This is a genomic window from Hymenobacter glaciei (genome assembly GCF_039539585.1).
Lineage (GTDB): Bacteria > Bacteroidota > Bacteroidia > Cytophagales > Hymenobacteraceae > Hymenobacter > Hymenobacter glaciei.
The window spans coordinates 115,344-346,029 of record NZ_BAABDK010000001.1 but is presented as its reverse complement, the minus strand read 5'-3'; the positions used below and the strand labels follow the sequence as shown (position 1 = coordinate 346,029).

Genomic DNA, 230,686 nt, shown 5'->3' with positions numbered 1-230,686 from the left:
TTTTGCTGTTCCTGTCGGTGTCCATGGGCTTGTCTTTGCACAACGCCCGCGCCGTTATGCTGGGCTGGCGGGGGCAGCGCACGCCCTTTGTGCGCACCCCCAAGGCTGGCAGCAAAGGTCCGGGCAAGCGCCGCCGCTACCGCACCGGCGGCGTGGGCGCCCTGGTAGTAATGGAAGGCCTATTGGCGCTGTACTTCGCCTTCGGACTGGCCGCCGGCATCTACTTCAACGACTTTGGCCTCCTGCCCTTCCACACGCTGCTAACCATTGGCTTCGCAGCCATTTGTTACTACTCGGTGCATGACGATAAGTAGGTTGCTAGTTGCCCGTCTCCGGTGCTTGCTGGTGAAGAGCCTGCCCGCTGACGTCCAGCTTTCTATCCTCGAATTTCAACCTCGCTTCTGGTTCTCCGCTCCTATTGCAGCCTCCTGTGCAGCGCAAGCTTCCCTCCGTTTCTCAGCTTCTGGCCCTGCTGCTCTCGGCGGCGGCGTACGCGGCGTTGGCCTATGCCACGCCACGAGCGCAGTTTGGGCAGCTGCTTGGGTTAATGGCAGTGGCCCTGGCGGCCTACGCCTGGCTGCTACGCACGCGGCTGCCGCTGCGCTGGGGCCTGGGCGCGGCGCTGGTGCTGCGGCTGTTGTGGCTACCCGCCCAGCCCGCGCTGTCCGACGACGTGCACCGCTTCCGCTGGGATGGCCTGCTGGTGGCCCACGGCATCAACCCCTTCCAGTTTCGGCCTGATGAGCTCATTGCCGATGGAGCCCGCACGGCTTTCCCCGACGCTGCTACCCGCGCCCAGGTGCTGCCGCAGCTGCAGCTACTCTACCGCCAACTGAACTCACCGCACTATTACTCCGTGTACCCGCCGGTGTGCCAGGCCATTTTTGGTACGGCGGCCCGGCTGTTTCCCACTTCCGACCGAGGCTTCGTGACGTCCCTGCGGCTGGCCGTGCTACTGGCCGAAGCGGGCACCGCCTGGCTGTTGCTGGCGCTACTGGCTGCAATGGGCTGGCCGGCAGCGCGGGCGTTGCGCTACCTGTTGCATCCGCTGGCCATCGTCGAGCTCACCGGCAACCTGCATTTTGAGGCGCTGGCCATTTGCTTTGTGCTGCTGGCAATCTGGCTGTTGCACCGGCAGTGGTGGGTGCGCTCGGCCGGGGCGCTGGCGCTGGCAGTTGCCGCCAAGCTGCTGCCGCTGTTGGCGCTGCCGCTACTGGTGCGGCGGTTGGGCTGGCGGCGCTTTGCGGCCTACGCAGCCGTGGTAGCATGTGCGCTGCTGGCCTTATTTGCCCCATTTCTTTCGAAGTCGCTGGCGGTGAACATGAGCCGCAGCCTTAACCTGTATTTCCGCAACTTCGAGTTCAATGCCAGCATCTACTACCTACTGCGGTCCATCGGCTACCACCTCACCAACTACAACGAAATTGCGCGCATCGGGCCGGCCCTGGCACTGGCAGCAGCCTTGTTTGGTTTGGGGCTCAGCTGGCGCGAGCGCCGACCTACACTCACTACCCTGCCCGTGGCGCTCCTGTTCCTGTTTACGGGCTATTATGCGCTGGCCACCACAGTTCATCCGTGGTACCTGACGCCCCTGCTTGCGCTGGCCCCGCTCTCGCGGTTCAGGTATCCGCTGGTTTGGGGCGGGGCAGCGGTGCTCTCCTACGCGGCCTACCGCACCGAGGCCTATACCGAGAACCTGTGGCTGGTAGCGCTGGAATACTCCGTGGTATACGGTATGCTGTCTTGGGAACTTACGCTGCGCTTAATGAGGAATGAGAAATGAGAAATGAGGAAGTTCGAGACCTCCGTGCCATTTTCCAATTCTTCATTCCTCATTCTTCATTAAGCGCAGCGTCTCACTTTGGCCAATACGCATAACGGCGCTGACTTTTCAGGCGCAGATTGCGGCCATCCCAGGTGGTTTGGCGCAGCAGGATGTTGGGGTAAGCCTTAGCAAACCAGTACACGTTCTGCTTATCGGGCGCCAGTTGCACGGCTACACGCCAGGCCGGCACCGGGGCTTCGGCAGCCGGCGCCTCGGTGGTGCTGAGGCGGGCGTTGTAATACACCGGCAGGCTGGCTTTGCTCGTCTGCTGCAAGTCCATTACCACCAGCTCGAAGGCAAGGTGCTGGTCGAATCGCAGCGTACGGAGGCTATAAGGCAGGGCATCTTCAAGAAGCACGTCGCGGCGCAGGTCGCGGCTGCCCACGCCCTGCTGGTCCCAATAAGAGTTATAGCTTTCCTTGAGGCTCAAGCCATCATCCACGATGGTCTTGAATGTGTTACCGCACCACTCCTGCGATGATGAAGTCATTTTGTACAAAGCGACTGGCTGGTCGCGCCGAAAAAATAGCGAGGTTAGATAGTGGTACGGATATTCTTCGGTTGGAATCTGACAGAACGCGTTCACCTTCATCACCGGAAACAAATCGGTGCGCTGGTAGTCGTCGGTCTTCACATTAAACTGCTGGTTGAATTCCTCCTTCACCGTGATAAGCGTGTACTCGAACTGCCGTTTTTTCTTGTAAACGGTGCGCTCGGCATCGTAGGTCGCCACTTCGGCCAGGCCATCTTCCCAGTACTTCCGCATGGCCCACTGCTCATCGAAATGCAGCATGATGCCCTGCAACGCCTGCACCGAGGCGCGGGCCTTGGGCTTTTCTTTATTTCCTGCGTCTGGGGTACAAGCAGATAAGCCCGTGCCCATGAGCAACACACCCAGGGTAAATAACATTGTTTGTCGATACATAGGTAGAAATACGCACGTAGCGCCCTACGGTTGGGCAGTTCAACCCTTGGCGAGCGGGCTGCCGGCCAGTGCCGGGTGGGCAGCATTCCACGCTGCAAGGTCCTCGGCGTTGTCCACGTCGCGCAGTTCCGGCAGCAGGGCTACACGCAGGCCCAGCCGTTTGGCGTCGGCCAGGGTATCGGCCAGTACCGAGTCGGTGCTCCAGGTTTTGTTCTGAAACAACTCCGGCTGCGGCTGGCGCAGCCCCAACAGGTAATAGCCGCCATCGGTCGCCGGCCCCAGCACCACGTCCGCCGCTTCGAGCGCCGCAAAGGCCTGATTTAGGTGGCTGGCCCGCAGGCCCGGGCAATCGGTGCCAATGATGGCCACCCGTCCCGCTCCGGCAGCAAACGCCGTTGCAAAGGCCGTAGTCATGCGCGCGCCGAGGTCGCCTTCGGGCTGGCAGCAGGCAGCGTGGGTAGCCCATTCGCGGGTTTCGGCGGCAGTGGGTTCCGCGGTGGCCGTATCAGCCAGCCACACGGTGGCGGGTACGCCGGCTTCGACGATGGCAGCGTTAGTAACAGCCAGCAGCTCGCGGTAAATGGCCAAAGCAGCGGGCTGGCCTACTCCAGCTGCCAGCCGGCTCTTTACGCGGCCCAGGGCCGGTACGCGGGCAAACACCAGTAGCTGGCAGTCAGTTGGTTGCGGCACCTGGGCCGCAGCAGTTAGGTTACTCATATACTTTGCGGCCACGCCGGAGCCAACTGCCCCAGAACGTGGAATAAGGATGCACGTTGGGCGTAGAACCAGCCGCATTCACCACCGGATGGCCTTCATTCACCCATTCAAAAAGCCCACCGTAGAGGTTGCGCACGTGCCGGAAACCCAGTACGTGCAGGCGTTCGCCCAGCCGTTCGCTGCGCACGCCCACCGAGCAGTACACCACCACAGGTTGCTCCCGGTCGAGGCCGGCAAATTGCGCCGTGGGCACCGAGTCGACATCCACAAAGCGCGCCCCGGTTAGGTGGCTCACCCGAAATTCGGCTGGCGTTCGCACATCGAGCAGCAGTGGCGGCGCGGCCCGCTGCAGCTCCTGGGCCAGGGCGGCAGCGGGCACCGTGGGCACGGTGTGGCGGTAAATGGTACGAAGCAGCTGTTGGTAAAGCACGCCTGCGCGGGGTGGGGTTGTCTCGGCTTCCGAGCCACAGCCCGCCAGTACCAGCAAGCCGAAGCTACAGCCGAAGCGAACGAAACGAAGCGGAAACATGAGAAAAGGTAAGCGTGCGCAGCTACGCCGTGGCGCCGCCGCAGCTCGAGCCCGCGCCGGCCGTGCAGCCGTAGCAGTGCTGGTTCACCACAATGGCCCGGGCCTGCAGCGACTCCAGGTCGAAATCACGGATGTGCTGCGAGGCGGTACGGGCCACCGGCAAGTCAAGCATCTGGTTGAAATCGCAGTCGTAGAGCAAACCATCCCAGCCCACCGAAATGGTGCTGCGGCACATTACATTGGCGGCAGCAGTGGGGTTGTAGGCCTGCACCAGCTTGTCCATGTACGCATCGTAGTTGCCGCTTTCCACCAGATAATCGAGAAAACGGCTCACCGGCAGATTGGTAATTGCCAGCAAATCGTTGAACGTAACGCCGTGTTCCCGGCTCAGCCGCTGCTTGAACTCGCGTTCCAGACTCGCTTGGTTGCCAGGCAGAAACGCCCCGGACGGGTTGTACACCAAGTCCAGGCTCAGCCCGGACCCTTCCACGCCATATCCCACGGCATTCAGCATGTGCAGGGCGCGCATCGAGCGGGCAAACACGCCCTCGCCACGCTGGGCATCGGTGCGGGCGGCGGCGAAGTGCGGCAAGGAAGACACCACGCGCACCTTGTGCTTGGCAAAGAACTCGGGCAGGTCGTTATACTTCTTGTTGGCGACGATGATGGTGAGGTTGCAACGCACAATAGTGGTGCGGCCCAGTGCCGAAATCCCCTCCACAAACCACCGGAAATCGGGGTTCATCTCGGGAGCGCCACCCGTCAGGTCCACTAATTCGATGTCGGTTTTGGCCAGCGCGTCCAGGCACTGCTGCATGGTTTCACGAGTCATTATCTCCGTGCGGTCAGGGCCGGCATCCACATGGCAGTGCTTGCACACCTGGTTGCACATCTTGCCCACGTTCACTTGCAGCACCGTCAGCTGCGTAGGTCGCAGCGGGAGCAAGCCGGTTTCGCGCAGCTTGGAGGCAAATGCCGGGAAGCCCGCCCCCGCCGTCTGGGCCGGGTTTAGCACATCAAGCTGGTAGGAAGAGTCAGCCAGGGCGTGGTGCTGAGCGTGGAGCGATTTCGTAGGAGCTAAGGACACAGGAAGCGAAATAGAAAACGAGAAAAAACGAAATCGGAAGTCATAGCCGCACCTTTTTTAGGTTGCGCCAAACTTCCACTCCGACAAGCTTACATTGATAGTTCTTTGGCTTTGTTCATCATCATGGTGGCGTGCACGAGCGTAGCACCACCCTTTATTGCCGCCCCTACGTGCACTGCCTCCATCATCTGGGCCTCATCGGCGCCTTTCTGGAGCGAATCGGAAGTGTAAGCATCGATGCAGTACGGGCACTGCACCACGTGGGCCACAGCCAGGGCAATCAGCGATTTCTCGCGCTCAGAAAGGGCCCCCTCTTTGAAAACCTCGCCGTAATAGTCGAAAAACTTACGGCCCATTTCAGGCTGCCATTCGCTGATTTTGCCAAATTTGGGCAGGTCGGCGGGGTTGTAGTAGGTCGAGTCGCTCATAGGAACAGTGGTGTTTTGAAGTGAAGTTTTCTGGGGAGGCAATGGTTCAGCGGCGGCGTACGTGAATGCGTACTCGTTCGCCTTCTTCACTAACCGTGGGCATCACGTCGATGCGGTCGGCCTCGTCGAAATATACAGCCAAGCCACGCACGATGCCCACGGCCAGCCCGCTCATGCGCCGCGGCGAGACGTAATCAATCATCAGCTCGTTGGGACCTAATCGGGTAACCTCGAGCACGGGTGGCGAGTTTTCGGCGTGCTCTTTCCGCACTTGGTGGTGCATGGTGAGTTCGGTATGCTCCAGCATGTCGAGGGTTTTCCATTCGGGTCGCAGGAGTTTCTGGTACATGTACATAAGGTCGGGCACCAGGTACTCCCCAAATTTTTCGTGTAGCTCACCGGCCGGCAGCCCGGTCATCTCGGCTGCATGCCCAACCAGGGCATAAACATGCTCATCGGGATACACGTTTTTGTGGTCGAAATCCACTCTATCAAGGCCCGCCAGCTCTACCAGCTTCACCCAGGTGCTATGGTCGTACTGCGTTTGCACGTAGCGCTTTAACAAGGTCAGGATAGTGCCGTGCATAAACTCAGTAGCTGATAGAAAGGCACAAGATAAGCAACGCCGCCTGCTAACCGAAGTGGTTAACAGACGGCGTTAAGTCCCCTGAGCTATAAAGGCCAATGATGGGTTTCCGTCAGGCAGCTAACTAAATATTACCTGCTACTGTCATCGTGCTGAGGTTGGGGCCCGCGCTGCCGCCGGTGGGCTCCACCGTCATGGCAAAGGTTTGGGCGCTGGCAATGTCTTTCATGTGCTGCAGGCCTTCGCCGGTGGCGGTGGCAGCAGTCAGCACGCCCGCATCAATCGGCTTGCCTTTGTCGAGGGCCCAAAGCTGGTATTGTTTGCCAGCCGGCAAGGCGGGCAGGCTGCGCACATCGACGTACACCTTGTGGGTGGCCACGTTATAGAATACACGGGCTTTGGCCGAAGGTGCTACTTTGGTGCCAGCCAGGGCCACGGCACGGAACTCGTCGTCGCGCAGCACCTGGTTTTCCTGGCGCAGATTGCCCAGCTTTTTCTCCACTACCTGCGAGGTAGTAGCGAAACTGGATTTCTCGTTTTGCAGGGCCACTACCTGAGCATTGGCATTTTTCCAGTTGGAATACAGCAGGAAGTTGGCACCCAGGCTCAGCAGCAGGGCCACCGAAGCAGCAACAGCCCAGTTGGACCGGCTGGCTGGCGTAGCCACCGGGGCAGCCGACATGGGGCGAATGGTGGCTTCGCCGGGACGCGCTGCGGCGGCGGCCACGGGAGTCGCAGTCAGGGCGTCAACATCGGCCCGCAGCGAGGCGCTGGGGCGGGCGGCGGGAGCAATCTGGGCCATTACATTGCCGAGCACCCGCTCGCGCATTCCGGCGGGCGGAGCCACGGCGTGGGCTTCGGCGTAGAACCCGAGCGCGGCCTGTATCTGCGCCAGCTCTTCCCGAAGCTCGGGATGGGTGGCGGCGTGGGCCTCCACGTCCGCCTGCTCGGCGGCCGAGAGTTCACCGAGAGCGTACAGCTCCAGGATGCCCGATTCGATATAGTCTTGGAAATTTTCCACGGTTAGGTTCAACGAATAAGTTTGCTAAGGACTTTGATGGCAGTGCGGGCGCGGGTTTTTACCGTACCCAATGGAATATTCAATTCCTCGGCCACCTCACTTTGGGTGAAGCCCTCGAAATAGAGCATGTCGATAATCAGGCGCTGCTCAGGAATCAGTTTCTGCGTAATCTCTTTTAAGCCAATGTGTTCGGGGCGGAACGACGTGGGGGCCGCTTGCCGCTGTGCAGTCAGGCTGTCATCAATTCCCGTTGTTTTGCTACCTACGCGGTGCTGCCGCGAGCGGATTTTGTCGATGCTCAGATTGCGGCAAATATTAAGCACCCAGGTGAAAAGCCGGCCTTTGGTAGCGTCGTAGCTGGCAAAGGCGTTCCAGATTTTGACCAGTGCTTCCTGCAGCACGTCCTCGGCCTCGTCTTCGGCCTTCACAATGCGGAAAATAACGCCATAGAGCGCAGCCGAATATCGGTCGTAAAACAGCGTCATGGCCGATTCGTCGCGGGCCTGCAGGCGCCGGACTAAGTCTTCCTCGGCAGCAGGCGGCAGGGAAATAAGGGGGTTATCGGACACAGGAGTAACTAAAAGTGGGGGAATAGAGCGGTAGGAAAGTCTGTTGGTAAGCGCACGAAAATACGCGGCGTCGGCTAATTGCCACCATTCGGCGCTTATCAGCCGGCACCGAAGGGCTTCGGGCCGCTTGCAGTACTCGTTAAAAGCCATATTGTTCAGGTAAGCCGCATTCAAGTGGCCCCCGTACCAAGGCGAGGGGCTGCATTGGCTTGTACCTTTCGGTACCCTTCCGCCCTTCTCAATCCGAGCTATGTCCATCGAATCATTCAACCCGCACACCGGACGGTTGCTGCGCCGCTTTACCCCTTTTGCCTGGGCTAAAACCCAACGCATTCTGGGCCAAGCACACCGCGCGGCCCCGGCCTGGGCCGCCACCCCATTTGCCCAACGCGCCAGGGTGCTGCGGCGCGCCGCCGAGCTATTGCGCGAGCGTCAGAACGTCCTGGCCCGCCTAATGGCCCTGGAAATGGGCAAGCCCATTACTGACGGCCGCGCCGAAGCCCTGAAGTGCGCCACCTGCTGCGATTATTACGCCGAACACGCCGAGGCTTTTCTAGCCGATGAGCTCGTGAAAACCGATGCCGGCCGCAGCTTTATCAGCTACCAGCCATTGGGCGTGGTGTTGGCGGTAATGCCCTGGAACTTCCCCTTCTGGCAGGTGGTGCGCTTTGCCGCCCCGGCCCTGATGGCCGGCAACGTAGGCCTGCTAAAGCATGCCTCCAACGTGCCGCAATGCGCTCTGGCCCTCGAAAAAATCTTTCATGACGCCGGCCTGCCGCCGGCCTGCTTCCGAACCTTGCTCGTGGACTCGGACCAGGTAGCACAGCTGCTGGCCGACGACCGCGTGCGGGCCGTGACGCTCACCGGCTCGGAGGGCGCCGGCATGGCCGTTGCGGCCGTGGCCGGGCAGCACATCAAAAAAGCCGTGCTGGAATTGGGCGGCTCCGACCCGTTTATCGTGCTGGCCGACGCCGACTTAGCTCTGGCTGCTAAAACTGCCGCGCAAAGCCGCATGATAAACAGCGGCCAGAGCTGTATTGCCGCCAAGCGCTTCATCGTGGAGAAGTCCGTGTGCCGCGAATTCATCAACCAGCTCAAAACCCACCTGCTGGCCCTGCGCCCCGGCGACCCACTTGACGAGGCTACCCAATACGGCCCCCTGGCCCGCCCCGACCTCGCCGACGAGCTCACTAAGCAAGTAGGGGATTCGGTGACAAAAGGTGCGAAAATTGAATTGCACGGCGGCCAGGCCAAGCCCGGCACTGCCCTGTTCCGGCCCATGATACTGTCGAACATCAAACCTGGCCAGCGGGCGTATGCCGAGGAGCTGTTTGGCCCGGTTGCGTTGGTGCTCGAAGCCAAGAATGCCGACGATGCCGTGCGCTTGGCCAACGACTCGCGCTTCGGCCTGGGCGCGGCCGTCTGGACGGGCGACGCGAAAAAAGGCGAGGCCATGGCCCGCCAGATTGAAAGCGGGGCCGTGTTTGTGAACGGTTTGGTGAAGTCGATGCCCGAGCTGCCGTTTGGCGGAGTAAAAAAATCGGGCTATGGCCGCGAGCTTTCCTACCTGGGCATTCGGGAGTTTGTGAACCAGAAGTCGATTTGGGTAGGCAAGGAGGTCAAGGCTACGGGAAAGCAGGTGGAGTAGCGGCATGGCGCAGTGCCGCTGGCCGCAGTTTAGCGAAGTGCCACTGCCGGCCGACAAATGCGGCGAGTTTGCAACTCACTGCCGGGCAGCGGCAAGCCGGTCCTGTCTGCGCAACGCCAAGCTGGATACTGGAGCTCTATACCGGCCTACAATGTGCGCGCTAAGTCGTGGCCGGAAAACAACGAACTTCTCACCACGAGCTGTACCAAAGCAGAGTTCACGAAACTCACGCCCCTTGGCAATTCCGTCCAGGTTAAAATGTAGCCGAGCTTTTTAACTGGTTTTCTATTTCTCGGCCTTGTTACTGAATTTAAACTGTGCCCTGTAAGGAGGGTTACTTTGGATACTTATGGGCCTTGTTCGTCCCTGTTTTGGCTGGCTGCTGGTTTTCGGCTGCACTTCCTGCTTCGACCTCAACCCGAGTAAAACCACGATTCACGCGGGGTATTACGTGCGCGATGACTTCTCCCAACCCTACAGCACGCTGTATCTGGAGACGGAAGATGGCTCCTCAGTGGAACGCTGTCCGAACGTGAAGCGGGTGGGTTACGAGCGAGGCTACATCTTCATCCAAGCCGAGCGCGGAAACTACTGGTTTGCGGTTCAAGAAGACAAGGGGTGGAATTCGCTCGACCCGGCCGCGGCCCTGTTGCTCAACGGACCCTTGAACTTTACCGAGTTCCAGCAGGCCATGCTGCGATTGGGCGTCGGCGAGATAGCGTATCAGTTTCCCTGAACCCCCAAGTGACTCGTTCAAAAAAACGGTCCGAATAGGATAACGAGCGGATTAAGTAATCGAGCAGAAGTAATCAGGTCATCGTCCGGCCCGGTCCGACCGCCCTAGGCGGTCCGACCGGTTGTCGTCAGCGCAAAACCGGAGGTGCTTCAACCGGTCAGACCGCCTAGGGCGGTCGGACCGGGCCGATGCCGAATTACTGTTGCTCGACTACTTAGTACACCTTTTTGTAGCCTAGCAGCAGCAGTGCCTTTAGGGAATCGGTCTTGCTGGCCCCAAGGTTCTGTTCCAATTGGCGCCGGACGCGCAGGAACTTGGCCCGGTTGGCGGGGTCGTTGCTGTGAAAAACCGTCAACTGTTTGTCGAGAACGACAAGGTAGTTGTAGTAGGTGTAACCGCCGCGAAACGTAGGCTTTACCCACTGCTCGGACAACAGTTGGAAATAGTACACGCCGTTGCAGGGTTTGGCGAACGCAAACAACGGGCGGATGCGAATCAGCGCCCGAATGTGGCCCGAGCTGTCTGGTGTGCCTTCCCGGTCCGGCATCAACTCGTCTCGGGAGGGCGTGCACAGGCACTGCACCACAAAGGGGCGGGTGTCTTTCGCGTCCAAGCGCCGGTTATAGAAAGCCAGCCGGAGGCCTTGCTGGGCCACAACCGACGGCCCACTGAGCATCAGTACAAGCAGCAGGAGGCAAGAAAGGGGCATAAGGTGCGAAAGTACTGCGAAGGTTGGCAGGGCCCACAAAGGGCTATAATCTGCAGTTCACGCAAACGCTGCTTTTCCTGACCACCGCCGAATACATTCCAGGGCCTTGAAGGCATGCCATCCGGACCAGCAAGCTCCGGATTTTCATGGCCGCAACTCGTTGCCTTAGCCACTGGCCGGACATGACGCAACGGAAGCTGCTTGGGACAATTGTTGCCGGTTCTTTCGGGAAGTACTATGCCATAAGGCAGCAGTGATACTCCCCTGAATTTAGCTTACATTGCGTATGCGTCTGTGAAACAAAAGGCACTGTTTTTCTGACTTTTGAAAGTCGTACTCTTCACCTCGCAGTAGGCATGCTGCAAGGAAGCTTTGGCAGTGGTTGTGTCAACTTCAAGCCGCCCTTCACGCTAGCTCGGTACTAGCTTTCTAAGCGTTTCCAGCATGGGACACCCCAACGACGCTCAGGTCCTGGAAGAACTGATGAGTTTTTCTTCGGAAGTGTTTTGCGCGCTCGACCCCAACGGGCTGGTGGTGCGCGTAAGCCCGGCGTGCCTCGCCGCCCTGGGTTTCGAGCCGGCGGGGTTGCTGGGCCGGCCGTTTGCCGACCTGCTCCACGCCGCCGACCGGGCCGAAGTGGCCGCGCAGCTACACCAGGCGGCCAGCGACGGGCCTCAGTTGTGCGTGCACTGCCGCTGCCTGACTCGCACAGGGCCGCTGCTGCACATGGTGTGGCTGGTGAACCGGGCGCCGGCCTCGGGGCTGCTCTTTTGCTTCGGAAAACCTGCTCCGCCCCAGAAGCCAAACGTGCAGCCCCGCTTGCGAAACCGCACGGTCCGCTCTACTGCCCGCGCTCAGGCGGCCGACCTCGAAGCAGCTGCGCGCGGGCGAGACGAAAGCGAGCAACGCTTCCGGCTCCTGTTTGAGAACAACCTGTCGATGTCGGCCTTTCAGGATGCCGAAGGCCTGACCCTGGAAATAAACTCGGCATTTTTACTCTTTTTGCAACAGGCCAAGCAGGCAGTAGTGCACCGGCAGTTGACCGATTTTCTGGCGCCCTCCTTCCGCACGCTGTTCACCGAAAAGTTTAAGGAAGCCATCGGCGGGCATACGGTGCGCTACAATGCCGCAGCAATAAATGCAGACGGCCAGGAAATAACCCTCAGCGTAACGAAAACCCCGTTGATAATGAACGGGAAAATTATCGGCATCCACGTGGCGGCGCTGGATACCACGGCCTTTACGGCCGCGCAGGAAGAGCTGGCGCACCTTGCCGAACAACACCTAACCATCCTGGAAAGCATCACCGGGGGGGTTTTATCGTTCGACACGCAGTGGAACCTCATCTACATCAACCGGGAGGCGGAGCGGCTGTTCGGCATTGCCCGGGAGGCGCAACTGGGCAAAAACATCTGGCAGATTTTTCCCGAGGTGGCCCGGGGTCAGTACCAAGGCCAAAGTGAGGAAGCCTTCCTCACCGGCTGCGTCACGCAGTTTGAAACTTTTATGCCCCGCCTGCGGCGCTGGCTCGACGTGAAGATGTTCCCGTCGCCAAACGGCTTGCTGGTGTACATTCTCGACGTTACCGAACAGCTAGAGGGTGCCAAACAGCTGCGGCAGCTGGCCCTGGTGGCCGAAGGCACCGACAACGGCGTGGTGATAGCCGATGCCGAAGGCCGCACCGAATGGGTGAACGCCGGCTTTACCCGCCACACCGGCTTTACCCTGGCCGATATGGTTGGCCGCAAGTGCGGCCACGTACTGCAAGGCCCGGAAACCGACCCGGCCGCGGTACACCTGTTCCGCGAAGGGCTGCAGCAGCGGGCGCCGTTCTCGGTCACCATCCTCAACTACACCAAAACTGGGGAAAAGCTCTGGCTGGTCATTGACGTGACGCCGATTCATAACCAGGCCGGCGAGCTGACGCAGTTTATCGCCATTCAGCACAACATCAGCTTCCGCAAGGAAACCGAAGCCCGCCAGGCCCAGATGACCCAGGACCTGTACCAGCACAACCGCGACCTGCAGCAGTTTACCTACATCATTTCTCACAACCTGCGCGCCCCGCTGGCCAACGGCCTGGGCCTGGCCACCATGCTTACCAAGCTGGGTAAGAACACCGCGGGGTTCGACCTGACGCTCGGCTACCTGCGCGAAAGCATGGCGCAAGCCGATGCCGTGATTAAGGACCTGAACCGGGTGCTTTCCGTGCGCGACAAGCAGGAGGCGCCCGAGCCGGTAGACCTGGCCGAGGTATGCGAGCAGGCCCTGGCCAGCCTGAAAGGGTCGCTGGCGCAATGCGGCGCGCAGGTGCGGGTCGACATTGCCGCGGGGCTGGCCGTGGGCGGCACCCGCGCCTACCTCTACAGCATCTTCGACAATTTACTGTCGAACGCCATCAAATACCGCTCGGCCCAACGGCCTCTGGAAGTGACCATCCGGGCGGCGGCCGATAACGGCAGCGATGCCACCATTTCCATTGCCGACAACGGCTCGGGCTTCGATACGCAGAAAGCGGGAGCCGATGTGTTTCAGCTTTACAAGCGCTTCCACAGCAGCCAGCCGGGCCGGGGCATCGGCTTGTTTCTGGCCAAGACGCACGTCGAGGCCATGCACGGCCACATCGACGTTACGAGCACCGTGGATGTGGGCACAACCTTTCTTTTCACCCTACCTCGCTTCTGCCAATAACAGCTACCTCATCGACGACGAACCGCTCTGCTTGTACCTAACCGAGCAGATGCTCCGCCGGGAAGATGCGGACGCCGCCAAGCACACCTGCGCCGGTACCAACTCAGTGCGTGCGTACCTGCTGCCCCACCCGGCTTCCGAACTGTCCGATGTTGTTTTCCTCGGCCTTCACAGGCCGGGCCTGTCGGGGGTGGGATTTACTGGATGCCTTGCGGCCACACGAGGCTGCGCTGATGGGGCGCTGCCAGACTTCCTTGCTCACCCTCTACGAAATCGCTAAACCCGGAGGGCATTTCTACCGAATTACGGAGCGTTTAAGCAGTCACGCACAAGCAACCGTCATGCAGAGCGTAGCGAAGCATCTCGCGTGTGGCAGTAAATCAATCGTTTCACGATGCGAGCGAGATGCTTCGCTGCGCTCTGCATGACGGTTGCTTTTACGCACCTACTTAACACTACCTGCTTATCTAACTATATCCCAAGAGCTTGTACGTAAGCCAACCGGCCAGCTCATGCAGCAGCAAACTCAGGTTTTCCAGGGCCGCGGGGCTGGGCACCAGCCAATAGTCGGGCGTGATGCTGCGGTCGGTGGTGCGGAAGCCGGCGGGGAAGGAAACCGGGTTCAGGCCCACCTTATGGAAGCAGCCCAGGGCCCGGCGCTGGTGAAACGCGGAGGTGACCAGCACCAGGGACTTAATGTCGGGGCGGGTGTCCAGCACCTGCTTGGTGAAAAGCGCATTTTCGCGGGTGTTGCGGCTTCTTTCTTCGAGCAGAATGGCGCGAGCCGGCACTCCGGCCAGGCGCAGCAGCGTGCCCAGGTCGGCGGCTTCGGTGTGGGCCTTGGCCAGCACCGCGCCCGAGCCGCCCGACACAATGATGTAGCGCACCCGGCCGGCCCGGTACAGCCACAAGGCATTGGTGAAACGGTCGGCGCCGGGGCCCAGGTACACCCGGTCGTGCGGCGACTTTGCTACTTGTGTGATGCCCGTGAGCAATACAGCGGCATCGGCGTGACGGGGCAGGGAGGCCAGCGGCACCGGCGGCTTTTCCCAGGCCAGCAATAACTCGTTGACCAGTGCCGGATTGGTGCCCAGCAACAGCAACGCTGCAATAGCTATTAGCAGCCGTTGTTTTCGTTGCGGCTGCCGGGCCAGCAACGCAGCGAGGAGAAGTGCCAGCAGCCACACGGTGGGCAGCAGCACAAAGTCGAGAATCTTGGAAAGCAGGAAAAGCACGGGCAAAGGTATGCCGGTAGCTTTTTTAGCTGGTGCCCACTTTTATATCACCGTGGGAACCTACCCCATTCACCTCAGGCCGATACCGGCATTAGCACCCGCAGGCGGTTCAGCTGGGCCAGCATGGCAGCCTCGGTTTCGCGCGTGTCGCATTCGAGCATGCGGCCCTGGCAGTAGCTCACGAAAAAAGGCGCCCCGCGTTTGTTCATCAGAAGCTTGGCCACGGGGTTTTCGGCGAAGTCGAGCCGCACAAACAAAATCCCCTGGTACTGCTCCTCATCGGCCAAATGCTCAAATCCAGGAGCCAGCAGCTCGCAAATCGGGCAGTTATTCGACGTGAAGGTGGCAAATACCTTCAGGCGGTCGTGGATGTACTGGCGAAGGCCTTCATCATTGGTATCGATGATGCCGTTACTGAGTAGGTTTTCAAGCATAAGCCGAGCACTAGGGTGATTTAGCAAGTATGGCGGACAATGCGCCTTAGACAACGTCATTTCCCAAAAAATTCCAGCGCGGCCCGCCCGCCCGCCGTGCCGGTGCTACTTGCGGAGCATCAATTCCCGGATATATTTAACTGGTGCGCTGCCATAGCTCAAAAACTGTTCGTGAAAGCCTTTGAGGTCGAAGCCTTTACTGCCTTCCCGCTTCAGCTCCTCACGCAGGGCATAGATTTCGGTGTAGCCCGTGAAATAGCTGCTGAGCTGCACCTGGCTGAGGGTGGCGCGCAGCCACTTGCCCCGGGCCTCGGCCTCTTCCTGGAAGCCCTCGCGGCGCAGCATCGCCACTACGTCCTGCTCGCTCATGTTGTCGACCTGAATGGCGTGGTCGATGATGGTATTCAACGTCACGCGCATGTTCCACTTGTTCCACAGCAGCCACATCTCGTCGGAGTTGCGGCCGTAGCCGCTTTCCAGCATCATGCGCTCGGCATACACGGCCCAGCCTTCCACCATGGCCCCGTTGCCGAAAATGCTTTTCACCAGCGAAGGCGAGCGGTTGGCGTACACCAGCTGCGTGTAGTGGCCGGGAATGGCTTCGTGAATGTTGAGAATCTGGAGGGTGTAGTCGTTGTATTCGCGCAGGTAGCTTTCGGCCTGGGCGGGGGTCCACTCGGCGGGTAGCGGCTCCACGTTGTAGTAGGTATTGGCGCCTTTGTCGTAGGGCCCCGGAGCCGATACGCTGGCCCCGGCCCCACTGCCGCGCATGTAGAGCGGGGTTTCGCGCACCACCAGCGGCTTGCTGGGGTCCTGGGTCAGGAGTTTATGCTCGTTCACGAAAGCCACGAGCGTCGGAATCTGACGCTTCACGGCATCCACAAAACCGTCGCGCGGGGCGTGCTTCAGCGTGAGTTGGTTGATGACGGCCGTGATGAGGGCCAGGGTATCGGCCGGTGCTTTTTGGCCAGGGAAGTACTTGGGGTACAGGCGCGCGGCGCGGTGGCCCATGTCGTGCAGCAGCTCGGCTTTGTGCAAAAGGGCCTGCTGGTACACTTCGGCCGCGGTGAAGCGCGACTGGATGTCGTAGGCAAACTTCTGGTCGAACAGCTCCTTTCCAATGCGGAACGGGCGGAACTGGCCTTTAGTTAACACGTCGTTTTTGAGGAAATCCATGTAGCCCTGCACGGCGGCACGGGCCGCCGCCACCCGAGCAGTCAGTCTCTTTTTCTCGGCTTCGCTAAGGCCCGATTTCCGCACCGAGTCAGCCAGCGCGGCGCCAAACACCTCCAGGCCGCCAGCGTTTTGCTTGATGCCCAGCTGGGTATGTTCTTTGGTCGGGTTGCTGATATTGGCCTTCGCGGCGGCGTAAAACTCGGCCGCGTGGCTGATTTTGTCGGAGATGTTGCGCAGGCGGCGGTCGAGGCGGTAGTGGCGGCCATTCAGCAGGTCGCCCACTGCAGCCCCGAGGTTGTAGCTGGCCGGGTTCCACTGCCAGTTTTTGAGAGTATCAGCGTACCAGCGCTCGGCCCGTAGTTCGTTGCGGAGCATGCGCAGGTCAATTTGGTTGTTGGGCGAAAGGCTGTCGAGGGAGAATCGGCCCAGCTCGGCCAGGTTTTGCTGCGCGAAAGCGCCGTCGGCCTGGCGCTGGGCGGCGTTCGGAATCAGCAGCAGCGAGTCGTACTTGTGGAAGCCTGCGCCCGTGGCAAAATCGGGGTTTTGCTTCCAGAGGGCTTCAATAAACTGGCTTTTGAAGGAATCGAAACGGGCATCGGGGCCAGTGGCAGTAGTGGATTTTTCAGGCGGTGAACAGCTGGCGAAGAACAGCGCCAGCAAGGGCAGGTAGCGAAATTTCATGGGTGGGATTTGGCGGTTGAACAGAACGTTGTGCCGGGCTGCGCCCGGCATCCTTCCCTCAATAGTAAGTAATGCAATTGCAACGAAGTGGTAAAGATGCTTGGCAATGCTTTGTCGAACCTACCCACACGCCAAAACCGGCCACGTTGCAACGCGTGGCCGTAGGTTTGTACCTGCTTTCAACCATTCCGTATAAGCTGCACCTTACCTCCAAAATTCCCGCATGAGCACCTCCCGCATCGAACACGATTTCCTGGGCGAACGCCAGTTGCCCGACACCGCCTACTACGGCATCCAGACGCTGCGCGCCCTCGAAAACTTCGACATCACCGGCATTCCCATTAAAAATGAGCCGCTGTTTGTGCAGGCGCTGGCTTACGTGAAAAAAGGTGCGGCCCTGGCCAACAAAGAGCTCGGCGTGCTGCCCCCCCCCATTGCCGATGCCATTGCCGCCGCCTGCGACCGCGTGGCCACCGGCGAGTTCGACAACCAGTTTCTCACCGACATGATTCAGGGCGGCGCGGGCACTTCGGTGAACATGAACGCCAATGAGGTCATCGCCAACGTGGCCCTTGAAATAATGGGCCACGCCAAGGGCGACTACCAGTATTGCCACCCCAACAACCACGTCAACTGCTCGCAAAGCACCAACGACGCCTACCCTACCGCTTTCCGCATTGCGCTCAACAATAAGCTGGTGGGCTACCGCGAAACCCTGGGCGCGCTGGCTGATGCCTTCGCCCAGAAGGGCGAGGAATTCCGCGACATCCTCAAAATGGGCCGCACCCAGCTGCAGGATGCCGTGCCCATGAGCATGGGCGACGAATTCCGGGCCTTCGCCACCAACCTGCGCGAGGAGCTGTTGCGCATCGACGACTCGCGCCGGCTGATTGACGAAATCAACATGGGCGCCACCGCCATCGGCTCGCGCATCAATGCCCCCACCGGCTACCCCGAGCTGGTGACGGAGCACCTGCGCACCATCACTGGTCTCAACCTGAGCCTGGCCGGCGACTTGTTCGAAGCCACCTACGATACCGGCGCTTACGTGCAGCTCTCGGGCGTGCTGAAGCGCACGGCCGTGAAGCTCTCCAAAATCTGCAATGACTTGCGCCTGCTGTCGTCGGGCCCGCGCACCGGCATCAACGAAATCAACCTGCCGCCCCTGCAGCCGGGCTCCAGCATCATGCCCGGCAAGGTGAACCCGGTGGTGCCCGAAGTGGTGAACCAAACGGCCTTCTACGTCATCGGGGCCGACCTTACGGTGACGATGGCGGCCGAAGCCGGCCAACTGCAGCTGAACGTGATGGAGCCGGTTATCAGCTTCGCGCTCTTCACTTCGATTTCGTACATGACCAACGCCTGCCGCACCCTGCGTGAGAAGTGCGTGCTGGGCATCACGGCTAACAAGGCCCACGCCGAAAACCTGGTGCGCAACAGCATTGGCATCGTTACCCAGCTCAACCCCGTCATCGGCTACGAGGCCTCGGCCGAAATTGCCAAAGAGGCCCTGAAAACCGGCAAGTCGGTGCACGACATCGCCGTGACCGAGCGCGGGCTGCTCACCCAGGAAAAGTGGGACGAGATTTTCACCTTCGAAAACCTGATTCGGCCGGTATTTATGAAGTAGAGACGCAAAATTTTGCGTCTCGTCGTTGAACGTCAACAGCTGAACGTCAACAGCTGAACGTCAACAGCTGAACGTCAACAAAACAAGAACGTCATGCCGAGCGAAGCCGAGGCATCTCGCGTGGGACAGTAATCCAATCGTAAGAAAAGATTTACTACCACAAGCGAGATGCCTCGGCTCCGCTCGGCATGACGTTCTTATTGCCTTGTTCTGAAAGCATACCAGAGCAAATTCCTACCGCTCCACTACCAGCCGCTGCATGGCCACGGACGCGCCGGATTGCACCCGCACGAAGTAAGTGCCGCCAGCCCAGCCGGCAGTTTCCAGCAAGTAGCTGCTGCCGCTGAAGCTGCGGGTTTGCAGCAACCGCCCGGCGAGGTCAAACACCTGCAGCTGGCTCTGGGCAGTCGGGGCCGCGGCCAGCGCCAGGCGCACTGCGCCAGCCGTGGGGTTGGGGTACAGCGCGACGGCGAAGGCGGGCTGGGCGCTGGCCGTGCCGGTGGCCGTGGCAGAGCGCAGGCGCAGCACCCAGGTCTGGTTAGCCGCCAGGGCTGGTAAAGTAGACGTGAAGGTGCTGAAGCCGCCCTGCGCGTTCACGGTAACGGTACCGGCCGCCTGGCCGCTGTAGAGCTCCGTAACCTGGTAATTGCCCGGGGCCAGCGTCGACATACTGAGTGAGAGTGTGGAGCTGCTAATTGCCGTGCCGCCCAGGTTAGCGACCATCAGCGTGGCTTCCGGCCCATACACGCGGGCGTAAGCCAGCACCGCGGCGGCTGAAGACGTAGCGGGCAGGTAGTAGCCCTTGCGCAGGGTTTCGCTGGCGGTGCGCAAGCCGATGAGCTTCTTGTAGTGGCTCAGCAGCGAGTTGGCGTCGGCCTGTTCAGTAGCCACGTTGTAGGTGCCATAGTTGGAGTTGATGCTGCGCCAGGGCGTGCCGGTGGTGAAACCGGACTGTGCGCCTGCTGTCCACTGCATGGGGCGGCGCTTGTCTTCGTCGGGGCCGGTGCCGGCCATGCCCACTTCCTCGCCATAGTAAAGGAAGGGCACGCCGGGCATGGTGAGGTAGAGCGCCGCCGCCTGCTTCATGCGGGCCACGTTGCTGCCCAGGCCATCGAATACCCGGTTCTGGTCGTGGTTGGTGAGGAAGGTGGCGTATTGCAGCCGCGGGTACAGGCTTGTTACAAGGTTGAGCTGGTTGCGTAGAGCCGTGGGGCTTCCCTGGCTCACGGCGCCAATAATGCTGCTGGCCAGGTCAAACTCAAAGCAGAGGTCGAGGCGGCCGTTACTCACGTAGGGCACCACGCCGCTGGAGTTGGTCCAGGCCTCGCCCACGGAGAGCGCAGCCGGGTTCACCGCCTTCAGCGAGTCGTGGAATTCCTCCAGTATGCCCAGGGTCTCGCGGGTATCGGCGGTGGTGCTGCCGGTTTCAACGAGGTAGCGGACGGCATCCAGCCGGAAACCGTCCACGCCCTTGCGCAGCCAGAACCGGTCGGCATCCCACATGGCGGCCTTGAGTTGAGGATTGCGCCAGTTCAAATCGGGCATGCCTTCCCAAAAAGCCCCGTAGAAATAGTTGCCGTTGCGCGGGTGCCAGCCGCTGCCGCCAAACGGCCCGTAGCCCAGGTCGGTGGGCGACCACCGGTACCAGTCGCGGTAGGGGCTGGTGGTGCTGGCCGCCGACTGCGTGAACCACGGGTGCTGGCTCGACGAGTGGTTGAGCACCATGTCCAGAATCACCTTGATGCCGCGGCGGTGGGCCGCAGCCAGGAAAGCATCGAAGTCGGCCATCGTGCCATAATCCGGCTCCACGGCTTTGTAGTTGCTGATGTCGTAGCCGTGGTAGCTGGGCGAGTCCATGATGGGCATCAGCCAGAGGCCGGTTACGCCCAGGTCGGTGGTGGTAGCGGGGTTGCCATCGTTGAGGTAGTCCAGCTTCTGCGTCAGGCCGGCGAAGTCGCCCCTGCCGTCGCCGTTGCTGTCGTAAAAGCTGCGCACAAACACCTCGTAGAATACCGCGTCGTTCCACCAGTACGTGGGGTAGTTACTGAGCGTGGCCCCGCTGCAGGCCGTGCAGGTGCCGAAGCAGTAGCTGGGCGTGGTGTTCACGGCGGCCGTGGCGTTCACCACGCGGGTAAGGGTGCCGCTGGCATCGGCGGTACCGCAGGCGGCGGGCACGGTTTCGGCGTTGGCTACCGTGTTGCCGTTCACGAAGCGGTATCGGAACATGCCCGGTGCCGGCAGCGAAATGGTTACCTCGTAAATGCCGTCGCTATTGTTGTCGGTCAGCGGCAGCGCGGTAGCGTCGTTAGTAGCGCTGTAACCGGCCAGGGCCTGGAAATTGCCCACCACGTGCACACCGGTGCGGGCCACGGTCTGCCCGGTCATGTCCACGGCGAAGCGCAGCTGCGTGGCGCAATCGGCGAAGGGCACAATGGGCAGGCGCACCGCCGAGCCACCCACCACTACCTGCCGGTTCACGTTGCCGCTCGCGTCGCTGGTGCCGCAGGTAGCGGGCACCAGCTCGTCGCGGCCCCAGGCGTTGCCATTCACAAACTTGTAGAGGTAGGTACCGGCCGGCACGTTCACGGTGGCTTCCCACACGTGGTCGCCGTCGGGGTCGGTCAGGGCCGTAGTGGCCGGGTTCCAGTCGGCCGGAAAGCCCGCGGCCCCTTGGAAATTGCCAGCGACGTGCACGCCCCCAGCGGGCACGGGCGTCGTGCCCATGTCGACCCGAAAGGTGAGCTGGTTGGCTTGCACAGTGCCCAAACCGGCCAGTATCGCAATAAATAGTAAGCGGTATTTCATTGAATGATGTTGATAGCAGGCCCGATAGTAAAGGTACACCCGTCAACACCCGCATGCCGCTCGACGGCAACCCGCCGTAGACTACACCCAATGCCCCGGAGGCCACACCTGACCCTACTGGCCGGATGCATTGCGTGGTCGGGTGCTTTTTTGCACCCGGCAACGCAATGCATCCGGCGCGACGATGCCATAATCCCTCCCCCACGCAACCATTGCCCATGTTCACCCGCCAAACCCTGCGCCACCTCGCCAACGCCAACAGCTTCCAGCGCGGCGAAGAGTACGCCGACGAAGGCCACGTAACCAGGCTGCGCCGCGAGACCGACAGCTTTCATGCCAGCGTGCGCGGCAGCCGCATCTACCGCGTGGCGCTCCGGCTGGCCGCTGCCGGGCCGGAATTCACGTGCAGCTGCCCGTATGAGTTCGGCGGCATCTGTAAGCACGCGGTGGCCCTGGGCCTGGCCGTGCTCGATGCCTACGGCACCGAACTGACCAGTGCCGCCCCCGCCCCGGGCCCCACCCCCACCACCCCCGGCGCCCTGGCCAGGGCCGTGCAAGGCGCCTGGGCCGACCGCAAAAAGGCCGACAAGCTGCGCTTCCTCGAACAAGCCCTGGCCAAGAGCGACGACCTGGCCCGCCAGTTTCTGGGCTTCGGCAACCAGCCCGTGGCCGTAGCTAGTGAGGCACTGCTGGCCGGCCTGCCCACCCGCCTCACCGAGACGCTGGAAGTGCTGGAGTTCGACGAGGAGCTTTACCAGAACAGCGAAAGCTACTACCAAGAAGACGAGGGCGACGGCCTCGCCGAAGCCGTGGAAGAAGTGCTCCGCGATGCCCTGGCCTCCTTCGTGGCCGAGCTGCTGGGTCTCGCGCGGGGCGGCCAGCTTAGCGCCGCCCTGCGCTACTGGGCCACGGCCTGCGCGGCCATCTACCAGGTGGAAGAGCCTGCCAGCGACGACTACGGCTCGTTTGGCCACTACGGTACCGACGTGCTGCGTCAGTGGCACGCCGACCTCGCGGCCGCCGGCTGGCCCGCCGTGCTGCTTGGTGCCGTGCTCCCGCCCGCCGAGGTCGAAGCCGCCCTCAGGTGGCTGGGCCAGTATCTGGCCAACCCGCCCGCCGAATGGCCCGACTTCGAAGCCAGCTGGCGACCCCTGCTCCTGGCCCTGGCCGCCGACCCCGCCGCCGTGGGCCTGCTCCCGGGCTCGCTGGAAAAAGCCCGCCTCAGCCCCGATACCCTGGCTCGCCTGGCTCTGCAAAGCGCCCAAACCCGGCCCAACGACGCGGACTGGGCCGAGGCCGCCGAAATCCTGCTGCCCACCGATGCCGCCGTGGCCCAGCAGCTTCTGCATTTCTACGCCACCCGCGCCGACCGCCCCGCCCTGCTGCGCGCCGCCACCACGGCCTTTACCACCTGGCCCGACCGGTTCGGCGACTTCGTGCTCACCACCTTCACCCCCGCCCAGGCCCCCGACCTCTGCCGCGCCGCCCTGCGCCACCGTGCCCTGGCCAACGGCAGCCTGGAAGACTTCGCCCGCCTGCGGCCCCTGCTCACGCCCGCCGCCCGCGCTGCCTTCCTGCAAGCGGCCACCACGGCCGCCGCCAAAGGCCAGGGCAGCGTGGCCTTCGCCGTCGAGCTGCTCGTGCAGGAGGCCGATGCCGCCGCCCTCACCGACTTCGTGCTCGGCCTCGAATGGCTGCACCTCAGCCCCGCCGCCCACGCCGACCTGGCCCTGCGCCGCCTCGCCGAGCGTGCCCCCGCCGCCCTGATGCCGGCCCTCGAAACCCGCACCCGCGCCTACCTCCGGGGCCGCGCCAAAGCCCAGCGCGGCCACGCCCTCTACCAGCGCCTGGCCCACTGGCTGGCCGCCGCCCGCACCACTGCCCCCCGCCTCGCCGAGCCCGCCCTGCGTCTGGCCGACGAGCTGCGCGCGGAATTCCCCACCCTGTACGGCCTGCGCGACGCGCTGCGGGAGGTGCAGCTACTGCCCGAGAAGCCAACGCTGCCCACTAAAGGCGGCCGCAAGCCGAACCCCAGGTAGCCGAAATACCACGGCCCCGAATGCCCGCCGGGTAAAGGCCCATCAGAACGGCGCAGCTTGGACTGCTCTCCTTATTTCGCGCTGCCCGGCCCTCCTCCAAGCCCTCAACCCCGCCCAGCTCACCCGCTTACTAGCGCGGTTTCGTGGTCAGTGTACAGGCGGGCATTCTGGGCGGGAGCAAGCCCTACCAGGTACGACCCGCCCCTAACATCCACTGACTTCGAAACTGCTCTAGGTCGACACCAGCCTCGCCAGCAACGAAACCACCAAGCAAAAGCCCTCTATCGGCTCCTCATCCTGGTTCAGTCCAACTTTGTCCGGCGGCCCTATCCGCTCCTTCAATACACCTTCTATACACCTCCCCACCCGGCCCAACCCCGAAAAACCCTATTCCCGCTTCGCTTCCACCGGGTTCGTAGCAGGCCCGCCTTCCGGTCGGAAACCGCTTACCCAAAAAAAGCCCCACCGGCTTGCACCGGCGGGGCTTTTCCAAACGCCCCCCCCCTACCGCCGACGGCCAAAAATGCGCAGCAGAAACAGGAACAGGTTCACGAAATCGAGGTACAGCGTGAGCGCGCCCAGGATGGAGGCTTTATTGCTCGTCTCCTCGCCTTCCGTCACGCCCAGCAACGCCAGCTGCTTCAGCTTCTGGGTGTCGTAGGCCGTGAGGGCCGTAAAAATCAACACCCCAATGAAGGAGGTGAAGTTTTTCACTTAGCCAGGCGGTACCGGGCAGGCCCATATCTTCGCCCCATGCACGCTTCCGCTTACCTTACCCTTGCCGCGCTTGGCCTCCTGGCCTGTTCCCAGCAGCCCACCGAAACTGCCACTGCTACCGGCGCTCCCCAAACCCGCACCGTCCAGCAGCCCACGTCTGCTCCTTTCCCCGAAACCTTCGAAACAGGCTCGAAAGGCGCCTACGACGATGCCGACGAACCGCTGGCCACCGGCACCTGGCACTTTCAGGACGCCCTCATCGGCAGTAGCCCGCAAGACCACGCCCACGGCCAGCGCACCGCCCGCCTGCGCAACCAGGGCCGCATTACCATGCGCTTCGATGCCAAAGCAGGCGTGCGGCGCATCAGCATTTCGGCGGCGGCCTATGGCTCCGACGGGCCCAGCACCTGGGAGCTGTGGCTGAGCCGCGACGGTGGGCGCACGTATGCCCGCACCGGCTTGCCGGTTACCACCAGCGGCCCTAAGCTGGTGCCCCATGTATTTGCCGGGGTGGCCAATGAGCCCATTCGCCTCGAAATCCGCAAAACCAGCGGCCCCAAGACCCGGCTCGATATCGACGACATCGTGCTCGAAACCGCGGCCGGGCCCGCGGCGGTCCAACCCAAAGGCGCGGGCGGCTACTTCGAAAACCGCGACCTGCCCCAGCCCGCTCCTACCGACCCGCCCGCGCAGGTTCCGGCCGGTTCCGGCACCGGCACGGCCCAGGACCCCAACGATTCCAACTTGGCCCTCGGCAACCCCAGCGGCGCCACCTCCGACCCCAACAATGCGAGCAACTACCTGCTCGTCCACCCCGAATTCTCGATTGGCTACAACGCCGCCCGCGGCATCCCGACCTGGGTGAGCTGGCACCTCGACAAAGCCGACCTCGGCCAGGCCCCGCGCCAAAACAACTTCCGGCCCGACGCCGCCCTGCCCCGCCAGTTCTACCAGGTAACGGCCGCGAGCTACGCCCGCTCCGGCTTCGACAAAGGCCACAACTGCCCCAGCGCCGACCGCACCGCCGACCTCGACGCCAACTCCAACACCTTCCTGATGACCAACATGGTGCCCCAGGCGCCGCACAACAACCAGCAAACCTGGGCGCATCTCGAAGAATACGGCCGCTCGCAAATCCAGCGCGGTCAGGAAATCTACGTCGTCATGGGCTGCTACGGGCGGGGCGGCACCGGCAGCAGCGGCTTCGCGCAAACCCTCGACCAGGGCCGCGTGACCGTGCCCGCCCGCATCTGGAAAATCATGGTGATTCTGCCCGATGGCACCAACGACCTGCAGCGCATTGCCACCGACCCGGCTGTGCGCGTGCTGGCCATCGACACCCCCAACGACAACACCACCGTGAACCCCGATTGGCGGCAGTACCTCACTTCAGTTGACAAGATTGAAGCCGCCACTGGCCTCGACTTGCTTAGTGCCCTGCCCCGCGACGCCCAAAGCCGCCTCCAAAAACTGGTCGATTCCGGCCGCGCCGAGTAGCCGTAGCGCGAACTTTTAGTTCGCGAGTCCATGACGTCCGCCAGTCAATCCAACTACTTACTCGCGGACTAAGTAGTCGAGCAACAGTAATTCGGCATCGGCCCGGTCCGACCGCCCTAGGCGGTCCGACCGGTTGAAGCACCTCCGGTTTTGCGCTGATGACAACCGGTCGGACCGCCTAGGGCGGTCGGACCGGGCCGGACGATGACCTGATTACTTCTGCTCGATTACTTAAAAGTCCGCGCTACTATGCACCGCCTGTTCACCTACCTCATTGCCCTGGTGTGGCTGGCCAACGGCCTGCTGTGCAAGGTGCTGCTGCTTGTGCCGCGCCACGCGGCCATCGTAGCGCGCATCCTCGGGCCGACGCATGCCACCACCCTCACGCGCCTGATTGGCGTGGGCGAAATCGGGATGGCCGTGTGGGTGCTCAGTGGCATAAAAGCCCGCTGGTGCGCCTGGACACAGATTGCGCTCATCCTCTCGATGAACACCCTCGAAGCCGTGCTCGCCCCCGACCTGCTGCTGTGGGGCCGCGCCAATGCCGTATTTGCCGCGCTGTTCTGCGGGTTTATTTACCTTCACAGCCTGCGCCCGCCCCAGCTCGCAGCATCCTGATTCTGCTGCATGCTCGCCTGGCTCAAAACCCATCCCTTTGCCGTCGAGGCGTTTTTCGAGCATTCGCTCGTGCTCACCTTTGCCGTGCCGCGAGCCGAGCTGGCAGCCCTGCTGCCCGCCCCACTCGTGCCCGACACGTTTGCCGATGCCTGGGGTTTCCTGGCTGTGGCGCTGGTTCAAACCAAGCACCTGCGGCCCAAGGGATTCCCAGCCTGGCTGGGGCAGGACTTTTTTCTGATTGGCTACCGCGCGTTTGTGCGCTACTCCTCGCCCACCGGCAAGCGCCTGCGCGGCCTCTACATCCTGCGCTCCGAAACCGACCAAAAGCGCATGACCGTATTGGGCAACCTGATGACGCACTACCGCTACCACACCGTCGACATTACGCAGCAGCACACTGCCGACCGTCTGCACATCGAATCGCAGCGGGCCAATTTCCACGTTACACTGGCCGCACCAGCAGCCGATGTTGCCCTACCGGCGCAGTCGCCTTTTGCCACCTGGCAGGAGGCCCGCCGCTTTGCCGGGCCCCTGCCCTTCACCTTTTCGGCCGATGACGCGGCGGGCCGCATGCTGATTGTGGAGGGCGTGCGCCAGCATTGGGAGCCGCAGCCCGTGGCCGTAGCAAGCTGCCACGTGGGCTTTCTGCAGCACCTTGGGTTCAGCCAGCTGCTGCTGGCCAATGCGTTTTCGCTGCGCGACGTGCCCTATTACTGGAAGAAAGGACGCACCGAGCAATGGCGCCGCTAAGAACCCCGCTGCAGGGCGTCTGGAACGTGGTGCGGTTCAACTGGCACTTCTACCTCGTGGCGTTTGGCGCGGGGCTGGTGCTGGCGGCCCTCTGGCTGGCCGGCCCGGTTGCGTTTCGCGGCGCGGCCGGGGTCCTGTTGGCCCTGGCTCTGCTGCCGATGCTGGGTTCGCTGCTCATCACTACCCACATCTATGATTTTTCCGGGCTGTACCAATTCAAGTGGCTGCCCGCAGCGGTGCCCACACCGGCCACCCTGCTCACCGTCAGCGCGGGGTTTGACGAAATCAGTGCCCCACTTGCGCATAAGTACCCAACAGCCAACCTAATGGCTGCCGACTTCTACAATGCGGCCCGGCACACCGAGGTTTCCATTCGGCGGGCTCGGCGGGCATACCCGCCCTTTCCCGGCACGCAGGTAGTCGACACCCGCGCTGCACTGCCGTTGGCCGATAATTCCATCGGCCTAGCCGTTGCCTTTTTAGCCGCCCACGAAATCCGGGATGCCACCGAGCGGGCGGCTTTCTTCCGGGAAATTGCGCGGGTGCTGGCCCCCACTGGCACTGTGGTGGTGACGGAGCACCTGCGCGACCCGGCCAACTTTCTGGCCTACACCGTGGGGTTTCTGCACTTTCATTCGCGTCGGACGTGGCTGGCTACTTTCGAGTCAGCCGGGCTGCAGGTAGAGCGCGAAGTAAAAAACACGCCCTTCATCACCTCCTTTTTCCTGCGCAAGCATGATTCTGCAGCTTAGGCTCATCGGCTTTTTTCTGGTCATCCTGGCGTTGCTGCACGCAGCGTTTGCCCGGTATTTCAATTGGCGCACCGAGTTTGCCGCCGTGAGTTTGATAAACCGGCAGATGATGTACGTGCACACCTTTTTCGTTGCCTTCGCCGTGCTGCTGATGGGCGTGCTCTGCCTCTCGTCGGCGGCCGAGCTGGTTGGCACGCCCCTGGGCCGGCGGGTGGCGCTGGGCTGCGGCATCTTCTGGCTGGCCCGGCTGCTCATCCAGTTTTTTGGCTACTCGCCCGAGCTCTGGCGCGGCAAACGGTTCGAAACCGTGGTGCACGTGCTCTTCGTGGGTTTCTGGAGTTATTTAAGCGCCGTTTTTATATTGGTCGGCTTGGGCTAAGCCACATTTCATACCCATCTCGAGTTCCATTTCCCATCCAAAAAGCGCGGCACCATCAAACCCATATTGTGGCTATATGCGGCCTCGCAGCAGCAGAATAATCGCTGCTACAGTACCAGGCCGCCACAACTCAGCCGGTATAGAAAGGCGTGGTTTCCCGGAAATACGATGTGAGACTGCTTTCGTCTGCCTGCACGATGTCGAGCGGCTCGTTGGGCCCCAGAAACTGCTGCCCTACGTAGCCCACCTGCCGGGCAATGGCAGCCATCTCCCCTTCCACGTCGAGGCAGAGAATGTAATGCGGCGGCAGGCTGTCGGCCGGGTCATGAATCCAGCCCAGGTACGCGGCCCGCACTCGGGGCTCTTGGCTGAGCAGGCGGGCCAGGCCTTCGGTCATGGCCGTCGGGTACACCGCCGGCTGGCCCAGCAGCACCTGCGTATCCTTTTGAATTGTCACCTGCTTGCCAATATCCAGCATCGTACCGGCCAGAATCTGCGCTATCTCCTCGGGCGGCATCTGCTTGACTACCTCGGAATACGGGTTCAGCACCAAGGTAGCGCCGTGCAGGGTTTCCATCAGGTTGCGGCCCTTCATCTGCACATAGGCCACTTTTGCCTGCGGGCCTTCGCCGTCGAATATTCGCTCGGGCGACGTAAATACCGGCACGCTCCCGTCGGGGAATGCCTGCACCCGCAACGTAGAACCAGCCGACAGGGTCGTTTGCTGGGTGACCACCTGCTCCGGGTTTTCATCGGTGATAACCACCAGCGGCTCTACTAAAATGCGACGGTAAAACTCCGGCCGGTAGGCCGGGTCACTGGTCGCCAGCTTCAGCAGCTCCTCCAGCGTTGCCGTTGCTTCAAACGCCGGACCCGGGATGGCCTCTGGCTGTCGTTTTAGAAAATCAAACAGACCCATACGATTGGTAGAAATAGCGGTGCTTCGAAACTGTCTGGAGCAAAGGGTTATCAGGTTTCAGTCAGCACCGTTTTGAAGCCCGCCAGTGTGCCGTCCATCATCCGGCCCAGGGCGTAGGCGTGGACTTGCGAGCCGTTGCCCACGCGGTATACCTGCACGCCGTCCATGTCCTGCTTCATAAACATTTGCAGGGCTTTGTAGCGGTTCGAAAGCGCCACATCGCTCAGCACGCCATCGTCGGCGGTGTGGTTGCGCAGGAACTGCGTCAGCTCAACGGTTTCAACTTTGGCCCCGGCGGGCTCGCCAAGCAGCTTCAGCAGCGCGGCGTTGGGCAGTTCCCCCCCCGGCGCAGCATAGGCCACCGCTTCGAGCGGCGCTTCCGACTCGCTGATGAACTGCAAGCCCGCCACCTGCTTTTGCAGCTCGGCAGGTACGGCGGCACCAGCGGTGGCGCCGGCAGGCTTGGCTTCGGCCAGGCCGCTGCCGCCTTCCATTTTCGCGGCGATGGCGGCGGCCAGCTCTTTCATCCGGGCTTCTGGCACCTTTATTTTGGGGTTGGCGAAGTTCATGTCCGACACTTTGGTCATCGGAATGAGGTGAATGTGCGCGTGCGGCACCTCCAGCCCAATCACGGCCACCCCGATGCGCTTGCACGGCACAGCAGCCTGCACGGCCTTGGCCACGCGCTGCGCAAACACGTGCAGGGCCGCCAGCTCGTCGGCCGGCATGTCGAAAATGTAGTCGACTTCCTTCTTCGGAATCACCAGCGCGTGGCCTTCCACCAGCGGCGTGATGTCGAGAAACGCCAGGTGGCGGCCATCTTCGGCCACTTTATACGCCGGCAATTCGCCGGAAACGATGCGGGAGAAAATCGAGGGCATGAGGATTAGGGTAGTATGCGTTAGCTTGCCAGTAAGGTGCCGGCCGGGCAAAGTAAAAACAATTTCTGCCCCCGGTACCGCCCCCTTCGCCTGCAAGCCTCAAAATCCTCCACCTGCCGCTTCTTATGCCCCGCCTACTATTACCCTTGTTGCTCGCCTTGCTGGCACTTAGTCCCGCTCGCCAGGCCGCAGCGCAAGCCACCAAACAGGCCCCCGGCATTCAGGGTCAGGTGCTCGATGCCAAAACCCGCCAGCCCGTGCCCTATGCTTCGTTGTCGCTGCTAAACGAACACAACTGGACGTTGGCCAATGCCACAGGCCATTTCGAACTGGCTGGCGTTAAAAAGTCCGGCAACGATATGCTGCTGATAGAAGGCCCCGGCTATCTGCCCCGTTCGGTTGTGCTGCATAACCGCGCCCTGACCGACACAACGCTTACGCTCGACAAAGCAGCGAAAGCCCCCAAAGTTCAGCCTGCTAACTCTGCTCAGGTAGTAATTCGGCGGCTGGGCTCACTAGCCAAAAAACCTGGCGAAGGAATGATTCAGGGACTGATGGGTTCGCAGTTTGCGCTGTTTATGGAACCATCGCCCAAGCATCAGGTGGGCTCCGTCCGGAACGTTTCATTTTTCATTGGCGACACCGGTTTCCCAAAGGAGTCCTTCCGCGTTCGCATTTACCGGGCCGATGGCCCCAACCACTCGCCCGGCACCAACTTGCTCGCCGAAAACCTAATTGTTGCAGCCCCCGGCGGCGGTCAGTGGTTCACCGTCGATATAGCACCATATGCGGTTGAAGTACCCCGCGAAGGATTTTATGTAGGCATGGAGTGGATTGTAGCCCACGAGCCCACTGCCTTTCAGGACAACTACACCCCATTTGGCCAGGTTTTACGGCCGACTTTTGAATTTAAGGAAAGCATGACGTGGACCTTCGCTGTCGGCAACGGCTGGCATCTGCTGCCACTCCGGAATGCCGCCTCCAGGGCTTATAACGCCATGATTCGCGCCGAGATTGAGGAGTTGCAGTAGGTACTGCTTACCCGCAAACCGCAAAAAAAGAGGCGTGCCAGTCGGCACGCCTCTTTTTTTGCGGCACTCAATTGCTCCCCGCAGGCAGCCTCAAGCCTACCGCACGTGGCTACCGCGAAATCTCCAGAATCTCAAACTGCAGCTTGCCGGCGGGCACCGTGATTTCGGCCGTGTCGCCGGCCGATTTACCCAGCAGGCCCTTACCAATGGGCGACTTCACCGAGATTTTGCCGGCGGCCAGGTTGGCTTCCTCCTCGGCTACCAGGGTGTAATCGAGCACCATGTTATTCTTCAGATTCTTCAGCTTCACCTTGCTCATGATGAGCACCTTGCTGAAATCCATATTGGTTTCGTCGATGAGGCGGGCGTTGCCCAGCACCTCTTCGAGCTTCGATATCTTGAGTTCCAGCAGGCCCTGAGCGTCTTTGGCGGCGTCGTATTCGGCGTTCTCGCTCAGGTCACCTTTGTCGCGGGCTTCGCGCAGGTCTTCAGCGGCCTTGGCCCGGCCCCGGACTTTCAGATCCTGGAGGTCATCCTTCAGTTTTTGCAGGCCCTCGGGGGTGTAATAATTGATGGTGGTGGCCATGGGAGTAGATGCTTGACGGGTTTGGCTAAAAAGCAAGGAGAACGGCTGGCACTGCCAACCGTTCTCCTTTCTTAGGTTCCTGGCAAAGATACGCAAAACCAATTAGCTCCCCGCAAGTGCGCCCAAAGCTGCCGCCCGATAAGCCCGAATTTTCTCCACCAGCACTTCGTTGATGCGGGCGTAGCTCTCAAAGGTCCAGCCACCTACATGGGGCGTGAGCACCACATTTGGAGCCGTTTTCAGGAAATCAAACGTCGCCTGCTGCGCCGGGCTGAGGCTGTTGAACTTCTCATTATCGAGCACGTCGAGGGCCGCACCGCGCACCGTGCCTGCTCGCAACGCCTGCACCAGCGCAGCCTGGTCCACCACTTCGCCGCGGGCCGTGTTCATCACCCATATCGGCTTGGCAAACCCCGCTAGCAAGGCCTCGTCCACAAAATGGTGGTTGGCGGCTGAGTAGGGAATGTGCAGGCTGAGCACGTCGGCCCGCGCCTGCAGCTCGGCCAGCGATACCAACGTGGCGTGGCCGTCGCTGGTCGCCGCGGGGTCGCTGTCGTGCGCCAGCACCGTGCAGCCAAACGTGCCCAGCCGCCGCGCGAAGGCCCGGCCCATGTGCCCGTAGCCCAGCAGGCCAATGGTTTTGCCACCTACCTCGGTGCCCCGGTTGGCCTCACGCCGCCACTGGCCCTCCCGCACTTCATGGTCGGCGCGTGCGATGTTGCGCAATAAGCCCAGCAACAGGCCTACGGCAAATTCGCCCACCGCGTCGCGGTTGCCTTCGGGCGCATTCAGCAGCATCACGCCAGCCGCCGCCATCGCGGCTTCGTCGATGTTATCGGTGCCGGCCCCAGCGCGGGCCACGTAGCGCAGCTGCGGGCCGTGGGCCAGCAATTCGGCCGTTACGCGCAGCTTACTGCGCACCACCAGGCCCTCGTAGGGCTGCGCGGCTAAAGCAGCGGGCACTTCAGCAGCGGTGAGGTTGGGTTGGTAGTCCATCTGCACGCCTATGCTTTCTAGCAAATGTGGCAAGGAGGGGTGCATTTCGTCGACGACGAGACAAGTATTCATGGCCTTCAAATACGCTTATTCGGCTACGTCATTCACATCTAAATCTGGCAAGGCCGCACCCGCTCCCTGATGCTGTGCCACCCGCTGCGTCATGCCCACAAATTCGGCCACGCCCAGCTGCTCGGCGCGCTTCTCGAAAATGGGGTCGGTGGTCGCCTCCGCGGGCATCCCAAAAGGTTTCAACGCGTTGCGCAACGTCTTGCGGCGCGTCTGGAATGCCTGCTTCACCACCCGGAAAAACAGCTTCTCGTCGCAGTCCAGCTGCAGCGTGTCGTTGCGCGTGAGGCGCACCACGGCCGACTCCACCTTGGGCGGCGGATTGAAGACGTGCGGCGGCACCGTGAACAGGTATTCAATTTTATAAAACGCCTGCAGCAGCACGCTCAGAATGCCGTAGGTTTTCGAGCCGGGCGGCTCGGCCAGGCGCTGGGCCACTTCTTTCTGAATCATGCCCACCACTTCGCGCACTTGCTGGCGGTTGTTGAGCACGGCAAAGAAAATCTGGCTGCTGATGTTGTAGGGGAAGTTGCCGATGATGGCCAGCGGCTGGTCCGGGAACATCGCGGCCAGGCTTTGCTTCAAAAAGTCGGTGGCGTAGATGCGGTCGGTTAGCGCCGGGTAATGCACCTTCAGGTAGGCCACCGACTCGGTGTCAATTTCGACCACGCTGGTTTGGTAGGCCGGGTTCTGCAGCAGATACTGCGTGAGCACGCCCATGCCCGGCCCGATTTCGAGCACTTCCTGCACGCCATCGGGCAGTTGCAAAGCGCCCACAATGTTGCGGGCAATGTTGGGGTCGGCCAGAAAGTGCTGACCTAAGTGCTTTTTGGGGCGAACGGTATTCACGGGAACAGGGCGTAAGAAGTTAACAGAACGTCATGCTTAGCGTAGCCGAAGCATCTCGCCTGCATTACTAATTCTATCGTGCGACAATTTTGATTACTACCACAAGTGAGGTGCTTCGGCTGCGCGGACGCAAGATGAAGCATGACGTTCAAATAAGCGCAGTCAACCGTTCTATCCCGAACGTCATCCAACCTCGCCACCTAAACAGTACCTTGCGGCCTCAAATCTACGGCCTTCATCTTCGCATTATGTCCTTAGCCCTTGCTCACGCCGCCGCCGCGCCGGCCCAGTCCAACCAGGTTTTCATCTTGCCGGCTGGCACCACCACCTTGCCCGACGCCGCTGCCGGCGACCTTTCGGCCGCTGCCCGTCAGTATGTGAGCGCTGCTCTTGCCGACGACCAGAAGCTCGTTCACCTCAACCATTTCAGCTATCACCACTATTTCGTGGTGCTGGCCGATAAGCCCGCCGCCGCCCAAGTTTCCGAGCAGCTGCGCCGGGCCGGCCACACCCTGCACAGCCAGTTAAAAGCCGAAAAGGTAGCTGAGGTGTTTATCGAGAACCACAGCGCCACGCCTAACGCCGCCCTGCTGTTGGCCGAAGGCCTGGCTCTGACCGCCTACCAGTTCGAAGGGTACAAAACCGACGAAAAGTCGCGCAAAGCTCCGGCGTTGAAAGAAGTTTATTTGGTTGGCAACGCCGCCCCCGCTGAGCAAATCCACGAGCTCGACGGTCTACTGCAAGGCGTAATCTTAGCCCGCGACCTCGTCAACGCCCCCCTCAATAAGCTAAACGCTGTGCAGTTTGCCGAGCGCATGGCCCAGGCCGGCGACGAGGCGGGTTATACCACCGACATCCTCGACCTAGCCAAAATCGAAGCCCTGCGCATGGGCGGCCTGCTCGCCGTTAACCTCGGCTCGCCCGAGCCGCCCACTTTCAGCATCCTCGAATACAAGCCCGCCAACGCCAAAAACGCCAAGCCCTACGTCCTCGTCGGCAAAGGCGTGGTGTTCGATACCGGCGGCCTCAGCCTCAAGCCCACGCCCAACAGCATGGACATGATGAAGTGCGACATGGCCGGCGGCGCGGCCGTAGCCGGTACGCTTTTCGCCCTGGCCAAAAACCAGGTGCCACTGCACGTCATCGGCTTGGTGCCCGCCACCGACAACCGCCCCGGCGGCCTTGCCTACGCCCCCGGCGACGTCATCACCATGCACTCCGGCCTCACTGTCGAAGTAAAAAACACCGACGCCGAAGGCCGCCTGCTCCTCGCCGACGCTCTCAGCTTCGCCAAGCGCTACGAGCCCGAGCTGGTCATCGACCTGGCCACCCTCACCGGGGCCGCCGTGCGCGCCCTCGCCACCGAAGCCTCCGCCTCGATGGGCACCGCCGAGCCCGCCACCATGCAAAAGCTCGCCGAAGCCGGCTACACCGTGCACGAACGGCTTGTCGAGTTTCCGCTCTGGGACGAGTACGCCGACCACATCAAGTCTGACATCGCCGACCTCAGCAACTTGGGCAAGGGCGAAGCCGGCCACATCTCGGCCGCCAAATTCCTCGAGCGCTTTGCCGAAGGCTACCCCTGGATTCACCTCGACATCGCCGGCCCCGCCTACCTCACGGCTGCCGAAAGTTACCGCGGCAAAGGCGGCACCGGCACCGGCGTGCGCCTGCTGTATGAGTTCCTGACCAAGCAGCTTGCTAACTAATCGTTGTCATGCTGACGAAGGAAGCATCTTATCACGGCTGCTTCCGTCAGAATTAATCCACCCTAGCGGCGCGAACCTAACAAGGTCCTTCGCTTCACTCAGGATGACAAAATAAAACATGCCCCAAAATCTCCCCCGCCTCGGCTTTTCCGTGGGCGACCTCGCCGGTATCGGCCCCGAAGTCATTTACAAAACGCTGCTCGATGAGCGCCTCCTGAAAGTTTGCACGCCCGTTATCTACGGCACTGCCACGGCGCTTTTCGATGATTTTCCTACTCCGGCCGATACCGAGCACCTGCAGTTTCGCCAGCTGCGCGATGCCGCCGATATCGCCCCCGGCCGGCTCAATGCGGTGACCTGTTGGGATGAGGATTTCGCCCTTGCACCCGGCCAGCCCTCCGCTGCCACCGGCGCGGCCGCCCGCGAAAGCCTGCTCACCGCCGCCCGCGACCTCAAGGCCGGCAAGCTCGACGGCATCGTCACGGCCCCCATCAGCAAGGACAATACTCAAGCCGACGACTTCCGCTACCCCGGGCACACCGAATTTCTCACCAGCTACTTCGAGGCCCCCGAGAGCCTCATGTTTCTGGTGGATGAGGACGCGGGCCTGCGCATTGCCACCGTCACCGGTCACATCCCGCTAAAGGATGTACCCGCCAAACTCACCGCCGAGTTGCTGCGCACCAAAATCACGCTGCTGCTCAAGTCGCTCAAAAATGATTTTGGCATTCTTAAGCCGCGCATCGCCGTGCTTGGCCTCAACCCCCACGCCGGCGAAAATGGCCTGCTCGGCAAGGAGGAAGGCGACGTCGTGTCGCCCGTTATTCAGCAGTTTGCTCACGACGGCCACCTCGTCGTCGGCCCCTTCCCAGCCGATGGCTACTTCGGCACCCAGCAGTTCCGCCAGTTCGATGCTACTCTCGCCCTCTACCACGACCAGGGCCTGATTCCATTCAAGCTTATGGCTTTCGAGCGCGGCGTGAACTTCACCGCGGGCCTGTCCGTTGTGCGCACCTCGCCCGACCACGGCACCGCTTACGGCCTCGCCGGCCAGTACAAAGCCGACGAGTCTTCTTTCCGCGCGGCCGTGTTCCTGGCTTGCGACATCTGGAAACAACGTTGGGAAGACGCTCAGCCACGTTCGGCCCGATAGCCAAAACCAGCTTTTTAAAGCGGCTACCGCAGAGAAAGTTGGGCGCTTTTTTTGGCAAAAAGCCGGATTTTCACTACTTTTGCCCCCTGCTATCCAAGCGACCGTGAAAAAAGAAAGCCAATTCGACCTTAACCTTGCCCGCCTGACGCTCAAAACGCATCAGTTTGAGTACGATTTGGGTCCCGACTTCTTCGCCTTATTCGACCAACCCCTGGTGGAACAAGGCGACCTGCACGCCGACGTGGAGGTCATCAAAACCGAGCGGTTGATGACGCTGAACTTCCACATCACCGGCACCGTGCAGCTCACTTGCGACCGGAGCCTCGATGAGTTCGCCCAGCCGCTGGACATTCAAGAACAACTGCTGGTGCGCTTCGGCGACGAAGCCAAGGAGCTGGACGACAACGTGCTGCAAATCACGCCCGAAACCCAGACGCTGCCCCTCGCCCAGCACCTTTACGACTACATTGGTCTGGCCTTGCCCATGAAGAAGCTGCACCCTCGCTTCCAGGACGAGGCCGACGATAACCCCGACGCGCCGACCAAGCTCATCTTCAGCACCCGTCCTGCCGATGATGCGCCTGATGACGACGAGCCGGCCGACCCACGCTGGGCCGCGCTGCGCAACCTGAACTAATCCGTCAGTGCCCCGAGTCGCTCCCCACTCGTTAACCGCAACTTCAATCCCCTAATTTCAACTAAACCATGGCACATCCTAAGCGCCGCACCTCCACCGCCGTTCGCGACAAGCGTCGTACCCACTACAAGCTGACTCCTAAGGCTGTGACCTTGTGCCCCAACACGGGCGAGCTGCACCTGCGCCACAAAGCGTACGTGGTCGATGGCGACCTGTACCACAACGGCCAGTTGGCTATCAAAAACTACACGAAGACCAGCGCCGCTCCTGCAGCCGACGTTGCCGAAGACGACGAATAGCGCGTTTGGTTGTTACTTCGCGGCACCACTAGGTCCGGCTTCGCTCCTTTTTTAAGCCAGCGGGGCCGGATTTTTGGTACTTTTGACTTTCCGCTGACTTCCCTCCAAACACCTCTTTCATGAAAATAGCCCTCGACGCAATGGGCGGCGATTTCGCCCCCCAAGCCGCCGTGGCAGGTGCCCTTCTGGCTGCCGAGCAACTCGCCGGCCGGGCCACCATTGTCCTCATCGGCCAGGAAGACGCCGTGCGTCCCCTGCTTCAGGCTGCCGGCCCCGCCGGTGCCGCGCTCGAGTTCGTTCCCGCGTCGCAGGTTATCGACATGGGCGAGCACCCCGCCAAAGCCTTCCAGCAGAAGCAGGATTCGAGCATTGCCGTGGGCTACAAAATGCTGCTCGCGAGCGAAGTCGATGCCTTCTGTTCGGCTGGTAACACGGGCGCCATGCTCGTGGGAGCCATGTTCACCGTGAAAACGGTGCCCGGCGTGATGCGCCCGGCGATTGCCAACTTTTTACCCAAGCTGCACGACAACGTGGGCATCCTGCTCGACGTGGGAGCCAACGCCGAATGCAAGCCCGAAATGCTGGAGCAGTTCGGCGAGCTTGGTTCGCTTTATGCCCAACACGTGCTCGGCATTGCCAAGCCCCAGGTGGGCCTGATGAACATTGGGGAGGAAGAAGGCAAGGGCACACCCGTTATTCAGGAAGCGCACCAGCGCCTGAAGGCCAACCCACACGTCAACTTCGTGGGCAACATCGAGGGGCGCGACCTGTTCAACGACAAGGCCGACGTGATTGTGTGCGACGGCTTTACGGGCAACATCATCCTAAAAATGGCGGAGTCGATTTACGATGCCATGGAGGTGAAAAATATTCATGACCCGTTTTTCGACAAGTTCAATTACGAGGCTGTGGGCGGCTCACCAATCCTGGGCATCAACGACAACGCCATCATCGGGCACGGCCGCAGCACGCCGCGCGCCATCTGCAACATGCTGATGCAGGGATTCAACATGGCCAACTCGGGCATTGTTGACCAAATAAAGGCTACTTTTAAATCTTAGCCCCGGTTTCGGGCAATAAAAAACCTCCGGCTTCGGCCGGATTTTTTTTACACGCTTGAGGCTCATTGTCGGAGCGTTGAGTGGCTATTTGCGGCCGCGCCGCCGCCCATATTCCTACTTTTACGCTTGCCCCGCCTACTTTTGCCCGTATGAAGATTACTGCCGCCATCACTGGTGTGGGCTCCTATGTGCCCGACTATGTGCTAACCAATGCCGAGCTTGAAAAGCTGGTGGACACCAACGACGAGTGGATTTTGTCGCGCACCGGCATTCGGGAGCGACGCATTCTGAAGGGCGAAAACCAGGGTACTTCTGTGATGGGCATCAAGGCAGTGCAGCAGCTGCTGGAGAAAACCGGCACCCAACCCGACGACGTGGAGCTGCTGATTTGCGCCACTACCACGCCCGACTTGCTGTTTCCGGCCACGGCCAACATCATTTCCAACGGCGTGGGCATTACCAAGGCATTCAGCTTCGACATGAACGCGGCGTGCTCGACCTTTCTGTTTGCACTGGCCACGGGCGCGCAATACATCCAGGCGGGCACGCACAAAAAGGTGATTGTGGTGGGTGCCGATAAAATGTCGGCCATTGTGGATTACACCGACCGCGCCAACTGCATCCTGTTTGGCGATGCGGCCGCGGCGGTGCTGCTCGAGCCTAGCACCGACGGGTTTGGCATTCTCGACCAAGTGCTGCGCACCGACGGCAGCGGCGAGGCCTACCTGCACCAGAAATCCGGTGGCAGCCGCCGCCCGCCCTCCCACGCCACCGTGGATGCTAAGGAGCACTACATCTATCAGGAAGGCGCGACGGTATTCAAGTTTGCCGTGAAGAGCATGGCTGATGTGGCCGCCCAGGTAATGGAGCGCAATCACCTCAGCAATGATGATGTGGCCTTCCTGGTGCCGCATCAGGCCAATAAGCGCATCATTGATGCCACGGCCAACCGCATGGGCGTGGGCCCGGAGAAGGTGATGCTGAACATCGACCGCTACGGCAATACCACCAACGCCACTATTCCGCTGTGCCTATCCGACTACGAAAGCAAGCTGCGCCGGGGCGACAACCTCGTGCTCGCGGCCTTCGGGGGCGGCTTCACCTGGGGCTCCATCTACATCAAATGGGCGTATGATGGCGATAAAGCAGCTTCGAAATAGCTGTTTGCTAATAGCTGCTAGCTGTTAGCTTTGTCCCTCCCTTTGAATTTTCTTAAGCAGATGGTGAATTGCCATTGGCTCAAGGCATAAATTAAAACTCCCACAAAAAGCTAATGGCTAATGGCTATCAGCTAATAGCTCCAATAAAATGGCATCAACCGCCGACTTCCGCAACGGGCTTGTTCTCAATTACAACAACGAGCTGCACGTCATCACCGAGTTTCAGCACGTGAAGCCCGGCAAAGGCCCCGCTTTTGTGCGCACCAAAATGCGCAACATCAAAACCGGCCGCACCATCGACAACACCTTCAACGCCGGGGTGAAAGTGGAGACGGCCCGCGTGGAGCAGCGCCCGCACCAGTTCCTGTATAAGGACGACTACGGCTATAACTTCATGGATAATTCGACCTTCGAGCAGATAGTGCTGCCCGAGGAGTTGGTGCCCTTTGCCGACATTATGAAGGAAGGCCAGGAAGTGACTATCCTCGTGCATGCCGAAACCGAACAGCCCCTCACGGCCGAGCTCCCCACTACGGTCGACCTCGTGGTGACCTATACCGAGCCGGGCCTGCGCGGCGACACCGCCACCAACACCCTAAAGCCGGCTACCGTGGAAACTGGCGCCCGCATCCAGGTGCCGCTGTTTGTTGATGTGGACACTAAAATTCGCATCAAAACGAGCGACTACAGCTACGTTGAGCGCGTGAAATAGCCCTTTAATTAGCTATTAGCTTCCAGCTGTTAGCCCTTAGCTGACGGCCAATGAAGGCTATTAGCTAGCAGTCATTAGCTAATAGCTACCCCCAATGTCAAATTCGCCCAAAAAGGAAAAGGACGCTGCCATGAAAGCAAAAGAACTCCAGGAGCTGCTCGATTTTATCGCTAAATCGGGTCTGAACAAGGTCAACATTGAAACCGAAGAGTTTAAAATCTCGGTGCAGCGCGACCCCAACACCAAAACCGTATTCAGCGCAGCTGCTCCGGTAGCGGCTCCCGCGGCTCATGCCCCGGTAGCGGCCGCACCTGCACCTGCCGCAGCAGCACCCGCTGCCCCGGCCGCCAGCGAAGCTCCCGCCGGCAACTACAAGCCGCTGAAGGCGCCCATGATTGGCACCTTCTACCGCAGTAGCGGCCCCGACGCTGCTGCCTTTGTGCAGGTAGGCGACATGGTAGAGAAAGGCCAGGTTATCTGCATCATCGAGGCGATGAAGCTGTTCAACGAGATTGAAGCCGAAGAGAGCGGCCGCATTGTGAAGGCCCTGGTGGAAAACGCCACGCCGGTTGAGTACGATCAGCCCCTGTTTTTGATTGAGTAGTAATTGACATTTTCGTAGGGGCGGGGCTCGTCCCCGCCCGTCGTTGCACGATGCCGTTTGACCGGCACAAACGGCGGGCGGGGACAAGCCCCGCCCCTACTGAACTTTTACCCCATCCCACCCCAATGTTCAAGAAAATACTCATCGCCAACCGGGGCGAAATTGCCCTGCGCATTATCCGCACCTGCAAGGAAATGGGCATCAAAACGGTGGCCGTATACTCGACTGCCGACAAGGAAAGCCTGCACGTGAAGTTTGCCGACGAAGCCGTGTGCATCGGCCCGCCCGCTTCCAAGGACAGCTATTTGAGCATGCCCACGCTGATTGCGGCCTGTGAAATCACCAACGCCGACGCCATTCACCCGGGCTATGGCTTCCTGAGCGAAAACGCGGAATTCTCGCGCATCTGCGCCGAAAATGGCATCAAGTTCATCGGGGCCTCGCCCGAGATGATTAACCAGATGGGCGACAAGGCCACGGCCAAGGCGACCATGATTAAGGCCGGCGTGCCGGTGGTACCGGGCTCGGTGGGCCTGCTCGAATCGGTGGAGCAGGGCAAGAAACTCGCTAATAAAATCAAGTACCCGGTTATCATCAAAGCTACGGCTGGCGGCGGCGGGCGCGGCATGCGCATCATTCACGGCGACGACGAATTCCAGAAAGCCTGGGACGATGCGCGCACGGAATCGAAGGCGGCGTTTGGCAACGATGGCATGTACCTGGAGAAGTACGTGGTGCAGCCGCGCCACATTGAGGTGCAGATTGTGGGCGACCAGTTCGGCCACGTCGCGCACTTGTCGGAGCGCGACTGCAGCATCCAGCGCCGCCACCAGAAGCTGGTGGAGGAAGCACCGTCGCCATTTATGACGGATGCGCTGCGTGAGAAAATGGGCAAAGCGGCCATTGCGGGCGCTGCGGCCATTGGCTACGAGGGCGTGGGCACGATTGAGTTTCTGGTGGATGCCAACCGGGATTTCTACTTTATGGAGATGAACACCCGCATCCAGGTGGAGCACCCGGTGACGGAGGAAATCATCAACTACGACCTCATCAAGGAGCAAATCAAGGTAGCGGCCGGCATCCCGATTTCGGGCAAAAACTACTTCCCCAAGATGCACGCCATGGAGTGCCGCATCAATGCGGAAGACCCGCGCAACAACTTCCGACCCGCACCGGGCAAAATCACTACCCTGCACATTCCCGGCGGCCACGGCGTGCGCGTGGATACGCACGTGTATGCGGGCTACACCATTCCGCCCAACTACGATTCGATGATTGCCAAGCTCATCACCGTGGCCCAGACCCGCGAGGAGTGCATCGTAAAGATGAAGCGCGCCCTAAGCGAGTTTGTAGTGGAAGGCGTGAAAACAACCATTCCCTTCCACCTCGCCCTGATGGACAACGAAGACTTCAAGGCAGGAAATTTCACTACGGCTTTCCTGGAGCAGTCGTTTGATTTCTCAACGATTTAGGAAAGCCTACTCCTCGAATTTAGACAACGCCTAACCACATGTGGTTAGGCGTTGTCATTTACCAGTCACGTTTTGGTTCTTCTATGAAAAAGCTTCTCTTATTACTGGCAGCAACCTTGAGCTTCTTCGATGCTCAGGCTGACTATGAACCAACTTTGCTTTCAGAATTAATAGAAACTTCGGACCTAATATTTTATGGGGAGATTGTAGCAATCCAGAAAAGCACTGTAACTGCTAAGTCGGTCCAGAGAATCAAAGGGGTGAATCCGAATAGCGAAGTTGCAATTGATAAGTTTGAAAATTGGACATGCGCTACTCGTTTCGCACCATACAAAGTCGGACAAAAAGCATTCTTCTTTCTAAAAAAGAGGAAATCTGCAAACCACTACTTTGCTTTAGGAGCAGCAAATGAAGGAGAAATTCCAGCATTTAACCAGAAAGTTTATTACCAAAACCAATACCTTAGTATTGATAAGAATCCCCGGTTATTCAAGGTTTACGGTGGCGCAGTGCGCGGCTATGTTTACGATAAAAACCAATTTATCGAAGCTTTAAAATATTATATGAAGTATCGCGTAGAGAATAGAGCCGATATTATTCATCACCAAGCCCGCATCGACACGATTCACAACCCTGTTCTACTCCGCATATTCGCCGAACTGCAGCCCCCCCGCTTCTAATCCTTTTTTCAACTTATGATGCTTTTCCATTGCTGTCGTATTGCTTTTGCAGCCGGTTGCTTCGCCCTTACCTCCTGCGCCGACTCGTGCACCGGCAGCATCGAAACCACGGTGCTGTTCGCCAAGCCGGGGCCGAAGGGCGTGGGTCGTAACATCTACGTTGATGTAGTGAACAAGCCTGACCTGGGGGTCAAGCAAACCCTGATGTATGAGGGCAAGGAGTTTGGCACCTTTCCGCACGTTGTCATTATCAACGACCCAACCAGCCGCTTCGCCTCTAATCGCAGCATCTGCTTCTCAAAGTTTCAGAAAAATGCAGCTGCTACGGGCGGTGATTTGACGGAGGAAGGGCTACCGGAAATCACAGTAACGGAATAGGCACTGCTGCCCGTGCAACCTACCGCGATGGCCACGACTCCTGCCTGGGAATCGTGGCCATTTTTCTTACCATAATGCGTTTTACTGGATTTATTGGTGGGCTGCTGTTCGCAGCTCTGCCGGGATACAGCTTAGCACAGCCAGTGTCCCCGCAGTTCCGCCCAGTGCGCGATTCAGCCTTTGCGGTGCACCAGCTCTTCAAAAAGCACCGCCACTCAGCAGAGGGAGCTTTGGGAACAGGAGCCGCGAGCATCGTGGGCATGGTATCCAGTTCGGCACGGAGCGAATACGAGCTGGTCGGCGTGAATGCCCTGATAACCGTGGTTTCTACGGTGGTAGGATTGCGGCAAGCCTTGCGCTACAGCCCCGACCGCGAGCAGCTCATTTTGCGCCAATACGAGCAGGGTTGGCCCCTGCCGCTGGAAGTGCGCCGGCGGCTGCGGTCCAAGTATTTTCGGGCTCAGTAGCTGGCCGCAAGCTTTGGGTAGTTTTCCAGAACAGCAGTGGATGGACCGGCCAAACCAACTTCCAACGGCCCTCAACAATTATTGTTTCGCCACTGTATGCGAATACTTTTTTTATTAAGCCTTCTGGCTGTTTTTTCCTTTAGGCGTGCTTTGGCGCAAACGCACCTGAAGCCTGAATTACAACTGGCACCTACTTATCAACAGAAACCTATAAGAATTGGGCCTGCGCTCGACACCACAGGCTGGAAGTTCACAAGCAGACCGGTTGTTGAAGCCATTGATGATAAGTCGGGCGAAATACGCTTTAAGATTCTGATAGACAAGGAGGGAGTAATTGAATCTGTGCTTGCGGTCAGCAGCACCGTTTCGGCCAAGCAGGAAGCCCTTTGCCGACAGGCTTTGCTCAAGTGCCATTTCGAGCGGGTTGGAACAAAACCGGGCGGAACCACCGGGTATTACACCTTTAGAATCAGCGTCAGGTAATATGGCCAGTGGCTGTTTTGGCTTTGCTTCTGGCGCATTCCCACCACGAGCAACGATTCCACAACGCCCTCGCCGCACATTGCGCCGGGGGCGTTCGGCTTTTGGGCTACCTTTGCGGCACCAAACTCCCACCCCACCCCTCATTACCCCCAATACCCCTCCTTACCTATGGCACGAGTGGAAATGACGATGCCCAAGATGGGCGAATCCATCATGGAAGGCACCGTCCTGAAATGGCTGAAACAAGTTGGCGATGCAATCGAACAGGACGAATCAGTTCTGGAAGTGGCCACCGACAAAGTCGACACCGAAGTACCGGCCATCTACGCTGGCGTATTGACAGAAATTCTGGTGCAGGAAGGCCAGGTCGTGGCTGTGGGCGCGCCCATTGCCATCATGGAAACCGATACGGCGGCCGCCGGAGCGGCTGCTCCGGCCAGTTCGCCGGCCGCCCCACAGGCCGCCCCACAGGCCGCCCCACAGGCCGCCCCACAGGCCGCCCCTGCTCCCTCGAGCAATGGCAGCGCTGTTCCCTACGTACCCGAGGCCGTTGCGCCCGTAGCGGCTGCGGTAGCCGGCGCCGAGCACCAGCCCGGCCGATTCCTCTCGCCGCTGGTACTGAGCATTGCCCGCGAAGAAGGTGTGAGCATGACCGACCTCGAATACTTACCCGGTACCGGCAAGGAAAGCCGCGTGACGAAGAAAGACATCTTGGATTATGTAGCCGCTGGTAAGCCATCGTTCACGGCTGCTGCTTCGGCAGTTCCAGCCCCCGCCGCTGCAACTGCGCCCGTAGCATCCGCACCTCAGCCCCAAGCCGCCCCGGCAACCGCCGCGCCTGCTGCCAGCTCCAAGCCCGCCCCAAGCGTGAGCGGCGGCCAGGAACTGATTGAAATGGACCGCATGCGCAAGATGATTGCGCAGCGCATGGTGGACTCGGTGCGCATTTCGCCGCACGTCACCAGCTTCGTAGAGGCTGATGTGACGGACATTGTGAACTGGCGCAACAAGCACAAGGATGCCTACAAGAAGCGCGAAGGCGAAAACCTCACCTTCACGCCTATTTTCATTCAGGCGGTGGCCCGCGCCATCCAGGATTTCCCGATGATTAACGTGTCGATTGATGGCGACTACATCGTTAAGAAGCGTGACATCAACATCGGCGTGGCCGTGGCCCTGCCCAGCGGCAACCTCATTGTGCCGGTTATCCACAACGCCGACCAGCTGAATCTGAATGGCCTGACCAAGAAGGTGAACGACCTGGCAAAGCGCGCCCGCATCAACAAACTCACTCCGGCTGACCTCGAAGGTGGGACCTACACGCTCAGCAACGTTGGCTCGTTCGGCAACGTGATGGGCACGCCCATCATCATGCAGCCGCAGGTGGCCATTATGGCCGTGGGCGCCATCAAAAAGAAGCCGGCCGTTATTGAGACGCCACAGGGCGACCTGATTGGCATCCGCCACTTCATGTTCCTGAGCCACAGCTACGACCACCGCGTGGTAGACGGCTCGCTCGGCGGCATGTTCGTGCGCAAAGTTGCCGACTACCTGGAGCAGTTCGACCCGAATACGGCAATTTAAGGCCGCCCATTTAACCAAAAGTAGAACGTCATACTGAGCTTGTCGAAGCATTTCTACCAGCATCCTAAATCTAATTAGTGGTGCGGTAACGATGCTTCGGCAAGCTCAGCATGACGTTCCTGTTTTCGCTATTAACTCATGAGAAACATCATTTACCTTGGGGCATTGGTGCTGGCACTGGGCCTCATCGGCTTCCTGTACCAGCAGCTTGATGCCGCTGAAAAGGCCCTGAAAGTATCGGAGCAGCGCTTCGCTGATTGTCAGAAGGTCACGTTCCAACTCCAGAATCAGCTGGCGCCCTTGCAGAAGAAACAGCCGGGCGGCATTCCGGAATAAGGCAAAATCAAGCGCATAAAAAAGCCGCTTCCTGAATCAGGAAGCGGCTTTTTTTGCTTAGTACGAATTGAGATTATAGTCCCTTCAGCGCCTGCTCCAGCGCGGCGATTTTGGCTTCGGCATCGGCCAGCTTCTGGCGTTCTTTCTCCAACACCTCGGGCTTGGCGTTCTGGGCAAATTTCTCGTTGCCGAGTTTCTTCTGCACCGAGTCGCGGAAGCCCTGGGCATATTCCAGCTCTTTTTCGAGGCGCGCGCGCTCGGCATCCAGGTCGATGTGGCCCTCGAGTGGGATGAAGAACTCGCTGCCGCCGAGCACGAAGCTCACCGAGGCGGCGGGGCCGGCATCGGCAAAACTCACCTCCGAAATGCTGCCCAGCTTGCGGACGATGCCGTCGTAGTCGGTCAGCAGCTGCGAGTCGTCGGTTTTGGCAACCAGGGCCAGGGGCTTGTTGGGGCCCAGGTTTTTCTGGTTGCGCACGGTACGGATACCCGCCACGATGGCCAGTGCCTTGTCCATGCTGGCCAGCGTTTCGGCACTATTGGCAGGAGCAGTGGCGCGGGGCCAGGGTGCTACCGTTACGTAGTCGCGGGGGCCGCGCTCGGCCAGTTCGTGCCACAGCTCCTCGGTGATGAAGGGCATGAAAGGGTGCAGCAGTTTGAGCAGCGTTTCGAGGTAGGCCGTGGTGTGGCGCAGCGTCTCAGCATCGATGGGGTGCTGATAGGTGGGTTTAACCATTTCCAGGTACTGGGCGCAGAAATCGTCCCACACCAGCTTGTAGATGGTCATCAGCGCATCCGACATCCGGAACTTCTCGAAATGGTCGTCCATCTCAACAATGGCAGCCTGTAGCTTGGCGTTGAACCAGGTCACGGCCTTCTCGTTCACGAATGGCAGCGCAGCATCCGCTTCCCAGCCTTTCACGAGGCGGAAGGCGTTCCAGAGCTTGTTGGAGAAGTTGCGGCCCTGCTCCACCAGCTTCACGTCGTAAAGGAGGTCGTTGCCGGCCGGGGCCGAGAAGAGCATGCCGGTGCGTACGCCATCGGCGCCGTACTGGGCGATGAGGTCGAGCGGGTCGGGCGAGTTGCCGAGCTGCTTGCTCATCTTGCGGCCCTGCGCGTCGCGCACAATGCCGGTAAGGTACACGTTTTTGAACGGCACTTCCTGACGGTATTCTAAGCCCGCCATAATCATGCGAGCCACCCAGAAGAACAGAATGTCCGGCCCCGTCACTAGGTCGTTAGTGGGGTAGAAATAGTTGATGTCGGCGTTGTCGGGGTCTTTGAAGCCGTCGAACACCGAAATCGGCCACAGCCACGACGAGAACCAGGTATCGAGCACGTCCTCATCCTGGCGCAGGTCGCTCAGTTGCAGGTCGGCGTTGCCGGTTTGGGCAATGGCTTGCTGCAGGGCATCCTCGGCGGTGAGGGCCACTACGAAGGTACCATCGGGCAGGTAGTAAGCCGGAATCTGCTGTCCCCACCAGAGCTGGCGCGAAATGCACCAGTCGCGCACGTTCTCCATCCAGGCCCGGTACATGTTCTTGAACTTGGGCGGGTGCAGGCGCACGGTGTCATTTTCTACCACGTCGAGCGCCGGCTTGGCCATCTGTTCCATTTTCATGAACCACTGCAGCGAGAGCTTGGGCTCAATCACGGCCTTGGTGCGCTCCGAAGTCTGTACGATACTCGCATACTCCTCGATTTTCTCGAGCAGCCCAGCTTCCTGCAAGTCCTTGGCAATCTGCTTGCGGGCGGCAAAACGGTCCTGGCCCACGTAGAGAATGGCCTTCTCATTGAGCATACCGTTATCGGCCAGAATGTCGATTACGGGCAGGTTGTGCTTCACGCCCAGCTCGTAGTCGTTCAGGTCGTGCGCGGGCGTCACTTTCAGCGCACCGGTGCCGAAATCCACGGATACGTACTCGTCAAAAATCACTGGGATTTCGCGGCCCAGCAACGGGATGCGCACCTGCGCGCCAGCCAGATGGGCATAACGTGGGTCGTTCGGGTTCACGGCCACTGCCACGTCGGCCATGATGGTTTCGGGACGCGAGGTGGCTACAGTTAAGAACTTAGAATTTAGAACTGAGAACTCAGAAGCTTGTCCTGCATTTTCAGTTTCCAGGCTTCTAAATTCTGAGTTCTGAGTTCTTGGTTCAATAATCTCATACCGCAGGTAGTACATCTTGGCCTGTACGTCCTTGGCAATCACCTCCTCGTCGGAGATGGCGGTGCGGCCTTCCGGGTCCCAGTTCACCATGCGTACGCCGCGGTAAATCAAGCCCTTGTTGTACAGGTCGACGAATACGCGCAGCACCGCATCGGTCAGGTCGGGCTCCATGGTAAAGCGCGTGCGGTCCCAATCGCACGAGGCGCCGAGCTGCTTAAGCTGCTCCAGAATGATGCCGCCATACTTGTCCTTCCACTCGAAGGCGTGGCTGAGAAATTGTTCGCGCGTGAGGTCGGTTTTGTTGATTCCTTGCTCTTTGAGCAAGGCCACTACTTTCGCCTCGGTGGCAATGCTGGCGTGGTCGGTACCGGGTACCCAGCAGGCTTCCTTGCCCTGCATGCGCGCGCGGCGCACCAACACGTCCTGAATCGTATTGTTCAGCATGTGCCCCATGTGGAGCACGCCCGTCACGTTCGGCGGTGGGATGACGACGGTGTAGGGCTTCTTTTTGGGATTGGGTTTGGCTTTGAAAAAGCCCTGTTCCTGCCAGCGTTGGTACCATTTGGCTTCAACGTCGGTGGGCGAATAGGTGGTGGCGAGCGACATAAAGAGGAATTGCAGAGTGCAGATGGGACAAAAATAGGCATAAGCAGCGCGGGAGGTCGCCCTCGACTCCTCTGCCCAGACTGCCAGACCCGAACTCAGCTCGCAGTAGGCAGCTTCACAAAAAATTCACCTAAGGAAAACGCCTTCTTACCAGGGTACCCATATTGGACAGCCATTTCCGGCAGTGGCGCTCCTCCTTTTGATAATCAACCCGGTATGGCCACACGGTTGTACTTGGTCGGTTAGCACATGGCATTTTTGCAAGGCCATCGGTTTCACCTCTGAAAGTCGCGACAAAAGCTTGTAATGAAAGTTTCGCGTTCCATTTGTACCTTCCGAGTGTTTGCACCTGATGCCCCGTTGATTGCCAATGGCTACGCTATTTTCTTTTAGGAAACCCGCGCCCACTCCACCAGTGGCTCCGCTTGTAGTGCCGCCTCCGGTTGGCACGCTGCGCATTGGCCTGGGGCAGCTACTGGTTGAAGGCGGCGAGCCCACCCGCAACCTGGGCCGAGCCACCGACCTTATTGCCCAGGCCGCCGCAGAAGAATGCGACCTGGTGCTGCTGCCCGAAACCCTCGATTTTGCCTGGACGCACCCCAGTGCCCTGCACGAAGCTCAGCCCATACCGGGCCTGTTCAGCGACCAGTTGTGCGCGGCGGCCGCGCAGCACGGCCTATATGTATGCGCCGGGCTCACCGAACGGGCAGCCAATGGGCGCAACTACAACGCCGCCATTCTCATCGACCCACAGGGCCAAATTATCCTCAAATACCATAAAATCAACCTGCTGGCAGTAGAGCAGCCCTTTTACGCCGTGGGCCAGACCCTAAATGTGGTAGACACTCCCCTGGGGAAAATCGGGGTCAACATCTGCGCCGATAATTACCTCGACGCGCTGCCCATAGGCCACACGCTGGCCCGCATGGGGGCCGAATTCATTATTGCTCCGGCCTCCTGGACGGTGGACTATTCCATCACGGAGGAGCACGACCCATACCGGGAAAAATGGTTGAAGCCGTTTTCCATCCTGGCCCAGCTTTACAACGTGGTGGTGGTGAGCACCACTTCGGTTGGCTACATCGTGGGCGGTCCATACGAAGGCAAGAAAAGTGTGGGCTGCTCGCTCGCCGTTGATGCCCACGGCGTACAGGCCCGGGGCACTTTCAACGAGTTTGCCAGCCAGCTCGTAGTGGCAAACCTAAACCGTCCTCACCGACCCGAGCGCGGCACCGAAATCGGTGCTTTGCTGGAGCGCAAGGGCTATCAATTCGACCAAATGCCCTAATCGTTTTGCGAGCAGCCCTACCCGCTTGCTCGGATGGTTACCCTCCTTACTTTCCCGTTTACCATTTCATTTTTAATTGCTGCGCGCCCGTTGATGGCTGCGCTACTTCTCAATCACCCGTTGCCTTTGCCTTCTCTCGTACTCCCTGCCGAAATCCACGCTACTAAACTGGACCCGGCTTACCAGCGGTGCAGCCGCTGCATCATGGACACCACGGCCCCCGGCATTCGCTTCGATGACGACGGGACCTGTTCCTTTTGCGCCGTACACGACCGCATGGAAGCTGCTTTTCCGTTGGGAGAGGCTGGCTTGCGCACCGTGCAACGCCACGCCGCGGCCATGCGCTACGCTGGCCGCAACCACCGCTACGACTGCGTAATCGGCTTGAGCGGCGGCCGCGACAGCACCTACACACTGTGGTATTGCGTCACGCAGCTCCAGCTACGCCCCCTGGCAGTACACTTCAACGACGGCTTTGGGAATCCGGTGGCCGGCGAAAACATGGTGCGCACCTGCCAGCGCCTTGGCGTGGAGCTGCGCACCATCACCTCGGACTGGCGCGAGTCGAAAGACCTGAAAATTGCTTTTTTGAAAGCCTCGGTGCCTGATATGGAAGAAGGCACTGACCTGGGCATTGCTACGGCCCTGTATGGTGTAGCAGCTAAAGAAAATATTCGGCACGTGGTCATTGGCCAGTCGTTCCGCACCGAAGGCATTGCCCCGCTGAGCTGGAATTTTCTGGATGGGCGCTACCTGCGCGCCGTGCACTGGCAGTTTGGCACCGTGCCACTGCGGCCCTGGCAACCCGGCGACCCCGGTTTCAATCTGGGGTTGAAGGAGATGTTCTACTACACCTTCGTGCGGCGCATCAAAACCGTCACCCTGCTGTACCACCTCAACTATGTGCGCAGCGAAGTAGATGCCGTAATTGAGCGCGAGTTGGCCTGGCAAAACCCCGGGGCCCATTATTTCGACGACCTTTACCAAAGCCTCATTTACTACCTCAACCGCGTCAAATTCAACATCGACCGGCGGTTGTTCAACTACTCGGCGCTGATTCGCTCGGGCCAGATGAGCCGCGAGGAAGGCCTCGAGCGGGTTTCGCACATCAATGCCATTGAGGACGATGCCGTTATTGCACTGTGCATAAAGCGCCTGGGCCTTACGCGCGATGAATTCGACGACCTGGTGGCCGCACCACCCAAAACCTTCCACGACTATCCCAACAGCTACGCGATACTGCGCCTGCTGCGCGGCCCCATCTGGCTGATGAGCCGGCTCAACATCATTCCCGAATCGGCTTACGATAAATTTTTCAACTGCGGCACCTGAACAACCGGCCTCATCAAATTCAACAAGGGCTACTCCCGTTGGGAAGTAGCCCTTGTTTATGCTGTTGAACTGAGCTGACTAAGCAGCGATGTGCAGCCACTCTTTTTTCTCGAGCAGGCGCTCCCGGGTTTCGCGGTGGTCGGGGTCGTCGACGCAGCAGTCGACGGGACACACGGCTGCGCACTGTGGTTCCTCGTGGAAGCCGACGCACTCGGTGCACTTATCCGAGACGATGTAGTAGTACTCATCCGAAACCGGCGTGTGGGGGGCCGTGCCCGATTCTACGGTGCCATCGGCCAGAGCCGCTTCTTTCAGCGCCGTACCATCGGCCCAGCGCCATTGCGCACCGCCTTCGTAAATAGCGTTGTTGGGGCATTCCGGCTCGCAGGCACCACAGTTGATGCACTCGTCGGTTATCATGATGGCCATGGGGCGTCGGGGGTCAGGGAGTTATAAAGGAAAAACCAAAGCTGTTCGAGCGGACTTTACGTAAAACCGCCGCCGCCAGTCGTGCTTCGGCCGGCAAAATTAACCAACAACAGCGGGGTTCGTACGGTTTCAGCCAATTTTGCTGGCAAATAGCCTGCCCGCCAATAGCTGGCGGCCCTCTCCTCTTCTTATTCGCATGAACCATTCCGAACGCCTGGCTGCCTTTGCAGCCCTGGGCCACCGCCTCGCTCATCTCCCCGCCGATGTACTGGCCACCCAAGCCGCCCGCGCCCGTAACCAAAACGCCTGGTTCGACCTGCCCAACGTGCGGGCAGCCGTGGCCGGCATTGCCCGCCTGCTGGCCGAAGAGCCCCTGCGCCAATGGGTCGCCCGCTACCCGCCCGAGCCCCAGACCGTACGCCAGATTGGTGTGGTGATGGCCGGCAACATCCCATTGGTAGGCTTCCACGACCTGCTGTGCGTGTTGCTGAGCGGGCACGTGCTGCTAGCGAAGCTCAGTGCCGACGATACCGCCCTGATGACTTGGATAATGGAAGAGCTGCTGGCTCTGGAGCCTCGCTTCGCCGACTTTATCCGGGTTGTGCCGCGCCTGAATGCAGCCGATGCATTCATTGCCACCGGTTCCGACAACACGGCCCGGTATTTTGAATATTACTTCGGCAAGCGGCCCCACCTCATCCGGCGCAACCGCACCAGCGTGGCTCTGCTCACGGGCCACGAAACGAGTTCGGAACTGGCCCTGCTGGCGCCCGACATTTTTCAGTACTACGGCCTGGGCTGCCGCAACGTGAGCAAGCTCTATGTACCCGAAGGCTACAATTTTATTCCAGTGCTCAATGCCTTACAGATTGGTGAAGGAGTACTCAACCACCACAAATACCAGAATAATTACGATTATAACAAAAGCATATTACTGGTGAATGCCGTTCATCATTATGACACTGGATTCCTGCTACTTACGCGCAACAGCGCGCTGGTATCGCCCATATCAGTACTGCACTATGCCGAGTATGCCTCAGAAGTAGAATTAGTGGACCAACTCACTGATGTAGCGGCCCAAACGCAGTGCGTGGTATCGGCCGCCGGGCGTTTTGCTGGTAGCGTACCCTTTGGCCGCGCCCAGGAACCGAGTGTGGCCGATTTTGCCGACGGTGTGGACACCATGGAATTCCTGGCTGCTGAGGTGGGCTAATCTTTCACCGTTCAGAAGACTGCACTGACCGAGTCGTTTTTGCATTCTACCGATAAAGCCACCCACCCGCTAATGGAAATGCTACCTTTCAGAGGTAATTCAAAAACGCCGAAATCAACGACTCCATTTTTACTCCCACCCATCCCTTTTTCGTCATGACTACTGCCCAGCTAGAACTCACGGACACGGTTGAGAAGGAATATTTGCCTTACCTCAATTTCCCCACCGAAGATGTATTGCAGTCGGCAGAACAGCGCCGCCAACGCCAACACGACGCAAACCGGGCCACAATGCTGGGCAACAATTATCGGGGCAAACTCGACATTTACTTCAAAACGGCCGATGGCCACTCCCACCGGGTATACACCACGGTATGGGCTACTTCCAACGAACACCTCACGTTAAAATCGGGAACCAGCTTGCCCATTCGTGCAGTGGTTGGCTTCGACTTTTATTAAAATTCCAGTTCGCTATATATTTCTTCCTGTATAATTTTTCCGTTATTATATTTCCTATTTATTTAGTAAGCAAAAAGCCGGACCGCCTCAAGGCAGTCCGGCTTTTTGTGTCTTTAGCTAAGTTGCTTCTCGTGGCTAGCTGATGGCGACGAGCTGTTGCAGCGTCCGCTCAATCATGCTATCGATGATGGCGCCGGCGTTTTCGGCAAATTCTCCGGTGGCACGATTGGCCACAATAGCGTTGAGCGATAGAACTTCGTGGCCCAACAAGCGGCCCAGGGCGTAATAACCGGCCGTTTCCATCTCAAAGTTGCTGAGGCGAAACAAGCCCTCGGCGCTCTGATGACGGAAACTCTGGAGGCGGGCGATGTAATCGGCTTGGCGCAGGTCGAGACGCAGGCGGCGGCCCTGCGGCCCGTAGAACCCGGGGCAGGTGACCGTGTTGCCCACAGCCGTCCCCGCTCCCACTTGCTCGCGCAATAGGTCTGAACCGCGCACCACATAAGGTGCAAACGGCAGTGCCAGCGACTGCTGAAGCTCAGTCGCAATTTCCGTTTCGAGGCCAGTTTCCATCAATGGGTAGAACTGCATGAGGCTATCGAGGCCCACGGCGTGCTCAGTGGCCAGCATAGTACCCACGGGAACATCGGCCTGCAAGCTGCCACTGGTGCCGATGCGGATAATGCGCAGGTTCATGCGTTCCTCGGTCGGCCGCACCTCACGGGACATGAAATCGATGTTGACGAGGGCATCCAGCTCGTTCATCACGATGTCGATGTTGTCGGTACCCATGCCCGTGCTCAGCACCGTGAGGCGCTTGCCGCGGTAGTACCCCACGTGCGTTACAAACTCGCGGTGGGTGGTTTCGAACTCAATGGAGTCGAAATGCTTGCTCACCTGTGCCACCCGGGCAGGGTCGCCCACGGTAAGGATGGTGTCCGAGATGTGGTCGGGCAGCAGGTTTAGGTGATAAATGCTCCCGTCGGGATTGAGTATGAGTTCGGAAGAGGGAATCATGTGGGGGGGAATGTTGAATTTCAGGTATTGAATTTTGAACGTAACCGGCGAATGCACGGCCGCTTTTCCTTCAAAATTCAGTCCTTGGCACTTCCGTACGACGCCAGGCCCTGGGCTGGGTTGTAGTGGTTGCTGAGCTTGGGATAAGAACCAGTGCCGTCGTATACGCGCTTATCGGGGTTAACGGCACAGGTCTGCGAACAGGCGCCTTGCAGGGTTTCGCCGCAAGCCTCGCACAGGGGCAGGTGCGCATTGCAGTGCGGGTTGGCACAGTTAATAAGGCGGGCACTGGGCTCCTGGCAATGATGGCAGTGCGAAATAACGGTGGGGTTCACGCGGTTCACATCCACAGCCACGCGGTTATCGAATACGTAGCACTGGCCGTCAAAATCTTCACCCCCGGCCTCAATACCGTACTTAATTATGCCGCCGTGCAGCTGGTACACGTTTTCAAAGCCCTGTTCGAGCAAAAACGCGCTGGCTTTTTCGCACTTTACCCCGCCAGTGCAGTAAGTCAGAATTTTCTTGTCCTTGAATTCCTTGAGGCGCTCGACGCGGTCGGGGAAGTCGCGGAAGTTTTCGATATCCAGGGTTACGGCGTTTTTGAAACGTCCGAGGTTGTACTCGTAATCGGAGCGCACGTCGACCACGACCACGTCGTCGTGGTCCTTAAGCGCCCTGAACTCGGCGGGCGAAAGGTGCTGGCCGGTTTTTTCGTGGGGCCGCATGTGGCGCAGGCTGCTGTGCACGATTTCCGGCTTCACGCGCACGTGCAGCTTCTGGAAAGTGTGGCCTTCTACCTCGTCCACTTTAAACTCGAGTGCCGCAAAACGCGGGTCGGCTTTTACGGCCGCCATGTAGGCAGCACAGCTTTCCCGCGTGCCCGACACGGTGCCGTTCAGGCCCTCGGCGGCCACGATGATGCGCCCGCGCAAATCGAGCGCCAGGCACAGGCGGTGGTGTTCGTCGCGAAAGGCGTCGGGGTCGGCAATGGGGCTGTAGCAGTAATAAAGAAGAACCTGATACATTTTTCTAATTAAAAATCATGAATTAAAAATCATGAATTGGGCATCCGAGCTAGGTGGAGCAACCAACTTTTAATTCATAATTTTTAATTTTTAATTCAACCTACACTTTCACCGCTGGGTTGCCAAATACCGTCTGGCCATTTGGCACGTCGGCAACCACTACCGAGCCGGCCCCGACGCGGGCCTTATCGCCGATTTTCACACCGGCTACTACTACGGCCCCGGCGCCTACAAAGGCTTGCTCTCCTACCTGCACGTCGGCCCCTAGCAGCGCCCCGCTGCCCAGCTGGACATAATCGCCCACATTGGCGCGGGCTTCAACCACCACATTGGGCCCCAGCAGGCAGCCGTTGCCGAGGGTGGCGGTAGCAGCTACCACCGCATTGGGCCCTACGTAGTTGCCGTGGCCCAGCGTGGCATGCTGCGAAACACTGGCCCGCGCATGAATGGCATTAACGGGTACGGCTTCGTACTCGGTGCGCAGCATCTGGGTGAGGCTGCGGCGGCTGGCGGTGTCCTCGGTGGCTACAAATACTTCGCACTTTTTGCCAAGTAGTTTCAGCAACTCGCCGTCGTCGGTGTTTCCCATCACGGGCACGTCGAGCAGTTCGGTGCCCTGCAGCTTCTGGTCGTCGTCGAGTAGGCAGTACACAACTACGTCGTTGGAGAGAAAGGCATCGAGGGCAGCGGTGCCCACAGTTTGGGCACCAAGAATGATAACGGGGTTTTCCATAAGAAGCAAAAGTCGGAGGTTGCGCGGGCCGGGAACAAATACCCGGTGATGCAACACGGTGCTGCAAAGTTACGCGTTTGGCGAGTGCGAACCCCCGGTACCAGACTCGGGAGAACGACGAATTTGCAGGAAGCGCAGAGTAGCGGCAGCATAGTCGTTTTGCAACAGCAGCACTAGCAGGAAGGGCAGCATGGCGCTGCGGTAGCGCTGCAAGGAGCCCAGATTGGGCGTGGTTATCCCAATCAGGAACGCGAGTAGCAGGCAAAATACACTCAGGGCCAACACTACAGTAAAAGGCATGTGCCCGCCCCTCCCTCGCACCAAGGCCCAGCCCGCCACGGCCAACAGCAGCAGCAGCGCCAGGTTTTCGAGTCCGGCGGCCATGTAAAGCGGCTGATTTGATTGCCCCAGCCACGGCTGCGTGAGCGCATTGGCCACGGCTTGGGGCGCGTGCGCAGCAATGCTGCCAGCAGTAGGTCGCAAATTGGGATATTCAAAATGCGGCCGGCCAGTCGACTGCACAACGTCGGCGCTGTACACCCGAATCACCTGGTTCACGAATTTATTAAGCCGAAATGCCACGCTTAATTCGGGCCCCAGCCAAGCCCCTCCCCCAAGTACTAGCACCAGGCCGAGGGCGGCCGCCCAGCGGCGCGGCAGCCACCGCTCGAGCCCACGGCCCAGCACCAAGCCAGCCAAGGTAGCCAGCAACGGCAGGGCAAAGAAATAGCGCATGGCTACGTGCAGGCCAGCGAGCGCAACTGTAGCACTCCACCAACCGATACCCCGCGCGGCGGGTGGGGCCAGCGCAGGGTCCTCGGCGTACAGCCACGATAGTACCCGGGCCGTCAGCCAAGCACCTGAGCCTAACAGCACCGCCTCTTTGCTGATGCCCGTGGACCAAAACCACACCGCCGGCCAGAACAGAAGTGCGACTGCTCCGGCCCCGGCTGGTGTGCCCGGAAAGCGCACGGCCAGCACCCGTGCCAGCATCCAGCAGCCCGCAAAGGCAAACAAGCTCAGGTAGAGAGCATTTAACCAGCCAGTGCCCAGCGAGGCCAGATTAAGCAGTGCCAACAGCTTAATAAGCGTCCAGGTATTGGAAGAATTCTGGTAAACAATGAGGCCATCCGACGGCGTTGGAAAGGTGGTGACAGACTGTGTGAGCAACTGCCAGGCAGAGCCGGGAGCAGCCCACAGCCGCGCCGTCACAATATTGCTCACGCCACTCATGAATTGTGCGTCAAGCTTAAGCGGGACGTTGCGCCCTACTCCTACCGCAACACGCACCACAATGCCGGCTGCGAACACCCACCGCCAGCCAACTGCTGCCGCCCACTGCCACTGCTGCCGCAACCAGGGCAGCAGCACCGCCAGCAAAGCGGCGTTTAAAAGCAATGCCAACGCTATGTTCATCGAGAAATACGGGGTTGTTGGAGCAGCCGGCTCCCAATAGCACAGTGCAGGCAGCGACGTGGAGCACAGTATGATTTGTGGAGCGCCAGCAAGCCCTGGGAGTCGGCAGCCGTGCGGTGCGTAAATCCCAACGCCTCGTACACATCGGTGTACTGGTTGTGCTCGGCGGGCAGTTCACTAAGCAGGGCCACACTGCTTTCGACGAGTGCAGGCTGACCTACATGGCGCGCATAGGCCACGCGCAGCGGGACCACTACGTTGGTGATGAGCAAGTCGATGCTGGCGCGGCCCAGGCTTGGCACTTTGCCCGCGCGCCCGGGCCGGAAATGCGTGCGCCAGTATTCCGGCACGGGGGCCTGAAAAAATTCCGTGAGCGCGGCCACGCTGTGGGCTGTGAGCAGGGCATCAAACAAGGCCGGACGGGCATGCAACAGCCCCGCTAATTGGCCCAGCCGCACCGGTGGAAAGTTAGCGGGGCGCAAGCGCAGGTAGTTCCATTCATGCACGGCCATGGCGGCCGACCCTATCTGGTACTTATGGCGCAGAAACTCATGCTCCTCTCGCAGGCCGCGGATGTAATCGTCTTCAGCCGTTTCATCGTTTTCAACCAGAAACCCAGCTTGCCCAAACAACAGCGCTTCGAGTTGGCGTTGGTCGTAGCGGTGGCGGCGCAGCACATTTAACGGTAGCGCTTTGGCCAGGCGGGCCAGCGGCTCGCTGTTTTTTTGAAAGCCAAAGGCAGCCATCAGGGCGTGGTAGGCGGTGGCCTCCCAATCCTGGCCCAACTGCTGGTGGAGCGCCAGCACGTCGTCGGCCTTGCGCTCGACGCGTTCGAGCAGCGCCCGCTCCACCATCATCGTGCTGGTTATTTCGGGCACGCGGCTCAACAGGGGCGCACAAGGCAGCGGCGCGGCGGCGGGCGCTTCTATCAGGGCCTGGTAGCGGGCCAGCAGGTCGGGGGCCAAGCGGGTTTGCAGGGCCAGGGTAGGAATGAGGGTGCCGTCGGTCCGGGTCACATCAGCATCGTGTTGGCCCACCACGTGCAGAATTACCTGGTCGTACTTGGGGTCGGTCTGGTGCTGGTGGCGGGCCCAGTCGGAGGCGCGCAGATGGATTTCTACGGCTCCATTCCACTCCACATCGCCGAGGCGCAGGCGGGCATTCAGGAAATCGGGGCCGGCGTCGGCATTGCGGAAGCCGGGTTTCAGTACCTGAATTTCCTCGTCCGCGGCCGTGCGCAGGTCGGCTTTATCGAAATACTGGTGCTGCCAGACGTAGTGGTAGAAATCTTCGCGCATGGCTGCAAATTAGTTGTCAGTTGCTGGTTGGAGGTCATCTGGGGTGCAAAGCAGCAAGGCGGGCAAACAAAAGCGGCCCGCTTCAAGTGAAGCGGGCCGCAGATTTATCAACTTGATAATCGATGGCTAACAGCTAATAACAAGGAAATTAGCGTAGGTCAACCACTTTCACACCCTTGTACTTGGCCTTATCGAAAGCAAACGTGCCAGCGTCGGTAGCCGGATTGGGCTTGAAATTTTTGATGAGAAAGGTATACTGGTTGCCGTTCTTCTTGAACATCTGCCAGCTCTTCACCGAAGAGTCTTTCTTGCGCACCTTCAGGCGCACCTTGAATACGTCATTCTGGCGGTTTTCGGGGGCCAATTCAATCACGTCGAGGGGCTCGCCTCCTTCCGTTACCTGCTGCACGTAGGTATACTTGTAGCCCTTCTTATACATTGTATAAATCTGGGATGGCGACATTTCCTGGGCATCGGGGTCAGAGTCGGAGATGTTTACCTCGTTCTCGTTCTTGAGATACGTCCAGGTGGTTTTGCCGTCGTTGATGACTTCCTGGCCGCTGATTTTTAGGCGGAATTTCTGGCCGCTCACCACGATGTCGCCGTTGATATTCTGCTTTACTTTGGCGCTGGGGTTTTCCAGCGTCTGCGTAAAAGTGGCCTGGAAGGCCTTTAGCGCCTGGTATTTGGCACTCATCTGGTCGAGAATTTTACCGGCTTTGGGGTCTTGCTGGGCGGCGGCGGGCAATGCTAGCGTAGCTGCGAACAACAGCAGAGAGAGGGACTTTTTCATTTGAGGGGTAAAGGTCAAGAGGCGCAGGAGCCTCGCTTGGAATGCCTGATACGGGAGTTGAATAACAAACGTCCGGCCAGTTTCCCAATGATGCACAAATGAAGCAAAAAAAAGTAGCGTAAGCTTCGGCTTACGCTACTGGTTGAGGTTACTTCATCGAGTTGAGCAACTGTTCGAGTTGGTATTCGTCGGGAATAAGCACGTCGCGGGCCTTGCTGCCCTCGAAAGGTCCCACAATGCCAGCGTGCTGCAGCTGGTCAATCAGGCGCCCGGCCCGGTTATACCCGAGCTTGAGCTTGCGCTGCAGCAGGCTGGTGCTGCCCTGCTGGTGGAGCACAATACAGCGAGCCGCGTCCTCAAACATCGAGTCGCGCTCGGAGGGGTCCATTTCCTCGTTGCCGCTGCCAGCGTCGCCGTCGGCCCCGGCCACTTCGGGCAGCAGGTAGGCGTCGGAGTAGCCCTGCTGCTCGCCGATGAAGTCGCAGACACGGTCCACTTCCGGCGTGTCGATGAAGGCGCACTGCACCCGAATCAAATCCGAGCCGGCCGAGAACAGCATGTCGCCCTGGCCGATGAGCTGGTCGGCCCCGCCGGTATCGAGAATGGTGCGCGAATCGATTTTGCTGGTCACCTTGAAGGAGATGCGGCAGGGGAAGTTGGCCTTGATGATGCCGGTAATCACGTTCACCGAGGGGCGCTGGGTGGCCACGATGAGGTGAATGCCGATGGCGCGGGCCAGCTGGGCTAGGCGGGCAATGGGGGTTTCCACTTCCTTACCTGCCGTCATCATCAGGTCGGCCAGCTCGTCGATGACCAGCACGATGAAGGGCAGGAAGCGGTGGCCTTTCTTGGGGTTGAGGCGGCGCTCGATGAACTTGGCGTTGTACTCCTTTAGGTTGCGGCAGCCGGCTTCTTTGAGCAGGTCGTAGCGCCGGTCCATCTCCATGCACAGCGAATTCAGCGTGTTCACCACCTTCTTCGTGTCGGTGATGATGGCCTCGTCGGTGTCGGGCAGCTTGGCCAGGTAGTGGCGCTCAATCTTGTTGAAGATGCTCAATTCCACCTTCTTGGGGTCGACGAGCACAAACTTGAGCTGGGCGGGGTGGCGCTTGTAGAGCAGCGAGGCCAGAATCACGTTCAGGCCCACCGACTTGCCCTGGCCCGTGGCCCCGGCCATGAGCAGGTGGGGCATTTTGGCCAGGTCGGCCACGAACACCTCGTTGGTGATGGTGCGGCCGAAGGCAATGGGCAGGTCCATTTCCGAGCGGGCGAACTTCTCCGAGCCCAGCACCGAGCGGATGCTCACCATTTCCTTCTTCGTGTTCGGCACCTCGATGCCGATGGTGCCCTTGCCCGGAATGGGCGCAATGATGCGGATGCCGAGCGCGGCCAGGCTCAGGGCAATGTCGTCTTCCAGGCTCTTGATTTTGGAGATGCGCACGCCGGCTTCGGGCACGATTTCGTAGAGCGTGACCGTCGGCCCGATGGTGGCCTTGATGCTGGCGATGGCGATGCTGTAGTGCCCCAGCGTCTCAACGATGCGGTCCTTGTTGGCTTCGAGCTCTTCCTTGGTGACCTGCGCCTTGGGCGTGCCGTAGTCGTTGAGCAGTTCCAGGGTCGGAAACTGGTAACGCGATAGGTCCAGCGTGGGGTCGTAGTTGACGTTGGGCATGGCCTCCGCGTCCTCGTCCTCGTCCACCACCGCGGCGATGGCCGCCCCCGCGTTCGGGTCCAAGTCGTCGCGGCCTGGCACTGTAATTTCGAGCGGGCGGGCAACAGGCGGCAGTACCGGGCGCGAGGCAGGCAGCGGGGCGTCGCCATCGGCCAAATCGGCTAGCGAGAGTGGCGTAGGAACGGTGGAAACCGGCGTGGCGGTAGTGGCAGCGGGTTCCTCAACGGTGGGTAGTTCAAATGAGAAAGCCGGGCCACTCGACGCCAAAGGAGCAACAGCTGCGGCCAAAGCGCCACCTGCAACCGAGGTTCCGAGCGAAGAAGCAGCGGCTGTTGCCAACGCACCTGCTCCTACGGCACCAGTCACACTTAGCGGCAAGCTCGCACCAGCGCGCGGGGCGGGCTCAAACTCCATCGAGGGCGCGGAGGCTTCAAATTCTTCGTCGTCCTCCTCTTCCGCAGTCAGCTCCAAAGCCGGGCCAGCAGCTTGCGCGCCACCAGCGGCAACGGTAGCCGTGGTCGAAACATTTGTTTCCTGTGCAACGGGGCGAGTCTTGAGCGTCATGGCCGGCGCGGGCGCCGGGCGAGCGGCGGCGGCTTGCTCGGCGGCGATTTCGGCCTCCAGCTCGGCGTCTTCTTCGGGGTCGTCTTCCGTGCTAAGGCGGCGGAAACTGCCCAGGTTCAGGCTGGTGACGTTGAAGAAGAACACCACGAACGAAATCAGCAGGAAGGCCAGCAGCAGCACTGTTCCCCAGCCGATGAGGCTATTGAGCCACGACGCAGCCTCAAAACCCACGCCGCCGCACAGGAAATCGAGGCGATGCGCCAATACCGGGTCGGCCCCGTCGAGGCTCACCACCACGTAGCCCATCAGAATGCTCAGCCAAGCCATGGTGAACAGGCCCAGGGCCAGCGCATAGCTTACCGAAACCGGGGTAGTGCGGAAAACAATCTTATAGCCGAGAAAAAACACGACGGGAATAAGCGCAAAAGCCGCCACGCCAAACAGCTTGTAGATGAACAGCTCGGCGGCCCAGGCTCCGAGCAGGCCCAGCCAGTTGTGCGATTCCGCGCCAGCTTCCTTCACCGGCAAGGTGCTCATGGCCCCCACTACGCTCTGGTCGGCGTGGCCGGTGAAGAGGAAGGAAATGAAGGCAATGGTGAGATAGAGGCTAGTGAGCAGCAACGCGAAGCCCACAAACAGGTGGAAGCGGCGGTCGCGCAGGATGCTCAGCAGGGTGCCTACACCGGGCAGGGGGCCGCGCGGAGCACGGGGCGGCTTGGCCACGGGCGCCTGAGCGGCGCGAGCAGCTTTGGGCACGTTGGCGGCCGGGCGGGGCTCCGGGCGGGCAGCAGCCGGTTCGGGCGCTGGGCCATTGCTGCGCGGCTCGTTGCGCCGGTTGGCTTTAGGCTCAGCAGGACGGTTGGCCGAGGAGCCAGTGGAAGGGTTTTTATAACGATTATCGGCCATTCGACGGAAGCAGAAAGGTCAAATTTACACAATGCGGCTGGGATACGGCAGGGAATTCAGGTAGTCAACCCAGAACGTCATGCTGAGCGCAGTCGAAGCATCTCGCGGGCTTCCACTAATCCAATATGTTGCGTCACTATTGCACGCGAGATTCTTCGACTGCGCTCAGCATGACGCACTTTTTTACGCAACGCTTCGCTTCCCTCCTCCCCTTTCAGCTGCGTGGGTGAAACTCGGTGATTACCTGCCGCAAAAAGTCCCTATCGAGGTGGGTATAAATCTCGGTGGTGGTAATGCTGGCGTGGCCCAGCATCTCCTGCACGGCGCGCAGGTCGGCGCCCCCTTCAATCAGGTGCGTGGCGAACGAATGCCGGAGCGTGTGCGGGCTGATGGTTTTGCGTAGGCCAGCCTGCTCGGCTAGTTTCTTGAGCGTGGTGAATACGGTGATGCGCGAGAGTGGCCGGCCATTCTTGCTCAGAAAGGCGAAGTCTTCGGACCCGGACTTTATATCGAGGTGGCCGCGCACGCCGCTGAGGTAGAAGTTGAGTTGCTTGAGGGCCTCGCGGCCTACGGGCACGAGGCGTTCCTTATTGCCCTTGCCCACCACTTTCATAAAACCTTCGTCGGCGTAGATATTGCTCAGGCGCAGGTCGCACAACTCGCTCACCCGCAGGCCCGACGAGTAGAGCACTTCGAGCAGGGCGCGGCTGCGCAGGCCTTCATCGGTGCTCAGGTCGATGGCGGCCAGCAGCTGTTCTACCTCAGGGTAGCTGAGGGTGTCGGGCAGGTGGCGGCCGGTTTTGGGGGCCTCGAGGGTGTCGGTGGGGTCTATCTTCAGCAGGTCTTCCATGATGAGGAAGCTGAAAAACGCCTTCAGGCCCGAGAGCGTGCGGGCCTGCGAAGTGGCACTCAGGCCCAACCCTTGCAACGTGGCCAGGAATTCGCGCAGCACTTCGGTGCTCACCTGCGTGGGGCCGATGGGCAACTGCCGGATGACGAGAAACTGCTGCAGCTTGCTGATGTCGCGCCCGTAGGCCTCTACCGAGTTGGGCGAGAGCGACTTTTCGAGTTGCAGGTAGCCCTGAAATTGCCGCAGGGCCACGGGCCAGGTGAAGAGGGCCATACCGCTGCGACGGAACTAGTATGCTTTCACGTCGAAGCGGCCGTCGGTGAGATGCACCACGGCACCCGTGGAGGGCGAAACGGCGGCAAAAACGAACGTGCCTGCCACGATGGTGTAGGCCGGGTTACTGCCGGTGGCCGCCACGGGTAGCACCTTGGTGAGGGTAACGGAACCCTCGCCGGTGTGACCTTCGGCTACGTATCTATCCCCGAATTCGAAATCGTAATCAGCAAAGGTCGCACGGGTGCCTTGGTCGAGGTCGTAAGTGCCGGGCCGCAGGGTTGCGGCATCCAAGTGCAGCCGCAACTGGGAGTCGCCATATGAACCACCTTCGTGCGTGGCTTCCACATCCAAGGCCGTACCTGGCTTGTACATGGCCTTCACGAGCGAACCGTTGGCGCTGGCAGTGCCTGCATCGACCCCCCATGGTTGGTTATTAACCATGCAGCCGATGGTATTGCTACCCACTTCGGAGGCGGGGGGGAGAACGTAAGGGGCCACGTCGTCGCTTTTTTGGCAGCCAGCGGCGGTCAGCAGCACCAAGAAGAAGAGCGGCGCGCCCGAGCGGCGCAGGCAGGAAAAGGAGAAAGGTCTCATTGCATCGCAAGATAGGCACAGACGTCGCATGGGGCCCAGGCTCGGCTAGACGGGTGCGGGCAGGGCTGGACAATTATCACCCCGTGAGGTGCGCCAGGCCCCGGCCACCAGATATGGGGCCGGGGTTTTTCCCCATCTTCGCCCCATGCAACTCCTGATATTAAACGGTCCCAACCTCAACCTGCTCGGCCGCCGCGAGCCCGGCATCTACGGCAACCGCTCGTTCGAAGACTTCTTTCCGGAGCTTCAGGAAGCCTTCCCGCAGCTTACGCTCACGCATTTTCAGAGCAACCACGAAGGCGCCATCCTGGACAAGCTGCACGAAGTCGGCTTCACCCACCACGGCATTGTGCTGAACGCCGGCGGCTACACCCACACCAGCGTGGCGCTGGCCGATGCCGTGGCCGCCATCAATGCCCCCGTGGTGGAGGTGCACCTGAGCAACCTGCACGCCCGCGAGGAATTTCGCCAGAAGAGCCTGCTGGGGCGCAACTGCGCCGGCAGCATCAGCGGCTTCGGCCTGGAAAGCTACCGCCTGGCCGTGCAGTGGTTCGTGAACCAGCAGCCCAAGCGGGTCGGGTTTCGGGTGTGAGCGGGGGCTTACCTCTTCGGTTTGCCAGCAACGGTTTGCCGAAAGGTGATGCCCGAAACCGGGTCGGCAACAAAGAAAAAACTGCCGGGTATGCCACGCCCCAGCCCGTCGAGCGTCACGCCCCGGTCCAGCGTTAGGTTGTTGTAGGTCTGAAAAATAAAGTTGATGCGCAGGCTGTCGGTCCCGCGGGTCACAAAATCGAGATTGGTATAGCCCTGCCGGTGCAGGTCGGCCACAAGGCGGTAGTTCGTGTCGGAAACGGCGACGAAGCCTTGTTCCGAAAGCGGCCAGCTGTGGTAGGTGCGGTAGTAGCGCCGGAACCGGTCTTGGTCGGCCAGCGACAGGTTAATCTGTTGCTTGGTGCGGATTGCCTGATACTGCGGGTAAGAAACTGACCGAGTAGTTGTGCTCCCGGTAGCACTTGGGTACGTTTCGGAGCGCACACAAGCGGCTATGACCACCATACCCGCTAGCAGTATGGCCGTGCGCAACAGGCCGCCCTGCCGACAGCGGCTGCCTAAATATCGGTTGAAGCTCAAACTATGACGCACTTCTCTGCTTGTTCTTATTGGTGAAGTCCCAACGCTACATCCAACCGAGGACTCAAACTTTGCTGGCTGCGGCTGATTTTCAGGAAACCTCCGAGGCTACCTTCAATGTAAAGAGCTGTCCCCAATGGCCGTCTCACGCCATATTTCACGCCCACCGGATAGGCAAGCTCCAGATTGGGCACATTAATTAAATTGCCCGAGGCAAAGGGCACTTCGCCGGCCAGGGCCCAATAATTTGAACTATTCGCGCGGGTGTCGCGCCCATGAACAGCGCGTTTGTCCAGCGTGGTGTACACCCGGAATTCAGCGAATACATAAGGCGTCCAACCGCTGGTAGTGTAGTGACGGCCAAAATACTTGTCGGTGACGTTTATAAAACGCGAACCGAATAACGGAGGTGAGTTGGTGCTATAAGACGAAAAATGCGCGCCCACTCCCGCCAGAAACGTGCTCTGCGGCCCCAGCCCGCGCTCCTGCTGGACGGCGCCTCCCCGGTAGTTGAGCAAAGCGCTTGTAAGCACTTTTTCGACCTCTGGCTTCAGCGGGTCGGCCGACGTATGCTGTTGCCCTCTCGCATGCAATTGAACACCTACTAAAAAAACGGGCAGTACACCCCTCAAAATACGCTGCATTTACCTTGTGTTTAATTGCCGCTCTGGTAATTTCTCCGGCCTATTGCACCCGCTTCTAATTTGAAAAGGACTTCCAACCAAGGCTTAGCGTGCAAAGCTAGTAATCAAAATAACCGAAGACACCCGCGCTGCAATGACTGATTTATATGGGTGTGCTCGTAACAAGTCTGCTAAGTTTTCTCCTGCTCGGCTGCAACTGCACCGGCATTGGGCTGGCAAGCTACCGGCTGGCCGTGCAGTGGTTCGTGAACCAGCAGCCCAAGCGGGTCGGGTTTCGGGTGTGATAACTGCGTTTGCGGATTAGTCCGGAATGGCCTGTAAGTATTCAGGCTATGGTACGCCAAGCACTAAAAGACGGGAAGCTGGGTGGATTTTGCCACTGCAATATGGCCGGCCCACGCCCGTTGCCAGTTGCGCGCACTGGCCCCGAAATCCTGCGGCTAGCGGTTGGCGTAACCGCTACCTTTGCCGCGGCGGCGCTTCACCTTCCCGACTTTCCTTCCCATGTATACCTTCAATCCCGGGCCTTCGGCCGTATATCCCGCCGTTCGGCAGTACCTCACCGATGCCTTCGATGAGGGCTGGCTCTCGGCCCCGCACCGTTCCGAAAAGGTCACCGCTCTGGTGCGCCAGACCGTGACCGACCTCAAAACCAAGCTCAACGTGCCGCAGGACTACACCGTCCTGTTTACCGGCTCGGCCACCGAGTGCTGGGAGATTCTGGCGCAGAGCCTCACGCCGCGCCGCTCATTCCATATTTACAACGGAGACTTCGGCGAAAAGTGGTTTAAGTACGCCAAGGCCCTGCGGCCCGACAGCACGGGCCTGAGCTTCGGGCTTGATGAGTTGCCCGACGTGGCCGGCCTGCCCTTCGCCCCCGACGACACCGACCTTGTCTGCATCACCCAGAACGAAACCAGCACTGCCACCCAGCTACGCGAGGGCTTCATCCTGAACCTCTACAACCGCCTAGGCGGGGCCCTGCTGGCCGTGGATGCCACCAGCTCGCTGGCCGGCCTGAACCTGAAATACATCAAGGCCGACATCTGGTACGGCTCGGTGCAGAAGTGCTTCGGCCTGCCCGCCGGCCTGGGCGTGCTGATACTGTCGCCCCGTGCCGTGGCGCAGGCCAAAGCCGTGAACGACCGGGCGCACTACAACGCGCTGCCCGCCATGCTGAGCCAGATGCTCAACCACCAGACCAACTACACGCCCAACGTGCTGGGCATTTACCTACTCAGCCGCGTGCTGGCCGACCGCGAGCCCATCAAAGCAGTGGCCCAGCACCTGGCCGACCGCGCCCAGAAGCTCTACGGCTTCTTCGACCAGGCCACCCCGCTCCACCCCTTCGTAACCAACCACGAAACGCGCAGCACCACCGTCATCGGCCTGCAGGGCGAACCCGCGCTCATCGAGGAAATCAAGGCCAAAGCCAAGGAAGCTGGCCTGCAGCTGGGCAGCGGCTACGGCCCGCTCAAAAATACCACGGTGCGCATTGCCAACTTCCCCGCTGTGCCCGATGCGGCTTTTGAGGCGCTGGTGCAGTTTTTTGCGAAGGAGTTTCCGGGTTAATCTAGTTAATGTAGGGGCGGGGCTTGCCCCCGCCCGCCGTTGAATGGCTCGCGCGAATCGTTCAACGACGGGCGGGGGCAAGCCCCGCCCCTACCCAAAACTCTTCCACCATGTTCAACCTTCAGCAAATTTTCTCTGTCACGCTCACGCTCTTTGCCGTGATTGACATCATCGGGTCCATTCCGATTATCATTCAGATTCGGCAGCGCGAAGGGAAGATTAAAGCCGAGCTGGCAACCTTCGTGGCGGGCTGCCTCATGGTGGTTTTCCTTTTCCTGGGCCAGAGCATTTTGCGCCTGCTAGGAGTCGACAACGAGAGCTTTGCCCTGGCGGGTGCGGTCATCATCTTCCTCATCGGACTGGAAATGATTCTCGGCATCCAGCTTTTTCATTCCGACCTCACGGCCAGCACCGGTTCCATTGTGCCGCTGGCTTTTCCGCTTATCACCGGGGCCGGCACCATGACCACCTTGCTCTCGTTGCGCGCCGCCTACACCCTGCCCAACATCCTGGTCGGCATCCTGCTCAACCTCGTGTTCGTCTACGCCGTGCTCAAAACCAGCCCCTGGATTGAGCGCAAGCTGGGGAAAGCCGGCGAAGACGTGTTGCGGCGCGTGTTCGGCGTCATCCTGCTGGCCATTGCCATCAAACTATTCAAAGCCAATTTTTAATTTGATATGAAGAATGTGGAAATGTGGCAGATGTGAATAGGCAAAACCTTCCATTCTCGCCACATTTTCACATTTTACATATTCATCACATTTTTCACATCAATCAAATTGATTCACCTATTTACCGACGGCTCGGCGCGCGGAAACCCGGGCCCGGGCGGCTACGGCGCCATCCTGCGCTACGGCCCCCACGAGAAAGAACTTACCCAAGGCTTCCGCCACACCACCAACAACCGCATGGAGCTGCTGGCTGTGATTGTTGGCCTCGAATCCGTCACGCGGCCCGACCTGCCCATTCGCGTAGTCTCCGACTCGAAATACGTAGTCGATGCCGTGGAGAAAAAGTGGGTTTTCGGCTGGGCCGCGAAGTCAGACTTCGGCAAAAAGGCCAACGAGGACTTGTGGCGGCGTTTCCTGCGCGTCTACAAGCAGCGCAAAGTCACCTTCCACTGGATAAAGGGACACGCCGGCCACGCCGAAAACGAGCGCTGCGACGTGCTGGCCGTGCAAAGCGCGCTGGGGAAAGACCTTGTAGTGGATGAAGGGTACGAAGCGATAAGTGGGGCTACTATACGCTAGCAACTACACCCCAATGGATTTCTCCGAAGGTCTCTTACGCAAGCTTATACAAGGTGAAATTGTGGGTAATTTCTCACCGTTCAGCACAGGAAAAGGCAGGAAAGTTGAAGCGTATATAGCTGCATTAGTAGACCAACTTAAAAAAATGGAAGGGTCACTGGTGGACGTTGATTTTACGTCCTACGGCAACGGCTTTGCTTCGTACGGGGAAGTAAAAATATCCAAGCTGGACAAGTCAGATACCGTATTTGTGAATACAGGACGGCTGGGACAGGGAGTACGAGAAGACCATACTGATGGCCTTGTTCTATATATTTCCACGTTAGCTCCTTATTGGTTTTACGGAGGCAGTAGCTGGTTGGCATCTGGGCAAAATGGACAATGGAAAAGCGGGCCAGCTGGCTTTTTGAGACCCAGCAGTATGGTAAAGCTTGACCAGGGCTTGTGGCACGGCGAAGTCGAAAGGATAGAAGCTATAATGCAATCATTTCGGTACACTTTACTTGGGCCTGAGCTGCTTGAACAGCCCGCTCCAAATGGCCTTACGATTCCAACTATTCTGGCAGATTCCCCCTACCAAGTATTCGATTGTTTTTTCTATTGGGAAGACTAAACTTCTCAACTAACAGGTGCCCAACGACTACTTCCAGTTTCAGCAGTTTCGCGTCGAGCAAATCGCCTGCGCCATGAAGGTGAGCACCGATGCCTGCTTACTGGGCGCAGCGGCTGACCTTACCGGGGCCACCCGTCTGCTCGACATCGGTACGGGCACCGGCCTGCTGGCCCTGATGGCTGCCCAGCGCCACCCCACCATCGAAATTGAAGCAGTGGAGATTGATGCCGCCGCCGCCGCGCAGGCTGCCGCCAACGTGGCTGCCAGCCAGTGGGCCAGTCGCATAGCCGTGCAGGCCATTTCTTTGGCTGATTACGCGGCTACGCGGCCCGCGGCATGCAGCCACATTATATGCAACCCGCCTTTCTTTCGGCAGTCGCTGCGCTCGCCCGATGCTGCGCGCACGACGGCCCGCCACGAAGCAAACGACACCCTTTCTTTCGAAGCCCTGGCAGCTTTTGCCGCAGCGTTTCTGTTGCCGGCCGGCTTGCTTACCGTGTTGCTGCCGCCCCCCGAGATGCTGGCCTTTGAGGGAGTAGCAAACGCCGTGGGGCTGTTTCCAGCCACTCGCCTGGTGGTGCGGCACCGGCCCGGCAGCCGGCCATTGCGCCACATCACCGGGTTTCGGCGCGAGCCTGCAATGCTGCACGAAACAGAACTCACCATTCGGACGGCGGAGAACGAGCCGGAATATTCGGCAGCATTCCGGGCACTGCTGGCGGGCTTTTATCTGGCGCTGTAGCCAGGAAATATAGGCGGAGCTACACCAGCCCGTCCAGCAAACCCAACTTCTCGCGGTGCAGGCGTTGGAGCAAGTCGGCCTCAAGAGTATTGAACTCGGCCGCTGCGTATTGCCGCTGCACGCGTCCGTCTATCAGCACCGAGATTTCATCGCAGGTTTCGGTGAGCGCGCCCAGAATGTGTGAGGTAAGCAGAATGCCGGTACCCCGGTCGCGCAGGCGCTTCAGAATTTCCTTGAGCAGCAGGTTGGCTTCGAGGTCGAGGCCGTTGAAGGGCTCGTCGAGAATGAGGTAGTTGAACTGCTGCACCAGAAGGGCGAGCAGCGCAAGCTTCTTGCGCATCCCGGCCGAGTATTCGTCGGCGTACTGGTCGAGGGGCAATTCCAGCAGTTGGTTCCAGCCGCTGAAGTCGGTCACCGGCCGGTCCCGCGCCTGCAAACAGAACTCCAGGTATTCGCGCCCGGTGAGACGCGGGTAAAAATATGGCTCATAGGGCAGCAGCCCACAATGCGTGCGCACGGGCGGCCCGGCCGTATCGCGGATGGTCCCGGCAAAGTCATCCTCCAACCCGTACAGGCAGTTGATGAGCGTGGTTTTGCCCGCGCCATTGGCCCCCACCAGCCCGTGGATGGTGCCAGGACACAGGTTCAAGCTTACATCGTGCAGCACGATGTGTGGGCCATAGGCTTTGCGCAGGTTTAGAACTTCCAGCATACTACTTTATCGAGGCCAAACCAACAACGCGTTAAATACCAACGCTTAACCTCTACCTTCTCATTTCTCATTTCTCATTCACCGACCCCAGCACCGCCCGCAGTCGTCGCTGGCTTTGCCAGATGAGCCCGCCTACTGCTACTAGCAGCAGCACCGGATACACCGGATGCGCAAACAGCGTGAGCGCCACGGCCAACACCAGCGCCTGCGTGCTGCGAATGTGCACGGCATTGGGGTAAAAGGCATATTTGGTGAGTATCAGCAGCGCCACTAGGCCTAGCCAGAACGCCGCAACGGCCACCGTACCCGCTACCCCGGCCGGGCCTACCGCCAGCAGCCAGAAAAACGGCGCCGCCGTGAGCGCGGCATACGTCATGCCCACCCGCAGCCGCCACCGCATAAATGGCCCTGGTGCCCGGGCCGCCAACAAAACCATGGTGCTGGGCTCCGGAGTGCCGTAGCAGGCCAGCAGTATAAACAGCCACACCAGCAGCGCTACCCCCGGCCCTAGTGGCGAGGCCGCCTGCCACCATGCCCCAGCGAGCAATATCGGCCACGCCCATTGTCCACCGGTCCGCATGCCGCTCACCCACTCAAAGGCCTCGCTGCGAAACACCGTGCGGGCCCGAAGCCGGGTGCGCCGATTGTCGCGTGCCGGCGGCAGCAGCGCCGCCAGTGGAGCCAGTGCCACCGTGAGCAGGGCCGCGCTCCAATCCCGAAAAAGGACCAGTACCAGAGCGAAGGGCAGCGCCACTAAAACGTACTCCACGCCAAGCCAACGCTGAAAAAGTGGGGCGCTGGTGGCCAGAAAGCGTAGGTCTGTGCGCCGACGATGCACGGCCATCAGCTGCCCGGCTACCAGTAGCGGCACGCTCCATTGGGCCAGCGGGTGCCGCGCCGCCATAACGATACCTCGCCCACCAACCGCCGCTAGCAGGGGCAAAAGCAGCGCCAGGCGTAGCCAGCCAATTTCGCGTAGCAACCTCCCAAGCAAAATGCAGCGCAGGTATAAATAAGCTCGAAGTGCTGGCATGATGGCAATAACGGTAGCATCGGCAAGCCTATTGTCTGGGCCCTGCCAGTTTAGTTGGCAAACCGTTTTCCCTGCTGGCTGTCCTGGCCGGTGTTGCTATCTTTGGTTGTCCTTTACCCAACCGTTTTCATGCTGCATCAAAACGCTTTCCGACTACTACCATTAATCCTCCTTACTGCCGCGCTGGGGTTTACGCCCCCCACTTTTGGCCAGGGCCGTGACACCGTTTTTGCCGTGCAGAAGCTCTTCCGTGAAAAACGGGGCAGTGCTAACGGCTACTCGTCGGCCGCCGCAAGCACCCTGGCACCCAAGCAATACACCCAACGCCCCGACGGACGCCCCACCACCCTGGAAGCACAGTCGGCCCGGCAGGATGTGCTGGCCGGGTCCGCCTTCGCAGCTGTCGGCATGATAAAAGGCGAGCGTTATAGCGCTTTACGCGAGGCCCGCATCATCGAAGGCTACGCGCTGGGCAATCCAATTCCAGCCGATATCCGCCGGAAGCTGCGCCGGAAGCACTTCCACCGGACAGTCCAAGACATAACTGTTGCCCCATAACATGCCAAACCGCTAGCTCTCCTGCTCTCTGAAGCAAATGCCATAATCGGCTGCCAGCTCATCCAGAATAGGCTCGTACAAGTCCGCATTCACCGGAATCAGCACGCCGCGCTGGGGCACTTCGCCGCGAAGCAGGCGGCGCACAGCCATGCCGAGGGGCAGGCCCACGGTTTTAGCCATGCCGGTGTGGGTAGCATCGTCGCCCTCCACCGCCAGGGAAGAAGTCAGGCGATGTGCCGTGCCGTTTACCTCAAATTCGAAGAGGTGCTGCATCACAATCAGGTCGTGGTCGTGGGGTTGCAGCTGCCATTTTTCGGCTAGCAGGCGCTCCAGCAGTTGGGCGGGCGTGGCATTGGCGTGGCCTACGGGCCGGTCCGAAAACAAGCCCAGCCAGTTCAGGTGGCCCATTTCTTCACCGGTTGGGTTCAGGCCGAGGTACGTGGCTGTGCGCTGGGCCACATCGAGGTGCGGAATGTGCGAGACGGGCAGATACGCGGCCACCAGCTCGGCCCAGGTAAGGGTTTCGGGGTTGTCGAGGTTCACGGCATCATCGGTCAGCCCCAGGCGCACCAGGGCGTGCCAAGCAGCACAGTAGCCTGGCCGACGCAGCGTCCCGCGCAGTATGGTCGGTATGTCATCGAGCCCGTACGGTGCGCGGTAGCTCAACGAGTCGCGGTTGGCGTAGCCTTCAAAGTCGCCGTACCCGGGCACCGTCAGGGTTTCGGTACGGGCAAACAACTGCTGGTACGGGATAAAGCGCGGACGCCCGTTTTCGAGGAATTTGGCCGTGCTCTGGCCGGCCAGCACCACGTTGCGGGGGTTCCAGGTGAACTTATATTTCCAGGGATTTTCGCCCTCCGCCGTTGGAGCCAGCAGGCCACCGCAGTAGCTCTTAAAACTGGTAACAACCCCGCCCCGTGCCCGGATGTGCGCAATTGCCCGCATGGCCGACATATGGTCGAGGCCGGGGTCCAGGCCGCATTCCATCAGCAGCGTCACGCCAGCCGCGGTGGCTTCGTCGTGCAGTGCCCGAATCTCGGGGCTCACGTAGCTAGCGGTGGCCAGGTGCCGGCCCTGGCGCACGCAGGCCCGGGCCACTACCAGGTGCAGAGTGGCGGGAAGCATCGAAATAACGGCATCGGCCTGGCTCACCAGTTCTTCCAGTTGGGCTTCGTTGGCTAGGTCGAAGGGCACCGCGTGGGCATATTGCGAGTGAGCAGCCAGCACCGGCGCGAGGTGGGCCGGGTTCACGTCGGCCACCGTTACAAACCAGTTTTCGGTGGGTGCGTGGCGCAGCAGGTATTGGATGAGGGAAGAGGCCGAGCGGCCAGCCCCGAGGAGCAATAGGCGGGAAGTCATGGGGCAAAAGTAGAACGCTGCGCTGAATGAGGAATGAGGAATGAGGGAGCTGAATCACTATCCGCTTATTTCCAATTTACAATTCTTCATTATTCATTCTTCATTAAGCGTAGCGTATTACCTTCGCCGCCCCCTAATCCCATCCGAATGGCTCGCAATTCCCGTCAGCATCTCATTGAATTCGAAGAGCTGGACGCCGTTACCGACCTCACCCCAGCCGAACAGACCACCTGGCAGGCTGCCCGCGACGCAACCAACCATTCCTACGCGCCCTATTCGGGCTTTCATGTAGGCGCAGCTCTGCTGTTGGCCGATGGCACCGTTTTCAAAGGCACCAACCAGGAAAATGCCGCCTACCCTTCGGGCCTTTGCGCCGAGCGCACGGCCTTATTTGGCCTCGCTGTGGCCCGGCCTGACCACGCGCCCATTGTGGGCATGGCGGTAGCTGCGCGCCCGAGCGATGGCGATTTTGGGCCGGCCCTTCCCTGCGGTGCCTGCCGCCAGGTCATGCTGGAGTACGAATCGCGCCAGGGCCAGGCCATTCCGCTGCTGCTGCCGGGCCGCGACGGCAATATTCTGCGCTTTAGCAGCCTCAGTGCCATCATGCCGTTCAACTTCTCGCCCGACGACCTGCCCACGGTGTAGTCGTTGATGTGTGGTTGTCGGCTGCTCGTTGCCAGTTCAAAGCTGCTACCGGAGTTGCTGGGCAACTAGCACCGGGACTCAACACAAAACCACCCCATGGAGCACCACCTCACCGTGGCGCGCACAGCGCGCTACCAACAGCTGGGCGAGCTTTCGGCCCGTACCAAGCGCGTCTGGTTTGTTTGCCACGGCTACGGGCAGCTGGCGGCGTATTTTGTGCGCCACTTCGCTTTTCTGGTCGACAACTGCGACGACACCGTCGTCATTGCGCCCGAGGGCCTCTCCCGCTTCTACCTGCAAGGCAACGGCGGCCGCGTTGGAGCCAGCTGGATGACCCGCGACGACCGTTTGGCCGAAATCGACGACCACGTCGGCTTCCTCAACCAGCTGGCGGGGCTGGTCCTGGCCAAATGTCCGGCCGATGTTGAAATTACCGTGCTGGGCTTTTCGCAGGGCACCGCGACCGTCGGCCGCTGGCTCACCCGCGCCCTTTTCCGACCCGCGCATCTCATCCTTTGCGCTGGCGGCTTTCCCGAAGACGTCGCACCCGAAACCGCCCGCGACTTGCTCACGCCGCTACGCCTGAGCCTTGTCATTGGTAGCAACGACGAATACATTTCCGTCGCTCAGGCTACCGAGCAACAGCAGCGGTTGGCGCAGTTGGGAGCCTCGCCCCATCTGGTTCCGTTCGAAGGCCGCCACGAGCTGAACCGAGCGGTACTGGAAAGCCTGGCAGTATAGCATGGCCCAAAAAAGACCGTTCTGCTAAATGCTTCACAGCACTCAGCAGAACGGCCAAACGAGTTGCTTACTGGCAGTTACTTCCGGTTAATCGTCGTAGCGGCTCCTTGCGCCCCGGCAAGCACCAATATTTCGGCAATGGTCACGTGCGGCGGCCGCGTTACCATAAACACAATAATGTCGGCAATATCCTCTGCTTTAAGGGGCTCGAAACCCTCATACACCTTCGCAGCCCGTGCCTCATCGCCCTTAAAGCGCACCCGCGAAAACTCGGTTTCCACTGCCCCGGGGTTCACTTCGGCCACCCGCACACCGGTGGGCAGCAAGTCGAGCCGCATGGTTTTAGTCAGCATCTGTACGGCGGCTTTGCTGGCGCAGTATACGTTGCCGTTGGCATAGGCCTCCTGGCCGGCAATTGAGCCCACGTTGAGAATGAAGCCGGTTTGGCGGGCCGTCATGCCCGGCAGCAGCGCGTGCGTCACATTCAGCAGGCCGCGCACGTTGGCATCCAGCATCTGGTCCCAGTCGGCTGGGTCGCCGGTTTGAATGGGGCTCAGGCCGTGGGCCCCGCCGGCGTTATTTACCAGCACATCCGGTGCGCGCAGCGCTTCCGGCAACGTAGCCACCGCTGCCAATACCGCCGCCCGGTCGCTCACATCAAACACCAGCACCTGCACGGGCACTGGGGCAACTTCAGCCGCCAACTCATCGAGGCGCTCGCGCCGCCGGCCGGTTACCACCAGCTGGTAGCCAGCCTTGGCCAGCGCCACGGCCGTAGCCCGGCCAATGCCCGACGATGCGCCGGTTACGAAAGCAGTTTTCATGGGGTCCTTATGGTCGGTTGCTCGTTGTCAGTTGTAAATTGTTCAAAGGAGTTGTCGACTAACAACTGACAACAAGCAACCGACATTTAGCTTTAGTTCTGGATATTGATGTACAGCGTAACCGCATTCGTGCTCATGTACTGCAGGCTACGGTTGAACACGTCGTTACGCGGTACTACCAAGTTTTTCAGGCCATGCGAGAAACGTAATTCCGGGGCCAGCTTAAACAGCGGATAGAACAGTTCCAGGCCCACGCCATACTCCAGGGTCAGGTCGCTCCCTTCGGCCCGCAACACATTGCGCAGCGGGTCGCTACGGCGGTTACTGGCTGTGAGTGTGGGGTTCAGGCCCGCAATCATGTACATGCGGGAGTTGCGGCGGCGGTCCGACTGATATTTTAGCAGCACGGGGAACTGCACTACCGTCGAAGTAATGTTTTGGGTCACGATGGAATCGGGCGCCGGGTAACCGCTCGGCCGAAACTCGATGCTCCGCGTCTGGAAATTCACGCCCGGCGCAAACCGCAGAATAAATGGCGACTCCGGCCCGCCCAGCCGGGCATCGGCAATAAAGCCCACGCCCAGGCTCGGACTGATAACGGAATTAGCCGTAACCCATTTCTTGCCCACGTAATAAGCCGACTGCTCCAGGTTGAATTTTGAGCCCGAAAAGCTCAGGTACATGCCCGGGTGAAACCACCGCTCGTCGTAGGCCGGCAGGTTTTGTACCGTCACTGATTTCACCACGCCATCGGACGTGCGGTTTACGCGGGAACGGGGTTTGCGCTGGGCCTGCGCCGCCGAGGGCAGCAAGGCCAACAAGCCGGCCACCAGGGCCAGCCTAGTTAGTTGTGCGCCGTGTAAATGGAGCTGATTCCGAAAGTGAGGGGTTGCCATGCAGGTTCTTTGAAGCCGACTTTGGCAAGAATTGCCAAAAATTCGGGGCCATCCGGGAAAGCCTGCACCGACTCGGGCAGGTACGTGTACGCCGACTGGTCTTTGGAAATCATCTTGCCAAAAACCGGCAGCACCCGGCTGAAGTAAAAATTATAGGCTTGCTTGAGCGGAAAAGCCGTCGGCTTGCTGAATTCCAGCACCACCAGCTTGCCGCCGGGCCGCAGCACACGGCGCATCTCAGCCAGCCCCTTTTCGAGGTGCGCGAAGTTGCGCACGCCAAAAGATGCCGTCACGGCATCGAATTCGCCATCGCCAAACGGCAGGTTTTCGGAGTCGCCCAACTCCAACTGGATGCGATGCCCGAGGCCTTTGGCAGCCAGCTTGCGACGGCCCACTTCCAGCATCCCTTCCGCGATGTCAATGCCCGTTACCTGGGCGTCGGGAGCGGCTGCGCGCAGCGTCTCGATGGCGAAATCGGCCGTGCCGGTGGCAATATCCAGAATGCGGGCCGGGCGCAGCGCCTTGAGCTCATCGACGGCCTTGCGGCGCCAGTAGATGTCGGTGCCGGCACTCAGGAAATGGTTGAGGAAATCGTACTTGCCCGCGATGGAATTAAACATCTGGGCAACCTGCGATTTCTTATCGGCGGAATTGTCTTTGTAGGGTACGACGGCCATGGGGGGCGCAAAGAACGGAAGTGAAGCGGAAAAATTGTCTCCCTCCAACGCCCAAACCCTATGGTTTGTTAAGGCCCGGCGGCAAATGCCACTGGCTGAGCGCTAAGGCCACAAAAAAAGCGGGCCAGGCATGGTGCCCGGCCCGCTTCCCCGTGGGTGGAGTGTCAAAAACTATATTAGTTCTTGGCCTTCACTTTGGTTTTCTCGCCGTTGGCGTCCTTGGCTTTGCCATCGATTTCGCCGTTAGCCGATTTCGTTTTGGTTTCGCTGCCATCGGCACCTTTGGTTTTCACCTTCACTTTGTCCGAGTCTTCGTCAACCTTGGTTTTCACCTTGGTGCCATCGGCCATTTTCATTTTGCTCTTGCCGGGAGTCAGCGGAGCGGCCGTGGTCGTGGTAGTGGTCGTAGAGGTGCCGGTGGTCGACGCGTCGGTACCGGTAGTACCGGCGCCAGCAGTGCCGGTACCCATGCCCGTCGAGCCTTCGGTGCGCACGGCCTTAAACTCGTCGCGACGGTTCAGCTGCATGTTCTCGGGCGAATCGTTCGGCGCAGCTGGGCGACGCTCGCCGTAGCTTACCGTGGTCAGGCGCGAGTCAGCAATTCCCTGCTTCACAAGGTAGTTTTTGGCAGCATCGGCGCGGTTTTGGCCGAGCACCATGTTGTACTCATCCGTATTGCGCGAGTCGCAGTGGCCTTCAATCGAGATGTTCATCCCGGCGTTAGCCGTCAGCACCTGGCTGATGTTGTTCAACTCGGTAATCGACTCCGGACGCAGCTTATACTTGTCGGTATCGAAGTAGATGTTCTTGAACGCACTGCCAGCCAAAGCGGTAGTATCGATGTAGTCGATGTAGAAGTTCTTGGTGATGGTGGTCGAGTCGTTGGTCGACACGGGAACCGGGAACTCCTGCGTTTCAATGTTTTTGCCATCCTTGCTCACGGCTACCTGGTAGGTACGGCCCGAAAGCACGGCTACCTGGTAAGCGCCATCGGGCTTGGTTACGTCGCGGAAGCTCAGGGCCGTTTTGTCGGCCTGCTGCCCGCTGAACACCAGCTCAACGCCGGGAATCACCGTGGTGCTGTCCTTCTTTGAGAACACCTTGCCGATGATGTTGGCGTTTTTGATGTAGTTGATGGTATAGATGTCCTTCTCACCGTAGCCACCAATGCGGTACGAGCTCAGGTAAGCGTACGAGCCATCGGGGCTCAGGCGGTAGTAGGAGTCATCGTCCGGCGTGTTCACGGGGTAGCCCATGTTCTGAGCCGGGCCCCACTTGCGGCCAGCCTCGTCGTACTCCGACTTGAAGATGTCGTAGCCGCCCATCGTGTTGTGGCCGCGCGACGAGAAGTACAGCGTTTTGCCGTCCTTGCTCAGGTAAGGGCTGTCGTCGTCGTACCGGGTATTGATGTTGGCGCCCAGGTTACGGGGCGTGCCCCAGTCCGCACCAAGGGCCGAACGCGTGGCGGTGAACAGGTCGAGCGTGCCGTCTTCCGAGAATTTACCAGTCGAGAAGTAGATGGTCAAGCCGTCTGGCGAGATGAACGCATCCGACTCGAACGCTTTCGAGTTGATGTTGCCATCTAGGGGCTTAGGAGCCGTCCAGTCGCCGCCCGATTTATCAGTCACGAAGATGTCACCGTTGTTGTCGTTACGGTACATCAGCATCTTTGTGTCGTTGTCGAAGAGCTGAATTGAGGCGTCGTGGCCTTTGCCGTTCAACACGCCGCTCAACGAGCGGGGCTTCTGCCAGTTCTCGTCGTCGACGCGGGTTGCTTCGAACACGTCTTCGTAGTACTCGCCGTCGGCGGCTACGCTCTTGTTCTTTTTGTCGCTTACGCTGCCGCTGGCACCCGTTACGTTTTCACCACGCGAGGTAAAAATAAGCGTTTTGTCATCGGACGAAATAACTGGGCTGTGCTCCGAATATTGCGTGTTGATGGTAGGGCCCAGGTTTTTCACGAAGATGTCCTTGGGCGAGTTGAACTGCACCTTGGCATTCTTGCTGTGCGCGATAAGCTGGGAAAGCTCTTCCTTACGCTGGTCGTTTTTCTTCAACGTCGCGTTGTAGGCCGCGTAGTGGGCAATGGCCTCGTCGAAGTTGTAGTTCAGGTGGTCGACCCGGCCGAGCCAGTAGTCCACATCTTTCGAAACCTTCGGCTTTAACTTCTGCGCCTTGTAGATGTAGTCGCTGGCCTTCTCCTTGTCGAACGACATGTAGGAAATACCGGCACTGAACAGCGCTTTGGCATTGTTCGGGTCTTTCGCCAGTACCTTTTCGTAATAAGGAATGGCCGCGCGGTAGTTTTCCTGCTCGAAGAACTTGTTGCCGGTCTTGAGGTCTTTGCGGGTGCTTTGCGCTTGAGCCGGAGCAGCCACGGAGGCGGTGAGGGCAACGGCGCACGACGCTTGCAGTAACCTTCTGGATAAGTTGTCCATTGGAGGAGAGGTTTGAGAAAAAGAAATTTCTGAAGGGATTATAGAAGAGAATGCGGCCCAAGCGGACTACCATCGCCGAAGCGGGTATTTTGGGCTTATACTGAAAAAGCGCAGCAGGGTTAGGGCTTAATGCCGAATTGCGCCGAAGGTAACCGTCCGTTTACAAGCGGAGCCGCGAATTGCGCGGCGGCCCTCGGCGGGCAAAGATAGGCTGATTGTGTACGAAACCGGCAAAACGAGGGTTTGGGAGCCATTCAGGGGACAAGCTGGTGCGGTTGTCCGGTACCGGCTGCAAAACCGGAGGAACGCGCAAATATAGAAGCCTCAACGAAATAGCAACTGAACGGTGTTTTTTTTAACTCAAGGACGAGCCGCAGGTTCGGGTGTAATTTTGCGGTCTCCTATTTTTTCATTTCTGGTGCCTGTTATCCATGATTATTCGCGATGCCCGCTTTCTAACCAGCAATTCCCGGGCCGACCTCTGCCCTGCTCCCACGCTGCCGGAATACGCTTTCATCGGCCGTTCCAACGTGGGCAAATCCTCGCTCATCAACATGCTCACTGGCCGCAACGGGCTGGCCAAAACGTCGTCCTCGCCGGGTAAAACGCAGCTGATTAACCACTTTGTTATCAACGACGACTGGTTTCTGGTCGACCTGCCGGGCTATGGCTATGCCAAGGTGAGCAAAGTATCGCGCGCCGAATGGGCCAAGATGATTAACTACTACCTCCGCAACCGCGCCAACCTGATGTGCGTGTGCGTGCTCATCGACTCGCGCCACTCCCCCCAGGCCGCCGATTTGGAGTTCATGGAAAAGCTCGGCGAAGAAGGCATTCCGTTCGTGATGATATTCACGAAAACGGATAAGCAGTCGACCGCTCAAACCAAAGCCCTGATTACGGAATACCTGCGCAAAATGAGCGAAATCTGGGACGAATTGCCACGCTATTTCCTCACCTCGGCCGAAACAGCCCGGGGCCGCGAGGAAGTGTTGGAGTTCATTGCCGAAGTAAACCAGCAATGGCAGACCAATGCCGCCACCGGGGAGTAGATTGGCCCCGTAATTGCCTTTGGCGCGCCACCTGTACGCAGATTTACTGCTCCTCCTCATTATTGTCTCATTCCCTACTTATTATGTTCGCTAAACAAGTTTCTACAATCGCGCCACTGGCCCTGGGCCTGCTGCTGGCCGCCGCCGCTCCGGCGCTGGCCCAAACGCCTGCTACTCCCAAAGCCCAAGCTGCTCAGGGCACGGGCATTGCCTCGGCTGGCAAGGTTATTCCGGTGGCCGAATACTACGAAGGTGGCCAGGCCGCCATGTACGACTTTGTTGGCAAGGAGCTGAAGTACCCGCTCATGGCCAAGCGCAACCGCATTCAGGGCCAGTGCATTGTGAGCTTCACTCTAAACCCCGACGGCACGATGTCCGGCATCAAGCTGGTGAAGCAGGTGGGCGGCGGCACCGGCGAAGAGGCGCTGCGCGTGGTGCGGCTGCTCAAGTTCAAAAAGCCCGAATACCCCATTCTGACCAGCCTGCCCATCACCTTCAAGCTGGGCACGACGGCTTCGAACGCTACGGAGTAACCTGATACGCGGCGAACAAGACGCAATGAATAAAGTCGTTTCTTTGCATCGCATTGCGGCGTTCAGCGCCCCTTGTTCATTGCCAATTGTTAATTGCTAACTGAAAAAAAATGCCCTACGAACTGCAAGAGTTGGCCGCTATCAGCGGCATGCCCGGCCTGTACCGCCTGGTGCGCGCCGCGCGCCACGGTGTGCTCGTCGAAAGCCTCGACGAGAAGGCTACCCGCACGCTGGCCCCGGCCCGCAACAAGGTGTCGCTGCTGTCGGAAATTTCGATTTACACCCAGGATGCCGACGAAACCGTGCCACTGACGGAGGTTTTCGAGCGCATTTATCAGAAACACGGCGCTTCGTCGCCAGTATCGCCCAAGTCGAGCGAGAGCGAGCTGACCGACTTCCTGGCCGGCGTAATTCCCGATTACGACCGCGACCGCGTGTACCTGTCCGACATCAAGAAGCTGGCGTCGTGGTACGGCATCGTGAGCAAGCACCGCCCCTACGTGGCTGCTGAAACGGCCCCGGCCGCCGAGGCTCCTGCCGAGACGGATGCTTCCGAAACGCCCGTGCCCAAAGCCAAGAAGGCCAAAGCTGCTAAAACCGACGAGCCAGCCGCTGGCGAGCCGCTAAGCACCGGGGGCGTAATTGCTGCTACCGACGAAGAGCCGACTGCCGAAGGCAACCCCGAGGCAGCCACTACCCCCAAGAAAAGCCGCAAGAAAGCCGAGTAGTTTCGCGCATTCTTATCAACAAAAAAGCCGCCCCAGTATCTGGAGCGGCTTTTTTGTTGGGTTTGGTTGCTGAATGACGGCCCGGGTGAAGGATTCAAAATTCATGACAGGCGGATAACAACTCGTGCTTACTTGCCACCGCCCGACAATGTTATTTGGCCACGGATGCCTTTTCAGCAGCCATTGCCTCTTTTGCCAGACATGCCTCGGCTTGGTCGACCAGTTCCTTGCTGCCAATGAATACGGGGCATCGCTCGTGCGGCACTTTGGGCTCGATTTCCATGGTGCGCTGGCGACCGTTGCTGCTTTTGCCGCCGGCCTGCTCTACAATGAAGGCCAGCGGATTGCACTCGTACATGAGACGCAGCTTGCCGTTTTTATTTTTGGCCGTGGCGGGGTACACGTAGATGCCACCCTTGAGCAGGTTGCGGTGGAAATCGGCAACTAGTGAGCCGATGTAACGAGCCGAGAAGTTCTGAGCCTTGCACTGCTGCACAAAAGCAGCCACGCCCGGCGAAAACGAGTCGGAACTGCCCTCGTTGATGGAATAGATAACGCCGGTAGCCGGCGTCTGAATATCGGGGTGCGACAGAAAGAATTCGCCCAGCGAATGCTCGTAAGTGAAGCCGTTTACGCCGTTGCCGGTCGTGTACACCATCATGGTGCTCGAGCCATAGATGACGTAGCCGGCGGCTACCTGGTGGGTGCCGGGCTGCAGGCAATCGGCGGCAGTGCCTTCGCGGCCGGTAGGTGAAACGCGGCGGTAGATGCTGAAAATGGTGCCAATGCTCACGTTCACGTCGATGTTGCTCGACCCATCGAGCGGGTCGATAGCTACCACGTATTTGCCCTGGTTGTTGCCGGTCTGAATCATCTCATCGTCTTCCTCGGAGATGATGGTGCAGACTTCGCCGCCGTTGCGAAGGGCGCGAATGAAGCGGATGTTGGCGATGACGTCGAGCTTCTGCTGGTCTTCGCCCTGCACGTTCTGGCTGCCGTAGGCACCGGCAATATCAATCAGGCCGGAGCGGTTGATTTCGCGGTTGACAATCTTGGCTGCCAAGGCGATATCGCGCAGCAACTGAGACAGTTCTCCCGTGGCATAGGGAAAATCCTCCTGCTTGCGCATGATGAAACGGTCGAGGGTAGTGCCGACGGGCAGGGCCAGTTTGTTGTGGTCCATAGGATGATATTCTAGCGAAATAGCGGGGTGGGAACGCAGCACAAAGCTACTCGCCGCCGGCCGAAGTCGGCTGGAAGCGAAGGGCCGCAAAGGTACCGCACGGCAAATGCAAACGGTTGTTCTGCCCCATGATTTTCTCGTCTAAAGGGGAAGATTTCGCTATTGCTTCGCCAATGGCTGTGGTCGCTCCTACCTTTGCCGGCCATGGAAAAAGTACAGGTTTATAAATTTGGTGGGGCCTCGGTGAAGGACGCAGCGGCCATTCTTAACCTTCGGCAGATTGTTGAAACGCACGGCGCGGGACAGCCGCTGCTCATCGTGGTTTCGGCCATGGGCAAGACCACCAATGCGCTGGAGGACCTTTTCCAAAGGGCTTATTCCGGGCAGAATTTTGATATTCCCCTGGCCTCCCTGCACCAGTATCACACCGCGACCATTGCCGGACTCGGCCTGAGTGCCGCCGCGCAGGAGCCAATAGCGCAGGCTACCGGGCAACTGTTCGAGGAACTTAAGCAACAGCTGCAGCAGGTTGACGTGACCGCCGACTATGACCAGCAGTACGACCAGATTGTGAGCTATGGTGAACTGCTGGCTTCTAGAATTCTGGCGCTGGCGCTGGGCAACGGCACTCGCCCGGTGCAATGGCTCGATTGCCGGACCGTGCTGCGCACGGATGACAACTGGCGCGAGGGCAAAATAGACTGGGCCACAACGGAAGCACAAATTCAGGCTGCGCTGCCCCCACTGTTGGCAGAAAGGGTGGTAGTGACGCAAGGCTTCTTGGGCGGCACCGCCAATGGCCGCACCACCACCCTCGGCCGCGAGGGCTCCGACTACACGGCCGCCATCTTGGCTTACTGCCTGCGGGCCGAGTCGGTGACCATCTGGAAGGACGTAGCCGGCCTGCTTAATGCCGACCCTAAGATTTTCCCGGACACGGTGCGCTACCCCGAAATCAGCTACCGCGAAACCATTGAGATGGCCTATTACGGTGCCTCCGTTATCCATCCCAAAACCCTGAAACCGCTGGCCGACCGCAACATTCCGCTGCGCGTGAAGTCGTTTGTGAACCCCGAGGCCGAGGGCACGCTCATTCACGACTGCCAGCACCCGGCGCTGGCCCCGGCGTTCATCCGCAAGACGGACCAATGCCTGCTTACCTTCGCCAGCAAGGACTTTTCGTTTATCTCAGAAGAGAATATGGCGGTGATTTTTGCGGCGCTGGCCCAGGCCAAGCTCAAGATTAACGTGATGCAGAACTCGGCCATCAGCTTCTCGGTGTGCATCGATTTTTCTCAGCGCCGAGTGCACCAGCTGCTCGATGTGCTGCGCGAGCAGTTTCTGTTGCACTACAACACCGGGCTGATGCTGTTTACCATTAAGAACTACACACCCGCCAGCATTGCTCAGCTCACCGAGGGCAAACGGCTGCTGCTGGAGCAGCGCACGCGCGGCACCTTCCAGTTTGTGTGCGCATAGCGCGAAATTTCAGTTCGCAACTTTCCTCACTCCTGTTCATTCGCGAACTGAAAGTTCGCGCTACTTCCCACCTGCATGGAATTCATTCTTGTAACGCCCCAGTCGCGCTCCGGCGTGGCCCTCATTCAGCTCAACCGCCCCAAGGAGCTGAACGCCCTGAACCTGCAATTGATGCTCGAAATCCGCGATGCGCTGAAGGCGCTGGACGAGGACGACGCGGTGCGCGTGGTCATCCTCACGGGCAACGAACGGGCCTTTGCCGCCGGGGCCGACATCAAGCAAATGGCCGGCAAAACGGCTATCGACATGCTCATCACCGACCAGTTCAGCACCTGGGACCAGATTCGCAAGTTCCGCAAACCACTGATTGGGGCAGTGTCGGGCTTTGCGCTGGGCGGCGGCTGCGAGCTGGCCATGACTTGCGACATGCTGGTGGCCTCGGAAACGGCGCAGTTCGGGCAACCCGAAATCCGCATTGGCACCATGCCCGGTGCGGGCGGCACCCAGCGCCTGACTCGCGCTGTGGGCAAGGCCAAGGCCATGGAAATGGTGCTCACCGGCGAGTTCATCTCGGCCCAGGAAGCCCACCGCGTCGGCCTGGTGAACCGGGTAGTGCCCGTAGGTCAGTATCTGGAAGAAGCTTACCGCTTAGCGGCCACCATCGCCGGCATGAGCCCGGTGGCCGCCCGCCTAGCGAAGGAATCAGTTAACCGGGCTTTTGAAACCCACCTCGATGAAGGCCTGCATTTCGAGCGCAAGAACTTCTACCTCACATTTGCCTCCGAAGACCAAAAGGAAGGCATGGCAGCATTTGTTGAGAAGCGCAAGCCAGAGTTTAAGGGACGGTAATTATTTGATGTGAAAATGCGGGAATGTGAAAAAGTGAAAAGGTAGAGTTTAAAACTGCCGTCACTTCATCCGCTACGTATGCGTGGATGCCGCCGACTACGCGCCATTTTCACATTTTCATATCTTCACATTTTCACATTAATTCAAATGGCAGTTCTTGTAGGCAAACGGGCACCCTCCTTCCGCGCCAGCGCGGTGGTGGATGGCAAAATCGAAGAAGACTTCTCGCTCGACCGCTACCTGGGCAAGAAGCACGTGCTGTTTTATTTCTACCCAGCCGATTTCAGCAAGGTGTGTCCCACCGAGATTCTGGCGTTTCAGGACCGGCTGGCCGAATTTGAGGAACGCAACGTAGCCGTGGTGGGCTGCTCCACCGATTCGCAGTACGCCCACCTGGCCTGGCAACTGCAGCCGCGCGACAAAGGCGGCATCTGCGGCGTGCGTTACCCGCTGGTGGCCGACGCCAACAAAACCATTTCGGCCAACTACGACGTGCTCGGTGGCCACTACGACTACACGACCGAGGGCGAAATGACCTTTGTGGGCTCGCCCATGGCTTACCGGGGCCTGTTTCTGATTGACCAGGACGGCATTGTGCGCCACCAGTTGGTAAACGACCGGCCCTTGGGCCGCAGCCTCAACGAAGCCCTGCGCATGATTGACGCGCTGCAGTACTACGAGACCAACGGCGAGGCCTGCCCCGTGGATTGGGAAGCGGATAAAGGCGCCTGATTTCAACCAAAAACGCATTCTGCGCGCCAATGACGTAATTTTGGGGCTTGCTTTTGCTTTACGATATCGTTTTGGGCCTCTACGGCCTGCTGCTCCGGCTGTTAGCGCCGTTTGTGCCGAAAGCGGCTGCCTGGGTGGCGGGCCGCCAGGGCCTGCTGGCGCACATCCGCCAAACGATTGGCACCGATGCCGCGCCTCGGGTGTGGTTTCACTGCGCGTCGCTGGGCGAGTTTGAGCAGGGCCGCCCGCTGATTGACGCTTACCGGCATGCCCACCCCGGTACCAAGGTTGTGCTCACATTTTTCTCGCCCTCGGGCTACGATGTGCGCAAAACCTGGCCGGGCGCTGATTATATTTTCTACCTGCCGCTGGACACCCGCGCCAATGCCCGCGCTTTCCTGGAGGCAGTGCAGCCCCGGCTGGTGGCGTTTGTGAAGTACGAGTTCTGGTATCACTTTCTGAACGAGGCCTTTCAGCGACAAATTCCGGCGGTGGTCGTGTCAGCCATTTTTCGGCCCGAGCAGGTGTTCTTTAAACCCTGGGGCGGCTTCTTCCGAAAAATTCTGGGGCGCTTTGCGCACATTTTCACCCAAAATGAAGCCTCGGCCCAACTCCTGCGCGGCGTGGGACTGAAACGGGTGAGCGTAGCCGGCGACACCCGCTTTGATACCGTAGTGGCAACTGCGCTGGCTCCGGCCCGTTCGCTGCCGCTGGTTGATGCCTTTGTGGCCGATGGCGCGCCTGTATTGGTAGTGGGCAGTAGTTGGAACGAAGACTTGCCCGTTCTGCGCCCCCTTCTGGAGCGCTACGGGAGCAAGTTGCGCGTGCTGCTGGCCCCGCACGAAGTCACGGAAACCAACCTGCGCCAAGTGGAAGCCCTGCTGCCCGGCCCGGTGCAGCGCTACTCGCAGGCCAAAGAAGCCACCGTGGCACAGGCCCGCATCCTGCTGTTTGATAACGTGGGGCTATTAAGCCAGCTCTACCGCTTTGGCGAGTACGCTTACGTGGGAGGCGCTTTTGGCAAGGGGCTGCACAACACCCTGGAGGCTGCCGCTTTCGGCCTGCCGTTGTTCTTCGGCCCTACCTACGCCAAGTTTCAGGAGGCCATGGAGCTGGTCGAAATGAAAGGGGCTTTTCCGGTGCACAATGGGGCCGAACTGGATGCCGCCTTTACCTACCTCTGGAACAACGATGACGCCCGTTTGCGCCTGCAGGACACGATACTAGACTACGTACACGACCAGGCTGGTGCCACGCGCACCATCATGGCCGCCCTACGCAACCTTACGCCCACCCGATGAAAACGACTGATTCTTACCTTCCCGATGGGCCCACGGGGCTGTTGCACGGCATCGTGGTGAAGTCCACGGGCTCGTGGTACATCGTGCGCGGCCTCGAAACCGGGCAACTGTACCGCTGCCGACTGCGGGGTAAATTCAAAATCAAAGGGCTGAAAGCCAGCAACCCGCTGGCCGTGGGCGACCTCGTCGATTTCAGCATTGAGGCCCAGACCGAGGGCGCGGGAGTTATCTCGCACATCGCACCACGCCGCAACTACATCGTGCGCAAATCGGTGCATAAAACCGGCCACGTACACATCGTAGCAGCTAATCTGGACCAAGCCATGCTGGTGGTCACGCTGGTGTCGCCGGCCACGTCGTTCGGGTTTATCGACCGGTTTTTGGTGACGGCCGAGGCCTACCACATTCCCGTTCTGCTGCTCTTCAACAAGACGGATTTATACGACGAGGAAGGCTTCGAATACCAGGCCGAAATTGCGGGTATGTACGCCAGCCTGGGTTACCCCAGCCGCACCTGCGCTGCCACCACCGGCGAGGGCGTGGCCGAAATCGACCAACTGCTCGACGGCAAGGTGAGCCTGCTGGCTGGCCATTCGGGCGTGGGCAAAAGCACGCTCATCAATGCCTTGGTGCCCGACCTCGACCTCAAAACCGCCGAAATCAGCGACTTTTCCGACAAAGGGGTGCACACCACCACTTTCGCCGAAATGCTGGAAGTACGCCCCGGCACTTTCATCATCGACACGCCCGGCATCAAAGAGCTGGGGCTTGTCGATTTGCCGCCGGCCGAGCTGGCTGGGTATTTCCCCGAGTTCCGCGCCCTGCTGGGCCAGTGCCGCTACCACAACTGCCAGCACACCCACGAGCCCGGCTGCGCCGTGCGCGAAGCTGTGGACCAGGGCCGTATTGCCCTGCCGCGCTACGACAGCTACCTGAGCATGCTGGCCGGCGAAGACAATCGGCACTAACGCCTTCGGCTTAATGAGGAATGAGGAAGGAAGAATTATCACGACGACAATTCTTCCTTCCTCATTCCTCATTAAGCGCAGCGTTTTATTTTGCCAGCGGCAACACCACGCCATCAATTACGTGGGTAATGCCGTTGCTCGAAATCACGTCGGCGATTTGCACGGTGGCAGGGGCGTCTTTGCCGTTGCTCACCATCACCTTGCCGTCTTTTATGGCGATGTGCAGCTTCTCGCCGTTCACGGTGGTCAGCTCCTGTCCGTCTTTGAGGTCGGCGGCCACCAGGCGACCGGGGATAACGTGGTAAGTAAGCACGCCTTTCAGCGTCTCTTTGCTGGCGGGGTCCATCAGGCCGGCTACGGCACCTTTAGGCAGCTTATCGAACGCGGCATTGGTGGGAGCAAATACGGTGAAAGGTCCGGCACCTTTCAGCGTTTCGACGAGGCCAGCGGCTTTTACGGCCGATACTAACGTACTCACGCTTTTGGCGTTCGCAGCATTGTCTACGATGTCTTTGTCGGCCGTCATGGCCACGCCATCCACCATCACGCCCTCGGGCTTGGCCATGCGGGCCGAGTCGCCAGCCATCGCGGCAACGGAATCGGCAGGGTTTGCAGTGCTGGTGGTTTCCGTTTCGGTTTTGGTGGTTTCGGAGTTGCAGCTAGCCAGCATCAGGGTAGTGGCGAGCACAGCCAGCAGGGGAGTGAATGTTTTTTTCATGAAACGGGTGGTGTGAAAGAAGAAAGACTGATAAGCGAAAATTTATTTACGCCGTAAGTAAAACTACGGCTGTGAGCTTACGAAGCAATTGCCTGCCCCGGATGTTTTGCACGACGGGCGAATTCTTACCTTCGCCCGCCGAAAGCAGTACCGGCTTTTGAAAACCGTTTCACCCGCTAAAAACAGCAATTCATGAAAACTGCCGAAATCCACACCAAAAAGGGCGTGATGAAAGTTGAGTTCTACGAGCAGGATGCTCCGAACACCGTCAAGAACTTCACCGACCTCGCCAAGAAAGGCTACTACGACGGCCTGAAATTCCACCGCGTCATTCCGAACTTTGTGATTCAGGGCGGCTGCCCCAACACCCGCGAAGGCGCCAAGGGCCAGCCCGGCACCGGTGGCCCCGGCTACAAAATCGACTGCGAAACCAGCGGCGGCAACCAGCACCACGAGCGCGGCGCGCTGAGCATGGCTCACGCCGGCAAAAACACCGGTGGCTCCCAGTTCTTTATCGTGCACGACCGCCAGAACACCGCTCACCTCGACCGGGTGCACACCGTGTTCGGCAAAGTAGTTGAAGGCGTGGAAGTAATCGACCAGATTACGCCCAACGACGAAATCGAGAAAATTGTGGTGACGGAAGCGTAAGATTTTTCCGAACAAAAAAAGAACGTCATGCCGAGCGTAGCCGAGGCATCTCGCGTGTGGTAGCATTCAAGTACGATTGCGCTACCATTGCACGCGAGATGCTTCGACTTCGCTCAGCATGACGTTCTTTTTTCGTGGGGCCTGCACCTGCTTCGTGGCCGCTATTACTGCTTCCCTCCTACCGTCGGGTTCTCAATTTCCTGCACCAGTTGCCCGTACCAGCCCTCGCCGTATTTGCGAATCAGCGGCTCCTTGAGAAACTGGTAGACTTTCACCCCCAGCTTGCCACCAAACTCGCAGGCCGGGCTGCAGATGTTCCACCGGTCGTAGTTCAGCGCGTCGAACCCTTCGTATTTCGTAATGCGAATGGGGTACAGATGGCAACTGATGGGCTTTTTGAACGTGGTGGCCCCCGCCAGGTAGGCCTGCTCGATTCCGCATTTCAGGATGCCGCGCTCGTCCCATAAGGCGTAAGCACACTCCTTGTCGTCAATCGTCGTGGTACTGAAGTCACCTTCCCAATCCTTGATGTAGAGTCCCTGCGCCGCAATCGCGGCTTGGCCTGCCGCGGTAAGAAAGGGCTTGATGTTGGCGTATTCCTGTTCCAGAATCTTCAGTTCGGGCTCTTCTAGCGGCGCACCGAGGTCGCCCTCTACGCAGCAGGCACCCTTGCAGGCTTCGAGGTTGCAGACAAAAAAGTTGTCGGCGATGTCGTCGGAAATGACCGTTTCCTGAATAATAATCATTCACAAAGATAACCCCGGCGGCGCGGGCCCGAAATGATGGCCCACCCCTGCCCGGCCCTCCGTATCTTTGTAAACCAGCCCAAAAGGCGGCTTATTCGCACATGGCACTAGATTATCTTTCCCTCCTGAATCCGTCGCAGGGCGCCGCGGTGATGCAAACCGAAGGCCCCTGCATGATTATCGCCGGTGCCGGCTCGGGCAAAACCCGGGTCCTCACCTACCGCATCGCCAACCTGCTCGAAAAAGGCGTCGACCCGTTCAATATCCTTGCCCTCACCTTCACCAACAAGGCTGCCAAGGAGATGCGCGCCCGCGTGGAAAAAGTGGTGGGCCCGGCTGCCCGCAGCCTCTGGATGGGCACTTTCCACTCTGTCTTCGCTAAAATCCTACGCTCGGAAGCCGACAAAATTGGTTTCCCACGCAGCTTTACCATCTACGATTCGCAAGACTCGAAAACCCTGATTGGTCAGATTGTGAAAGAACTGGAGCTCGACGACAAGCTTTACAAGCCCAACCTGGTGCTGGGCCGCATCTCGGCGGCCAAAAACAAGCTGATTTCGCACAACCAGTACCTCAACGACCCAACCATTAAGGCTGATGACGAAGCAGCACTGCGCCCCAAAATCGGGGTTATCTACCAGCAGTATTTTCAGCGCTGCCTGAAGGCCGGCGCGATGGATTTCGACGACCTGCTTTTCAACACCAACGTCCTGTTTCGCGACCACGTCGATGTGCTGAATAAGTATCAGAACATGTTCAAATTCGTGATGGTGGACGAGTATCAGGACACCAACTATTCGCAGTACCTGATTACCCGCAAGCTGGCGGCTAAGGAGCGTAATATCTGCGTGGTGGGCGACGATGCGCAGAGTATCTACGCCTTCCGCGGCGCGGATATTTCCAACATTCTCAATTTTGAGAAAGACTATCCCGAACTGCAGGTATTTAAACTGGAGCAGAATTACCGCTCCACAAAAAATATCGTGTGGGCTGCTAATTCTGTCATTAAAAACAACCAGGCGCAATTGCGCAAAGATGTATTTTCAGAAAACGAAGACGGGACGTTGATTGAGGTACTGAAAGCCGCTTCGGATAACGAGGAAGGCAAATTGGTGGCTAATTCCATCTTCGAGGATAAGATGAACGGGCATTTGTCGTACGACAATTTTGCTATCCTCTACCGCACGAACGCGCAAAGCCGCGCGATGGAAGAATCGTTGCGGAAATTAAATATCAAATACAAAATTGTTGGGGGCCTGTCGTTTTATCAACGCAAGGAAATCAAAGATTTGGTGGCCTATTTGCGCCTCACGGTAAACCAGAACGACGAGCAGGCTATTCGGCGGGTAATTAATTACCCAAAGCGCGGCATCGGCGATACCACCGTCAGCAAGTTGATTACGACGGCCGACGAAGCCAACCACACGCTGTGGGAAGTAGTAGCCAACGCCGACCAGTTTATGCCGGCGCGGGTGAGCAACCCGGTGGTGGGATTTGCGGAGAAAATCAAGAGCTACATTGCCGTTGCCGCGAAGGAGGACGCTTTTGAAGCGGCCAAATTCATTGCCAAGAATTCCGGCATGCTGGAGGAGCTGTATTCGGATAAAAGCATTGAAGGCCTTTCGCGCTACGAGAACATCCAGGAATTGCTCAACGGCATCAAGGAATACGTCGACGACCCCGAGCGCGAGGACAAGAGCCTCGGCGCGTTTCTGCAGGATATTGCGCTGGTAACGGATTCCGACCTGAAAGACGCGGCTCAAGACGGCGAGGCCGTGACGCTGATGACTATTCACTCGGCCAAAGGCCTGGAATTCCGCAACGTGTACATCGTGGGCATGGAGGAAAACCTCTTCCCGAGCCAGATGATGATTACCTCGCGGGCCGACCTGGAGGAGGAGCGTCGGCTGTTTTACGTGGCCATTACGCGGGCCGAGAAGAAGCTGACGTTGAGCTACGCTACTTCCCGCTACCAGTGGGGCAACCTGCGCAGCTGCGAAAAAAGCCGCTTTCTGGATGAAATCGACCCCCGCTTCGTGGACTTCAAGTTCGCTGCCGGGCCGGGCGCGGGCGAAGGCGCGCCTTTCCAGCACGTATTTGAGCGCCGTTCGAACCTTGTTCCCACGCCGCCTCGTAAGGTACAGGCCACCAATTACGTAGCTCCGGCCGACTTCGCCCCGTCCGACACCTCGAAGCTGCAAACCGGCCAGCGCGTGGAGCACGCGAAGTTCGGCTTCGGTACAGTAAGCGCCCTGGAAAGCCAGCAGGGTACCACCAAGGCTACCATTCAGTTTGAGGAAGTAGGTGAGAAAGTGCTGCTGCTGAGCTTTGCCAAGCTGCGGGTGCATTAGCGTTTCGATGTTTTCGGACAGTTCCACAGAAGGTGATGCGGAGCACCGCCAAGCATCTCTGCAGCTTCGTTGCAACGATTGAGTTAGTTGCACAGTAGAGATGCTTTGACGGCGCTCCGCATAACGAGCGTTTCTGCACCAAACCACCCTGCTCTCGCCTTATCTTTGGCCTGAGCGTCGCTCCCGGCGGCCTCCCTCCTGCTTTTTATGACCGATATTAATTCCCTGCCCTTCCACCTGCAGTTGCTGGTGCGTGAATACGGGCACAGCACTTACCAGCTCATTCAGGGCCTCAAGGATATTGAGGACGTGGCCGAGCGCACCAAGCGTGCCACTGCCATTGTGCAGTTGATGCTGCGCCTGCAACCGGCCCTGCGCGACCTGCCCGAAATCCAGACCCGCCTCTGGAACCACCTGCACGCCATGGCTGGCGAAGACGTGGCCTTGGAAGCGCCCGTGGCTTTGCGCAGCCTCACGGTGCGCACCGAGAAGCCAGCCCGCGTGCCCTACCCGCGCATGGCGCCCAAGCTGCGGGCCTATGGGGCTGCCATCGAAGCCCTCATTGCCAAAGCCATTACGCTGGAAGACCCGGCCGAACGTGAGCAGGCTACTATTCAGATTGGCCGGACGATGAAGTTTCTCTATCGGCAGCACAACAAGGAAAACGCCAAGGACGTGACCATTCTGCGGCACATGGGCGAGTTGTCGGGCGGGCAACTCAAGCTTGACGCGGCGCTGGTCGACAGCGAAAACCTGTTTGAAATGCCCGGCGCACCAGCTGGAACCAAGCCCTTTATTGTGCCCCAGCCCGTGCAGCGCGACAGCCAGAGCCGGGACCGCCGCGAAGGCCGCGACCGTGACAACCGCGACCGGGGCAACAGCTTTGGCGGCAAAAACGGCAAGAAGCGTAAAAAAGGCCGCAGCCAAGAGCCACAGCAGCCTCCGCAGTAATTTTTCATTTCTTTAGTGTCATCCTGAGCGCAGCGAAGGACCTTATCGCGCCAGAGCAAATTGTTCGGTCGAGGTAAGGTCCTTCGCTGCGCTCAGGATGACAGACTTTTACTTGTAAATAATATGGCTGCATTTGAAGTACGCGGTGGCAAGCCCCTGCGCGGCGAAATCACGCCCCAGGGCGCTAAAAACGAAGCTCTCCAGATTCTCTGCGCGGTATTGCTGACCCCGGAGCCCGTTACAATCAGCAACATTCCGGACATCCGCGACGTGAATAAGCTCATCGAGTTGCTGCGCGACATGGGGGTGAAAGTGGGCAAGCTGGCTACGGACACATACATTTTCCAGGCCGAGAATGTAAACCTCGACTACATGGACACGCCGGAGTTTGTGGCTCAGGCCGGCGCCCTGCGCGGCTCGGTGATGATTCTCGGCCCTATGCTCAGCCGCTACGGCCGCTGCCAGCTGCCCAAGCCGGGCGGCGACAAAATTGGCCGCCGGCCTATGGACACGCACTTTCTGGGCCTCGAAAAGCTGGGCGGCAAGCTCACCCTCGAAGGCACCGACTTCTACCGCATCAAAGTGGACGGCAAGCTGCAGGGCACCCACATGCTGCTCGATGAAGCCTCGGTAACCGGCACTGCCAACATCCTGATGGCCGCTGTGCTGGCCGAGGGCACCACCACCATTTACAACGCCGCCTGCGAGCCCTATTTGCAGCAGTTGTGCCGCATGCTGGTACGCATGGGGGCCAACATTCAGGGCATTGGCTCCAACCTGCTCACCATCGTGGGCGTGGAAAAGCTGGGCAGCACCGAGCACCGCATGCTCCCGGACATGATTGAAATTGGCTCTTTCATCGGCCTGGCGGCTATGACGGGTTCCGAAATCACCATCAAAGACTGCCAGATTCCGGAGTTGGGCCTCATTCCCGACACCTTCCGCAAGCTGGGCATTCAGCTTGAATTCCGCGGCGATGACATTTACATCCCGGCCCAGCCGCACTACGAAATCGCCACGTACCTCGACGGTTCCATTCTGACGGTGAGCGACCATACCTGGCCGGGCTTCACCCCCGATTTGCTAAGCATTGTGCTCGTAGTGGCTTGCCAAGCGAAGGGCACGGTTCTCATTCACCAGAAGATGTTTGAATCGCGCCTGTTCTTTGTCGATAAGCTCATCGACATGGGTGCGCAGGTGATACTGTGCGACCCGCACCGCGCCACCGTTATCGGCCTCGACCAGCGCACCCGCCTACGCGGCATCACGATGACCTCGCCCGACATTCGGGCTGGGGTCGCCCTGCTTATTGCCGCGCTGTCGGCCGAAGGCAAAAGCACCATTGAAAATGTGGAGCAGATTGACCGCGGCTATCAGAATATCGACACGCGCCTGCAAGCATTGGGCGCGGATATTCGCCGGCTGTAATTTTTTATTACTGCTTGAAAAGGTTCTTTCTGAACTTCCAGCGCATTTTTTCAACAGCCCGACCCTCACCGGTCGGGCTGTTTTTTTGCCTTGTCGGGTTACCGAAAAGCGGATTTCGGATAAAGCTACAGCTGCGCCGCTGAGTCCTTTTCCATTCAGCTTTCCCATCCCATTTCCGATGAAATACCTGATAATTCCCGTCCTGCTCGGACTGGGGCTGGCCGGGTGCAGCCAAGCCAAATCCGACGAAGCCGTTGCAGCGACCGAGCAGGCACCGGCCCAGCCGTCAGCATCAATATCCGCCCCGGCTACGGCGGCACGCAGCGCTACAACGCGTGAAGCGCAATCCGGCGCAACCGAAAGCGTGGCAACCGCCAAAGCCCAGCCAGGCCACTCGGTGGCTTACCAGGCCGAGCTGAAAATGGCCGTCGACGATTTTGATAAGGCAACTGACCGCGTAAACGAGTTGCTGGAGCGCCATGGAGCTTATCTCGGTTCTGCGCACGAAACCCGGGCCGAAGGGCAGCGCCGCCAGGAAATGATGCTGCAGGTACCGCCCCGGCAATTTGTGGCGCTCGTATCGGCCCTTGGCAGGTTGGGCCACATCGAGAACAAGGACATAACGGCCGCCGACATTACCGCCGATGCGCTCGCCGCGGCAGCCCAGCTTGACGAGCAACAGGCCGCCGAAGCCCAGACCCGCCAGCAATTGGCGCGAGCTGGCACGCCCGCCGAACGCGCCCGGCTGGAAAGCGAAATGCGCCGGCAACGAGCCGAAACCGGGACCACTCAGGCCCAGTTGCACCAGTTTGGCGCCCGCGCAACCTGGGCTGCTCTTACGCTGCGCTACTATCAGGTACTGCCAGCAGCCGAGCCTAGCGCACCGCAACCACCCGTTGCGCCGCGCTTCAGACAGGCTTTTGGCTGGGGCTGGGCGCTGCTAATGGAACTGGCGGTGGGCTTGGCTTATACATGGCCAGCCTTGCTATTGGCCGCGCTGGGTGCCTGGGGCCTGCGTCGCTGGCGCCTGCGCCAATCACTGCCCGCTTAGGTACCGTGCAGCGGCTGAATGGCACAAAGTACCTTACGGCTCAATCCCTTTTAAATGGCTATATGGATTTGGCACCATCGTGCGTTCAGTACACGCTGCCTGCCAATAGACTTCAGATTTTCCTTTCATTTAACAACCGCTCATCATGAAAAACGCAGGGGTATTTGCGCTAATGCTGGTTTCCTTTTTAACCGGTTGCAGCGAACGCAAACAGGAAAGCACCATGCAGCGCGAAACAATAGCGGAGCCTGCGCCTGTCAGCATGGCGCCCTCGCCGCCCAGCTCTCCAAACACCGATGAGGTTGAGGATGCCGCAGCCCCCGGCGCAGCCGCCCCGCTGCCCATTCCCACCGGCGTAGTAGCCCCTGCCCGCCTGCTCATTTACCACGCCGAATTGCGCCTGAAAGTGCCCAGCCTGCCCCAGGCCAGCGCCAGCCTCGACAGCATCGTGCGCCGCAATGAAGGCTTCTTGAGCGCCGCAACCGAAACCCGCGCCGACGGCGAATGGCAGCAGTTGATGACCATCCGGGTGCGGCCGGCCCGCTTCCATACCCTGCTGGCTGCCCTTAGTGGCCTGGGAACCGTGGAGGAGAAAAAACTGACCACCGACGATGTGACCGCCCAGCACGCCGATGTTGCCGCCCGCCTGGCCACCAAGCGCGCCGTTGAAAAGCGCTACGTCGACTTGTTGGGCCGAGCCCGCAAAATCAGCGAAATCCTGGAGATTGAAGGCAAGATTGGTGAGGTTCGGGAGGAAATTGAAAGCACCGAAAGCCGCCTCAAAACTCTCGACGATGAAGTAGGATACTCCACCATTTCGCTGGCCTGCTACCAAGTACTGCCGCAGTCGGTGCCCGATGCCCCGGTAGTATCCTTTGCCAGCCGCGTGGTGGAGTCGTTTTACACCGGCTGGACGCTCCTTACGGGCCTGTTCATAGGATTGGTCGCTATCTGGCCGCTCTGGCTGATGGCTCCGGTGGCTTGGTGGATGCTTCGCCGGTGGCGCAAGCGTCCATTGGCTGCCTAAATAGATCGACAATAAAAAAGGCCTTCCACTTGCATGGAAGACCTTTTTTATTGTCTGTTGAAACTTAGTCGAACAGCATATCAACCACTGCATTTACTACCGACAGTGCCAAACTGAACAAGAATGCGTTGAGCAAACCGTGCACGTCGAAACTACTCATCAGGTAGTCGGCCAACTTTACGATGATGACGTTGATAACCAGCAGGAACAAGCCGAGCGTGAGCACCGTGATGGGAAAGCCCAGAATCTTCAGAATGGGCTTCACAATCGCATTCAGGACCGCCAGCACGACGACGAGAATAGCGGCGCTACTAACGCCACCGAGCGATACGCCTGGTAACACTAGGCTAAGGCCGTACACCAGTACTGCCGAAATAATGAACTTGAGAATGAAGCTCAGCATGATAAGGAAAGGAATGAAGGTGAAAGAAGCTTATTCGGCGTGCATGCCTTTGGCCGTAAGGCGCCCTTGCGATACGGCCATCCAGTTGCAAAGTTGGTAGAGCAGGCGCGCGCCCACCATGGCGTTCCACTCGGAGTCGCCGGGCGCAACTTCGTTCAGGTCGCAGCCAATGATTTCGATTCCCTCGCGCACAATCGCCCGGAGCAGGTAAGTAGCTTCTTCGAACTCCAGCCCGCCGGGTACCGGCGTGCCAGTGCCGGGGCACAGCTTGGGGTCGAGGCCATCGATATCGAAGCTGATGTACACCTTCTTGGGCAGTTGAGCAATGATTTTGCCGCATACTTTCTTCCACGACTTCTTGCCGTATTTCTCATCGCTGAGAAAACGCTGGCCGAAGAGCGCCACGCGTCCATTGGACTGGTCGATAAATTCGGCTTCCTGCTGGCAGTAGTCGCGGATGCCCACCTGCACCAGCTTCTTCACTTGGGGTAATTCCAGGGCATTGTGCATGATGCTGGCATGCGAATACTGGAAGCCTTCGTAGGCGGGTCGCAAATCGCAATGCGCGTCGAACTGCAGAATGGCAAACTCTTGGTGGCGCTCGGCCAGCGCGTGCAGGAAGCCCAGCGGCGTGCTATGGTCGCCGCCCAGCAGCACCACGCCTTTGCCCGCATCGAGCAGGGCACCGGTGCGCTCTTTCAGGCTTTGCATCATCTTCTTGCCTGCCGTCGTCACTCTTTCCGGCACACCTTCATATTTTTTCCGGCTATCCTCGGGCTGGCCTTCTTCAAGCCAGCCAATATATTCGGCGGCCAATGGGCGAAGTTCGCGGCTGGCGCTGGCAATGGTTTCGTCGGCCTCGTCGAGGGCCAAGCCCAGCTTCCAGGCGTTGGGGATATCCGAATCGTAGAGGTCGACCTGGAGTGACGCTTCGTGAATGGCCGCCGGTCCGTCGGCGGTGCCAGCGCGGTAGCTCACGGTTACTTCCCAGGGCACGGGCACCACCACTACTTGCGCTTCGTCGGGCGTGAAGGGCAGGCCAAACAAGCCACCTTCGGCTTCGCCAGGAGCATTGGGGTCGAAAGAAGCTATTTTTTGGGCGAGGGCGTCAGATTTAGGCATCAGGGTTTATTTCGGGAAGTTGAGGGGAGATTGGCAAAAACACGTCATGCTGAGCCGGCGAAGCATCTTGTCGCGTTGGAACCAGCGGTTCCGCAGAGAAAGGATGTTTCGCCGGCTCAGCATGACCAACGAAGCAAAAAGAACCTCAGGGGCAGCCCTCATAACGGGTATGCCGAAGGGAAATTAGGCCGACATCTGACGGCCCAGGAAGTCGTAGCTACGGATGATTTCAAGGATTTTTTCGAACGTTACCCGGTCGAAAAACAGCATCAATGGCAATTCCACCATGTTGTCGCGGTCGGAGAACTGGGTGATAACCGAGAAGATGAGTGGTTGCAGCTGCTGCTCAGGCACCAGATTCTGCATGGTCTCGGCAATATCTCCGCGCGGGGCAATGGGCGGTGCTCCGTAGATGTTGGCTTTCAGAATGTTGGCCAACTGCGTGACGAGTGCGCCGGTGATGATGTTGCTGATTTCCAGCAGCAGCGACTCCTGCAACTCGTTCACTTCAAGGCTTTCCGTCGTCTGCATACGCAAGCAAACGCGCGACAGACGCTGCACGTGCTGGCCCGAAAAGAACATGAGCGTAGTCCCGTTGAACTCGCCGCGAATGTCGGACTGAATGGCAACGTGGCGCGACTGGTACTCGCGCACCTTCGACAGGATGTCGTTGCTCACGAGCAGGTCGATGCTGGGAACCTCCAACAAAACCCGTTCCTGGGCAATGACGGCGAACGAATCGGCGGCGCGAGCCAGGCCGATGTTCAAAATCTCGCGAATTATATCACGCTCTAACTCGGTCATCGATAAATCCATAACGGCGAAAATAGGGGAAGTACAGCGGCGAGGACTGGAGTAAAAAAAAAGAAAGTTATGCGCGCTTGGTCAGAAACAGGCGGGTGAGTGCCGGTACATCAAGTACCAGGCATACCTGCCCGCTGCCAAGCAACGTGACACCTCCAAACAAGTCGATGGTATCCAACGGCTTGCTCAGGGGCTTAATGACAATGTTTTGCTGCCGGATAAATCGGTCGACGATTAGGCCCAGGCGGCGGTTGTTGTAGTTAACGACGAGCACCTGCTGGTTGCCGTGCAAGTCGTCTTTGGAAGCAAGGGGCAATTGTTCGTCACCCTCATCATACAGCAGCTGGCGCAATGGCACAAGCGGCACGGCCTGCTCCTGGAAGTGGGTAACCAGAAGGCCGCCCACCAGTGAAATCTGGCCCGGGTGCAGTGCCAGTACAGTGTCGGTATGCATGAGCGGCACGGCGTAAGGCCGGTCCTCCACTTCTACCAACAGAGCACCTTTCACGGCAATAGAGGTAGGCAATACCAGCGTGAAGGTGGTACCAACGCCCATCTCGGATTCTACACGTAGCTGCCCGCCCAGCGAGTCAAGGGCCAGCTTCACCACGTCGAGGCCAACACCACGGCCGGAAATGTCCGTAATCTTTTCGGCCATTGAAAAGCCCGGCTCAAACAGCAAGGCCCATACCTGCTGCTCATTGAGTCGGGTGGCCTCATTGGCGCTGACAAGGCCGCGCTCTACGGCCTTCTTTCGCACCGCTTCGGTGTTGATGCCGCGGCCGTCGTCGCGCACCTGAATGAGCACATCTTCGCGGTCAGTTAGTGCCGAGAGAGTAAGGTGCCCCACGGCAGGCTTGCCGGTTTGCGTGCGCTGCTCCGGCGTTTCGAGGCCGTGGCTGACGGCGTTGCGGACCAAGTGAAGTAGGGCGTCGGTGATAATTTGCAGGATGTTGCGATCAATCTGAACATCTTGGCCGCTCAACGTCAACTCAACTTCCTTGTTTTCGGCGGTGGCCACGTCGCGCACCACCCGCGGAAACTTATTCAGCAGTACCCCCACCCCTACCAGCCGCGCATCCATCACACTGTACTGCAGGTCGTCGGAGATGCGGAACAGGTGCTGGGCTGTGGCCAGCAGCGCGGGGTTGCCGAGCTCCTGCGCCAAGGTCATCACGCGGTCACGGTCAATCACCAACTCTCCCACGAGGTTGAGCAGGTTGTCTAGCTTCTTCACCTGGATGTATACCAGGTCAGAAAGCTCCATTTTTTTACCCGCTTCTTCCTCCGATTCGGCTTCTTCGTCAGCATCGATGATGGGCGCTTCGCCCCGCACCAAGCGGTCGAGGTTTTCGAGCAGTGCCGAAGCATCGGGCAGCGGTTGGTTGGCGCCTACGGCCCGAATCATCGTGCCCAGCGCATCAACGCCCATGAATACAACGGTGGCCAAGGGGCCGCCAAACTCGCGCTGCTTGTCTCGAATCAAGCCAAACAGCGTTTCGAGGTGGTGAGCAACCTCGCCCAAATCGGTAAAACCCATGGCCCGGGCGTTGGCCTTAAGGTTGTGCATGAGCCGGAACAACTCATTCAGCGCCGGGCCGGCATCGGTGTTGCGCTCCAGCTCGCTCAGGTGCCGGCTCATGGAGTCGTAATACTCCAGGGCTTCGGCCATGAACATCTCGCGGTATTCCTGGTCGCGGGTTTTCATAAGCCGATGGAAGTTGAGTAATCTATCTGACGCTTGACCCCGCGCAGGCACAACCCGCCAGATTGGGCGGGCTGGTAAGCCAGAGCGAAGCGCTGGTCACTCACGTTATGCAGCCGAGTCAGCAGCGTCGTTTTGCAGCGCCGCACCCACGATTTCCAGTACCTTCTCCTCCGAGAAAGGCTTTACAATATAGGCCAGGGCTCCATTCTCGATGGCTTCGGTCACGATAACTTCTTGGCCTACAGCACTACACATCACCACTTTGGCACTGGGCTGGGTCAGGCGCAAGCTCTTAAGTACATCCAGACCGGTATTATCGGGCAGAATCACGTCGAGGGTGATAAGGTCGGGGTTGGTCGAAGCGGCCATTTCCACCGCTTGCGCCCCATTGGCTGCCTCGCCTACTACTTCGTAGCCGGCATCGGTCAGCATGTTCTTAAGCATCGTGCGCATGTAAAAAGAGTCGTCGACGATGAGGATGCGCTTATTCATGGAATTGGGTAACGTGAGAATATAAATGGGTAAGTAACCACTCGGCCGGGAGCAGCCCGCTGCCTGTGTACGGCCGGTGGCCTACGAAGATGCTGTTTTCGTGGGCAGCTTCATTACTTCGCTAGGAGTAAGCAGCTTACGCATATCAAGCACGATGATAACGCCACCTTCGGACAGCTTGGCAATTCCTTCGAGGTACTTGTCGCGCGTGCTCGAGTCCTGAATGAATTCAGGGGCCGGCTCAATCTGGCTGAGGGGTAGCGTAAATGGCCGGGGTACTTCCCGCACAACCAACCCGAGGGTATAGTCGGCAGCTTCCACAGCTACGGTATAGCTGCGCTCAGGCAACGGCCGACCGGCTGGGCGCAAGCGGAACCGCTCTTCGAGGTCGATGATGGCGATGATGTCGCCACGCAGGTTGGCAATGCCTTTAATGAACGGGGGCGTTTTGGGCATCCGGGCCACTTCGGGCGTTACGGTTACTTCCTTCACCTGCTCGATGCGAATGCCGTAGTCCTCGTCGCCGAGACGGAAAACGATGAGCTGAACCAGTTCGGCCGGCTTGGCACGCTCTGGTTTGGCGGTGGGAGTTGCGGCAACGGACTGAGCCATGCGTTAGGAAATTGGGGTAAGAAGGCTAACTATTGGTGGAGCGGCCTGATTATTTTGCTTTGGGTTTACCAGCGGCCTTGCCTTTAGCCGGCGCGGCAGAAGCCTTCCCGTTTCCGGTTGGGGCACTCGATTGGCTGACGGTCCTTGCCGCCGCTCCACGGGTGTTGCTGGTGCGCTCCGAGGTTGCGGCTGGGGCCGACTCGATTCGCGGAGCCCGTACGCGACGCTCAGGCTGGGCCGGAGGAGCAGTAGTTTTGGCCGCTTCCTGACGTTCTATACGGCGACGCATCCCGTTTGCTTCGCTCGTTCCATAGTTACCGGTCGAATTGCTTCTGGATGAGTTATTGTCGGCAGAAGTGGATTCGTTGCGGGTACCAGCGCGGCGTGAAGCCATGCCGTTGGTAGAAGCTACGGGAGCCGAATATGTTTCGCGCGGGCGGTAGCTCCGCGAGCCCATGCCGCGGCGTACTGGCTCCGGCTCGGGCTCGGGTTCCGGCTCGTATGAGCTGAGCTGGAAGGTTTCGAGGCCGGCCTGCAGGTCGTCGGCAATGTCGGTGAGGCGTTGCGAGCTGGTGGTAAGCTCCTGCATGGCCGTGGAGAGTTGCTTGGCGGTGCCGGCCACCTGCTGGGTGCCGGTAGCCGTTTGCTCGGCAATGGCTACTACTTCCTCCACGTACTTCACCACGTCGCCAATCGAGGTTTTCTGTACCTCGGTAGCGGTGAGAATGTCGCGCGAGGTGCGCAGCGTTTCGCCCGAACTGGTCGCAATGTTCTTAAAGGCCGAGCTGGCTTCGAACGTGGCGTTCTTGCCCTTCAACACTCGGTTTTCCATGGTCGAAATAGCCGATGCAGCAGAAGTCGTGTCCTTCCGAACGTCTTCCACTAGCGTGGCAATTTCGTTGGCCGATTTGCGGGAGCCTTCGGCCAGTTTCCGGATTTCTTCGGCTACTACCGCAAAGCCGCGACCGGCCTCGCCAGCACGGGCTGCTTCGATGGCAGCGTTTAGCGCCAGCAGGTTGGTTTGTGAGGCAATGTCGGTGATTACGCCCAGCGACTTGCTGATTTCGCCCGACCGGGTGCTCAGTACTTCGATGGTACGCGAGGTCTGCGAAGCTGCGCTGGAGATTTCCTCCATGTTCTTCACCACCTCGGCCACCGTTTTCAGACCGAGCTGCGACGTCTGCTCACCAAGAATAGCCGATTTGTTCACGACGTCGGCTTTGTTAGCCGTTTCCTTGGTGGCCTGCATGATTTCTTCAATCAGCTTAAAGGCCTGGTCGGTCTTGAGAGCCTGGTTCTGGGCGCCTTCAGCCATCTGCTGCATGGCCAAAGCCACGTCGACGGTTACCCGGCTCATCTCCTGACCTTTGCCAGCCATTTCTTCCGAAGAAGTTCCTACAATCTGCGATGAGTCGTTGATTTCGCCGAGCAGCTCGTTGAGGTTTTCAACGGCAAGGTTCAGGGCGTTCGACATCGCGAGAATGTCGCCTGTGGTGGGTACTTCCACGCGCTGGGTCAAGTCGCCTTCTGAGATGGCCCGCACCACGCGGCTTACTTCGAGCACCGGCGAAGCGATGGATTCGATAAGGCCGTTCAGCGTGTCCACCAGTTCTTTCCACGAACCCGACACGCCGCCTACCGTCGCACGTTCAGTCAGCTTGCCTTCTACCCCGGCTACTTTGGCCACGCGGCTTACTTCAGAAGCGAGGCGGTTAAGGTCGTCCACCATGCGGTTGATGGTGTCGGCCAGCTCGGCCACTTCGCCTTTGGCTTCAAGGGTGAGTTTCTGAGTCAAGTCACCTTTCGATACCGCGGTTACTACTTTCACAATGCCCCGCACCTGCGTAGTGAGGTTGGAGGCCATGTAGTTTACGTTGTCGGTCAGGTCCTTCCATACCCCAGCGACACTTGGTACGCTGGCCTGGCCGCCGAGTTTACCTTCCGTGCCTACCTCCTGGGCCACACGGGTTACCTCGCCGGCGAAGATGTTGAGCGAGTCCACCATCTGGTTCAGGTTGTCCTTCAGGTCCAAAAGCTCGCCGTTGACGTTTACCGAAACCTTCTGGCTCAGGTCGCCACGCGATACTGCGGTAGCTACGTTGGCAATGTCCCGTACCTGAGAAGTCAGGTTGCTGGCCATCGTGTTTACGTTGTCGGTGAGGTCTTTCCAGGTGCCGCGCACGTTGGGCACTTTGGCCTGGCCACCCAGCTTGCCTTCGGTACCTACTTCGCGGGCCACCCGGGCTACTTCGTCACCAAAGATGTTGAGCGAGTCCACCATTTCGTTGAGGTTTTCCTTCAACTGGAGCAGCTCACCGCGCACATTTACCGTGATTTTCTGCGAAAGGTCACCTTTAGCTACGGCCGTTGCTACATTGGCAATGTCCCGCATCTGCGAGGTCAGGTTACTCGCCATCGTGTTCACGTTATCCGTGAGGTCTTTCCAGGTTCCCGATACTTTGGGCACGTTGGCCTGACCACCCAGAATACCCTCGGTGCCCACCTCACGCGCCACCCGGGTTACCTCGCCGGCGAAGATGTTGAGCGAGTCCACCATCTGGTTCAGGTTGTCCTTCAGGTCCAGCAGCTCGCCTTTTACGTCTACCGTAATCTTCTGGCTCAAGTCGCCTTTCGATACGGCGGTTGCTACGTTGGCAATGTCCCGCACCTGCGAGGTCAGGTTGCTCGCCATCGTGTTCACGTTGTCGGTCAGCTCCTTCCAGGTGCCACCTACGCGGGGCACTACGGCCTGGCCGCCCAGCTTGCCTTCGGTACCTACTTCGCGGGCCACCCGGGTTACTTCGTCGCCGAAGATGTTGAGCGAGTCCACCATCTGGTTGAGGATGTTCTTCAGGTCCAGGATTTCGCCGCGCACGTCCACGGTTATTTTTTGGGTGAGGTCGCCTTTGGCCACAGCGGCTGCTACGTTGGCAATGTCGCGCACCTGGCTCGTCAGGTTCAAGGCCATGTAGTTCACGTTGTCGGTTAGCTCCTTCCACACGCCGGCCACGTTCGGTACCGAGGCCTGGCCGCCGAGCTTGCCCTCGGTGCCCACTTCCAGGGCCACGCGGGTTACTTCGCCAGCAAACAGGTTCAGCGAGTCCACCATCTGGTTGATGTTCTGCTTGAGTTGCAGAATCTCGCCTTTCACATCCACCGTAATCTGCTGGCTCAGGTCGCCGCGGGCTACGGCGGTGGCCACGTTGGCAATGTCGCGCACCTGGCTCGTCAGGTTCGAGGCCATGTAGTTCACGTTGTCGGTTAGCTCCTTCCACACGCCGGCCACGTTTGGTACCGAGGCCTGGCCGCCGAGCTTGCCCTCGGTGCCCACTTCCTGGGCCACGCGGGTTACTTCGCCGGCAAACAGGTTCAACGAGTCCACCATCTGGTTCAGGTTCTGCTTCAGTTGGAGCAGCTCGCCTTTCACATCTACCGTAATTTTCTGCGACAAGTCGCCTTTGGCTACCGCCGTGGCCACGTTGGCAATGTCCCGAACCTGGCTTGTCAGGTTACCGGCCATGTAGTTTACGTTGTCGGTCAGCGCTTTCCAGACACCACTCACGTTTGGTACCGAGGCCTGGCCGCCGAGCTTGCCCTCGGTGCCCACTTCCTGGGCCACGCGGGTTACCTCGCCAGCGAACAGGTTCAGCGAGTCCACCATCTGGTTCAGGTTCTGCTTCAACTGCAGGAACTCACCTTTTACATCCACCGTGATTTTCTGCGACAAGTCGCCCTTGGCTACCGCCGTGGCTACGTTGGCAATGTCTCGTACCTGCACGGTGAGGTTCGAGGCCATGTTGTTTACGTTGTCGGTCAGGTCCTTCCAGATGCCGCCTACGTTTGGCACGCTGGCCTGGCCACCAAGTTTGCCCTCGGTACCCACTTCCTGGGCCACGCGGGTTACTTCGCTGGCGAATACATTCAGGTTGTCAATGGTTTTGTTGATGGTTTCGGCCATCAGCTTGAAGTCGCCCGACACCGGAATCTGGAAGCTTTCGTCCAGGTTACCGCGGCTGATGTTCTTCAGTACCTTGCCCACTTCCAATACCGGCACAGCAATGCTATCAACGAGGCCGTTGATGTTGTTCACCATGTCGCGCCAGAAACCGGCTGCACCCTCCGACGAGGCCCGGGCTTTCAAGTTACCCTCCACACCCGCCACTTTCGAAATGCGCGACACCTCGCCTCCTACCCCGGCAATCATATCCACCATCGAGTTGTAGGCCTCCGCGATTTCGGCGAAAATGTCGTCGTTCTGCTTGGTAAGGCGCACACTCACGTCACCTTTCTTAAAGGCATCGAGGGCGTAGAGCACGCGGTTAAGCTGGTCGTTGACGTAGCCAGGGTCCTGGGTGTCAATCGAGCCGCGCTCGCCGCCGCGCTTGCGGGTCAGGTCGTTATTGGTTCGGATAACGTCGAGGGCCGAAACTGCACCGGCATCGGGCATTTCGGCAGATTCTGCGTTCGAATTAGTCAGCGCGGTAGCCTGGCGGGCTTTTGATTGCGCAGTCTTGGGAGATGCCATATAAGAGGGAACGTATCGGGCGGGGAGGGATGGGGCAGATTGGGGGACGAAGTACGGCTTTCTAGGGCGAACAACCAAAGATAAATCAGCCGCAATTGCTACACTATATAGGGCAAAACCAAGAACACAACCGGCCGGGCAGTGCCACCCCACACGACGCCGATAAGAACAGGTTGCGTGGTTGGCGGGAATATTCCGACATCTTTGCGGCCGCTTTCAACTTTTCGCGGCAGTGGGCCGTTTCACAACTTCCCGCCTGCATTTGCCAGCCGCAACTTCTCCCCGCCCACATGGTCAAGAATTTAGTAATCGTCGAATCGCCCGCCAAGGCCAAAACCATCGAGGGTTACCTCGGTCAGGACTTTGTGGTGCGTTCGAGCTACGGGCACGTCCGCGACCTGCCCAAGGACAACAACGCCATCGATATCGCGAATGGTTTCAAGCCTACCTATGTTGTTTCTGCCGACAAGCGTGAACTAATCGCGCAGCTTAAAAAACTTTCGAAGGAAGCGGAAACGGTGTGGTTGGCGAGTGACGATGACCGCGAAGGCGAAGCCATCTCGTGGCACCTGGCCGAAACCCTGAACCTGCCCGAAACCAAAACCAAGCGCATCGTATTCCGCGAAATCACCAAAAACGCCATTCTGGCCGCCATTGCCGCTCCTCGCACTGTGAACCAGGACCTGGTGAATGCCCAGCAGGCCCGCCGTGTACTCGACCGCCTGGTGGGCTTTGAGCTAAGCCCCGTGCTTTGGAAAAAGGTGAAGCCTGGCCTGAGTGCTGGCCGCGTGCAGAGCGTGGCCGTGCGGTTGGTAGTGGAGCGGGAGCGGGAAGTAAGCCAGTTTCAGCGGGCCAGCGCCTACCGCATTGTGGCGCGCTTCGACGCCGGCCGCGGCGCGGTACTGGAAGCTGAATTGCCTACTCGCTATAAAACGAAGGAAGAGGCCGAAGCCTTTCTGGGACGCTGCGTGGGGGCCACTTATCAAATTGAAAGCCTGGACAAGAAGCCCGGCAAGCGCAGCCCGGCGGCTCCGTTCACCACGTCGACCTTGCAGCAGGAGGCATCGCGCAAGCTCGGCTTCTCGGTGGCCCAGACGATGAGCGTGGCCCAGAAACTGTACGAAGCCGGTAAAATCAGCTACATGCGGACGGACTCGGTGAACCTGAGCCAGGAAGCACTGGCTGGTGCTCAGGCAACCATTACGGCGTCCTACGGCGCCGAATACCACCACACCCGTACGTTCAAAACCAAGTCGGCCTCGGCCCAGGAGGCGCACGAAGCCATTCGCCCCACGGATTTCAGCACCGTGAAAGCGGGCTCGGATGCCTCGGAGCAACGCCTGTACGACCTCATTCGGAAGCGGGCAATGGCCTCGCAGATGGCGGAGGCGGTGATTGAGCGCACCACGGCGGTTATCGGCATCAGCACCCAGCCGGGCGTAACGCTCACGGCTTCCGGTGAAGTCATCACCTTTGAGGGCTTCCTGAAAGTGTATGCCGAGAGCAAGGACGAAGAGGAAGAGGACGACGCCAAAGACGGCGAAAGCAGCTTCTCGCGCGGCCTGCCGCCGCTGAGCGTGGGCCAAAACCTACCGCTGCAACGCCTGAGCGCGACGGAGCGGTTCTCGTCGCCGCCGGCGCGCTATACCGAGGCTTCACTGGTGAAAAAGCTGGAGGAAATGGGCATCGGCCGGCCTTCGACTTACGCGCCTACCATCAGCACGGTGCAGAAGCGCGGCTACGTGGAAAAGGACTCGCGGGAGGGCAAGGAGCGCAAGTTTAATGTGCTGACGCTGGACGACAGCACGGTGAATACCGAGGTAAAAACGGAGAACTACGGTGCCGAAAAAGCCAAGCTGTTTCCGACCGATACCGCCATGGTGGTGAACGACTTTCTGGTGGCTCACTTCCCCGTGATTGTGGACTACCAGTTCACGGCCAAAGTAGAGGACGAATTTGACCAGATTGCCAACGGCCACGAGAACTGGACGCAGATGCTGACCGGCTTCTACGGCAAGTTCCACGCAACCATTGAAGCCGGGCAGGACATCGACCGCAGCACCTTGGGCGGCACCCGCGAACTGGGCGTGCACCCCGAAACCGGCGAGCGCATCTCGGCCCGCCTGGGCAAATACGGCCCCTACGTGGCGCTGGGCGACACCGAAGGCGAAACCAAGCCTGCCTACGCTAACCTGCGCAAGGGCCAGTTCATCGAAAGCATCACGCTCGAAGATGCGCTGGAGCTGTTTAAGCTGCCGCGCAACGTGGGCCAGTTCGAGGAGAAGGACATGACGGCCAACCTCGGCCGCTTCGGCCCCTACGTGCGCCACGACAGCAAATTCTACTCCCTCACGAAGGAGCAGGACCCCCACACCATCACAGCCGAAGAAGCAGTGACGCTAATCGAGCTGAAGCGCAAGACCGACGCCGAACGCCTCATCAAGAGCTTCGCCGAAAACCCCGACATTCAGGTGCTGAATGGTCGCTTCGGCCCCTACATTGTGGCGGGTAAGAAGAACGTGAAAATTCCGAAAGGCGAAGAGCCGACGGAGCTGACGCTGGAGCGTTGCGTCGAGTTGGCTGATGCCACGCCCGAAAAGGCCAAAGGCGGCCGCTTCGGCAAAAAGGCCGCACCAGCTAAGGAAGAAAAAGACGCGGACGCCCCGGCCAAAAAGGCCGCCAAAGCTGCTACCGCTAAAAAACCGGCTGCCAAGAAAACTACGACCAAAGCCACCGCTGCCAAAAAACCGGCAACAAAAACGTCGGCGACGAAGAAGCCCGTCGCTAAAGCAAAATAAGCAGCGTCGCTCCAACGTTAGTAGACCCAACCAGAAAAGCCCGCACGTTGCGGGCTTTTTCTTTACCCGAACTTATGCGTCTCCATCCCTCCCACTGTTGGTTATGCGCCGCCATTCTTTGCAGCTTCGTTAACCCGGCCCCTAGGGTGGCTCCGCAACGGCCGGGCCGCGTCGTTTATGCCTGGCAGCCGAAACCTGCGCTAGCTGCGCAGACGATGGCCGTGCGGTTTCCGGCTCCGGCAGGCTGCCGCCGGGTGGCGGTAGCGGCTGGGAGTTGGGGTGAATGGCTACGCTGGTTGCCGTTGCGCGCGGCTGGCACCAAGGCCCGTCTTTACAACGGACAGCCTAAGAAGCGGCAGGAAGTAGTAGCCGCCGTGGTCGATATCGACGTGCCGCCCCAAGACTTACAGCAGTGCGCCGATGCTGTGATTCGCCTGCGGGCCGAATACGTGTTCAGCCACGACCCGAACAAGGTGCATTTCCACCTCACCACGGGCTACGACTTCTGGTTTTCGGATTTTGTGGCCGGCCGCACCTTTCGGGTGGCCAAGGAAGAAGTGCTGCCCGCTGCCCGCCCGGCCGAAGCGCCCACCCATGCCGCGTTGGCCCGCTACCTGGTGCCCACGTTCGGGTACGCGGGCACCCTGTCGCTGAGCCGCGAACTGCGCCTGGTGCCCTTGCCTCAGGTGCAGCCCGGCGACGTGCTCATTCACGGGGGCTCGCCCGGCCACGCGGTGCTGGTGGTAGACGTGGCGGAGAACCCAACTACGCGCCAGAAATACGTGCTGCTGGCCCAGAGCTACATGCCGGCCCAGAACATCCACGTGCTGCGCAACATCGATGCACCGGGCCTCGGGGCGTGGTTTGCAGTGCCGGCCCCAGCCGAGGCTCAATTCGATACGCCGGAATGGACGTTTGCTCGCGAGGAACTCAAGCGGTTCGAATAGCCGAGGCTAGCTAGCTGGTTCGATTGCCACGATTGCAGCGGCGCTGAGTTCATAGAACTGCCGGATAATGCGGTCGGCTTGCTGCAGGTTCTGGCCTTCGGAATGTGGGCTGGCGTAGGCGATGCAATAAATTCCAGCCGCTTTGGCTGCTGCTATGCCATTAGCCGCGTCTTCGATAACGATGCACTCAGCGACAGGCGTTTCGGCTAGTTCGGCGGCGCGCAGGAAGATAGCCGGATGGGGCTTGGACTCGGCAAAATCTTCGCCGCTTACGAGGTGCGCAAAATACGGCCGCAGCCCAAACCGGTCGAACACCCGCGCAATGGTGCCTTTGGAAGCCGAGGAAGCGACTGCTAGCTGCACATTGTTGCGGCGCAGGTCCTCAATCAGGTTGTGCACGCCGGGCAGCAGGTTGAGGCCAGCGTCTTCATCAAAGGCTTTATTAAATAGCTCGCGCTTGCGCATTACCATGTCCTCCACGTCTGCCGTGAGGGCGTATTTCTGCTTCAGCAGCTGGAACACGTTGCGCGTCGACTTGCCCAGAAACGTGGCATACTCGGCGGCTGTCACGGGAATGCCCAGCTCGGCAAACTGCGTAAAAAAAGCGTGGTGGTGGATGGGCTCGGTGTCGATGATGACGCCGTCCATGTCGAAGATAACCGTACGAATCATGCGGGCGGAAACGGAAGAATGATGGTGGACAAAGGTACCGGGTGGTTGGTGGGCCCCTACTCGAGCGCGAATAATTGAGGCAGCAAAACAATTTTCACCTGTTCAATGTATAAACATTAAATGTACATACATTTGTTATACCAATGTACTCAGACAACTGCTGTAATCATGGCTAATACCGTTCTGCACCTTGCCACCACCCGCGGCCACGCCAATCATGGCTGGCTCAACTCCTTTCACACCTTCAGCTTCGCTGGCTACAACAACCCCGAGCGGGTGCATTTCGGCGCATTGCGCGTGCTCAACGACGATACCGTGGCCGGCGGCATGGGCTTCGGCAAGCACCCGCACGATAACATGGAGATTATCTCCATCCCGCTCTCCGGCGACCTGGAGCATCAGGATTCGATGGGCAACAAAACCGTTATTCGCCAGCACGACGTGCAGGTGATGAGCGCCGGTACCGGCGTGGCCCACTCCGAGAAAAACCACAACCAGCACCAGGAAGTGAAGTTTCTGCAAATCTGGGTATTCCCGAACCAGCGCGGCGTCAAGCCCGACTACGGCCAGGAAACCTTCGCCCCGGAAGCCCGGCACAACCAACTGCTGCAAGTGGTGTCGCCGGCCGGCGATGGCACCAACCCCCACATTCAGCAGGATGCCTGGTTCCATATCGGCAACCTCGATAAGGGCTTCGCAACCGACTACGCTGTGAAAAAGGCCGGCAACGGCGTCTACGCCTTCGTGCTGGAAGGCGACGTAACCATCAACGGCCAAGCCCTGCACCGCCGCGACGGCTTCGGCATCTGGGAAACCGGTAAGCTCGAAATCAGCGCCGACAGCAACGCCGAGCTGCTGCTGATGGAAGTGCCGATGGAGTTTTAATCAATTGCCGATTATGATTTATAAGCCCGTTATGCCGAGCGTAGCCGAGGCATCTCGCGTGCCGAAGTAATCCAACCGCTGCGAGCAAGATGCCCCGGCTGCGCTTGGCACGACGGGCTTCATTGTTCGACGCTTTTTCCGTCCGCAACACCCCTAAAAATCACCCGAAACCGCAGGCCCCTCTCGGAGTTTGTGTTTCAGAACGAACTCCCCGCTTTCGTATGAAAACCCGCCTCACCCGCGCCGCCGAGCGCGGCCTCAAAGACATCGGCTGGCTGAAAAGCCACCTCTCGCTCAGCTTCGGCCCTTTCCCCGACCCCGAGCGCAGCGGCTTCGGCCTGCTCCGCGTGTTCAACGACGACGTGGTGCAGCCCGGCGGCGGCTTTGGCATCCACGGCCACGCCAACATGGAAATCATCTCGGTGATGCTGGCCGGCAGCATGAACCACAAGGACACCCTCGGCTACACCGAAGTGGTGCACCAGGACTGGGTGCAAATCATGAGCGCCGGCTCGGGTTTGCGCCACGAGGAGCACAACGTGGGCGACACCGACGTGAACTTCCTGCAAATTTGGATTGAGCCCAAGCTCCAGAACGTGGGCCCGCGCTACCAGCGCCGCCAGTTCCCGGAAGACAAGCGCCAGAACCAGCTCATCCCCATCGTGAGCAACGAGGAAGGCCAGGCCCACTGCTGGATAAACCAAAACGCTAAACTCTCCCTCGGCTACTACCCCGAAGCCCAGACGGTCGACTACACCTTCCGGCCGCTGAACAAGCTGCTGTTTCTGTTCGTCATCAGCGGCAGCGTCACGGTGGCTGGCCAGGCCGTGGGCACCCGCGACAGCCTCGGCATCTGGGAAACCGACCACGTCAGCATCGAAGCCGCCGCCGATACCCGGTTTCTGTTGATAGAGTGCCCGATTAATCATTAAGCCTTAACTCTCAAAAGGCCGCTACCCTCACTCAAATAAGGGCAGCGGCCTTTTTTGCTTTGAGCCCGATACGAAAGGCAAACAGCTAGTCGAGCAGGGCCCTTAAACGGGTTTGGGCTTTGAGACAAAAAAGGCCCCCAAGGCTAAGCTGAGTATACTTTGGACGGCGGTGAGCATGAAGCTGACCAGTTTGAGGCTGTCTATTAGGGCGCGTGTTCCATTGGCTTGGTTTAGAATGCCCACCACCACGGCTCCCAAAAGACAAAGGCCGTACACGAGCGACAACCACCAACAGAGCCGGTAATAAAAGACGCTGCTGAGCGCCGGAGAATCCGCCGCGCCCTCGGCGGCACTCAGCGTGCCCACCATTAAGAGCAGCGTGGGCAACAAATAAGGGCTGTACCATTGCCAAATGGCGCCGGGGTCGGTGAAGCGGCCTTGCAACGTGTTGTAGCCGAGCAACAATGTTGGGAGTGCGGCCATCGCAAACCAGAGCGTGGTGATGCGGCGTTGCGCCTGCAGTTTTGTTATGGTATCGGTAGGCATACGGGGGGCAGTGGGGTTTTAGGCGGCTTATCTACACCCGGAAGAAGGCAGAATTCTAGCCAGAACCATGTGATTGCAACCCGTGATGGGACAAGAGGCCGTGGGAAGCGCTCGGAGGGAATCTTCTTTCATAAATTCATAAATCAGCGCCGTGACCCGGCAATTGGGCGGGCACAGCTGGCTCCCGACTGCGGCATCTAAAAAGAGGGGGCCCTGATGGTACCACGTCGTTGCGCGGTCCTGCGCAAGTGGTTTCTGGGAGAACGTGACATTGCGGGGGGTGACCACGAAAATCATCACCCGGAAATACCCTTTCCGGGTGATGACCAAGTCCCGCAACAGGCCCATCAGTTGTTCTCCGCCCACCGCGTTGGACAGCCACCGCTGCGCCTGGGGCAGAGGCCTGGCATCGGCGGTGGTTTGTTCGAGCCGAGTAATGACCGCGAATCCATCGGGAATGGAATAATGCTTGGGGGTATCGTAGCCAGCATTGGTGAGCGCGCTGCTCAGCTTGTCGTCGACGTCTCGGAAGGTTTTCAGCCCAGCCAAATAGGAAGCTGGAAAGGGAAACACGGAAGTGGGCGGGGGCATGGGCCACGGAAGTGCCGGCTGCGCGACGACGACAATTCCACCCGTACTCAGCGTGTCGACATACTCCACGAACAACGTGCCCAAGGGCAACTCGCGGGCTTGGCCTGCGGCGAGAACGGGCAAGGCCAACGTTCTTTCTTGCGTGCTCACTTTTTTGCCGTATTTCGAGATGGAAATCTGAATTGTTGCCGGCAAATACTTCCGGACCACCGAATCGGACACAGACACGCGAAAGCGTCCTTCCGTGGCGCTTGGAGCGGAGAGAAGGGGCCCCAGGCCCGCTATTTGCACGTCGACACCCGGAATTACGGAACTACTGTCACGGGACGAAACGACCTGCCCCGTGATAACCCACGGTGCCTTGGCTGGTGCCTGTGCCTGCGTCGGCAGCGCCAGCCAAAGAAATGCCAGCAGCGGGGCCCAGCCGAAGCGAAGGCGGCTAAAAGATGGTTGCATGACTATTCGACGGGAGGTTTATTAGGCGCCTGCGGGTTTGGACTCACTGGTTCCATCTGCCACAGGGGCCGGGTCGCGCACGTAAGCGCTGGCTTTGGTAGCGTTGCGGGCCTGGTAGTGGTCGTGGCCGCGGGCGCAAAGATTGGCGCAGCGGGTATCGAGGGCGTTGTAGGCCTGGGTGCGCGCGCGGGTGCCTTCTTCGCGGGTTTGGTCGGCGTCGAGGAAGTTTTTCTGGGCTTGGCGCAGGGCGTCGTGCGCGGTAGGCAGGGCAGCAAGGCGGGCTTGGTTGAACCCTTCCTGCACGGTTTTGGGGTCGGTGAGGTAGGGCGTGGCGGTGGTCGGCGCGTCGGCGAGCAGGCCCAGCACGTCGGGCACGGAAGCGTCGGCGAGGCGGGCGGCCCCGAAGCGCTTGAGCTGGGGCGACGTGTCGCCGTAGGCCCGGCGCACGGGGTTCAGCACGTCGCGCAGCGCGATGCGCCCGGCTTCGTGGGCGGCGTCGCGGGTTTCGCGCAGGGCCACGCGGGTGTATTCGAGGACCTCATCGGAGGGCATTTTCTCAAATTCGGTGATGGCCGTATCAAAGCCGTCGAGGTCGGCGGCGGTCACGCCTTCGGCCTGGAGGTCGGTCAAATCGAGGCGGGCCTGGCCCACACGCTGGCGGCAATCGGCCACCAGGTCGGCATCAGAAAGGGCATTTTGGCGGGTTACTTCGCGGTCTTTCATGCAGCAATAAATTTAGGTAGTTAAATATGGCAGCATTGCCGGGCCGAATGTAGAACAAAAGCCCGCAACTGCCTCATTCCTACTGCTGCCCCGGCCCTACAGCCTCCCGCCCCTGCTGACGAGCCCGGCGCGGCTCCTGACGAGGCTTCCGAGGCCTCGGAAGCCTCGTCAGGAGCGTCGGGAACCGTATCAGGGGCTCCGGGAGCACCGTCGGCTGCCTCGGAATGCGCTTACCTGTCTTCGCGCCTCACCTCCTTTGTGCGCCATGCTTACTTGCCGGCCGCGTCGTGGTCGACCGCCCCGGCTGGGCCGCCAACGGCGGCGTGGCCCCCCCCCCCGGGCTAGCCCCATCCTTGGTACTCACCCCGAGAAGCCTGCTGGCGGCACTTGACCGGTCCGGTCCGACCGCCTTAGGCGGTCCGACCGGTTGAAGAACCCCCGGTTTCGCTCCGCCAACAACCGGTCGGACCGCCTAGGGCGGTCGGACCGGAGCAACGACCGCAGTTTTGAGTAGGGACAAGTGCCGCAGCAGCGGGCTTTTCGCTGGGTGCCGGTGGAAAGTTGTTTACCCCGAACCCCCGCCGCTACGCACGCGCCGTCCCGAAGCCTTGGGCGGCAGCGGCTACATTTACGCCTCCCGCTTTCCCCTTATTGCATGGCGCAGTTTCTCCTCATCCATTGCCCCGACGAGCCCGGGCTGGTTTATAAAATCACGGGGGTGCTCTTTCGGCATAACCTCAACATCCTGCGCAACGGCGAATTCGTGGAGCGCGAAAACAGCCAGTTTTTCATGCGCACCGAGTTTGCCGGCGACTTCGAGCCCGCTGTGCTGCTGGCCGAATTGCAGGCCCTGCTGCCCGCCGGCTCCAGCATCCGCTTCTCCAGCAACCACCCCAAAGACATTGTGCTCATGGCCACCAAGGAGCACCACTGCCTCAGCGAGCTGCTGGTGCGCCATGCCTTTGGCGAGCTCAACGCCCGCGTGCTGGCCGTCATCAGCAACTACGAGGTGCTCGGCGACCTTGCCCGGCGCTTCGACATTCCTTTTCACTTCATCCCGCATCAGGACAAAACCCGCGAGGCCCACGAAGCCGAAGTGCTGGCCGCCCTGGCCCAGTACCGGCCCGAATTCGTGGTCCTGGCCAAGTACATGCGCATTTTGTCGTCGGAATTCGTGGCCCACTACCCCAACCGGCTCATCAACATTCACCATTCGTTTCTGCCGGCGTTTGTGGGGGCCAGTCCCTACGCCCAGGCCTACGAGCGGGGCGTGAAAATCATTGGCGCCACCGCGCATTTTGTGAACGAGCAGCTCGACCAGGGCCCCATTATTTCTCAAAGCGTCATCCCCATCGACCACACCCAGAGCGCCCGCGAAATGGCCCAGGCCGGCCGCGACGTGGAGAAAATCGTGCTGGCCCGCTCCCTCAAGCTGGTGTTCGACGAGCAGGTGTTCGTGAACCGCAACAAGACGGTCATTTTCGATTGAGGAAATCTCGGGTCGCCACCGGCAGGGCGCCCGATAACTGCGGCCACTGGCTCGTCGTACGCTGCTCTCACTCACCTCTTCTTCCCCAACCCTCATGGCCGAAACCACCCTCAAAGCCCTCGCCGCCAAAATGGCGAAGCTCGACATCACGATGCTCACCACGCACACCAGCCGTGGCAACCTCAGCACCCGTCCCATGAGCAACAACGGCGACGTGGAATACGACGGCAACTCCTACTATTTCACCTACGAAGGCTCCCGCACGGTCAGCGACATCACCGAAAACCCGCACGTCAGCCTTGGCTTTTCCGGCCCCGACTACCTCTATGTGTCCGTGGTAGGCACTGCCGCTCTCATCCGCCAAAAGGCCACCCTCGAAAAGCACTGGCTCCCCGAGCTGAAGCGCTGGTTCAAGGACGGGATTGATACGCCCGGCATTGTGCTCATTCGCGTGCAGGCCAAGCGCATCAAGTTCTGGCACGGCGAAGAAGACGGCGAGATAACGTTGTAAGCAAATCACATTTAAGCAGAACGTCATGCAGAGCGCAGCGAAGCATCTCGCGTGTGGTAGCAATCCTTTTTCAACGATTGGTTTTATTGCAAGCGAGATGCTTCGCTGCGCTCTGCATGACGTTCCTTCTACTCCCTAATAGCTACTCAATACACCCTACTTACTGCTAACCCATGAAACACCTCGTTGTGCTCACCGGCGCCGGCGTCTCGGCCGAGTCCGGCATCCGCACCTTCCGCGATTCCAACGGCCTCTGGGAAGACCACCGTGTCGAAGACGTGGCCTCGCCCGAGGGTTTTGCCCGCAACCCCGCCCTGGTGCTGGAATTTTATAACCAGCGCCGGGCCCAGGCCCGCACCGTGCAGCCCAACGCCGGCCACCTGGCCCTGGCCGGCTTCGAGGAAGAAACCGGCTGGCGCGTCAGCATCATCACCCAAAACGTCGACGACCTCCACGAGCGTGCGGGCTCCTCGAACGTGCTGCACCTGCACGGCATGCTGAACCAGATGCGCTCCGTGGCCGACGACACCACCGCCTACGACTGCCCCGGCGACATCAAGCCGGGCGACCTTGCCCCCGACGGCCACCAGCTGCGCCCCCACATCGTGTGGTTCGGCGAGATGGTGCCCGCCATCGAAGAAGCCGCCGAAACCGTGAGCACCGCCGATGCGCTACTTATTGTGGGCACCTCGCTGCAGGTGTACCCGGCCGCCGGGCTGCTGCACTACGCCCCGGCCACCTGCCCCGTTTTCGTCATCGACCCGCAGCAGCCCGAAGCCGGCCGCCGGGGGGTGCGCTACATTGCCGAGCCCGCCAGTACCGGCGTGCCCAAGATATTAAGCGAGCTTGCCGGCTCTCCTCTCACCTAAGCCACTGCATGCCCCCTTTCCCTGAGCGCACCTTCTGGCGCGAATTCTGGCCCAAAGCCCTCATCATTGCCGGCGCTGTCCTGGCCTTATGGCTGCTGGAACATTACGGCTTTATTCGCCGCTGGTAATTCACTTCCTGCGCTGGTTCGCCGGTTATCCGGTGGGCGAGCCCCTTGCTTTTTGTTGCTTGTATAATGGCTTCTGCCTTCGCCCATGCTGCCCTGGGGGCTACTCTCGGCAAACTTCTGCTTCCCCACCGTCGGCATTGGCCCTACTGGGTTGCTGCCGGCATCTGCGCCGCGCTGCCCGACGTTGACTCGGTAGGCTACCGCCTCGGCGTGCCGTACGACAGCCTCTGGGGCCACCGGGGCCTCACGCATTCGCTGCTGGCGGCCGCGGTTGTGGCCCTGGTGGGCACGCTGGCGAGCCGGTTGGCCAGCCCGAGCCAGCGCCCGGCGGCGGCCCGGCTGGCGCTGCTGTTGTTTCTGGCCACGGCCTCGCACGGCCTGCTCGATGCCATGACGACCGGTGGGCTAGGCGTGGCTTTCTTCAGCCCCTGGCATCTGGAGCGATATTTCTTTCCGCTCCGGCCCATCAAGGTATCGCCGCTCAGCATCCGGGCTTTTTTGGGTGCGCGGGGCTTACGGGTATTGGCTAGTGAAGCCATTTGGGTGGGGCTGCCGTGCCTGTTGCTGTTGCTGCTGCAGCGCTGGGGGCGCGCGAAGCCAATCGGTACCGCAGAAAACTAGCTGCACAGTAGGCCGAACACATACTTTACCCTGCGTTCTGCGTATTCTGGTGCATACCCATTCTTTATGCGCCTTCTATTTCTTTCCGCGCTGGCTGCGCTCGGACTTACCACTGGTACGCTTGCTGCCCAAACCGCGCCCCCGGCCCACACGGTTTTTCTCTTGGGCAATACCGCTCAGACTGAACTGCCCGCTGCCCGCCTCAAGCTGCTGCGCGCCACGCTGGAGCAGCACACCGGCCCCTTCACCGTGGTGCATTTGGGCGACATCGTAGGCAATGCCGGCCTGGTGGCCAAAGGCGACACCACCCTGGCGCAGGCCGAGCGCGACCGCGCCGATGCCCTCATTGCGTTGGTTAAGGGCCTGCCGCAGGGCAAAATATACTTCCTGCCCGGCGATAAGGACTGGGCCAACTCCGGCCCCGCCGGTCTCAAAGCCGTGCGCCGCCTCGAGAAATACATCGAGAAGCAACTGCCCGGCCAGAATGCCTTCATTCCCACCAATGGCTGCCCCGGCCCCGAAGTAGTGGATGTGGCCCCGCTGGTGCGCCTCGTGGCCATCAATACGCCCTGGTTCACGCACCCATTCGACCGCCCCGAGGCGCCCGACACCGACTGCAGGACTCTCACCAAGGAGGAATTCCGCGAGCAGATTCAGGACCTGATTGACGGCACCAAGAACAAGAACGTGCTGCTGCTGGGCCACCACCCGGTAGTAACCAACGGCGTGTACGGCGGCCACGAGCCGCTTTCGCGCCACCTCAGCCCGCCCGTGTTCGGCACCATTTACGCGGCCTACCGCCAGAACGTGGGCACCCCGCGCGACCTGGCCAACCCACGCTACCAGGAGCTGCGCAAAGAGCTGCTGAACACCCTGCAAAGCAATCCCGGCGTGATTTACGCCGCCGCCCACGATTTCAGCCTGCAAATCACCCCCTTTCAGGGCAACTACCACGTGGTGAGCGGCAGCTTCGCCAAAAGCGAGCACGTTGGCGCTAAAGGCCAGTCGCTCTACAGCAAAAGCGAGGAAGGCTTTACCACGCTCGAATACTTTGCCGACGGCACCGTGCAAACGCACGTGGTGACGTTTGGAGCCGACGGGCATTCCATTACCGATGCCTATACCGCCACCCTGTTCCGCTCGGCCTGCGCCGATGGCGGCGACCAGAAAGCCCCTGCCAATCCCTTCATCAGCAACTGCCCCGGCGCAACCAAAACCGTAGCCGAAGCCAAGCCCGATGTGCCGTTCCAGGCCACCACCACCGTGGTACCGGGCCCGGAATACAAGCCCACCGGCAGCAAGCGCTTCTTTATCGGCGACGTGTACCGCTCGTCGTGGCTGCAACCCGTGGCGGTGCAAACCCTGGATTTGAACACCGAGAAAGGCGGCCTGCGCCCCACCGGCAAAGGCGGCGGACGCCAAACGACATCCCTCAAGCTCATTGCGGCCGACAGCTCGGAGTACGTCTTCCGCTCCGTGGACAAGGACGTGACCAAGATTCTGCCGCCCGAACTGCGCAACTCCATTGCCTCGGATGTGCTGCGCGACGTGACGGCCACGGCCAACCCCTACTCCAACCTGCCCATCAGCTACATGCTGGACCAGACGGATATTCTGCACGCCCGCCCGCGCCTGTTCCGGCTGCCCGACAACCAGCAGCTGGGCCCCTACCGCGCCGACTACGCCAACCTACTCGGTACCCTCGAAGACTCGCCCAAAGACCCCAAAGCCAACCTGCCCGGCTTCGGCGGCTCCGATGAGGTAACGCGCAGCTTCGGCCTGTTTCGCAAGCTCTACAAGGACCACGACAACAAGGTGGATGCCCCCGGCCTGGCCCGCGCCCGCGCCTTCGACATGCTGGTGGCCGACTTCGGCAAGCACGAAGACAACTGGAAGTGGGCCGGTTACAAACAAAAGGACGGCGGCACCCTCTACCGCCCCATTCCGCGCGACCGCGACCAGAGCTTCACGCAGTGGAATGGCCTGCTCACCTACCTCGCCAACCGCGAGTGGGCCGTGCCCAGCATCGAGGGCTTCAACACCGAGTTTCAGGACATGAAAAGCCTGAACTGGCCCGCCCGCCACCTCGACCGGTTCCTGCTCCAGGGCCTCACCCGCGAGCAGTGGCAGGAAACCGCCAAGTACCTGCAAGGCAAAATCACACCCGCAGTTATCGACGGAGCCACCGCCCAACTGCCGGCCGAGATTCAGGACAAATCCGGCCAGGACATCAACCGCAAGCTGAAGGCCCGCATCAAGGAGTTGCCGAAAGCAATTGATGAATACTACCTGCTGCTGGCCCGTCGGGTCGATGTGGTCGGCTCGAACAAAGGCGAGGTCTTCCAAGTGAACCGGCTGCCCGATGGCCAGATACGTGTGCAGATGTTCGACCGGGCTGGCGACAGCGAAAGCGCCAAAGGCGCGGCCCTGTTCGACCGCACCTTCAAGCCCAACGAAACCGAGGAGGTCTGCCTCTACTGCCTGGGTGGCAAGGACGTAATTAACGTGACTGGCGATGGCGGCCAGCACAGCATTCTGGTGCGCGTGATTGGCGGCGACGGCAAGGATAAAATCGCCGATAACTCCACCGCCAGTGGCCTGCGCGCCCGCACCAAAATCTACGACCTGCCCGACACCGACCTGCAGCTCGGGCCCGAGTCGGACAACCGCACCAGCACCCGCCCCGGCGTGAACGAGTACGACCGCGAGCAATTCGAATTCAACTCCTACAAGCCCAGCATCGGCCTGTTCTACAATGCCAACGACGGCTTTGGCGCCAGCGCGGGCATCACCTTCCTGCGGCAGGGTTTCCGCAAGCCGGGCTATAAGAACATGTATTCGTTCGACGTGCAGGGCAGCCTCAACGGCCTGTTCCAGCTCACGGCCAGCACCCGGCACCGCTACGCCATCGGCAAAATCGACGCGGGCGCTTCGGCCAGCTACGGCAGCTACTTCCCCTTCTACCGCTTCTTCGGGCTGGGCAACAGCACGGGCTTCGACCAGACCCTGTACGACAACAAGTTCTACAACGCCCGCTACCGCGGCTACACCGTCAACGCCTTTCTGGAGCGCACGTTTCTGCAGCGCAGCGTCATTCGAGTTGGCCCTTCATACGAGAATTACACCAGCGACTTCGGCGGCAACTCGTTTCTGGGCACCTATGAACTCCGGCCCGACGGCCCGGTGGTCGACCCGTCCATCAACGTGAGCGCCCAGCACCTGGTGGGCCTGAACGGGGTATTCGACCTCGACCTGCGCAACCGCCCCAGCTTTGCCCAGCGCGGCGTGCGTATTCGGGTGCAGCACGACACCTACACCCAGCTCACCAACAACTCCACCATCCTCAACCCCAACGGCCAGCTCCGCAACGACAAGGCCACTTTTGGCCTCACGCAAGGCTTCGCCGAATACTACGGCACCGCTAAAATTGGCTTGCCCGTGACGTTGGTGCTCAAAGGCGGCGGGGCCAAAAACTACGGACCCGACTCGGCCATTCCGTTCTATAAATTCGCCAGCATTGGCCAGAACGAAGGCCTGCGCGGCTACTACCGCAACCGTTTCAGCGGCGACGCCACCTTGTACTACAACACGGAGCTGCGCCTCGCATTGGGTCAGGTCAAAAACGGCTTCCTGCCCTTTTACTACGGCGTGTTTGGCTTCTACGACCAGGGCCGCGTGTATTATGATGGCGCGTCGCCCGGCGGCTGGCACACGGGCTACGGCGGCGGTTTCTATATCGCTCCGGTAGTTGAAACGCTGGCTTTCGCCGTATCCTACCAGAAGTCGGTCGAAAGCTCACTCATCCAGTTTGGCCTCGGTTTCCGGCTAGACAAGTAGTGGGGCCATTATTTCCTTGAGTAACGCCCGCTTCGAATTTCGGAGGGGGCGTTTCTTTGATACCTCAAGCTGGCGGCTGGCATCGCCCTAGTCCTCTGGGCACAGCACATATCGGCCGATGGCCGCGTGCCATTACCTTGAATGTGGGCCAGGTATTTTACTTAGCCTTTCACCAGCCAGCGGAAAACACCGCGTTTTGAAGGGTCAAAATCAATGCCCAAAGCACCGTCTATCGGCTTACCTTTGGGGTGAATAATCATCCCGCTCCTGCATGAATTTCCCCCTTCGCAAGCTTGCCGCCATTGATATTGGGTCCAACGCTGTTCGTTGTCAGATATCAGCAGTGCTGTATTACGAAGGCCGCTACCGCCTCAAGCGCGTCGAGTACGTGCGCTTCCCGATGCGGTTGGGCGAAGACGTATTTGCCAGCGGCGAGATTTCACCCGCCAAGGAAGAGAAATTCGTTAAGTTCCTGCACTCGCTGCGCCTGCTGATGGAAGTGCACGACGTGGCTCACTACCTCGTATGCGCCACGTCGGCCATGCGCTCGGCGGCCAACGGCGCGGCCATCGTGGCCCGCGTGCGCGAAGAGCTGGGCATGGAAATCAAGGTAATTGGCGGCGAAGACGAGGCTTTCTACATCAACCGCGTCATCGAGCACGTGCTGGAAGACAAGCGTCACTACCTGCACATCGACGTAGGCGGAGGCAGCACCGAGTTCAACATCTACCACGACCGCCGCAAAGTGGCCGCGCAGTCGTTTGAAATCGGCTCCATCCGCCGCATGCAGCAGGAAGAAAGCGGCCTGGCCGGCACTGAAGCCCAGACCGAACTGTGGGCCCGCATGGAAGCCTGGGTGCGCACCAATGCCCGCCAGTACCACGTCACGCGCGCCATCGGCACGGGGGGCAACATCAATAAAATCTACAGCCTTACCTCTTCGGCGCCCGATAAGCACATCACCCGCCGCAGCATCGAGGCCACACTCAACCGCCTTTCCGGCCTCACCATGACCGAGCGCGTGAACGTAGCCATGCTCAACCCCGACCGCGCTGATGTCATTATTCCCGCGGGACATATTTACCTGGCTGCCATGCAGTGGGCCAATGTCACCACGATGGTCGTGCCCGACATCGGGTTGAAAGACGGCATGCTGCAAGCCCTCTTCGAAGAGCATTTCGACGAGATGAACCCCGAAGGCGGCCACCCCGCCGTCCTGCCCATTCCCGATGTGCAGAACCAGCCTGCTGAACTGGAATAGCAACCGTCATTGCCGGCAAGCATGTATAGTTGTGAGCGAAATGTGGCCCCCAAGGACAGGTCTGCTCATCCGGCAGCTCTCAGCAAGTAACACGATAATATGACAAGCCCTTTTAAACGCGAAAAAGCCCCAGTACCGTACGGTGCCTTGTCCTTACCCAAAACGGCGGTTGTTGCTCCGGTCCGACCGGTTGTTGGCGGAGCGAAACCGGGGGTTCTTCAACCGGTCGGACCGCCTAGGGCGGTCGGACCGGACCGGCCAAGTGCCGCCAGCAGGCAGGCAAAGCGTTTTGGGTAAGAACAAGGCACCGTACGGTGCTGGGGCTTTTTTATACTTCAGGATTTTCCGCGTAGCGCTTCATTCATAATGACAGCCGGCGCAGTTATGCCTTCACTGCGCCCACGACCGCTTCATCAACGTGACCAACGGGCGTTGCATCCTCTTCGCACACCTCGTCGTGCTCGCCTTCGCCGAACGACTCGTCGGCATCATCCGCCGCTTCGGCTGCTTTAGCTTCAATCGCCTCTATTGCTGACAGTGCGGCGGCTTCTTCGGAAGCTTCCAGGGCAGCCGCAACATCGATGCGGCGCTGGTCTTGCACCCCGAGCAAGGCCAGCAGACCTTCGGGTGTAGCGGTTGCCAGCAGCGCCTCATCGCGCTTGAAGAAGTCCTTGTGCACGTTCACCACCGGCTCGCCGGGGGCCGGGCGCTGGCGGATGTACGCGCCGTCCTCGCGCATCACGTAGCTATTCTGGTTGTCCATCATGTTCATCATCAGAATATTGATGGCCTCGCGCCGCAGCTGCGGGTTCACAATCAGGAACAGTGCCTCAATACGCCGGTCAAACGAACGCACCATGATGTCGGCCGAGCCGGCGTACACCTTGGCGTCGCCGCCGTTGTGGAAGTAGAACAGGCGCGTGTGCTCCAAGTATTCGCCCACAATGCTGCGCACCTCGATGTTCTCGCTCAGGCCCGGCCGCCCCGGCCGCAGGCAGCAAATGCCGCGCACGATAAAGCGAATGGGCACGCCCGCCTTTGCCGCCTTGTAAAACTCGTCGATAATCTCCTTGTCTTCCAAGGAGTTCATTTTCATCACAATGCCGCTCTGGTGCCCTTTCTTGGCATGTTTCACTTCCTCCCGAATGAGGTGGATGAGCTGCTGGCGCATGTCCTTGGGCGCGGTGATGAGGTATTCGTAATCGTCGGGCTGCGAGTGGCCAGTGATGACGTTGAAGAATTCTGACACGTCGTGGCCGTACACATCGTTGGTCGTCAGCAAACTTACATCGGTGTACAGGCGCGAGGTTTGCTCGTTGTAGTTGCCCGAGCCGATGTGCACGTAGCGCGTCACCTTCTCACCTTCCTTGCGGATAATCATGAGCAGCTTGGTGTGCGTCTTGTACTTGCTCACCCCGTAAATCACGAAGCAGCCAGCCTTTTCCAGCCGCGCCCCTTCGCGAATGTTCTTCTCCTCGTCAAAACGGGCCTTCACCTCGAACAGCACCGAAACGTGCTTGCCGTTTTCCGCCGCCTTGAGCAGTGCGGCCGATACACGCGAGTCGTCGGCCAGGCGGTAGATGGTTTGCTTAATGCCCAGCACGTGCGGGTCCACCGCTGCCTGCTCCAGCAGCCGTACCATGGGCTCGATGCTATTGTAGGGGTGGTGCAGCAGCACGTCGTGGTGCTTGAGGTATTCGAACAGGTTATCGTCGGCGCCCTCGGGCAGGCTCAGCGGCGGCACCGAAGCCGGCGTTTTGGCGGCCCGGCCCCGGAAGTTGGGGTGGCGCACAATCTGCCACAATCCCTTCAAGTCTATCAGCGAATTGATGACGAAAACGTTGCCATTGTCGATGTTCCACCGCTCGCGCAGCACGTTCATCAGCACCGGCGAGGCGTTGGGCTCCACTTCCACGCGCACCACGCGGCCGCGCTTGCGGGTTTTCAGGCCCACCTGAATCTCCTTGATAAAGTCGTTGTCGATGTCGTCCGACTCTTCCAGGGTGAAGTCCCCGTTGCGGGTAATACGGAAAAGGTCGGCCGAGATAATCTCCACGTTGCGGAACAAGCGCGGCAGAAACTCGCGCACAACTTCCTCAATGGGCACAAAAATGACCTTGTCCTTGCGCGTGAGCTCGAAAAATCGCGTCAGGTTCTGGGGAATCTGCACGAAGGTGAGACGCTCCTGCCCTTTCTCCGCCTCGCCATCCAAGCCCACTGCCAAGCCGTTGCCAATGCGCGTCACCACTCCAAAGATGAGCATCTGGTTCATCATCAGCGGGAAGCCGTGGTACGAGTCGTACACCATCGGCGTGAGCAGCGGAAACACAGTGTTCTTGAAGTAGCCATCGGCTTTCTTCACTTCCAGCTCCGTCAGGTCGCTCATCTTCAGAATATTGAAGCCATTCTTCTCGAAGTTCGGCTTCAATTCATTCAGGTAGGTCAGGCTCTGGTCGTTCACGAAGCGATGCGCAAAATCGAGCAGCTTGCGCCGAAAAGGCAATTCGCGCAGGCCCGAGTAGTCGATGCGCTCCTTGCCGTAGTCGAGGTAGTTATACAACGACCCTACCCGAATCATGAAAAATTCGTCGAGGTTGGAGCTGGTGATGGCCAGAAACTTAAGCTTATCAAACAGCGCCCGACTAGAATCCTGCACCTGGTCGAGCACCCGGTAGTTAAACCGCAGCCAGCTCAAGTCGCGGCTGATGTACTTGCTTTTGCGGATAAGGTCGGAGGACTTAAAGAGCTTCATATCGGATAGTGGAATTGCAGGGCAAAATACGTAAGCCGCCGCCCGTTAATAAGCTATTACGTGGAAATAATGGCTGTGGCCTCAATTTCAACTAACAATCGCGGGTCAATCAGCGCCCGTACTTCCACCATCGAAGTTACCGGCCGGATTTCACCAAATATTTCGCCGTGCGCCCGGCCCACGGCTTCCCACTGCGCAATATCCGTCACGAACATTCGCGTGCGCACTACGTCGGCAAACGAAGCGCCAGCAGCTTGAAGAGCCTCGCCGATTTTCTCCAATATGCGCTTGGTCTGGGCATACACATCGGCTCCACCCGTAATAACGTCGCCATCCTGCGCGGTGGTGCCGGCCACTTCCACCACATTGCCCACGCGCACGGCCCGGGAGTAGCCCACAATAAGCTCCCACGGAGCGCCGGAAGAAATTAATTGCCGCATTAGTTTGGAATTGATTAGTAAATAGTCACTAATGCACGCAAGATGCTTCGCTGCGCTCTGCATGACGGGAAATAAAAAGAAAAGGCCCGCTTTGCAGCGGGCCTTTCATAAGCAAGCGGACGATTAAACGTCCAGCTTGGCGTATTTGGCGTTGCGCTCAATGAATTCGCGGCGGGGCGCTACCTCGTCGCCCATCAGCATCGAGAACAGGTGGTCGGCCTCAGCAGCGGACTCTACTGTTACTTGTTTCAGGGTGCGGGTAATGGGCTGCATGGTCGTCGTCCAGAGCTGCTCAGCATTCATCTCGCCGAGACCTTTGTAACGCTGCACGTTCACCGTTTCGGGCTTGCCGCGGCCGAGGTCCGCCTGGGCCGCGGCACGCTCCTCCTCGGTCCAGCAGTAGCGCTCCTCTTTGCCGCGCTTCACGAGGTAGAGCGGCGGCAGGGCGATGTAGATGTAGCCCCGGTCGACCAGCTCGCGCATGTAGCGGAAGAAAAAGGTCAGAATCAGGGTGCGGATGTGCGAGCCGTCGATATCAGCGTCGGTCATGATGATGACCTTGTGATAGCGCAGCTTGTCGAAGTTCAGCGGACCGGTTTCCACACCCGTGTCATCGGTCGTAAAGGCCAGCGACTTGCGCTCGTTGAAGCTCACGCCCAGCGCCGTAATCATGTTCCGGATTTCCTCGTTCTCCAGAATGCGGTGCTCCTGGGCTTTCTCCACGTTCAGGATTTTACCGCGCAGCGGCATAATGGCCTGAAACGCGCGGTTGCGGCCTTGCTTAGCCGTGCCACCAGCCGAGTCACCTTCGACCAGGTACAGTTCGCAGATGGCCGGGTCCGACTCCGAGCAGTCGGCCAGCTTGCCCGGCAGGCTGTTCGACGACAGCACGCCTTTGCGCTGCACCATGTCCTTGGCCTTACGGGCGGCAATACGGGCCTTGGCGGCCAGAATCACCTTCTCCATAATGCGGTTGGCCTGGTTGGGGTTCTCGTCCAGGTACTGGGTCAGGATTTCCCCTACCACCGAGTTTACCGCGCCGCTCACCTCGGAGTTGCCGAGCTTGGTTTTGGTTTGGCCTTCGAACTGCGGCTCCATCACCTTCACCGAGATAACGGCCGTCAGGCCCTCACGGAAGTCGTCGCCGGTGATATCTACTTTGGCTTTCTCGAACAGCTTGTTCTTGTCGCCGTAGGTTTTCAACACCCGCGTCACCGCCGAGCGGAAGCCCGCTACATGCGTGCCACCCTCAATGGTGTTGATGTTGTTGACGTAGGAATAGACGTTTTCCTGGTACGAAGTATTGTACTGCAGGGCTACTTCCACGGGCGTGCCGCCCTTCTCGCTCTCCACGTAAATGGGCTCCGACAGCAGCGAGGGCCGCTGCTCGCCGTCGAGGTACTGCACGAAGTCGCGCAGGCCGCCGGTCGAGTAGAACTCCTCGCCCCGGAAGCTGCCGTCTTCCACCGTTTCACGGCGGTCGGTGAGGGTAATGCGGATGCCCTTGTTCAGGTACGAGAGGTCACGCAGGCGACCAGCCACCTTGTCGTACTGGTACACGGTTTCGGTGAAGATGCTGGCATCGGGCAGGAACTGTACTTCAGTACCGTGCTCGGCCGTGTCGCCCACTTCCTTCACGGGGTACTGCGGGAAGCCGATTTTATACTCCTGCTCGTACTTGTGGCCATTGCGGCGCACGGTCACCTTCAGGTCGGTGCTGAGTGCGTTCACGCAGCTCACACCCACGCCGTGCAGGCCACCTGATACCTTGTAGGAGCCCTTATCGAACTTGCCACCGGCGTGCAGCACGGTCAGCACCACTTCCAGGGCCGACTTGCCTTCCTTGGCGTGCCAGTCGACGGGAATGCCGCGGCCGTTGTCGCGGACGGTGATGGAGTTGTTTTCGTTGATGGTAACGTTAATCAGGTCGCAGTGCCCGGCGAGGGCTTCGTCGATGGAGTTATCGACCACTTCCCACACCAAGTGGTGGAGGCCCTTGAGGCCGGTGTCGCCGATGTACATGCTGGGCCGTTTGCGTACGGCCTCCAAACCTTCAAGTACTTGAATGCTGTCGGCTGAATAGTCCGACTGCGCCATTGTTTCTTTCGTTTCGCTCATGTGGGCGTAGTTAAATCAAGTCGTAAAACTGCCCATCGGGCAGCTAGGTACTGAACACTCAAAAGTACATATTTAATCCCATTTTGAGTAGTTTTCGCGGTTTTTTCCTCGGGATTTTTTCATTTTTATTGGTGCGTTTCAAGGCGTTGCAGCCAAATAGCGGCGGGTAAGCTGACAGCCAACCGCATAAGCCCTGGAAACGACAAAAGCCACCCCGAGGGGTGGCTTTTGATAGGACTTGGTGGCCCCGTTTGGATTCGAACCAAAGACCGACTACTTAGAAGGTAGTTGCTCTATCCAGCTGAGCTACGGGGTCGAAAACGGGGCAACAAACAAGTCGGGGTGGCAGGATTCGAACCTACGACCTCCTGGTCCCAAACCAGGCGCGATACCGGGCTACGCTACACCCCGAGGAAAAAATAATGTTGAGTTTAGATAACTACTTGTCGGTTGGAGCCCCAACAAGCTGCTTTCGCAACCCAACATTATCGTGGAGAAGGGGGGATTCGAACCCCCGGTAACCTTTAGAGCTACGGCAGTTTAGCAAACTACTGGTTTCAGCCACTCACCCACTTCTCCAGTGGTCTTCGCTTCCGTTCGAAGCGGGTGCAAATATACGGGCCGATGTGAAAGGACCGCACTTTTTGTAAAAAATTTATCAGAAAATCGAAAAAAGATAGTGGCCAGCCGTGGGGGCTCCGGCAGCCGTCGGGAGGGTTCGACCGGGCATTCGGCCGTAATATTGGGGCCTAACCAAACGTAACTTGCTGAACTGGGCCTATCCTGATTTTATACCTGCCGCGCTGCTGCTGGCCTTGGCCCTGCTCCTGCTGGGCTGGCACTGGCGACGCAGCGGCCAACTGGCCCACCTGCTGGGCCGCCGCGCCCGGCACCGCGGCTGGAAAATGGTGCTGCGAGTTACGGCCGGGGCGCTGCTACTGGCAGCGGCCCTGGGCCCCTCGCTGGGCGTGAGCCAGAGCGCCGTGCGAACAGCCGGGAAGGACGTGTGGCTGCTGGTTGATGTATCACGCTCGATGGACGCAGCCGACGTGGCCCCTTCGCGCCTACTGCGCACCCAGGCCGAATTGCGCGAACTGGTGGCCCAGTTTCCGGCCGACCGGCTGGGGGTGGTAGCCTTCGGGGCCGAGGCGGTGGTGCAATGCCCGCTCACGTACGACCAGGACGCCGTGCTCACCTTTCTGGGCACCCTGCGCACGGGGCTGCTGCCGCCCGGCCCTACCACCCTGCGCGCGCCATTGGAACTGGTATTGGCCCGGCTGAGCGGAGTTCCGGCCCGGCCGACGGCCGGCACGCCGCCCCGGGCCACGGCACTGGTAGTGGTGAGCGACGGCGAAGACTTCGGCGAAAACCTAGAACCGACCCTACGAGCTTTGGCCCGCACCGGGGCGCGGGTGTACCCAGTGGGCGTAGGAACGGCGGCGGGCAGTAAAATTCCTAAGGCGGCTGGGGGACTCGTACTCGATGGCCGAGGCCAGGCAGCTCTGACGCGGTTGCGGGAAGCCCCGCTATTGCAGTTGGCAGCCCAGACGGGTGGGCAATACTTTGCGTTGAACAACCAAGCCAACGGCTTCGAGCCGCTTCTGCGCGCCCTGCGGACCATGCAAGGACCGGCTGAGCAAGTGCGCACCATTGCCGTGGCCGACAACCGCTACCGCTACCCGCTGGCGGCCGCGTTGTTACTACTGGCGCTCGATGTTGTGCTCACCATAACGGTTATTCGCCCATGAAAACCGGTGTGCTATTGCTGCTACTGGCCTTGGGCGTGCCAGGATTGCGCCTGCTTACAATGGTGCGCGACCGCAACGTAGCCGTTGCCGATGCAACCACTGCTTACCGGCGCGGTGAAGCGCTGCTAGCGGCCCGTTCGTTCCAAAATGCGCTGGCTACGGCCAGCCCGCGCACGACGCCCGACCCGCGCTTGGTGCTGAACCTAGGCCATGCCCAAGCCCGCGCCGGGCTAACTGGGGCGGCTCAGGCAACCTATGGACGCTTGCTGGCTGGCAGCCCCGCCCGGCTGAGCAGCGTGGCACGCCAGCAACTGGCAGTGCTGGCAGCCGGACGCGGGGAGCTGGCTCAAGCTGCTAATCTGCTACGCCAGGCCGTTGTTTTGGACCCGGCCAATGCGGGTGCGCGCTACGACTTTGAAGTGGTTAGCGACTATCTGGCCCAACGGCCCAACCGCCCACAGTTGCCCCCACCGCCCCCATCCGCTTCGGCAACATCGCCTAAAACGGCCCCCGACAAGAACGGCGCGCAGCCCAACAAGCCCGCGGAGAAAGTCGGCTCCGACCGCAAGGGCGAAATCAACGATACCAAGCCGGCCCCCAGCGCCGGCACGCCCCCGGTTCCGCGCCCCGATGCTGCCGGGCAGCCCGACAACCGCCAGCCCTCGGCCATGCCTGGGGCGGCGGCCGGCAACCGCACGCCCGGGACCGGTACGCCGCAACCCACCGCCAGCGGGGATAGCCCCGGAGCCCAGCGCGGGCTTGACCGCAACACGGGCAATGGAGCTGCCTCGCCCAATAACCGGAGCCGCCGTCCGGGCTCAGACGCAGCTACCGCGGCCGACCTGTCGCTGCAAACTCAACGCGAACGACTGCAGGCCATGAGCCTGAGCCCCGCGCAGGCCCGCCAGCTGCTGGAGACGCTGCGGGCGCAGGAGCAGCAATACCTGCAGCAGCGCACGCGCCCGGCTACGCAGAAGCCTGACCCCAGCCGCCCCACGTGGTAGGTGTTTTTAGTTGTCTGTTGTTTGTTATCAGGCTCCAGGTGAATGGGAAAGTTTTTTTGGTGGCAACGTCGTGTTGTTCCAGTTATGAGTTGTACCAACGCGTTGTACTACCAACTGACAACGAGCAACTAATAACTAGCCCGCCCTCGGCGGCATTCTCCGTACTTTTGCGGCCAGATTCAACCTCCCACCCCCAACCCTCTTATTTTCCTGATTATGCAAATTAAAGAAGTTGTCATCATCTCGGCGGTTCGCACGCCGATTGGCTCGTTTGGCGGGGCCCTCGCTTCGCTGTCGGCTACCGAGCTGGGCGCCATCGCCTTGAAGGGCGCGCTCGACAAGGCTGGCGTAGCCGGTTCGGAAGTGAACCAGGTGATTATGGGCAACGTGATTTCGGCCAACCTGGGCCAGGCTCCGGCCCGGCAGGCCGCCAAAAAAGCCGGCCTGCCGGATACCGTGGAGTGCACGACCGTGAACAAAGTGTGCGCCTCGGGTTCAAAAGCCATTATGATGGGTGCCCAGAGCATTATGCTGGGGCAGTCGGACGTGGTGCTGGCCGGCGGAATGGAGAGCATGAGCAACGTGCCCTACTACCTCGACAAGGCCCGTTTCGGCGCGAAATATGGCCACGGCCAGATGATTGACGGCCTTGTGCGCGACGGCCTGTGGGACCCCTACAACGACTACGCCATGGGCAACGCGGCTGAGAACACGGCCAAGGAAATGGGCTTCACCCGCGAGCAGCAGGATGCTTTTGCCATCGAGAGCTACACCCGTAGCGCGGCAGCTGCTAAAGCCGGCAAGAAGAAGGACGAAATCGTGCCCGTAAGCATTGAGGTTCGCGGCAAAACCACCGTGGTGGAAGACGATGAGGAATACCTCAAAGTGGATTTCGCCAAGCTGCCCGGTTTGCGCGCCGCCTTTACGAAAGACGGCACCGTAACGGCTGCCAACGCTTCGACCCTGAACGACGGCGCGGCCGCCGTGCTGCTGATGAGCCGCGAGAAAGCCGAAGAGCTAGGCCTGAAGCCTATCGGCCGCATCCTGGGCTTCGCCGATGCCGAGCAAGCGCCGGAGTGGTTCACAACTTCGCCCGCGCTGGCAATTCCGAAAGCCCTGAAAAACGCCGGCAAAACGGCTGCTGACGTGGACTTCTACGAAATCAACGAAGCCTTCTCGGTGGTGAGCCTGGCCAATAATAAGCTTCTGAACCTGGAAGGCACCAAAGTGAATGCCTACGGCGGCGCTGTGAGCCTGGGCCACCCGCTGGGCGCTTCGGGCGCGCGCATCGTGACCACGCTGATGAGCGTGCTGAAGAACGAAGGCGGCAAAATCGGCGTCACCGGCATCTGCAACGGCGGCGGCGGCGCCAGCGCTATTGTGGTAGAGGCCTTGTAGGCTTTACCCTGCTGATTTGAACGAGCCCCGCCGATTTTACTCGGCGGGGCTTATTTTTTGGCCTGAATTTTAGCAACCACGTCCACCTGCACGGAAACAGCATTTCCTGCGTTCTTGCGCCTATGAAATACTTACTGCCTTTTTTTCTGCTGCTGCTGCTGGCGGTGCCTTCGCACGGGCAGCGGCTGAAACGACTGATTACCTATTACGACTCGCTGAAGGAACACAAGCACGAAGTGTATTCGGCGCTGGTGGCCGCCGATACGGTGCCGCAGGGCTCATACAAGCGGTTTTACCGCAACGGTAAGTTGGAGCAGCAAACCAGCTTCCGGCAGGGCAAGCGCGACTCGGCCTACGTCGAGTTTCACCCTACCGGTACGCGGCGGCTAGAAGCAACTTATGCAGACGGCGTGCGGCAAGGGCCTTTCAAAACCTATTACAACGACGGGAAAGTGGCCCAATCGGGCTTTTTTGTAGACGACGAACCCAACGGCGAGCTGACCTACTTCCACTCCGATGGTTCCATTCGACTGAAAACGACGCTGGTGAAAGGCCAGCCTAATGGGGCCTTGAAGGCGGTCTATCCCGATGGTAAAACCCAGGCGGAAGTGAACTACGAGAACGGCCAGCCTAACGGCGCGGTGAAGTTTTACTACCCCAACGGCGTGGTGCAGAGCGAGGGCACATTTACGCGCGGGCTATTGTCGGGTCCCTACATCACGCGATACCCGAACAATCAGATTGAGGTTGAAGTACTGGCCGATAAGAACGGGCGCGGGCGCTACCGCAGCTACTACCAAAGCGGTAAGCTCCAGACGGAGAGCACCTACGCCCCTGCTCCGCTGGCGCAGCGCCCGGTAAAAAACCAGCTCGGCGACGACCTGACCAAGCGCGTGATGCCACCCACTGGGACTACCGCCCTCGATGGACCAGCCACTAGCTACTTTGAGACCGGCCAGGTGAAGAGCAAGCTTACCTACCGCAACGGCACCCCGACGGGCAAGGGCGTTGAATACTTCCTGACCGGCAACACGCACGAGGAAACCGACTACAGCAACTCCGGCAAAGACCGCAAAATTGTGCGCTACCAGGATGCAGCGGGCAAGTTGGTGCAGGCCGAAGAGCAGTATAAGAACAACCGCCCTGCCGGTAATTGGCACGACTACTTCCCCGACGGCAAGACCCTGCGCAAAACCGAAACCTACGGCCCCAGCGGTCGGCTGGTGGGCGACCGCACGACCTACTTCGAAAATGGCCAGATGCAGAACCGCCAGCCTTACCTGAACGGCTTTCTGGGCGGCGTGGGGCAGGAATATTTCTCCTCGGGCAAGCTGCGCAAGGAAACGACTTACGTGCGTAGCCAGTTGCAGGGCCCTTTCCGCGAATTGCGCGAGGATGGTACCGTGGCCGTGAGCGGGCAGTACCGCAACAGTCGCCAAAGCGGCGTGTGGACCTACTACCAAGCCGATGGCACCACCGTGGACCGCACCGTGACCTACCGCAACGGACAGCAGGTAACCGACCCCGTGAAGCAGCCCAAAGCCAAACCCCGTGCCCCCTTGAAGCGGAAGTAGTCAGACGAGTCTGAATGAGTGAGAACGTCATGCCGAGCGCAGCCGAGGCATCTCGCGTGGGGTAGTGAACCAATCGATACAACGGCCTCAGCTGCGCCTGGCAAGACAGTCAGTTAATCGACTTTGACAAAGGCCCCGACCAATTGGTCAGGGCCTTTTTGGCTTTTTAAGAATTTTGAAGTGAGTTGGGCAACCTGGAAAAGCAACTCTGCATCTGACTCCCTGAATCCGAATGCTTCATTACACCTCAATGGGTTCAAGCGGCTGAAAATATTTTCATCCGCTTATAAATTGATTTTCAATTGGTAACATTTTTAAAAGCTTTGCTTTAAGTAAATTTATTTTGCCAGTACCTTGTGTTGCAAAGTACCTGTTCTACATTTGTTCCATCCAACGCCTAGTAGCTGTCGTCAGCGTGTACCAAAGACGGCCCGCTAGCTGGTGCGGATTTTCACTCACCGGGGATTCGGGCCCCGGACTTCTCCCTCCCCAGCGGAACCGCGGCCGCTGCCGGACCTGAGCCGCCCTCGCCCGACCCCACCTTTTTGACTGCATCATGAAAACCTTCCTCACCGCTTTCACTGCTTCCCGTTTTGGCCGCCTGTTGCTGGGCGCGGCCGCTGTTGTTCTCCTGCCGCTGAGCGCGGCTACGGCCCAAACCGCCGGCAATGGCCACGTGAGCGGCCGCCTGGTGGAAGCCGGTACTGGCAACCCCGTCCCCTTCTCGGATGTGCTGCTGCTGCGCGCTGCCGACTCCACCTTCGTAGCCGTGGCCCAGACCAGCGAGCAGGGTGGCTTTAAAGCGCTGAATCTGCCTTACGGCACCTACCTGCTGCGGGTGCAGGACCTGAACTACCGCGTGTTGCGCCGCCGCTTCAACCTGACGGCCAGCGCGCCGGCCATCGAGTTTCCAACGTTTGAAATGGCGGCAGCCGCGGCTACCAAGCTGAGCGAAGTGGTGGTGACCGGCCAGAAAGCAGCCGTAGTGGAAGACCTCGGCAAGCGCGTGATTAACGTGGACAAGGACCTGGGCAGCATCGGCGGCACGGCGGCCAACGTGCTCCAAAACGTGCCCTCGGTGAGCGTGGACGTGAACGGCACGGTGAGCATGCGCGGCACCTCCAACGTCACCATCCTCATCGACGGCAAGCCGGCTGGCGTGAGCAACGGCGGCACCGGCGGCCCGCGCCTCGACCAGATTCCGGCCTCGCGTATCGCCCAGATTGAGGTGATTACCAACCCCTCGGCTAAATACGACGCATCCGGCGGTGGTGGAGTTATCAACCTGATTACCAAAAAAGAAACCCGCTCCGGCACCAACGGCACCGCTGCCATCAACCTGGGCACAGCCGAGAAGTACAGCGGCAGCCTGAGTTTGAGCCGCAAAGTGGGCAAAGCCACCTGGAAAGCCGGCTACGACGGCCGCGACGTTACCTACCGCAGCCACGGCCACAGCGAGCAAACCGCTCTACTTGGTTCCGCCGAAACCGTGCGCACCACCCAGGTGGGAGCAGGATACGAAACCCACCGCAACCACTCGGTGAACGTGGGTGTGGAGCTTGAATTGCCCAAAAACCAAAGCCTGAGTTTGAGCGTGAGCCCCGGTACCGAGCGCAACCTGGAGGGCGAAGGCCAGGACCTGACCCAGCAAACCAACAACAACCCGGTGCAAGCCAACCGCGGCCGGCAGGACCTCGACGTGAAAGTGAAAATTTTGGAAGCAGACGGCAACTACCGCCGCACCTGGGATGCCCACAAGGGCCGTGAACTGACGGCCAACTTCGGCACGGTGGTGATTGATGCCACTGTGCCGGTGGTGCAGCGGCAGTACGCCGTGGCCGGGTCGGCGGGCGTGCCGCAGCCGGGCACCCGGCAGCAGCTCGACCTGCTGGCTAACATCCAGTTCGGGCAGGTGGACTATGTGCACCCGTTGGCCGATGGTAAAGGCCGCCTCGAAGTGGGCGCTAAAGTGGAGCGCCAGACCAACAAAGGCAGCAATGGCTTCGGCTACGCGGCCAGCGAAACCCGCCCCAACGACTTCCAAAACGACCCTGCCCGCTCACTTACCTATACTTCGGACCAAGTTGTACCGGCTGCTTACGTAACGGCACAGCACAGCCTCGGTGCGAAATGGAATGCCCAGGTCGGCCTGCGCTCCGAGTACACGCACTTGAGCGGCGACGTGGCGGGTGGCGAGGGCATTGCCCAGCGCGGCAGCCTGAACCAGGACTACCTGAACTTTTTCCCTTCGGCGCTCATCAGCCGGGAGCTGGGCAAGGAAGCCGGCCAGAACCGCGTGCAGCTGAGCTACGCCCGCCGCCTGAACCGCCCCAACTTCATGCAGCAGCTGCCGCTGGCCATTTACCAGGACCCGCGCAGCTACCGCCTCGGCAACCCGCGCCTGCAGGCCGAGTTCAGCCACAACATTGAGCTGGGCCACCAGCTGACGGTGGGCCAGGCCACGATTACCAGCACCGGGTTTGCCCGCATCACCACCAACTCCATCCAGCGCCTGCGCTTCGTAGACACCACGGCTACCCGCCTCGCTGGCACTGGCGCCGGCCTTGTAACGGCCGAAACATACAACAACCTGGGCACCACCACCAACCTCGGGGCCGAGTTCAGCCTCAATCAGCCGCTGGCCAAGTGGTGGCGCCTGAATGCCAGCACCAGTCTCTACCGCGCCCAGATTGCCGGCAACGGCATTGGCAACAACCGCACGGCTTTCATTGCTACCGCTCGCCTCACCAACAACTTCACCATTCGCCCTACCCTCGACCTGCAGCTGAGCGGCAACGTGCGCTCGGCTCAGCTCACGGCCCAGGGCCGGCAGCTGGCCTCGGGGCAGGTTGACATTGCCCTGCGCCAGCGCCTGTTCTCGGACCGCGCCGCCCTCACCCTGCGCATCGCCGACCTGCTGAACACCCAGCAGTCCCGCAACGAAATTGCCACCGACGCTCTGAGCAGCACCCGCTACTCGAAAGACGAAAGCCGCGTGGGCTGGCTGGGTTTCACCTGGTACATCGGCGCCAGCAAAGCCAAGCCCGGCCGCATCGAGGCCGCGCCCCAGGGCGGTGGCGGCTTCGGCGGCTGAGTTAGCTACACGTACTTTTTCCCATCCATTCTTTCGCCTTTTACTGCAAACAATCCCGCCGCCAGCTCGTCCGGCGGCGGGACTTTGCGAATATAAATCTTGCCATATCGTGAGCATTAGACGATTTAGCCCTGCGGCCTGTAATGCCCGGCACAAAGTAGCGATTCATCAGCTGCTCTATTTAATCTGGCAAGTGCTGCTTAAACCGTAGTTTCGCTCTGCCGGACCTGAAATTGGCCCATTCAATCTACTTTTTCTGCAACCCTTTTTTCACCCTTCCTGACTTCTATGTCAACAAAAATCCCCTTCGCCGTCGCGTTTTTACTCGCCGCCGGTACTGTTTCGGCCCAATCGGGCAAAATCAAGGTTAAAGTGAAGCCCGGCCGCACGGAGGCGGCCGCCGCCACTGCCGCCCCAGCTGCTGCGCCCACCGACTGGTCGCTGCCCTACGCCGCCACCATCACGCCCGCCGGTCTCAAAGCCGACCTCGACGTGCTGGCCTCGGACGCCTATGAAGGTCGCGAAACCGGCAAGAAAGGCCAGAAGATGGCCGCCGATTACATCGCGAAGGCCTTCGCGGCCGATGGCCTGACGGGCCCCGTGGCAGGTTCCGACAACCTTTACATTCAGCACTTCGAGATGAACCGCCTGTCGGCGGACGCCGCCGCGAGCAACCTGAAGGCGGGCGGCAAATCGTATCGGGGCGGCAAAGACTTTTACTTCTTCAGCGCCGACGAAACGTTTGGCACGGCCCAGCCGACGCAGCCCGTCTTTGTGGGCTACGGCATCAAGGAGGAAAAGTATTCGGACTTCGCGACGGCCGCCGACTACACGGGCAAGGACCTGGTGCTGCTGGTGGGCGAACCCCTGGATGCCCAGGGCAAGTCGCTGGTTGGGGCCGGCGTTGGGCTCGGCGGCTACGCCACTACTACCCTATCAAACCTGGGCTTGCGCATGCGCACGCTGGCTCCCCTGAAGCCCCGCTCCATTACGATGGTGTTCCCCACCGCCGAAGCATTTGCCAAGGGGGCCGTTGATTTTGGCCCTGCCATCAACCAGGAGCGGCTGACGTTTGTGGGCGGCAAAAAACGTCCGGGCTTCAACATTGTCATGGCCTCGCCCGAGGTGGGCGCCAAGCTGCTGGGCACCACCCCCGCCGGCCTCGACAAGTACCGCAAAGCCGTGGCTAAAGCCGGCAAGGCCATTCCGTCCACGTTCAAGCCCGCAGCTTCTACCCTGCAGCTCGTTACCAAAACGGAAACTTTCACCACCGAAAACGTGCTGGGCTACCTCGAAGGCTCCGACAAGAAGGACGAAGTGCTGGTGGTGTCGGCCCACTACGACCACCTCGGCATCAAGGACGGCGTGGTGTTCAACGGGGCCGACGACGACGGCTCGGGCACGGTGAGCGTGCTGGCCATGGCCCGCGCCTTTTCGCAGGCCAAGAAGGACGGCCACGGTCCGCGCCGTAGCATCCTGTTTCTGGCCAACACCGGCGAGGAAGAGGGCCTGCTGGGCTCGCAGTACTACACCGACCACCCCATTTTCCCGCTCGAAAAGACGGTGACCGACCTCAACATCGACATGGTGGGCCGCGTCGACAGCCTGCACCAGGGCAAGGGCGACTACCTCTACCTGGTGGGCGCCGACCGCCTCAGCACCGAGCTCAACACCCTGAGCGAAGCCACCAACCAGCAGTACAGCCCCATCGCGCTCGACTACAAGTTCAACGCCGAGAACGACCCCGAGCGCATCTACTACCGCTCAGACCACTACAACTTCGCCAAGCACAACGTGCCGATTATCTTCTACACGAGCGGCCTGCACCCGCAGTACCACAAGGCCACCGACGACGTGGAGTTCATCGACTTTCCGGCCATGGCCCGCCGCGACCAGCTCATCTTCCACACGGCCTGGGCCCTGGCCGCCCGCGACGCCCGCGTGGCCCTGAAGCCCGAGCTGCAAGCCACCGGTTTTGCCCCCGCCCCGGCCGACCTCGACCGCTACGTGGGCAGCTACGCCAGCGCCCAGATGCCGCTCAAAATTGTCTTCACCCGCGAAGGCAACACGCTCAAAGCCCAGGCCACCGGCCAGCCGGCCTTCGCGCTCGACGCCGTGAGCAAGGACGTGTTCAAGTTTGATGCGGCCGGCCTGCGCATGGAATTTGCGGCCGACCAGCCGACCTTCAAGCTCAAGCAGGGCGGCGGCGAGTTTGAGTTCAAAAAAGAGTAGCCTTCCTCCTTCCTCCTTCCTTTCTGCGAAAAAGGCCCCGTCGTCGGTTCATCCGGCGACGGGGTTTTCTTTGATGGTTTTCGACCCGGCAACTATCCAGGCAGCAATCTGGCGGGCCATGCCTGTCGTGGGTCTCTTTCTAATTTCAGCCTATCCAAGCACTTCCAAACATAATATTGAATATTATAATGTTTTAATGGATTTACTTTGCTTCGCTCAGTAGATAAAAACTGCAAACACTTAATGAGCAGAAAACATGAAAGCAGGTTTAATCGACGAAAACACGTTTTATAAGGTACGTATCTATTTTACGACCCTCGTACTAATTGGTATCTGGGCTCTATTGGCGTGGAGTTATTTTCATGGTGGAGTTCCCAGCCATCATATTCTGGCAGATAAAGACCTGCCTTCGTTTTCTAATTGGTGGGGTGGGCTTGTACTTCCGCTGTTAACTTGGTTTCTATTTTATCGCCTTAATAAGCGAATTGCGCGCAATAAACAGCATGATTTAAACCCCATAAACTACCAGCACCAGATATTTTATGGGTTCGTGGGTGCTTTATTCTTTGGGATATTGCTTTCTGTCTTTTTTACTTTCGCCTATACCAACCTGGCGGGGTACTTAGTATTGTTGCTTTTCCCGCTCGCCTTATTATTCCCCATTTATCGGGCAGAGTGTCTACTGGGATTTGTAATTGGCATGACGTTTACCTTTGGTGGGGTGCTGCCAACGGGTATCGGCACTATATTTTTGGCAATAAGCGCAGTGCTTTACCTCCTTATCCGGCCCGCATTTGTATATATCGCTTCCACGGTTGTACGGGTGGCATCATCACCTAAATAGCGGCTTGAAATTCTCTAGAAAACGCTGTCAAATTCAGGATTTCAAAGTAGAATTGGCAAAGTAGACGCATGGGTGCGCTCATTAGACACCGGACGGAAGCCAGGGGTAGACGCTCCGATGGGCGGCACAAGCCGTTTTCCTCCGCCGAGGGGAGCGGCTTTTTTTGTTTGGGCCCGTGGAGGTGTAACAGGCCGTTACCTTTGCCCAGTTATGCAGAAACCGAGTATTCCCAAGGGCACCCGCGATTTTGGCCCCGCGCAGGTGGCGCGCCGCCAGCACATTTTCAATGTTATCCGCCGCACGTTTGAGTCGTTTGGCTTTGCGCCGCTCGAAACGCCGACGCTGGAGAACCTGTCGGTGCTCACGGGCAAGTATGGGGATGAAGGCGACCAGCTGCTCTTTAAAGTGCTGAACTCCGGGGATTTCGCCAAGGACGTGACGGCGGCCGATTTGGAAGTTGGCTCGAAAGCCCTGCTGCCCAAAGTAGCCGAAAAAGGCCTGCGCTACGACCTCACCGTGCCCTTCGCCCGCTACGTGGCCATGAACCGGGGCACGCTCACCTTCCCCTTCAAGCGCTACCAGATGCAGCCCGTGTGGCGCGCCGACCGCCCCCAGCGCGGCCGCTACCGCGAGTTTTACCAGTGCGACGCCGACGTCGTGGGCACCGACTCGCTGCTCTGCGAAGCCGAAATCGTGCTGATGATGGCCCAGGTGTTGAATGGCTTGGGGCTAAATGATTTCACCATTAAAATCAACCATCGCGGGGTTTTACACGCCATTTTTCAAAGCCTGGACAAAGAAGGAATCACTAAGTCGGCCTCTTTCAACTTGGCAGGCAAAACCTGGGGTTATGCGGCAATGGAAAGCAGTTTGTTTGTGGCCATTGACAAGCTCGACAAAATCGGGCGCGAGGGCGTGACCAAAGAGCTGCTGGAACGCGGCTTTTCGGCAGCCAACATCGAAACGCTGTTTGCTCTGCTTACCGTGGAAGGCAGCTACGAAGTGAAGCTGCAGCGCCTGCTGGCGGGTTTCGTAACGGCCGGTGTGGAGCCCGATGGCCCCCGCCCCGACGCGGCCGACGAGGAAGCTGCGGCCAACTACCGCGGCCTCACGGAATTGGCGCAGGTGCGTGATTTACTGGTGGCGTCCGGCTTCAAGCAGTTCGACCGGCTGGAATTTGACCCCACGCTGGCGCGGGGCCTCTCCTATTACACGGGCTGCATTTTCGAAGTCAAAATCAACAACGTGCAGATGGGCAGCGTGAGCGGCGGCGGGCGCTACGACAACCTCACCGGCTCCTTCGGGCTGCCGGGTGTGTCGGGCGTGGGCTTCTCGTTTGGCGTCGACCGGCTCTACGACTGCCTGGAGGCGCTGGATTTGTTCACCGTGACGGGCGAAACGCCCACCCGCTGCCTCATCACGCATTTCGACGCGGCTAGCGGACGGGCGGCGCTGCCGCTGCTGGCGCAACTGCGGGCCGCCGGCATTCCTGCCGAGCTCTATCCCGATGCCAAGAAGCTGGGCGTGCAGTTCAAGTACGCCGATGCCAAGGGCATTCCGCTGGTGCTCATCATGGGGCCGGAGGAAGTAGCAACCGGCGTCGTGAAAGTCAAAATAATGCAGACCGGTGTGGAGCGCGTGCTGCCACTGGGCGAGGTGGTAGCGGCCCTAACGGCGGAGTAAGCCGCATCCCGGGGTTAAGAAAGGCCGAAAACGGAACAAACAGTAACGTCATGCTGAGCGTAGTCGAAGCATGACGTTACTGTTTTCCTTTCCTTCGCTACTCCACTGCCACGCGCTGGCTCACCGCCTCCCCGGCCAGCGTGGCCCGCAGCACATACAGCCCCACCGGCAGCCCGCGTATCGGCAGCAACGTGGTCCCATCGGCAAAGGCCCGCACTAGGCGGCCCTGCCCGTCGTACAGGCGCAGGCTGGTAGGCCGGGCCGACATTGGGAATTGCAGCTTCAGGTCATTCGTGGCCGGGTTAGGAAACACTTCAAAGCCCAGCGCTTCGGCGGCGCGCCCGATACTGAGCAGGGTGCCCGAACTCTGCATGCGGCCGGCGCAGATGTCGCGGCTAGTGGGCGCACCACCGGGCGACGCCCAGAACACTTGCACCGAGCCATTGGGCTGGCTCACGGGCACGTAGTCGAGGTTATCGGGCCGGTTTTCGGCCACCGAGTGCAGGATGACGCCAGCAGTGGCGAATGCCAGGCTACCCGTGGGGAGAATTTTCTGGGCCCGGAAGTTGGTGATATTGGTATCAGTGTTGAAAAAAGCCATTACCGCGCCGTTGTCGGAAGGGGCCAGCTTGGGCCGCAGGTAGCCTGACGACTGCGCGTACACCGGCACGCCACTGGGGCTCCAGGCCAGGGTGCCGGCGGCGTCAATTTTTTGGGCGTAGCACCCATAATCAGCGCTACCCGTGCCTACCCGAGTGTCTTCCCAAATCATCCAGAGGGCATTGCTGTGCCAGATGGCGTGGGGGGTGTCCTGGCGCGAGGCGTAGGTACACAGGTTCACGTAGCCGGGCGCAGCCCAGCCCAGGGCACCCGAAGGCAGCACTTTCGACACCAGTGGGTCGCTGCCATTCGAGGTCCAGGCCACGTAGAGGTTGCCGGCCGGGTCAATGATGGGCAGCCAGTCGGAGCCCCGGCCCGAGGCCCCCCCGGCCGAAATAACCGTGTAGTTCGGCCAGGTTGGTGCCCCGGATGCGTTGAAATGCTGGGCATAAATTTCCGCCCCCAGGCCTGCCGAACTGGCCACCAGATACAAACCGTCGCCGCCGTCGCCCACCGAGTGGTAGTAGTCCAGCTGGTAGCCACTCGGGGGCACCACCACCACCTGCCGGTCGTTATTGGGGAAGCTCAGCGCCCCGCTCATGCCAATCTTGTTGAAGGTAAATCGGTTGCTGCCGCCATTCAGGGCCAGAGCGTGGGTAATGGTTGCGCCCGTACTGGTGGGAATGATATTAAGGCCCTGCTCGCTCTCGTAGATGACGGTGGGCAGCGTGCGGTAGGCCACCACGGTGGGAATCGGCCATTGCGGGTCGCCGGCCGCGCTGTAGTACTGGCAGCGCACCGTATCGCCGCCGATGCCAAACGCGCCCTGCACCCAGGCCACCAACAGGCCCGACTGCCAGGGCACCACTTTCAGGCCGAAAACCTCGCGGCTGCCCGTCTGGAACAGGCGCCTGCCGTTGGCGGCCAGCAGCGGCACCCCGGCTACGTTCAGGTGCTGGGCATAAATGCCAGTACCGAGCCCGGTGTTGTTGCCGTTGCGCTTGTCAATCCAGAGCACAAAGGAGCCGCCCGCGCCGTCGGCCACGGCCTGCACGCCAAACTGGTTGCCGGGGGCGTTGCACACAAATTGGGTAGTAGCCGCCGTGGCAGAAAACTGGGCCCGCGCGGGGCCGGCCAGCAGTAAGAGCAGCAACAGGCTCCAACGGAAAGGAGCAGGCAACACGCGAAAGAGAAAAGCCAGGTATCTCATAGCGGATGCAGAAAAGGGGTGGAACCAGGAAGTGGAGGTAGAAACCAATGACAATATAATGAAAATACTATGTATTTCATTGCCTCTGCATCCCGCATAGCATCAGTCCCTACCCTGGTCTACTTTCAGCGGGCTGCCGAAATACCCCTAGTTTTGCGGCCACCCCCAACCCACCCGTTTTTCCCTCCGAATGCCCACCCACACCATTTCGCCCACGCAGCCCCTCACCCTGGCCGCGTTGGCAACCCTTTTGGCGGACGGCCGCCTCGTGACCCTCGGCGACGATGCCAAAGCGCAAATCGCCGCCTGCCACGACTACCTGCACCAGCGCCTGGCCCACAACGACGCCCCGATTTACGGCATCAACACCGGCTTTGGGTCGCTCTATAATGTTGGCATTGCGCCCGAAGAGCGCGCCCAACTCCAGGTAAACCTGATGATGTCGCACGCCTGCGGCACCGGGGCCGAAGTGCCGCAAAACCTTGTGCGCCTCATGCTTTTCCTCAAGGCCCAGAGCCTAAGCTATGGCCACAGCGGCGTGCAGCCCGCCACGGCCGAGCGCCTCGTGGCCATGTACAACCGCGAGCTGCTGCCCGTGGTGTACGAGCAGGGCTCGCTGGGCGCCAGTGGCGATTTGGCGCCTTTGGCGCACCTGTGCCTGCCGTTGCTGGGCCTGGGCGAAGTGAACTACCAGGGCTACCGCCTGAGCGCAGCCGATGCGATGAGCCTGTTTAGCTGGGCGCCGTTGGAGCTGCAGGCGAAAGAGGGCTTGGCCCTGCTCAACGGCACCCAGTTTATGCTGGCCTACGCGGTGGATGGCGTGCTGCGGGCCCAGCGCCTGGCCGACGCGGCCGACGTAATTGGCGCGCTTTCGACCGAAGCCTTTGGCGGCTGCACCGACCCCTTCAATGAGCACCTGCACCGCATTCGGCCGCACGCCGGGCAGGTGCTGGTAGCCCAGCGACTGCGCACGCTGCTGGCTGATTCGGAGCTGCAAACCCTGCCGCGCCACGCCGTGCAGGACCCTTACTCCTTCCGCTGCCAGCCGCAGGTGCACGGGGCCTCGCGCGATGCCCTGGCCTACGTGGCCCAGGTAGTGGAGACCGAGTGCAACTCCGTCACCGACAATCCCAACATCTTTCCCGAAGAAGACCTGATACTGAGCGGCGGCAACTTCCACGGCCAGCCCCTGGCCCTGGCCCTCGACCACCTGGCCATTGCCGTAGCCGAGCTGGGCAGCATCTCGGAGCGGCGGACTTACCAGCTGATTTCGGGCCAGCGCGGCCTGCCCCAATACCTGGTGGCCGAGCCCGGCCTGAACTCGGGCCTGATGATTCCGCAGTACACCGCCGCCGGCATCGTGAGCCAGAACAAGCAGCTCTGCACGCCCGCCTCGGTGGACAGCATCGTGAGCAGCAACGGCCAGGAAGACCACGTGAGCATGGGGGCCAACGCCGCAACCAAGTCGCGCCGGGTGGTCGAAAACGCCGAGCAGATTCTAGGAATTGAGTTGCTGACGGCTTGCCAGGCGCTGGCATTTCGCCGCCCGGCCCGCAGCTCGGAGGCACTCGAAATGGTGTTTGCCGCGTTCCGCCAGGAAGTAGCTTTCGTGGCCCAAGACCGGGTGCTCTACCCCGACCTGCACCGGGCCGCAGCCTTCGTCCGTAAGTTTGACTGGGCGAGCGTGTTGTAGCACGCATCCTTTGCTGCGTTTTTTTTTGCACTTGTTTAAAGGCAAATGGTTGCCCCAAAGGCGACCTGAAATGTTTGGCCTGCGTGCGCGATTTGAGCTGGGAGCGCGTTACAGCGCCGCAACTGCTGCTTATGAGACTTCTGAACTGCTGCTTTTTTATACTGATGCTGTGGCTCGGAGGGGCTGGCGCTGTGCGGGCGCAATCCTGCCTGTCGCCCAGCCCACCTGCCTGCACGTTCGAAGCCATTGATGACAATGGATTATCTGTGACGGCCTTGTGCGTTGGCAAGCGGGTAAAATTTCAGCCCTGCCCCACCCGCGACGTTCGGATTTACGACAATCCCATTTACTACGGGGTGTTGCCAGGCTTGGGCAATACATTTCCTGCCTGCACACCCAATCGCATCTACCCCTACTTCTACACGCCTACTTTGGCAGAGGTTGGTATGGTGACGGTCTCAGAGCTAGGTAATGAAGCGGGTGTAAGCAAATACTTTATCCGCACCTTTCGGGTGTATGACACCAGCCCGCCGCCTTTCACCATCGCGCCCTGCCCCACCGGTTCGGCCCTGGTCACGGTTACCGACACCAAATTTGATGCGTACCTGGTGCAGGCAGGCAGCGGACCAGCCCAGCCGATTCTCCGCAACCAAGCCACTGTATTAGCCGTGCCGGCCGGCGCTACCAGTATCACCGTAACTGGCCGCTACACCATTACGGAAGCCTGTGAGAGTAGCAATACCCAGACTATTCGGGCTACCGCCGCGCCGGTTACGCCCAGATTCAGCAGTCTCACGCTGGCGGGGCCACTGCCCGGCGGCGCGGCTACCTTAGCCGTCGGCAATCTGCCAGCCGACTACCAGTACAGTTTGCAAATCGCGGACGCTACCGCACCTGGAGGCTTCCGCGACGTGGCTACGGTGTCTCCAGGCAGCACTACCATCAGCCTACCGGCCCCAGCAGCGGGCTGCTATCGCATATTCCGCACCGATTTGTGCGGCACCAGCCCGGCTGCCTCGCCCCTCATCTGCACCCTAAGCTTAAGTGGTAGCTCGACTAGCAACCGCAACCAGCTGCTGCTGGCCGATGCCGGCGCTGGCAATACGTATACCGTGACGCGCAACGGGCAACTCATAACAACGCTCACTTCCATTCCGGGCGGCCTGGAAGATGCCGACGTGCAGTGCGGCAGCACCTACACCTACGTGGTCACGGCCCGGCAGCCCGGTGGCGGCGATGCCATCTCGAACCAAGTGCGCATCACTACCGTGTCGGCGCTGCCGCCGCAGCAGCCGAAGCTGGTGGCCAGCTTCAACCTGCGCAACGTAGTGGAATTAATGCCGCTGCTTTCGCCCCCGGCTTTACCAGCTGGCAGCAGCCTGCGCTACAGCCGCACCACCGGCACGGCTACCACCGATTTTGGCACTGCCACGACCTTACGTGCCCCGCGCGACTCAGCCGACCTGGGTGCTTTGCGCGCCGCCTTGCCCTGCTACACCGTGCGCCTGCTCGATGTGTGCGGCAACGCCTCGCCGCCGAGCGCTCCTGCCTGCCCGAGCCTGCTCACGGCTGAGCCGGCGGGCCCCGATGGCACTGCCGCTACCCTTACCTGGACCCCATTCAGCGGCCCCGATGCCAGCCAGCCAGTTAGCTACCTGCTCCAGCGCCTAGCGCCCGACGGCACGGTGCGCAGTACCCAGCCCGTGAGTGGGGGTTCGTACAGCGACTTGGCGCCGCCCACCGACCAAACCATTCGTTATCGCCTGCAAATCAGCGGCGCGGGGCTACCGACTGGCACGTTCAGTTACTCCAACCTGGCGAGCGTAACGCGGACGCCCAGCCTGACGATTCCTACCGCCTTCACGCCCAACGGCGACGGACTGAACGACGTGCTTGAGGTAAAGGGTCGTTTCCTGGGTAACTATACTTTCGTGGTCGTAGACCGCAACGGGCAGGAGGTTTTTCGGGGCAGGCAGCGCAGCGACGTATGGGACGGCCGCATAGCCGGCCATGCGCCCGTGCCGGGCAGCTACGTGTGGCGCTTCCAGCAAACGGCAGACGATGGCCAGCCGTTCTCACGCTCGGGCGCCGTAACTATTCTGAAGTAACGATGCCTGTTTACGCCTGGCATAAGGTCGTCGAGTGCTAACTCAGCGACTGCAAGCAAATAAGCGGCTCGGGCTAAAACCCGCGCCAGCCACCAACTTTACGGGAAGATTCCGTATCAAATAGGTGTGAAGGGCATCCTTTTGGGCCTGCCCGCTGTTCACAGAAAACGAACAACCAATACTTAAGACAACTAATAATATGGCATTCGACATCACCGGCATGATGGGCAAAGTGAAAGAGCTGCAGGACAAGATGCAGCAAGCCCAGCAGGAAATCCAGCACCTCACCGCTACGGGCGAATCAGGCGGCGGCCTGGTGCGCGCCACAGCCAACGGCCACCGCAAAATCCTCAAGCTCGAAATCGACGAAACGCTGCTCACCCCGCAGGACCGCGACATGCTGGCCGACCTGGTGGTGGCCGCCGTGAACAAGGCCCTCGACGAAGCCGCCGAACTGGCCGCCCAGGAGCTAAAACGCAAAACCAGCGGCCTGATGCCCAACGTGCCCGGCCTCGATTTGAGTGGTTTTGGAGCCTAACGTGGACGCTGCGCTTAATGAAGAATTGGGAATGAGGAATGAGGAATTGGATGCGGTCCAAACGGGCGGCAAAGAAAGAATTATGGCTGAAGAAAATGCCTCTTTCTTCATTCCTCCTTCTTCATCAAAACCTTGCGCCGACGTGGCCATTGTCATTCTGAACTGGAATGGGGCAGGCTTTCTGGCCCGCTTCCTGCCCGGGGTGCTCGCCCACGCCGATGGCGCGCGCGTCATCGTGGCCGACAACGCCTCAACTGACGATTCCATTGAGTTGTTGGCCCGCGACTTTCCAACCGTGGAGTTGCTGCTGCTGGAGCGCAACTTCGGCTTCTGCGAGGGCTACAACCAGGCGTTGGCGCAGGTCGACAGCCCGTTTTTCGTGCTGCTGAATTCGGACGTGGAAGTGACCTTGGGCTGGCTGCGCCCCCTGCGCGGCCTGCTCGAAGCCAACCCGCGCATTGCGGCGGTGCAGCCCAAAGTGCTGGCTCACGCCGACCCTACCCTGTTTGAGCACGCCGGCGGCGGCGGCGGCTACCTCGACCGCCTGGCCTACCCGTTCTGCCGCGGCCGCCTCTTCGATACCCTCGAAAAAGACCTCGGCCAGTACGACGACCCGCGCCCGGTGGCTTGGGCCAGCGGCGCCTGCGTGCTGCTGCGCCGCACCGCCTGGCTGGAGTTGGGCGGTTTCGAGCCCGCTTTTTTCGCGCACATGGAGGAAATAGACTTCTGCTGGCGCCTGCAGAACGCGGGCCATGAGGTGTGGTACCACGGCGGCAGTGCCGTGCACCACGTGGGGGGCGGCACCCTGCCCAAAACCAACCCCCGCAAAACCTACCTCAATTTCCGCAACGGCTTGGCGCTGCTTTACAAAAATGCCGCGCCCGGCGAACTGCTTGGCCCCATGTTCCAGCGCCTCGTGCTCGATGGTGTGGCGGGCCTGCGGTTTTTGCTGGCCGGCGAGTTTGGCAACTTCCGGGCGGTGCTGCGGGCCCACTTCAGCTTCTACGGCAAATTTGGCTATTGGCGGGCACGGCGGGCGGCAGCCAAGCCCCACCTGTGCATGCGGGAACGGGCCGGGGTGTACAACGGCAGCTTGGTGTGGGCGTATTTCGCCCGAGGCAAGCGGAAGTTCTCAGAACTGGGGCTGCGCTAATGGCAGTGACATTGTCATTCCAACGAAAGCATTATCTGGATAACGCCTGCTATCCACCGTTTTCACTTTCCTTCTCCTCTAGGATTGTAATGGCCCGTCACGCCTCTATTTTTGCGGCTCTTCAACTTTTCCCGGTTTAATCCGATATGAAAAAATCCCTGCTCCTACTGGTTGCCAGCCTGCTGCTGACATTGGTTTCGGCTGCTCCGGCAGCAGCGCAGTGGTTTCACCGCATCGGGCACGTCAGCAAGTCAAAAACCAAACAGTCGGAGCACTCCAATAAGCACGTCAAGCACAGCGACAAGCACAAAACCAAGAAGCGCAACCCTAACCACGACGAGCGGCAGCGCCGCAAAGAGGCCAAGCGCCAGGAGAAACGCCGCGCCGAAGGGCCCCGCCTGCAACCAGCAGCTACCGAGCCCAAAACTAATCCTGAACCGGAAAAAACGACGCCTTAACTAACCAGCAGGTCAGCTATTATAAATCCCAAACGGTGCTGCGCTGCTGGCGCATAGCCCGGCGCACGTCCATCCAGAATGCCCCGGCAAAGTAGAGCACAATGGGCGAGCCGAAGGTGAAAAAAGAGGCGTACACAAACGACAGCCGCACGCTGCGAGTGCTGAACCCCCACTTTTGAGCCAGGGCCGAACAAAGACCAAAGGACTGCGATTCGAGGTAGTCGGTGAAGCGTTTCATAGTGCAGGTCGGCTAACGAAAAACAGTTTGTCTGGGCTAAGATAAAGCATTCGAAGGCTCAGGGCAAGCTCGGCAGTGTAATTTCGCCGCCCCGACTTCGACTAATTCAACGGATTTTTCGTTGTTAAGGTTGAATTTTGATTTTCCGCGTTGCACGATTTGATGAGTAATTCTTTGCGGCCGCTGGCCTATGGGTTGCTAGCTGCCACCGCCGGGCTGGCTGCTTGCTCCCCCCTACCCAAGGTGCTGAAGCAAGCCGAAACCGGCCGCTCGGTAAGTACCCGGCCACCAGTCCTCACCGCCTCCGGCGAGGCGGTGCCCTTCGAAGTGGTAGCCCGCGTGCCCGCCGCCCACCTGCGCAAGGGCGTGGCATATGAGCTGCTGCTGCGCTACCGCTACGAGCACGGCCTGCGCGAAGACACCCTTGGCCGCCTCACCTTCACGCCGGGCAACTACGTTTACGACGACGATAACAAGAAGCTGCTGGTCGCCACCCAGCGCTTCACCATCCCCAATACGCCCGGCCGCAACCCCGGCGAGTTGCTGGCCCACGGCCAGGTGCGCGAGCTGAAGAAGAACGGCAAAACCCTGCGCGGTCCCGACGATGTGCGCGTAGCCCGTGGCATTGCCGACCCCGCCCGCCTCGTCTTCCGCGAAGACACCGTGCTGACCCTGCTGCCCGAAAAGGCCAGCAACGTAACGAGTGGCACCCGCGTGCTGCCTTTCTTCTTTGATGAGGACCAGTGGTTTATTCGCGGCTACCTGGGCACCAACGTGCAGGCGCTGGAAGACCTGATTGACGCCAATCAGCACACCAGGCAGGTGCTCATCATCGCCGGCCACTCGCCCGATTCGACCGACGCGCACAACCGTCTGCTGGCCAGCAAGCGCGTGCGCATGCTGCTTTACTACTACAAGCAGCGCGTGAAGAACTTCTCGTATCTGAATAAGAACGAGAACATTCGCTTCGACACCCTGGCCCACGTGCGCAAGTGGGATACCTTCCTGCAAAAGGTCACCACCTCGGCCCTCAAGCCGGACCAAATAGATTCGGTCATCACCATCATCAACGACACCAAAGGCAGCTTCGAAACCAAGGAAAAGGCCCTGCACCGGCTCACCTACTTCGATTACATCGAGCAGTACATCTACCCCGTGTTGCGCTTTGGCACCGTGGCCGTGACCTACACCGCGCCGCCGCGCTACAATTCGGAGTTGTACCTGCTCTCGAAAAAGATTGTGGAGAAGCAAACCGAAGCCGACGCCCTCACGCCCGAGGAGTTGCGCTACTCGGCCAACCTCACGCCGCTACTGGCCGAAAAGCAGCGCATCTACGAAGTTTCGGCCGCCAGCACTGGCAGTTGGGAGGCCTTCCACAACCTGGGGGTAATCCTGCTGCAACGGGCCGAAAAAGAGCCCACCGATAAAATTCAAAAAGCCTACTACCGCCGCGCGGGCACCAACTTCACGCTGGCCGCCCACCGCCACCCCACGGCCGAGTTCTTCTACCACGCCGCTACCGCCTATCACCGCGCCGGCGACCGCCTCGAAGCCCTGCAGAACTACGACTACGCCATCAAGCTAGGCGGCGACCGGCCCCTGCTGCGCAAGGTGTTTTCCGACCGCGCCGCCCTCGAAATTGAAGTAGGCCAGCCCGATGAAGCCCTGCGCAGCCTGCAATACGCCGGCCCCAGCTACCAGAACGCCCTCAACCGCGCCCTCATCGAAGTGGGCCGCGAGCACTACGAGTTGGCCCAGGAGCAGTATCGCATGGCCCAGAGCCTGCGCCCTGCTGCCGCCGCGCCCGTCTACGGCCTGGCGGTGGTAGCCGCCCGGCAAAAGGACGAGGCCACCGCCGGCACCCTGCTCAAGCAAGCCGTGGCCCTCGACCGCAGCTACGCCCAGCGCGCCGTCGAGGAGCTGGAGTTTCAGGATTATGCCCAGGGCAAGGTGTTTAAGGAGGCGTTGAAATAGGACATGTGGTTAGGAGGGTATGAGGGCAGGAGTTGTGTGTTCCATTTAATAACTGACGTTACGCAGACCTTGTTTGAGGAGCCCGCTAGGCCGTAGCGCGAACTTTCAGTTCGCGTCTCCACGCCGTTAAAGCCATTCCAACGGCGCGGGGACGCGAACTGAAAGTTCGCGCTACTCTCAGACCGCCTAACAGCAGTTAATAACCCCTACCCTCCTACCCCCACGCCCTCCTACCCTATAGTTTGCCCGACGCCCCCGCCTGTTGTAGCTTTGCCAGACGGCCCAATTGCGGCTTTACCAAACGAAAAACATGCGTCAGATTCAATTCCGTGAGGCCTTGCGCGAGGCCCTGTCCGAAGAAATGCGCCGCGACCCGCGGGTGTTCCTGATGGGCGAAGAAGTGGCCCAGTACAACGGTGCCTACAAAGTAAGCCAGGGCATGCTCGACGAGTTCGGCCCCGAGCGCGTGATTGACACCCCGATTGCTGAGCTTGGGTTCGCCGGTATCGGCGTGGGTGCGGCGGCCAACGGGCTGATTCCCATCATCGAATTCATGACCTTCAACTTCTCGTTGGTAGCCATCGACCAAGTAATCAACTCGGCTGCTAAGCTTTACTCGATGTCGGGAGGCCAGTATTCCTGTCCCATCGTCTTCCGCGGCCCTACGGGCAACGCCGGCATGCTGAGCAGCCAGCACTCGCAGAACTTCGAGAACTGGTTCGCCAACACGCCCGGCCTGAAAGTGGTGGTTCCCTCGAACCCCTACGACGCCAAGGGCCTGCTGAAAGCCGCCATCCGCGACCCCGACCCGGTAATCTTCATGGAATCGGAACTGATGTACGGCGACAAGGGCGAAGTACCCGAAGAAGAGTACCTCCTCGAAATCGGCAAGGCGAACATTGTGCGCGAAGGCAAACACGTAACACTCGTGAGCTTCGGCAAAATGATGAAAATTGCCTACACTGCCGCCGACGAGCTGGCGAAGGAAGGCATCGAAGCCGAAGTTATCGACCTGCGCTCGGTGCGCCCGATTGACTACGATACGCTGGTGAACTCGGTGAAGAAAACCAACCGCATGGTGGTTATCGAAGAAGCCTGGCCCCTGGCCAGCATCTCGAGCGAGCTGGCTTACATCGTGCAGCGCCGCGCCTTCGACCACCTCGATGCGCCCGTTATCCGCATCACCTGCGCCGACGTGCCCCTGCCCTACGCGCCCACCCTCATCGAAGCCTCGCTGCCCAACGTGGCCCGCGTAGTGAAAGCGGTGAAGGAAGTGACCTACGCCAAAGTGTGACGACTGTCATTGCGAGCGAAGCGCAGCATGCCTTCCTCTCTCAGTGGCTAATGTAAAACGAACAAAGCCCCGGCTCTGCGAAGTGCCGGGGCTTTGTTCGTTTTACATTTCGGTGCAACGAAGGCTTATCACATTTCAGAACTGGTCGCTTCAAGAGGAAGGATTGCCACGCTACGCTCGCAATGACAGATGGCTCATAACAACAGCCGTATTGCTACTGCGGCGCCTCACTTGGCGGCCGAAGCTGCCCGGCCGTTGCTTCCGATAATTGCCAGCAGCCCCAGAGCCAGCCAGCAGCGAGCATCAGCATGGCTAGTTGCCGCACCGGCCCGCCCAAGCTGCGCCACCACGCTCGCGGCTGCCACGTGGTAGCTACGCCCGTCAGCAACAACAGGTGCAGCGGCAGCAGGAAGCGGCACTCCATCAAGGTAGGCAGCGCAAGTAAACATGGTAGCAGCAGAGCCAGCAGTACGGCGCATGGCGAAACTGAACCGGCAGAATTAACAGGCGAACTCGATTTGCCGGGATTCCACCAACTAGCCCACGCCAGCCACAGGCCCAGTCCCAACAGCGCATAATTAAGCAGGCGCAAGGCCGCTTGGCCGGGCGGGTGCAGGCGCGTGGGGTATGGCGTGGGGTAACGGATGTCGAGGCCGTTGAATAGGTGACGAGCGTAGCGTGCAACGCTGGTGAATGGGTGTCGAACTAGGAAATATAGAAACTCGCTGTAGCTGTTGAAACGCCCAGCGGACTGCGCTGCCAGCGTCCGTTGTCCGGCCGAGTCGGCATATACCAACGAGCGGGGAATGGCGGGCACCAAGCTGGTTTCGTAGCGCTGATATGCGGTGCCCCAAGCCAGCTGCCGCAGGTAGAGCGGTTCCTTGCCGGGCCGCTGAGCCAACACCAACGGACTGGTTTGGCCGAAATGGCGCTGGTTGATGAGCACCTGCGGCAGCAACGCCAGCACCACCCCCGCGACTAACGCGACTAGCGACTTCGCGACTTGCGGTCGCGCCAGGCCCCGGCCGTAACCAGCCAGCAGCCACAGTACGCCGGGCAAACAGGCAATGTAAATGGGCCGAATATTGACGGCTGCCACCAGCAGCAAGCCCGCTACACTCGCCCAGGCCCAGCCGCGCCGGCCAAGCACCGCTGCCCCCAACAGCAGCAACACCAGCGCCGGCATGTCGCTGAGGGTGAAGTTAAAGTAGTCCCGCCAAAAGATAAAACCCAACCCCAGCAGCACTAACCAGCGGCCGCCGCTCAGGGTACGGCCGCTGGCGCGCGCCCACAGCTCCGGAATGGCAACCCCAAAGAGCAGGGCGGCCCAGCCCGCCCCCAGCACCCGCGCGCCGGTGAGCATGCTCCAACCCGTGAAATGACACAGCAGCCGCGCCGGCAGTACCAGCAGGGGCCCCAGGTAGCCGCGCAGGGGCTCATCGAATGCCAGCAGCGAAAACCCGCCAGGCGGCGTGAACTTCAGCGACAGCTCCCAATACTCGGCCGCGTCGAAGCGAAACTGGGCGGGCCCGTAGCCGCTCAGGGGCAGGTAGGCGGCGTAGACCGCCAGCGTGGCCAGCGCGCGCCACTGCCACAACCACGGCACGCGAAACAAGGAAGGAACCTGGGGCATAAGCGCCGCAAAACTAGGCAGCCGGCTTCATCCACCCGCGCCGGAACACAAGGCCAGCCACCAGCCGGCCAAACCGGCATCCAAAATGTTGCCGTACCTTTTGCGCCCCACCCGGCCAGTCTGGTCGCCTTACTGCTCCCCACCCGCATGAACCACCGCCTGCATCTCAAGTTCGAACAGCTCGAGCGCGCCACTGAACAGCTCATTGCCTCGGCCGAAGCGCTGGGAGCGGATAAAACCAAAGCTCCGGCGGCCGGCAAATGGTCGGCGGTGCAGGTGGTGCACCACTTGCTCTTCATCGAAGGCAACATCATTCAGTACGTCCAGAAGAAACTTCAGTCGGATGAGCTGCTGCCCAAAATCAGCCTCTTTACCCGCCTGCGGGTGCAATTTGTGCGGCTGATGCTGCGGCTGCCCGGCTTGAAATTCAAAGCGCCGCGCGGGGTGGCCACCCTCACCGATACCGGCGAGGTGCCCACGCTGCCCGAAATGCGCAAAACCTGGGAGGCCTCGCGCCGCCAGCTCGAGCGGCTGCTCAACGAGTTTCCGAGCCGCCAGCTGAACCGGGCCGTATTTCCGCACCCGCGCTCGGGCCGCATCACCATTTATCAGGTAATGGAGCATTTGGTCGACCACTTGCTGCACCACCAGCAGCAAATGGCGCGCATCACCAAAGCGCTACGGCCAGCCGGCCCGGTGCGCACCGCCGATGCACAGGCGTAAAAACGAGAACCGGTTTAACGTTTGTCAGGCTGAACGCAGTGAAGCACCTTATCACGCCGGAACAAACTGTTCTGACGTAATGAAGGTGCTTCACTGCGTTCAGCCTGACTTTAGCTGACTGCGCTATTTAACCGGGGCTTCGTAAAGGGGCAGCGCCCGGAAACTCTCGGCCAGCTCGGCTGGCGGCGTGGTGAGCTTGCGCTTGTCGAGGTCGAGCCAGGCCCCGTCGACGGTGACGGTGGCGGCCACGCGGCCATCGGCTTTGTAGATGGTGTGCAGGATGCTCCAGCGGGTGCCGTCGTCGTTCACACTGCGCAGGCGGCTGTCCACGCGAATTTCTTCGCCGATGTGCACCTCTTTCAGAAACACGGTTTCCTCGCGGAATAGGATGGGGCCGAGGCGCAGCCGGGCAAACTCCTTGATGTCGTAGCCCCATTCGGCCAGCAGTACGAGGCGTTGGTCGGCGGCGTAGTCGGCGTAGGCGGAGTGGCGCATGTGGCCGTTGGGGTCCATATCGGCCCAGCGGGTGCGGTAGGTAATGGCGTTGGTCATTCTTTCGTTGTTGGTTATTCGTTATCAGTTGTCAGGAATCTGTTAGTTGGGAATATTCACCAACAACAGACAACTAACAACGGGCAACTATGCCCCCATGGGCATCAGGCGCACGAGGTATTGGTCGTTTTCATCTTCACTGAGAAACTCGGCGGTGTAGCCGGCGGTTTCGGCCGCGTCGTTCAGCAGGGCCGCATCCACAAACAGCCAAGGGAAGGGCTCGCCCGACTTGCCCTGGTAGCTGAGCGTGTACTCGACCTCGCCATAATATGGGCCGTTGAGGTTGAGCACCAGCGCGCCATCCTCGTCTTCGTAGAGGTAGCGCACATCGGACGACGTGGCCAGAATCTGGCCGCCGGGGGCCAGCAGGGTGCGGGCGTGGGCCAGGAATTTGTCGAGGCCGTCGAGGGTACCGGCCAAACCCAGGCCGTTCATCAGCAGCAGAATGGTATCGTAGGGCAGCTCCGTGGCGGGCAGTGGGGCAAACAGGTCGTGGCGGGCCACTACCTGCACGCCGCGCTCGGTCATCACCTGCGCCGCTCCGGCCGAAACATCCACGGCCTTCACGAAATCGAAGCCCCGGCTTTGCAGCTCCAGGGTGTGGCAACCAGCGCCGGCCCCAAGGTCGAGCACGCGGCCCCGCGCTTCGTCAAGCGCGAGGCGCTCCAGCTCGGGCATCTGCATCAGCGTGCGGAAGAAATAGGACGCGGGCAGCGGCTCGTCATCGGCTGCCGAGCAATGCACCGTAACGGTTGCTTTGTGCTTGCCGTGGTGATAGTCCAGCAAGGCTTGGCCCAGAATGTCGGGAGCGGAAGTCGTAGTCATGAGTCGAAGAGGTGAAAGCGGGGCCGCAGCGGCCGGAGCCAGTCCCCGCCCCTGCTATTACGGCAGCGCGGGGCCAGAGCCACGCAAAATTACCCAAAACTTCGCGGCGGGTGTGGGCGTTTGGCCAGTAATCAACCCCAGAAGTTACTGCCATGCTGCCCACCAAACTGCGTAAAGGCCAGTTGCCCACCAAAATCTGTGTCACCTGCGGCCGTCCGTTCGAGTACCGCAAAAAGTGGCGCGCCAACTGGGACGAGGTGAAGTACTGCGGCGAAAAATGCCAGCGCAACCGCCCGGCCACTGCCAGTGCACCGATTAAGCCTCAGTAAGGCTCCCCAGCCGCTGCTGTATCTTTTCGGGCGCGTCCGCCGTTCCGGTAGCCATCGGCTGGCTCCGGTTCGCCATTTAATTCTGACTCCCCTCCCCCGCTCATGGCCTCCAACCTCGACTACCTGGACCCCGCTCTTCTTCCCCTTGAAGAAAAAGTGAACCTCTACCTCGAAACCGAAAAATCTTTACGACGCATAACCCAGGCATCGGCTCCGGGCACCGTTGGCGAAACCGCGAGCCCCGAGCAGCTGCGCCAGCAGCTGGCTCAACTGGAACAGGAAATCATTGGCATGCTGCCAACCCGCGACGAGTGGGTGAAAGTGAACTTGGGCTATGGCCCGAGCCGCGTTGGGGCCTGGCAGGTGCCCGCCACGAGCAGCGCCCCAGCCCGTCTCGAACTTCGGGTGGTCCATTAGCGACGAGGGGTTGAGCCGGAGTTTCCGTTTGCGCACGTAGCGTGGACAAAACCTCTGGCTCAACCCCTCATTTTTTTTCTAATGTCCCGAGTCCCAGTCGTACCCCAGCTCGGCCCAGTAGTCTTTGGGCCGGGAATCTGCAAAGGCAATAGTGCCAATGCGCTTGAGGTGCTTGATGCCATACTTGAGCGGCGTAACCAGCCGAACCGGCGCGCCGTGCTCAGCCGTGAGTGGCTGGCCGTTCATTTCGTAGCATAGCAGGGTTTGCGGGTGCAGGGCACTGGCAATGTCAAGGCCCACGTAATATTTTTCGTCGGGCGTCAGCATGCCCACGTAGGGCGCGAGGTCGGCCGGCGGGTTGAGTGGGTCGGCTGGCTGGCCGCTGCGGGTTGCCAGCGGATACTTCGCCAGGAAGTCGGAAAGCCGCGTCCCGGCCCAATGCACCACAATGCTCCAACCCTCAATGCACTTGAGCTCGGTCGTCATTTCCACCTTGGGCAGGGCTTGAATTTCGGCCAGCGTAAACTCCTGGGTTTTGCTGGTACCATAGCCCTGCACGCGCATGCGCCAGGCGGCGGGGTCCAACGCGTCATCAAGGCCCACGCGGCCATTCACGCGCGGGGTTTTGGCGCGGCTGCGGGCAAACTCGGGGGCTAAGCGCGTTTCCTTGAAATAAGCCTGGCTGAGGCGGCCGTTGGCATCAAGCGCCTGACGCAACGGGTGCGGAATGCCGGAATCGTCGGGCTGCGAAACCAGCCACTTCCAACCACCCAGCCCGGCCAGGCCGGCCAGGCCCAGTCCAATGAACGAGCGGCGCGAGCGGCGGCGGGCCTCGGCCAGCACTTGCGCTTCGGATTGGAGCGGGGTTTCGGGCGCGGGATTCGGAGTAGCAGGCACGGGGTTTTGGTCAGGCGTAATCACGAGCGGGGCAAAGAATTGGGCTTGAGGGAAGCATCGGCGGCGGGCAGCGAGGTGGGGCCGGCCACCACCTGCCGCGTGGCGGGGTCAACTTCCACCATCTCGAAGCCGGCCACCATAGCCCGGAAATTATTCCAGCCGGCGCGCACTACCTGGGCAATGTGCACGATGAAAAACAGCACGTAGCCAATCGTGAGCGCGAAATGGGTGATGCGGGCAAACTCGTAGCCACCCAGCAGCTGCGTGAGCCAGCCAAACTGCGTGGGCTTATAAATAGCCAGCCCGGTGAGCAGCGAGCCTACCCCCATGATGATAACTGAAGTGTAGGCAATCTGCTGCGCCCCGTTGAACTTGCGCACTGGCAGCGGCTTTTTGTAGAGGCCCAAGTCGTGCAGCGTCACCAGCACCGCTTCGCGGAAGGAATGCCGGGTGGGCAGCAGGTAGCGCCATTCGCCCGAGAAAATGGTGTACAGCACGTACAACAGCCCATTCAGGAAAAATACCCACATCAGCACAAAGTGCCAGCTCATGCCTTGGGCCAGCTTGTGGTCGAGATGAAAGGCTGCGTAAAAAGACTGCGGGAAGAACTTGACCAGCGTGGTTTTGCCCCAGCCCAGGCGGTACACGTCGTTGGCCCAATAAATCCACATACCGCTCCAAATCATCAAGCTGAGCACTGGGAAATTGACCCAGTGAAACCAGCGGATGGCCAGCGGATGCTTTTCGACAAGCTGCTTCATAATATCCAGGTTGATGCAAGAATCGCTGCAAGGTACCTCGGCCCTCGCCACCCTACCTGACGGCTTATTCTGCCCAACCTTACAGCTCCCACCGCACAAAAAAAGGGGCGCCCCAAAGGAGCGCCTCTTTCCATACCAAAACACCTTAAAAAACTATTCTTTCACGATGATGCCAACAATAACTGAACCAAAAAATTCCACGCGTTGCGAAAATTTTTGACCCTACTCGATTTAAAGCCCGAACAGCCTTTGTTTTCAGCATCAAGCAGTTGGTGCCGGGTTCTTATTCCTTAACGATGCGGGTGGTGAGCTGAGTGTCGCCCACCTGCAGCACCAGCAGATACAGGCCGGGGCGCAGGCCTGGGAAGGCCAGCGGCAGGGCATTGGCACCCGCCCGCACCGCCACCGGCTGCCGGGTCACCTCGCGGCCCAGCACGTCGGTCACGCGCAGCTGGCCTGGGCCAGTAGCCCGGGCCTCAAACGCGAGCGTGAGCACCGAGCCGAAGGGGTTGGGGGAGGTGCCGAATGTTTCGGCCGCAACGGCGGCTGGCTGGGTGCCCAGCACTACCTGCAGGTTGCGCGCCCCACGGTAGGCCTGCCCCCGGATTTCGCCGCCGCCGTTGGCCGCCGTGTGCAGGTTCTGGTAAATGTTCTCGTTGCGGAAATCCAGTGAGCGTGCCGTCGTAAAGGGCGTGGTGTCGGTGCTTCTCCAGTAGCCGTAGAGCGCGGTCGGGTTGGTGGGGTTGTCAAAAAACGGGACTAAGCTGTAAATCACCGCTCCCGACTGCGCGGCCGAGCCTACGTGGAAGTGGCCGGCGGTAGCCGGGCCGCTCAGGCCGCCCCACACGCTCATAAAGTGCGCGTTGTCCTGGTCGCGGTCGATGCTGACCACGCTCACGCCGTAGCCGGCGGTAACCACGGGCGTGGGGCGCTCCTGGGCGCCGTTCAGCACAATGGTGTAGCCTTCGCGGGCGAGGCGCAGCACCTGGCCGCGCACTTCGCCATTGGGGTTGGCGGCAGTGGTGAGCACGGCGTTGATGCCGGTATTAAGCAGCAGGTTGACGAAAGCAGGCGTGAGGACGGGCGCCGTAATCTCAAAGGTGGTCACGTTGCCAACGGTGTTGCCACTGGTGCCCGTTACCGCGGGCACGGTAGCGAGCAGGTTGGCGGGCGTGTTGGCCACGCCCGCGTTGGCAGCATAGAGGTTGAGGGCTACGGGCGCACCACTTAGACCCGTGTGGGCCACCTGCACCCGGAGGGTATCCAGGGTGCCCACCAGTCGGCCTACGGCCACGGCCGAAGCAGTGGAGGACACGGCCGGCACCATCTGCGCGCCGTCGAAGCGGGCATCGAGGGGCAGCACCCGGCGCACGGGCAGCACCTGCGCCCGAATCTCACCGCCTGGGTTACCGGCGGTGTGGAAGTTGATGTACACCCCGCCCTGCACCAGGGCCGCCAGCAGCGTGGGCGTGAGCTGGGGGCTGGTGCCCGTCGAGGAGATTTCACCGTCCAGCACGTTGCCCGTGAGGAATGGCAGCAGGCTCAGGGCCACGGGGGCGTTGGTGCCGGGGGCTCCAATGTGGAAGTGCGCGCCCGTAATGGCTCCGCTCAACCCGTTCACCACTACCCGGAATTTAAGCTTTTCCTGGTTCTGGCTTAGGTTGAAGACGCCCAGGCCGGAAGCGCTGGTAGCCACGGCCGGCACTTCCTGGGCTCCGCTCAGTACCCCCGCCAGGGCGCCGTCGGACTCCACCAGCACCTGGCCCCGGATTTCGCCGCCGGGGTTGGCGGCGGTGTGCACGTTCAAATACACCAGCCCACGCAGCAGCAGGGCAATGCGGTTGGGCGTAACCTGGGTGCCGGCCAGGAAACCTGAGAGGCGGTTGCCCCGCAGCATGCTCAGCAAGTTCACGCTCACCGGGGCGTTGGCGCCGGCCGGAGCATCGTGAAAATGCACCCCGGTAACGGCCCCACTCAGCCCGCTGAAGGCCGCCTGGATGAAGATGGTGTCGCGCGTGGCGTTGACGGTGATGGCCGCCACGCCCTGGGCGCTGGTGGCCACGGCCGGTACTTCCTCGGCCCCGCTGAGGCGGGCGGAAAGCAGCAGGTGGGGTCGCAGGTGGTCGGCCGAAGCCAGCCGGGGCGTTGCCAGCAGCAGCACTGCAGCCAGGGAACAGAGTAGGTTTTTGAGCATGACGGAAAAATGAGGTGAAGAAAAGCGGTTGAAGAAAAGATGCCTGCCTCCGAACTCGGCCCAAAAGCTGTTTCGGTTGCCTGAAGCTTACCCTTTTCTATGTTCTTTTAATCCAGTCTGTTCGTCAATTGTTTTGGCCCCATCGGCTGAATCCTGCATCCGGCCATCAGGAAACCTAAAAACGGCAAAAGTCAGAGCCGTGGGGCCCGGACTTTTGCCGTCGTTTATAGCGAAAGGCTACCCAGAAAACGTGCAGCCAGAGGTTAATCTAGCGGCCCATCATGCCACCGCCACCACCGCGCATGCCGCCCATCATTTTCTGCATCTGGGCCAGGCCGCCTTTGGTCTGGCTCATCTTATTCATGGTGCGCATCATTTTGCGCATCTGCTCGAACTGCTTCATCAGGTCGTTCACCTGCTGCAGCTCGGTGCCCGAGCCCTTGGCCACGCGGCGCTTGCGAGAGGCGTTCAGCAGGTCGGGGTTGGCGCGCTCCTGCTTGGTCATGCTCCGGATGATGGCCTCGACGGGCTTGAAGGCGTCGTCGTCGATTTCCACGTCCTTCATAGCCTTGCTCATGCCCGGAATCATGCCCATCAAATCCTTGATGTTGCCCATCTTCTTGATTTGCTCGAGCTGGCCGAGGAAGTCGTTGAAGTCGAACTGGTTCTTCCGGATTTTCTTCTCGATGCGCTTGGCTTCCTCCTCATCGAACTGTTGCTGCGCGCGCTCTACCAGCGAAATCACGTCGCCCATGCCCAGGATGCGCTGGGCCATGCGGTCGGGGTAGAACAGGTCGAGCGCGTCCATCTTCTCGCCCGTCGAGATGAACTTGATGGGCTTTTCGACTACGGCCCGGATGCTGAGGGCCGCGCCGCCGCGCGAGTCGCCGTCGAGCTTGGTGAGCACCACGCCGTCAAAATTCAGGCGGTCGTTGAAGGTTTTGGCGGTGTTCACGGCGTCCTGGCCGGTCATCGAGTCCACCACAAACAGGGTTTCGCTGGGGTTGATGGCCGCTTTCACGGCTTCAATCTCGCGCATCATCTGCTCGTCCACGGCCAGGCGGCCGGCGGTGTCAATAATCACTACCTTCTTGCCATTTTTCTTGGCGTAGTCGATGGCGTTGCGCGAGATTTCGACAGGATTCTTGTTCTCGACTTCTGAGTAAACCTCCACGCCAATCTGCTCGCCCAGTACTTTCAACTGGTCGATGGCGGCCGGGCGGTACACGTCGCACGCTACCAGCAGGGTGCTGCGGCCCTGCTTTTTCACGTAGTTGGCCAGCTTGCCGGCAAAGGTGGTCTTGCCCGAGCCCTGCAGGCCCGAGAGCAGAATCACGGCCGGCTCGCCCTTGATAACAATGTCCTTCTTCTCGCCGCCCATGAGTTCGGTGAGCTCATCGTAGACGATTTTGACCATGAGCTGGCCCGGCGACACGGCCGTGAGCACGTCGCGGCCCATGGCGGCATCCTTAATCTTGTCGGTTACATCCTTGGCGACCTTGTAGTTAACGTCGGCATCAACCAGCGCCCGGCGAATTTCCTTGATGGTGGCCGCGACGTTGATTTCGGAGATGCTGCCCTGGCCCTTGAGGGTTTTAATGGCCTTGTCGAGCTTATTGGAGAGACTGTCAAACATGAGTCAAGGATTAGTCGGATTAGAGGCAGGTATTCGAATTACGTGGCCGGGGCCAGATTCCATAACTGCCTTTACTGAACCCCAAAAGTAACCATAAATGCCCGAAAACCGGCAGCCGGCGTACCTTCGCGGCCCGCTTTCTGAACCCGGTTTCCGTGTCTGCTTCCCGTCCGCTGCGTCTGCTCGTTATCACCTACTACTGGCCGCCTTCGGGCGGGGCCGGTGTGCAGCGCTGCCTGAAATTCGTGAAGCACCTCGGCCATTTCAATGTCGAGCCCACCGTGATAACCGTGGACCCGGCCCAGGCCAGCTACCCCGTGCGCGACGAAAGCCTGCTGGCCGAGGTGCCGCCGGGTGTGCGCGTTATTCACACCGGCACCACCGAGCCGTTCGAGAGCTACAAGCGCCTCACGGGCCGGGCGGTGCCCTACGGCGGCTTTGCCAACGAGGGCAAGCCCGGACCGGTGCAGCAGGTGCTGCGCTTCGTACGCGGCAACCTGTTCATCCCGGACCCGCGCCGGGGCTGGAACCGCCACGCGTTGGCGGCCGTGGAGAAGCTGCTGGCGGCCGGCGAGCAGTTTGATGCCGTGCTCACGTCGTCGCCGCCGCATTCTACCCAACTCATCGGGCTGGAATTGCAGCGCCGCCACGGCCTGCGCTGGCTGGCCGACTTGCGCGACCCCTGGACGGACATCTACTATTATAAGGACCTGCACCACACCCCGCTGGCTTCGTGGCTCGATGCCCGCTACGAGCGCCAGGTGCTCACCCACGCCGACGCGGTGCTGGTGACCTCGCCCGAAACCAAGCGTCTGTTTCTGGCCAAGAACCCGACGTTGCCGGACGTCAAATTCCACGTGCTGCCCAACGGCTACGACGAGTCGGACTTCCGGCAGCCCTCGCAGCCGCCCACCGACTGCCTGCGCATCACCCACACCGGCACCATCACCGAGCTCTACCACATCAACCGCCTGCTCGAAGTTGTGGCGGCGTGCGCGGCGGCTAACCCGGCTGTGCCGCTGCGGCTGCGGTTTGTGGGGCAGGTGTCGGCCCAACTGCGTGAGCAGCTTACCGGCGCCGGCCTCGGCTCACTTACCGAGTACATTGATTTTGTGCCGCACGATAAATCGGTGGAGTACCTGCTGGAGTCTTCGGTGCTGCTCATGGCCATCCCCGATGTGCCGCGCAACCTGGGCATTTTGCCGGGCAAGGTGTTTGAATACCTGGCGGCTGGCAAACCAATATTATGCGTCGGCCCCGCCGGTTCTGATGCCGACAACCTGCTGCGCGAGTGCGGCGCGGGCCAGGCCCTCCCCTACGAAGATGCCGCCCTGATGCGCCAGACCCTGGAGGCGCTGGTGACTCGCTGGCAGCAGAGCCCGAACCTGGATTTGCCGGCGCTGGGCAATGCGCGGTACTCGCGCCGGGCGCTGGCGGGCGAGTTGGCGGGGTTGGTAGCGAGGCCTTCGTAGACAAAAGACTTTCAACCGCTTAATTTCGCCTCGATTTACTTTTTATTCCCCTTTCGCTTTTTTATGACAACACGTTTCTACTGCTTCAAAATGGCTGGGCTGAGTCTGCTACCCGGTTTGCTGGCATTGTCGGCGGTGGCGCAACCAACAATTATTGCTGTTTCGCCTACGGCCAACCAGAAGGCCGCTGTTCGCACCACGCCGGTAACCGTTCGCTTCAGCCAGAACCTGACGGCGGGTTCGGAAAACGCTTTGCGGGTGTTTAGCAGCCAGCGCGGCGGTTTGCGCACGAATACGAGCGGAATCACCACTCTCAATAATGACCAGCTGACGTTTTCGCCAAGTTTCGATTTCCGGCCGGGCGAAACCGTGCGCGTGGGCGTGACTACGGCCGCTCGCAGCAGCGCCGGGGCGCTCGCGACACCACGCCTATTCCAGTTTACGGCGGCGGCCACCGGCGGCTATGGCACCTTTAGTGGTGGTTCGGACCCTAGCGTTGGCGCTAATCCTTATAATGTAACGGTAGCCGATGTAGACAATGATGGTGACCTGGACCTGCTGTCGCCTACTTTCAGTGGCTCTTCGGTTAGCGTGCGGCTCAACAATGGCAGTGGCACCTTCAGCGGTGGGTCGGACCCCGGCGTGGGCAGCCAGCCCCGTAGCGTGACTACAGCAGATATCGATGGCGACGGCGACCTGGATTTGCTGACAGCTAACTACAATGCCAACTCGGTGAGCGTGCGCTTCAACAACGGCAGCGGCATCTTTACCGGCAGCACCAATTACAACGTTGGCAGCCAGCCGCAGAGCGTAACCACAGCCGATATCGACGGCGACGGCGACCTGGATTTTCTGGTCGCCAACGGCGCCAGCGATAACGTGATGGTGCGTTTGAACGACGGCGCAGGCAATTTCAGCGGCGGGTCAACCATCAGTGTCGGCTCGTTGCCTTTTAACATTCAGACCGGCGATGTGGATGGCGACGGCGACCTCGACCTGCTGACGGCCAACTGGGGCACTTTCAGCACGACGGTCAGCATTCGATTGAACAATGGCAGCGGCACTTTCAGCGGTGGCTCGGACCCCGTAATGGCCAGCCGGCCCCGTTGGGTGTCGCTGGGCGACCTTGATGGGGATGGCGACCTGGACCTGCTGACAGCCAACTTTGGCAGCAACAATGCCAGTGTGCGCTTCAATAACGGCAGCGGTGTATTCAGTGGCGGGGCCGAATACCTGACTGGCACCGGCCCTACCAGCATTGCCGCCGCCGACCTCGACGGAGACAACGACCTGGATATGGTGGTCGTGAATTTTAGTTCAAGCGACGTAACTGTGCGTCTGAATAATGGAGGCGGTGCTTTTGGCAACAGCAGCACTGTGCTGGTGGGGACCAACCCCAACGGGGTAGCGGCAGCCGATGTCGACAACGATGGTGACCTTGATTTTCTGGCAGCCAACTTCGCCAGCGCGACTATTAGCGTACGGCTCAATCAGCTTTCGGCCCTGCCCGACCTCGTGGTAAGCACCCCGCAGAATGTGAACGGCACTTATGGCAACGTAACCGTGACCGGCCCGGCCACGGGGGGCGCAGGCATCGCCACGCTCACCGGTGGATTGACGGTAATGGGCACGCTCACGGTGCAGGATGGCGGCACGCTGCTCACAGCCTGTCAGCCGCTGGTGGGCTCGGGCAACTTCGTGCTGGCGGCGGGCGGCACGCTGGGCATCTGCGACGCGGCCGGCATTGAGGCCACGGGCAACGTGGGCTCGGTGCAGCTGACGGGTACGCGCAGCTTTAGCAACGATGCCAGCTACATCTACAACGGAACCGTGGCCCAGGTAACGGGCGGCGCGCTCCCCAGCCAGGTGCGCAACCTGAGCACCACCAATACCAACAACGTAACGCTGAATGGCCCCGAAACGGTGGTGCAGGCCCTTACGGTAGCGGGTACGGGCAACCTCGTGCTGAACGGCCAGGCGCTTACCCTGCCATCCGACGCCAACGGCACGGCGCTGGTGGTGAACAGTGGCACCGGCATTGTGCAGGGCAATACCACCCTAGTGCAGCGCTACATCGACCCCAGCCTGAATAGCGGCCTTGGTTACCGCCACTACTCCTCACCCGTGAGCAACTCCACGGTGGCCGACCTGGCTACTTCGGGCTTTGCGCCGGTGCTCAACGGTAACTACAACAGCTCAGCCACCCCGGGCCAGACCACGCCCTTCCCCACCGTATTTGGCTACGACCAGAGCCGCGTAGCTTCGGCTACCAATAACCTGAGTGCCTTCGACAAAGGCTGGTACTCCCCAACAGCTGCCAACACCCCGCTGGCGGTGGGCCAAGGCTACACGGTAAACATTGATGCAGCCCAGAAAGTAGATTTCGCCGGCACCCTGACAACCGGTACGCAAGCGGTGCCTTTGGCCCGTACCAGCGGAGCAACGGCCACCGACGGCGGCTGGGCACTGGTGGGCAACCCCTACCCCGCCCCGCTCGACTGGCGCTTGGTGACAACTGCCGATTTGGCCAACCTCGACGGCGCCATGTACGTGTTTGAAAGCACGAGCCAGTACATCGGCAACTACCGCGCTTATACCAACGGCGTGGGCGGCCCCAGCCCCTATATCGGTTCCAGCCAGGGCTTTTTCGTGCGGGTGAGCGCGGGCCAGACGGCCGGCACCCTCACCTTCCGCAATGCGCAGCGCGTGACTTCTTACGCCACGCAGGTACCATTCCGGCGCGGTACTGCCGATACCCGGCCACTGGTGCAGCTCAGCCTGCAAGGCGCAACCGGCCCGGCCGACGCCCTGTTTGTGTACGCCGAAGCCGGCGCTACTGCGGGTGTCGATGCTCGTTTCGACGCCGTGAAAATGGCCAACTCGACCGGCCTGAACTTAGCTTCGGCTCCTGCTACGACGCCCCTGCTGGCCATTGATGGCCGCGACCAGCTCACCGCGGCTACCGTTATCAAGCTGAGCGTGGGCGTGCCGGCAGCCGGCACCTACACCTTACGAGCCGAGCAGTTACTGAACCTACCCGCTGCCCTGGAGGCTTACCTTTTTGATGCCCAGACCGGCCAGCAAATCAACCTGACCCAACAGGCCAGCTATACCTTCAGCGTGAGTGCGCAGCAGGCCACGCAGGCCCAGGGCAACCGCTTCGAGCTGCGCTTCGGCCCGGCTGGCAGCCCGCTGGCGACGGCCACTGCCAACGGCAAAAGCGACGTGGTGCTCTACCCCAACCCGGCGCATGGCCAGTTCACGGTAGCATTGCCCAAGCTAACCGGCGCCGCAGTAATGGCCACCCTGTTTAATAGCCTCGGCCAGCCGGTGCGTACGCTGTTGCTCTCGGCGACCGGCACCACCGTTGATGTAGCCAGCCTGGCCAAAGGCATTTACACCCTGCAGGTAACTGTGGGTAACACACCACTGGTGAAGCGCGTGGTGGTTGACTAATTCCACCTTTCAGCAAATAAAAAGGGCTTCCCGCTTCGGCAGGAGGCCCTTTTTGGTTGCCTATAATGCGTCAGGCTTGTACAACTGATTTTAGTTTTTCGAAAATAGTTGTACAACATGGGTAGCTATTCTGTACGAGTAAATTCATTTTTTGAAAAACACTTGTACACGCTGCCCTTGCTGGCGGAGCCTATTGCCCTCTCTCGAACGAAGGACGGGGCTTGCCGCATACTGGCCTAATCTTTCCTTTCACCAGCAGCCAGGTCCAGAACCAGCTGCCGGCTGAACCTTTCACTCGCCTCCTTTTGCAGGTGGTTGCCATCGGTGGTCGGATACGGCGCGGCAGCGTAATCAAAGTAGGGTGCGGCGAATTCGGCCGCGAGCCGACGCATTTGGACCGCAAAGCCCGGCTGGTACTGCTGCTCCAAAGCCAACAGGCCGGGGCCGATGGGCAGGCGCACCAGCACCACGCGGCCGTGCGGCTTTAGGAATTCGATGGTGTGGCGCAGGGCAGCCAAGCGGCCGGCCGAGAGGTGCTGGGTGGCAGCAAGTTTCTGGTAGTCGAGCAGCTTGCGGGCGGTACGGGCCCGCACCTGGACACTGTCGATACCGATGTTGACCTCGAGCCAGCCATCGGGGTGCAGGCGCTCGGTGGCGGTGGCGAAGTCGAGGGGCAGGCGATAGAGCGGCTTGGTCTGGTAGCGGGTGAGGTAGGCCAGGTTGGGGTTCTGGCTGACCTCGTGCAGCTGGCCGATAAAGGAGTTATCCTCCGGAAAAGCACCCTCTGGCCCGGTGAGTGACAGTGACCACGGGTCGACTGCCACAATAAAAAGACCCTTCCGAACCTCCGGCCGCAGCTTGCGCCGGATGCTGGCCAGGTAGGCCAGGCCGTAAGGCGAGTGTGTGAGGGTGAAGGAGTAGTTCAGCAGCGGCCCCTCGAACTGCCCGGCCAGGCGCGCTTCCAGCACCGCCGGCCGGATGCCCTGCGCCGCTCGCGACGTCCCCAGCACCAGCGAGCCGGCCGGGGGGCTGGCGAAGCGTCCATAAAAGGCATCGACGCCCCCGCGCAGCACCACCGGCAGCAGCAGCGCTGCACCTAGTGCGCCCGCTACCGCCAGCAGCAGCAAGCGCATCAGCAACTTCGAAACGGCAGTTTTGAGCGTGGACAAGGGAAAGCAGTAGCGCAAACTTTGTAGTTCGCGTGGTTGAACGATGACCGTGGTACCGGCGCAGGGGCACGAACTACAAAGTTCGCGCTACGCTCAGAATTGAAAGTAGATGAATGACGTGCTGTTGAAAACACCGAGGTAAAGGATGAGCAGCGCTAGCCCTACGTAGCCCACCCAGCGCGTGGGCCACGGCTGGGCCGCTACCCAGGCCTGCGGACTGCGCCGGCTACCGAAGTATTCCACGGCCAGCATCAGGCCCACGGCCAGGGCCGCTACGGCCAATTCGGGGCGGTAGTGCTGCGAGAAATCGAGCAGCAGCGTGGCCACTTGCCGACTGTTCAGGTGCCAGCCGCTGAACAGGTGCCGGCTGATGAACAGGGCGTCGGCGAGGGAGTTGGCCCGGAAGAAAATCCAGGCGTAAGCTACCAATACGAAGGTGAGGCCCATGCCCAGCCCGCGCCGCAACCGTGGGTGCGTGGCCAGCCCCGTGCGCTGTGCCAGCCACTCGCGTCCCGGCCGCGCCCAGGTGCTCAGCACCAGGTAGAGGCCGTGCAGGCCGCCCCACACTACGAAGGTGAAGTTGGCCCCGTGCCACAGGCCGCTTATCAGAAACACGGCCAGCAGGTTGCCGTAGGCCCGGGCAGGCGCCACCCGGCTGCCACCCAGCGGGATATACACGTAGTCGCGGAACCAGCTGGATAGCGAAATGTGCCAGCGCCGCCAGAACTCGGGCACCGAGGCCGACTGGTAGGGTTGCCGGAAGTTCAGGTTGAAATCGAACCCCAGCACGCGGGCCGCGCCCCGGGCCAGGTCAGTGTAGCCCGAGAAGTCGCCATAAATCTGGAAGGTGAAGGCCAGGGTGGCCAGCACCAGCAACGGGCCTTCCGGGTGCTGGCGCGGGTTGTTGAAGACCGGGTTGACGAGCAGGGCCAGCCGGTCGGCCACCACCACTTTCTTGAACAGGCCCCACGCCATCAGCCGCAGCCCGCTCACAATACGAGCATAATCGAACTGATGCTCGCGCCGGAACTGGGGCAGCATGTGCCCGCCCCGCTCGATGGGCCCGGCCACGAGCTGGGGAAAAAACGCTACAAACAGTGCAAACCGCCCAAAATTTCGCTCCGCCGCCAGCCGCCCCTGGTACACATCAATAATGTAGCCCACCGACTGAAAGGTGTAGAACGACACCCCTACCGGCAGCAGCAGGCCCAGCGCCGGCCCCGTACTTACGGGCAAGTGCAGCGCGCCAGCCAGTGCCACCGCCGCATCCCGGAAGAAATTGAAGTACTTGAAAATAAAGAGCGTGCCCAGGTTGCTGGCCAGGCTCAGGTAGAGCCAGGGCCGGCGCTGCCGCTTTGTGGGGAGCTGGCCCATGCGCACGCCGCTGTAGTAGTCGAGGGCGGTAGTGGCCAGCAGCAGTAGCGCATACACAGCGCGCCAACTCATGTAGAAGTAGTAGCTGGCCAGCAGCAGCAGCGGCCCGCGCCAACGCGGCGGCAGCCCGAAATACAGCCCGACGACCAGCGGGAAAAAGACGAGAAAGTGAAGCGAATTAAACAGCATGCGCGGCGCAGAAGCCCAAATGTAGGACGCAGCCTTTGCTGCGTCAACCGCAGGCACCATACCCGCCACCCCCCATCACGGGTGTTTCGCGGCCGGTAGCGGCCGGCCCGTTGGGCCTTGGCGGGCGGCGCGGGTGCCCGCGACGCAGCAAAGGCTGCGTCCTACGTACTTTTGCAGTCCTGTTTTCGGCTTACCTATTTCCATGGCTCTCGACCTCAACCATAAATCTATACTTGTTACGGGCGGCACCGGCTCCTTCGGCAAGCAATTCGTTCGCACCGTTTTCGAGCTGTTTCCGCAGGTAAAGCGCCTGGTGGTGTTCTCGCGCGACGAGCTGAAGCAGTACGAGATGAGCCAGGAATTCAGCCCGGCCAAATACCCGGCCATCCGCTATTTCATTGGCGACGTGCGCGATGCCGAACGCCTGCACCGCGCCTGCGAAGGCATCGACATCGTGATTCACGCCGCCGCCCTCAAGCAGGTGCCCGCCGCCGAGTACAACCCGATGGAATGCATCAAAACCAATATTTTCGGAGCTGAGAATGTGATTAACGCCGCCCTCGACTCGGGCGTGAAGGACGTGGTGGCCCTGAGTACCGACAAGGCCGCGGCTCCCATCAACCTCTACGGCGCCACCAAGCTGTGCTCAGACAAGCTCTTTGTGGCGGCCAACAACATGAAAGGCAGCCGCGATTTGCGGTTCTCGGTGGTGCGCTACGGCAACGTAATCGGCTCGCGCGGCTCGGTGGTGCCGTTCTTTTTGCAAGAGCGCAGCAAAGGCGTGCTGCCCATCACCCACCCCGACATGACGCGCTTCAACATCTCGCTCGAAGAAGGCGTGGACTTGGTGCTCTATGCGCTGGAGCACTCCTGGGGCGGCGAGATTTTCGTACCGAAAATTCCTTCCTACAAAATCACGGAAGTGGCCCGCGCCATTGGCCCCGAGTGCGAGCAGAAAATCGTGGGCATCCGCCCCGGCGAGAAGCTGCACGAGGCCATGATTACCGAAACCGACGCCCTGAGCACCGTCGAGCTCGACCGCTACTACGTCATCCTACCCTCAACGCCCAACTGGGACGTCGATAAATTCATTGCCAAATTCAACGGCAGGCGCGTGCCGCTGGGCTTTCAGTACGACTCGTTCAACAACGAGGAGTGGCTCGACGCCGAACAGATTCGCGAGGAAATCCGCCTGCACGTCGACGCTAATTTTGTGGTGTAGCGGTCGGCTTTTGCCTCTCTCCGGACAACTTTTACCGTGCTTCGGATAGTTTTTATCCTACTCGGGACCGTTTTTCGGCTGCTCCCGACACTTTTTTGGCAGCTCCGGATAATTTGACGGCCGCTCTGGATTCTCATTGTGGAGCTCTGGGCACCTTTTATCCAAGTCTGGACTTCTTTTATCCAGGTCCGGACACCAAAACCCCTGCTCTGGCCACGCACCGGGCCGGCGCGAGCCGCCGCAACGGCCTGCCCGGCCCGCAAACGGCCCTTGGGGGCCGCCGCGGCTTCGCTACCGCAGAAAAAAGCAACCACCGGCTACCGTACTACTTCGACCCAACCCTTAAGCTGCTGCCCGCTTTCCGGGTGGTTGAGCAGGTAGTAATACACGCCGGCGGGCTGGCCCTGGGCGGCCCAGCCATTATCGTAGCGCTCCTGAGTATACACCTCGCGGCCCCAGCGGTTGTAGAGGCGCACGCTCCAATCGGCGGCGTTCAGGCCCTTAAGGACGAAGGTTTGGTTACTGGCATCGCCGTTGGGGGTGATGATAGTGGGAATCAGGATGGTGCAGTCCAATAGCTGAACGGTAGTCGCAGCCCGGCCCACGCAACCATCCGGCGAGGTAACGTCTACCGAGTAGGTTCCTGCCGCCGAGGCCAGCAAAAAGGGGGTGGTAGCCCCGTTCTGCCAACGGTAGGTGGTGCCAGCCGGCTGCGAATTGACCACCAGCCGAATGGGTGTTCCGCCGCAGGTTTGCTGCACGGCGGGGCCTATCGAAACAGTGGGCGGACTACTTACTACTACCTGTCTGGTGCTTCCCAAGGTTCCCACCACACCCGGCATCGTGACCAAAAGCGTGGCCGTGTAACTGCCAGGGGTACTGTAGGTATGCGTGGCCGTGAGCCCGCTGGCCGTGTTCGCGGCACCGGCGGTGGGCTCGCCGAAGTTCCAGGTGGCGGCCAGCGGTGCACCGGGCAGCGTGAGCAGCCCGCTGAACGGCGTGGCAACCCCCAGACAAACTGCCGGTGCGGTAAACTGCACGAAACCATTTCGGCCTGCCGCGTTGAACTGGTTGGGCAGATTATAGATAGTAGCGGCGCCATTGAGCGAGAGCGCATTCAGCTGGAAGTTACACGCCGCCCCCAGCGTGCCGGGAGCGTTGATAACATGGAGGAACGAATAGCTGGCCATGTAAATTTTGCCGTTGAGTGCCCTCAGCAGTGCCCCCAGGCCGGTATTTCCGGTTCCCACCACTTGCCGGGAGCTGGCAATAGCGCCCGCCGGGCCAGCCAGCATGTCGTATTGAAGCACGGAGAAATCCTGGTAGGGAGAGGCCACCACGAGATACAGCCAGGAGTTATCTGCCGCAAACTCGATGCCGTAGCGCAGGGGCTGGCTGGCGGCGGGCGGCAGCAGTTCGGCATAATTAGCTACCTGGCCGGTGGCCGCGTCAAAATCGTACAGGCCAAAATCACCATATAGCGTGGCCATTGCCAGGTGTCTGCCATCGGGCGAGGCCCGCAGGTAGCCCGCAGCGTTGCTATAAGGCCCTTCCCCGAACGAAAGCGACGTCGAACCCCGTATTACCGGGCCGGCGGCACTGGTCACGGGGCTGCTCACCAGACCAGTATTCGTGAGCAGAAAGCTGTAGAAGCTGTTGTTTTCCCAGCCATGTACCACAATCCAGCAGTCACGGCCATTGGCGTGGCGCACGGCAATCAGCTTTTCGGCAACTCTACTGCTTAGGGTGGGTGTGGCGAGGCGAACAGCGGCTCCGGTAACGTCGCCCAGCCCATTGGCAAGGCTCATGTCCACGGTCGTGTACCGCAAGCCGCTGGCCAGTTGGTTCTCCATTTCATCGGTCAAAAACACATAGAACCGGTTGGGGTCGCCGGGGTGCGGCACAATCAGCACCCCCTGCGTCGACGACTTCCCCGTCGCACTAATGGCTGCGCCATTGGGCATCAGCGTATGGTTGCGGTTCCACACTTGCTCGCCGTTGCTATAGAAGAGCAGCTGGCCCGCCGCGTCGGAGATAGAAGAAGCCGCCTCGTAGGTTCGCAAAGCGGTGGGCTGCACCACCGGAGTTCCGCTGGTGAACGACACGGCTGCCTGCAAACCAAAATGCCAGTTGCTGTCTTCTTTTTGCGCGAGTGCCAGGCGCGGGCACCAGAGCAGCAGCAGCACCAGCAGGGTAGATTTTTGCATGAGTTGGCCGACGCTTTTTCGGAAAAATACGACAGCACGAAGGTAGGCCAAAGGGAGGATGCGCTGCTGAATACCGTCGGCAGCTCCCTGAAACTTGACCAAGCTGCCGAAATCGGGCAATACGCGCCGCTTACCTTTGCGCCCATCAGGTGCTTTGGAGTCTCACGTCGCATCTGTTTTTCTCCATTCTGTTTTCAGGCACAGTTTTCACCCCTGCATGCCATTCACCCCCACCCGCCCCCTGCCCTACGGCCGCCAGTTCATCAACGAGGCCGATGTGGCCGCCGTGGTGGCCAGCCTGCACGGCGACTACCTCACCCAGGGCCCCGCTGTGGCCGAGTTCGAGCAGCAGTTTGCCCGGTACGTGGGGGCCACCTACGCCGTGGCCGTGAGCAACGGCACGGCCGCCCTGCACCTGTGCGCGCTGGCGTTGGACGTACAGCCCGGGCAGCGCGTCATTACCACGCCGCTCACGTTCGCGGCTTCGGCCAACTGCGTGCGCTACTGCGGCGGTGAGGTGCATTTCGCCGACATCGACCCGGCCACCGGGCTTGTTGATTTGGCCAAGGTCCGCGCGCTGCTCGAAGCCCACCCGAAAGGTTATTTCACGGGCCTGATTCCGGTGGATTTCGCCGGGCTGGCTGTGAACCTGGAGCAAGCCCGCCAACTGGCCGACGAATTCGGCCTCTGGATTATTGAGGATTCGTGCCATTCACCGGGCGGCTTTTTTGTTGATTCAAAAGGACAAGAGCAGCGGTGCGGCAACGGCCGGTTTGCCGAGCTGGCCATCTTCAGCTTCCACCCCGTGAAGCACATTGCCTGCGGCGAGGGCGGCATGATTACCACCAACGACGAGCGCCTGTACCGCCACCTGCTGCGCCTGCGCACCCACGGCATCACCCGCGACCCGGCCGACCTGGTGCGCGATTCCGACGGCGGCTGGTACATGGAAATGCAGGAGCTCGGCTACAACTACCGCCTGCCCGACCTCAACTGCGCCCTCGGCCTGAGCCAGCTCGCCCGCGCCGAGGAGGGCCTGGCCCGCCGCCGCCAGCTGGCCGCTCAGTACGACGCCGCGTTTGCCGGCTTGGATGGCCTCACGGTACTGGCCCCCGGCCGCCCCGGCCACGCTTACCATCTTTATGTGGTGCAGGTAGGCGACCGCAAAGGGCTCTACGACTTCCTCAAAACCCGGCAGATTTTCGCACAGGTGCACTACATTCCGGTGCACCGCATGCCGTACTACGAAGGCCTGGGCTGGTGCGAAGGCGACTTTCCAGTGGCCGAAACGTACTACGCGCACTGCCTGAGCATCCCCCTGTTCCCGACGCTGACGGACGAGGAACAGGGCTACGTGGTGGCGTGCATCAGGGAATTTTTAGCGAAATAATCGTCCGTCATTGCGAGCGAAGCGCGGCAATCCTTCCTCTCAATGTAGAAAGCCTGATAATGTGAAAAGCCCTTTTTCGAAAGTACTTCACTAGTAAAAAGCTTCATCACTTAATAAAATTTGTCGCTGTGAGAAGAAGGATTGCCGCGTTCCGCTGCGCTTCACTCGCAATGACAGCTTAAACAACGTTTCCCTTGCAGCACACCCAACAAGAAGACTTCTGGGCCGGCGACTTCGGCCGCGAATACACCGACCGCAACTCGCGGCCCCTCGACGAGTGGAACGAATTTTACCGCGGCATCTACGGCCACACTAAGCTGGAGATGAACGCCGAGTTTATCGGCGAGCTGCCGCGCGAAGCCCGCGTGCTGGAAGTGGGCTGCAACACCGGCATGCAGCTGGTGGGCCTGCAGGCCATGGGCTTCACCAATCTGTACGGCATCGAGCTGCAGGCCTATGCCGTGGAAAAAGCCCGCGAGTTCGTGCGCGGCGTGAACATCCTGCAGGGCAGCGGCTTCGATATGCCTTTCAAGGATAATTACTTCGATTTGGTGTGCACCAACGGCGTGCTCATCCACATCGCCCCCGCAGATTTGCCGCGCATCATGGGCGAGATGGTACGCTGTTCGAGCCGCTACATTATGGGCTACGAATACTATGCGCCCGACACCAAGGCCATCAACTACCGCGGCAACGAGGGCTTTTTGTGGAAGACGGACTTTGCCCGGGTATTTCTGGAGAATTATCCCGAGCTACGCTTGGTGAAGCAGCACCTCTACCCCTACATCAACGATGCGGAGCAAGGCAACCAGGACGTAATGTTCCTGCTCGAAAAAGTGCAGGGCTAATGCAGAAGGCCGGAATCATCTCGCAGGTGCGCATGGGCAGCACGCGCCTGCCGGGCAAGGTGCTGCTGCCGGCCGCCGGCCGCCCGCTGCTCGACTACCACGTGGCGCGCCTGGCCCAGAGCTGCCTGCCGCTGTACCTGGCCACCACCACCGAGTACGCCGACGACGCCCTGGCGGCCTACGCCGAAACCCGCGGCCTGCCCTACCACCGCGGCTCCGAAACCGACGTGCTGGCCCGCTACTACGAAACGGCCGTCAAGTTCGGGCTCGACGTGGTGGTGCGCGTTACCTCCGACTGCCCGCTGGTGGACGGCCCGCTGGTGGGCGCCGCCGTGGCCCGCTACCTGGCCGCTGCCGACCCGCTGGCATTCCGCTCGAACTCCGTCATCCGCAGCTTCCCGCGCGGGCTGGACTTTGAGATTTTCTCCATGCAAATGCTGGCCGAGGCCTACGAGCGCGCCACCTCGCCTTACGAGCGCGAACACGTAACGCCCTACCTGAAAACCGGCCCCGCCACTGCCGGCCGCATCCGCAACGTGGACGAGGTGTGGCCCGGCGGCGACTTCAGTCGCTTCCGCATCACGCTCGACACGCCAGAGGACTACGAGGTACTACGCCGCCTCATCGAAGAGCATCACGCCGACCAGCTGGCCCTGCCCGAGCTGCTGGCCCTGCTCACAGCCCATCCCGAAATCATGGCCCTGAACGCCAACGTCGAGCAAAAGACCACCTGAGCATGAGCGAGCCTACCCATAACCCGGCCGACCTTGTGCACCGCAACGAGTTGGGCTACTACGAAGTAACCCGCAAACCCACCCCGGAGGAGCTGCGCGACTACTATGCCCAGCGCTACTACCAGGAAAACCGCAGCAGCTACCAGCCCACGTATTCCGCCGACGAGCGCGAGCACATCGAAGGCAAGCTGCGCCTGCGCCACTGGGTCCTGACGCAACTGCTGAACTCAGTTGATTCGCCCTCTCCCGCCCGCACCTTCCTCGACGTGGGCTGTGGCGAGGGCTGGGCGCTCGACTACTTCCAGCGCCAGGGCTGGGACGTGCTGGGGCTCGATTTCAGCAGCTTCAGCCTCGAACAGTTTCACCCCGGCCTGCGGGGCCGCCTGCGCGCCGGCGACCTTTATGAGGGCCTGCAGGAGTTGATTGCCGAAGGCCGGCAGTTCGACGTGCTCTGGCTCGATAATGTGCTGGAACACGTGCTCGACCCTGCCGAATTACTGCGCCGCTGCCACGCCCTCACCCGTCCCGGCGGCGTGCTGCTTGTGGACGTGCCCAACGACTTCTCGCCCCTGCAGCAGCACCTGCTCAGCGCCGGCCACATCGACCGGCCATTCTGGGTGGCGCTGCCCGACCACCTCTCGTACTTTGGCGCCGAGGGCCTGCGCAACCTGGCCGCGGCCACCGGCTGGCGCACCGCAAAAACCCTTGGCGACCAACCCATTGACCTCAACCTCTTCAATCCCGCCACTAACTACGTGATGGACCGTAGCCTCGGCAAAGCAGCCCACCAGGCGCGCCTGGAGCAGGACAATTTCCTGCTCCGCACCGCCCCGCTGCCCGCCGTGGCGGCCTACTACGAGGCCATGGCCGGCGTAGGACTGGGGCGTAGCGTAGTGGCCTTTTTGCAACCGGAATAGGGCATTCAGGCGGTCATGCAGAGTGGAGCGAAGCATCTCGCGTGCAGCAGTAATTGCATTTACTATTGCACGCGAGATGCTTCGCTGCGCTCTGCATGACGTTCCTTTGTGTTTGCTAATTCATTCTGATTCTAACGTCCATGTCCTCCCCCATCTCCGTGCTTAGCGGGGCGCTGCCCGCCGAACAACTACGGCGCGAAAATTTCGCCCAGAGCCTGCGCGAGTCGCCCATTCCCAACACCGAGCTGCTGAGCAACCTGGGCCTGTACCTGAACCGGCAAACGTTTTCGCGCTTGTTATTCATGGCTGAGCTCTACCAGCACATCATTCCGGTGCACGGCGTGGCCATGGAGTTTGGCGTGCGCTGGGGCCAGAACTTGGCGCTGCTCCACGCGTTGCGCGGCATCTACGAGCCCTTCAACTACAACCGCAAAATCATTGGCTTCGACACCTTTGGCGGTTTCCCTTCGGTGGATGAAAAGGACGGCGAACTGGTGAAGGCCGGCGACTACGGCGTAAGCGCCGACTACCAGCGCCAGCTTACCGACATCCTGGCCCTGCACGAGGCCGACAGCCCCATCCCGCACAAGCGCAAGTTTGAGCTCGTGGCCGGCGACGCTGCCGAAACCGTGCCTCAATACCTAAAAGACCACCCCGAAACCATCATTGCCTTCGCTTACTTCGACTTCGACATCTACGCCCCCACCAAGGCCTGCCTCGAAGCCATCCGCCCGCGCCTAACCAAGGGCGCGGTGGTCGCCTTCGATGAGTTGAACTGTCCCGAATTCCCCGGCGAAACGCTGGCATTTGACGAAGTGTTCGGCGTGGCCAACTACGCCCTGCGCCGCAGCCCGCTCAACCCGCTGATTTCGTATTTGATAGTGTAGCAGGACAAAGAACGAGCCTAAGAGCCCGTCATGCCGAGCGCAGCCGAGGCATCTCGCGTGTGGCAGTATACCAATCGTCAGAAAAAGGAATAGTGGCGGCACGCGAGATGCCTCGGCTGCGCTCGGCATGACGTTCTTATTTCAATCGGCCAACCAGCCCCACCGCCATGCCTGCCTACCGCATCCTGCGCCAAAACGAGTACCGCCACGGCAGCTATCGCCTGCTGCCCATCCGGCCCGACGACCGTGAGGACATCCGCGAGTGGCGCAATGCCCAGATTGACATTCTGCGCCAGAGCTCCCCACTCACGGCAGAAGCCCAGGACCGTTACTTCCGCGAGGTAGTCGCGCCGCTGTTTGAGGCGGAGCAGCCAGGGCAGCTGCTGTTTTCGCTGCTGCTGGAGGAGGAATTCATTGGTTACGGCGGGCTGGTGCACATCGACTGGCCGGCCGGCCGGGCCGAAATCTCTTTCCTGCTCGAAACGGGCCGCAATGCCCACATCCCGACCTTTAAAGCCGACTTTGCCGCCTACCTGCACCTGCTGCGCCAGGTAGCTTTCGAGGACCTTCCCCTTCAGAAAATCAACACCGAAGCTTACGACGTGCGCCCTTACTTAACGGCCGTGCTCGAGGCCGAGGGCTTTGTGGAGGAAGCCCGCCTGCCGCGCCACGTGCAGGTCGCCGGGCAGCTGGTCGATACGGTGTTTCATAGCTGCTTCCGGCCTACCGGAGCTTTTCGCGGGCATGTTCTGGTGACGAGCCTCGCCGGCAAAGCTCCTCTGCTGCGCGCCGTGCAAGCGGCCGCCCGCCGCCTGCACTACGCCACCAAAGTCATCGGAGCCGACCTCAACCCGCAGGCCCTGGCCCGCCCGCTGGCCGATGACTTCTGGGCCATGCCTGCCCTGCGCGACGAGGCCCTGCCCGAACTACTAGCCGGCCTTCAGGCGCGCCACATTGCCTACCTCATTCCGACCCGCGACGGCGAGCTGGCCTTCTGGAGCCGGCACCGCGACGCGCTGGCCCATGCCGGCGTGGCCGTACTCGTAAGTACCCCCGAAGCAGTACACCGTTGCCTCGACAAGCTGGAATTCGCCACTCTCGGGCAGCTACACGGCCTACCTGTTATTGCCACCGCCCGCGAAATTGATGCGTTAACCGAACGCCAGCTTCCACCACCCACGGCCTTCGTCGTGAAGGAGCGGCACGGCGCGGGCTCGCTCAGCCTGGGCCTGAACCTGCCGGCCGCTGCCGCTCTTTCTCACGCCCGCACCTTGCAAGAGCCCGTTTTCCAACCCTTCATCCACGGCCGCGAAATCAGCGTGGATGGCTACGTGGACCGCAAGGGTCGCGTACAAGGCCTGATGGCCCGCACCCGCGACGTAGTGGTGCACGGCGAGTCGCAGGTCACCACTACCCTGCCCGATGCCAACCTGCTGGCCCGCCTCGAACCCATTGTTGCCCAATTGGGCCTTTATGGTCCTTTTGTGCTGCAGGCGCTGCTCACCGACGAGGGCGGGCTGCACCTCATCGAGTGCAACTGCCGGTTTGGTGGGGCCTCCACGCTGGGCATCGCGGCGGGGGTCGATTCATTCTATTGGTTTTTGCAGGAAGCCGGCGGAGCCGATTTGGCGGCATTTCCCTTCGTACCAGCCGCCGGGCCATTGCGCCAGGTGCGCACGGCAATAGATGCAACGTTCCACTTACTGAAGAATGCGGAATGAAGAAGGAAGAATTAATCCCGTCGGAATTCCTCATTCCCCATTCTTCATTCTCCATTAAGCGCAGCGTACTTGTTTTCGACCTCGACGACACGCTCTATCCTGAACTCAGCTACGTGCACAGCGGCTTTCGCGCCGTGGCTGGCTTCCTGAGCCCGCTGCTGGGCGTGCCAGCCGAAATACTAGCCGCCGGAATGATTGCCGAGGAAGCCAAGCTGGGCCGGGGCCAGGTATTCGACAACGTGCTGCGCCAGCACGGTCGCTGGAGCAAGACGCTGGTAGCCGCCTGCCTGCGCGCTTACCGCCAGCATCGGCCCGAAATCAACTTATTCCCCGATGCGGAGCGAGCCCTGAGTCGCTTTGCCGGCCAGCCGCTCTACATCGTGACGGACGGCCACAAGGAAGTGCAGGCCCGCAAGGTGGCCGCGCTGAATCTGGCCGGACGCGTGCGCCACGCCTACCTCACCAACCGCTACGGCCGCCACCGCGCCAAGCCCAACCCGCACGTCTTCGACTTGATTTGCAAGCGCGAACACGTAACTCCGGCTGAAATCATCTACGTGGGCGACAACGTGAAGAAAGATTTTGTGGGCATCAAGCCGTTGGGTTTTGATACGGTGCGCATCCTGCGGGGCAACTACGCCCACTACGTAGCCGACGCGGCGCACGAAGCTGCTCGGATTATTGAGTCACTGGACGAGTTGTAGCCCGCAACGTAGCGCGCAGCCTTTGCTGCGTGGCACGAGCACAGCGAGTATCGGCATCCGGCGCTTCGGAAAATTCTCGCTCTGCTCGTGCCACGCAGCAAAGGCTGCGCGCTACAGTACCTTTACCCCCTTCGAATTCGCTTCGCTTTTCCATGACCGAAATTACCATTGGTGGCCGTCCGGTTGGCCCCGCTCACAAGCCGTTTATTATCGCCGAGATGTCGGGCAACCACAACCAGAGCCTGGAGCGTGCCCTGGCCCTGGTCGATGCCGCGGCTGCTACCGGCGTCGACGCCCTCAAGCTCCAGACGTATACTGCCGACACGATTACGATGGACACCGGCTTTGCCATCGACGAGGAGGGCCGGTCACTGTGGGAAGGCAAAAACCTTTACCAGCTCTACCAGGAGGCGCACACGCCTTGGGAATGGCACGCCGAGCTGTTTGCCCGCGCCCGGCAGCACGGCATGCTGGCCTTCAGCACGCCGTTCGACGAGACAGCGGTGGATTTCCTGGAATCGCTGGACGTGCCCGCTTACAAGATTGCCTCGTTTGAAAACGCCCACTGGCCGCTGCTGCGCAAAGTAGCCGCTACGGGCAAGCCGGTCATCATTAGCACGGGAGCCGCAACGTTGGCCGAAATCGACGAAGCCGTGCGGGTGCTGCGCGCCGCCGGCTGCCGCGAGCTGGTGCTCCTGAAATGCACCAGTACCTACCCTGCTACGCCCGAAAACACCAACCTGCGCACCATCCCGGTGCTGGCCGAAACCTTCAACTGCCCCATTGGCCTGAGCGACCACACCATGGGCATTGGCGCGAGCGTGGCAGCTGTGGCCCTCGGAGCCTGCGTCATTGAGAAGCACTTTACCTTGCTTCGGTCCGAAGGCGGCGTCGACTCGGCTTTTTCGATGGAGCCCCACGAGTTGAAAATGCTGGTGGAAGAAACGGAGCGCGCCCAACTGGCGCTGGGCACCGTGCAGCTGTGTATTCAGCCAGCTGAGGAGAAAAGCCGCATGTACAAGCGCAGCATTTACGTGGCTAAGCCTATTGCGGCAGGCGAAGAATTCACAACTGATAACCTGAAAATTATTCGCCCCGGCGACGGCCTCTGGCCCCGCCACTGGGAAACCGTGCTGGGCCGCAAAGCTGTAAAAGATTTGAAGCCAGGCACTCCCCTTGCTTGGGATTCGCTCTAATGCCAGGCCCGGAAATTCCGCTTATTCCCCGCCTGCGGAACATCCTGCAGCTGCGCTTCACCGATATTTTTGCAGCGCTGTCGCCGGCCGCCCTAGCGGATATTTCGCCGGCCAACCCGCTCAAGCGGCTGGCGCGGGTGCTGGGCTACGCGGTGCTTCGGCTGGTGGGCAATATCTTCCAGCCCATAAAAAACCGCGACGACCTGCGTAGTAAAGTGTGGCTCTACGTAGTGAGCGCCAACAACTATGACGCGCTGGCCTTTCTGACGGAGGCGCGCGCCGATGCCGTGCTGGTGGCCGGGCAGGCCAAGAACATCGGCCGCTATAATGCGGTGGTGAACCGGCTCTCGCTCCGGCGCAAGCTGCTTTACTACTGGCAGTTCCCGATGGCGTACTTCGGGCTGCGGCGGCAAGTGGGGCCGCGCGCCACGCGCTTTTTCGACTTCATTTTCTATGCCATCGGCTACTACGAAGTATACCGGCGGGCGCTGCGCCTCTACCGGCCCCGGGCCGTGGTGTTTTCCAACGACCACAACGACGATACCCGCTCGCTGTTGCTGGCGTGTCGGGCCGAGGGCGTGCCCACCGCCTACGTGCAGCACGCCAGTGTGAGCACCAACTTCCCTCCGCTGGGTTTTGACTTGAGTTTGCTTGAGGGCCAGGATGCTTTGGACAAATACCGGCATTGCGGTCCCATTACCGGCCGCGTGGCGCTGGTAGGCATGCCCAAAGCCGACGCCTACCTGGGCCGCCGCAATACTGCTCCCGCCGTGCGCCGCGTGGGCATGGCCTGCAACATCCACGACCCGCTGCCCGCCCTTACCGACACGCTGCTGTTCCTCAATCGGGAATTGCCCGAACTGACTTTCACGCTGCGCCCGCATCCCAGCGACGGCCGCGACTTCGGCCCGCTGCGCCAGTTGCTGCCGGCGTTGCAGTGGTCGGATGCGCGTAAGGAAAACGCATTTGACTTTTTGCTGCAGCAGGATGCTTTGGTGGCCGCCGATACTTCTACCCACCTCGAAGCCGTCATGCTCAACGTGGCCAGCATCTACTACCGTTTTGCCGCCAACCCGCTCACCGACGACTACTACGGCTACGCGGCCCGCGGCCTAGTCGAGCGCGCTGATTCGCCTACTGCGCTGGTAGCGGCGCTGCGCCGCTACGCCCAGCACAAGCCCGCTGACCTCTACCAGCGGGCCGCCTACTACAATGCTACTTTAGGAACTTCCGACGAAGGCCACAGCCGCGAGCGCACTGCCAGCACCTTAAATGATTGGCTCAACGAGATGATATCAACCATCTGACATTCTACTCCTTTTAAAAAAATGTCAGTTACTCCTCTTACAATTTCACTTCCTCCAACCGAGGCCGCACCAGTGTCGGCTGATATGCGGCTGAGCTATGTGCTTCGACATTTTGCGCTTGCTTATGAGAACGTGCCCCAAGGGCTGATTGGGTACTCTGACAGCCTCCAGCCGATTGTGGTGGCTGATGCAGCGGGCAGCTTTTTCCAGGAAAAGGAACCCTACCCCGGTACTCCCAACTACCGGGACTGGGTGGGGCAGCGGGTCCCGTTTTTCTTCGACGCTCAACCCGCAGCGCCTCTGCTCACCATGCAGCGAGGACGGGTGAGCATTAATGCCGACCTCATCTCAGCAGCTTTCTACCTGTTGAGTGGCTGGCAAGAATATTTCTCCGATGAGAGGGACCGGCACGGCCGTTTTCCCTACGCGGCCAGTGTGCAAAAGCAGTATGGCTTCGTGACCCTGCCAGTGGTCAATTACTATTTCGACGTGCTGAAGAGGGCTATCGAGCACGTTACGGGCCAGGCGCTTAAACCTAGGCGCTGGAACGGAGCCGCTTTTGCCGCCTTCATCAGCCACGATATCGACGAGCTGCGCAGTGCCTGGAAAGCGCCGGCTAAAGCCGCCCTCCTGCAACGAAGCACGCGGCGTTTCGGTGCGTTGCTGTGGCAACATTTCACCCAGCCCGATGCCTGGGACAACCTGGAAAGCGTGGCCGCCGCCACGGCTAGGTACGGGGGATGCTCTACTTTTTTTATCCTGCCACAGTCGCGCCCCGGGGCCGATGGCACCCCCAACGCGGACTACCAGCTCTCTGCCGGGCTTCGCCAGCGTCTTAAGGCACTCGCCCAGAAGAGTTGCGAAATCAACCTGCACGGCAGCATCGGCACGGCCACCGACCCGTTGCAGCTTGACCACGAAGCACGTAAGTTGCAAGCAGGTTGTGGAGGCCTGCGGTTTCACTACCTGCGCTGGGAACCGCGCCTCACCCCGGCCAAAATTGAGGCAGTTGGCGGCTTTGCGTACGACTCGACCCTAGGGTTTGCTGAGCATTTTGGGTTCCGTCATTCGTACTGCCAGCCCTTTTACCCATTCAACTTTGCGAGTGGAACGGCATACGCGTTTGTTGAAATCCCGCTCCAGGTAATGGACGCTACCCTGCACCATCCTAGCTACTTACAGCTGCAAGGCCCAGAGATTCTGCCGGCTCTGCAGCCGATGTTGGCCGAAATTGAGCGGTTCGGTGGCGTGGCCAGCATCCTCTGGCACAACGACCATTTCGACCCGGCCAATACCACTACCGGCCCCCAGCAGTTTGCCGAAATCATGGAATACCTACGAGAGCGCGGCGCGGCTTTCCTAACCGGAAACCGGATTGTAGCCGAACTTTGAGGCCCGTAGCACACGCTTCGGCTTGTGCCTTACTTCCCCGATGCCCACGCGAATGCGTGGGCTACACCATTTACTCAGCCACCATTTGGGCATTGTTCAGCGCCAGGGCATCCGCAATACCCTGATTTCCTACGTCGGGCTGGCCATCGGCTTTGCCAACACTATTCTGGTGCTGCCACGCCTGCTTTCGCCGGCCCAGATTGGTCTCACAGCCAGCGTATTGTTGCCACTGGCCACCATTGGGGCCCAGGTCGCCTCGTTTGGGTTTGCTAACATGGGAATTCGGTATTTCCCATTTTTCCGGAACCAAGGACGCAACCACGCGGGCTTCTTTCCGCTGCTGCTAGGGCCGCCGCTGCTGGGTTTTGTGGTGGTGGCGCTGGCACTGCTGCTGGGCAAGCCGCTGCTGCTACAGTGGTATGCCAAGGGCGACGCGGCGTTGCTCGCACCACACTACTTGGCGGCTATTGCGCTGGCGGGCTGCATCATGCTGGGCTCCCTCCAGGATGCTTATCTGCGCTCGCTCTACCACACGTCGTTTTCCTCGTTTTGCCAGGAAGTCCTGCTGCGGCTGATGCTGGTTGGTGCGGCGGTGGCTTACAGCCAAGGTGTTATTAGCTTCCACGGTTTTGTGCTGGCTTACGTGGGCGCATATGCGGTGGTGGCGGTGCTACTGGCCATTTACCTGGCAGCCATTGGCGAGTTGCATTTGCGACCGACGCGGGCGGCGTTGCGCATCAAGCCCTTGCGCGAAATGCTGGGTTTCGGCGGCTTCGTGCTGCTGAGCAATATCTCGGGCACGGTGCTGCTCAACATCGACAGCCTGATGGTAGGCACCAAAGTAAGCCTGGCGGCGGCGGGCATCTACCTGATTGCTACCAATGTGAGCACGGCGCTGGTGCTGCCTTTCCGGGCGCTTTATAAAACCGCCTTTTCGCTGATTGCCGAATATTGGAAAGAAGACAACATGGCCAAGATGGCCGACTTTTACTGTCGCAGCACGCGCATTAACACCCTACTAGGCTGCTATTTAGCATTGGGTATTGGCCTGAACCTCAACTTCATCTACGGCTTAATTCATCGGCCCGAATACGCGGTGGGTACTACGGCAGTACTGCTGCTGCTGGCTGGCCGGCTTTTCGACGGCATCACCGGGGTCAACGGCATCATCGTGGCCACTTCGCCGCGCTACCGCTTCGATTTGGTGTTCAACATTTCCCTTGCCGCGGCCGTGGTAGTGCTCAATTGGCTGCTGATTCCGCGCCTGCAACTGGCGGGCGCGGCCCTTGCCTACTGCATCGCTCTGGTGAGCATCAACACCGTGCGGACATGGTTTGTGTGGCGCAACTATGGCATGCAGCCCTTCGATGGCAGCACGCCCCGCATTCTGGCCGTGGCGGCCGTAGCGGGGCTTGCTGCCTGGGTGCTGCCCGAAACCGGGAATGCGTTCCTCACGCTGCTCATGCGCGGCGGCGTGCTCACGGTGCTCTACGCAACGGGCATTTTGCTCACGGGTACCGCGCCGGAAGCTGTAGCGGCCTGGGCCAGCCTGCGCACGCGGGGCCGTCAACGCTAAAAAGCCCTGGTTCGCTGCACGTGCAACGGACCGGGGCTTTTTTTATTTTAGCTCAGGTTGCGAAATAACGCCCCAACAGGCTGCCACGACAGGGCTACTTCGCAACTAGGGTTGCCGCAGGTTAGCAGCAGCCGCCCGGCAGGGCATCGGCACTGGCTGCCACCGGGGCCGTACCGCGGTCGAACAGGCCGAAGTGCTGGCTGGTATCGCCCATTACGCGGAAGTGGGAGCCGTAGCGCGTATCGGCCACCATCGCGGCCGTGTTGCCGCATACCAGCATGGGCCGGCCGGTTTCGAAGGTGTGGTGGTCGTCGAGCACGAACTGATTGGGCTGGCCGGGAATGGTGCCCAGGTAAGTGGCTACCTGGCCGTGGTCTTCGCACTTGTCTTCGATGTCGAGCTTGAAGGCGCGCACCGTGAGCGAATAGAAGCCGATGTTGCCGACTTTTTCCTCAATCTCGGCGTTGTTGATGGTCAGGCGGCGGCTGCTCAGCAGGCGGTAGTCGTTGATGCCCAGGCGCAACAGCAGGCGGCGAAAATCCTCGGTGTACATCGCGCCGCTCAGGCACTCGCCGTAGAGGATGGGGTCCTGGCGCAGGGTTTCGGGCACGCGACGGTCGGCGAATACGTCGGCGATGAACAACTCGCCGCCGGGCTTCAGCACCCGGAAAATTTCGCGGTAGGTGGCTTCCTTGTCGGTGCTTAGGTTCAGCACGCAGTTGCTCACCACTAGGTCCACGCTGTTGTCGGCAATGTTGGCCGATTTCAGGTCCTCGATATAGCCGTGGCGGAATTCCACGTTGGGTTTCGAGTAGCCGAAGGTGACGGTGTGCGCGTCGATGTGGCGGCGGGCCACGTCGAGCTGCTCCTCCGTCATATCCACGCCGATGACGTGGCCGTTTTCGCCCACCAGCTTCGACAACAAATAAGCATCGCGGCCGGAACCGGAGCCCAAATCGAGCACCGTGATGCCCTCGATGGCGTCCGGAATGCATACGCCGCAGCCGTAATATTTTTCTAGTACCTCAGACTCCAGCTGCGCCAGGATGCGGCGGTGGGCCAGCGGCACATCGTCGGTGCAGCAGGCGTTGGTAAGTAGGTCTTGGCTGGTTTGCAGCTGGGTGCCATAGTAGTCCTGCACCTGAGCGCGGGTTTCGGAAGAAGCCATATCGATGAGAGGGAATTCGGAAGTTGAGGCCGAAAATACGTTGTGTCGGGAATAACTGGTTTGCCCAGCCAAAGTTCTCTCCCAACCAAGAAGCCCCAGCTGGCACGGTTAGCGGCCGTGAAGCCTGGCTAAGCCCGCACCAGTTGGGGTTTCTTGCCAGCCACTAAGTCGTCGCCGTAATGCGTGTGCGCGGCGCGGTAAAACCGCTCGAACACCAACGGGAACACAAAGAGTGTGAGGATGGTACCCGTTATCAGCCCGCCGATGACCACAATGGCCAGCGGCTTGGACGTCTCCGAGCCGATGCCGGTGGAAATAGCGGCCGGCATCAGGCCGATGGTGGCCATGAGGGCCGTCATCACCACGGGGCGCACCCGCGAAATCACGCCTTCATTAATACTCTGGTCGAGCGTCTGCTTTTTGACCAGGTTCTGCTTAAAGACCGAAATCAGAATCACGCCGTTCTGAATACAGATGCCAAACAGCGCGATAAAGCCAATACCGGCCGAAATCGAGAAGTTGGTGTGGGTGATGAGCAGCGCCGCGATGCCGCCAATAATGGCAAACGGCACGTTGAGCAGCACCAGCCCGGCGTCCTTCAGGTTGCCGAAGAGGATGAACAGGATGAAGAAGATGAGCCCCAGCGAAATGGGCACCACCTGCGAGAGGCGCTGCTGGGCGCGGCGCTGGTTCTCGAAGTCGCCGGTCCATTTCTGCTCGTAGCCTTTCGGCAGCACGAGGTGGCGGTTCACTTTTTCCTGCGCCTCCTTGATGGTCGAGCCCATGTCGCGGCCCCGAATCGAGAACTTCACGGCGGCGAACCGGCGGTTGTCGTCGCGGTAAATCAGGCTCGGGCCAGTCACAGAGTGAATGTCTGCGATTTCGGTGAGCGGAATGGTTTTGCCCGATTGCGTGGGCACCATCAGGGCCGAGATTTCGGTCGGTGTCTGGCGGAACTGTGGTTCGTAGCGCACCCGGACCGGAAATTTGCGCTCGCCTTCGTACAGTTGCGTAGCTTCCTTGCCGCCCACCGCCATTTCCAGCACCGAGGCAGCATCGGTCTTGCTCACGCCGTAGCTGGCCATGCGGCGCTCGTCGAGGTCGACGTGGAACTCGGGCTGGCCAATGTTGCGCAGCACGCCCAGGTCATCAATGCCTTTCACCGTTTTCAACACCTCGTACACCTCACGGGCCTTGGCTTCGAGTGTGGCCAAGTCGGTGCCGTAAATCTTCACCGCAATCGAGCCTTTAACGCCTGAGGCGGCCTCTTCCACGTTGTCGGTGATGGGCTGCGAGAAGTTAAAGTCGACGCCGGTAAACTTGTCGAGCTTGGCCTTCATCCGCGCCACCAAATCCTCGCGGTAGACCTTGGATTTCATCTTCTTCTCCACTTCCGGCGTGTGCTTGAGCTGCACCAGAAACTCGTTGTTGTAGAAGCCCGTGGGGTCGGTGCCGTCGTTGGGGCGGCCGGTCTGGCTCACCACGTCGCTCACCTCGGGGAAGCTCAAAAAGTCCCGCCGCATCTGGTTGCACAGCTCGTTTGATGATTCCAGGCTGATGCTCAGCGGCAGCTGCGCACGCACGTAAATCGAGCCCTCGTTCAATTCCGGCAGAAATTCCGAACCCAGAAATGAGAAGGAATACAGGCCCAGTGCTGTGACAAAAAAGGCAATGATGAGCGTGGCCGTTTTGCGGGCGTAGGTGAAGCGGAAGAAGCGGTTGGCCCCGTTGTGCACGCCGCGCACGAAGAAGTTGTCCTTCTCCCGCACGTCCTTTTTCAGCAGGTTGCTGACCAGTACTGGCACCAGCGTAAGGGTGAAAATCAGCGCGCCCAGCAGGGCAAAGCCCAGCGTCCAGGCCAGCGGGCTGAACACCTTGCCTTCTACTTTCTCGAAGGAGAAAATGGGCAGCAACGCCGTGATAATAATGGCTTTGGCGAAGAAAATCGACTTGCCCATCTCGCGGCCCGACTTTTTAATCAGCCCCAGCTTGCAGAGCTTGTTGAACCGTTCCATGCCCACCTGGTGGGCCTTGTGGTCGAGGGCCACGAACAGCCCTTCCACCATTACCACCGCGCCATCGATGATGATGCCGAAATCAATGGCGCCCATGCTCAGCAGGTTGGCGCTCATGCCGCGCAGCCGCAGGCAGATGAAGGCAAACAGCAGCGCCAGAGGAATAATCACCGACACAATCACTGTGGTGCGCCAGTCGGCCATGAACAGGAACACGATGAGCGTGACCAGCACAATGCCTTCCATCAGGTTGTGAACCACGGTTTCGGTCGAGAAGTCGATGAGCTGTTGCCGGTCGTAGAAGGTTTTCATCTTCACATCCGGCGGCAGGATTTTCGAGTTCAGCTCGTCCACCTTGTCGTGCAGGCGGGCAATGACTTCCGAGGGGTTTTCGCCCTTGCGCATCACCACGATGCCTTCCAGCTTGTCGTCCTCCAGGCCGCGGCCCACCTGGCCCAGGCGCGGCAGGGCGCTTTCGGTCACGCGGGCCACGTCGCGCACCAGAATCGGCACCCCGTTCACGTTCTTAATCACCGTGTTGGTGATATCCGAAATGTTGTTCAGCAGGCCGATGCCGCGCACCACGTAGTTCTGCTGCCCGGACGTTATCACGTCGCCGCCCACGTTGATGTTGGAGCGCTGCACGGCATTATACAGGTCGAGCGGCGTGAGGCCGAAATCCTGCAGTTTGCCGGGGTTCACGCTGATTTCGTAGTCCTTCACCTCGCCGCCGAAGCTGTTCACGTCGGCCACGCCGGGCACCGCCTTCAGGTTGCGCTCAATCACCCAGTCCTGCAGGGTTTTCAGCTCGCGTACCGATTTGGTTTTGCTTTCCAGCGTGTAGCGGTAGATTTCGCCGGTAGGGCCGTACGGCGGCTGCACGTCGGGCGTGATGCCGTCGGGCAAGTCCACCTCGCGCAGCAGGTTGTTTACCTGCGGACGGGCGAAAGCGTCGTCCACGCCGTCGTCGAAAATCACCTTCACCACCGACAGCCCGAACAGCGTGGTGCTGCGCACCGAGGCCTTTTTCTGCACCGGGTTCAGCGCAATTTCGATGGGTACGGTCACGAACTTCTCCATCTCCTCGGCCGAGCGGCCGGGCCACTGCGTGATGATGGTGATTTCGGTGTTGGTGACGTCCGGAAATGCCTCGATGGGCGTGTTCCGGTAGCTTACCACCCCCATGATGACCACGACCAGCGTCATGAGGAAGATGAAGCCCTTGTTCTTAAGCGAAAAGGCAATGACGCCCTGGATGAACTTGTTCATTTTTAGTTCCTAACGGTGAAGAAACGGTGAGTTATGGGCAGATTTAATAGGCAGCCCTAACCCGGAGCAAGCCGGTAATCCGCTTGCTCGGGGTTAGCCCCGGTCTTGTTTGGTTAGTCGTTCAGCTCGTCATACACCAGCAGCTGGTCCTTGGCAATCACCACATCGCCAAGCCTCAGGCCGCTCGTAATGTAGCTGTAGTCGCCCACCGTTTTGCTGATGGTCACGGGGCAGGTTTCGACGTGGGTGCGGTCCCGGTACACCATCACGAAGTTGCGGTCCTTGTCAAACACCACCGATTTGGCGGGCACGGCCAGAGCCTTCGCCCCTTCCGTGTTCACCACGCGCACCTGGGCGTACATCTCGGGCTTGAGCAGGTAGCCGGGGTTGTCGAGGCGCACGCGCACCTTCATCACCTTACTGTCGGGGTCCAACACGTTGAACACCTTGTCAATCTTGCCCCGGAAATGCTTGTCCGGGTAGCTCAGCGTAGTTACGTCGGCCGAGTAGCCTTCCTTCACCTTGGAAATGTCCGACTCAAACACGTTGGCCATAATCCAGACATCGTCGAGGTTGCTCACCGTGAACAGGTTACCGATGTTGTCGTTATTAAACTGCTCGTGGTCGGTGGCGTTCTTCTCGGTAATAAAGCCCGAAATAGGCGCCCGCAGCTCGTACATGCCATCCTTGCCGATGCCGTACACGCTGAGCTGCTTCACGTTCTTGCCCACCGTGCCGCGCGCTTTGGTCACCTCGGCGCGGGCCAGCACCACGTCGCGCTCCGAGTTCAGCCCGGCCTTGAACATGTCCTCGGCCACGGCCAGGTTCTTGCGGGCAATGTCGAGGTCGGAGCTGGCGGCCGTGGTCTGGTTCTGCACGTCAGCAATTTCGCCCGACTTGATGACGGCCAGAATCTGACCCTTGGTCACTTTGTCGCCGAGCTGCACTTTCAGCTGCTCCACCACGCCGCCCACCAACGGGTACACTTTCACGGTTTTGTCGCCGTCGGTGGCAATTTCGCCGGTCAGTACCAGCTCGTCCTGCACCGGGCGCAGGCGCACCGTGTCGAGCACAATCTGCTTCATCATGGTGTCGGACAGGCGGAAGCCCTCTTTCTTCTCTTCTTTGACTTCGGGTTTGGAGCAGCCAACCAGGGTTACGGCGGTCAGCAATGCCAGAAAGGAGCGGTTCATGAGGAGGCAGGAAGTAGCCAGTGGCCTTGGGCCAGCAGCATATGATGATTAAGGATTAAGACGAATGCTGCGGCTTTACCGGGTTTATTCGGCGCGGAAAACAGGCTTGCCCACGGCAAAATTCAGCTGCTCGAAAGCCCGCACCCGGTTGGCCCGCAAGGTGTTCAGCTGCGTCAGGTTGTTCTTATAAGACTCGAAGAAGTCCAGGTATTCCACCAAGCTCAGAATCCGCTTGGCATAACTCTGCTCGATGCCGACCATCAGGCGGGCAAACGGCGCGGTGTCGCGGTCGGTGTTCTGAAACAGCTCGTCGTTGCGGGCGGCCAGCTGGTAGGCCTGGTGCACCTCGCTCTGCACCACCAGCTGCTGCTGGTCCACGAGCAGCTGGCTGTTGGCAATCTGAGCTTTGGCCGCCTGAATGTTGCCCTGGTTGCGGTTGAAAACGGGCACGGCCATCCCCAGGGTAAGGGCCTGGTAGTTGTTGATGTAGGAGCCGGCCTTGTCGTAGGTATAGCCCACGGCCAGGTCGGGCACGGCCAGCTTCTGTTGCAGCTTCAGGTTCAGGTTCTGCTGCTGCAGCGCGGCGCGGCGGGCGTTCAAATCGGTGCGCTGCACCAGCGCTGTGTCAATCAGCGCCTGCTCGGGGTGGCCGGCCAGGGTCAGGTTGCGGGTACGGGCCAGGTCGGCGACGGGCACGTACTGGCTGCCGGTGGCATCGCGCAGCAGCACGTGCAGGTCGGTCTGGTCCGAAGCCACGTCGTTGAGCAGGCTCTGCCGCTCGCTTTGCAGCGTGAAGAGAAAGGCCCGTAGCCGAATCACCTCTTTCAGCGCAATGTTGCCCTTCTCAAACTGCGTTTGGTACAGGCCCACCGTGCGGGTAAGCGAGGTAATCTCCGTGGCGTAGGCCGTCAGCGTGCGCTGCTTAAAGTACAGGTCGTAAAACGTGGTGCGCAGCTGGTAGCGCAGGTTGCGCAGCAGGTCCTGCAGGTTGTACTGCTCTACCACCGCACCTTGCTGGGCAGCCAAGCCGGCAGCCTTGCGCCGGCCAGCCAATGAGAATAGCTGTTGCACCGTTACAATGGCCTCGCTGCCCACCGTGCCTTCGGGCACCATTGGGCGGGCAATGCGGCGGCGCAGCACGTCCTGCTCCACATACAGCGACGGGTTGTCGAGCAGGCGGGCCTGCACGGTCTGGGCCTGGGCCACCGTCACGTTGTACTGCTGGGCCAGCACCGCCAGGTTATTCCGGACGAACTGCTGCTCGGCCCGCGGCAGCGTCAGGCGCAGCGTATCTGCCGTAGCCGGGGGCAGGATAGTTGCGTGAGCCGGGCCGGTAGCATGGGCTGGTACCTGGGCTTGGGCTCTGGTGGCCGCCAGGGCCAGCACCAGCAAAAGGACGTTGCGGAACATGGGTTGATTCGATTACCCGACAAAGGTTGGCGGCCTTCCGTGAGGATAAAATGAACCTGAAATTCATGCGCCGAAGCCCGTCCTTTTCTCGTCCAACGCGTCCGTTTACCAGGCGGTTGGCGCCGGCAGAAGCAGCCCGGTTCAGATAAATGCGCCAAATGCCTCTGATAGGGCCCTGGCTACTGCACCATTTCAACCCGAACCGTTGGCGGCCCCATTGCGGGCTTTTGACGGCCGGTATTGGGGGCCACGGCGCCAAGCACCAGAAACACCAGCACCATGGCCCCAGCGGCAGCCAGCACCAACATCCAATAGGGCCGGGCAAGCTCGGCAGCCCACACAGCATGCGGAGCCTTCACCGCCGTACGCTGCCGGTAACCGGGCCACCGGGGCAAGTCGGCGGGTAACCAGTTGTAAATATGATTTTTAGCATCCCCCACCTCTTCACTCAGGCGCGAGGCGTTGAGGTGCTGGTGCGTAGCGTATTGGGCCAAGCCGGCCGCCAATACGGTAGCCACCAGCCGCAACAGTATAGCCGCAGAGTTGAGCCGCACCCCCGTATAAGCACTGAGGAGGCTGTCGACCTCAAGCCGGTTAGCCCCAAACAAGCGCCCCAACAGGTCCTCGCCTGCGTTCAAAGCACCGCTGTTGTTGGGCCCGCCACCCAGCAACGCCAGCACTTCCGTCATGTTCTGCGTATCTCGGGCCCCCGGCCAATCGGGTTTTAGTGTGGGCAAAAACAGATTACACCCCTCGCCGTTTCCAATTTGAATAACCAACTGGCACAACACCATGGGAATCATCCCTTTCAGTGCTTTACCCACAGCATTTTCGCTCTCCCCCAGCCGGGCGGCCAGGTGCTGTTTCAGCTCCCGGGAAAAGGTTGTTCGAATGTCCTGCAGAAAATTCTTCATGGTGATGCAACCAGAAACAGTGGGCAGGGGAATGGCTTAGAGCAATACGAGTTCGATGATGCAAAACTGCCTCTTAACGAGCAAGTAATCCCTTAAAAACGACAAGCCATGTTATTCACTGGTCGAACCTCAGTTTCCAAGGCATGAAACCCAGCAGCTTATTGTGCCACACTTCAGCTACCACACCACAACCGGACCAGTAGTCCAGCCCGGTTACATCCGTTGCGGGAGTTCGGCCGGCGACCTATTCATCCTCATAATCCAGCCCCAGGCAGCTGCTCAGGGCCTGGCGCAACTCGCTGGCGGCGTGCTGCTGGCCGGCCTTTTTCGCAACAACCAATCCTTTTCGGTACACTTGCTCGGCCTCTTCCTTGCGCCCAAACTCCTCCAGCAGTTTGCCGGCGTGGTAGTAAGTTCCAACATAATCAGCATGTTCAGCCAAAAGCTTCTGATAAAATCCCCAAGCGCGCTCGGGTTCTTGGGTGCGGTATTCGGTAGCCAGGGCATATATGGTGAAGGCGTCGGTGGGGTCGTCGGCGTAAAAGGCCAGGAGTTGCTGTAATCGGGTGGCGGGAGTGTTCATTCGGCAGGGAGATTTGTTTACCTTTGGGGCAAAATTGCGGCTTTTTCGTGGCACTGCCCGAAACCGCGGTTTTTTGCTAAAACTTGTATGCTTTTCAGAGGTTGTTATGCATGCAGCCTTTTTTCCTCGATTTCGCCACCCTAATCCCGCTTAGATGAAGTTTCTGGTTTGCATTTCCAACGTGCCCGACACGACCACCAAAATTGCCTTTACGCCCGATAACAAGGAGTTCAACAAGGCCGGGGTGCAGTTCGTGATTAATCCCTGGGACGAATACGCCCTCACCCGTGCCATCGAGCTGAAGGAAGCCGCCGGCAGCGGCACCGTGACGGTGCTGAACGTGGGCCAGGCTGACACCGAGCCCAACATCCGTAAGGCGCTGGCCATTGGGGCCGACGATGCCATTCGCGTGGATGCCGTACCGCAGGATGCCTACTTCGTGGCCGAGCAAATTGCCGCCATTGCCAAGGAGGGTGCCTACGACGTAATTCTGATGGGCAAGGAAAGCATTGACTACAACGGTTTCCAGGTGCACGGCATGGTGGGCGAAATGCTCGGCATCCCAACCGTGGCCCCGGCCATGAAGCTGGACATGAGCGGCAATACCGCGACCCTGGAGCGCGAAATTGAAGGCGGCAAGGAGATTGTGAGCGTGAACACGCCCTTCGTGGCTTCGTGCCAGCAGCCCATGTGCGAGCCCCGCATCCCCAACATGCGCGGCATCATGACGGCCCGCACCAAGCCCTTGAAAGTGGTGCCCGCCGTGGGTGAGCCCGCTCGTACTACGGTAGCTGAGTACGCGCTGCCCCCCAAGAAGCAGGGCGTAAAGCTCATCGATGCTGAGAATGCCGGCGAGCTCATCAAACTGCTCCGCAACGAAGCCAAAGTAATCTAATCCTGTTTGTCATGCTGACGAAGGAAGCAACTTATCACGGCTGCTTTCGTCGCAATCACTAATTCTTAGAGCGCGAGTGTGATAAGGTCCTTCGCTGCGCTCAGGATGACAAAAAAGCAAAAATCATGTCTGTAATAGTTGTAGTTGAATGCGCCGACGGCGAAGTAAAGAAGTCGTCGTTGGAAGTGGCCTCCTACGGGGCTGATGTGGCCGCCATGCTAGGCACCACCGCCACGGCCATTGCCGTGGGCGAAGCCAACGAGGCCAACCTGGCCAAGCTGGGCGAGCAGGGCATCACGAAAGTGTTGTACGACGCCGAGCCCCGCCTCAAGGACTTCGTGAACAATGCCTACACCAAGCTCATTGCCACGGCAGTTGAGCAGGAAGGCGCTAAAATCATTGTACTGGCCAACAGCAATATTGGTGCGGCCGTGGGCTCGCGCTTATCGGTGCGCCTGAAGACCAGCCTGGCTACCAACGTGGTGGAGCTGCCCAAAATCAGCGGCGACCAGTTCACAGTGAAGCGCGGTGCTTTCTCGGGCAAAGCATTTTCGGATGTGGTGCTGAGCGGCGACCGCAAAATCATCGCTGTGAAGAAGAATTCGACCGAAGCCAAGCACGATGCTGGCAAAACGGCCGAAGTGAGCAGCTTCTCGGCTCAGCTGTCGGATGCCGACTTCGCCGATGCCCCCAAGCAAGTGGTGATGCAGGACCAGGCCGGCGGCATTCTGCTGCCCGAGGCCGACCGAGTGGTATCGGGTGGCCGCGGCATGAAGGGCCCGGAGAACTGGGGCCTGATTGAGGAACTGGCTAAGGCGCTGGGCGCGGCTACGGCCTGCTCGAAGCCAGTGTCGGACGTCGACTGGCGTCCTCACCACGAGCACGTGGGCCAGACCGGCATCACGGTTTCGCCAAACCTGTACATCGCCTGCGGCATTTCGGGTGCCATCCAGCACCTGGCCGGCGTGAACAGCTCGAAGGTAATTGTGGTCATCAACAAAGACCCCGAGGCTCCTTTCTTCAAAGCAGCCGATTACGGCATCGTGGGCGACGTGTTTGACGTATTGCCCAAGCTGACGGCCGCCGTGAAGGCGTTGAACTAACCAAAAAAGCCCCGCCCCGGTGGGCAAGTTGGGGACCCAGGCGGTCGGCTTTCTGCGGAAGGCTGAGGCCTGGGTCCCTAATCTTTTTGGGGCTATCCTGGTTTCAACACCTGTTTCGGGTGGCAGATGCCCGGACTTTTCTTTACTTGCACGTCCATCCCGATGGGCCACCCCGAACGGACCCTTCCCGGGCCCGTCCTCCCCTTCCCCGACACCTAGCACCTTGTATTCCCTTGAAAAAAATCCAGCTTGAAATCCTGGGCCTCTCGTCCAGCCAGTCGCAATCTGGCTCCTTCGCGCTGATTCTGGGCGAGAAGGGCGGCAACCGCCGCCTGCCCATTATCATCGGCATGTTTGAAGCGCAAAGCATTGCCATTCAGATTGAAAAAATCAGCCCCAACCGGCCGCTTACTCACGACTTGTTCAAATCGTTTGCCGAGCATGTGCACGTGGTGATTCTGGAAGTGGTGATTTCGGACCTGAAGGAAGGCGTGTTCTACTCGCGCATTGTGTGCTCGGACGGCGCCACGACTTTCGACATCGACGCCCGGCCCTCCGACGCCATTGCCATTGGCCTGCGCTTCGGCGTGCCCATCTACACGGTGGAAAGCGTGCTGAGTGAAGCCGGCATTATTCTTTCGGACCTCGACGAAGCCGAAAGCGACGCCGAGGATGACGACGAAGACGAGGACGATGAGGACACCGACAGCGAGTCGCCCAGCCCGAAGCGCGCCCAGCCCGAAGCGCGCGAGCCCAGCGGCCAGGTGCCGGTGGAGGAGCTGAGCAAAATGCTGGCGCAGGCTCTCGACAAAGAAGACTACGAGAAGGCCGCTAAAATCCGCGACGAGCTCAACAAGCGCAACGGTTAAAACTTTAGCTAAACTTTTATAAGTGAAGAGTTAACGGGATTTCCCCGATTAGCTCTTCACTTTTGCTTTCCGAGCTTTTCACTTTTAACAACCGAACTTTAATTGCCTTATGGATGAATCGTTGAAATACCCCATTGGCCGGCCACAATTGCCAAGTGCCCCCCTGTCGGCTGCTGAGCGTGCGGCGCTTATTCAACAAATTGCCGAGGTACCGGCCCAACTGACCGCGGCCGCAAAAGTTGTGGGCGGCGTGGGCCTTGAGCAGCCGTACCGCCCCGGCGGCTGGAACGGCCGCCAGGTGATTCACCACGTGGCCGACTCGCACATGAATGCGTACGTGCGCTTCCGGCTGGCCCTGACGGAGGACAAGCCGACTATAAAGCCCTATGAAGAAAGCGCCTGGGCTGAGCTGCCCGATGTGGCCGCCACGCCCATTCCGGTGTCGCTCACGTTGCTGGAGGCGCTGCACTCGCGGTTTGTTACGCTGATGCATCACCTCACGGATGAGCAATGGCAGCGTACGTTCTATCATCCCGGCAACCAGCGCACTGCCACCCTCGAGCAGACCTTGGCGCTGTATGCCTGGCACGGAAAGCACCACCTGGCGCATCTGCTGCTGCTGCTGCCAAAGGAATAAGATGCCTTTAATGGCGAACGTCCTGCTACGCTTGCCTGGGCCCTCTCACTGCTAGTAAATTAAATTACTAAACGGCACAGAGGCTCCGGCAAGTGCCGCAGGACGTTTTGTTGTTATGCCTAGGGCGGTATCGTGGCCAGTGTACAGGCGTAACGACCCCGCCCCTACATCCACTGGTTCCGAATCGGCTCTAATCGGCTGATTAGATGCCGGCGCCAGCCTCGCCGCCTTCGGCGAAAGCGGCCATGCCACCAATGGTTTCTTCGTCGATGCGCTTGGCAGCGCGCACCAGGCTGCTGCTGAAGATGAAGTCTTTCAGTTCGGGTACTTGAGCGTTCAGGATTTCATCCTTGGTGCCGTCCCAAAGCTTTTGGCCCTGGTGCAGGAACACGATGTGCTCGCCAATTTCAATCACCGAGTTCATGTCGTGGGTTACGATGACGGTCGTAATACCGTATTCGTGGGTGATTTCGTGAATCAGCTCGTCGATTTTGATGCTGGTGAGCGGGTCGAGGCCGGAGTTGGGCTCGTCGCAAAACAGGTAGGTGCACTGGGGGGCAATGGCGCGGGCAATGCCCACGCGCTTCTTCATACCCCCCGAGATTTCGGCCGGCATCTTATTGCCGGCGTTTTCAAGGCCCACGCGCTTGAGGCAAAACTCGACCCGGTCGCGGCGCTCAGCGGGCGTCATTTCCGGCGTCAGCATCTGCAAGGGGAATTCCACGTTTTGCGCGACAGTCAGCGAATCGAACAGCGCCGAGCCTTGGAACAGCATGCCGATTTTGCGGCGGATTTCCTGGCGGATATCGATTTTGCTGTTGGTGTACACCGTGCCATCGAAGGTGATGGAGCCCATGTCGGGCTTCATTAGGCCCACAATGCATTGGAGCAGCACGCTTTTACCCGTGCCGGAGCCACCGAGCAGCAGGTTGCACTTGCCGGTTTCGAACACGCACGAAATGCCCTTGAGCACCTGTGTGCCGTTGAACGACTTCTCGATATTGGATACTTCAATCATGGTAGTTATCAGTTGGTCGTTGTCTGTTAGCAGGTTGTTCCACCATCATTTCAGCAGAAGCTGACAACTGACAACGAACAACTGGCAACTAAATCAGAGCAGCAACGCCGCAAGGGCGAAGTCGGCGATGAGGATGGCGATGATGGAATTGGTAACGGCGCCGGTGCTGGCCGCGCCTACTTCGAGGGCACCACCGGTGGTAAAGTAGCCTTTGAAAGCGGAGATACCCGACACGAGGAAGGCGAATACAATTGCTTTAATGAGAGCGAAAACAATGTTGTAGGGAATAAAATCGGTGCGAATGCCTTCGATGTAGTCCTGCGCGGTCATTACGCCGGTGAGAGTGCCCGCTAGGTAGCCGCCCAAAATGGAGAGCAGCATGGCCAGAATAACCAGCAACGGAAACATGAGCAAGGCGGCCAGAATACGCGGTAGCACGAGGTACGACGTGGAGTTGATGCCCATGACTTCGAGCGCCGAAATCTGCTCGGTGATGCGCATGGTGCCCAGACCGCCCGCGATGCTGGAGCCCACTTTGCCGGCCAGCACAATGCTGGTGATGGTAGGAGCGAGTTCCAGAATGGTCATTTCGCGCACCATATAGCCGATGGTCGACTGCGGAATGAGCGGGTTGGTGAGGTTGTAGGCAATCTGGACGCAGGTAACGGCCCCGATGAAGGCCGACACGATGGCGACAATGACAATAGAATCGACGCCGATGAGAATGGCTTCGTCGATGGTGCGGTTCCAGAGGACGCTGAACCGCTCGGTGCGCGAAACCATGCCGCGCAGAAATAGGACAAACGAGCCGAGAGTGGTAAGCATAAGGGAAGGTTGGAAAATAAAAACCGAAGTTTGGGGCCGCAGGTTATTGAAATTGGGCCGAAGGGCGGTTGGCCACCATACGTAAAAACGCAAAACGATAGTGCAAACCAACGAAAATTTAGTCGTCGTGACCGGCGGCAGCAAAGGTATTGGCCGCGCCGTAGTGTCGCGCTTTCTGCGCGCCGGTTTTCCGGTAGCCACCTGCGCCCGCTCCGCAGCGGACCTCGCCGCTCTTGCGGCCGCCATGCAGGCCGCTGTGCCCACCGCCAAACTATATACGCTACCGGCCGATTTGAGCCAGCCAACTGACTGTGCCCACTTCGCGGCCTTCGTGCTGGGGCTGGGCCTGCCAGTAGAGGTACTGGTGAACAACGCCGGGGCGTTCGTGCCCGGCCGCCTGCAGGACGAACCAGCCGACGGCTCGCAGCTGCGCCAGATGCTGGCCGTGAACCTGCTCAGCGCCTACGACGTGACCCTGCCGCTGCTGCCGGGCCTGATAGCGCAGCAGCGAGGCCATATTTTCACCATCTGCTCTACGGCCAGCATCACGGCCTACCCCAACGGCGGCTCCTACGGCATTGCCAAGCATGCGCTGCTGGGCTTCACCCGCAACCTGCGCGAGGAGCTGAAGCCGGCCGGCGTGCGCGTGACGGCGGTGTTGCCCGGCCCCACCCTTACGGCCAGCTGGGAGGGCGTGGACTTGCCTCGCGAGCGGTTTGTGCAGGCCGAAGACGTGGCCGAAGCCGTGTTTGCCGCCTACTCAATGTCGGCCCACGCCGTGGTGGAGGAACTGCTGATTCGGCCGCAGCTGGGCGACCTGTAATTGCGGGCTATTCGGACTCCGGTACCGGCCGATGAATCCACCGCTGATACACGTAGAGCAGCGCCACGGCCCAAAACAAAGCTTCGGCAATGCCAGCGAGGGGCTTTATCAACGGGCGGAACAGGGACGTCGTTTCTACGGTGCTCATCGCGGCAAGTACCCAAGCCAGCTTTAGGTAATCGAGTAGCTCAGGCTGCGACTTGGCGCGGAACCAGAGACCGTAGGTAAGCATCACGACGAGTGGGCCACCGATGATAAATGCGTCGCCGCCCGTCCAGTGCTCAACTTTAAATAAAAAGCCGAGGCCAACCAACAGTAGGCCTAGAAACATTCCAGTGGCGAGGCGGGAATTGTTCCAGATACGGCTACTGGTGAGCAGCAGTCCTAGCAGCACCCATTTCAGAATGGCCAGGGGTGTGGAACCCCAGGTAGTCAGGAAATCTGTCATGCGCGGCTGGAAAATATGGAGGATTTACTCTTGCTTTTTGCCGCCGGTGCCCGTGACCCTCACGGCGAGCGTGGACGGGTTCCCGGAGTAGTATAGCGTACCGTTACCGCCCACAATGCCATCAAGCACGTCGGTGGGGCGCACGTGGGCGTCGCCGTCGCTGTCGCGGGTCATTCGGAAGTAGCAGCGCTTCAGGGTCAGGCCTTGGGCGAAGAGGCGCCCGGAGCCGCCAACGGTAAAGTTGAGTTCCTCGGCCGTGCCGCGCAGGTTGAAGTCGCCCAGCTCGTATTGGTCGATGTTCAGGTAACGGACCTGGAAGTTGAGGTCGAAGTCGCCGGCGCCCACGAGGTGGCAGAAGGCCTGGTCCTGCACAAAAGGCCCAACGGTGCTCACGTTGCCCTGCCCGCGCAGAAACAGGTTGTCGATGCGGGGCAGGTGCAACGTTACTTCGCGGGGCGTGTCGTAGCTGCGGGCCCAGTTGCAGCGGCTGGTGTTGGCAATTTCGAGGGCGTCGCCTTTGCGGGTGAATTCGATGTCGTCAATCAGGTTTTCGCCGGCCCGCACTTCGGCGTAGGTTTGGGAATCCTGCACGAGGCGCAGGTCCACGTTGTCGTAGGCGGTGACGGTAACCAGGCCGGCCGCCACTTCGCGCCGCTGGGTGATGATGGTGCCGGTGCTTTTGATGCAATCGGAGCCGTGACCAGGGCCGCAGGTTGTGAGGCCAACGGCAGCGAGGCCAAACCCGAAGCGGCGTAGTGCGCGTAATCCCCCAAACCCCGCCACGCCGCTAACTTGCGGCCGCAAACTCGTATAGCGCATATTCAACCTTACTTTTTCCAAAGATAAATGGACCTTACCGGTAAAGTTGCCATTGTTACGGGCGCAAGCAAAGGAATTGGGCGCGCCACCGTAGCAGCGCTGCTCGCGCACGGCGCAGCCGTGGCCGGCTGGGCGCGCACCGCACCCGAAGGCTTGGTGCACGACCGATTTCAGTTTTTCGAGTGCGACGTGCAGGACGAACATTCTATTACGGAGGCGTTCACCAACACCCAACGCGAGTTGGGGCCTGAAATCCACGTGCTGGTAAACAACGCCGGGCTGGGCATTATGGGCGAGGTCGACGGTTTCAAAACCGAAGCCTGGAAGACGATGTTCGACACCAACGTGCTGGGCACTTTCCTGTGTACCCGCGCCGTGCTACCCCAGATGAAGCAGCAGCAGCTGGGCCACATCGTGAATGTGGCTTCGCTGGCCGGCACCGCGGGCACGGCCGGCATGTCGGGCTACTGCGCCACCAAATTTGCGGTGCGCGGCTTTTCGGATGCGCTGTTTAAGGAAGTGCGGCCGGCAGGTATCCGCGTTACCTGCATCATGCCCGGCTCGGTCGAAACCAACTTCAATGGCAAAGAACCCGGCACCACGCCCGACCCGCACAAGATGCAGCCCGAAGACATTGCGTCCGCCATTGTGCATGCAGTGGAGGCGCCGGATACGACCATGATTTCGGAAGTGCAGCTGCGGCCGGCGCAGGTTAAATGAGTTGCCAGTTGCTCGTTGTCAGTTGTCAGTTTTTGATGGCATGACAAACGAATGGCCCAACAACTGACAACCAACAACTGACAATTAACCCAATGGTAGAAATTGAGCACCTGACCAAAACCTACGGCACCCAAAACGCCGTGGACAACATCAGCTTCACGGCGGGCAAGGGTGAAATCGTGGGCTTTCTGGGGCCGAATGGAGCGGGCAAAAGCACGACCATGAAAATTGCTACCGGCTACCTCCCTCCCACCGCCGGCACCGTGCGCGTAGCCGGCTACGACGTGCTCACCAACAGCCTGGAAGTGCGCCGGCACGTGGGCTACCTGCCCGAGCACAACCCGCTTTACCTCGACATGTACGTGCACGAGTACCTCGAATTCATCGGGTCGGTGCACGGGCTGCGCGGCGCTGGCCTGCGCAGCCGGGTGGGCGAGTTGGTGCGCCGCGTGGGCCTGAGCCGCGAGCAGAACAAGCAGATTGGCGCACTCAGCAAGGGCTACCGGCAGCGCGTGGGCCTGGCCCAGGCTCTTATTCACGACCCGGACGTGCTCATTCTCGACGAGCCCACCACTGGCCTCGACCCGAACCAGATTCTGGAAATCCGCCAGCTCATCCGCGAGGTGGGCGAGGATAAAACCGTCATTTTCAGCACCCACATTCTACCCGAAGTCACGGCGCTGTGCTCCCGCGTGCTCATCATCAGCCGGGGCAAGCTCGTAGCCGACAGCCCGGTGGCCGAGCTGGCCGCCCGCGCCGCCGGTGAAACCGTGGTGCGCGCCGAGTTTGAAGGTGCGGTTGATACCGCCAAGCTGGCTCGGCTGCCCAACGTGCGCCACGTGGAGCTAGCACCCGATGGCGCGGTACTTCTCCGCACCGCGCCGGGAACCGACGTACGCGCCGCCGTGTCACGCCTGGCCGGGCAGGAAGGCTGGATTCTGCTGGGGCTACGGCAGGAGCAGCAGAGCTTGGAAGAGGTGTTTGGGGAATTGACGAAGTAGTGTCTGCTTTTATGGAAAATTTTAGCAGAGTAAAAGAGTGGATAGAAATAGGGAAACAAGTTGGCAAATCTGATTATTTCGGCGAGGGAGACGAGAGATATTTGCTATCAATAGGGATACAGAAATGGGAAGGTGAGTATAAGTTTTATTTGTTCAAGGCCAATGAGTATAAACTGAGAGACCTTGATTACTATGATGCAGAAGGCACTATCAGAGTCACGCATTTTGAGGAGCTTTTGAGCTTAATAAATGCTCTATCTCCATTCAAATTAGATGAATTAGCTCCTTTGAAAGGACAGAAAATATTCAATCCGGCGTTCGATTAGATTTCTGTCATTTTAAGCTTTTGGCCACGATTACATACATGCTTACAATACTTCAAAAAGAATTCAACGCCTTCCTGAACTCCCCCGTCGCCTACGTGGTGCTGGGGGTTTTCCTGATTGCAACGGGCTTGTTCGTCTGGGTTTTCCCCGATAGCAGCGTGCTCGACTACGGCTACGCCGACTTGCAAACGCTGTTTAATCTGGCACCGTGGATTTTCCTGTTCCTGATTCCGGCCCTCACCATGCGCACGTTTGCCGAGGAGAAAAAAGCCGGCACCATCGAGCTGTTGCTGACGCGGCCGCTCACCGACGGGCAGATTATCGGCGGCAAGTACCTGGCCTGCCTGCTGCTGGCGCTGCTGGCGCTGGTGCCCACACTACTCTACTACTACTCGGTATATAAGCTCGGCAGCCCCGAGGGCAACATCGACTCGGCCGCCACAGTGGGTTCCTACTTGGGGCTGGCGCTGCTGGCGGCCGTATTTGCGGCGATTGGTATCCTGGCCTCGGCTCTTACCCGCGACCAGATTATCGCATTTTTAGTGGCGGTGGTGGGCTGCTTTCTGGTGTATTCGGGGTTTGATTCGCTGGCCTCGGTGCTGCAAGGGAGCTCGGCCTACTACGTGAGCCAGTTGGGCATTGCGGCGCACTACCGCGACCTGAGCAAGGGCCTGGTTGACTCGCGCGATTTGGTTTATTTCTTCAGCGTGGTGGCCATTGCCTTGCAGGCTACGCGGCTGGCTTTACGGAGTCGTAACTGGTAATGGAAAATACGTTGACTACTTCACCGGTTCCGGTTCCTGCCCCATCCTCCCGTAAGCAGCGCGATTTGCTGGCATTTGCGGCGGTTGTGGGTTTACTCCTACTGTTCAATTTCATCGCCCAGCGCTTCTTTTTCCGGCTCGATATGACCGAGGAGAAGCGCTACACCATGTCGTCGGCCACTAAAAAGTTGCTGCGCGACCTCAAGCAGCCGGTCACCGTCACGGTGTACCTCACTGGTGATTTTCCGCCCGCCTTCCGCCGCCTCGAGCAGGGCGTGCGCGAAACCCTGACTGAATTCCAGGTATACGGCGGGGCCAACCTGAACTACATTTTCATCGACCCCAGCGCTGGCAGCACCGAAGCCGCCCGCAATACCTTCTACCAAACGCTGTTCAAAAAGGGTCTGAAACCTACCAACCTCGGTGCCACCGAAAATGGCAAGCGCGTCGAGAAAATCATTTTCCCTTACGCCGTGGTGAGCGTGGGCGGGCACGATAAATCGGTGCTGCTACTGCGCGGCAACCAAGCCGCTCCGGCCGAAGTGCGCCTCAACCAAAGCATCGAAGGGCTGGAATACGAATTGGCCAGCACCATTCGCGGGCTGGTGCCGGCCTTGCGCAAGCGCATTGGCGTGGTGGAAGGCCACGGCGAACTGGACAACGTGCAGGCCGGCGACATCCTGGGCTCGTGGCAGCAGCAATACGACGTGTTTCGGGTGACGCTGAGCAAGGTAAAGGACCTGAACGCGCTCGATGCCATCGTGGTAGCCCAGCCCAAAACGCCTTACTCTGAAGACGACAAGTTCAAGATTGACCAGTTTGTCACCCAGGGCGGCCGGGCGCTGTTTTTTGTCGATGCGCTGCGCGTGGACCTCGACAGCGTGAGCCGCAACGGCGCGTCGCTGGCCACGCCCTACAACCTCAACCTCGACGACCTCTTCTTCAAATATGGCCTGCGGGTGAATCAGAACCTGCTGCTCGACCTGAACAGCGGCCAGATTCCGCTCGTGACCGGCACCGATGGCAACAAGCCCAAAATCGAGCCCATGCCCTGGCAGCTCTACCCGCTCATCAACAAGTTCAGCCCCCACCCCATCACCCGCAACCTCGACGCGGTGTACCTGAAATTCGTGGGCAACCTTGACACCGTGAAAGCCGCTGGCATCCGCAAAACTGTGCTGATGAGCACCTCGCGCTATACCCGCGTGCTGCCCGCCCCGGTGCCCATCAACTTCAACGACGCCCGCCTCGAACCCAACCCCAAGCTCTATCAGAAGGGATTTCAACCCGTGGGTTACCTGCTCGAAGGCCAGTTCACCTCACTCTTCGCGAACCGCGCCCGGCCCGGCACCATGCAGTTCCAAGCCGAGAAGCCGGCTAACGCCAAGCCCAGCAAAGTGCTGGTGGTTGCCGACGGCGACTTCATCCGCTCCGACATCGACCCCAAAACCGGCAACCCCTACCGCTTGGGCTTCGACCGCCTGGCTAACACCGAATTCGCCAACCGCGAGCTGGTGCTGAACGCCACCGACTACCTGCTCGACGAAACCGGCCTCATCGCCGTGCGCGGCAAGCAAATCACCCTCCGCCCCCTCGACAAAGTGAAGCTAGCCGAGCAGCGCCGCCGCTGGCAGCTGCTGAATATTGGCGCGCCGCTGGTGCTGCTGGGCCTGTTCGGGGCCGTGCGCACGTGGCGGCGCAAGCGGCGCTACGCGGGGTTTGGAGGATAGATTCAGCCATGAAAAAATACACGCAACGAGAATTAGTTACCAGTGCGTTGCTCAAAGGCAAGGAGCAACGCAAGCATTATACCCATCCGTTACCTGATAACCCCGCCGTTACGGTTTGGGGAACCGTTGCTATTATCTTTAAGGATGATGTTTTCCTGGTTTCTATTACTGAATTCCATGACCCCTCGGAAGTATCAGCTTCGAGGGACGAATGGGATGTGGACGAACTTTATACCTTAACAAATTTAGTGGAAGTTGAAGCCCTGCTCTCTCAGCGGCTCTCAATTGCATTAGACGAATTGGGGCCGGCGAAGGGAATTAACCATTTTCAATTAGTGAACCGCACCAACATTTTGCTCTGGGTGTCTGAAAACCGTCCAACGGGCACCAACATTTTTCTATGAGTGCCTAAAAACCGTCCAATGGGCACCAACATTTTTCTGTGAGTGCCTGAAAACCGTCCAACGGGCATCAACAGAAAAGTGTGGGTGCCCGTTGGACGGTTTTCAGGCCTTTTCACGGCGTACCGGCCTTCGGTTGAATCTTTCGAGGCTGCCCACGACCTAGCGCTTTCCCTTCGCAAGCACTATTATTCCCCTACATGGTGCCAGGCACTGCCGACGCGGGGGCCTTGGGCAGCATAATGGCATCAACGCTTTTGTCGCGGATGAGCTTGTTGAGGGCGGGGATGTCCTGCTCCTTTACCATCCTGAACTGAATCAGCTGCTGGTTAATCTGCTCCATTACCTGCTTCTTGAAGGCTTCGGCTTGCGCGGTGGGCCGGTAGCTGCCGTTGCCCACTTGGCTGGCCAGATTCGCCAGCTTGTTGTTCAGCTGAATGGGGAAGTTGAGCGGGTCCTGGTCGCTCTTGTTTTTGGTCTGGTACAGCAACTCCTCAATCTGGGTCATCTTCTTCTCGATGGCGCCGGCCGATTCTATCACATCCTTGGCATTGTCCTGGCCTTTGAGGGGCGCAGTAATGGTTTTGAGCTGCCCGCGAATGGTGCGGATGTCCCGGATGGCGTCGTGGGTTTCGGTTAGCTTCTGCTGCACGTCGCGCAGGAAATCGAACTGCGCTTTCAGGTCTTCCGGCGTGGCTTTGCTGCGCGGGTCGGGCAGCACGACGAAATCGGTTTCCTGCGTTTCCTGGTTGAGGGTGAGGCGGGCTTTGTAGGTGCCGGGCATGGCCGGGGCGCCTTGCGTGCCGCCGCCCCACAGAATAAGCCCTTCGAACCGGCTCGCGTCGGGGTAGCCCAGGTCCCACACGTAGCGGTTCAGGCCCTTGCGGGTGGGAAGCAGCTCTTTCTTCGCCTTGGCTTTTTCCTCCTTGGTCAGGTTCTTGTCGCGCAGGTCGCGGTCGGTGTTGGCAAACGTGCGGATGAGCTTGCCGCTGGCATCCAGAATTTCTAGCTTCACGGCGCTGGTCGAGTCCTGCTTTTGCGCCAGGTAATAGTAGAGCATGACGCCGCCGGGGTGGTTCTGGCCGGCCGTTTTCGGAACATCCGGCGTGCCGCGGCCGTCCATCTTGTAGCTCGGCGTGGGCTTGAACAGGTGAAACTTGCTGGCCGCTACCGGCGCGCTCAGCTGGTGCAGGGGCGTCACGTCGTCAATCAGCCAGAAACCCCGGCCCTGGGTAGCGGCAATCAGGTTGTCGTTTTTGAGGGTGAGGTCGGTGATGGGCGTGGGCGGCAGGTTGAGCTGAAACGGCTGCCACAGCGCGCCATCGTTAAACGAGACGTACATGCCGTACTCGGTACCGGCATACAGCAGGCCGGGCCGCTTGGGGTCGGCGCGCACCACGCGGGTGAAGTGGGTAGCGGGTATGCCGGTGGTAATGGCAGTCCAGGTTTTGCCGTAGTCGGCGGTTTTGTAGAGGTAAGGCTGGAAGTCGCCCGACTTGTACATGGTAGCCGCCACGTAGGCCGCGCCCTTCACGGTGGGGTGGGCTTCGATGCTGTTAATCTGAATCCACTCGGGCAGGCCTTTGGGCGCCACTTTCGTCCAGGTTTTCCCGTTGTCGCGGGTCACGTGCAGCAGCCCGTCGTCCGAACCCGTCCAGATAACACCCGCCTCCACCGGCGACTCGGCGATGGCGAAGATGGTGCCGTAGTACTCCACGGCGGTGTTGTCTTTGGTGATGGGGCCGCCCGAGGGGCCCAGGGTTTTGGGGTCGTTGCGGGTCAGGTCGGGGCTGATGACGTCCCAGGACTGGCCTTCGTTAGTAGTCACGTGCAGGTTGTTCGAGCCGGCGTAGAGCCGCTTGGGGTCGTGGGGCGAAAACAGCAGCGGGAAGTTCCACTGAAAACGGTATTTCATGCCCTCGGCACCGTGGCCCATGGGATTGTCGGGCCACACGTTCACTGTGCGCTCCTGCTCGTTGGCGTGGTCCACGCGGGCCAGGTAACCGTCGTAGCTGCCGCCGTACACCACATCGGAGTTCAGCGGGTCCACCGCCAGGTGGGCGCTTTCGCCGCCGGCCGTGCTTTCCCAGTCGCGCTCGCCGATGCTGTTGCCGCTGCTGCGGTGCACGATGCGCACGGTGGAGTTGTCCTGCTGCGCCCCGTAGATGCGGTACGGGAAGTGGTTATCCGTCACCACGCGGTAGAACTGGCCGGTGGGCTGGTTGCCGTAGGTGGTCCAGTTCTGGCCGCCGTCGGTGCTGATTTGGGCCCCGCCGTCGTCGGCAATAATCATGCGGCTGGGGTTTTCCGGCGCAATCCAGAGGTCGTGGTGGTCGCCGTGCGGGGCGTTGCTGGCCGCGAACGTGCGCCCGCCGTCCTTGCTTTTGTGGTACGCCACGTTCATCACGTACAGCACGTCGGCGTCCTTCGGGTCGGCGTAGATGCGGGTGTAGTACCAGGCCCGCTGGCGCAGGTTGCGGTCGTCGCTCAGCTTGGCCCAGTGCAGGCCGCCGTCTTCGGAGCGAAACATGCCGCCTTTTTCGGCCTCCACCAATGCCCACACCCGTTGGGAGTTCACCGGCGAAACTGCCACTCCAATAATGCCCAGCGTGCCAGTGGGCAAGCCCTCGGCCCGCGAAATATCCGTCCAGGTGTCGCCGCCGTCGGTGCTTTTCCAGAGGCCCGAACCCGGCCCGCCCGACGAAAAGCTGTAGGGAGTGCGCCGCACGTTCCAGGTGCTGGCGTAGAGGATGCGCGGGTTGGTGGGGTCCAGAATCAGGTCGACGGCCCCGGCATCCTTGTTGGCAAACAGCACCCGGTCCCAGCTTTTGCCGCCGTCTTTGCTGCGGTACACGCCGCGCATCTCAGTTGGCTTGTAGAGGTCGCCCATGGCGGCCACGTACACCAGGTCGGGGTTGCGGGGGTGAATGCGAATGCGGCCAATGTGGCGCGAGTCCTTCAGCCCGGTGTTGGTCCAGGTTCGGCCGGCGTCCTGCGACTTCCACACCCCGAAGCCCGACGACACGTTGCCGCGCACCGTCTGCTCGCCTTCGCCGGCGTACAGCACGTTTGGGTCCGATTCGCTCACGGCCACCGCGCCCACCGAGCCGCCAAAGTACTTGTCGGTGATGTTGGCCCAGGTGCCACCGCCGTCGGTGGTGCGCCATACGCCGGCCCCGGCCGTGCCCATGTAGTAGAGATTGGGGTTGCCCGGCACGCCGGTAACAGTGCCGGCCCGCCCGCCACGATACGGCCCGATGGAGCGCCACCGCAAGCCGTTGTACAGCACGGAATCGTAGACTGCGGCAGTGCCCTTTGCGGCTTTGCTACGCGTTTTGGTAGTGCCTTGAGCTAGTGCGGCTGGTGCTAGCAGTACCAATAGCAAAAGGCTTAAAAGAGTGGTGTGGGAGCGTAAACTTAACTTCATAAGCGCATGAATGGGAATAGCTCTACCAGCAAAAAGCTAGTTGGAGAGGGTGCGAAAATGTCTCTGGTCTGACCAAGGTACAAGGCGGCAACATTCTATTGATTCTGACACGACGTAGAATCCCGCGACAGCTTCACCCGACACCAGAAACGTTATTCAGCTAAGCGCCTAATTCGCCAACCGCGAACCGGTACGCCCCGAAGAAAGGGCATTGCACGACCAGCTGTTCACAATTCCCCACCGGCCTTCCAAAGCCCAACCCCACCCCCTATCTTTGCCCTCCCTCATTCCTAGCCCCAGCCCAGCACCATGAAATTCATCGTATCCTCCTCCGCGCTGCTCAAGCAGCTGCAAAGCATCAACGGCGTGGTGACGAACAACCCCGTGGTGCCCATTCTGGAGAACTTTCTCTTTGAGATTGAGGCCGGAAAACTCACCATCACGGCCTCCGACCTCGAGACCAGCATGATTACCGAGCTGCCCGTGGAGGCCCGCGACACCGGCCGCATTGCCGCGCCCGCCCGCATCCTGCTCGACACCCTCAAGAACCTGCCCGACCAGCCCGTCACCTTCACGCTGGACGAGGAAACCTACACCATCGAAATCAGCTCGGCCAACGGGCGCTACAAGCTGGCCGGCGAAAACGCCGCCGACTTCCCCCGCGTGCCGGTGGTGAAGGGCTCCGCTCCCATTGAAATGCCGTCGTCGTCGCTGGCCCGGGCCATCAACAAAACCATTTTCGCGGTGAGCACCGACGAGCTGCGCCCGGCCATGACCGGCATTCTGGTGCAGTTGGCCGACTCGCAGGTAACCTTCGTGGCTACCGACGGCCACCGCCTGCTGCGCTACCGCCGCCAGGACGTGGGCGCCGGCCAAACCGCCAACCTCATCATCCCGCGCAAAGCCTTCAACCTGCTGAAAGGCACCCTGCCTTCGGAAGCCACGCCGGTGAAAATCGAGTTCAACCAGAGCAATGCCTTCTTCTCCTTCAACCAGATGCGCCTCGTGTGCCGGCTGATTGACGAGCGGTACCCAGACTACGAGAACGTGATTCCGGTGAGCAACCCCAACAAGCTCATCATTAACCGGTCAGAGTTGCTGAATTCGGTGCGGCGCATCAGCATCTACTCCAACAAAACCACCCACCAGGTGCGCCTGCGCCTCACGGGCTCCGAGCTGGTGGTTTCGGCCGAGGACCTGGATTTCAGCAACGAAGCCAAGGAAACACTGGCTTGCCAATACGACGGCGAAGACATGGAAATCGGCTTCAACGCCCGCTTCCTGCTCGAAATGCTGTCGAACATCGACTCCGAGGAAATCACCCTGGAACTGAGCACGCCCAACCGCGCCGGCCTGCTCATGCCCACCACGCCCGACGACAACGAAAGCATCCTGATGCTGGTGATGCCAGTGATGCTGAACAACTACGTTTAAGCCGCCCTTTTTAATCGGACGTCATGCAGAGCGGAGCGAAGCATCTCTACCGCGCAACTAATCAGTTTTAGTATTGCAGCAGAGAAGCTCGGCTACGTTCCGCATGACGTTCTGCATTTCTACTTTAAACCTATGAAAAAATCAGAAATCCGCTTCAGCATTGCCCTCGACGATAAAAAAGTCCCGGAGGCCATCAGCTGGTCGGCCACCGATGCGGGGCCGGACATTCACTTTGCTAAAGCCATCAATATCGCGCTGTGGGACCGGGAGCAGGCCGGCACCATGAAAATTGACCTCTGGACCAAGGACATGCCCGTGGACGAGATGAAGCGCTTTGTGGTCGACAACATTGGCTCGATGGCCGAGAACATCGTGACGGCGACCGACGACAAGGAGATGGCCAACAAGATGCGCGCCCTTTGCAAGGAGTTGTCGGAGTATCTCGACAAGCAGGAACAAGGCCAATAGCCTTGCCCCAAAGCAATTGCTTACAATCAAAAAGCCCCGCTGGAATTAACCAGTGGGGCTTTTTGCATTTCGAACGCAAGCAGAAGCGTGCGCGGCAGGCTTAACGCGCGTTGCGGCCCAGGTTGCCAGCCGGGCGGTTGGCAGGCTTGGGAACGGCCGGGCCAACCGTGGCATCGTTGGCACGCGAAGGGGCCGGATTCTGTACCGCATCGGTGAGCAAAATGGTCGACGCGCTGGCAGCGTAGTCGCGGCCAAGCTTGTTGTAGGTGCTACGGGCGCTGTAGTAAGTACTGTACTGGTCGGTGCTTAAGAAGTCCTGAAACTCCTTGTCGCGCTCCTTGCACACGCCGTTGCATTGCTCGTCGATGGCTTGCGCGTTGCCCGCGTTTTTGCGCTGAATAGCGGCCATCTTAGCTACTTTATCAGCGTTGATGGCGCGGACTTTAGCGGCCTGGTAGCCATTGAGGCGCAGGTCGTGCACCATCTGATTACTGAGCTTGTCGGCGCGCGAAGCGCCAGGGTTTAGGCGCGGGCTGGACTGGGTTTTGTCCTGCACGGCAACCGGAGAAGTGGGGGCCTGCTGAGCCGAGGCGGCACCGGCTAGCAGCGCCAGCACCAAAGAAGCAAAAGCTGTTTTCGTCGTCATGGTCGTAGGGTTTTGAAAGGACACTTACGCAAGTACCGGGCCACCCAGCGGCGGCCCAGTAACCATAGGATAACGGAGAAACGCCCGTTGCGGTTCGGCTTTGAGGCAGCAGTATAGTTGCTTAGCTATACCTTACCACTGGTTTTTCCACATCATCGACTCTACCGGGCGGTCGGTGCGGTCGTTGTATTTGGCGTTCAGCTTGCGGTTGTAGAAGGTATTTACATCGCCCTGCACGGTGAAGTAGATGAGCTGGCCGATGGGCATATGCCGGTACACCCGCACGGGCATCGACACGCTGATTTCCAGCGTCCAGTAGTTGCAGAAGCCCACATCGCCCTTGCCGGCAGTAGCGTGAATATCGATGCCAAGGCGGCCGACGCTGCTCTTGCCTTCGAGAAAAGGCACGGTCGCGTGGGTTTCGGTGTATTCCTGCGTTACGCCCAGGTACAGCGTACCCGGTTGCAGGACAAAGCCTTCTTCGGGGATTTCGAAATGGTCGATTTCGTTGTGCTTGCGCGAGTCGAGCACCGCATCCCGGTAGGTAGCCAGATACGGGCCTAGGTGCACGTCGTAGGAATTGGTGCCCAGGCAGCTGCGGTCGTAAGGCTCAATTACAATGGCGCCTTTTTCGATTTCCGCGAGGATTTGCTGGTCGGTAAGAATCATGTACTAGGGGTGGTGTTGGAAATGCAAAACGGTATTAGGCTGTCATGCAGACAAAGCGCAGCGAAGCATGACGGTAATGACGGGCCAAATCAGTCGTCGTCGTGGCGGTAGGGAGCGGCGGGTGCGCCGTCAATCTCCTCGTCCTCATCGTCTTCGTAGCGGTCCTCGCGCAGGCCGGCGCGGCGCGTGGGGCGCAGGCGGCTGGTCAGGCTGCGGGGTTCGGGTTCCGGCTCGGGGTCGGCGGCGAGGTTGTTGATTCGACGGCTTAGCGTTGGCAAAACGTTGGCAACCAAATGAAAAAGCAAGGCAGCACTGCCCAGACTAAGCAACAGCGTGAGGTAATCTACCCAGTCGTGGCGCGGGGCCGGGCCGGCCGGTGCGCCAGGTGCACTGGTTAGCGGAGCTTCCTCGTTGTCGGCAGTGGCCGCCAGGGGCTCGGGGGCGGCGGGGCCGTCGTTGCCGTTGGTGGTGAGCGGGACCGTGACGGGTGCTTCGGGCTGGGCCTCGTTGCTGGCGGCGGGCAGGGCATCAGCGGGTGCGCCCGAGTCGTTGAACTGGGCGCTGGCCTGCTGAATGAGGCGCTGCTCGGCCCGGATGAGGGCCACCCGCTCGTCGCGCGGCAGATTGTGAATAAAGAACTCGAAGTTCTTGTCGAGCAGCACCGATTTTAGCTGCTTATCGAACTCCGCCAGGGTAAGCGAGCCATTGCCAAAACGGTTTTTGTAGCGTTCGGCAATGCCGTTGTAGTTCAGGAACAGTTGCTTGAGGGCTGCATTTTGGCCGAAGCCATCGAAGGTGCGGCGGGCGGCAGCAGTGCGCAAGGTGAGCGGAAACTTGCCCCGGGTGAACGACTTGTCGTACACGGTTTCCATGGTCCGGAAGTTCAGCTCGTCGATGGTTTTATCGAAGAGGCGCTTGTTGGCCTGGGCTGGGGTTTCGGCGTGGGCCAGCGCCGCAATTAGCAGAAAAAGAGTAAGCAGACGGAGTTTCAACATCGGGCAAAGGTATAGCGCAAGGTTTCGCGAAGTTTAAAATTTAAGTTTCGCAAAGGCCCGCGACTTCAAGCCCAGCAAGAATAGAGCAGGCGCGTGCCATTGCGAAACTTCATTTTCTAACTTCGCGCTACTTGGCGCGGTGGGCTTCCACCAACGACTCGCGGCAGGCGGTCAGGTACTTCTCCACCAACTCGTCGCTGATGGCGGTGGAAACAAACAGGGCTTCGAACTGCGAGGGTGCGAGGTAGATGCCGCGGTTGAGCATGGCGTGGAAATAACGGCCAAAGGCAGCCGTGTCGCACAGCTTGGCATCGTCGAGGTTGGCCACCGGCTGGTCGGTGAAAAACAGGCTGAACATGGAGCCCACGCGGTTCACGGTGTAGTTCAGGCCTAGCTCAGCGGCAATTTGGCGGGTGCCATCGGCGAGGCGGGCGCTACTGGCTTCGAGGGCGGTGTAGAGCTCGGGGTGCTCGTGCAGGTAGCGCAGTTGGGCCATGCCCGCAGCCGTGGCCATGGGATTGCCCGAGAGTGTGCCCGCCTGGTACACTTTGCCGGCTGGCGCCACGCAGTTCATAATGTCTTCGCGGCCGCCGTAGGCGCCCACGGGCAGGCCACCACCAATGATTTTGCCCAGCGTCGTCATATCAGCTTTGATACCGTAGAGTTCCTGCGCACCACCCTGAGCGAGGCGGAAGCCGGTCATTACCTCATCAAAAATGAGCACAATGCCGTGCTGCGTGCACAGCTCGCGCAGGCCTTGCAGGAAGCTTTCAGCAGGAATTACCAGGCCCATGTTGCCCACCACGGGCTCCAGAATGAGGGCCGCGATTTGGCCAGGGTTGGCGGCGATAAGGGCCTCGACGGCGGCCAGGTCGTTGTAGGGCGCGGTGAGGGTGTCCTGGGCCACGCCCTGGGTCACGCCGGCCGAGTCGGGCTCGCCGGCGGTGAGCGCGCCGCTGCCGGCGGCAATCAGGAAGGCATCGCCGTGCCCGTGGTAGCAGCCTTCGAACTTGATGATTTTGGCGCGGCCGGTGTAGCCCCGCGCGGCCCGAATGGCCGACATGCAGGCTTCAGTACCGGAGTTCACGAGGCGTACTTTTTCGATGCTGGGCACCATCTTCCGAATCAGCTCGGCCATTTCGACTTCGCGGTGGGTGGGCGCGCCGAAGCTGAGCGAATGCGGCAACGCTTCCCGCACGGCATCGAGCACCACGGCCGGCGCGTGGCCCAGAATCATCGGGCCCCAGGAGTTGATGAAGTCCACGTAGCGGTTGCCGTCGACGTCGGTGAGCCAGGCACCCTCGGCGCTGGCCATGAACACCGGTGAACCACCCACCGAGCGGAAGGCCCGCACGGGGGAATTGACGCCACCGGGAATCAGGGTTTTAGCGCGTTCGAAGAGGGCAACGGAAGTGGTGAGGTTAAGCATAAGTAGGACGCAGCTTTTGCTGCGTTGAGGTAAGGTATTGAGGGCAGCCTTTGCTGCTTTTAAGCCATAAGGGAAGCACAGCAAAGACGGCGCTGTGGAATCAATTGGGGTAGATAATGGTGCCCGACGACGCAGCAAACGCTGCGTCCTACTTCAGCACCTGGTACTCCAGGCCGCTGAGCTTGATGATGGGCACCACTTGGTTATCGTGAGCGCCGCCGAGGTAGCTGGCGCCTTCGAAAATGGCCCCGGGTGTTTGGCTGGCGGCAGCCAGGCCGGTTTGGAAGGCCGGACCGTACTGAAACAACGCGTTGCCGAAATACAACAACAATTCGAAGCCTTGGTTGGCGAAAACTGAAGGGGGCAGGTGCTGGCGCTGCAGGTAAAGTGAGCGAAACCGGCGGAAACCAATCGACTGCTCGTCGTAGTATTTGGGATGAATGAAGTAGGTAGCGGCTCCATTCAGCTGGCTTACATCAAGGCGCGGGTTGTCGAGCCAGGAACCGGGCGCCAACACGCCGGGGCGCGTAGCAGCAGGCTGCTGCTGCACCTGCCGTAGGGCGTACGGACCCACGCGCTTATCATCGGAAACCACAACGACGTGGCCTGCGGCAGCGAACTCAGGGCCGGCGAAGGCGGTGGCAAGGCTGGCGTCGACATCGGGGTTGAAGCGGCGCAGGGCACTGACTTTGCCACCCTGCTCTTCCAGAGCAGCTTTGTAAGCGGCGGCAAAGGCTGCATCGTCCTTGCCGTCTTCGTAAAGCACCAAGGCGGGGCGGCCGTTGCCAAACGCACCCGCGGCAAACTGCGCAGCCGTGCGGCCCTGGGTAGCGGCGCTGGGGGCGTACAGATAGTGCCAGGGGTTGTCGAGCACGAGGTCGCCGTCCTGCGAAAGCGGGTTCACGCACACGATCTGGTGCTCCTGCGCAAAGCGGCCCAGCAGCTTAGCTCCCGATTTATAGACCGGGCCAATGAGCAGGTCCATGCCAGCTAGCTCGGGCAGGGCCAGGGTTTGCTTTAGGGCCAGGGTGTCGGCCCCGGTATCGTAGGCAAAAATTTGAATGGTGCGACCGGCACGCTGCAGGCTGTCCTGAGCCAGGCGCAGGCCAGCGTAGAGGTCCGTTACGAACTGGTTTTTGCGCTGGGTTTGCCAGCTGGGGTCGGCCAGCTCGAAGGGCAGCAGCACGGCCACGTTGTAGCTGCTTTTCTTAACAGACACCGGGCGGGGACGCGGCGTGTACCGGGTGCGGTCGAGACTGAAGCGCGTGATAAGGTCGTCGAGCTGCGGACGGTCGGCTTCGGTGTAAGCACCACCCAGCACGAGGCGGTCGGCATAAGCGCGGCCCAGGGTAGTATCGGTGGGGTAGCGGCGCAGGTTGCGCAGCCAAGTGTTGCGGTCCTGGATGCGGGTCAGATAAGCGGCTTTCAGGTTTTCGCGCTCGGCCACCAGCTTGTCGGCCGGCAGCAGCGTCAGGGTTTTGAGGGCCGTATCGTAGTCCTCCAGCTCGAACGACACCTGGCCTTGCAGCAGCAGCACGTCGGGCATGTTCGGATAGGTCGGGTACTCGGTGCGCAGCAGGTTGAGCAGCTGCTCGGCCTCGGGCCACTGCTTGAGGCGGGTTTGGGCCACGGCGGCCAGGTAAGCAGCATCGGCGGCGCGGGAAAAGCGGGCCGTGGGCAAGGCCAGGGGCTCGAGTTGGGCCAGCGCGGCGGCATAATTGCCCTGGTCGAGCTGGTTTTTGCCGGCGCGGTAACGCACATTGGCCTCTGCGGGCGGAATTGCGGTGGGGCGCGTCGGTACTGGGGTGGGTTTCGGTTTGGTGGCGGTCGGGGCAGTTGTCGGCTTCGCAGCCGGCTTAACAGCTGGCTTCAAAACCGGAGCAGTAACCGCCGGGCTGGTAGTTGCGGGCTTGGCAGGCTGGGGCCGGGTGGGCGTTTGGGCCAGGGCGCTGCCGCTGAGCAGCAGGCCAGCAATCAGCCAGTGTAACGGCCGCTGCCGCGAAGATGAAAACGTCATTGAACCAGAACACACGCCGGCCTTCGTGGCCGGCGGGGCAAAATTAGCCATAAATAGCCGGTGCCGTGCGCAATCAGCCACTTGCCATATCCAGCGACCTTGGCCAGGGAAGGCAACGCACATTAAAAGGCTATTAAAAATGATAGTATTACTTTCATTGACAGAAAATAGCCCTCACTTTTGCATCTATAATTGCGCTTCCGCATGCTGCCTTCCCTCCGTCCTGACCTCAATGAGCACCTGTACCTGCGCGACCCGCAGGCGACCGAACTGGGCCGCCGGCTGCTGGCAGAAAGCGTGCGCCTGCTCGATGAAATCGGCTTCGAGGCGTTCACGTTCCGGAAGCTGGCCACGGCTCTGGGCTCTACGGAAGCGTCGCTCTACCGCTATTTCGAGAATAAACATCGCCTCCTTACTTACCTGGTAAGTTGGCATTGGGCGTGGTTGCGGTTCCGGGTGCGCTTTGCCCTGCACAACGTAGCCGACCCGCGGCAGCGCCTGCGCCTGGCGCTGGGCGCCGTGTGCGAGGCCAGCACCGACGACCCGGCCACGCCCGACTTCGACGAGGCCGCCCTTTTCCGGGTGGTGATGGCCGAGGCCAGTAAAGCTTACCTCACCAAAGAGGTCGACGCCGATAATCAGGCGGGGCTTTTTCGGGAATACAAGCGCCTGGTGGCCGACCTGGTGACGGTGGTACAGGCCGTGAATCCGGCTTATGCCCACCCCTATGCGCTGGCGAGCACGCTGCTCGAGTCGGCGCGCAAGCAGCTATTTTTTGCCCAACACCTGCCCTCCCTCACCGACGGCCCCGACCAGGTGGGGGCTTTTCTGGAACACCTGGCAATGGCGGCGCTGGCCGCACCAGCGGCTTGCCCTCCCGCTCCGGCCTCGTCGGTCGCCGGCTAACCGCCAAAACCTAAATTCATTAATCCGGCTTGTGCCGGTGCGGTTGCCCACTCATCTCCCCCCATGTCCGAATCTTCTCTTTCCCCCGTTCAGCGCCTGTTCCGATTGCTGGCCGCCGAGCGGCGGGACATTACCTACCTCTACGTATACGCCACGCTGGCGAGCATCATCAGCTTGAGTTTGCCGCTGGGGGTGCAATCGGTGATTGGCTTCGTGAGCAGCGGGGCCGTGAGCACTTCCCTGGTTGTGCTCATCGGGCTGATTGTGCTGGGCACGGCGCTGGTGGGCGGCCTGCAAATCATGCAGCTGCACTTGGTCGAATACATCCAGCAGCGCCTGATGGCGCGTGTGGCCCTGGACTTTGCGGTCCGCCTGCCCCGGGTGCGCACCGAGGCCCTCAAAGGCGAGTACCTGCCCGAGCTCATGAACCGCCTGCTCGACGTGCCCACCCTGCAGAAAGGCCTGGCCACCATGCTCACGGAGTTCACGGCCGCCGGGCTGCAAATTCTGTTCGGGTTGCTCCTCCTCTCCTTTTATCACCCCATTTTCATTGGCTTCGGGCTGATTTTGGTGGTGCTCCTGTATGCGCTGATAGCCGTGACGGGCCCGAAAGGGATGCGCACAAGCATCGCGGAAAGTCAGTACAAGTACCGCGTACTGGCCTGGCTCGAAGACGTTGCCCGCACCGTGAGCACGTTCCGGCTGCCGGCCCGCCAGGGCCTGGCTTTGAGCCGCACCGACGACTTGCTCAACGGCCACCTGGGGGCCCGCGACTCGCACTTCCGGGTGCTGGTCACGCAGTCGTGGGGGTTTGTGGTGTTCAAAACGCTGGTTACGGCGGCGCTGTTGGGCATTGGTTGCTGGCTGCTCATCGACAAGCAGTTGAACATCGGCCAGTTCGTGGCCGCCGAAATCGTTATCATCGTCACCATCAACGCGGTGGAGAAAATCATTCTCAAGATTGACGTGGTGTACGACGCCCTCACTGCGCTCGACAAAATCGGGCATGTGCTCGACCTGGAGCTAACGGCCCCAGCCCGGGGCGTGGCCGCTCTGCCGGCGCCCAATGCCCCAGCCGCCAGTCTGGCTGTGGACGTACGCGGCCTCACTTACCATTATCCCCACGCCACCCGCGCCGTGCTCGACCATGTGTCGTTTGCGCTGGCTGCCGGCGAGCATCTGGCCTTGGTGGGCGACGATGGCTCGGGCAAAACCACCCTGCTGCGCCTGCTGGCTGGCCTGCTGGGCGGCTACACCGGGCAGGTAGCGTACGCCGGCTTTGCCCTCCCCGACCTGAGCCCCGACGCCCTGGCGGCGGCCGTGGGCGATAGCCTGGCCCATCAGCACCTGTTTTCGGGCACCGTGCTCGAGAACATCACCCTTAACCAGCCCCAGCTCACGGCGGCCGATGCGGCCTGGGCCATTGAGCTGGTGGGCTTGCGCGAAGACCTCTACAGCCGGCCCGACGGCTTGCAAACCCTCGTGGGGCCCGGGTACTCGTTGGGCGAAGGCACCAGCCAAAAGATACTCCTGGCCCGGGCCGTGGTGGGCCGGCCCCGCCTGCTGCTGCTCGACAGCCTGCTGCCGGACTCTGCGCTGGCCGAGCGGGTACGGGTGCTGCGCCGCCTGGTGGCCCCCGACCTGCCCTGGAACCTGATTCTGACCACCACCCAGCCCGAATTGCTGGCCCTGCTGGCCCGTGTGGTGGTGCTGCGCGAGGGCCGCGTGGTGGCCGAGGGCACGCAGGCCGACTTGCGCGATTCGCCGGAGCTGCAGGCGTTGCTCAGAAACTAATGGCGCGGCGGGTGGATAGCTGCCGGCCCACCCGGTGGAACCACGAGTGCCCGACCGTTACCAAAAATTACCGCTAACCGACTGCTCGCAATAATTGATAGCTGATGCCTTTTGCCGAACATCCCAACCCCGAAACCCACCCCGATGCCCATCGCTTCACGGCGTTTGCGCGGGTGCGCACGCCGCGTGCCGGCCGCACCCTGGCCCGCTGGGCCGGCGCCCTGGGGCTGCTCGTGCTGCTGGCCGGCTTCCTGCCCTGGACGCAGAACATCCGCTCGACGGGCAAGCTGACCACCCTGCGCCCGCAGGACCGGCCCCAGACCGTGCCCAGTACCATTGGCGGGCGCATCAAAGCCTGGCGCGTGCAGGAGGGCCAGCTGGTGCAGAAAGGCGACACGCTGGCTGAAATCGTCGAAATCAAAGAAAAGTATTTCGACCCGCAGCTGCTGGCCCGCACCCGCGAGCAGCTCGAAGCCAAAATGGGCGGCCTGCGCGAAAACACAGCCAAAACCCAAGCCCTGGGCAGCCAGCAAACCGCCCTGCGCCAAGCCCTGCAGGCCAGCCTGGCCAAAGCCCGCAACAAGGTGCGCCAGGCCGACCTGAAGGTGCGCTCCGACCGCGCCGAGCTGGTGGCGGCCCGCGCCGACTTTGCCATTGCCGAGCGCCAGCAGGAGCGGCAGGAATTCCTTTACCAGCAGGGCCTCAAAAGCCTAACCGAACTGGAGCAGCGCCGCCTCAAGTTTCAGGAAAGCACCGCCAAGCTGCAGGCCGTGCAGAACAAGCTGGGGGCCTCGCGCCAGGATTCGGCTTCGGCCCGCATCGAGCTGCTGTCGCTGGATGCCGAATACGGCGACAAGCTGGCTAAGAGCGAGAGCGACCGGCGCTCGGCCACCGGCTACCAGTTCGACACCGAAGGCCAGATTGCCAAGATGCGCAACGAGCTGGCCAACCTCAGCATCCGGGCCGGCTACTACTTCATCACAGCCCCGCAAACGGGCTACGTGGTGCGCGCCCTAAAGGAAGGCCAGGGCGAGATTGTGAAGGAAGGTGAAGACCTGATAACCCTGATGCCCGCCAACCCGCGCCTGGCCGCCGAGCTCTACGTGAAGCCCATGGATGTGCCGCTGCTGCGGGTGGGCCGCCGGGTGCGGCTGCAGTTCGATGGCTGGCCGGCGCTGGTGTTCACGGGCTGGCCGGGCAGCAGCTTCGGCACCTTTGGCGGGGTGGTGCAGGTGATTGACAACATCGACTCGCAGGGCCAGTACCGCATTCTGGTGACGCACGAGCCCGGCACCGAACCCTGGCCGGCGCCCCTGCGCGTGGGCTCGGGGGTGTATGGCTGGGCCCTGCTCGACGACGTGCCCGTGTGGTACGAGCTGTGGCGGCAAATCAATGGCTTCCCGCCCGACTACGTGGGCGATGCCAGTGCTTATCCGGCCGGAGCAGCCAAGAAATCAACCAAAAAAGCCCCCGCCGATGCTGTCGAAGAATAAGCCGCTGCCCTGGTTCCTGGGCCTGCTGCTGGCGCTGCTGCTGCCTCGGACCGGCTGCTCCCAGGCTCCGCAGGCCGATTCGGTGGTTATCAGCCACGCCGAGTTTCTGCGCCTGGTAGACCAGTACCACCCCGTGGCCCGGCAGGCGGCCCAGCAGCCCACCCGCGCCGAGCAGGAAATCCGCCAGGCCCGCGGTGCTTTCGACCCCGCCCTAACCGGCAAATACTACGGCAAAACCCTGAAGGGCAGCGACTACTACCACGACTGGGAAACGGCCCTGCGCATTCCGACCTGGTTTGGGGCCGATGTGAAGGCCGGCTGGGACCGGGGCACCGGCCCCTACGTGAACCCGCAGGAGTATACCGCCATCGGAGGCTTGAGCTACGTAGGCCTGAGCGTGCCGCTGGCCCAGGGCCTGCTCATTGACGAGCGGCGGACGGCCGTGCGCGTGGCCCGGGCCTTGGTGGGCCTGGCCGACGCCGAGCGCCGCGCCGTGCGCAACAAGCTGCGCCTGAGCGCCAGCAAGGACTACTGGGAATGGGCCCTGGCCACCGAGCGCCTGCGCCTGCTGGTGCGCAACGAGCAAGTGGCCGGCGTGCGCTTCGCGGGTATCCGGCAGCGGGTGCTGGCCGGCGACTTGGCCGCCCTCGACTCGGTGGAGGCCCTGAGTGAGCTGCAAAACCGCCAGGCCCAGCGCGTGGCGGGCCGCGTGCAGTGGCAAAACGCCGCTTTGGTGGCTTCCAGCTACCTCTGGGACGCCGAAGGGCGCCCGCGCGAGCTGCCGCCAGGCGCCGGCCCCCAGCCGCTGCCGGGGCCCACCGCTTGGCGGGCCCCGGCGCCCGACTCGCTGGCCGCCCTGGCCGAGCGGGCCCAGCAGCAGCATCCCGACCTCGCCAAAACCCGCGCCAAGCAAGCCCAACTCAGCCTCGAAAGTCGCCTGCTGCTCAACAAGCTGCTGCCTAAGCTGACGGTTGATTACAACCTGCTGCTGCCGGGCCGGCCCTTTGCCTTCGAGGGCAGTCCCCAACCCTGGCAGGGCGGCTACTCGGCCAACAACTACAAGCTGGGCCTGAGCTTTGCCCAGCCGCTGCTGCTACGCGCCGAGCGCGCCAAGCGCCAGCTCAACCTGCTGAAGCTGCGCGAGGCTGGCTGGCAGCTCGACTACGACCAGCGCCAGGTGGCCAACGCCCTGCAAACCAGCGCCAACGACGCTCAGGCCCTCGCCGAGCAGCTGCGCCTGCAGCTGCAGGCCACCGCCAACTACCAGCGCCTGCGCAACGGCGAGCAAATCCGCTTCGACGCCGGGGAAAGCACCATTTTCCTGCTCAACTCCCGCGAAGCCAGCCTGCTGGCGGCCCGCCAGAAGCTGGCCGAGCTGCAAGCCAAATTCGCCCAGACGCAGGCTCAGACCCGTTACGCAGCTGGCCTCGACTAAGCGAGGAATGCGTCTGCCCCGGCCGCGTTACTTGGGCCAGACCGTGGCCAAAGATGCGCGCCATCCTTGCAGCAATTGTGGGGGCTGCGCAACCCAACCCGTCGGCAGCCCGTCGATACCGGGTTCGTCGGTCCCTAACTTAGTATCATGCCTACTGCCAGTCTCTCCACTCAATTGTTTAGCCGCGCCCGGCTGGCACTTACGTTCGTGCTAGCGGCTTCTGTCGCTCTTAGCGTGCTGCTCGTGCTGGGTCGGGTGGTATTGTCGGGGCGCTACTTTTTTGTTTTCATGATTTGGAATCTGCTGCTAGCCCTCATTCCGTTTGCCATCAGCACGATGCTGGCGGCGGCGCGGGGGCCGCTGCGGGCGCGCATATTGGTGCCGGCCGGGGCGGCGTGGCTGCTGTTTTTTCCCAACGCGCCCTACATTCTCACCGACTTTTTCCACCTCGAAGCTCGGCCGGGCGTGCCGCTTTGGTACGATTTGTTACTCATCGTGAGCTGCGCCTGGAACGGCCTGATGCTGGCCTATGCCTCGCTCTCCGACATGCAACGGCTGGTGCAGCAGCGGCTGGGCTTATGGCCGGGCTGGGTGTTTGCGGCAGTGGCGCTGCTGCTCAGCGGCTTCGGCATTTACTTGGGCCGCTACCTGCGCTTCAACTCTTGGAACATCCTCACCAACCCGCTCACGCTGTTTTTCGACATTATGAACCGGGTGCTGCACCCGTTCTCGTTTCCGGGCACCTGGGGCGTGACACTGCTTTTCGGGCTGTTTCTGCTGCTGGGATATGGCACGGTGCGGGTGCTGGGCCAGGCGCAGGAAGAATAGCCTGGTTTCCGAGGCGCAGGCTCAGCAGGCTTTTCAACGAGATTGGCCAATAATGCGCAGGGTCTTTTCGTCTTTGGCCCCATTGAAGAATTTTTCCAGCACTGCCTGAAATACCGGGTCCGCCCCGGGCATAGCCGCGAACAAAGTCATCGACGATTTTAACTTCAAGTCGTCGGGGCTACCCATGACGGCGTTGGCATCGTTCGATTTCACCCCCAGCAGTGCCGTGCTGATAGCAACCAAACGACTCCCTAGAACCGGATGCCGGGCGTATTCTTCGGCTTCTTGCAAATCCTGGATGGCGTAGAATCTGGCGGTTTCGCTCAGGCCCAGGCCCTGGATTTGCGGGAAGATGTACCACATCCAATGGCTGCGCTTGCGGCCATTTTTCATTTCGGAGAGGGCAGACTGGTAACTGCCGGCCTGCGCTTCAATAAATCTATCGAGGTTGCTTTTCATTTGCTTTTCTGGCAGTTAGTGTGAGTAGCAAAGGCGTGGTTGCCATACCAGCTTGGGTGCGGCAATTGCTTTTAAACGAGGGTTAGCAGGTATGCTACGGTTGTTATTATCGTCCAGTTAATACTAAAGGTTCAGCTGCCACAAACCGAGTATGGAGTTTAGGACGAAGTACTCGTTCGCCCCGGCGCCGTAGCTTCGCGGCGGCTAGCGGCCCTACCCCTGCCGGCCACCTTGCTTCATGAACAAACCCCTACTCATTGGCCTGCTGGCCCTACTGCCCGGCCTGACGCTAGCCCAGCGCCGCCCCAAGCCCAAAGCCAAGCCCACCGCAAAAGTTGCTGCCGGCCCTTACTTCCAGCAGGAAGTGAAGTATTCGATTGATGTGCGGCTCGATGACAAAGCCCATGTTTTGCGCGGGCACGAGGAGCTGACTTATACCAATAATTCGCCGCAGGCGCTGCCGTTTATCTGGTTCCATCTGTGGCCTAATGCCTACCGCGACAACCATACGGCGTTTGGCCGTGAGCAGCAACGCCACGGCAACCGCAACTTTTTATTTGCAAGTCCCCAGCAGCGCGGTTTTATCGACAGCCTGAGCTTTGTGGTGAACGGGCAGGCGGCCAAGCTGGAATACGACCCCGAAAACCCCGACATCGCCAAGCTGCTGCTGCCGCAGCCGCTGGCTCCGGGTGCGGCGGCCACCATCGCCACGCCGTTTCGGGTGAAGCTGCCAGGCTCGTATTCGCGCATGGGGCACGTGGGCCAGAGCTACCAAGTAAGTCAGTGGTTTCCGAAGCCGGCCGTGCTCGACCGGCGCGGCTGGCACCCCATTCCCTACCTCAGCCAGGGCGAGTTTTATTCGGAGTACGGCTCGTTTGATGTGAGCATCACCCTGCCCAGCAACTACATTGTGGGCGCCACCGGTGAGCTGCAAAACCCCGACGAGCGCGCCCGCCTGGCCGAGCTGGCCACCGCCACGGCCGTCAAGAAAACGGCTGAAGCTTTTGGCAATGACCGGAAATTCCCGGCCTCAGCCCCCACCACCAAAACCCTGCGCTACGTGCAAAACCGCGTGCACGACTTCGCCTGGTTTGCCGACAAGCGCTTCAACGTGCTGCAGGATACCGTGCGCCTGCCCTCGGGCCGCACCGTGCAGACGATGGTGCTCTTCACCAACCGCAACCCCGTGCGCTGGATTCAGGGCCTGGAGGAAGTGAACACCGCCCTGCGCAGCTACTCGCGCTGGGTGGGCGAGTACCCCTACTCGGCCGTGACGGCCGTGGACGGTGCTCTGACCGCCGGCAGCGGCATGGAGTATCCGATGGTGACCGTAACCGAGCCCGGGGCCATCGTGCACGAGGTGGGCCACAACTGGTTCTACGGTATTCTGGGCTCGAACGAGCGGGATTTTCCGTGGATGGACGAGGGCGTGAACACCTACGAGCACGTGCGCACCGAGGCCCTGAGCAACCCAATGGCCGGCCTACTGCCCGAAATCACGACTTCGCCCCGCGCGCTGAAGCTGGTGGGGGTGGACGGCCTGCCGGCGTCGGCCTTCAACCTGCTGCCCTACCAGGTGCTGGCCAGCCACGGAGCCGACCAGCCCGTGCAGGGCCCTTCGTCGGCCGCTTTCACGCAGCTTAACTACAACGGCGGGGTGTACTTCAAAACGGCTTCGCTGCTGCGCTACCTGGCCGGCTACCTGGGCCAGGACAAGTTCGACGACGCCATGCGCCTGTACTACACGCGCTGGCAGTTTCGGCACCCCTACCCCGAGGACATGCAGGCGGTATTCGAGGAAAGCACGGGCCAGAAGCTGGGCTGGTTTTTCGGCGACATGCTGGCCGGCACCCACCACTACGACGCCGACCTGAGCGCCGTAGCCATCTTCAACGACGTGGTGAAGGTGCTGGTGCGCACCGACTCCGAAGTGCCCTGGGCCGTGCCTGTGAGCAGCCTCGACGCCCAGGGCAACGTGCTCGAAACCCTCTGGACCGCGCCCTTTGGCAACACCGACGCCAGCGCCGAGGAAGAAGCCACCAGCCAGCTCAACTTCAAGCGCGCCAACGTGGTTGCGCTGGTGGTCGATGCCGGCTACCTCACGCCCCAGCTCAACCGCCGCAACGACCGCCTGAAGCTCGAAGGGCCTTTGGCGAACACTGAGCCGCTGCGCCTGCGCCCGCTGCTGAGCGTGGAGCGCTGGGACAAGAAAACCGTGAGCTGGCTGCCGGTGCTGGGGGCCAATACCTCCGATAAGTTCATGCTGGGCGCGGCCTTCTACAACGACCCGCTCGCGCCCCGGCCGCTGCAATACCTGGCAATGCCCATGTACAGCTTCAACCGCAACGAGCTGAACGGCATCGGGCGCATTCAACTCAACGTCCTGCCGCATTCCAGGGCCCGCCGCTTCGTCACGAGCTTCACGGTGCAGCGCTTCGAGCGCTACCTCAAGCTGGAGCCGGCCTT

The 230,686-nt window shown here is 60.3% G+C and carries 201 protein-coding genes and 3 tRNA genes (2 of these 204 only partly in view); 116 read left to right on the top strand and 88 right to left on the bottom strand.

Translation table 11 applies throughout. The annotated features are described in order from the left end of the window. Positions 1–314, top strand: partial view of a glycosyltransferase gene (locus ABD837_RS01545; RefSeq protein ID WP_345049453.1) — the final stretch only. It extends 1,144 nt beyond the left edge of the window; 314 of the gene's 1,458 nt are visible here — the last part of the coding sequence; its start codon lies beyond the left edge, outside the window; it ends in the stop codon at positions 312–314. A 116-nt stretch (positions 315–430) separates the two neighbouring features. Beyond that, a complete protein-coding gene (locus ABD837_RS01540; protein WP_345049449.1) occupies positions 431–1,783 on the top strand; it encodes an MptA/MptB family glycosyltransferase in 1,353 nt (450 codons plus the stop codon). A gap of 73 nt (positions 1,784–1,856) precedes the next feature. Here the strand turns inward: ABD837_RS01540 and ABD837_RS01535 are convergent, their stop codons facing one another. The 8 genes from ABD837_RS01535 to ABD837_RS01500 all read right to left on the bottom strand — a co-directional run bounded on the left by ABD837_RS01535 (position 1,857) and on the right by ABD837_RS01500 (position 7,687). Continuing rightward, complete coding sequence (locus tag ABD837_RS01535; RefSeq protein WP_345049446.1) at positions 1,857–2,735, bottom strand: hypothetical protein; 879 nt, start codon at positions 2,733–2,735, stop codon at positions 1,857–1,859. Positions 2,736–2,789: 54 nt separating this feature from the next. Beyond that, the gene (locus ABD837_RS01530; RefSeq protein ID WP_345049444.1) at positions 2,790–3,467 is read right to left on the bottom strand and encodes a TIGR04282 family arsenosugar biosynthesis glycosyltransferase; all 678 of its coding nucleotides are present in this window, start codon (positions 3,465–3,467) and stop codon (positions 2,790–2,792) included. Next, positions 3,460–3,996, bottom strand: a complete 537-nt coding sequence (locus ABD837_RS01525) for a rhodanese-like domain-containing protein (protein ID WP_345049441.1) — start codon at positions 3,994–3,996, stop codon at positions 3,460–3,462. The genes ABD837_RS01530 and ABD837_RS01525 overlap by 8 nt, the downstream gene beginning before the upstream one ends. Before the next feature lie 22 nt (positions 3,997–4,018). After that, on the bottom strand, positions 4,019–5,083 hold the full coding sequence (gene arsS / locus ABD837_RS01520) for an arsenosugar biosynthesis radical SAM (seleno)protein ArsS (protein WP_345049438.1): 1,065 nt from the start codon (positions 5,081–5,083) through the stop codon (positions 4,019–4,021). 89 nt (positions 5,084–5,172) lie between these two features. Next, a complete protein-coding gene (locus ABD837_RS01515) occupies positions 5,173–5,511 on the bottom strand; it encodes an arsenosugar biosynthesis-associated peroxidase-like protein (protein ID WP_345049436.1) in 339 nt (112 codons plus the stop codon). Positions 5,512–5,557: 46 nt separating this feature from the next. Continuing rightward, a complete protein-coding gene (locus tag ABD837_RS01510) occupies positions 5,558–6,097 on the bottom strand; it encodes a heme NO-binding domain-containing protein (RefSeq protein WP_345049434.1) in 540 nt (179 codons plus the stop codon). A gap of 124 nt (positions 6,098–6,221) precedes the next feature. Continuing rightward, complete coding sequence (locus ABD837_RS01505) at positions 6,222–7,118, bottom strand: anti-sigma factor (RefSeq protein ID WP_345049431.1); 897 nt, start codon at positions 7,116–7,118, stop codon at positions 6,222–6,224. 8 nt (positions 7,119–7,126) lie between these two features. Then, positions 7,127–7,687, bottom strand: a complete 561-nt coding sequence (locus tag ABD837_RS01500) for an RNA polymerase sigma factor (RefSeq protein WP_345049429.1) — start codon at positions 7,685–7,687, stop codon at positions 7,127–7,129. 250 nt (positions 7,688–7,937) lie between these two features. Here ABD837_RS01500 and ABD837_RS01495 point away from each other — a divergent pair, with 250 nt between their 5' ends. Continuing rightward, positions 7,938–9,335 (top strand): NAD-dependent succinate-semialdehyde dehydrogenase, encoded by a 1,398-nt coding sequence (locus ABD837_RS01495; protein ID WP_345049426.1) that lies wholly within the window; start codon positions 7,938–7,940, stop codon positions 9,333–9,335. Positions 9,336–9,684: 349 nt separating this feature from the next. After that, positions 9,685–10,071 carry a hypothetical protein gene (locus ABD837_RS01490; protein WP_345049423.1) on the top strand — a complete coding sequence of 129 codons (387 nt, stop codon included), beginning with the start codon at positions 9,685–9,687 and terminating at the stop codon, positions 10,069–10,071. A 214-nt stretch (positions 10,072–10,285) separates the two neighbouring features. Here the strand turns inward: ABD837_RS01490 and ABD837_RS01485 are convergent, their stop codons facing one another. Further along, positions 10,286–10,780, bottom strand: coding sequence for a hypothetical protein (locus tag ABD837_RS01485; RefSeq protein WP_345049421.1), 495 nt, complete (start codon positions 10,778–10,780; stop codon positions 10,286–10,288). A 444-nt stretch (positions 10,781–11,224) separates the two neighbouring features. Between ABD837_RS01485 and ABD837_RS01480 the strand changes: the two genes are divergently transcribed. Further along, entirely contained in the window at positions 11,225–13,471 is a 2,247-nt protein-coding gene (locus tag ABD837_RS01480) for a PAS domain-containing sensor histidine kinase (RefSeq protein ID WP_345049419.1), read from the top strand. Positions 13,472–13,938: 467 nt separating this feature from the next. On the opposite strand, the gene ABD837_RS01475 is transcribed toward ABD837_RS01480, so the two are convergent. From ABD837_RS01475 to ABD837_RS01465, 3 genes are all read right to left on the bottom strand, one after another. Further along, positions 13,939–14,706, bottom strand: coding sequence for a YdcF family protein (locus tag ABD837_RS01475; protein WP_345049416.1), 768 nt, complete (start codon positions 14,704–14,706; stop codon positions 13,939–13,941). A gap of 74 nt (positions 14,707–14,780) precedes the next feature. After that, positions 14,781–15,140, bottom strand: coding sequence for a thioredoxin family protein (locus tag ABD837_RS01470; RefSeq protein ID WP_345049413.1), 360 nt, complete (start codon positions 15,138–15,140; stop codon positions 14,781–14,783). Positions 15,141–15,245: 105 nt separating this feature from the next. Further along, a complete protein-coding gene (locus ABD837_RS01465) occupies positions 15,246–16,997 on the bottom strand; it encodes a DUF885 domain-containing protein (RefSeq protein ID WP_345049410.1) in 1,752 nt (583 codons plus the stop codon). A gap of 223 nt (positions 16,998–17,220) precedes the next feature. On the opposite strand from ABD837_RS01465, the gene aspA reads away from it, so the two are divergent. Beyond that, complete coding sequence (aspA, locus tag ABD837_RS01460) at positions 17,221–18,627, top strand: aspartate ammonia-lyase (protein WP_345049408.1); 1,407 nt, start codon at positions 17,221–17,223, stop codon at positions 18,625–18,627. Positions 18,628–18,861: 234 nt separating this feature from the next. Here aspA and ABD837_RS01455 read toward each other — a convergent pair whose 3' ends face one another. Next, positions 18,862–21,432 carry an alpha-amylase family glycosyl hydrolase gene (locus ABD837_RS01455; protein WP_345049405.1) on the bottom strand — a complete coding sequence of 857 codons (2,571 nt, stop codon included), beginning with the start codon at positions 21,430–21,432 and terminating at the stop codon, positions 18,862–18,864. A 218-nt stretch (positions 21,433–21,650) separates the two neighbouring features. Between ABD837_RS01455 and ABD837_RS01450 the strand changes: the two genes are divergently transcribed. After that, positions 21,651–23,471, top strand: a complete 1,821-nt coding sequence (locus ABD837_RS01450; RefSeq protein ID WP_345049402.1) for an SWIM zinc finger family protein — start codon at positions 21,651–21,653, stop codon at positions 23,469–23,471. A gap of 504 nt (positions 23,472–23,975) precedes the next feature. Here ABD837_RS01450 and ABD837_RS01445 read toward each other — a convergent pair. Further along, positions 23,976–24,185, bottom strand: coding sequence for a Bax inhibitor-1 family protein (locus ABD837_RS01445; protein ID WP_345049400.1), 210 nt, complete (start codon positions 24,183–24,185; stop codon positions 23,976–23,978). A gap of 39 nt (positions 24,186–24,224) precedes the next feature. Here ABD837_RS01445 and ABD837_RS01440 point away from each other — a divergent pair, with 39 nt between their 5' ends. The 5 genes from ABD837_RS01440 (at position 24,225) to ABD837_RS01420 (ending at position 28,184) form a co-directional block, all read left to right on the top strand. Continuing rightward, positions 24,225–25,685, top strand: a complete 1,461-nt coding sequence (locus tag ABD837_RS01440; protein WP_345049397.1) for a DNA/RNA non-specific endonuclease — start codon at positions 24,225–24,227, stop codon at positions 25,683–25,685. A gap of 249 nt (positions 25,686–25,934) precedes the next feature. After that, positions 25,935–26,303 (top strand): DoxX-like family protein, encoded by a 369-nt coding sequence (locus tag ABD837_RS01435; RefSeq protein ID WP_345049395.1) that lies wholly within the window; start codon positions 25,935–25,937, stop codon positions 26,301–26,303. A 9-nt stretch (positions 26,304–26,312) separates the two neighbouring features. After that, positions 26,313–27,053, top strand: a complete 741-nt coding sequence (locus ABD837_RS01430; protein ID WP_345049393.1) for a DUF2071 domain-containing protein — start codon at positions 26,313–26,315, stop codon at positions 27,051–27,053. Beyond that, on the top strand, positions 27,041–27,805 hold the full coding sequence (locus tag ABD837_RS01425) for a class I SAM-dependent methyltransferase (RefSeq protein WP_345049390.1): 765 nt from the start codon (positions 27,041–27,043) through the stop codon (positions 27,803–27,805). Before ABD837_RS01430 ends, ABD837_RS01425 begins: the two co-directional genes overlap by 13 nt. Further along, a complete protein-coding gene (locus ABD837_RS01420) occupies positions 27,789–28,184 on the top strand; it encodes a hypothetical protein (RefSeq protein ID WP_345049389.1) in 396 nt (131 codons plus the stop codon). The genes ABD837_RS01425 and ABD837_RS01420 overlap by 17 nt, the downstream gene beginning before the upstream one ends. Before the next feature lie 130 nt (positions 28,185–28,314). On the opposite strand, the gene ABD837_RS01415 is transcribed toward ABD837_RS01420, so the two are convergent. Then, positions 28,315–29,103, bottom strand: coding sequence for an enhanced serine sensitivity protein SseB C-terminal domain-containing protein (locus ABD837_RS01415; RefSeq protein ID WP_345049386.1), 789 nt, complete (start codon positions 29,101–29,103; stop codon positions 28,315–28,317). Positions 29,104–29,153: 50 nt separating this feature from the next. Beyond that, positions 29,154–29,984: a nuclease A inhibitor family protein gene (locus ABD837_RS01410; protein ID WP_345049383.1), complete on the bottom strand. Its 831-nt coding sequence runs from the start codon at positions 29,982–29,984 to the stop codon at positions 29,154–29,156. A gap of 125 nt (positions 29,985–30,109) precedes the next feature. Here ABD837_RS01410 and ABD837_RS01405 point away from each other — a divergent pair, with 125 nt between their 5' ends. Beyond that, positions 30,110–31,015, top strand: coding sequence for a carboxypeptidase regulatory-like domain-containing protein (locus ABD837_RS01405; protein WP_345049381.1), 906 nt, complete (start codon positions 30,110–30,112; stop codon positions 31,013–31,015). Positions 31,016–31,124: 109 nt separating this feature from the next. On the opposite strand, the gene greA is transcribed toward ABD837_RS01405, so the two are convergent. The 3 genes from greA to rsmA form a co-directional block, all read right to left on the bottom strand. Further along, positions 31,125–31,601 (bottom strand): transcription elongation factor GreA, encoded by a 477-nt coding sequence (gene greA / locus ABD837_RS01400; protein WP_345049378.1) that lies wholly within the window; start codon positions 31,599–31,601, stop codon positions 31,125–31,127. A 102-nt stretch (positions 31,602–31,703) separates the two neighbouring features. Continuing rightward, the gene (locus ABD837_RS01395) at positions 31,704–32,669 is read right to left on the bottom strand and encodes an NAD(P)-dependent oxidoreductase (RefSeq protein ID WP_345049377.1); all 966 of its coding nucleotides are present in this window, start codon (positions 32,667–32,669) and stop codon (positions 31,704–31,706) included. Between the two features lie 15 nt (positions 32,670–32,684). Next, positions 32,685–33,515, bottom strand: coding sequence for a 16S rRNA (adenine(1518)-N(6)/adenine(1519)-N(6))-dimethyltransferase RsmA (gene rsmA, locus ABD837_RS01390; protein WP_345049373.1), 831 nt, complete (start codon positions 33,513–33,515; stop codon positions 32,685–32,687). Positions 33,516–33,763: 248 nt separating this feature from the next. Between rsmA and ABD837_RS01385 the strand changes: the two genes are divergently transcribed. The 15 genes from ABD837_RS01385 to ABD837_RS01315 all read left to right on the top strand — a co-directional run bounded on the left by ABD837_RS01385 (position 33,764) and on the right by ABD837_RS01315 (position 46,250). Next, positions 33,764–35,224: a leucyl aminopeptidase family protein gene (locus ABD837_RS01385; RefSeq protein ID WP_345049370.1), complete on the top strand. Its 1,461-nt coding sequence runs from the start codon at positions 33,764–33,766 to the stop codon at positions 35,222–35,224. A 118-nt stretch (positions 35,225–35,342) separates the two neighbouring features. Beyond that, entirely contained in the window at positions 35,343–36,377 is a 1,035-nt protein-coding gene (gene pdxA / locus ABD837_RS01380) for a 4-hydroxythreonine-4-phosphate dehydrogenase PdxA (RefSeq protein WP_345049369.1), read from the top strand. A gap of 103 nt (positions 36,378–36,480) precedes the next feature. After that, positions 36,481–37,014, top strand: a complete 534-nt coding sequence (locus ABD837_RS01375; RefSeq protein WP_345049367.1) for a YceD family protein — start codon at positions 36,481–36,483, stop codon at positions 37,012–37,014. Positions 37,015–37,082: 68 nt separating this feature from the next. Continuing rightward, the gene (rpmF, locus tag ABD837_RS01370) at positions 37,083–37,313 is read left to right on the top strand and encodes a 50S ribosomal protein L32 (protein ID WP_345049365.1); all 231 of its coding nucleotides are present in this window, start codon (positions 37,083–37,085) and stop codon (positions 37,311–37,313) included. A gap of 119 nt (positions 37,314–37,432) precedes the next feature. Then, on the top strand, positions 37,433–38,374 hold the full coding sequence (gene plsX, locus ABD837_RS01365; protein ID WP_345049363.1) for a phosphate acyltransferase PlsX: 942 nt from the start codon (positions 37,433–37,435) through the stop codon (positions 38,372–38,374). A 149-nt stretch (positions 38,375–38,523) separates the two neighbouring features. Further along, entirely contained in the window at positions 38,524–39,534 is a 1,011-nt protein-coding gene (locus ABD837_RS01360; protein WP_345049361.1) for a beta-ketoacyl-ACP synthase III, read from the top strand. Positions 39,535–39,682: 148 nt separating this feature from the next. After that, positions 39,683–40,246 (top strand): elongation factor P, encoded by a 564-nt coding sequence (gene efp, locus ABD837_RS01355; protein ID WP_345049360.1) that lies wholly within the window; start codon positions 39,683–39,685, stop codon positions 40,244–40,246. Between the two features lie 130 nt (positions 40,247–40,376). After that, the gene (gene accB, locus ABD837_RS01350; RefSeq protein WP_345049939.1) at positions 40,377–40,850 is read left to right on the top strand and encodes an acetyl-CoA carboxylase biotin carboxyl carrier protein; all 474 of its coding nucleotides are present in this window, start codon (positions 40,377–40,379) and stop codon (positions 40,848–40,850) included. Between the two features lie 125 nt (positions 40,851–40,975). Next, positions 40,976–42,322, top strand: coding sequence for an acetyl-CoA carboxylase biotin carboxylase subunit (accC, locus tag ABD837_RS01345; protein WP_345049359.1), 1,347 nt, complete (start codon positions 40,976–40,978; stop codon positions 42,320–42,322). 83 nt (positions 42,323–42,405) lie between these two features. Then, positions 42,406–43,002 (top strand): hypothetical protein, encoded by a 597-nt coding sequence (locus ABD837_RS01340; RefSeq protein ID WP_345049357.1) that lies wholly within the window; start codon positions 42,406–42,408, stop codon positions 43,000–43,002. A 15-nt stretch (positions 43,003–43,017) separates the two neighbouring features. Then, entirely contained in the window at positions 43,018–43,380 is a 363-nt protein-coding gene (locus ABD837_RS01335; RefSeq protein WP_345049356.1) for a hypothetical protein, read from the top strand. A 74-nt stretch (positions 43,381–43,454) separates the two neighbouring features. Then, positions 43,455–43,847 carry a hypothetical protein gene (locus ABD837_RS01330; RefSeq protein WP_345049354.1) on the top strand — a complete coding sequence of 131 codons (393 nt, stop codon included), beginning with the start codon at positions 43,455–43,457 and terminating at the stop codon, positions 43,845–43,847. A gap of 96 nt (positions 43,848–43,943) precedes the next feature. Next, entirely contained in the window at positions 43,944–44,330 is a 387-nt protein-coding gene (locus tag ABD837_RS01325) for a hypothetical protein (protein WP_345049352.1), read from the top strand. A gap of 168 nt (positions 44,331–44,498) precedes the next feature. Further along, positions 44,499–45,914: a dihydrolipoamide acetyltransferase family protein gene (locus ABD837_RS01320; RefSeq protein ID WP_345049350.1), complete on the top strand. Its 1,416-nt coding sequence runs from the start codon at positions 44,499–44,501 to the stop codon at positions 45,912–45,914. Positions 45,915–46,052: 138 nt separating this feature from the next. Next, positions 46,053–46,250, top strand: coding sequence for a hypothetical protein (locus ABD837_RS01315; RefSeq protein WP_345049348.1), 198 nt, complete (start codon positions 46,053–46,055; stop codon positions 46,248–46,250). A 73-nt stretch (positions 46,251–46,323) separates the two neighbouring features. Here ABD837_RS01315 and ABD837_RS01310 read toward each other — a convergent pair whose 3' ends face one another. Then, entirely contained in the window at positions 46,324–49,026 is a 2,703-nt protein-coding gene (locus ABD837_RS01310; RefSeq protein WP_345049346.1) for a valine--tRNA ligase, read from the bottom strand. A gap of 415 nt (positions 49,027–49,441) precedes the next feature. On the opposite strand from ABD837_RS01310, the gene ABD837_RS01305 reads away from it, so the two are divergent. Then, positions 49,442–50,314, top strand: coding sequence for a carbon-nitrogen hydrolase family protein (locus ABD837_RS01305; protein WP_345049344.1), 873 nt, complete (start codon positions 49,442–49,444; stop codon positions 50,312–50,314). A gap of 126 nt (positions 50,315–50,440) precedes the next feature. After that, positions 50,441–51,646, top strand: coding sequence for an N-acetyl sugar amidotransferase (locus tag ABD837_RS01300; protein ID WP_345049342.1), 1,206 nt, complete (start codon positions 50,441–50,443; stop codon positions 51,644–51,646). A gap of 78 nt (positions 51,647–51,724) precedes the next feature. Here the strand turns inward: ABD837_RS01300 and ABD837_RS01295 are convergent, their stop codons facing one another. Next, positions 51,725–52,075, bottom strand: coding sequence for a 4Fe-4S dicluster domain-containing protein (locus tag ABD837_RS01295; protein WP_345049340.1), 351 nt, complete (start codon positions 52,073–52,075; stop codon positions 51,725–51,727). Positions 52,076–52,271: 196 nt separating this feature from the next. Between ABD837_RS01295 and ABD837_RS01290 the strand changes: the two genes are divergently transcribed. Continuing rightward, positions 52,272–53,288 carry an acyl-CoA reductase gene (locus tag ABD837_RS01290; protein WP_345049339.1) on the top strand — a complete coding sequence of 339 codons (1,017 nt, stop codon included), beginning with the start codon at positions 52,272–52,274 and terminating at the stop codon, positions 53,286–53,288. Between the two features lie 155 nt (positions 53,289–53,443). Further along, positions 53,444–53,746 (top strand): hypothetical protein, encoded by a 303-nt coding sequence (locus ABD837_RS01285; RefSeq protein ID WP_345049338.1) that lies wholly within the window; start codon positions 53,444–53,446, stop codon positions 53,744–53,746. Positions 53,747–53,881: 135 nt separating this feature from the next. On the opposite strand, the gene ABD837_RS01280 is transcribed toward ABD837_RS01285, so the two are convergent. The 9 genes from ABD837_RS01280 to ABD837_RS01240 all read right to left on the bottom strand — a co-directional run bounded on the left by ABD837_RS01280 (position 53,882) and on the right by ABD837_RS01240 (position 64,893). Then, on the bottom strand, positions 53,882–54,763 hold the full coding sequence (locus tag ABD837_RS01280; RefSeq protein ID WP_345049336.1) for a nucleoside phosphorylase: 882 nt from the start codon (positions 54,761–54,763) through the stop codon (positions 53,882–53,884). A gap of 77 nt (positions 54,764–54,840) precedes the next feature. Beyond that, complete coding sequence (trhO, locus tag ABD837_RS01275) at positions 54,841–55,791, bottom strand: oxygen-dependent tRNA uridine(34) hydroxylase TrhO (RefSeq protein ID WP_345049334.1); 951 nt, start codon at positions 55,789–55,791, stop codon at positions 54,841–54,843. 100 nt (positions 55,792–55,891) lie between these two features. Further along, positions 55,892–56,524, bottom strand: a complete 633-nt coding sequence (locus ABD837_RS01270) for a NeuD/PglB/VioB family sugar acetyltransferase (RefSeq protein WP_345049332.1) — start codon at positions 56,522–56,524, stop codon at positions 55,892–55,894. Between the two features lie 69 nt (positions 56,525–56,593). After that, positions 56,594–57,940, bottom strand: coding sequence for a hypothetical protein (locus tag ABD837_RS01265; RefSeq protein ID WP_345049329.1), 1,347 nt, complete (start codon positions 57,938–57,940; stop codon positions 56,594–56,596). Further along, positions 57,937–59,238 carry a DUF2851 family protein gene (locus ABD837_RS01260; RefSeq protein WP_345049327.1) on the bottom strand — a complete coding sequence of 434 codons (1,302 nt, stop codon included), beginning with the start codon at positions 59,236–59,238 and terminating at the stop codon, positions 57,937–57,939. Before ABD837_RS01260 ends, ABD837_RS01265 begins: the two co-directional genes overlap by 4 nt. 148 nt (positions 59,239–59,386) lie before the next feature. Further along, complete coding sequence (gene lolA1, locus ABD837_RS01255; protein WP_345049325.1) at positions 59,387–60,031, bottom strand: outer membrane lipoprotein periplasmic chaperone LolA1; 645 nt, start codon at positions 60,029–60,031, stop codon at positions 59,387–59,389. A 148-nt stretch (positions 60,032–60,179) separates the two neighbouring features. After that, a complete protein-coding gene (locus ABD837_RS01250) occupies positions 60,180–63,173 on the bottom strand; it encodes a DNA translocase FtsK (RefSeq protein WP_345049323.1) in 2,994 nt (997 codons plus the stop codon). Between the two features lie 214 nt (positions 63,174–63,387). Further along, entirely contained in the window at positions 63,388–64,296 is a 909-nt protein-coding gene (xerD, locus tag ABD837_RS01245) for a site-specific tyrosine recombinase XerD (RefSeq protein WP_345049322.1), read from the bottom strand. A gap of 15 nt (positions 64,297–64,311) precedes the next feature. Then, positions 64,312–64,893 carry a Riean_0653 family protein gene (locus ABD837_RS01240; protein ID WP_345049320.1) on the bottom strand — a complete coding sequence of 194 codons (582 nt, stop codon included), beginning with the start codon at positions 64,891–64,893 and terminating at the stop codon, positions 64,312–64,314. Between the two features lie 145 nt (positions 64,894–65,038). On the opposite strand from ABD837_RS01240, the gene aroQ reads away from it, so the two are divergent. Continuing rightward, complete coding sequence (gene aroQ, locus ABD837_RS01235) at positions 65,039–65,485, top strand: type II 3-dehydroquinate dehydratase (protein WP_345049318.1); 447 nt, start codon at positions 65,039–65,041, stop codon at positions 65,483–65,485. Positions 65,486–65,493: 8 nt separating this feature from the next. On the opposite strand, the gene ABD837_RS01230 is transcribed toward aroQ, so the two are convergent. Continuing rightward, positions 65,494–65,949, bottom strand: a complete 456-nt coding sequence (locus ABD837_RS01230; protein ID WP_345049316.1) for a hypothetical protein — start codon at positions 65,947–65,949, stop codon at positions 65,494–65,496. 101 nt (positions 65,950–66,050) lie between these two features. Further along, positions 66,051–66,668 (bottom strand): hypothetical protein, encoded by a 618-nt coding sequence (locus tag ABD837_RS01225; RefSeq protein WP_345049314.1) that lies wholly within the window; start codon positions 66,666–66,668, stop codon positions 66,051–66,053. 504 nt (positions 66,669–67,172) lie between these two features. Between ABD837_RS01225 and ABD837_RS01220 the strand changes: the two genes are divergently transcribed. From ABD837_RS01220 to ABD837_RS01200, 5 genes are all read left to right on the top strand, one after another. Further along, positions 67,173–68,240 carry an aminotransferase class V-fold PLP-dependent enzyme gene (locus ABD837_RS01220; RefSeq protein WP_345049312.1) on the top strand — a complete coding sequence of 356 codons (1,068 nt, stop codon included), beginning with the start codon at positions 67,173–67,175 and terminating at the stop codon, positions 68,238–68,240. Between the two features lie 110 nt (positions 68,241–68,350). Beyond that, on the top strand, positions 68,351–68,911 hold the full coding sequence (locus ABD837_RS01215; RefSeq protein WP_345049310.1) for a MarC family protein: 561 nt from the start codon (positions 68,351–68,353) through the stop codon (positions 68,909–68,911). 108 nt (positions 68,912–69,019) lie between these two features. Beyond that, positions 69,020–69,490, top strand: coding sequence for a ribonuclease HI (gene rnhA, locus ABD837_RS01210; protein WP_345049308.1), 471 nt, complete (start codon positions 69,020–69,022; stop codon positions 69,488–69,490). A gap of 13 nt (positions 69,491–69,503) precedes the next feature. Then, on the top strand, positions 69,504–70,103 hold the full coding sequence (locus ABD837_RS01205; RefSeq protein ID WP_345049306.1) for a hypothetical protein: 600 nt from the start codon (positions 69,504–69,506) through the stop codon (positions 70,101–70,103). A gap of 16 nt (positions 70,104–70,119) precedes the next feature. Then, positions 70,120–70,845: a tRNA1(Val) (adenine(37)-N6)-methyltransferase gene (locus ABD837_RS01200; RefSeq protein WP_345049305.1), complete on the top strand. Its 726-nt coding sequence runs from the start codon at positions 70,120–70,122 to the stop codon at positions 70,843–70,845. Positions 70,846–70,864: 19 nt separating this feature from the next. Here ABD837_RS01200 and ABD837_RS01195 read toward each other — a convergent pair whose 3' ends face one another. Beyond that, entirely contained in the window at positions 70,865–71,557 is a 693-nt protein-coding gene (locus ABD837_RS01195) for an ATP-binding cassette domain-containing protein (protein ID WP_345049303.1), read from the bottom strand. Positions 71,558–71,624: 67 nt separating this feature from the next. Further along, positions 71,625–72,539, bottom strand: coding sequence for a hypothetical protein (locus ABD837_RS01190; protein WP_345049301.1), 915 nt, complete (start codon positions 72,537–72,539; stop codon positions 71,625–71,627). 180 nt (positions 72,540–72,719) lie between these two features. Here ABD837_RS01190 and ABD837_RS01185 point away from each other — a divergent pair, with 180 nt between their 5' ends. Continuing rightward, positions 72,720–73,148 carry a hypothetical protein gene (locus ABD837_RS01185; RefSeq protein WP_345049299.1) on the top strand — a complete coding sequence of 143 codons (429 nt, stop codon included), beginning with the start codon at positions 72,720–72,722 and terminating at the stop codon, positions 73,146–73,148. Between the two features lie 12 nt (positions 73,149–73,160). Here the strand turns inward: ABD837_RS01185 and ABD837_RS01180 are convergent, their stop codons facing one another. Next, positions 73,161–74,507, bottom strand: coding sequence for a saccharopine dehydrogenase family protein (locus tag ABD837_RS01180; RefSeq protein ID WP_345049296.1), 1,347 nt, complete (start codon positions 74,505–74,507; stop codon positions 73,161–73,163). A gap of 147 nt (positions 74,508–74,654) precedes the next feature. On the opposite strand from ABD837_RS01180, the gene ABD837_RS01175 reads away from it, so the two are divergent. Beyond that, positions 74,655–75,152, top strand: coding sequence for a cytidine deaminase (locus ABD837_RS01175; protein ID WP_345049294.1), 498 nt, complete (start codon positions 74,655–74,657; stop codon positions 75,150–75,152). A gap of 96 nt (positions 75,153–75,248) precedes the next feature. Then, positions 75,249–75,893, top strand: coding sequence for an alpha/beta hydrolase (locus ABD837_RS01170; protein ID WP_345049293.1), 645 nt, complete (start codon positions 75,249–75,251; stop codon positions 75,891–75,893). Between the two features lie 77 nt (positions 75,894–75,970). Here ABD837_RS01170 and ABD837_RS01165 read toward each other — a convergent pair whose 3' ends face one another. The 4 genes from ABD837_RS01165 to ABD837_RS01150 form a co-directional block, all read right to left on the bottom strand. Next, positions 75,971–76,717 carry an SDR family NAD(P)-dependent oxidoreductase gene (locus ABD837_RS01165; protein ID WP_345049290.1) on the bottom strand — a complete coding sequence of 249 codons (747 nt, stop codon included), beginning with the start codon at positions 76,715–76,717 and terminating at the stop codon, positions 75,971–75,973. A 92-nt stretch (positions 76,718–76,809) separates the two neighbouring features. Continuing rightward, on the bottom strand, positions 76,810–77,613 hold the full coding sequence (porT, locus tag ABD837_RS01160) for a type IX secretion/gliding motility protein PorT/SprT (RefSeq protein WP_345049288.1): 804 nt from the start codon (positions 77,611–77,613) through the stop codon (positions 76,810–76,812). Further along, positions 77,562–78,290, bottom strand: a complete 729-nt coding sequence (ubiE, locus tag ABD837_RS01155; RefSeq protein ID WP_345049286.1) for a bifunctional demethylmenaquinone methyltransferase/2-methoxy-6-polyprenyl-1,4-benzoquinol methylase UbiE — start codon at positions 78,288–78,290, stop codon at positions 77,562–77,564. Before ubiE ends, porT begins: the two co-directional genes overlap by 52 nt. 176 nt (positions 78,291–78,466) lie before the next feature. Next, positions 78,467–80,728 carry an OmpA family protein gene (locus tag ABD837_RS01150; RefSeq protein ID WP_345049284.1) on the bottom strand — a complete coding sequence of 754 codons (2,262 nt, stop codon included), beginning with the start codon at positions 80,726–80,728 and terminating at the stop codon, positions 78,467–78,469. Positions 80,729–81,159: 431 nt separating this feature from the next. Between ABD837_RS01150 and yihA the strand changes: the two genes are divergently transcribed. The 3 genes from yihA to ABD837_RS01135 all read left to right on the top strand — a co-directional run bounded on the left by yihA (position 81,160) and on the right by ABD837_RS01135 (position 83,041). After that, entirely contained in the window at positions 81,160–81,780 is a 621-nt protein-coding gene (gene yihA, locus ABD837_RS01145; protein ID WP_345049282.1) for a ribosome biogenesis GTP-binding protein YihA/YsxC, read from the top strand. 83 nt (positions 81,781–81,863) lie between these two features. After that, on the top strand, positions 81,864–82,313 hold the full coding sequence (locus ABD837_RS01140) for an energy transducer TonB (protein WP_345049279.1): 450 nt from the start codon (positions 81,864–81,866) through the stop codon (positions 82,311–82,313). A gap of 110 nt (positions 82,314–82,423) precedes the next feature. After that, complete coding sequence (locus ABD837_RS01135; RefSeq protein WP_345049277.1) at positions 82,424–83,041, top strand: DUF5606 family protein; 618 nt, start codon at positions 82,424–82,426, stop codon at positions 83,039–83,041. Between the two features lie 151 nt (positions 83,042–83,192). On the opposite strand, the gene fbp is transcribed toward ABD837_RS01135, so the two are convergent. Next, positions 83,193–84,224, bottom strand: coding sequence for a class 1 fructose-bisphosphatase (fbp, locus tag ABD837_RS01130; RefSeq protein ID WP_345049275.1), 1,032 nt, complete (start codon positions 84,222–84,224; stop codon positions 83,193–83,195). Between the two features lie 204 nt (positions 84,225–84,428). Here fbp and ABD837_RS01125 point away from each other — a divergent pair, with 204 nt between their 5' ends. The 5 genes from ABD837_RS01125 to rsgA all read left to right on the top strand — a co-directional run bounded on the left by ABD837_RS01125 (position 84,429) and on the right by rsgA (position 89,553). Then, positions 84,429–85,703 carry an aspartate kinase gene (locus ABD837_RS01125; protein WP_345049273.1) on the top strand — a complete coding sequence of 425 codons (1,275 nt, stop codon included), beginning with the start codon at positions 84,429–84,431 and terminating at the stop codon, positions 85,701–85,703. A 75-nt stretch (positions 85,704–85,778) separates the two neighbouring features. Continuing rightward, positions 85,779–86,552, top strand: coding sequence for an enoyl-CoA hydratase-related protein (locus ABD837_RS01120; protein ID WP_345049270.1), 774 nt, complete (start codon positions 85,779–85,781; stop codon positions 86,550–86,552). Between the two features lie 147 nt (positions 86,553–86,699). Next, on the top strand, positions 86,700–87,284 hold the full coding sequence (locus tag ABD837_RS01115) for a peroxiredoxin (protein WP_345049268.1): 585 nt from the start codon (positions 86,700–86,702) through the stop codon (positions 87,282–87,284). A gap of 53 nt (positions 87,285–87,337) precedes the next feature. Next, positions 87,338–88,585 (top strand): 3-deoxy-D-manno-octulosonic acid transferase, encoded by a 1,248-nt coding sequence (locus ABD837_RS01110; RefSeq protein ID WP_345049264.1) that lies wholly within the window; start codon positions 87,338–87,340, stop codon positions 88,583–88,585. After that, the gene (gene rsgA, locus ABD837_RS01105) at positions 88,582–89,553 is read left to right on the top strand and encodes a ribosome small subunit-dependent GTPase A (protein ID WP_345049261.1); all 972 of its coding nucleotides are present in this window, start codon (positions 88,582–88,584) and stop codon (positions 89,551–89,553) included. Before ABD837_RS01110 ends, rsgA begins: the two co-directional genes overlap by 4 nt. A gap of 85 nt (positions 89,554–89,638) precedes the next feature. Here rsgA and ABD837_RS01100 read toward each other — a convergent pair whose 3' ends face one another. Next, positions 89,639–90,271 (bottom strand): fasciclin domain-containing protein, encoded by a 633-nt coding sequence (locus ABD837_RS01100; protein WP_345049260.1) that lies wholly within the window; start codon positions 90,269–90,271, stop codon positions 89,639–89,641. Positions 90,272–90,463: 192 nt separating this feature from the next. Between ABD837_RS01100 and ABD837_RS01095 the strand changes: the two genes are divergently transcribed. After that, on the top strand, positions 90,464–90,922 hold the full coding sequence (locus tag ABD837_RS01095; protein WP_345049258.1) for a peptidylprolyl isomerase: 459 nt from the start codon (positions 90,464–90,466) through the stop codon (positions 90,920–90,922). A 164-nt stretch (positions 90,923–91,086) separates the two neighbouring features. On the opposite strand, the gene ABD837_RS01090 is transcribed toward ABD837_RS01095, so the two are convergent. Next, positions 91,087–91,668: a DUF3109 family protein gene (locus ABD837_RS01090; protein ID WP_345049257.1), complete on the bottom strand. Its 582-nt coding sequence runs from the start codon at positions 91,666–91,668 to the stop codon at positions 91,087–91,089. 101 nt (positions 91,669–91,769) lie between these two features. Between ABD837_RS01090 and ABD837_RS01085 the strand changes: the two genes are divergently transcribed. The 5 genes from ABD837_RS01085 (at position 91,770) to ABD837_RS01065 (ending at position 98,476) form a co-directional block, all read left to right on the top strand. Then, the gene (locus ABD837_RS01085; RefSeq protein ID WP_345049255.1) at positions 91,770–94,019 is read left to right on the top strand and encodes an ATP-dependent helicase; all 2,250 of its coding nucleotides are present in this window, start codon (positions 91,770–91,772) and stop codon (positions 94,017–94,019) included. A 207-nt stretch (positions 94,020–94,226) separates the two neighbouring features. After that, positions 94,227–94,970, top strand: coding sequence for a DUF4290 domain-containing protein (locus ABD837_RS01080; protein ID WP_345049253.1), 744 nt, complete (start codon positions 94,227–94,229; stop codon positions 94,968–94,970). 123 nt (positions 94,971–95,093) lie between these two features. Continuing rightward, positions 95,094–96,398 (top strand): UDP-N-acetylglucosamine 1-carboxyvinyltransferase, encoded by a 1,305-nt coding sequence (gene murA, locus ABD837_RS01075; RefSeq protein ID WP_345049251.1) that lies wholly within the window; start codon positions 95,094–95,096, stop codon positions 96,396–96,398. 178 nt (positions 96,399–96,576) lie between these two features. After that, positions 96,577–97,449, top strand: coding sequence for a DUF4349 domain-containing protein (locus ABD837_RS01070; protein ID WP_345049250.1), 873 nt, complete (start codon positions 96,577–96,579; stop codon positions 97,447–97,449). A gap of 145 nt (positions 97,450–97,594) precedes the next feature. Continuing rightward, on the top strand, positions 97,595–98,476 hold the full coding sequence (locus tag ABD837_RS01065) for a DUF4349 domain-containing protein (protein ID WP_345049249.1): 882 nt from the start codon (positions 97,595–97,597) through the stop codon (positions 98,474–98,476). Between the two features lie 64 nt (positions 98,477–98,540). On the opposite strand, the gene ABD837_RS01060 is transcribed toward ABD837_RS01065, so the two are convergent. The 7 genes from ABD837_RS01060 to ABD837_RS01030 form a co-directional block, all read right to left on the bottom strand. Next, a complete protein-coding gene (locus ABD837_RS01060) occupies positions 98,541–98,879 on the bottom strand; it encodes a phage holin family protein (protein WP_345049246.1) in 339 nt (112 codons plus the stop codon). A 30-nt stretch (positions 98,880–98,909) separates the two neighbouring features. Then, positions 98,910–100,001 carry an agmatinase family protein gene (locus ABD837_RS01055; RefSeq protein ID WP_345049244.1) on the bottom strand — a complete coding sequence of 364 codons (1,092 nt, stop codon included), beginning with the start codon at positions 99,999–100,001 and terminating at the stop codon, positions 98,910–98,912. A gap of 183 nt (positions 100,002–100,184) precedes the next feature. Then, complete coding sequence (locus ABD837_RS01050; protein WP_345049243.1) at positions 100,185–100,817, bottom strand: chemotaxis protein CheC; 633 nt, start codon at positions 100,815–100,817, stop codon at positions 100,185–100,187. A gap of 55 nt (positions 100,818–100,872) precedes the next feature. Further along, positions 100,873–102,513, bottom strand: a complete 1,641-nt coding sequence (locus ABD837_RS01045) for a chemotaxis protein CheA (protein ID WP_345049240.1) — start codon at positions 102,511–102,513, stop codon at positions 100,873–100,875. A gap of 105 nt (positions 102,514–102,618) precedes the next feature. Next, on the bottom strand, positions 102,619–103,005 hold the full coding sequence (locus ABD837_RS01040) for a response regulator (protein WP_345049238.1): 387 nt from the start codon (positions 103,003–103,005) through the stop codon (positions 102,619–102,621). 81 nt (positions 103,006–103,086) lie between these two features. Continuing rightward, a complete protein-coding gene (locus tag ABD837_RS01035) occupies positions 103,087–103,617 on the bottom strand; it encodes a chemotaxis protein CheW (protein WP_345049236.1) in 531 nt (176 codons plus the stop codon). Between the two features lie 49 nt (positions 103,618–103,666). Next, on the bottom strand, positions 103,667–108,142 hold the full coding sequence (locus tag ABD837_RS01030; RefSeq protein ID WP_345049235.1) for a HAMP domain-containing protein: 4,476 nt from the start codon (positions 108,140–108,142) through the stop codon (positions 103,667–103,669). A 290-nt stretch (positions 108,143–108,432) separates the two neighbouring features. On the opposite strand from ABD837_RS01030, the gene topA reads away from it, so the two are divergent. Then, positions 108,433–110,940, top strand: coding sequence for a type I DNA topoisomerase (gene topA, locus ABD837_RS01025; protein ID WP_345049233.1), 2,508 nt, complete (start codon positions 108,433–108,435; stop codon positions 110,938–110,940). 146 nt (positions 110,941–111,086) lie between these two features. Further along, entirely contained in the window at positions 111,087–111,887 is an 801-nt protein-coding gene (locus ABD837_RS01020; protein ID WP_345049231.1) for a DUF4846 domain-containing protein, read from the top strand. A 6-nt stretch (positions 111,888–111,893) separates the two neighbouring features. Here the strand turns inward: ABD837_RS01020 and ABD837_RS01015 are convergent, their stop codons facing one another. Next, positions 111,894–112,559, bottom strand: coding sequence for an HAD family hydrolase (locus tag ABD837_RS01015; protein ID WP_345049229.1), 666 nt, complete (start codon positions 112,557–112,559; stop codon positions 111,894–111,896). A gap of 168 nt (positions 112,560–112,727) precedes the next feature. Here ABD837_RS01015 and ABD837_RS01010 point away from each other — a divergent pair, with 168 nt between their 5' ends. Together ABD837_RS01010 and ABD837_RS01005 are read left to right on the top strand one after the other, a co-directional pair. Further along, on the top strand, positions 112,728–113,444 hold the full coding sequence (locus ABD837_RS01010; RefSeq protein WP_345049227.1) for a pirin family protein: 717 nt from the start codon (positions 112,728–112,730) through the stop codon (positions 113,442–113,444). Between the two features lie 221 nt (positions 113,445–113,665). Further along, positions 113,666–114,376: a pirin family protein gene (locus ABD837_RS01005; RefSeq protein WP_345049225.1), complete on the top strand. Its 711-nt coding sequence runs from the start codon at positions 113,666–113,668 to the stop codon at positions 114,374–114,376. Between the two features lie 102 nt (positions 114,377–114,478). Here the strand turns inward: ABD837_RS01005 and ABD837_RS01000 are convergent, their stop codons facing one another. From ABD837_RS01000 to ABD837_RS00990, 3 genes are read right to left on the bottom strand one after another with little or no spacing between them, the layout of a single operon-like run. Continuing rightward, positions 114,479–114,922: a hypothetical protein gene (locus ABD837_RS01000; RefSeq protein ID WP_345049222.1), complete on the bottom strand. Its 444-nt coding sequence runs from the start codon at positions 114,920–114,922 to the stop codon at positions 114,479–114,481. A gap of 27 nt (positions 114,923–114,949) precedes the next feature. Beyond that, the gene (locus ABD837_RS00995) at positions 114,950–115,969 is read right to left on the bottom strand and encodes a hypothetical protein (RefSeq protein WP_345049220.1); all 1,020 of its coding nucleotides are present in this window, start codon (positions 115,967–115,969) and stop codon (positions 114,950–114,952) included. A gap of 21 nt (positions 115,970–115,990) precedes the next feature. Next, positions 115,991–116,692, bottom strand: a complete 702-nt coding sequence (locus tag ABD837_RS00990; protein WP_345049218.1) for a hypothetical protein — start codon at positions 116,690–116,692, stop codon at positions 115,991–115,993. Between the two features lie 655 nt (positions 116,693–117,347). On the opposite strand from ABD837_RS00990, the gene purU reads away from it, so the two are divergent. The 6 genes from purU (at position 117,348) to ABD837_RS00960 (ending at position 125,408) form a co-directional block, all read left to right on the top strand. After that, entirely contained in the window at positions 117,348–118,181 is an 834-nt protein-coding gene (purU, locus tag ABD837_RS00985; protein ID WP_345049216.1) for a formyltetrahydrofolate deformylase, read from the top strand. Between the two features lie 94 nt (positions 118,182–118,275). Further along, positions 118,276–118,692: a pyridoxamine 5'-phosphate oxidase family protein gene (locus tag ABD837_RS00980; RefSeq protein WP_345049214.1), complete on the top strand. Its 417-nt coding sequence runs from the start codon at positions 118,276–118,278 to the stop codon at positions 118,690–118,692. Between the two features lie 173 nt (positions 118,693–118,865). Further along, positions 118,866–119,561: an SIR2 family NAD-dependent protein deacylase gene (locus tag ABD837_RS00975; protein ID WP_345049211.1), complete on the top strand. Its 696-nt coding sequence runs from the start codon at positions 118,866–118,868 to the stop codon at positions 119,559–119,561. Positions 119,562–119,755: 194 nt separating this feature from the next. After that, positions 119,756–120,310 carry a metal-dependent hydrolase gene (locus ABD837_RS00970; RefSeq protein WP_345049206.1) on the top strand — a complete coding sequence of 185 codons (555 nt, stop codon included), beginning with the start codon at positions 119,756–119,758 and terminating at the stop codon, positions 120,308–120,310. Between the two features lie 66 nt (positions 120,311–120,376). After that, entirely contained in the window at positions 120,377–124,147 is a 3,771-nt protein-coding gene (locus ABD837_RS00965) for a BamA/TamA family outer membrane protein (protein ID WP_345049204.1), read from the top strand. A 271-nt stretch (positions 124,148–124,418) separates the two neighbouring features. Continuing rightward, positions 124,419–125,408 carry a Ppx/GppA phosphatase family protein gene (locus ABD837_RS00960; protein ID WP_345049203.1) on the top strand — a complete coding sequence of 330 codons (990 nt, stop codon included), beginning with the start codon at positions 124,419–124,421 and terminating at the stop codon, positions 125,406–125,408. A 382-nt stretch (positions 125,409–125,790) separates the two neighbouring features. Here the strand turns inward: ABD837_RS00960 and ppk1 are convergent, their stop codons facing one another. From ppk1 to ABD837_RS00930, 6 genes are all read right to left on the bottom strand, one after another. After that, a complete protein-coding gene (ppk1, locus tag ABD837_RS00955; RefSeq protein ID WP_345049201.1) occupies positions 125,791–128,160 on the bottom strand; it encodes a polyphosphate kinase 1 in 2,370 nt (789 codons plus the stop codon). A gap of 56 nt (positions 128,161–128,216) precedes the next feature. Further along, the gene (locus ABD837_RS00950; RefSeq protein WP_345049199.1) at positions 128,217–128,600 is read right to left on the bottom strand and encodes a RidA family protein; all 384 of its coding nucleotides are present in this window, start codon (positions 128,598–128,600) and stop codon (positions 128,217–128,219) included. 123 nt (positions 128,601–128,723) lie between these two features. Then, positions 128,724–130,718: a DNA topoisomerase (ATP-hydrolyzing) subunit B gene (gene gyrB, locus ABD837_RS00945; RefSeq protein ID WP_345049197.1), complete on the bottom strand. Its 1,995-nt coding sequence runs from the start codon at positions 130,716–130,718 to the stop codon at positions 128,724–128,726. A 239-nt stretch (positions 130,719–130,957) separates the two neighbouring features. Continuing rightward, positions 130,958–131,034 (bottom strand) — tRNA-Arg (locus ABD837_RS00940). 21 nt (positions 131,035–131,055) lie between these two features. After that, positions 131,056–131,129, bottom strand: a tRNA-Pro gene (locus ABD837_RS00935). Positions 131,130–131,209: 80 nt separating this feature from the next. Then, positions 131,210–131,297: transfer RNA gene (locus tag ABD837_RS00930), tRNA-Ser, on the bottom strand. Between the two features lie 185 nt (positions 131,298–131,482). On the opposite strand from ABD837_RS00930, the gene ABD837_RS00925 reads away from it, so the two are divergent. The 8 genes from ABD837_RS00925 to hisS all read left to right on the top strand — a co-directional run bounded on the left by ABD837_RS00925 (position 131,483) and on the right by hisS (position 144,295). Next, on the top strand, positions 131,483–132,466 hold the full coding sequence (locus ABD837_RS00925) for a VWA domain-containing protein (RefSeq protein ID WP_345049195.1): 984 nt from the start codon (positions 131,483–131,485) through the stop codon (positions 132,464–132,466). Next, the gene (locus ABD837_RS00920; RefSeq protein ID WP_345049192.1) at positions 132,463–133,470 is read left to right on the top strand and encodes a hypothetical protein; all 1,008 of its coding nucleotides are present in this window, start codon (positions 132,463–132,465) and stop codon (positions 133,468–133,470) included. The genes ABD837_RS00925 and ABD837_RS00920 overlap by 4 nt, the downstream gene beginning before the upstream one ends. A 216-nt stretch (positions 133,471–133,686) precedes the next feature. Then, positions 133,687–134,868, top strand: coding sequence for an acetyl-CoA C-acyltransferase (locus ABD837_RS00915; protein WP_345049191.1), 1,182 nt, complete (start codon positions 133,687–133,689; stop codon positions 134,866–134,868). Positions 134,869–134,990: 122 nt separating this feature from the next. Beyond that, positions 134,991–136,442 carry a toxin-antitoxin system YwqK family antitoxin gene (locus ABD837_RS00910; RefSeq protein ID WP_345049190.1) on the top strand — a complete coding sequence of 484 codons (1,452 nt, stop codon included), beginning with the start codon at positions 134,991–134,993 and terminating at the stop codon, positions 136,440–136,442. 556 nt (positions 136,443–136,998) lie between these two features. Further along, the gene (locus ABD837_RS00905; protein WP_345049188.1) at positions 136,999–139,536 is read left to right on the top strand and encodes a TonB-dependent receptor domain-containing protein; all 2,538 of its coding nucleotides are present in this window, start codon (positions 136,999–137,001) and stop codon (positions 139,534–139,536) included. Between the two features lie 288 nt (positions 139,537–139,824). Beyond that, complete coding sequence (locus tag ABD837_RS00900) at positions 139,825–141,768, top strand: M28 family peptidase (protein ID WP_345049186.1); 1,944 nt, start codon at positions 139,825–139,827, stop codon at positions 141,766–141,768. Positions 141,769–142,024: 256 nt separating this feature from the next. Next, complete coding sequence (locus ABD837_RS00895) at positions 142,025–142,612, top strand: hypothetical protein (protein WP_345049184.1); 588 nt, start codon at positions 142,025–142,027, stop codon at positions 142,610–142,612. Between the two features lie 210 nt (positions 142,613–142,822). Next, complete coding sequence (gene hisS / locus ABD837_RS00890; protein ID WP_345049182.1) at positions 142,823–144,295, top strand: histidine--tRNA ligase; 1,473 nt, start codon at positions 142,823–142,825, stop codon at positions 144,293–144,295. Between the two features lie 97 nt (positions 144,296–144,392). Here the strand turns inward: hisS and ABD837_RS00885 are convergent, their stop codons facing one another. Beyond that, positions 144,393–146,105 (bottom strand): T9SS type A sorting domain-containing protein, encoded by a 1,713-nt coding sequence (locus tag ABD837_RS00885; protein ID WP_345049181.1) that lies wholly within the window; start codon positions 146,103–146,105, stop codon positions 144,393–144,395. 190 nt (positions 146,106–146,295) lie between these two features. Between ABD837_RS00885 and hutH the strand changes: the two genes are divergently transcribed. The 5 genes from hutH (at position 146,296) to ABD837_RS00860 (ending at position 152,055) form a co-directional block, all read left to right on the top strand. Next, positions 146,296–147,798: a histidine ammonia-lyase gene (hutH, locus tag ABD837_RS00880; protein ID WP_345049178.1), complete on the top strand. Its 1,503-nt coding sequence runs from the start codon at positions 146,296–146,298 to the stop codon at positions 147,796–147,798. 164 nt (positions 147,799–147,962) lie between these two features. Further along, positions 147,963–149,906: a T9SS type B sorting domain-containing protein gene (locus ABD837_RS00875; RefSeq protein ID WP_345049176.1), complete on the top strand. Its 1,944-nt coding sequence runs from the start codon at positions 147,963–147,965 to the stop codon at positions 149,904–149,906. 199 nt (positions 149,907–150,105) lie between these two features. Next, positions 150,106–150,444, top strand: a complete 339-nt coding sequence (locus tag ABD837_RS00870) for a YbaB/EbfC family nucleoid-associated protein (protein ID WP_345049174.1) — start codon at positions 150,106–150,108, stop codon at positions 150,442–150,444. 142 nt (positions 150,445–150,586) lie between these two features. Continuing rightward, positions 150,587–151,597, top strand: a complete 1,011-nt coding sequence (locus tag ABD837_RS00865) for a glycosyltransferase family 2 protein (protein WP_345049172.1) — start codon at positions 150,587–150,589, stop codon at positions 151,595–151,597. A gap of 146 nt (positions 151,598–151,743) precedes the next feature. Then, positions 151,744–152,055: a hypothetical protein gene (locus tag ABD837_RS00860; protein WP_345049170.1), complete on the top strand. Its 312-nt coding sequence runs from the start codon at positions 151,744–151,746 to the stop codon at positions 152,053–152,055. Positions 152,056–152,074: 19 nt separating this feature from the next. Here the strand turns inward: ABD837_RS00860 and ABD837_RS00855 are convergent, their stop codons facing one another. Beyond that, the gene (locus tag ABD837_RS00855; protein ID WP_345049169.1) at positions 152,075–152,293 is read right to left on the bottom strand and encodes a PspC domain-containing protein; all 219 of its coding nucleotides are present in this window, start codon (positions 152,291–152,293) and stop codon (positions 152,075–152,077) included. Positions 152,294–152,455: 162 nt separating this feature from the next. On the opposite strand from ABD837_RS00855, the gene ABD837_RS00850 reads away from it, so the two are divergent. After that, on the top strand, positions 152,456–154,267 hold the full coding sequence (locus ABD837_RS00850; protein ID WP_345049168.1) for a tetratricopeptide repeat protein: 1,812 nt from the start codon (positions 152,456–152,458) through the stop codon (positions 154,265–154,267). Between the two features lie 286 nt (positions 154,268–154,553). Next, entirely contained in the window at positions 154,554–155,561 is a 1,008-nt protein-coding gene (locus ABD837_RS00845; RefSeq protein ID WP_345049166.1) for a pyruvate dehydrogenase complex E1 component subunit beta, read from the top strand. Positions 155,562–155,775: 214 nt separating this feature from the next. Here ABD837_RS00845 and ABD837_RS00840 read toward each other — a convergent pair whose 3' ends face one another. After that, entirely contained in the window at positions 155,776–157,194 is a 1,419-nt protein-coding gene (locus ABD837_RS00840; RefSeq protein ID WP_345049165.1) for a hypothetical protein, read from the bottom strand. A 147-nt stretch (positions 157,195–157,341) separates the two neighbouring features. Between ABD837_RS00840 and ABD837_RS00835 the strand changes: the two genes are divergently transcribed. Then, positions 157,342–157,917: a DinB family protein gene (locus ABD837_RS00835; protein WP_345049164.1), complete on the top strand. Its 576-nt coding sequence runs from the start codon at positions 157,342–157,344 to the stop codon at positions 157,915–157,917. A gap of 123 nt (positions 157,918–158,040) precedes the next feature. On the opposite strand, the gene ABD837_RS00830 is transcribed toward ABD837_RS00835, so the two are convergent. Continuing rightward, positions 158,041–158,469, bottom strand: a complete 429-nt coding sequence (locus tag ABD837_RS00830) for an acyl-CoA thioesterase (RefSeq protein ID WP_345049162.1) — start codon at positions 158,467–158,469, stop codon at positions 158,041–158,043. 87 nt (positions 158,470–158,556) lie between these two features. Continuing rightward, positions 158,557–159,294, bottom strand: coding sequence for a class I SAM-dependent methyltransferase (locus ABD837_RS00825; protein ID WP_345049161.1), 738 nt, complete (start codon positions 159,292–159,294; stop codon positions 158,557–158,559). Positions 159,295–159,446: 152 nt separating this feature from the next. Between ABD837_RS00825 and ABD837_RS00820 the strand changes: the two genes are divergently transcribed. Together ABD837_RS00820 and ABD837_RS00815 are read left to right on the top strand one after the other, a co-directional pair. Next, positions 159,447–159,623, top strand: a complete 177-nt coding sequence (locus ABD837_RS00820) for a DUF2256 domain-containing protein (protein WP_345049160.1) — start codon at positions 159,447–159,449, stop codon at positions 159,621–159,623. A gap of 102 nt (positions 159,624–159,725) precedes the next feature. Then, on the top strand, positions 159,726–160,040 hold the full coding sequence (locus ABD837_RS00815) for a hypothetical protein (protein WP_345049158.1): 315 nt from the start codon (positions 159,726–159,728) through the stop codon (positions 160,038–160,040). A 78-nt stretch (positions 160,041–160,118) separates the two neighbouring features. On the opposite strand, the gene ABD837_RS00810 is transcribed toward ABD837_RS00815, so the two are convergent. The 4 genes from ABD837_RS00810 to ffh form a co-directional block, all read right to left on the bottom strand. Further along, positions 160,119–160,961 (bottom strand): molybdopterin-dependent oxidoreductase, encoded by an 843-nt coding sequence (locus ABD837_RS00810; RefSeq protein ID WP_345049156.1) that lies wholly within the window; start codon positions 160,959–160,961, stop codon positions 160,119–160,121. Further along, entirely contained in the window at positions 160,958–161,698 is a 741-nt protein-coding gene (locus tag ABD837_RS00805) for a cytochrome b/b6 domain-containing protein (protein ID WP_345049155.1), read from the bottom strand. The genes ABD837_RS00810 and ABD837_RS00805 overlap by 4 nt, the downstream gene beginning before the upstream one ends. A 283-nt stretch (positions 161,699–161,981) precedes the next feature. Then, on the bottom strand, positions 161,982–163,892 hold the full coding sequence (locus ABD837_RS00800) for a CHRD domain-containing protein (RefSeq protein WP_345049154.1): 1,911 nt from the start codon (positions 163,890–163,892) through the stop codon (positions 161,982–161,984). A 268-nt stretch (positions 163,893–164,160) separates the two neighbouring features. Continuing rightward, positions 164,161–165,528, bottom strand: coding sequence for a signal recognition particle protein (ffh, locus tag ABD837_RS00795; protein WP_345049151.1), 1,368 nt, complete (start codon positions 165,526–165,528; stop codon positions 164,161–164,163). A gap of 155 nt (positions 165,529–165,683) precedes the next feature. Between ffh and ABD837_RS00790 the strand changes: the two genes are divergently transcribed. Together ABD837_RS00790 and ABD837_RS00785 are read left to right on the top strand one after the other, a co-directional pair. Continuing rightward, the gene (locus ABD837_RS00790; RefSeq protein WP_345049150.1) at positions 165,684–167,000 is read left to right on the top strand and encodes a glycosyltransferase family 4 protein; all 1,317 of its coding nucleotides are present in this window, start codon (positions 165,684–165,686) and stop codon (positions 166,998–167,000) included. A 63-nt stretch (positions 167,001–167,063) separates the two neighbouring features. Next, positions 167,064–170,456, top strand: coding sequence for an FG-GAP-like repeat-containing protein (locus tag ABD837_RS00785; RefSeq protein WP_345049148.1), 3,393 nt, complete (start codon positions 167,064–167,066; stop codon positions 170,454–170,456). 236 nt (positions 170,457–170,692) lie between these two features. Here ABD837_RS00785 and ABD837_RS00780 read toward each other — a convergent pair whose 3' ends face one another. Both ABD837_RS00780 and ABD837_RS00775 read right to left on the bottom strand, forming a co-directional pair. Then, complete coding sequence (locus ABD837_RS00780) at positions 170,693–171,625, bottom strand: hypothetical protein (RefSeq protein ID WP_345049146.1); 933 nt, start codon at positions 171,623–171,625, stop codon at positions 170,693–170,695. Positions 171,626–171,718: 93 nt separating this feature from the next. Continuing rightward, positions 171,719–173,188 (bottom strand): MBOAT family O-acyltransferase, encoded by a 1,470-nt coding sequence (locus tag ABD837_RS00775; protein ID WP_345049145.1) that lies wholly within the window; start codon positions 173,186–173,188, stop codon positions 171,719–171,721. A gap of 202 nt (positions 173,189–173,390) precedes the next feature. Here ABD837_RS00775 and pseB point away from each other — a divergent pair, with 202 nt between their 5' ends. Then, complete coding sequence (gene pseB, locus ABD837_RS00770; RefSeq protein WP_345049143.1) at positions 173,391–174,410, top strand: UDP-N-acetylglucosamine 4,6-dehydratase (inverting); 1,020 nt, start codon at positions 173,391–173,393, stop codon at positions 174,408–174,410. Positions 174,411–174,727: 317 nt separating this feature from the next. Here pseB and ABD837_RS00765 read toward each other — a convergent pair whose 3' ends face one another. Continuing rightward, positions 174,728–176,617: a T9SS type B sorting domain-containing protein gene (locus ABD837_RS00765; protein WP_345049141.1), complete on the bottom strand. Its 1,890-nt coding sequence runs from the start codon at positions 176,615–176,617 to the stop codon at positions 174,728–174,730. 217 nt (positions 176,618–176,834) lie between these two features. On the opposite strand from ABD837_RS00765, the gene pseC reads away from it, so the two are divergent. The 11 genes from pseC to ABD837_RS00710 all read left to right on the top strand — a co-directional run bounded on the left by pseC (position 176,835) and on the right by ABD837_RS00710 (position 189,289). After that, the gene (pseC, locus tag ABD837_RS00760) at positions 176,835–178,007 is read left to right on the top strand and encodes a UDP-4-amino-4,6-dideoxy-N-acetyl-beta-L-altrosamine transaminase (protein WP_345049140.1); all 1,173 of its coding nucleotides are present in this window, start codon (positions 176,835–176,837) and stop codon (positions 178,005–178,007) included. 194 nt (positions 178,008–178,201) lie between these two features. Then, the gene (locus ABD837_RS00755; RefSeq protein ID WP_345049138.1) at positions 178,202–178,855 is read left to right on the top strand and encodes a pseudaminic acid biosynthesis-associated methylase; all 654 of its coding nucleotides are present in this window, start codon (positions 178,202–178,204) and stop codon (positions 178,853–178,855) included. Then, positions 178,855–179,589, top strand: a complete 735-nt coding sequence (locus ABD837_RS00750; RefSeq protein WP_345049136.1) for a cytidylyltransferase domain-containing protein — start codon at positions 178,855–178,857, stop codon at positions 179,587–179,589. Before ABD837_RS00755 ends, ABD837_RS00750 begins: the two co-directional genes overlap by 1 nt. A gap of 2 nt (positions 179,590–179,591) precedes the next feature. Next, complete coding sequence (locus tag ABD837_RS00745; RefSeq protein ID WP_345049135.1) at positions 179,592–180,506, top strand: class I SAM-dependent methyltransferase; 915 nt, start codon at positions 179,592–179,594, stop codon at positions 180,504–180,506. Between the two features lie 140 nt (positions 180,507–180,646). Next, a complete protein-coding gene (locus ABD837_RS00740; RefSeq protein ID WP_345049132.1) occupies positions 180,647–181,393 on the top strand; it encodes a class I SAM-dependent methyltransferase in 747 nt (248 codons plus the stop codon). A gap of 167 nt (positions 181,394–181,560) precedes the next feature. After that, on the top strand, positions 181,561–183,114 hold the full coding sequence (locus ABD837_RS00735; protein ID WP_345049131.1) for a GNAT family N-acetyltransferase: 1,554 nt from the start codon (positions 181,561–181,563) through the stop codon (positions 183,112–183,114). Continuing rightward, a complete protein-coding gene (locus ABD837_RS00730; protein ID WP_345049129.1) occupies positions 183,111–183,818 on the top strand; it encodes an HAD family hydrolase in 708 nt (235 codons plus the stop codon). Before ABD837_RS00735 ends, ABD837_RS00730 begins: the two co-directional genes overlap by 4 nt. Before the next feature lie 152 nt (positions 183,819–183,970). Next, positions 183,971–185,014 (top strand): pseudaminic acid synthase, encoded by a 1,044-nt coding sequence (gene pseI, locus ABD837_RS00725; RefSeq protein ID WP_345049127.1) that lies wholly within the window; start codon positions 183,971–183,973, stop codon positions 185,012–185,014. Next, positions 185,014–186,321, top strand: coding sequence for a glycosyltransferase family protein (locus ABD837_RS00720; protein WP_345049125.1), 1,308 nt, complete (start codon positions 185,014–185,016; stop codon positions 186,319–186,321). The genes pseI and ABD837_RS00720 overlap by 1 nt, the downstream gene beginning before the upstream one ends. 21 nt (positions 186,322–186,342) lie before the next feature. Further along, a complete protein-coding gene (locus tag ABD837_RS00715) occupies positions 186,343–187,713 on the top strand; it encodes a DUF7033 domain-containing protein (RefSeq protein WP_345049123.1) in 1,371 nt (456 codons plus the stop codon). Positions 187,714–187,798: 85 nt separating this feature from the next. Continuing rightward, positions 187,799–189,289 carry a lipopolysaccharide biosynthesis protein gene (locus tag ABD837_RS00710; RefSeq protein WP_345049121.1) on the top strand — a complete coding sequence of 497 codons (1,491 nt, stop codon included), beginning with the start codon at positions 187,799–187,801 and terminating at the stop codon, positions 189,287–189,289. A gap of 121 nt (positions 189,290–189,410) precedes the next feature. Here the strand turns inward: ABD837_RS00710 and ABD837_RS00705 are convergent, their stop codons facing one another. The 6 genes from ABD837_RS00705 to ABD837_RS00680 all read right to left on the bottom strand — a co-directional run bounded on the left by ABD837_RS00705 (position 189,411) and on the right by ABD837_RS00680 (position 197,841). Next, a complete protein-coding gene (locus ABD837_RS00705; RefSeq protein ID WP_345049119.1) occupies positions 189,411–190,457 on the bottom strand; it encodes a methyltransferase domain-containing protein in 1,047 nt (348 codons plus the stop codon). A gap of 128 nt (positions 190,458–190,585) precedes the next feature. After that, positions 190,586–193,741 (bottom strand): efflux RND transporter permease subunit, encoded by a 3,156-nt coding sequence (locus ABD837_RS00700; protein ID WP_345049118.1) that lies wholly within the window; start codon positions 193,739–193,741, stop codon positions 190,586–190,588. A 113-nt stretch (positions 193,742–193,854) separates the two neighbouring features. After that, positions 193,855–194,934, bottom strand: coding sequence for an efflux RND transporter periplasmic adaptor subunit (locus tag ABD837_RS00695; protein WP_345049116.1), 1,080 nt, complete (start codon positions 194,932–194,934; stop codon positions 193,855–193,857). An 84-nt stretch (positions 194,935–195,018) separates the two neighbouring features. Further along, positions 195,019–196,344, bottom strand: coding sequence for a TolC family protein (locus ABD837_RS00690; protein WP_345049114.1), 1,326 nt, complete (start codon positions 196,342–196,344; stop codon positions 195,019–195,021). 179 nt (positions 196,345–196,523) lie between these two features. Next, complete coding sequence (locus tag ABD837_RS00685; protein ID WP_345049113.1) at positions 196,524–197,258, bottom strand: DUF937 domain-containing protein; 735 nt, start codon at positions 197,256–197,258, stop codon at positions 196,524–196,526. Between the two features lie 244 nt (positions 197,259–197,502). Further along, the gene (locus tag ABD837_RS00680; RefSeq protein ID WP_345049111.1) at positions 197,503–197,841 is read right to left on the bottom strand and encodes a tetratricopeptide repeat protein; all 339 of its coding nucleotides are present in this window, start codon (positions 197,839–197,841) and stop codon (positions 197,503–197,505) included. 154 nt (positions 197,842–197,995) lie between these two features. Here ABD837_RS00680 and ABD837_RS00675 point away from each other — a divergent pair, with 154 nt between their 5' ends. The 4 genes from ABD837_RS00675 (at position 197,996) to ABD837_RS00660 (ending at position 201,345) form a co-directional block, all read left to right on the top strand. Beyond that, positions 197,996–198,736, top strand: coding sequence for an electron transfer flavoprotein subunit beta/FixA family protein (locus ABD837_RS00675; protein ID WP_241934226.1), 741 nt, complete (start codon positions 197,996–197,998; stop codon positions 198,734–198,736). A gap of 125 nt (positions 198,737–198,861) precedes the next feature. After that, positions 198,862–199,839 carry an electron transfer flavoprotein subunit alpha/FixB family protein gene (locus ABD837_RS00670; protein ID WP_345049108.1) on the top strand — a complete coding sequence of 326 codons (978 nt, stop codon included), beginning with the start codon at positions 198,862–198,864 and terminating at the stop codon, positions 199,837–199,839. Positions 199,840–200,072: 233 nt separating this feature from the next. Further along, on the top strand, positions 200,073–200,708 hold the full coding sequence (locus ABD837_RS00665) for a bifunctional nuclease domain-containing protein (protein ID WP_345049107.1): 636 nt from the start codon (positions 200,073–200,075) through the stop codon (positions 200,706–200,708). Between the two features lie 109 nt (positions 200,709–200,817). Beyond that, the gene (locus ABD837_RS00660) at positions 200,818–201,345 is read left to right on the top strand and encodes a YfiT family bacillithiol transferase (RefSeq protein ID WP_345049105.1); all 528 of its coding nucleotides are present in this window, start codon (positions 200,818–200,820) and stop codon (positions 201,343–201,345) included. A gap of 202 nt (positions 201,346–201,547) precedes the next feature. Here the strand turns inward: ABD837_RS00660 and ABD837_RS00655 are convergent, their stop codons facing one another. Beyond that, positions 201,548–202,363, bottom strand: coding sequence for an ABC transporter ATP-binding protein (locus ABD837_RS00655; protein ID WP_345049103.1), 816 nt, complete (start codon positions 202,361–202,363; stop codon positions 201,548–201,550). A 93-nt stretch (positions 202,364–202,456) separates the two neighbouring features. Next, on the bottom strand, positions 202,457–203,188 hold the full coding sequence (locus ABD837_RS00650) for an MlaE family ABC transporter permease (protein ID WP_345049102.1): 732 nt from the start codon (positions 203,186–203,188) through the stop codon (positions 202,457–202,459). Positions 203,189–203,288: 100 nt separating this feature from the next. Here ABD837_RS00650 and ABD837_RS00645 point away from each other — a divergent pair, with 100 nt between their 5' ends. Further along, positions 203,289–204,011 carry an SDR family oxidoreductase gene (locus ABD837_RS00645; protein WP_345049100.1) on the top strand — a complete coding sequence of 241 codons (723 nt, stop codon included), beginning with the start codon at positions 203,289–203,291 and terminating at the stop codon, positions 204,009–204,011. 7 nt (positions 204,012–204,018) lie between these two features. On the opposite strand, the gene ABD837_RS00640 is transcribed toward ABD837_RS00645, so the two are convergent. Beyond that, positions 204,019–204,459: a hypothetical protein gene (locus ABD837_RS00640; RefSeq protein WP_345049098.1), complete on the bottom strand. Its 441-nt coding sequence runs from the start codon at positions 204,457–204,459 to the stop codon at positions 204,019–204,021. Between the two features lie 24 nt (positions 204,460–204,483). Continuing rightward, positions 204,484–205,278: a GIN domain-containing protein gene (locus ABD837_RS00635; protein ID WP_345049097.1), complete on the bottom strand. Its 795-nt coding sequence runs from the start codon at positions 205,276–205,278 to the stop codon at positions 204,484–204,486. 27 nt (positions 205,279–205,305) lie between these two features. Here ABD837_RS00635 and ABD837_RS00630 point away from each other — a divergent pair, with 27 nt between their 5' ends. The 6 genes from ABD837_RS00630 to ABD837_RS00605 all read left to right on the top strand — a co-directional run bounded on the left by ABD837_RS00630 (position 205,306) and on the right by ABD837_RS00605 (position 210,223). Next, positions 205,306–205,998, top strand: coding sequence for an SDR family oxidoreductase (locus ABD837_RS00630; protein WP_345049094.1), 693 nt, complete (start codon positions 205,306–205,308; stop codon positions 205,996–205,998). A gap of 92 nt (positions 205,999–206,090) precedes the next feature. Beyond that, complete coding sequence (gene gldA / locus ABD837_RS00625) at positions 206,091–206,999, top strand: gliding motility-associated ABC transporter ATP-binding subunit GldA (protein ID WP_345049093.1); 909 nt, start codon at positions 206,091–206,093, stop codon at positions 206,997–206,999. A gap of 11 nt (positions 207,000–207,010) precedes the next feature. Beyond that, on the top strand, positions 207,011–207,325 hold the full coding sequence (locus tag ABD837_RS00620) for a hypothetical protein (protein WP_345049092.1): 315 nt from the start codon (positions 207,011–207,013) through the stop codon (positions 207,323–207,325). A 38-nt stretch (positions 207,326–207,363) separates the two neighbouring features. Beyond that, positions 207,364–208,089 carry a gliding motility-associated ABC transporter permease subunit GldF gene (gldF, locus tag ABD837_RS00615; protein ID WP_345049091.1) on the top strand — a complete coding sequence of 242 codons (726 nt, stop codon included), beginning with the start codon at positions 207,364–207,366 and terminating at the stop codon, positions 208,087–208,089. Further along, positions 208,089–209,819, top strand: a complete 1,731-nt coding sequence (gldG, locus tag ABD837_RS00610) for a gliding motility-associated ABC transporter substrate-binding protein GldG (RefSeq protein ID WP_345049088.1) — start codon at positions 208,089–208,091, stop codon at positions 209,817–209,819. The genes gldF and gldG overlap by 1 nt, the downstream gene beginning before the upstream one ends. Before the next feature lie 8 nt (positions 209,820–209,827). After that, a complete protein-coding gene (locus ABD837_RS00605; protein ID WP_345049087.1) occupies positions 209,828–210,223 on the top strand; it encodes a hypothetical protein in 396 nt (131 codons plus the stop codon). Between the two features lie 193 nt (positions 210,224–210,416). On the opposite strand, the gene ABD837_RS00600 is transcribed toward ABD837_RS00605, so the two are convergent. Beyond that, a complete protein-coding gene (locus ABD837_RS00600) occupies positions 210,417–213,647 on the bottom strand; it encodes a VPS10 domain-containing protein (protein ID WP_345049085.1) in 3,231 nt (1,076 codons plus the stop codon). A gap of 309 nt (positions 213,648–213,956) precedes the next feature. Here ABD837_RS00600 and dnaN point away from each other — a divergent pair, with 309 nt between their 5' ends. Continuing rightward, positions 213,957–215,081 carry a DNA polymerase III subunit beta gene (gene dnaN / locus ABD837_RS00595; protein ID WP_345049083.1) on the top strand — a complete coding sequence of 375 codons (1,125 nt, stop codon included), beginning with the start codon at positions 213,957–213,959 and terminating at the stop codon, positions 215,079–215,081. A 132-nt stretch (positions 215,082–215,213) separates the two neighbouring features. Then, entirely contained in the window at positions 215,214–215,549 is a 336-nt protein-coding gene (gene gldC / locus ABD837_RS00590) for a gliding motility protein GldC (protein WP_345049082.1), read from the top strand. Between the two features lie 100 nt (positions 215,550–215,649). On the opposite strand, the gene ABD837_RS00585 is transcribed toward gldC, so the two are convergent. The 5 genes from ABD837_RS00585 to ABD837_RS00565 form a co-directional block, all read right to left on the bottom strand. Next, positions 215,650–216,195, bottom strand: a complete 546-nt coding sequence (locus ABD837_RS00585; protein ID WP_345049081.1) for a hypothetical protein — start codon at positions 216,193–216,195, stop codon at positions 215,650–215,652. Positions 216,196–216,327: 132 nt separating this feature from the next. Beyond that, positions 216,328–216,864, bottom strand: coding sequence for a dCTP deaminase (gene dcd / locus ABD837_RS00580; RefSeq protein ID WP_345049079.1), 537 nt, complete (start codon positions 216,862–216,864; stop codon positions 216,328–216,330). An 89-nt stretch (positions 216,865–216,953) separates the two neighbouring features. Continuing rightward, a complete protein-coding gene (locus ABD837_RS00575) occupies positions 216,954–217,859 on the bottom strand; it encodes a hypothetical protein (RefSeq protein ID WP_345049078.1) in 906 nt (301 codons plus the stop codon). Positions 217,860–217,986: 127 nt separating this feature from the next. Then, positions 217,987–219,288, bottom strand: a complete 1,302-nt coding sequence (gene hemL / locus ABD837_RS00570; RefSeq protein WP_345049075.1) for a glutamate-1-semialdehyde 2,1-aminomutase — start codon at positions 219,286–219,288, stop codon at positions 217,987–217,989. 148 nt (positions 219,289–219,436) lie between these two features. Then, positions 219,437–221,305 carry an ABC transporter substrate-binding protein gene (locus ABD837_RS00565; RefSeq protein ID WP_345049073.1) on the bottom strand — a complete coding sequence of 623 codons (1,869 nt, stop codon included), beginning with the start codon at positions 221,303–221,305 and terminating at the stop codon, positions 219,437–219,439. A 204-nt stretch (positions 221,306–221,509) separates the two neighbouring features. On the opposite strand from ABD837_RS00565, the gene ABD837_RS00560 reads away from it, so the two are divergent. From ABD837_RS00560 to ABD837_RS00540, 5 genes are all read left to right on the top strand, one after another. Beyond that, positions 221,510–222,211 carry a TetR/AcrR family transcriptional regulator gene (locus tag ABD837_RS00560; RefSeq protein ID WP_345049071.1) on the top strand — a complete coding sequence of 234 codons (702 nt, stop codon included), beginning with the start codon at positions 221,510–221,512 and terminating at the stop codon, positions 222,209–222,211. A 63-nt stretch (positions 222,212–222,274) separates the two neighbouring features. Beyond that, entirely contained in the window at positions 222,275–224,005 is a 1,731-nt protein-coding gene (locus ABD837_RS00555) for an ATP-binding cassette domain-containing protein (RefSeq protein ID WP_345049070.1), read from the top strand. 104 nt (positions 224,006–224,109) lie between these two features. Next, the gene (locus ABD837_RS00550) at positions 224,110–225,498 is read left to right on the top strand and encodes an HlyD family secretion protein (protein ID WP_345049068.1); all 1,389 of its coding nucleotides are present in this window, start codon (positions 224,110–224,112) and stop codon (positions 225,496–225,498) included. Then, entirely contained in the window at positions 225,482–226,933 is a 1,452-nt protein-coding gene (locus tag ABD837_RS00545; RefSeq protein ID WP_345049066.1) for a TolC family protein, read from the top strand. Before ABD837_RS00550 ends, ABD837_RS00545 begins: the two co-directional genes overlap by 17 nt. 147 nt (positions 226,934–227,080) lie before the next feature. Beyond that, complete coding sequence (locus ABD837_RS00540) at positions 227,081–227,761, top strand: DUF1361 domain-containing protein (protein ID WP_345049064.1); 681 nt, start codon at positions 227,081–227,083, stop codon at positions 227,759–227,761. Between the two features lie 33 nt (positions 227,762–227,794). On the opposite strand, the gene ABD837_RS00535 is transcribed toward ABD837_RS00540, so the two are convergent. After that, on the bottom strand, positions 227,795–228,220 hold the full coding sequence (locus ABD837_RS00535) for a DUF1810 domain-containing protein (protein WP_345049062.1): 426 nt from the start codon (positions 228,218–228,220) through the stop codon (positions 227,795–227,797). Positions 228,221–228,458: 238 nt separating this feature from the next. Between ABD837_RS00535 and ABD837_RS00530 the strand changes: the two genes are divergently transcribed. Beyond that, positions 228,459–230,686: the 5' portion of a M1 family metallopeptidase gene (locus ABD837_RS00530; RefSeq protein WP_345049060.1), read on the top strand. 778 nt of this gene lie beyond the right edge of the window; the window shows 2,228 of its 3,006 coding nt (coding positions 1–2,228); the start codon lies at positions 228,459–228,461; its stop codon lies off the right edge, out of view.

Excerpts from the sequence above, each read along its gene's own strand:
- ABD837_RS01535 (WP_345049446.1), bottom strand. The coding sequence starts at position 2,735 with ATGTTATTTACCCTGGGTGTGTTGCTCATGGGCACGGGCTTATCTGCT.
- ABD837_RS01530 (WP_345049444.1), bottom strand. The coding sequence starts at position 3,467 with ATGAGTAACCTAACTGCTGCGGCCCAGGTGCCGCAACCAACTGACTGC.
- ABD837_RS01525 (WP_345049441.1), bottom strand. The coding sequence starts at position 3,996 with ATGTTTCCGCTTCGTTTCGTTCGCTTCGGCTGTAGCTTCGGCTTGCTG.
- ABD837_RS01515 (WP_345049436.1), bottom strand. The coding sequence starts at position 5,511 with ATGAGCGACTCGACCTACTACAACCCCGCCGACCTGCCCAAATTTGGC.
- ABD837_RS01510 (WP_345049434.1), bottom strand. The coding sequence starts at position 6,097 with ATGCACGGCACTATCCTGACCTTGTTAAAGCGCTACGTGCAAACGCAG.
- ABD837_RS01495 (WP_345049426.1), top strand. The coding sequence starts at position 7,938 with ATGTCCATCGAATCATTCAACCCGCACACCGGACGGTTGCTGCGCCGC.
- ABD837_RS01490 (WP_345049423.1), top strand. The coding sequence starts at position 9,685 with ATGGGCCTTGTTCGTCCCTGTTTTGGCTGGCTGCTGGTTTTCGGCTGC.
- ABD837_RS01485 (WP_345049421.1), bottom strand. The coding sequence starts at position 10,780 with ATGCCCCTTTCTTGCCTCCTGCTGCTTGTACTGATGCTCAGTGGGCCG.
- ABD837_RS01480 (WP_345049419.1), top strand. The coding sequence starts at position 11,225 with ATGGGACACCCCAACGACGCTCAGGTCCTGGAAGAACTGATGAGTTTT.
- ABD837_RS01470 (WP_345049413.1), bottom strand. The coding sequence starts at position 15,140 with ATGCTTGAAAACCTACTCAGTAACGGCATCATCGATACCAATGATGAA.
- ABD837_RS01465 (WP_345049410.1), bottom strand. The coding sequence starts at position 16,997 with ATGAAATTTCGCTACCTGCCCTTGCTGGCGCTGTTCTTCGCCAGCTGT.
- aspA (WP_345049408.1), top strand. The coding sequence starts at position 17,221 with ATGAGCACCTCCCGCATCGAACACGATTTCCTGGGCGAACGCCAGTTG.
- ABD837_RS01455 (WP_345049405.1), bottom strand. The coding sequence starts at position 21,432 with ATGAAATACCGCTTACTATTTATTGCGATACTGGCCGGTTTGGGCACT.
- ABD837_RS01450 (WP_345049402.1), top strand. The coding sequence starts at position 21,651 with ATGTTCACCCGCCAAACCCTGCGCCACCTCGCCAACGCCAACAGCTTC.
- ABD837_RS01440 (WP_345049397.1), top strand. The coding sequence starts at position 24,225 with ATGCACGCTTCCGCTTACCTTACCCTTGCCGCGCTTGGCCTCCTGGCC.
- ABD837_RS01435 (WP_345049395.1), top strand. The coding sequence starts at position 25,935 with ATGCACCGCCTGTTCACCTACCTCATTGCCCTGGTGTGGCTGGCCAAC.
- ABD837_RS01430 (WP_345049393.1), top strand. The coding sequence starts at position 26,313 with ATGCTCGCCTGGCTCAAAACCCATCCCTTTGCCGTCGAGGCGTTTTTC.
- ABD837_RS01425 (WP_345049390.1), top strand. The coding sequence starts at position 27,041 with ATGGCGCCGCTAAGAACCCCGCTGCAGGGCGTCTGGAACGTGGTGCGG.
- ABD837_RS01420 (WP_345049389.1), top strand. The coding sequence starts at position 27,789 with ATGATTCTGCAGCTTAGGCTCATCGGCTTTTTTCTGGTCATCCTGGCG.
- ABD837_RS01415 (WP_345049386.1), bottom strand. The coding sequence starts at position 29,103 with ATGGGTCTGTTTGATTTTCTAAAACGACAGCCAGAGGCCATCCCGGGT.
- ABD837_RS01410 (WP_345049383.1), bottom strand. The coding sequence starts at position 29,984 with ATGCCCTCGATTTTCTCCCGCATCGTTTCCGGCGAATTGCCGGCGTAT.
- ABD837_RS01405 (WP_345049381.1), top strand. The coding sequence starts at position 30,110 with ATGCCCCGCCTACTATTACCCTTGTTGCTCGCCTTGCTGGCACTTAGT.
- greA (WP_345049378.1), bottom strand. The coding sequence starts at position 31,601 with ATGGCCACCACCATCAATTATTACACCCCCGAGGGCCTGCAAAAACTG.
- ABD837_RS01395 (WP_345049377.1), bottom strand. The coding sequence starts at position 32,669 with ATGAATACTTGTCTCGTCGTCGACGAAATGCACCCCTCCTTGCCACAT.
- ABD837_RS01385 (WP_345049370.1), top strand. The coding sequence starts at position 33,764 with ATGTCCTTAGCCCTTGCTCACGCCGCCGCCGCGCCGGCCCAGTCCAAC.
- pdxA (WP_345049369.1), top strand. The coding sequence starts at position 35,343 with ATGCCCCAAAATCTCCCCCGCCTCGGCTTTTCCGTGGGCGACCTCGCC.
- rpmF (WP_345049365.1), top strand. The coding sequence starts at position 37,083 with ATGGCACATCCTAAGCGCCGCACCTCCACCGCCGTTCGCGACAAGCGT.
- plsX (WP_345049363.1), top strand. The coding sequence starts at position 37,433 with ATGAAAATAGCCCTCGACGCAATGGGCGGCGATTTCGCCCCCCAAGCC.
- ABD837_RS01360 (WP_345049361.1), top strand. The coding sequence starts at position 38,524 with ATGAAGATTACTGCCGCCATCACTGGTGTGGGCTCCTATGTGCCCGAC.
- efp (WP_345049360.1), top strand. The coding sequence starts at position 39,683 with ATGGCATCAACCGCCGACTTCCGCAACGGGCTTGTTCTCAATTACAAC.
- accB (WP_345049939.1), top strand. The coding sequence starts at position 40,377 with ATGAAAGCAAAAGAACTCCAGGAGCTGCTCGATTTTATCGCTAAATCG.
- accC (WP_345049359.1), top strand. The coding sequence starts at position 40,976 with ATGTTCAAGAAAATACTCATCGCCAACCGGGGCGAAATTGCCCTGCGC.
- ABD837_RS01340 (WP_345049357.1), top strand. The coding sequence starts at position 42,406 with ATGAAAAAGCTTCTCTTATTACTGGCAGCAACCTTGAGCTTCTTCGAT.
- ABD837_RS01335 (WP_345049356.1), top strand. The coding sequence starts at position 43,018 with ATGATGCTTTTCCATTGCTGTCGTATTGCTTTTGCAGCCGGTTGCTTC.
- ABD837_RS01330 (WP_345049354.1), top strand. The coding sequence starts at position 43,455 with ATGCGTTTTACTGGATTTATTGGTGGGCTGCTGTTCGCAGCTCTGCCG.
- ABD837_RS01325 (WP_345049352.1), top strand. The coding sequence starts at position 43,944 with ATGCGAATACTTTTTTTATTAAGCCTTCTGGCTGTTTTTTCCTTTAGG.
- ABD837_RS01320 (WP_345049350.1), top strand. The coding sequence starts at position 44,499 with ATGGCACGAGTGGAAATGACGATGCCCAAGATGGGCGAATCCATCATG.
- ABD837_RS01315 (WP_345049348.1), top strand. The coding sequence starts at position 46,053 with ATGAGAAACATCATTTACCTTGGGGCATTGGTGCTGGCACTGGGCCTC.
- ABD837_RS01310 (WP_345049346.1), bottom strand. The coding sequence starts at position 49,026 with ATGTCGCTCGCCACCACCTATTCGCCCACCGACGTTGAAGCCAAATGG.
- ABD837_RS01295 (WP_345049340.1), bottom strand. The coding sequence starts at position 52,075 with ATGGCCATCATGATAACCGACGAGTGCATCAACTGTGGTGCCTGCGAG.
- ABD837_RS01290 (WP_345049339.1), top strand. The coding sequence starts at position 52,272 with ATGAACCATTCCGAACGCCTGGCTGCCTTTGCAGCCCTGGGCCACCGC.
- ABD837_RS01285 (WP_345049338.1), top strand. The coding sequence starts at position 53,444 with ATGACTACTGCCCAGCTAGAACTCACGGACACGGTTGAGAAGGAATAT.
- ABD837_RS01280 (WP_345049336.1), bottom strand. The coding sequence starts at position 54,763 with ATGATTCCCTCTTCCGAACTCATACTCAATCCCGACGGGAGCATTTAT.
- trhO (WP_345049334.1), bottom strand. The coding sequence starts at position 55,791 with ATGTATCAGGTTCTTCTTTATTACTGCTACAGCCCCATTGCCGACCCC.
- ABD837_RS01270 (WP_345049332.1), bottom strand. The coding sequence starts at position 56,524 with ATGGAAAACCCCGTTATCATTCTTGGTGCCCAAACTGTGGGCACCGCT.
- ABD837_RS01265 (WP_345049329.1), bottom strand. The coding sequence starts at position 57,940 with ATGAACATAGCGTTGGCATTGCTTTTAAACGCCGCTTTGCTGGCGGTG.
- ABD837_RS01260 (WP_345049327.1), bottom strand. The coding sequence starts at position 59,238 with ATGCGCGAAGATTTCTACCACTACGTCTGGCAGCACCAGTATTTCGAT.
- lolA1 (WP_345049325.1), bottom strand. The coding sequence starts at position 60,031 with ATGAAAAAGTCCCTCTCTCTGCTGTTGTTCGCAGCTACGCTAGCATTG.
- ABD837_RS01250 (WP_345049323.1), bottom strand. The coding sequence starts at position 63,173 with ATGGCCGATAATCGTTATAAAAACCCTTCCACTGGCTCCTCGGCCAAC.
- xerD (WP_345049322.1), bottom strand. The coding sequence starts at position 64,296 with ATGGCCCTCTTCACCTGGCCCGTGGCCCTGCGGCAATTTCAGGGCTAC.
- ABD837_RS01240 (WP_345049320.1), bottom strand. The coding sequence starts at position 64,893 with ATGAGACCTTTCTCCTTTTCCTGCCTGCGCCGCTCGGGCGCGCCGCTC.
- aroQ (WP_345049318.1), top strand. The coding sequence starts at position 65,039 with ATGCAACTCCTGATATTAAACGGTCCCAACCTCAACCTGCTCGGCCGC.
- ABD837_RS01230 (WP_345049316.1), bottom strand. The coding sequence starts at position 65,949 with ATGGTGGTCATAGCCGCTTGTGTGCGCTCCGAAACGTACCCAAGTGCT.
- ABD837_RS01225 (WP_345049314.1), bottom strand. The coding sequence starts at position 66,668 with ATGCAGCGTATTTTGAGGGGTGTACTGCCCGTTTTTTTAGTAGGTGTT.
- ABD837_RS01220 (WP_345049312.1), top strand. The coding sequence starts at position 67,173 with ATGTATACCTTCAATCCCGGGCCTTCGGCCGTATATCCCGCCGTTCGG.
- ABD837_RS01215 (WP_345049310.1), top strand. The coding sequence starts at position 68,351 with ATGTTCAACCTTCAGCAAATTTTCTCTGTCACGCTCACGCTCTTTGCC.
- ABD837_RS01205 (WP_345049306.1), top strand. The coding sequence starts at position 69,504 with ATGGATTTCTCCGAAGGTCTCTTACGCAAGCTTATACAAGGTGAAATT.
- ABD837_RS01195 (WP_345049303.1), bottom strand. The coding sequence starts at position 71,557 with ATGCTGGAAGTTCTAAACCTGCGCAAAGCCTATGGCCCACACATCGTG.
- ABD837_RS01185 (WP_345049299.1), top strand. The coding sequence starts at position 72,720 with ATGCTGCATCAAAACGCTTTCCGACTACTACCATTAATCCTCCTTACT.
- ABD837_RS01180 (WP_345049296.1), bottom strand. The coding sequence starts at position 74,507 with ATGACTTCCCGCCTATTGCTCCTCGGGGCTGGCCGCTCGGCCTCTTCC.
- ABD837_RS01175 (WP_345049294.1), top strand. The coding sequence starts at position 74,655 with ATGGCTCGCAATTCCCGTCAGCATCTCATTGAATTCGAAGAGCTGGAC.
- ABD837_RS01170 (WP_345049293.1), top strand. The coding sequence starts at position 75,249 with ATGGAGCACCACCTCACCGTGGCGCGCACAGCGCGCTACCAACAGCTG.
- ABD837_RS01165 (WP_345049290.1), bottom strand. The coding sequence starts at position 76,717 with ATGAAAACTGCTTTCGTAACCGGCGCATCGTCGGGCATTGGCCGGGCT.
- porT (WP_345049288.1), bottom strand. The coding sequence starts at position 77,613 with ATGGCAACCCCTCACTTTCGGAATCAGCTCCATTTACACGGCGCACAA.
- ubiE (WP_345049286.1), bottom strand. The coding sequence starts at position 78,290 with ATGGCCGTCGTACCCTACAAAGACAATTCCGCCGATAAGAAATCGCAG.
- ABD837_RS01150 (WP_345049284.1), bottom strand. The coding sequence starts at position 80,728 with ATGGACAACTTATCCAGAAGGTTACTGCAAGCGTCGTGCGCCGTTGCC.
- yihA (WP_345049282.1), top strand. The coding sequence starts at position 81,160 with ATGATTATTCGCGATGCCCGCTTTCTAACCAGCAATTCCCGGGCCGAC.
- ABD837_RS01140 (WP_345049279.1), top strand. The coding sequence starts at position 81,864 with ATGTTCGCTAAACAAGTTTCTACAATCGCGCCACTGGCCCTGGGCCTG.
- ABD837_RS01135 (WP_345049277.1), top strand. The coding sequence starts at position 82,424 with ATGCCCTACGAACTGCAAGAGTTGGCCGCTATCAGCGGCATGCCCGGC.
- fbp (WP_345049275.1), bottom strand. The coding sequence starts at position 84,224 with ATGGACCACAACAAACTGGCCCTGCCCGTCGGCACTACCCTCGACCGT.
- ABD837_RS01125 (WP_345049273.1), top strand. The coding sequence starts at position 84,429 with ATGGAAAAAGTACAGGTTTATAAATTTGGTGGGGCCTCGGTGAAGGAC.
- ABD837_RS01120 (WP_345049270.1), top strand. The coding sequence starts at position 85,779 with ATGGAATTCATTCTTGTAACGCCCCAGTCGCGCTCCGGCGTGGCCCTC.
- ABD837_RS01115 (WP_345049268.1), top strand. The coding sequence starts at position 86,700 with ATGGCAGTTCTTGTAGGCAAACGGGCACCCTCCTTCCGCGCCAGCGCG.
- rsgA (WP_345049261.1), top strand. The coding sequence starts at position 88,582 with ATGAAAACGACTGATTCTTACCTTCCCGATGGGCCCACGGGGCTGTTG.
- ABD837_RS01100 (WP_345049260.1), bottom strand. The coding sequence starts at position 90,271 with ATGAAAAAAACATTCACTCCCCTGCTGGCTGTGCTCGCCACTACCCTG.
- ABD837_RS01095 (WP_345049258.1), top strand. The coding sequence starts at position 90,464 with ATGAAAACTGCCGAAATCCACACCAAAAAGGGCGTGATGAAAGTTGAG.
- ABD837_RS01090 (WP_345049257.1), bottom strand. The coding sequence starts at position 91,668 with ATGATTATTATTCAGGAAACGGTCATTTCCGACGACATCGCCGACAAC.
- ABD837_RS01085 (WP_345049255.1), top strand. The coding sequence starts at position 91,770 with ATGGCACTAGATTATCTTTCCCTCCTGAATCCGTCGCAGGGCGCCGCG.
- ABD837_RS01080 (WP_345049253.1), top strand. The coding sequence starts at position 94,227 with ATGACCGATATTAATTCCCTGCCCTTCCACCTGCAGTTGCTGGTGCGT.
- murA (WP_345049251.1), top strand. The coding sequence starts at position 95,094 with ATGGCTGCATTTGAAGTACGCGGTGGCAAGCCCCTGCGCGGCGAAATC.
- ABD837_RS01070 (WP_345049250.1), top strand. The coding sequence starts at position 96,577 with ATGAAATACCTGATAATTCCCGTCCTGCTCGGACTGGGGCTGGCCGGG.
- ABD837_RS01065 (WP_345049249.1), top strand. The coding sequence starts at position 97,595 with ATGAAAAACGCAGGGGTATTTGCGCTAATGCTGGTTTCCTTTTTAACC.
- ABD837_RS01060 (WP_345049246.1), bottom strand. The coding sequence starts at position 98,879 with ATGCTGAGCTTCATTCTCAAGTTCATTATTTCGGCAGTACTGGTGTAC.
- ABD837_RS01055 (WP_345049244.1), bottom strand. The coding sequence starts at position 100,001 with ATGCCTAAATCTGACGCCCTCGCCCAAAAAATAGCTTCTTTCGACCCC.
- ABD837_RS01050 (WP_345049243.1), bottom strand. The coding sequence starts at position 100,817 with ATGGATTTATCGATGACCGAGTTAGAGCGTGATATAATTCGCGAGATT.
- ABD837_RS01045 (WP_345049240.1), bottom strand. The coding sequence starts at position 102,513 with ATGAAAACCCGCGACCAGGAATACCGCGAGATGTTCATGGCCGAAGCC.
- ABD837_RS01040 (WP_345049238.1), bottom strand. The coding sequence starts at position 103,005 with ATGAATAAGCGCATCCTCATCGTCGACGACTCTTTTTACATGCGCACG.
- ABD837_RS01035 (WP_345049236.1), bottom strand. The coding sequence starts at position 103,617 with ATGGCTCAGTCCGTTGCCGCAACTCCCACCGCCAAACCAGAGCGTGCC.
- ABD837_RS01030 (WP_345049235.1), bottom strand. The coding sequence starts at position 108,142 with ATGGCATCTCCCAAGACTGCGCAATCAAAAGCCCGCCAGGCTACCGCG.
- topA (WP_345049233.1), top strand. The coding sequence starts at position 108,433 with ATGGTCAAGAATTTAGTAATCGTCGAATCGCCCGCCAAGGCCAAAACC.
- ABD837_RS01015 (WP_345049229.1), bottom strand. The coding sequence starts at position 112,559 with ATGATTCGTACGGTTATCTTCGACATGGACGGCGTCATCATCGACACC.
- ABD837_RS01010 (WP_345049227.1), top strand. The coding sequence starts at position 112,728 with ATGGCTAATACCGTTCTGCACCTTGCCACCACCCGCGGCCACGCCAAT.
- ABD837_RS01005 (WP_345049225.1), top strand. The coding sequence starts at position 113,666 with ATGAAAACCCGCCTCACCCGCGCCGCCGAGCGCGGCCTCAAAGACATC.
- ABD837_RS01000 (WP_345049222.1), bottom strand. The coding sequence starts at position 114,922 with ATGCCTACCGATACCATAACAAAACTGCAGGCGCAACGCCGCATCACC.
- ABD837_RS00995 (WP_345049220.1), bottom strand. The coding sequence starts at position 115,969 with ATGCAACCATCTTTTAGCCGCCTTCGCTTCGGCTGGGCCCCGCTGCTG.
- ABD837_RS00990 (WP_345049218.1), bottom strand. The coding sequence starts at position 116,692 with ATGAAAGACCGCGAAGTAACCCGCCAAAATGCCCTTTCTGATGCCGAC.
- purU (WP_345049216.1), top strand. The coding sequence starts at position 117,348 with ATGGCGCAGTTTCTCCTCATCCATTGCCCCGACGAGCCCGGGCTGGTT.
- ABD837_RS00980 (WP_345049214.1), top strand. The coding sequence starts at position 118,276 with ATGGCCGAAACCACCCTCAAAGCCCTCGCCGCCAAAATGGCGAAGCTC.
- ABD837_RS00975 (WP_345049211.1), top strand. The coding sequence starts at position 118,866 with ATGAAACACCTCGTTGTGCTCACCGGCGCCGGCGTCTCGGCCGAGTCC.
- ABD837_RS00970 (WP_345049206.1), top strand. The coding sequence starts at position 119,756 with ATGGCTTCTGCCTTCGCCCATGCTGCCCTGGGGGCTACTCTCGGCAAA.
- ABD837_RS00965 (WP_345049204.1), top strand. The coding sequence starts at position 120,377 with ATGCGCCTTCTATTTCTTTCCGCGCTGGCTGCGCTCGGACTTACCACT.
- ABD837_RS00960 (WP_345049203.1), top strand. The coding sequence starts at position 124,419 with ATGAATTTCCCCCTTCGCAAGCTTGCCGCCATTGATATTGGGTCCAAC.
- ppk1 (WP_345049201.1), bottom strand. The coding sequence starts at position 128,160 with ATGAAGCTCTTTAAGTCCTCCGACCTTATCCGCAAAAGCAAGTACATC.
- ABD837_RS00950 (WP_345049199.1), bottom strand. The coding sequence starts at position 128,600 with ATGCGGCAATTAATTTCTTCCGGCGCTCCGTGGGAGCTTATTGTGGGC.
- gyrB (WP_345049197.1), bottom strand. The coding sequence starts at position 130,718 with ATGAGCGAAACGAAAGAAACAATGGCGCAGTCGGACTATTCAGCCGAC.
- ABD837_RS00920 (WP_345049192.1), top strand. The coding sequence starts at position 132,463 with ATGAAAACCGGTGTGCTATTGCTGCTACTGGCCTTGGGCGTGCCAGGA.
- ABD837_RS00915 (WP_345049191.1), top strand. The coding sequence starts at position 133,687 with ATGCAAATTAAAGAAGTTGTCATCATCTCGGCGGTTCGCACGCCGATT.
- ABD837_RS00910 (WP_345049190.1), top strand. The coding sequence starts at position 134,991 with ATGAAATACTTACTGCCTTTTTTTCTGCTGCTGCTGCTGGCGGTGCCT.
- ABD837_RS00905 (WP_345049188.1), top strand. The coding sequence starts at position 136,999 with ATGAAAACCTTCCTCACCGCTTTCACTGCTTCCCGTTTTGGCCGCCTG.
- ABD837_RS00900 (WP_345049186.1), top strand. The coding sequence starts at position 139,825 with ATGTCAACAAAAATCCCCTTCGCCGTCGCGTTTTTACTCGCCGCCGGT.
- ABD837_RS00895 (WP_345049184.1), top strand. The coding sequence starts at position 142,025 with ATGAAAGCAGGTTTAATCGACGAAAACACGTTTTATAAGGTACGTATC.
- hisS (WP_345049182.1), top strand. The coding sequence starts at position 142,823 with ATGCAGAAACCGAGTATTCCCAAGGGCACCCGCGATTTTGGCCCCGCG.
- ABD837_RS00885 (WP_345049181.1), bottom strand. The coding sequence starts at position 146,105 with ATGAGATACCTGGCTTTTCTCTTTCGCGTGTTGCCTGCTCCTTTCCGT.
- hutH (WP_345049178.1), top strand. The coding sequence starts at position 146,296 with ATGCCCACCCACACCATTTCGCCCACGCAGCCCCTCACCCTGGCCGCG.
- ABD837_RS00875 (WP_345049176.1), top strand. The coding sequence starts at position 147,963 with ATGCTGTGGCTCGGAGGGGCTGGCGCTGTGCGGGCGCAATCCTGCCTG.
- ABD837_RS00870 (WP_345049174.1), top strand. The coding sequence starts at position 150,106 with ATGGCATTCGACATCACCGGCATGATGGGCAAAGTGAAAGAGCTGCAG.
- ABD837_RS00860 (WP_345049170.1), top strand. The coding sequence starts at position 151,744 with ATGAAAAAATCCCTGCTCCTACTGGTTGCCAGCCTGCTGCTGACATTG.
- ABD837_RS00855 (WP_345049169.1), bottom strand. The coding sequence starts at position 152,293 with ATGAAACGCTTCACCGACTACCTCGAATCGCAGTCCTTTGGTCTTTGT.
- ABD837_RS00850 (WP_345049168.1), top strand. The coding sequence starts at position 152,456 with ATGAGTAATTCTTTGCGGCCGCTGGCCTATGGGTTGCTAGCTGCCACC.
- ABD837_RS00840 (WP_345049165.1), bottom strand. The coding sequence starts at position 157,194 with ATGCCCCAGGTTCCTTCCTTGTTTCGCGTGCCGTGGTTGTGGCAGTGG.
- ABD837_RS00835 (WP_345049164.1), top strand. The coding sequence starts at position 157,342 with ATGAACCACCGCCTGCATCTCAAGTTCGAACAGCTCGAGCGCGCCACT.
- ABD837_RS00830 (WP_345049162.1), bottom strand. The coding sequence starts at position 158,469 with ATGACCAACGCCATTACCTACCGCACCCGCTGGGCCGATATGGACCCC.
- ABD837_RS00825 (WP_345049161.1), bottom strand. The coding sequence starts at position 159,294 with ATGACTACGACTTCCGCTCCCGACATTCTGGGCCAAGCCTTGCTGGAC.
- ABD837_RS00820 (WP_345049160.1), top strand. The coding sequence starts at position 159,447 with ATGCTGCCCACCAAACTGCGTAAAGGCCAGTTGCCCACCAAAATCTGT.
- ABD837_RS00815 (WP_345049158.1), top strand. The coding sequence starts at position 159,726 with ATGGCCTCCAACCTCGACTACCTGGACCCCGCTCTTCTTCCCCTTGAA.
- ABD837_RS00805 (WP_345049155.1), bottom strand. The coding sequence starts at position 161,698 with ATGAAGCAGCTTGTCGAAAAGCATCCGCTGGCCATCCGCTGGTTTCAC.
- ABD837_RS00800 (WP_345049154.1), bottom strand. The coding sequence starts at position 163,892 with ATGCTCAAAAACCTACTCTGTTCCCTGGCTGCAGTGCTGCTGCTGGCA.
- ffh (WP_345049151.1), bottom strand. The coding sequence starts at position 165,528 with ATGTTTGACAGTCTCTCCAATAAGCTCGACAAGGCCATTAAAACCCTC.
- ABD837_RS00785 (WP_345049148.1), top strand. The coding sequence starts at position 167,064 with ATGACAACACGTTTCTACTGCTTCAAAATGGCTGGGCTGAGTCTGCTA.
- ABD837_RS00775 (WP_345049145.1), bottom strand. The coding sequence starts at position 173,188 with ATGCTGTTTAATTCGCTTCACTTTCTCGTCTTTTTCCCGCTGGTCGTC.
- pseB (WP_345049143.1), top strand. The coding sequence starts at position 173,391 with ATGGCTCTCGACCTCAACCATAAATCTATACTTGTTACGGGCGGCACC.
- ABD837_RS00765 (WP_345049141.1), bottom strand. The coding sequence starts at position 176,617 with ATGCAAAAATCTACCCTGCTGGTGCTGCTGCTGCTCTGGTGCCCGCGC.
- pseC (WP_345049140.1), top strand. The coding sequence starts at position 176,835 with ATGCCATTCACCCCCACCCGCCCCCTGCCCTACGGCCGCCAGTTCATC.
- ABD837_RS00750 (WP_345049136.1), top strand. The coding sequence starts at position 178,855 with ATGCAGAAGGCCGGAATCATCTCGCAGGTGCGCATGGGCAGCACGCGC.
- ABD837_RS00745 (WP_345049135.1), top strand. The coding sequence starts at position 179,592 with ATGAGCGAGCCTACCCATAACCCGGCCGACCTTGTGCACCGCAACGAG.
- ABD837_RS00740 (WP_345049132.1), top strand. The coding sequence starts at position 180,647 with ATGTCCTCCCCCATCTCCGTGCTTAGCGGGGCGCTGCCCGCCGAACAA.
- ABD837_RS00735 (WP_345049131.1), top strand. The coding sequence starts at position 181,561 with ATGCCTGCCTACCGCATCCTGCGCCAAAACGAGTACCGCCACGGCAGC.
- ABD837_RS00730 (WP_345049129.1), top strand. The coding sequence starts at position 183,111 with ATGAAGAAGGAAGAATTAATCCCGTCGGAATTCCTCATTCCCCATTCT.
- pseI (WP_345049127.1), top strand. The coding sequence starts at position 183,971 with ATGACCGAAATTACCATTGGTGGCCGTCCGGTTGGCCCCGCTCACAAG.
- ABD837_RS00720 (WP_345049125.1), top strand. The coding sequence starts at position 185,014 with ATGCCAGGCCCGGAAATTCCGCTTATTCCCCGCCTGCGGAACATCCTG.
- ABD837_RS00715 (WP_345049123.1), top strand. The coding sequence starts at position 186,343 with ATGTCAGTTACTCCTCTTACAATTTCACTTCCTCCAACCGAGGCCGCA.
- ABD837_RS00705 (WP_345049119.1), bottom strand. The coding sequence starts at position 190,457 with ATGGCTTCTTCCGAAACCCGCGCTCAGGTGCAGGACTACTATGGCACC.
- ABD837_RS00700 (WP_345049118.1), bottom strand. The coding sequence starts at position 193,741 with ATGAACAAGTTCATCCAGGGCGTCATTGCCTTTTCGCTTAAGAACAAG.
- ABD837_RS00695 (WP_345049116.1), bottom strand. The coding sequence starts at position 194,934 with ATGAACCGCTCCTTTCTGGCATTGCTGACCGCCGTAACCCTGGTTGGC.
- ABD837_RS00690 (WP_345049114.1), bottom strand. The coding sequence starts at position 196,344 with ATGTTCCGCAACGTCCTTTTGCTGGTGCTGGCCCTGGCGGCCACCAGA.
- ABD837_RS00685 (WP_345049113.1), bottom strand. The coding sequence starts at position 197,258 with ATGAAGAATTTTCTGCAGGACATTCGAACAACCTTTTCCCGGGAGCTG.
- ABD837_RS00680 (WP_345049111.1), bottom strand. The coding sequence starts at position 197,841 with ATGAACACTCCCGCCACCCGATTACAGCAACTCCTGGCCTTTTACGCC.
- ABD837_RS00675 (WP_241934226.1), top strand. The coding sequence starts at position 197,996 with ATGAAGTTTCTGGTTTGCATTTCCAACGTGCCCGACACGACCACCAAA.
- ABD837_RS00670 (WP_345049108.1), top strand. The coding sequence starts at position 198,862 with ATGTCTGTAATAGTTGTAGTTGAATGCGCCGACGGCGAAGTAAAGAAG.
- ABD837_RS00660 (WP_345049105.1), top strand. The coding sequence starts at position 200,818 with ATGGATGAATCGTTGAAATACCCCATTGGCCGGCCACAATTGCCAAGT.
- ABD837_RS00655 (WP_345049103.1), bottom strand. The coding sequence starts at position 202,363 with ATGATTGAAGTATCCAATATCGAGAAGTCGTTCAACGGCACACAGGTG.
- ABD837_RS00650 (WP_345049102.1), bottom strand. The coding sequence starts at position 203,188 with ATGCTTACCACTCTCGGCTCGTTTGTCCTATTTCTGCGCGGCATGGTT.
- ABD837_RS00640 (WP_345049098.1), bottom strand. The coding sequence starts at position 204,459 with ATGACAGATTTCCTGACTACCTGGGGTTCCACACCCCTGGCCATTCTG.
- ABD837_RS00635 (WP_345049097.1), bottom strand. The coding sequence starts at position 205,278 with ATGCGCTATACGAGTTTGCGGCCGCAAGTTAGCGGCGTGGCGGGGTTT.
- ABD837_RS00630 (WP_345049094.1), top strand. The coding sequence starts at position 205,306 with ATGGACCTTACCGGTAAAGTTGCCATTGTTACGGGCGCAAGCAAAGGA.
- gldA (WP_345049093.1), top strand. The coding sequence starts at position 206,091 with ATGGTAGAAATTGAGCACCTGACCAAAACCTACGGCACCCAAAACGCC.
- ABD837_RS00620 (WP_345049092.1), top strand. The coding sequence starts at position 207,011 with ATGGAAAATTTTAGCAGAGTAAAAGAGTGGATAGAAATAGGGAAACAA.
- gldF (WP_345049091.1), top strand. The coding sequence starts at position 207,364 with ATGCTTACAATACTTCAAAAAGAATTCAACGCCTTCCTGAACTCCCCC.
- gldG (WP_345049088.1), top strand. The coding sequence starts at position 208,089 with ATGGAAAATACGTTGACTACTTCACCGGTTCCGGTTCCTGCCCCATCC.
- ABD837_RS00605 (WP_345049087.1), top strand. The coding sequence starts at position 209,828 with ATGAAAAAATACACGCAACGAGAATTAGTTACCAGTGCGTTGCTCAAA.
- ABD837_RS00600 (WP_345049085.1), bottom strand. The coding sequence starts at position 213,647 with ATGAAGTTAAGTTTACGCTCCCACACCACTCTTTTAAGCCTTTTGCTA.
- dnaN (WP_345049083.1), top strand. The coding sequence starts at position 213,957 with ATGAAATTCATCGTATCCTCCTCCGCGCTGCTCAAGCAGCTGCAAAGC.
- gldC (WP_345049082.1), top strand. The coding sequence starts at position 215,214 with ATGAAAAAATCAGAAATCCGCTTCAGCATTGCCCTCGACGATAAAAAA.
- ABD837_RS00585 (WP_345049081.1), bottom strand. The coding sequence starts at position 216,195 with ATGACGACGAAAACAGCTTTTGCTTCTTTGGTGCTGGCGCTGCTAGCC.
- dcd (WP_345049079.1), bottom strand. The coding sequence starts at position 216,864 with ATGATTCTTACCGACCAGCAAATCCTCGCGGAAATCGAAAAAGGCGCC.
- ABD837_RS00575 (WP_345049078.1), bottom strand. The coding sequence starts at position 217,859 with ATGTTGAAACTCCGTCTGCTTACTCTTTTTCTGCTAATTGCGGCGCTG.
- hemL (WP_345049075.1), bottom strand. The coding sequence starts at position 219,288 with ATGCTTAACCTCACCACTTCCGTTGCCCTCTTCGAACGCGCTAAAACC.
- ABD837_RS00565 (WP_345049073.1), bottom strand. The coding sequence starts at position 221,305 with ATGACGTTTTCATCTTCGCGGCAGCGGCCGTTACACTGGCTGATTGCT.
- ABD837_RS00560 (WP_345049071.1), top strand. The coding sequence starts at position 221,510 with ATGCTGCCTTCCCTCCGTCCTGACCTCAATGAGCACCTGTACCTGCGC.
- ABD837_RS00555 (WP_345049070.1), top strand. The coding sequence starts at position 222,275 with ATGTCCGAATCTTCTCTTTCCCCCGTTCAGCGCCTGTTCCGATTGCTG.
- ABD837_RS00550 (WP_345049068.1), top strand. The coding sequence starts at position 224,110 with ATGCCTTTTGCCGAACATCCCAACCCCGAAACCCACCCCGATGCCCAT.
- ABD837_RS00545 (WP_345049066.1), top strand. The coding sequence starts at position 225,482 with ATGCTGTCGAAGAATAAGCCGCTGCCCTGGTTCCTGGGCCTGCTGCTG.
- ABD837_RS00540 (WP_345049064.1), top strand. The coding sequence starts at position 227,081 with ATGCCTACTGCCAGTCTCTCCACTCAATTGTTTAGCCGCGCCCGGCTG.
- ABD837_RS00535 (WP_345049062.1), bottom strand. The coding sequence starts at position 228,220 with ATGAAAAGCAACCTCGATAGATTTATTGAAGCGCAGGCCGGCAGTTAC.